The 227,588-nt window shown below is 69.7% G+C and carries 205 protein-coding genes, 1 tRNA gene and 6 pseudogenes (2 of these 212 cut by a window edge); 77 read left to right on the top strand and 135 right to left on the bottom strand.

The genetic code is table 11. The annotated features are described in order from the left end of the window. The 6 genes from LRD69_RS17860 to LRD69_RS17835 all read right to left on the bottom strand — a co-directional run. Positions 1-561: the 5' portion of a DoxX family protein gene (locus LRD69_RS17860; RefSeq protein WP_277327575.1), read on the bottom strand. The gene continues 1,098 nt to the left of window position 1, outside the view; 561 of the gene's 1,659 nt are visible here — the first part of the coding sequence; the start codon lies at positions 559-561; its stop codon lies off the left edge, out of view. A 231-nt stretch (positions 562-792) separates the two neighbouring features. Further along, the gene (gene rlmB / locus LRD69_RS17855; RefSeq protein WP_277327574.1) at positions 793-1,749 is read right to left on the bottom strand and encodes a 23S rRNA (guanosine(2251)-2'-O)-methyltransferase RlmB; all 957 of its coding nucleotides are present in this window, start codon (positions 1,747-1,749) and stop codon (positions 793-795) included. A gap of 81 nt (positions 1,750-1,830) precedes the next feature. Next, positions 1,831-3,234: a cysteine--tRNA ligase gene (gene cysS / locus LRD69_RS17850; RefSeq protein ID WP_277327573.1), complete on the bottom strand. Its 1,404-nt coding sequence runs from the start codon at positions 3,232-3,234 to the stop codon at positions 1,831-1,833. 613 nt (positions 3,235-3,847) lie between these two features. Beyond that, positions 3,848-4,345 (bottom strand): 2-C-methyl-D-erythritol 2,4-cyclodiphosphate synthase, encoded by a 498-nt coding sequence (ispF, locus tag LRD69_RS17845; RefSeq protein WP_277327572.1) that lies wholly within the window; start codon positions 4,343-4,345, stop codon positions 3,848-3,850. Next, positions 4,335-5,081: a 2-C-methyl-D-erythritol 4-phosphate cytidylyltransferase gene (gene ispD / locus LRD69_RS17840; protein WP_277327571.1), complete on the bottom strand. Its 747-nt coding sequence runs from the start codon at positions 5,079-5,081 to the stop codon at positions 4,335-4,337. The genes ispF and ispD overlap by 11 nt, the downstream gene beginning before the upstream one ends. Positions 5,082-5,380: 299 nt before the next feature. Next, positions 5,381-5,863 carry a CarD family transcriptional regulator gene (locus LRD69_RS17835; RefSeq protein WP_006380568.1) on the bottom strand — a complete coding sequence of 161 codons (483 nt, stop codon included), beginning with the start codon at positions 5,861-5,863 and terminating at the stop codon, positions 5,381-5,383. Between the two features lie 634 nt (positions 5,864-6,497). Between LRD69_RS17835 and LRD69_RS17830 the strand changes: the two genes are divergently transcribed. Continuing rightward, positions 6,498-7,178 carry a DUF461 domain-containing protein gene (locus LRD69_RS17830; RefSeq protein WP_277327570.1) on the top strand — a complete coding sequence of 227 codons (681 nt, stop codon included), beginning with the start codon at positions 6,498-6,500 and terminating at the stop codon, positions 7,176-7,178. Between the two features lie 70 nt (positions 7,179-7,248). Here LRD69_RS17830 and LRD69_RS17825 read toward each other — a convergent pair whose 3' ends face one another. Together LRD69_RS17825 and LRD69_RS17820 are read right to left on the bottom strand one after the other, a co-directional pair. After that, the gene (locus LRD69_RS17825; RefSeq protein ID WP_030929487.1) at positions 7,249-7,929 is read right to left on the bottom strand and encodes a response regulator transcription factor; all 681 of its coding nucleotides are present in this window, start codon (positions 7,927-7,929) and stop codon (positions 7,249-7,251) included. Beyond that, the gene (locus LRD69_RS17820; protein ID WP_277327569.1) at positions 7,926-9,200 is read right to left on the bottom strand and encodes an ATP-binding protein; all 1,275 of its coding nucleotides are present in this window, start codon (positions 9,198-9,200) and stop codon (positions 7,926-7,928) included. The genes LRD69_RS17825 and LRD69_RS17820 overlap by 4 nt, the downstream gene beginning before the upstream one ends. A gap of 196 nt (positions 9,201-9,396) precedes the next feature. Here LRD69_RS17820 and phoU point away from each other — a divergent pair, with 196 nt between their 5' ends. Together phoU and LRD69_RS17810 are read left to right on the top strand one after the other, a co-directional pair. Then, complete coding sequence (gene phoU, locus LRD69_RS17815) at positions 9,397-10,074, top strand: phosphate signaling complex protein PhoU (protein WP_277327568.1); 678 nt, start codon at positions 9,397-9,399, stop codon at positions 10,072-10,074. A 203-nt stretch (positions 10,075-10,277) separates the two neighbouring features. Then, positions 10,278-10,418 carry a hypothetical protein gene (locus LRD69_RS17810; protein WP_277327567.1) on the top strand — a complete coding sequence of 47 codons (141 nt, stop codon included), beginning with the start codon at positions 10,278-10,280 and terminating at the stop codon, positions 10,416-10,418. A gap of 116 nt (positions 10,419-10,534) precedes the next feature. On the opposite strand, the gene LRD69_RS17805 is transcribed toward LRD69_RS17810, so the two are convergent. Further along, positions 10,535-11,815 carry an MFS transporter gene (locus LRD69_RS17805; RefSeq protein WP_277327566.1) on the bottom strand — a complete coding sequence of 427 codons (1,281 nt, stop codon included), beginning with the start codon at positions 11,813-11,815 and terminating at the stop codon, positions 10,535-10,537. 196 nt (positions 11,816-12,011) lie between these two features. Here LRD69_RS17805 and LRD69_RS17800 point away from each other — a divergent pair, with 196 nt between their 5' ends. Next, the gene (locus tag LRD69_RS17800) at positions 12,012-12,770 is read left to right on the top strand and encodes a phosphoglyceromutase (protein ID WP_277327565.1); all 759 of its coding nucleotides are present in this window, start codon (positions 12,012-12,014) and stop codon (positions 12,768-12,770) included. A 78-nt stretch (positions 12,771-12,848) separates the two neighbouring features. Here LRD69_RS17800 and LRD69_RS17795 read toward each other — a convergent pair. Continuing rightward, positions 12,849-13,061: pseudogene (locus LRD69_RS17795) on the bottom strand (tyrosine-type recombinase/integrase); the annotation flags it as partial. A gap of 131 nt (positions 13,062-13,192) precedes the next feature. Beyond that, a complete protein-coding gene (locus LRD69_RS17790; RefSeq protein WP_277327564.1) occupies positions 13,193-14,137 on the bottom strand; it encodes a YcxB family protein in 945 nt (314 codons plus the stop codon). 233 nt (positions 14,138-14,370) lie between these two features. Between LRD69_RS17790 and LRD69_RS17785 the strand changes: the two genes are divergently transcribed. Continuing rightward, entirely contained in the window at positions 14,371-14,943 is a 573-nt protein-coding gene (locus tag LRD69_RS17785) for an SMI1/KNR4 family protein (RefSeq protein WP_277327563.1), read from the top strand. A gap of 821 nt (positions 14,944-15,764) precedes the next feature. Here the strand turns inward: LRD69_RS17785 and LRD69_RS17780 are convergent. The 3 genes from LRD69_RS17780 to LRD69_RS17770 all read right to left on the bottom strand — a co-directional run bounded on the left by LRD69_RS17780 (position 15,765) and on the right by LRD69_RS17770 (position 19,868). Beyond that, a complete protein-coding gene (locus LRD69_RS17780) occupies positions 15,765-16,271 on the bottom strand; it encodes a hypothetical protein (RefSeq protein WP_277327562.1) in 507 nt (168 codons plus the stop codon). A 294-nt stretch (positions 16,272-16,565) separates the two neighbouring features. After that, complete coding sequence (locus LRD69_RS17775) at positions 16,566-18,071, bottom strand: sulfatase-like hydrolase/transferase (protein ID WP_277327561.1); 1,506 nt, start codon at positions 18,069-18,071, stop codon at positions 16,566-16,568. A 351-nt stretch (positions 18,072-18,422) separates the two neighbouring features. Continuing rightward, positions 18,423-19,868 (bottom strand): arylsulfatase, encoded by a 1,446-nt coding sequence (locus LRD69_RS17770; RefSeq protein ID WP_277327560.1) that lies wholly within the window; start codon positions 19,866-19,868, stop codon positions 18,423-18,425. A 312-nt stretch (positions 19,869-20,180) separates the two neighbouring features. Between LRD69_RS17770 and LRD69_RS17765 the strand changes: the two genes are divergently transcribed. Both LRD69_RS17765 and LRD69_RS17760 read left to right on the top strand, forming a co-directional pair. Beyond that, positions 20,181-20,429, top strand: coding sequence for a hypothetical protein (locus LRD69_RS17765; protein ID WP_277327559.1), 249 nt, complete (start codon positions 20,181-20,183; stop codon positions 20,427-20,429). Next, a complete protein-coding gene (locus tag LRD69_RS17760) occupies positions 20,426-20,668 on the top strand; it encodes a hypothetical protein (protein ID WP_277327558.1) in 243 nt (80 codons plus the stop codon). Before LRD69_RS17765 ends, LRD69_RS17760 begins: the two co-directional genes overlap by 4 nt. 34 nt (positions 20,669-20,702) lie before the next feature. Here LRD69_RS17760 and LRD69_RS17755 read toward each other — a convergent pair whose 3' ends face one another. Further along, positions 20,703-21,482, bottom strand: a complete 780-nt coding sequence (locus LRD69_RS17755) for a hypothetical protein (RefSeq protein WP_277327557.1) — start codon at positions 21,480-21,482, stop codon at positions 20,703-20,705. A 145-nt stretch (positions 21,483-21,627) separates the two neighbouring features. Here LRD69_RS17755 and LRD69_RS17750 point away from each other — a divergent pair, with 145 nt between their 5' ends. Further along, positions 21,628-22,635 (top strand): aminoglycoside phosphotransferase family protein, encoded by a 1,008-nt coding sequence (locus LRD69_RS17750; RefSeq protein ID WP_277327556.1) that lies wholly within the window; start codon positions 21,628-21,630, stop codon positions 22,633-22,635. Between the two features lie 63 nt (positions 22,636-22,698). Here the strand turns inward: LRD69_RS17750 and LRD69_RS17745 are convergent, their stop codons facing one another. The 3 genes from LRD69_RS17745 to mshA form a co-directional block, all read right to left on the bottom strand. Then, positions 22,699-24,444, bottom strand: coding sequence for a glycosyl hydrolase family 28-related protein (locus LRD69_RS17745; protein WP_277327555.1), 1,746 nt, complete (start codon positions 24,442-24,444; stop codon positions 22,699-22,701). 120 nt (positions 24,445-24,564) lie between these two features. Next, on the bottom strand, positions 24,565-25,080 hold the full coding sequence (locus LRD69_RS17740; RefSeq protein WP_277327554.1) for a YbjN domain-containing protein: 516 nt from the start codon (positions 25,078-25,080) through the stop codon (positions 24,565-24,567). Beyond that, entirely contained in the window at positions 25,073-26,425 is a 1,353-nt protein-coding gene (mshA, locus tag LRD69_RS17735; protein WP_277327553.1) for a D-inositol-3-phosphate glycosyltransferase, read from the bottom strand. Before mshA ends, LRD69_RS17740 begins: the two co-directional genes overlap by 8 nt. Positions 26,426-26,669: 244 nt before the next feature. Between mshA and LRD69_RS17730 the strand changes: the two genes are divergently transcribed. The 3 genes from LRD69_RS17730 to LRD69_RS17720 all read left to right on the top strand — a co-directional run bounded on the left by LRD69_RS17730 (position 26,670) and on the right by LRD69_RS17720 (position 30,514). Next, positions 26,670-27,446: a class I SAM-dependent methyltransferase gene (locus LRD69_RS17730; RefSeq protein ID WP_277327552.1), complete on the top strand. Its 777-nt coding sequence runs from the start codon at positions 26,670-26,672 to the stop codon at positions 27,444-27,446. Between the two features lie 248 nt (positions 27,447-27,694). Then, entirely contained in the window at positions 27,695-28,762 is a 1,068-nt protein-coding gene (locus LRD69_RS17725; protein ID WP_277327551.1) for an NlpC/P60 family protein, read from the top strand. Between the two features lie 432 nt (positions 28,763-29,194). Continuing rightward, positions 29,195-30,514, top strand: coding sequence for a fused response regulator/phosphatase (locus tag LRD69_RS17720; RefSeq protein ID WP_277327550.1), 1,320 nt, complete (start codon positions 29,195-29,197; stop codon positions 30,512-30,514). Here LRD69_RS17720 and LRD69_RS17715 read toward each other — a convergent pair. The 3 genes from LRD69_RS17715 to LRD69_RS17705 form a co-directional block, all read right to left on the bottom strand. Continuing rightward, a complete protein-coding gene (locus tag LRD69_RS17715) occupies positions 30,496-30,834 on the bottom strand; it encodes a DUF2516 family protein (protein ID WP_277327549.1) in 339 nt (112 codons plus the stop codon). The two genes, LRD69_RS17720 and LRD69_RS17715, sit on opposite strands and share 19 nt — an antisense overlap. Positions 30,835-30,947: 113 nt before the next feature. After that, a complete protein-coding gene (locus LRD69_RS17710) occupies positions 30,948-31,574 on the bottom strand; it encodes a hypothetical protein (protein WP_277327548.1) in 627 nt (208 codons plus the stop codon). Between the two features lie 26 nt (positions 31,575-31,600). Next, positions 31,601-32,041, bottom strand: coding sequence for a helix-turn-helix transcriptional regulator (locus LRD69_RS17705; protein WP_277327547.1), 441 nt, complete (start codon positions 32,039-32,041; stop codon positions 31,601-31,603). A 366-nt stretch (positions 32,042-32,407) separates the two neighbouring features. On the opposite strand from LRD69_RS17705, the gene LRD69_RS17700 reads away from it, so the two are divergent. Then, complete coding sequence (locus LRD69_RS17700; RefSeq protein ID WP_277327546.1) at positions 32,408-33,289, top strand: GNAT family N-acetyltransferase; 882 nt, start codon at positions 32,408-32,410, stop codon at positions 33,287-33,289. Between the two features lie 70 nt (positions 33,290-33,359). Here LRD69_RS17700 and LRD69_RS17695 read toward each other — a convergent pair whose 3' ends face one another. Then, positions 33,360-34,367 (bottom strand): NAD(P)/FAD-dependent oxidoreductase, encoded by a 1,008-nt coding sequence (locus LRD69_RS17695; protein WP_277327545.1) that lies wholly within the window; start codon positions 34,365-34,367, stop codon positions 33,360-33,362. A 92-nt stretch (positions 34,368-34,459) separates the two neighbouring features. Here LRD69_RS17695 and LRD69_RS17690 point away from each other — a divergent pair, with 92 nt between their 5' ends. From LRD69_RS17690 to LRD69_RS17675, 4 genes are all read left to right on the top strand, one after another. After that, a complete protein-coding gene (locus LRD69_RS17690; RefSeq protein WP_277327544.1) occupies positions 34,460-35,056 on the top strand; it encodes an XRE family transcriptional regulator in 597 nt (198 codons plus the stop codon). 135 nt (positions 35,057-35,191) lie between these two features. Beyond that, entirely contained in the window at positions 35,192-36,064 is an 873-nt protein-coding gene (locus tag LRD69_RS17685) for a class I SAM-dependent methyltransferase (protein WP_277327543.1), read from the top strand. Positions 36,065-36,441: 377 nt separating this feature from the next. Next, entirely contained in the window at positions 36,442-37,056 is a 615-nt protein-coding gene (locus tag LRD69_RS17680) for a helix-turn-helix domain-containing protein (protein WP_277327542.1), read from the top strand. Further along, positions 37,053-38,309 (top strand): MFS transporter, encoded by a 1,257-nt coding sequence (locus tag LRD69_RS17675; protein ID WP_277327541.1) that lies wholly within the window; start codon positions 37,053-37,055, stop codon positions 38,307-38,309. The genes LRD69_RS17680 and LRD69_RS17675 overlap by 4 nt, the downstream gene beginning before the upstream one ends. A 206-nt stretch (positions 38,310-38,515) precedes the next feature. Here the strand turns inward: LRD69_RS17675 and LRD69_RS17670 are convergent, their stop codons facing one another. Beyond that, the gene (locus LRD69_RS17670; RefSeq protein WP_277327540.1) at positions 38,516-39,460 is read right to left on the bottom strand and encodes a VCBS repeat-containing protein; all 945 of its coding nucleotides are present in this window, start codon (positions 39,458-39,460) and stop codon (positions 38,516-38,518) included. A gap of 345 nt (positions 39,461-39,805) precedes the next feature. Between LRD69_RS17670 and LRD69_RS17665 the strand changes: the two genes are divergently transcribed. The 3 genes from LRD69_RS17665 (at position 39,806) to LRD69_RS17655 (ending at position 41,381) form a co-directional block, all read left to right on the top strand. After that, the gene (locus LRD69_RS17665) at positions 39,806-40,399 is read left to right on the top strand and encodes a DinB family protein (protein ID WP_277327539.1); all 594 of its coding nucleotides are present in this window, start codon (positions 39,806-39,808) and stop codon (positions 40,397-40,399) included. A gap of 269 nt (positions 40,400-40,668) precedes the next feature. Next, the gene (locus LRD69_RS17660; RefSeq protein WP_277327538.1) at positions 40,669-41,085 is read left to right on the top strand and encodes a hypothetical protein; all 417 of its coding nucleotides are present in this window, start codon (positions 40,669-40,671) and stop codon (positions 41,083-41,085) included. Beyond that, the gene (locus LRD69_RS17655) at positions 41,082-41,381 is read left to right on the top strand and encodes a transcriptional regulator (RefSeq protein WP_277327537.1); all 300 of its coding nucleotides are present in this window, start codon (positions 41,082-41,084) and stop codon (positions 41,379-41,381) included. Before LRD69_RS17660 ends, LRD69_RS17655 begins: the two co-directional genes overlap by 4 nt. An 18-nt stretch (positions 41,382-41,399) precedes the next feature. On the opposite strand, the gene LRD69_RS17650 is transcribed toward LRD69_RS17655, so the two are convergent. From LRD69_RS17650 to LRD69_RS17640, 3 genes are all read right to left on the bottom strand, one after another. Continuing rightward, positions 41,400-42,140, bottom strand: a complete 741-nt coding sequence (locus tag LRD69_RS17650) for a class I SAM-dependent methyltransferase (RefSeq protein ID WP_277327536.1) — start codon at positions 42,138-42,140, stop codon at positions 41,400-41,402. Positions 42,141-42,207: 67 nt separating this feature from the next. After that, positions 42,208-43,068, bottom strand: coding sequence for a class I SAM-dependent methyltransferase (locus LRD69_RS17645; RefSeq protein ID WP_277329771.1), 861 nt, complete (start codon positions 43,066-43,068; stop codon positions 42,208-42,210). Positions 43,069-43,231: 163 nt separating this feature from the next. Further along, positions 43,232-44,068 (bottom strand): carbon-nitrogen hydrolase family protein, encoded by an 837-nt coding sequence (locus tag LRD69_RS17640; RefSeq protein WP_277327535.1) that lies wholly within the window; start codon positions 44,066-44,068, stop codon positions 43,232-43,234. Between the two features lie 466 nt (positions 44,069-44,534). Between LRD69_RS17640 and LRD69_RS17635 the strand changes: the two genes are divergently transcribed. After that, positions 44,535-45,341: an SGNH/GDSL hydrolase family protein gene (locus LRD69_RS17635; RefSeq protein WP_277327534.1), complete on the top strand. Its 807-nt coding sequence runs from the start codon at positions 44,535-44,537 to the stop codon at positions 45,339-45,341. Between the two features lie 273 nt (positions 45,342-45,614). Here LRD69_RS17635 and LRD69_RS17630 read toward each other — a convergent pair whose 3' ends face one another. Both LRD69_RS17630 and LRD69_RS17625 read right to left on the bottom strand, forming a co-directional pair. Further along, positions 45,615-45,998, bottom strand: coding sequence for a nuclear transport factor 2 family protein (locus LRD69_RS17630; protein ID WP_277327533.1), 384 nt, complete (start codon positions 45,996-45,998; stop codon positions 45,615-45,617). A gap of 74 nt (positions 45,999-46,072) precedes the next feature. Next, a complete protein-coding gene (locus tag LRD69_RS17625) occupies positions 46,073-46,909 on the bottom strand; it encodes a class I SAM-dependent methyltransferase (protein ID WP_277327532.1) in 837 nt (278 codons plus the stop codon). A gap of 70 nt (positions 46,910-46,979) precedes the next feature. On the opposite strand from LRD69_RS17625, the gene LRD69_RS17620 reads away from it, so the two are divergent. Next, entirely contained in the window at positions 46,980-48,836 is a 1,857-nt protein-coding gene (locus LRD69_RS17620; protein ID WP_277327531.1) for a prolyl oligopeptidase family serine peptidase, read from the top strand. Positions 48,837-49,028: 192 nt separating this feature from the next. Next, positions 49,029-49,865 (top strand): SURF1 family protein, encoded by an 837-nt coding sequence (locus tag LRD69_RS17615; RefSeq protein ID WP_277327530.1) that lies wholly within the window; start codon positions 49,029-49,031, stop codon positions 49,863-49,865. Between the two features lie 244 nt (positions 49,866-50,109). Here LRD69_RS17615 and LRD69_RS17610 read toward each other — a convergent pair whose 3' ends face one another. The 7 genes from LRD69_RS17610 to LRD69_RS17580 all read right to left on the bottom strand — a co-directional run bounded on the left by LRD69_RS17610 (position 50,110) and on the right by LRD69_RS17580 (position 56,642). Then, positions 50,110-51,483 (bottom strand): hypothetical protein, encoded by a 1,374-nt coding sequence (locus tag LRD69_RS17610; RefSeq protein ID WP_277327529.1) that lies wholly within the window; start codon positions 51,481-51,483, stop codon positions 50,110-50,112. Then, entirely contained in the window at positions 51,483-52,055 is a 573-nt protein-coding gene (locus LRD69_RS17605; RefSeq protein ID WP_277329770.1) for a SigE family RNA polymerase sigma factor, read from the bottom strand. Before LRD69_RS17605 ends, LRD69_RS17610 begins: the two co-directional genes overlap by 1 nt. A gap of 359 nt (positions 52,056-52,414) precedes the next feature. Then, positions 52,415-53,479 (bottom strand): aspartate-semialdehyde dehydrogenase, encoded by a 1,065-nt coding sequence (locus LRD69_RS17600; RefSeq protein ID WP_277327528.1) that lies wholly within the window; start codon positions 53,477-53,479, stop codon positions 52,415-52,417. Next, complete coding sequence (locus LRD69_RS17595; protein WP_277327527.1) at positions 53,476-54,747, bottom strand: aspartate kinase; 1,272 nt, start codon at positions 54,745-54,747, stop codon at positions 53,476-53,478. Before LRD69_RS17595 ends, LRD69_RS17600 begins: the two co-directional genes overlap by 4 nt. Positions 54,748-54,872: 125 nt before the next feature. Next, complete coding sequence (locus LRD69_RS17590; RefSeq protein ID WP_277327526.1) at positions 54,873-55,532, bottom strand: DUF5063 domain-containing protein; 660 nt, start codon at positions 55,530-55,532, stop codon at positions 54,873-54,875. 92 nt (positions 55,533-55,624) lie between these two features. Then, the gene (gene recR, locus LRD69_RS17585; protein WP_277327525.1) at positions 55,625-56,224 is read right to left on the bottom strand and encodes a recombination mediator RecR; all 600 of its coding nucleotides are present in this window, start codon (positions 56,222-56,224) and stop codon (positions 55,625-55,627) included. A gap of 82 nt (positions 56,225-56,306) precedes the next feature. Further along, positions 56,307-56,642, bottom strand: a complete 336-nt coding sequence (locus LRD69_RS17580; protein WP_277329769.1) for a YbaB/EbfC family nucleoid-associated protein — start codon at positions 56,640-56,642, stop codon at positions 56,307-56,309. A gap of 356 nt (positions 56,643-56,998) precedes the next feature. Here LRD69_RS17580 and LRD69_RS17575 point away from each other — a divergent pair, with 356 nt between their 5' ends. Then, positions 56,999-57,886: an SLATT domain-containing protein gene (locus tag LRD69_RS17575; protein WP_277327524.1), complete on the top strand. Its 888-nt coding sequence runs from the start codon at positions 56,999-57,001 to the stop codon at positions 57,884-57,886. Positions 57,887-57,961: 75 nt separating this feature from the next. On the opposite strand, the gene LRD69_RS17570 is transcribed toward LRD69_RS17575, so the two are convergent. From LRD69_RS17570 to LRD69_RS17560, 3 genes are all read right to left on the bottom strand, one after another. Beyond that, the gene (locus LRD69_RS17570; protein ID WP_277327523.1) at positions 57,962-58,612 is read right to left on the bottom strand and encodes a hypothetical protein; all 651 of its coding nucleotides are present in this window, start codon (positions 58,610-58,612) and stop codon (positions 57,962-57,964) included. Positions 58,613-58,765: 153 nt separating this feature from the next. After that, positions 58,766-59,497, bottom strand: a complete 732-nt coding sequence (locus LRD69_RS17565) for a GntR family transcriptional regulator (RefSeq protein ID WP_277327522.1) — start codon at positions 59,495-59,497, stop codon at positions 58,766-58,768. Positions 59,498-59,611: 114 nt separating this feature from the next. Continuing rightward, positions 59,612-60,994 (bottom strand): aspartate aminotransferase family protein, encoded by a 1,383-nt coding sequence (locus LRD69_RS17560; RefSeq protein ID WP_277327521.1) that lies wholly within the window; start codon positions 60,992-60,994, stop codon positions 59,612-59,614. Positions 60,995-61,278: 284 nt separating this feature from the next. Here LRD69_RS17560 and LRD69_RS17555 point away from each other — a divergent pair, with 284 nt between their 5' ends. Then, positions 61,279-63,249: a serine/threonine-protein kinase gene (locus LRD69_RS17555; protein WP_277327520.1), complete on the top strand. Its 1,971-nt coding sequence runs from the start codon at positions 61,279-61,281 to the stop codon at positions 63,247-63,249. A gap of 32 nt (positions 63,250-63,281) precedes the next feature. Here LRD69_RS17555 and LRD69_RS17550 read toward each other — a convergent pair whose 3' ends face one another. Further along, positions 63,282-64,757 (bottom strand): PucR family transcriptional regulator, encoded by a 1,476-nt coding sequence (locus LRD69_RS17550; protein WP_277329768.1) that lies wholly within the window; start codon positions 64,755-64,757, stop codon positions 63,282-63,284. A 375-nt stretch (positions 64,758-65,132) separates the two neighbouring features. On the opposite strand from LRD69_RS17550, the gene dnaN reads away from it, so the two are divergent. Beyond that, positions 65,133-66,281, top strand: a complete 1,149-nt coding sequence (dnaN, locus tag LRD69_RS17545) for a DNA polymerase III subunit beta (protein ID WP_277327518.1) — start codon at positions 65,133-65,135, stop codon at positions 66,279-66,281. Positions 66,282-66,363: 82 nt separating this feature from the next. Here the strand turns inward: dnaN and LRD69_RS17540 are convergent, their stop codons facing one another. Next, entirely contained in the window at positions 66,364-67,251 is an 888-nt protein-coding gene (locus LRD69_RS17540) for a glycoside hydrolase family 19 protein (RefSeq protein WP_277327517.1), read from the bottom strand. 407 nt (positions 67,252-67,658) lie between these two features. Here LRD69_RS17540 and LRD69_RS17535 point away from each other — a divergent pair, with 407 nt between their 5' ends. Then, on the top strand, positions 67,659-69,188 hold the full coding sequence (locus LRD69_RS17535; RefSeq protein WP_277327516.1) for a substrate-binding domain-containing protein: 1,530 nt from the start codon (positions 67,659-67,661) through the stop codon (positions 69,186-69,188). Positions 69,189-69,246: 58 nt separating this feature from the next. On the opposite strand, the gene LRD69_RS17530 is transcribed toward LRD69_RS17535, so the two are convergent. Next, the gene (locus LRD69_RS17530; protein ID WP_277327515.1) at positions 69,247-70,530 is read right to left on the bottom strand and encodes an adenylosuccinate synthase; all 1,284 of its coding nucleotides are present in this window, start codon (positions 70,528-70,530) and stop codon (positions 69,247-69,249) included. Between the two features lie 186 nt (positions 70,531-70,716). On the opposite strand from LRD69_RS17530, the gene LRD69_RS17525 reads away from it, so the two are divergent. After that, positions 70,717-71,574 carry a diacylglycerol kinase gene (locus LRD69_RS17525; RefSeq protein WP_277327514.1) on the top strand — a complete coding sequence of 286 codons (858 nt, stop codon included), beginning with the start codon at positions 70,717-70,719 and terminating at the stop codon, positions 71,572-71,574. Between the two features lie 78 nt (positions 71,575-71,652). Then, on the top strand, positions 71,653-71,925 hold the full coding sequence (locus tag LRD69_RS17520; protein ID WP_277327513.1) for a DUF1876 domain-containing protein: 273 nt from the start codon (positions 71,653-71,655) through the stop codon (positions 71,923-71,925). 34 nt (positions 71,926-71,959) lie between these two features. Here the strand turns inward: LRD69_RS17520 and LRD69_RS17515 are convergent, their stop codons facing one another. Further along, positions 71,960-72,502 carry a MarR family transcriptional regulator gene (locus LRD69_RS17515; protein WP_277327512.1) on the bottom strand — a complete coding sequence of 181 codons (543 nt, stop codon included), beginning with the start codon at positions 72,500-72,502 and terminating at the stop codon, positions 71,960-71,962. A 113-nt stretch (positions 72,503-72,615) separates the two neighbouring features. Between LRD69_RS17515 and LRD69_RS17510 the strand changes: the two genes are divergently transcribed. Beyond that, complete coding sequence (locus LRD69_RS17510; protein WP_277327511.1) at positions 72,616-73,536, top strand: ABC transporter ATP-binding protein; 921 nt, start codon at positions 72,616-72,618, stop codon at positions 73,534-73,536. After that, positions 73,533-75,134 (top strand): ABC transporter permease, encoded by a 1,602-nt coding sequence (locus LRD69_RS17505; protein ID WP_277327510.1) that lies wholly within the window; start codon positions 73,533-73,535, stop codon positions 75,132-75,134. Before LRD69_RS17510 ends, LRD69_RS17505 begins: the two co-directional genes overlap by 4 nt. A 247-nt stretch (positions 75,135-75,381) precedes the next feature. On the opposite strand, the gene LRD69_RS17500 is transcribed toward LRD69_RS17505, so the two are convergent. The 8 genes from LRD69_RS17500 to LRD69_RS17465 all read right to left on the bottom strand — a co-directional run bounded on the left by LRD69_RS17500 (position 75,382) and on the right by LRD69_RS17465 (position 83,941). Continuing rightward, positions 75,382-76,608 carry a cytochrome P450 gene (locus LRD69_RS17500; protein WP_277327509.1) on the bottom strand — a complete coding sequence of 409 codons (1,227 nt, stop codon included), beginning with the start codon at positions 76,606-76,608 and terminating at the stop codon, positions 75,382-75,384. 45 nt (positions 76,609-76,653) lie between these two features. Further along, the gene (locus LRD69_RS17495) at positions 76,654-77,316 is read right to left on the bottom strand and encodes a response regulator transcription factor (RefSeq protein WP_277327508.1); all 663 of its coding nucleotides are present in this window, start codon (positions 77,314-77,316) and stop codon (positions 76,654-76,656) included. Continuing rightward, on the bottom strand, positions 77,313-78,620 hold the full coding sequence (locus LRD69_RS17490) for a histidine kinase (protein WP_277327507.1): 1,308 nt from the start codon (positions 78,618-78,620) through the stop codon (positions 77,313-77,315). The genes LRD69_RS17495 and LRD69_RS17490 overlap by 4 nt, the downstream gene beginning before the upstream one ends. 132 nt (positions 78,621-78,752) lie before the next feature. Beyond that, entirely contained in the window at positions 78,753-79,628 is an 876-nt protein-coding gene (locus LRD69_RS17485; protein WP_277327506.1) for an alpha/beta hydrolase, read from the bottom strand. Between the two features lie 124 nt (positions 79,629-79,752). Next, the gene (gene kynU, locus LRD69_RS17480) at positions 79,753-80,952 is read right to left on the bottom strand and encodes a kynureninase (protein WP_277327505.1); all 1,200 of its coding nucleotides are present in this window, start codon (positions 80,950-80,952) and stop codon (positions 79,753-79,755) included. Then, positions 80,945-81,793: a tryptophan 2,3-dioxygenase family protein gene (locus LRD69_RS17475; protein ID WP_277327504.1), complete on the bottom strand. Its 849-nt coding sequence runs from the start codon at positions 81,791-81,793 to the stop codon at positions 80,945-80,947. The genes kynU and LRD69_RS17475 overlap by 8 nt, the downstream gene beginning before the upstream one ends. Positions 81,794-81,952: 159 nt before the next feature. After that, on the bottom strand, positions 81,953-82,366 hold the full coding sequence (locus LRD69_RS17470) for a DUF3151 domain-containing protein (RefSeq protein ID WP_030929332.1): 414 nt from the start codon (positions 82,364-82,366) through the stop codon (positions 81,953-81,955). A 57-nt stretch (positions 82,367-82,423) separates the two neighbouring features. After that, positions 82,424-83,941, bottom strand: coding sequence for an MFS transporter (locus LRD69_RS17465; protein WP_277327503.1), 1,518 nt, complete (start codon positions 83,939-83,941; stop codon positions 82,424-82,426). A gap of 129 nt (positions 83,942-84,070) precedes the next feature. On the opposite strand from LRD69_RS17465, the gene LRD69_RS17460 reads away from it, so the two are divergent. Beyond that, a complete protein-coding gene (locus LRD69_RS17460) occupies positions 84,071-84,685 on the top strand; it encodes a hypothetical protein (protein WP_277327502.1) in 615 nt (204 codons plus the stop codon). Between the two features lie 52 nt (positions 84,686-84,737). Here LRD69_RS17460 and LRD69_RS17455 read toward each other — a convergent pair whose 3' ends face one another. The 11 genes and pseudogenes from LRD69_RS17455 to LRD69_RS17405 all read right to left on the bottom strand — a co-directional run bounded on the left by LRD69_RS17455 (position 84,738) and on the right by LRD69_RS17405 (position 95,541). Beyond that, positions 84,738-85,928 carry a MalY/PatB family protein gene (locus LRD69_RS17455; RefSeq protein ID WP_277327501.1) on the bottom strand — a complete coding sequence of 397 codons (1,191 nt, stop codon included), beginning with the start codon at positions 85,926-85,928 and terminating at the stop codon, positions 84,738-84,740. A gap of 64 nt (positions 85,929-85,992) precedes the next feature. Beyond that, entirely contained in the window at positions 85,993-87,015 is a 1,023-nt protein-coding gene (fbaA, locus tag LRD69_RS17450; RefSeq protein WP_277327500.1) for a class II fructose-bisphosphate aldolase, read from the bottom strand. 224 nt (positions 87,016-87,239) lie between these two features. Further along, positions 87,240-87,779: an orotate phosphoribosyltransferase gene (pyrE, locus tag LRD69_RS17445; protein ID WP_277327499.1), complete on the bottom strand. Its 540-nt coding sequence runs from the start codon at positions 87,777-87,779 to the stop codon at positions 87,240-87,242. Between the two features lie 36 nt (positions 87,780-87,815). Next, complete coding sequence (locus LRD69_RS17440; RefSeq protein WP_277327498.1) at positions 87,816-88,613, bottom strand: aldose 1-epimerase; 798 nt, start codon at positions 88,611-88,613, stop codon at positions 87,816-87,818. Between the two features lie 22 nt (positions 88,614-88,635). Next, positions 88,636-89,502, bottom strand: coding sequence for an SRPBCC domain-containing protein (locus tag LRD69_RS17435; RefSeq protein ID WP_277327497.1), 867 nt, complete (start codon positions 89,500-89,502; stop codon positions 88,636-88,638). A 97-nt stretch (positions 89,503-89,599) separates the two neighbouring features. Continuing rightward, on the bottom strand, positions 89,600-91,213 hold the full coding sequence (locus LRD69_RS17430) for a polyamine aminopropyltransferase (RefSeq protein WP_277327496.1): 1,614 nt from the start codon (positions 91,211-91,213) through the stop codon (positions 89,600-89,602). A 102-nt stretch (positions 91,214-91,315) separates the two neighbouring features. Next, positions 91,316-91,837, bottom strand: coding sequence for a DUF2617 family protein (locus LRD69_RS17425; protein WP_277327495.1), 522 nt, complete (start codon positions 91,835-91,837; stop codon positions 91,316-91,318). A 294-nt stretch (positions 91,838-92,131) separates the two neighbouring features. Beyond that, the gene (locus LRD69_RS17420) at positions 92,132-92,428 is read right to left on the bottom strand and encodes a hypothetical protein (protein WP_277327494.1); all 297 of its coding nucleotides are present in this window, start codon (positions 92,426-92,428) and stop codon (positions 92,132-92,134) included. A gap of 193 nt (positions 92,429-92,621) precedes the next feature. Next, positions 92,622-92,867, bottom strand: a pseudogene (locus LRD69_RS17415) (tyrosine-type recombinase/integrase); the annotation flags it as partial. Positions 92,868-92,965: 98 nt separating this feature from the next. Further along, a complete protein-coding gene (locus LRD69_RS17410; RefSeq protein WP_277327493.1) occupies positions 92,966-93,523 on the bottom strand; it encodes a 2'-5' RNA ligase family protein in 558 nt (185 codons plus the stop codon). A gap of 458 nt (positions 93,524-93,981) precedes the next feature. Further along, complete coding sequence (locus tag LRD69_RS17405; protein WP_277327492.1) at positions 93,982-95,541, bottom strand: VCBS repeat-containing protein; 1,560 nt, start codon at positions 95,539-95,541, stop codon at positions 93,982-93,984. A 425-nt stretch (positions 95,542-95,966) separates the two neighbouring features. On the opposite strand from LRD69_RS17405, the gene LRD69_RS17400 reads away from it, so the two are divergent. Beyond that, positions 95,967-96,826 (top strand): IS5 family transposase gene (locus tag LRD69_RS17400; RefSeq protein WP_277329767.1). Its coding sequence is split into 2 segments (ribosomal slippage): positions 95,967-96,303 and positions 96,303-96,826, totalling 861 coding nucleotides; the frame shifts between segments, so codons are not numbered across the junction. Between the two features lie 811 nt (positions 96,827-97,637). Here LRD69_RS17400 and LRD69_RS17395 read toward each other — a convergent pair. Next, positions 97,638-97,946, bottom strand: coding sequence for a hypothetical protein (locus LRD69_RS17395; protein ID WP_277327491.1), 309 nt, complete (start codon positions 97,944-97,946; stop codon positions 97,638-97,640). A 46-nt stretch (positions 97,947-97,992) separates the two neighbouring features. After that, entirely contained in the window at positions 97,993-98,181 is a 189-nt protein-coding gene (locus tag LRD69_RS17390) for a hypothetical protein (protein ID WP_277327490.1), read from the bottom strand. Positions 98,182-98,427: 246 nt separating this feature from the next. On the opposite strand from LRD69_RS17390, the gene LRD69_RS17385 reads away from it, so the two are divergent. The 6 genes from LRD69_RS17385 (at position 98,428) to LRD69_RS17360 (ending at position 104,793) form a co-directional block, all read left to right on the top strand. Continuing rightward, positions 98,428-98,940, top strand: a complete 513-nt coding sequence (locus tag LRD69_RS17385) for a tyrosine-type recombinase/integrase (protein ID WP_346771937.1) — start codon at positions 98,428-98,430, stop codon at positions 98,938-98,940. 186 nt (positions 98,941-99,126) lie between these two features. Beyond that, positions 99,127-99,735: a hypothetical protein gene (locus tag LRD69_RS17380; protein WP_277327489.1), complete on the top strand. Its 609-nt coding sequence runs from the start codon at positions 99,127-99,129 to the stop codon at positions 99,733-99,735. A 167-nt stretch (positions 99,736-99,902) separates the two neighbouring features. Continuing rightward, positions 99,903-100,190, top strand: coding sequence for a hypothetical protein (locus LRD69_RS17375; protein WP_277327488.1), 288 nt, complete (start codon positions 99,903-99,905; stop codon positions 100,188-100,190). Between the two features lie 221 nt (positions 100,191-100,411). Continuing rightward, positions 100,412-102,664, top strand: a complete 2,253-nt coding sequence (locus LRD69_RS17370; RefSeq protein ID WP_346771912.1) for a tetratricopeptide repeat protein — start codon at positions 100,412-100,414, stop codon at positions 102,662-102,664. A gap of 350 nt (positions 102,665-103,014) precedes the next feature. Next, positions 103,015-103,386, top strand: coding sequence for a VOC family protein (locus LRD69_RS17365; protein WP_277327487.1), 372 nt, complete (start codon positions 103,015-103,017; stop codon positions 103,384-103,386). Positions 103,387-103,605: 219 nt separating this feature from the next. Beyond that, on the top strand, positions 103,606-104,793 hold the full coding sequence (locus LRD69_RS17360; protein WP_277327486.1) for a pyridoxal phosphate-dependent aminotransferase: 1,188 nt from the start codon (positions 103,606-103,608) through the stop codon (positions 104,791-104,793). A 79-nt stretch (positions 104,794-104,872) separates the two neighbouring features. Here LRD69_RS17360 and LRD69_RS17355 read toward each other — a convergent pair whose 3' ends face one another. The 23 genes from LRD69_RS17355 to LRD69_RS17245 form a co-directional block, all read right to left on the bottom strand. Next, entirely contained in the window at positions 104,873-106,279 is a 1,407-nt protein-coding gene (locus tag LRD69_RS17355) for a DHA2 family efflux MFS transporter permease subunit (protein ID WP_277327485.1), read from the bottom strand. Positions 106,280-106,341: 62 nt separating this feature from the next. Then, positions 106,342-107,082, bottom strand: coding sequence for a 3-oxoacyl-ACP reductase FabG (fabG, locus tag LRD69_RS17350; RefSeq protein ID WP_277327484.1), 741 nt, complete (start codon positions 107,080-107,082; stop codon positions 106,342-106,344). Positions 107,083-107,149: 67 nt separating this feature from the next. Further along, positions 107,150-108,187, bottom strand: coding sequence for a beta-ketoacyl synthase N-terminal-like domain-containing protein (locus LRD69_RS17345; RefSeq protein WP_277327483.1), 1,038 nt, complete (start codon positions 108,185-108,187; stop codon positions 107,150-107,152). Continuing rightward, positions 108,184-109,413 (bottom strand): beta-ketoacyl-[acyl-carrier-protein] synthase family protein, encoded by a 1,230-nt coding sequence (locus LRD69_RS17340; RefSeq protein WP_277327482.1) that lies wholly within the window; start codon positions 109,411-109,413, stop codon positions 108,184-108,186. The genes LRD69_RS17345 and LRD69_RS17340 overlap by 4 nt, the downstream gene beginning before the upstream one ends. Further along, a complete protein-coding gene (locus LRD69_RS17335) occupies positions 109,403-109,699 on the bottom strand; it encodes an acyl carrier protein (RefSeq protein WP_277327481.1) in 297 nt (98 codons plus the stop codon). The genes LRD69_RS17340 and LRD69_RS17335 overlap by 11 nt, the downstream gene beginning before the upstream one ends. Positions 109,700-109,730: 31 nt before the next feature. Continuing rightward, entirely contained in the window at positions 109,731-110,567 is an 837-nt protein-coding gene (locus LRD69_RS17330) for an alpha/beta hydrolase (protein ID WP_277327480.1), read from the bottom strand. Positions 110,568-110,597: 30 nt separating this feature from the next. Next, a complete protein-coding gene (locus tag LRD69_RS17325) occupies positions 110,598-112,166 on the bottom strand; it encodes a long-chain-fatty-acid--CoA ligase (RefSeq protein ID WP_277329764.1) in 1,569 nt (522 codons plus the stop codon). Between the two features lie 26 nt (positions 112,167-112,192). Next, the gene (locus LRD69_RS17320; protein WP_277327479.1) at positions 112,193-113,638 is read right to left on the bottom strand and encodes a polyketide synthase; all 1,446 of its coding nucleotides are present in this window, start codon (positions 113,636-113,638) and stop codon (positions 112,193-112,195) included. Between the two features lie 4 nt (positions 113,639-113,642). Continuing rightward, the gene (locus tag LRD69_RS17315) at positions 113,643-120,017 is read right to left on the bottom strand and encodes a type I polyketide synthase (protein ID WP_277327478.1); all 6,375 of its coding nucleotides are present in this window, start codon (positions 120,015-120,017) and stop codon (positions 113,643-113,645) included. Between the two features lie 43 nt (positions 120,018-120,060). Then, positions 120,061-120,471: an acyl carrier protein gene (locus LRD69_RS17310; RefSeq protein ID WP_277327477.1), complete on the bottom strand. Its 411-nt coding sequence runs from the start codon at positions 120,469-120,471 to the stop codon at positions 120,061-120,063. Beyond that, positions 120,468-121,025, bottom strand: a complete 558-nt coding sequence (locus LRD69_RS17305) for an FcoT family thioesterase (protein WP_277327476.1) — start codon at positions 121,023-121,025, stop codon at positions 120,468-120,470. Before LRD69_RS17305 ends, LRD69_RS17310 begins: the two co-directional genes overlap by 4 nt. A gap of 31 nt (positions 121,026-121,056) precedes the next feature. Further along, positions 121,057-122,253, bottom strand: a complete 1,197-nt coding sequence (locus LRD69_RS17300) for a cytochrome P450 (RefSeq protein ID WP_277327475.1) — start codon at positions 122,251-122,253, stop codon at positions 121,057-121,059. 28 nt (positions 122,254-122,281) lie between these two features. After that, the gene (locus LRD69_RS17295) at positions 122,282-123,475 is read right to left on the bottom strand and encodes a cytochrome P450 (protein WP_277327474.1); all 1,194 of its coding nucleotides are present in this window, start codon (positions 123,473-123,475) and stop codon (positions 122,282-122,284) included. A gap of 34 nt (positions 123,476-123,509) precedes the next feature. Beyond that, complete coding sequence (locus LRD69_RS17290) at positions 123,510-124,361, bottom strand: TauD/TfdA family dioxygenase (protein ID WP_277327473.1); 852 nt, start codon at positions 124,359-124,361, stop codon at positions 123,510-123,512. 176 nt (positions 124,362-124,537) lie between these two features. Then, positions 124,538-126,730, bottom strand: a complete 2,193-nt coding sequence (locus LRD69_RS17285) for an FAD/NAD(P)-binding protein (RefSeq protein ID WP_277327472.1) — start codon at positions 126,728-126,730, stop codon at positions 124,538-124,540. Position 126,731: 1 nt separating this feature from the next. Next, on the bottom strand, positions 126,732-127,901 hold the full coding sequence (locus tag LRD69_RS17280) for an aminotransferase class V-fold PLP-dependent enzyme (protein ID WP_277327471.1): 1,170 nt from the start codon (positions 127,899-127,901) through the stop codon (positions 126,732-126,734). Further along, a complete protein-coding gene (gene aepY, locus LRD69_RS17275; RefSeq protein ID WP_277327470.1) occupies positions 127,898-129,025 on the bottom strand; it encodes a phosphonopyruvate decarboxylase in 1,128 nt (375 codons plus the stop codon). Before aepY ends, LRD69_RS17280 begins: the two co-directional genes overlap by 4 nt. Continuing rightward, positions 129,022-130,620 carry an isocitrate lyase/phosphoenolpyruvate mutase family protein gene (locus tag LRD69_RS17270; protein ID WP_277327469.1) on the bottom strand — a complete coding sequence of 533 codons (1,599 nt, stop codon included), beginning with the start codon at positions 130,618-130,620 and terminating at the stop codon, positions 129,022-129,024. Before LRD69_RS17270 ends, aepY begins: the two co-directional genes overlap by 4 nt. Before the next feature lie 64 nt (positions 130,621-130,684). Beyond that, positions 130,685-132,229, bottom strand: coding sequence for an MFS transporter (locus LRD69_RS17265; protein ID WP_277327468.1), 1,545 nt, complete (start codon positions 132,227-132,229; stop codon positions 130,685-130,687). Positions 132,230-132,462: 233 nt separating this feature from the next. Next, entirely contained in the window at positions 132,463-133,203 is a 741-nt protein-coding gene (locus LRD69_RS17260; protein WP_277327467.1) for an SDR family oxidoreductase, read from the bottom strand. Next, positions 133,200-133,763, bottom strand: coding sequence for a hypothetical protein (locus LRD69_RS17255; RefSeq protein ID WP_277327466.1), 564 nt, complete (start codon positions 133,761-133,763; stop codon positions 133,200-133,202). Before LRD69_RS17255 ends, LRD69_RS17260 begins: the two co-directional genes overlap by 4 nt. A 13-nt stretch (positions 133,764-133,776) precedes the next feature. Beyond that, entirely contained in the window at positions 133,777-134,682 is a 906-nt protein-coding gene (locus tag LRD69_RS17250) for a sterol desaturase family protein (protein WP_277327465.1), read from the bottom strand. A 48-nt stretch (positions 134,683-134,730) separates the two neighbouring features. Next, complete coding sequence (locus LRD69_RS17245) at positions 134,731-135,465, bottom strand: lysophospholipid acyltransferase family protein (protein WP_277327464.1); 735 nt, start codon at positions 135,463-135,465, stop codon at positions 134,731-134,733. 527 nt (positions 135,466-135,992) lie between these two features. Between LRD69_RS17245 and LRD69_RS17240 the strand changes: the two genes are divergently transcribed. Beyond that, complete coding sequence (locus LRD69_RS17240; protein ID WP_277327463.1) at positions 135,993-136,811, top strand: AfsR/SARP family transcriptional regulator; 819 nt, start codon at positions 135,993-135,995, stop codon at positions 136,809-136,811. A 34-nt stretch (positions 136,812-136,845) separates the two neighbouring features. Beyond that, positions 136,846-137,784, top strand: a complete 939-nt coding sequence (locus LRD69_RS17235) for a beta-ketoacyl-ACP synthase III (RefSeq protein WP_277327462.1) — start codon at positions 136,846-136,848, stop codon at positions 137,782-137,784. A 222-nt stretch (positions 137,785-138,006) separates the two neighbouring features. Here LRD69_RS17235 and LRD69_RS17230 read toward each other — a convergent pair whose 3' ends face one another. Together LRD69_RS17230 and clpB are read right to left on the bottom strand one after the other, a co-directional pair. Further along, the gene (locus LRD69_RS17230; RefSeq protein ID WP_277327461.1) at positions 138,007-138,567 is read right to left on the bottom strand and encodes a YbjN domain-containing protein; all 561 of its coding nucleotides are present in this window, start codon (positions 138,565-138,567) and stop codon (positions 138,007-138,009) included. 308 nt (positions 138,568-138,875) lie between these two features. Next, a complete protein-coding gene (gene clpB / locus LRD69_RS17225) occupies positions 138,876-141,473 on the bottom strand; it encodes an ATP-dependent chaperone ClpB (protein WP_277327460.1) in 2,598 nt (865 codons plus the stop codon). A gap of 233 nt (positions 141,474-141,706) precedes the next feature. Between clpB and LRD69_RS17220 the strand changes: the two genes are divergently transcribed. Next, positions 141,707-142,129, top strand: a complete 423-nt coding sequence (locus tag LRD69_RS17220) for a TIGR03618 family F420-dependent PPOX class oxidoreductase (protein WP_277327459.1) — start codon at positions 141,707-141,709, stop codon at positions 142,127-142,129. A gap of 92 nt (positions 142,130-142,221) precedes the next feature. Here the strand turns inward: LRD69_RS17220 and LRD69_RS17215 are convergent, their stop codons facing one another. Together LRD69_RS17215 and LRD69_RS17210 are read right to left on the bottom strand one after the other, a co-directional pair. Beyond that, positions 142,222-142,542: a (2Fe-2S)-binding protein gene (locus LRD69_RS17215; RefSeq protein WP_277327458.1), complete on the bottom strand. Its 321-nt coding sequence runs from the start codon at positions 142,540-142,542 to the stop codon at positions 142,222-142,224. Next, a complete protein-coding gene (locus LRD69_RS17210) occupies positions 142,539-142,805 on the bottom strand; it encodes a hypothetical protein (protein WP_277327457.1) in 267 nt (88 codons plus the stop codon). The genes LRD69_RS17215 and LRD69_RS17210 overlap by 4 nt, the downstream gene beginning before the upstream one ends. Before the next feature lie 101 nt (positions 142,806-142,906). Here LRD69_RS17210 and LRD69_RS17205 point away from each other — a divergent pair, with 101 nt between their 5' ends. Together LRD69_RS17205 and LRD69_RS17200 are read left to right on the top strand one after the other, a co-directional pair. Further along, entirely contained in the window at positions 142,907-143,917 is a 1,011-nt protein-coding gene (locus LRD69_RS17205) for a helix-turn-helix transcriptional regulator (protein ID WP_277327456.1), read from the top strand. A 172-nt stretch (positions 143,918-144,089) separates the two neighbouring features. Then, a complete protein-coding gene (locus LRD69_RS17200) occupies positions 144,090-145,100 on the top strand; it encodes a helix-turn-helix transcriptional regulator (protein WP_277327455.1) in 1,011 nt (336 codons plus the stop codon). A 225-nt stretch (positions 145,101-145,325) separates the two neighbouring features. Here LRD69_RS17200 and LRD69_RS17195 read toward each other — a convergent pair whose 3' ends face one another. The 4 genes from LRD69_RS17195 to dnaK all read right to left on the bottom strand — a co-directional run bounded on the left by LRD69_RS17195 (position 145,326) and on the right by dnaK (position 149,552). Beyond that, positions 145,326-145,772, bottom strand: a complete 447-nt coding sequence (locus tag LRD69_RS17195; protein ID WP_277327454.1) for a helix-turn-helix domain-containing protein — start codon at positions 145,770-145,772, stop codon at positions 145,326-145,328. Position 145,773: 1 nt separating this feature from the next. After that, entirely contained in the window at positions 145,774-146,958 is a 1,185-nt protein-coding gene (dnaJ, locus tag LRD69_RS17190) for a molecular chaperone DnaJ (protein WP_277327453.1), read from the bottom strand. 93 nt (positions 146,959-147,051) lie between these two features. Continuing rightward, positions 147,052-147,702 (bottom strand): nucleotide exchange factor GrpE, encoded by a 651-nt coding sequence (gene grpE, locus LRD69_RS17185; RefSeq protein WP_277327452.1) that lies wholly within the window; start codon positions 147,700-147,702, stop codon positions 147,052-147,054. Further along, entirely contained in the window at positions 147,699-149,552 is a 1,854-nt protein-coding gene (gene dnaK, locus LRD69_RS17180) for a molecular chaperone DnaK (protein ID WP_277327451.1), read from the bottom strand. The genes grpE and dnaK overlap by 4 nt, the downstream gene beginning before the upstream one ends. A gap of 319 nt (positions 149,553-149,871) precedes the next feature. On the opposite strand from dnaK, the gene LRD69_RS17175 reads away from it, so the two are divergent. The 3 genes from LRD69_RS17175 to LRD69_RS17165 all read left to right on the top strand — a co-directional run bounded on the left by LRD69_RS17175 (position 149,872) and on the right by LRD69_RS17165 (position 154,049). Next, positions 149,872-150,465, top strand: a complete 594-nt coding sequence (locus tag LRD69_RS17175; RefSeq protein WP_277327450.1) for a sugar transferase — start codon at positions 149,872-149,874, stop codon at positions 150,463-150,465. Between the two features lie 124 nt (positions 150,466-150,589). Then, complete coding sequence (locus LRD69_RS17170; protein ID WP_277327449.1) at positions 150,590-152,857, top strand: (Fe-S)-binding protein; 2,268 nt, start codon at positions 150,590-150,592, stop codon at positions 152,855-152,857. Positions 152,858-153,119: 262 nt separating this feature from the next. Beyond that, positions 153,120-154,049 carry a YIP1 family protein gene (locus tag LRD69_RS17165; protein WP_277327448.1) on the top strand — a complete coding sequence of 310 codons (930 nt, stop codon included), beginning with the start codon at positions 153,120-153,122 and terminating at the stop codon, positions 154,047-154,049. A gap of 69 nt (positions 154,050-154,118) precedes the next feature. Here the strand turns inward: LRD69_RS17165 and LRD69_RS17160 are convergent, their stop codons facing one another. Together LRD69_RS17160 and dcd are read right to left on the bottom strand one after the other, a co-directional pair. Continuing rightward, on the bottom strand, positions 154,119-154,616 hold the full coding sequence (locus LRD69_RS17160; protein WP_277327447.1) for a phosphoribosyltransferase: 498 nt from the start codon (positions 154,614-154,616) through the stop codon (positions 154,119-154,121). Between the two features lie 9 nt (positions 154,617-154,625). Continuing rightward, positions 154,626-155,201, bottom strand: coding sequence for a dCTP deaminase (gene dcd, locus LRD69_RS17155; RefSeq protein ID WP_277327446.1), 576 nt, complete (start codon positions 155,199-155,201; stop codon positions 154,626-154,628). Between the two features lie 479 nt (positions 155,202-155,680). On the opposite strand from dcd, the gene LRD69_RS17150 reads away from it, so the two are divergent. After that, positions 155,681-155,754 (top strand) — tRNA-Gly (locus tag LRD69_RS17150). A 51-nt stretch (positions 155,755-155,805) separates the two neighbouring features. Here the strand turns inward: LRD69_RS17150 and LRD69_RS17145 are convergent. The 5 genes and pseudogenes from LRD69_RS17145 to LRD69_RS17125 all read right to left on the bottom strand — a co-directional run bounded on the left by LRD69_RS17145 (position 155,806) and on the right by LRD69_RS17125 (position 159,122). Beyond that, positions 155,806-156,967 (bottom strand): annotated as a pseudogene (locus LRD69_RS17145) (tyrosine-type recombinase/integrase). Next, positions 156,967-157,179 (bottom strand): excisionase family DNA-binding protein, encoded by a 213-nt coding sequence (locus LRD69_RS17140; protein WP_277327445.1) that lies wholly within the window; start codon positions 157,177-157,179, stop codon positions 156,967-156,969. Before LRD69_RS17140 ends, LRD69_RS17145 begins: the two are co-directional and overlap by 1 nt. Continuing rightward, a complete protein-coding gene (repSA, locus tag LRD69_RS17135) occupies positions 157,176-158,576 on the bottom strand; it encodes a replication initiator protein RepSA (RefSeq protein ID WP_277327444.1) in 1,401 nt (466 codons plus the stop codon). The genes LRD69_RS17140 and repSA overlap by 4 nt, the downstream gene beginning before the upstream one ends. Next, on the bottom strand, positions 158,573-158,767 hold the full coding sequence (locus LRD69_RS17130) for a hypothetical protein (protein ID WP_277327443.1): 195 nt from the start codon (positions 158,765-158,767) through the stop codon (positions 158,573-158,575). The genes repSA and LRD69_RS17130 overlap by 4 nt, the downstream gene beginning before the upstream one ends. 100 nt (positions 158,768-158,867) lie before the next feature. Beyond that, the gene (locus tag LRD69_RS17125) at positions 158,868-159,122 is read right to left on the bottom strand and encodes a diguanylate cyclase (protein WP_277329763.1); all 255 of its coding nucleotides are present in this window, start codon (positions 159,120-159,122) and stop codon (positions 158,868-158,870) included. Positions 159,123-159,286: 164 nt separating this feature from the next. Between LRD69_RS17125 and LRD69_RS17120 the strand changes: the two genes are divergently transcribed. Further along, positions 159,287-159,814 carry an SMI1/KNR4 family protein gene (locus tag LRD69_RS17120; RefSeq protein ID WP_277327442.1) on the top strand — a complete coding sequence of 176 codons (528 nt, stop codon included), beginning with the start codon at positions 159,287-159,289 and terminating at the stop codon, positions 159,812-159,814. 379 nt (positions 159,815-160,193) lie between these two features. On the opposite strand, the gene LRD69_RS17115 is transcribed toward LRD69_RS17120, so the two are convergent. The 7 genes from LRD69_RS17115 to LRD69_RS17085 form a co-directional block, all read right to left on the bottom strand. Further along, positions 160,194-160,499 (bottom strand): SpdD protein, encoded by a 306-nt coding sequence (locus LRD69_RS17115; protein ID WP_277327441.1) that lies wholly within the window; start codon positions 160,497-160,499, stop codon positions 160,194-160,196. 23 nt (positions 160,500-160,522) lie between these two features. Further along, positions 160,523-160,678, bottom strand: coding sequence for a hypothetical protein (locus tag LRD69_RS17110; protein WP_277327440.1), 156 nt, complete (start codon positions 160,676-160,678; stop codon positions 160,523-160,525). Positions 160,679-160,697: 19 nt separating this feature from the next. After that, positions 160,698-160,886 (bottom strand): mobile element transfer protein, encoded by a 189-nt coding sequence (locus tag LRD69_RS17105; protein ID WP_277327439.1) that lies wholly within the window; start codon positions 160,884-160,886, stop codon positions 160,698-160,700. A 14-nt stretch (positions 160,887-160,900) separates the two neighbouring features. Beyond that, a complete protein-coding gene (locus tag LRD69_RS17100; protein WP_277327438.1) occupies positions 160,901-161,581 on the bottom strand; it encodes a DUF2637 domain-containing protein in 681 nt (226 codons plus the stop codon). 36 nt (positions 161,582-161,617) lie between these two features. Then, positions 161,618-162,892 (bottom strand): FtsK/SpoIIIE domain-containing protein, encoded by a 1,275-nt coding sequence (locus LRD69_RS17095; RefSeq protein ID WP_277329762.1) that lies wholly within the window; start codon positions 162,890-162,892, stop codon positions 161,618-161,620. Positions 162,893-162,967: 75 nt separating this feature from the next. Beyond that, positions 162,968-163,300, bottom strand: a complete 333-nt coding sequence (locus LRD69_RS17090) for a hypothetical protein (protein WP_277327437.1) — start codon at positions 163,298-163,300, stop codon at positions 162,968-162,970. Positions 163,301-163,438: 138 nt separating this feature from the next. Next, positions 163,439-164,218, bottom strand: a complete 780-nt coding sequence (locus tag LRD69_RS17085) for a GntR family transcriptional regulator (protein WP_277327436.1) — start codon at positions 164,216-164,218, stop codon at positions 163,439-163,441. 18 nt (positions 164,219-164,236) lie between these two features. On the opposite strand from LRD69_RS17085, the gene LRD69_RS17080 reads away from it, so the two are divergent. Both LRD69_RS17080 and LRD69_RS17075 read left to right on the top strand, forming a co-directional pair. Continuing rightward, the gene (locus LRD69_RS17080) at positions 164,237-164,704 is read left to right on the top strand and encodes an NUDIX domain-containing protein (RefSeq protein ID WP_277327435.1); all 468 of its coding nucleotides are present in this window, start codon (positions 164,237-164,239) and stop codon (positions 164,702-164,704) included. Between the two features lie 23 nt (positions 164,705-164,727). Then, positions 164,728-164,937, top strand: a complete 210-nt coding sequence (locus tag LRD69_RS17075) for an e9imm peptide (protein WP_277327434.1) — start codon at positions 164,728-164,730, stop codon at positions 164,935-164,937. A 901-nt stretch (positions 164,938-165,838) separates the two neighbouring features. On the opposite strand, the gene LRD69_RS17070 is transcribed toward LRD69_RS17075, so the two are convergent. Then, on the bottom strand, positions 165,839-166,258 hold the full coding sequence (locus tag LRD69_RS17070; protein WP_277327433.1) for a hypothetical protein: 420 nt from the start codon (positions 166,256-166,258) through the stop codon (positions 165,839-165,841). A gap of 760 nt (positions 166,259-167,018) precedes the next feature. After that, complete coding sequence (locus LRD69_RS17065; protein ID WP_277327432.1) at positions 167,019-168,002, bottom strand: DUF3710 domain-containing protein; 984 nt, start codon at positions 168,000-168,002, stop codon at positions 167,019-167,021. 370 nt (positions 168,003-168,372) lie between these two features. Here LRD69_RS17065 and LRD69_RS17060 point away from each other — a divergent pair, with 370 nt between their 5' ends. Then, on the top strand, positions 168,373-168,777 hold the full coding sequence (locus tag LRD69_RS17060; protein WP_277327431.1) for a DUF6221 family protein: 405 nt from the start codon (positions 168,373-168,375) through the stop codon (positions 168,775-168,777). 633 nt (positions 168,778-169,410) lie between these two features. On the opposite strand, the gene LRD69_RS17055 is transcribed toward LRD69_RS17060, so the two are convergent. Together LRD69_RS17055 and LRD69_RS17050 are read right to left on the bottom strand one after the other, a co-directional pair. Continuing rightward, positions 169,411-171,588 (bottom strand): MMPL family transporter, encoded by a 2,178-nt coding sequence (locus tag LRD69_RS17055; protein WP_277327430.1) that lies wholly within the window; start codon positions 171,586-171,588, stop codon positions 169,411-169,413. 32 nt (positions 171,589-171,620) lie between these two features. Next, positions 171,621-172,037, bottom strand: coding sequence for a DUF6223 family protein (locus LRD69_RS17050; RefSeq protein WP_277327429.1), 417 nt, complete (start codon positions 172,035-172,037; stop codon positions 171,621-171,623). A gap of 227 nt (positions 172,038-172,264) precedes the next feature. Here LRD69_RS17050 and LRD69_RS17045 point away from each other — a divergent pair, with 227 nt between their 5' ends. Together LRD69_RS17045 and LRD69_RS17040 are read left to right on the top strand one after the other, a co-directional pair. Continuing rightward, entirely contained in the window at positions 172,265-173,392 is a 1,128-nt protein-coding gene (locus tag LRD69_RS17045) for a histidine kinase (protein ID WP_277327428.1), read from the top strand. Beyond that, positions 173,389-174,051, top strand: coding sequence for a response regulator transcription factor (locus LRD69_RS17040; protein WP_277327427.1), 663 nt, complete (start codon positions 173,389-173,391; stop codon positions 174,049-174,051). Before LRD69_RS17045 ends, LRD69_RS17040 begins: the two co-directional genes overlap by 4 nt. A gap of 3 nt (positions 174,052-174,054) precedes the next feature. Here the strand turns inward: LRD69_RS17040 and LRD69_RS17035 are convergent, their stop codons facing one another. The 6 genes and pseudogenes from LRD69_RS17035 to LRD69_RS17010 form a co-directional block, all read right to left on the bottom strand. Beyond that, complete coding sequence (locus LRD69_RS17035; RefSeq protein ID WP_277327426.1) at positions 174,055-174,288, bottom strand: hypothetical protein; 234 nt, start codon at positions 174,286-174,288, stop codon at positions 174,055-174,057. A gap of 214 nt (positions 174,289-174,502) precedes the next feature. After that, positions 174,503-175,075 (bottom strand): annotated as a pseudogene (locus tag LRD69_RS17030) (tyrosine-type recombinase/integrase); the annotation flags it as partial. Positions 175,076-175,455: 380 nt separating this feature from the next. Beyond that, complete coding sequence (locus LRD69_RS17025) at positions 175,456-177,276, bottom strand: VCBS repeat-containing protein (RefSeq protein ID WP_277327425.1); 1,821 nt, start codon at positions 177,274-177,276, stop codon at positions 175,456-175,458. 142 nt (positions 177,277-177,418) lie between these two features. Next, a pseudogene (locus tag LRD69_RS17020) lies at positions 177,419-177,759 on the bottom strand (transposase); the annotation flags it as partial. Positions 177,760-177,877: 118 nt separating this feature from the next. After that, positions 177,878-178,168 (bottom strand): DUF1330 domain-containing protein, encoded by a 291-nt coding sequence (locus LRD69_RS17015; protein WP_277327424.1) that lies wholly within the window; start codon positions 178,166-178,168, stop codon positions 177,878-177,880. 132 nt (positions 178,169-178,300) lie between these two features. Further along, the gene (locus LRD69_RS17010; protein ID WP_277327423.1) at positions 178,301-178,516 is read right to left on the bottom strand and encodes a hypothetical protein; all 216 of its coding nucleotides are present in this window, start codon (positions 178,514-178,516) and stop codon (positions 178,301-178,303) included. 40 nt (positions 178,517-178,556) lie between these two features. On the opposite strand from LRD69_RS17010, the gene LRD69_RS17005 reads away from it, so the two are divergent. Then, a complete protein-coding gene (locus LRD69_RS17005) occupies positions 178,557-178,871 on the top strand; it encodes a YrhB domain-containing protein (RefSeq protein WP_277327422.1) in 315 nt (104 codons plus the stop codon). Between the two features lie 270 nt (positions 178,872-179,141). Here the strand turns inward: LRD69_RS17005 and LRD69_RS17000 are convergent, their stop codons facing one another. From LRD69_RS17000 to LRD69_RS16985, 4 genes and pseudogenes are all read right to left on the bottom strand, one after another. After that, positions 179,142-179,762, bottom strand: a complete 621-nt coding sequence (locus LRD69_RS17000; RefSeq protein ID WP_277327421.1) for a VCBS repeat-containing protein — start codon at positions 179,760-179,762, stop codon at positions 179,142-179,144. A gap of 205 nt (positions 179,763-179,967) precedes the next feature. Beyond that, a complete protein-coding gene (locus LRD69_RS16995) occupies positions 179,968-180,240 on the bottom strand; it encodes a hypothetical protein (protein ID WP_277327420.1) in 273 nt (90 codons plus the stop codon). Between the two features lie 65 nt (positions 180,241-180,305). After that, on the bottom strand, positions 180,306-181,601 hold the full coding sequence (locus LRD69_RS16990; RefSeq protein ID WP_277327419.1) for a vanadium-dependent haloperoxidase: 1,296 nt from the start codon (positions 181,599-181,601) through the stop codon (positions 180,306-180,308). Between the two features lie 935 nt (positions 181,602-182,536). Continuing rightward, positions 182,537-182,716 (bottom strand): annotated as a pseudogene (locus tag LRD69_RS16985) (site-specific integrase); the annotation flags it as partial. A 224-nt stretch (positions 182,717-182,940) separates the two neighbouring features. Between LRD69_RS16985 and LRD69_RS16980 the strand changes: the two are divergent. Beyond that, positions 182,941-184,470: a glycoside hydrolase family 47 protein gene (locus LRD69_RS16980; protein WP_277327418.1), complete on the top strand. Its 1,530-nt coding sequence runs from the start codon at positions 182,941-182,943 to the stop codon at positions 184,468-184,470. Positions 184,471-184,862: 392 nt separating this feature from the next. On the opposite strand, the gene LRD69_RS16975 is transcribed toward LRD69_RS16980, so the two are convergent. Beyond that, a complete protein-coding gene (locus LRD69_RS16975; RefSeq protein ID WP_277327417.1) occupies positions 184,863-185,333 on the bottom strand; it encodes a VOC family protein in 471 nt (156 codons plus the stop codon). A 668-nt stretch (positions 185,334-186,001) separates the two neighbouring features. Here LRD69_RS16975 and LRD69_RS16970 point away from each other — a divergent pair. Continuing rightward, a complete protein-coding gene (locus LRD69_RS16970; RefSeq protein ID WP_277327416.1) occupies positions 186,002-186,217 on the top strand; it encodes a DUF6243 family protein in 216 nt (71 codons plus the stop codon). 236 nt (positions 186,218-186,453) lie between these two features. Here the strand turns inward: LRD69_RS16970 and LRD69_RS16965 are convergent, their stop codons facing one another. Continuing rightward, positions 186,454-186,618, bottom strand: coding sequence for a hypothetical protein (locus LRD69_RS16965; protein WP_277329926.1), 165 nt, complete (start codon positions 186,616-186,618; stop codon positions 186,454-186,456). Positions 186,619-186,786: 168 nt separating this feature from the next. Between LRD69_RS16965 and LRD69_RS16960 the strand changes: the two genes are divergently transcribed. After that, positions 186,787-187,329: a GNAT family N-acetyltransferase gene (locus LRD69_RS16960; RefSeq protein WP_277327415.1), complete on the top strand. Its 543-nt coding sequence runs from the start codon at positions 186,787-186,789 to the stop codon at positions 187,327-187,329. A gap of 211 nt (positions 187,330-187,540) precedes the next feature. Here LRD69_RS16960 and LRD69_RS16955 read toward each other — a convergent pair whose 3' ends face one another. Further along, positions 187,541-188,323, bottom strand: a complete 783-nt coding sequence (locus tag LRD69_RS16955; protein ID WP_277327414.1) for a polysaccharide deacetylase family protein — start codon at positions 188,321-188,323, stop codon at positions 187,541-187,543. Between the two features lie 362 nt (positions 188,324-188,685). Here LRD69_RS16955 and LRD69_RS16950 point away from each other — a divergent pair, with 362 nt between their 5' ends. Further along, the gene (locus LRD69_RS16950; protein ID WP_277327413.1) at positions 188,686-190,296 is read left to right on the top strand and encodes an MFS transporter; all 1,611 of its coding nucleotides are present in this window, start codon (positions 188,686-188,688) and stop codon (positions 190,294-190,296) included. Positions 190,297-190,785: 489 nt separating this feature from the next. Further along, complete coding sequence (locus LRD69_RS16945) at positions 190,786-191,670, top strand: hypothetical protein (protein ID WP_277327412.1); 885 nt, start codon at positions 190,786-190,788, stop codon at positions 191,668-191,670. A gap of 383 nt (positions 191,671-192,053) precedes the next feature. Here the strand turns inward: LRD69_RS16945 and LRD69_RS16940 are convergent, their stop codons facing one another. Then, positions 192,054-193,403: a phosphatase PAP2 family protein gene (locus tag LRD69_RS16940; RefSeq protein WP_277327411.1), complete on the bottom strand. Its 1,350-nt coding sequence runs from the start codon at positions 193,401-193,403 to the stop codon at positions 192,054-192,056. A 450-nt stretch (positions 193,404-193,853) separates the two neighbouring features. Continuing rightward, entirely contained in the window at positions 193,854-194,093 is a 240-nt protein-coding gene (locus LRD69_RS16935) for a hypothetical protein (RefSeq protein WP_277327410.1), read from the bottom strand. Between the two features lie 274 nt (positions 194,094-194,367). Between LRD69_RS16935 and LRD69_RS16930 the strand changes: the two genes are divergently transcribed. Together LRD69_RS16930 and LRD69_RS16925 are read left to right on the top strand one after the other, a co-directional pair. Further along, the gene (locus LRD69_RS16930; RefSeq protein ID WP_277327409.1) at positions 194,368-195,312 is read left to right on the top strand and encodes an RNA polymerase sigma-70 factor; all 945 of its coding nucleotides are present in this window, start codon (positions 194,368-194,370) and stop codon (positions 195,310-195,312) included. A gap of 93 nt (positions 195,313-195,405) precedes the next feature. Continuing rightward, the gene (locus LRD69_RS16925) at positions 195,406-196,602 is read left to right on the top strand and encodes an FAD-dependent oxidoreductase (RefSeq protein WP_277327408.1); all 1,197 of its coding nucleotides are present in this window, start codon (positions 195,406-195,408) and stop codon (positions 196,600-196,602) included. A 226-nt stretch (positions 196,603-196,828) separates the two neighbouring features. Here LRD69_RS16925 and LRD69_RS16920 read toward each other — a convergent pair whose 3' ends face one another. Then, on the bottom strand, positions 196,829-197,065 hold the full coding sequence (locus LRD69_RS16920) for a hypothetical protein (RefSeq protein WP_277327407.1): 237 nt from the start codon (positions 197,063-197,065) through the stop codon (positions 196,829-196,831). A gap of 159 nt (positions 197,066-197,224) precedes the next feature. Between LRD69_RS16920 and LRD69_RS16915 the strand changes: the two genes are divergently transcribed. Beyond that, on the top strand, positions 197,225-197,716 hold the full coding sequence (locus LRD69_RS16915; protein WP_277327406.1) for a DUF2975 domain-containing protein: 492 nt from the start codon (positions 197,225-197,227) through the stop codon (positions 197,714-197,716). Next, positions 197,716-197,937: a helix-turn-helix transcriptional regulator gene (locus tag LRD69_RS16910; RefSeq protein ID WP_277327405.1), complete on the top strand. Its 222-nt coding sequence runs from the start codon at positions 197,716-197,718 to the stop codon at positions 197,935-197,937. The genes LRD69_RS16915 and LRD69_RS16910 overlap by 1 nt, the downstream gene beginning before the upstream one ends. A gap of 195 nt (positions 197,938-198,132) precedes the next feature. On the opposite strand, the gene LRD69_RS16905 is transcribed toward LRD69_RS16910, so the two are convergent. After that, the gene (locus tag LRD69_RS16905) at positions 198,133-201,906 is read right to left on the bottom strand and encodes a S8 family serine peptidase (RefSeq protein WP_277327404.1); all 3,774 of its coding nucleotides are present in this window, start codon (positions 201,904-201,906) and stop codon (positions 198,133-198,135) included. A 665-nt stretch (positions 201,907-202,571) separates the two neighbouring features. On the opposite strand from LRD69_RS16905, the gene LRD69_RS16900 reads away from it, so the two are divergent. Continuing rightward, complete coding sequence (locus LRD69_RS16900; RefSeq protein WP_277327403.1) at positions 202,572-203,540, top strand: winged helix-turn-helix transcriptional regulator; 969 nt, start codon at positions 202,572-202,574, stop codon at positions 203,538-203,540. A 96-nt stretch (positions 203,541-203,636) separates the two neighbouring features. Here LRD69_RS16900 and LRD69_RS16895 read toward each other — a convergent pair whose 3' ends face one another. Further along, positions 203,637-204,254, bottom strand: a complete 618-nt coding sequence (locus tag LRD69_RS16895; protein ID WP_277327402.1) for a TOPRIM nucleotidyl transferase/hydrolase domain-containing protein — start codon at positions 204,252-204,254, stop codon at positions 203,637-203,639. A 466-nt stretch (positions 204,255-204,720) separates the two neighbouring features. On the opposite strand from LRD69_RS16895, the gene LRD69_RS16890 reads away from it, so the two are divergent. Continuing rightward, a complete protein-coding gene (locus LRD69_RS16890) occupies positions 204,721-206,352 on the top strand; it encodes an NAD(P)/FAD-dependent oxidoreductase (protein WP_277327401.1) in 1,632 nt (543 codons plus the stop codon). 241 nt (positions 206,353-206,593) lie between these two features. Here LRD69_RS16890 and LRD69_RS16885 read toward each other — a convergent pair whose 3' ends face one another. Next, complete coding sequence (locus LRD69_RS16885; protein ID WP_277327400.1) at positions 206,594-207,817, bottom strand: FG-GAP-like repeat-containing protein; 1,224 nt, start codon at positions 207,815-207,817, stop codon at positions 206,594-206,596. A gap of 324 nt (positions 207,818-208,141) precedes the next feature. Continuing rightward, positions 208,142-210,445, bottom strand: a complete 2,304-nt coding sequence (locus LRD69_RS16880; protein ID WP_277327399.1) for an esterase-like activity of phytase family protein — start codon at positions 210,443-210,445, stop codon at positions 208,142-208,144. Between the two features lie 581 nt (positions 210,446-211,026). On the opposite strand from LRD69_RS16880, the gene LRD69_RS16875 reads away from it, so the two are divergent. After that, positions 211,027-211,662, top strand: coding sequence for a hypothetical protein (locus tag LRD69_RS16875; protein ID WP_277327398.1), 636 nt, complete (start codon positions 211,027-211,029; stop codon positions 211,660-211,662). A 487-nt stretch (positions 211,663-212,149) separates the two neighbouring features. On the opposite strand, the gene LRD69_RS16870 is transcribed toward LRD69_RS16875, so the two are convergent. Beyond that, positions 212,150-213,226 carry a glycerophosphodiester phosphodiesterase family protein gene (locus LRD69_RS16870; RefSeq protein ID WP_277327397.1) on the bottom strand — a complete coding sequence of 359 codons (1,077 nt, stop codon included), beginning with the start codon at positions 213,224-213,226 and terminating at the stop codon, positions 212,150-212,152. A 350-nt stretch (positions 213,227-213,576) separates the two neighbouring features. Between LRD69_RS16870 and LRD69_RS16865 the strand changes: the two genes are divergently transcribed. The 10 genes from LRD69_RS16865 to LRD69_RS16820 all read left to right on the top strand — a co-directional run bounded on the left by LRD69_RS16865 (position 213,577) and on the right by LRD69_RS16820 (position 224,792). Beyond that, complete coding sequence (locus tag LRD69_RS16865; RefSeq protein WP_277327396.1) at positions 213,577-214,833, top strand: SLC13 family permease; 1,257 nt, start codon at positions 213,577-213,579, stop codon at positions 214,831-214,833. A gap of 5 nt (positions 214,834-214,838) precedes the next feature. Continuing rightward, positions 214,839-215,330, top strand: coding sequence for a universal stress protein (locus LRD69_RS16860; protein WP_277327395.1), 492 nt, complete (start codon positions 214,839-214,841; stop codon positions 215,328-215,330). A gap of 61 nt (positions 215,331-215,391) precedes the next feature. Then, positions 215,392-216,111, top strand: coding sequence for a hypothetical protein (locus LRD69_RS16855; RefSeq protein ID WP_277327394.1), 720 nt, complete (start codon positions 215,392-215,394; stop codon positions 216,109-216,111). A gap of 211 nt (positions 216,112-216,322) precedes the next feature. Then, positions 216,323-218,071, top strand: coding sequence for an NlpC/P60 family protein (locus LRD69_RS16850; RefSeq protein WP_277327393.1), 1,749 nt, complete (start codon positions 216,323-216,325; stop codon positions 218,069-218,071). A gap of 320 nt (positions 218,072-218,391) precedes the next feature. Then, positions 218,392-218,481: a K(+)-transporting ATPase subunit F gene (kdpF, locus tag LRD69_RS16845; RefSeq protein WP_277327392.1), complete on the top strand. Its 90-nt coding sequence runs from the start codon at positions 218,392-218,394 to the stop codon at positions 218,479-218,481. A 10-nt stretch (positions 218,482-218,491) separates the two neighbouring features. Further along, positions 218,492-220,156, top strand: a complete 1,665-nt coding sequence (gene kdpA / locus LRD69_RS16840) for a potassium-transporting ATPase subunit KdpA (protein WP_277327391.1) — start codon at positions 218,492-218,494, stop codon at positions 220,154-220,156. Continuing rightward, on the top strand, positions 220,156-222,288 hold the full coding sequence (gene kdpB / locus LRD69_RS16835; protein WP_277327390.1) for a potassium-transporting ATPase subunit KdpB: 2,133 nt from the start codon (positions 220,156-220,158) through the stop codon (positions 222,286-222,288). The genes kdpA and kdpB overlap by 1 nt, the downstream gene beginning before the upstream one ends. Positions 222,289-222,320: 32 nt before the next feature. Further along, on the top strand, positions 222,321-222,959 hold the full coding sequence (gene kdpC / locus LRD69_RS16830; RefSeq protein ID WP_277327389.1) for a potassium-transporting ATPase subunit KdpC: 639 nt from the start codon (positions 222,321-222,323) through the stop codon (positions 222,957-222,959). Between the two features lie 176 nt (positions 222,960-223,135). Continuing rightward, positions 223,136-224,422: an ammonium transporter gene (locus LRD69_RS16825; protein WP_277327388.1), complete on the top strand. Its 1,287-nt coding sequence runs from the start codon at positions 223,136-223,138 to the stop codon at positions 224,420-224,422. Positions 224,423-224,453: 31 nt separating this feature from the next. Continuing rightward, positions 224,454-224,792 carry a P-II family nitrogen regulator gene (locus LRD69_RS16820; protein WP_277327387.1) on the top strand — a complete coding sequence of 113 codons (339 nt, stop codon included), beginning with the start codon at positions 224,454-224,456 and terminating at the stop codon, positions 224,790-224,792. Positions 224,793-224,878: 86 nt separating this feature from the next. Here LRD69_RS16820 and LRD69_RS16815 read toward each other — a convergent pair whose 3' ends face one another. Then, positions 224,879-226,552: an acyl-CoA dehydrogenase family protein gene (locus LRD69_RS16815; protein ID WP_277327386.1), complete on the bottom strand. Its 1,674-nt coding sequence runs from the start codon at positions 226,550-226,552 to the stop codon at positions 224,879-224,881. 34 nt (positions 226,553-226,586) lie between these two features. Beyond that, on the bottom strand, positions 226,587-227,237 hold the full coding sequence (locus tag LRD69_RS16810; RefSeq protein ID WP_277327385.1) for a TetR/AcrR family transcriptional regulator: 651 nt from the start codon (positions 227,235-227,237) through the stop codon (positions 226,587-226,589). A gap of 190 nt (positions 227,238-227,427) precedes the next feature. On the opposite strand from LRD69_RS16810, the gene LRD69_RS16805 reads away from it, so the two are divergent. Next, positions 227,428-227,588, top strand: the 5' portion of a protein-coding gene (locus LRD69_RS16805; protein ID WP_277327384.1) for an AMP-binding protein. The gene runs 1,381 nt beyond the window's last position; 161 of the gene's 1,542 nt are visible here — the first part of the coding sequence; its start codon is at positions 227,428-227,430; its stop codon lies off the right edge, out of view.

Raw genomic sequence — 227,588 nt, 5'->3', positions numbered from 1 at the left:
GTCGTCCTCGTACGGCTCTTCCTCGTACGGTCCGGTGTCCACGGGGTCGTATGCGCCGACCGCCTGCCGCATGGGCGGCAGCAGCGGTCCGTTGCCGGGGAAGCCGGGCTGGTGCGGTGCCGTGATGACGGGGGTCGGCTGGGTGTCGTCCAGGTGCGGGGCGACCTGCGTGGTGACGCCGCCGCGTCCGTCGTCGAACCCGGAGCCGTACGAGCTGTACGCGTCATACGCGTCATACGCGCCGTACGTGTCGCCCACGCGGCCCGCGGTGGAGTTCCGTACGGCTTGGAGAAGTCCGGTGGCGCCGGGGTCGCCGGGGGCGGACCTGCCGCTCCACACGACGGGTGTGCGCCTGCCGCGCCCGGCGCCGGAGCCGCTCATCGCGGGAATCCTGACCGGCCCCACAGGGGCTGTACCGCGCAGCCGTACCCGCTGGCCGGGCGCGAGCTGCACCCGGAAGCTGGCGTGGCTGACGATGACCTGCGCAGGGTCGCAGTCCACCTTGGTCATGCTCAGGGCGGGCAGTTCGTCGAACCGCGGCGTTCTGGTGTCCACACTCATCTAACCGAGTGATCTGTGTTTAGGACACTGCCTTGACGGGCCTGAAGTGTCCGAGGCCCGTCAACAGGTGGTGACGGGTGTCGCCGCCCCGTCGGCGGACGCCCGACCGGGTGCTTTTCCGGGGGCGAGGAGCCGCGAGATCCCGGCCACCGGCGCACCCGTGCGCCGGTGGCACCCGCACCCCTTCGCTTCCCCTCCGCTCCCGGCCGGTCCGGCGGATGCGACGGTGCGTCAGGCGCGGCGCCGGGCCGTCTCGTACAGCACGATGCCCGCCGCCACACCGGCGTTCAGCGATTCCGCACCACCCGGCATCGGGATCCGCACCAGGTAGTCACAGGTCTCGCCGACCAGCCGGCCCAGACCCTTGCCCTCGCTGCCGATCACGATGACGACGGGGCCGCCCAGGGCCTCGAGGTCCTGCACGGTGTGCTCGCCGTCCGCGGCGAGGCCGACGACCGTGATGCCCGCCTTCTGGTAGCCCTCCAGGGCGCGGGTCAGGTTCGTCACGCGGGAGACCGGCGTACGGGCCGCGGTGCCCGCCGACGACTTCCAGGCTCCGGCGGTCATCCCGGCCGCGCGGCGCTCCGGCACGACCACCCCGTGGCCGCCGAACGCGGAGACGGAGCGGACGATCGCACCCAGGTTGCGCGGGTCGGTGACCCCGTCGAGCGCGACGATCAGCGGGTCCTCGCCGTTGTCGTACGCGGCGGCGGTGAGGTCCTCCGGGTGCGCGTACTCGTACGGCGGGACCTGGAGGACGAGGCCCTGGTGGTTCAGGCCGTTCGTCATCCGGTCGAGCTCGGGGCGCGGCGCCTCCATCAGATTGATGTTGCCGCGCTCGCCGGCCAGCTGGAGCGCGTCGCGGACCCGCTCGTCGTTCTCGATGTACTGCTGCACGTACAGGGTGGTCGCGGGGACGCCGTCGCGCAGCGCCTCGTAGACCGGGTTGCGCCCCACGACCATCTCGGACGTGCCCTTGACGCCGCCGCGCCGGGGCGCGGGGCGGCGGGCCGCGGCCTGCTTGGCCTGGGCGTTCGCGATCCGGTTCTTCTTGTGTCCCTTACGGACGGAGGCGGGCGGCGTCGGTCCCTTGCCTTCGAGACCACGGCGTCGCTGGCCACCGCTGCCGACCTGCGCGCCCTTCTTGTTGGACGTGCGGCGGTTCCTGCGCTGGCTGTTCCCGGCCATGACCTACCTGTTTCCTTGCTTCAGACGTGCGTACGTAATGAAAGTGTGCCGCCCGGATCGCCGGGCGGCACATGGTGAGGACTACTGGCGCGGGCCGAGCGTCCACCGTGGGCCGGTCGGGCTGTCCTCGATGACGAGTCCCGTCTGGTTGAGCTGGTCGCGGATGGCGTCGGCGGCGGGCCAGTCCTTGCGGTCGCGGGCGGACTGGCGCTGGTCCAGGACGAGGCGTACGAGGGTGTCGACGACCCCGTGCAGGTCCTCGCCGCGGTCGCTCTCGCCGCTCCAGTGCGGGTCGAGGGGGTCGAGGCCGAGGACGCCGAGCATGGCCCGGACTTCCGCGAGCCGTGCGACGGCGGCGTCCTTGTCGTCGGCGGCGAGGGCGGAGTTGCCCTGCCGCACGGTGGTGTGGACGATCGCGAGGGCCTGCGGGACGCCCAGGTCGTCGTCCATCGCCTCGGCGAACGCGAGCGGCACCTCGGAGGCGGGCTCGACCTCGCCGCCCGCCTTCTCGATGACGCGCTGGACGAAGCCCTCGATCCGCGCGAACGCGGACTCCGCCTCGCGCAGGGCCTCCTCGCTGTACTCGATCATCGACCGGTAGTGCGGGGTACCGAGGTAGTAGCGCAGCACGATCGGCCGCCAGGTCTTGACCATCTCGCTGACCAGCACGGAGTTGCCGAGTGATTTCGACATCTTCTCGCCGGACATGGTGACCCAGCCGTTGTGCACCCAGTACTTCGCGAACTCGTCGCCGTAGGCCTTGGCCTGGGCGATCTCGTTCTCGTGGTGCGGGAAGATCAGGTCGATGCCGCCGCCGTGGATGTCGAAGGCGGTACCGAGGTACTTGTGCGCCATGGCGGAGCACTCCAGGTGCCAGCCGGGCCGGCCGCGGCCCCAGGGCGTCTCCCAGCTCGGCTCGCCCGGCTTGGTCGCCTTCCACATCGCGAAGTCGCGCTGGTCGCGCTTGCCGGTCTCGCCCTCGCCGGACGGCTGGCGCAGGTCGTCCAGGTCCTGGTTGGACAGCTCGAGGTAGCCGGGGAAGGAGCGCACGTCGAAGTAGACGTTGCCGTCGGCCTCGTAGGCGTGGCCGCGTTCGATGAGGCCGCGCATCATCTCGATCATCTCGGTGATGTGGCCGGTCGCGCGCGGTTCGTAGGTGGGCGGGAGGCAGCCGAGCGCGTCGTAGCCGTCGTTGAACGCGCGCTCGTTCTCGTACCCGATCGACCACCAGGGGCGGCCCTGTTCGGCCGACTTGTTGATGATCTTGTCGTCGATGTCGGTGACGTTCCGGATGAACGTGACGTCGTAACCGCGGTAGGCGAACCAGCGGCGCATGATGTCGAAGTTCAGCCCCGACCGGATGTGCCCGATGTGCGGGGCGGCCTGGACGGTCGCGCCACAGAGGTAGATCGAGACACAGCCCGCTGTGAGCGGTACGAAGTCACGGATCTGCCGGGCGCTGGTGTCGTACAGGCGAATAGTCACCCCTCAAGGGTAGTGGGCCCACACCAGTGCCCCGCGACCCCTTTCGGGATCGTGGCGGACGACTTTGTGCCAGTGCCCCCGAACGGGTCGTCGTTCGTCGTGGGGTGCCGCTGTTCCGGGGCGGGGGGTTCCGTCCTCAATCGCCGGACGGGCTCGGGGTGTCCGACCCGGGTCGGGAGCTTGCCGTTGCCTTGGTTCGGTGGGTGGTGGTCCGGGGCCCCTCCGGGGTGTCTCCTCAAACGACGAACGTTCGGGCTCGTCGTCGGAGGAGCCCGGGTCTGTGTTCGTCGTCCTGCGGGGACCCCCCTGCACGGCCCCGGACCGGGCCGTCGCGCGGCTGCAGCCCGATGACACTCCCGTCCACGACCACCGGGGTGCAGACGCGAGTGATGCGTGGGTGGGGCCGTGCAGGGGAGTCCCCGCAGGGACTGGCGCACCTGCCGGGCTCGTCCGCGTTGCGGGCTTCCGCGCCAGTCCTGAGGAGACGCCCCGGAGGGGCCCCGCCCACCCCACCCCCGGCCGGAGGCGACGGCACCCCCACGGCCCGGGGTGACACAACCAAGCCCGTCCGGCGATTGAGGGCGGAACCCCGCACCCCCGACCCCGGCGCGAGTCAGGTCACCCGGTAGACCAGGGCCGTCGCAACCCCGGCCAGCCCCTCCGCCCGCCCCGTGAATCCCAGCCCGTCCGACGTCGCGGCCGACAGCGAGACCGGCGCGCCGACCGCCGCGGACAGCACCTTCTGCGCCTCGTCGCGCCGCTTGCCGATCTTCGGCCGGACACCGATGACCTGAACGGCGACGTTCCCGATCTCGAACCCTTCGGCCCGTACGATCCGCGCCGCCTCGGTCAGCAGCGTCACGCCCGCGGCGCCGGACCACTCGGGGCGCCCCGTCCCGAAGTGCTGGCCCAGGTCGCCGAGCCCGGCCGCCGAGAAGAGCGCGTTGCAGGCCGCGTGCGCGACGACGTCGGCGTCGGAGTGGCCGGCCAGCCCCGGCCCCTCGCCCTCCCAGAGCAGCCCCGCGCACCACAGCTCGCGGCCCTCCTCGAAGGCGTGGATGTCGGTCCCGATCCCGACCTGCGGAATGACGGGAACGTGCTCAGAAGCCATCGTTCGCCCTCCTGCGTGCGAGAACCGCCTCGGCCAGCACCAGATCCAGCGGCCGGGTCACCTTGAATGCCTCTTCGTGCCCGGGTACGACCACGACGGGCGCCCCGAGCTGTTCGACCATGCCGGCGTCGTCGGTCGCGCCGTCGCCGTCGACGGCGACCGCCGCATGGGCGCGGACCAGCGTGTCCCGGTCGAAGCCCTGCGGTGTCTGTACGGCGCGCAGCCGGGCGCGGACGGGGGTGCCGAGCACCGGCTCGGGCGCTCCGGGCGCGCCGGGCTCGACCTCCTTGACGGTGTCGGCGAGCGGCAGTGCGGGGACGACGGCGGGTGCCCCGTCCCGCACGGCCTCGATCACCGCGTCCACGGTGTCCACGGGCACCAGCGGGCGGGCCGCGTCGTGGACGAGGACGACGGAGATGTCCTCGGGCAGCGCGTCGATGCCGAGCCCGACCGATTCCTGGCGGGTGTCGCCGCCCGGCACGACGACGTAGTCGGTGCGTTCGGGCAGGGCGTGCTCGTCCAGCAGGTGCTTCACCTCGGGCGCGCCGTCCGGCGGTGCGACCACGACCACCAGGGACACGTACCGGGAGGCCGCCATGGCCCGTACCGCGTGGATGAGCATGGGCGTCCCGCTCAGCGCGCGGAGCGCCTTGGGGGCGCCCGGGCCGAGCCGTACGCCGCGGCCGGCGGCGGGAATCACCGCGGCGGTGCGGTACGGACGCGATTGATCAGACATCGGTTGCACTCCGAAGCATCAGCATGTTTGTTTCCACAGCCGACATGGGTATGGCCACAAGCGAGCCGGGCGCGACGCTTGACCTGACCGGGACCCTTTCCGTGACACCCGGTCGGGGTCGGGGAAGTCGCATCGGCCGCTCGGGGTCGGCTCTGCAAGATCGCGAGCAAGATATCGCTACGTGTCGTAGGGATGGTCCGCACCGTATCCGGACATGCCGCAGCGCCCGACGACACACCGTGAAAACGGCTGGTCAGCGGGCACCGCGGCACATTTATTTACGACCGGTGCGATCCGGGTCAGGACGCGAGGACCTCGTCGAGCAGAGCCTCGGCCTTGTCTTCGTTCGTGTTTTCCGCGAGAGCGAGCTCGCTCACCAGGATCTGGCGAGCCTTGGCGAGCATGCGCTTCTCACCTGCGGAGAGACCACGCTCGCGCTCACGACGCCACAGGTCGCGAACCACTTCGGCGACCTTGATGACATCGCCGGAGGCGAGCTTCTCGAGATTTGCCTTGTAGCGCCGGGACCAGTTCGTCGGCTCTTCGGCGTACGGTGCGCGCAGCACCTCGAAGACCCGGTCCAGCCCCTCCTGCCCGACTACGTCGCGCACACCCACGAACTCCGCATTGTCCGCCGGCACACGAACCGTCAAGTCGCCCTGGGCGACCTTGAGCACCAAGTAGGTCTTGTCCACGCCTTTGATCTGGCGAGTTTCGATAGCCTCGATCAGCGCGGCCCCGTGATGGGGATAGACCACGGTGTCGCCAACCTTGAACGTCATGTGACAGGTACCCCTTCCGTGGCTATCCAGAGTAACACGAGAACAGCTTCTCCTGAATGGCGTTTTCGCAGGTCAGGGCATATCTCAGGGCTTGACAACAGCGTCACGAACGTGCTGCGGAAGCCTTCCCGGAGACGGTATTCGCAGGTCGGAGCGGCTGTACGGGCGAGGCGAAACGCCTACGTCACATGCCCTCGAACCCTTCACGAAGTGGCCGAACGTCCCGTTTTGCCGGGTTCCAGATGGTGGACTTTCCGTACTCCGTTCGGAGATCGATCACCCGCACGGACGTAAGTGCCGGTGGCCAATGAAATTGATCAACGCCCGGCCGTTGCGGAGATTATGTGCAAGGAATGCGTCAAGGCCCCAGGAATTGATCAAGCCGGTTATGTGAACAGCATGCGAATCACCGGAGACGGGGGCCTGAGCAGGTACGCGGACCGCGACCCGGGGACCGTCGAGCGGCAGGCCCGCGGATCGGCGGTCCTGATGCCCGGGGGCATCAGGGGCGGGTCGGGTGCGGGGCGGGGACGACGGCTCGGTAACCTAAGGCCGCTGACACACCCTTAGGGCGGCTTTACGCCGCTCGCCCCTCCCGTCCGTGAAGTCGTACGTTCAAGGAGTTGCCGCCGCCGTGAGCCGCAGCCTTCGACGCGGCGCCCTTGCCGCCACTGCCATCGTGATCTCGATCGGTGCGCTTTCCGCGTGTGGTGCCGGCAATGACGCGCAGACGCTCGAGATCAAGCCGGACAACGCTGCCACCACCCTCGGTGACATCAGGATCCAGAACGCGAACGTCATCACCCAGCCGGAGCACAACGCCGAAGGTCCGGCCGTCGTCGCCGCGACGCTGTTCAACAACGGCACCAAGCAACAGACGCTCGACGCGATCACTCTGCCGGGCACCGGCGCGACGGTGCAGCTGCACGCCGCCGGCGGTGCGGGACCGGTCGTCCTCCCGGCCGGCGGCAGGGTCGTCCTCGGCGGCAAGGGCAACGCGTCCGCCGTGATCGAGAACGGCCGCGAGGCGGCGCAGAACGGCAACGTGCAGGCGGTCGTCTTCAAGTTCAGCGAGACCGGCGACGTCCCGCTCGGCGCCTTCGTCGTCCCGGCCACCAGCTTCTTCACGGGCTTCGGCCCGAGCTCGATCCCGGTGGCACCGGCGGCCACGCCGTCCGCGGCCGCGGGCGCGCCGTCGGCCTCCCCCTCCGAGGAGGCGGGCGCCGCGGGCAGCGAGGACACCCCGGGCGACGCGGGCAGCGAGAACACCCCGACCGACGCGGCCTCCGCGTCGGCGGACACGTCGACCGACTGAGCCGGCACATGAAGGAAGGCGCCTCCCGGCCGGGAGGCGCCTTCCTTCATGTCTGCGGGTCCGGGCCGGTTTACGGCTCGAACTTGTATCCCAGGCCACGCACCGTCACCAGGAAGCGCGGCGCCCCCGGGTCCGGCTCGATCTTGGCGCGCAGGCGCTTGACGTGGACGTCGAGGGTCTTGGTGTCGCCCACGTAGTCCGCGCCCCAGACGCGGTCGATCAGCTGCATCCGGGTCAGTACCCGGCCGGCGTTGCGCAGCAGCATCTCCAGCAGGTCGAACTCCTTGAGCGGGAGGTCGACCTTGCCGCCGGAGACCGTGACGACGTGCCGGTCCACGTCCATCCGGACCGGGCCCGCCTCCAGGGCGGCCGGCGTGACCTCCTCCGGTTCGCCGCGGCGGCGCAGCACCGCGCGGATGCGGGCGACGAGCTCCCGCGAGGAGAACGGCTTGGTCACATAGTCGTCGGCTCCTATTTCCAGGCCGACGACCTTGTCGATCTCGCTGTCCTTGGCCGTGACCATGATCACGGGGACGTTGGACCTGTTGCGCAGCTGGCGGCAGACCTCGGTGCCGGGCAGGCCCGGCAGCATCAGGTCGAGGAGGACGAGGTCGGCGCCGTTGCGCTCGAACTCGTCCAACCCGTCCGGACCCGTGGCCGCGATGGCGACCTCGAAGCCTTCTTTGCGGAGCATGTAGGACAGGGCGTCGCTGAAGGATTCCTCATCCTCGACGACAAGCACTCGGGTCACGGAAGGACCTCCGGGGCAGGGAATGGTTCAAGAGTGTCGGGGTCGGCGGCGCCGTAGGTCCCGTCGTCGGCGTTGACGATGAGCGGTCCGCCCGATGAGCGGTCTCGGTCCCGTACGGAACCCGCTTCGGGCAGCCGCAGGGTGAAGGTGGAGCCCTGTCCCTCCGAGCTCCACACGGTGACCTCCCCGCCGTGCGAGGCGGCCACGTGTTTGACGATGGCGAGGCCGAGACCGGTGCCACCGGTGGCACGTGAACGGGCCGGGTCGACGCGGTAGAAGCGTTCGAAGACCCGCTCCCGGTCCTTCTCCGAGATGCCGATGCCCTGGTCGGTCACGGCGATCTCGATCTGGTCCCCGCCCGGTGCGACCAGTCGCCTCGCGGCGATGCCGACGCGGGTGCGGGCGGGGCTGTAGTTGACGGCGTTCTCGACGAGATTGCCGAGTGCCGCGGCGAGCTGGCCGCGGTTGCCCCAGATGTGGAGCTCCGCGGTGCCGCCGGCGGCCATGGTGATCTGTTTGGTGCCGGCCTGCTGGCGGCAGCGGTCGATGGCCTCGGCGACCAGTTCGTCCACCCGTACCGGCTCGGCGTCCTCCAGCGGGTCGTCGTTCTGCACCCGGGAGAGGTCGATCAGCTCCTGTACGAGGTTGGTCAGCCGGGTCGCCTCGATCTGCATCCGGCCCGCGAACCGCTCCACCGCCTCGGGATCGTCGGAGGCGTCCATGACCGCCTCGGAGAGCAGAGAGAGCGCGCCGACAGGGGTCTTGAGCTCATGGCTGACGTTGGCGACGAAGTCGCGCCGCACCGCTTCGATACGGCGGGCCTCGGTGAGGTCCTCGACCAGCAGGAGCACCAGCCTGGAACCCAGCGGGGCGACCCGGGCGGAGACCGCGAGGGCCTCGCCGCGGCCGGTGCCGCGGCGGGGGAGGTCCAGTTCGACCTGTCGTATCTCACCGTCCCTGCGGGTGTCCCTGGCCATGTGCAGCATCGGTTCGACGGCGAGCCGGCCGCCCCTGACCAGTCCGAGCGCATACGCGGCGGAGCTGGCCTTGACCACGCTGTCGCTCTCGTCGAGCACGACCGCGGAGGAGGAGAGCACGGACAGGACCGTGTCGACTCCGGGGGGCAGCGCCCCGTTGCTGTCAGGCCGCAGGGAGGTGCGCGTCGGTTTTTTCAGGTCGCGCTCGCTCCAGCGGAACGCCAGCATGGCGATCACGCCGGTGCACAACCCGGCGATCGCTGCAGCTGCGGCGACCGCCGCGTTCACGTCCATAGCTCAAGGTTAAGCGGGTACGAGGGTGGTCTCCCAGCCATCCGGGTGCGTACTCGAACACTCGTCGCCCAGAGTTCACCGAGGGGCAAGGGTTGGTTCACTTGGTCGGCCGAATCCGGACGCGTACGCCCCGCAGGGTGAGAGCGTGGGGTTCAGGCCTGGCCCCGGCCTTAGTGAGGACTGGAGAGGGACTTCCATGCGCGACGCTTACCACGAGGAACTCGACTCGATCGGCGAGGGCCTCGTCGAAATGGCCCGGCTCGTCGGGTCGGCGATCGGGCGGGCGACGGCGTCCATGCTCGATGCCGATCTCAAGCTCGCCGAGAGCGTGATCGCCGCGGACCAGAAGGTCGACGACCTCCAGCACGACTTGGAGGCGCGGGCGATCGCCCTGCTCGCGCGCCAGCAGCCGGTCGCGACCGACCTGCGGATCGTGGTCACGTCGCTGCGGATGAGCGCCGACCTGGAGCGCGCGGGCGATCTCGCCCAGCACGTCGCCAAGCTGACCCGGCTGCGCTTCCCGGACTCGGCGGTGCCGCACGACCTGCACGCCACCATTCTGGAGATGGGGCAGCTCGCGCAGCGGCTGATGGCCAAGGCGGCCGAGGTGATCATCACGAAGGACGTCGATCTGGCGCTCCAGCTGGAGCAGGACGACGACGAGATGGACCTGCTGCACCGCACGCTGTTCCAGCACCTGATGGACGACCGCTGGAAGCACGGCATCGAGACGGCCGTCGATGTGACGCTGCTCGGCCGCTACTACGAGCGGTTCGCGGACCACGCGGTGTCGGTGGCCAAGAGGGTCGTCTATCTGGTGACGGGCGAGCACGCGGACGAGATCCAGGCCTCGACGTCGGTGGAGGGCGCGTAGCCACCGCGGGACGGCGCATTCTGCGCCGTCTGCGCATGTGCGCCGTCGGTGCGCCGTTCCCGGGACGGCGGAACTGGGCATGCAATGGGATGGGGCGGCAGGCGGTATACGGCATGCCTGGTGGTCCGCGCCCCGGTCGTGCGTCGCTGTCTGTCGTGCGGCCCTGTCGTACGCCTGGACGTATGTCCTAGAGGAGGAACACCATGGCCGACTCCCCCACGACCGAACCCGAGCAGGAGACGCCCGCCGAAGTGGTCCATCTGACGGTGCTCGGCGCCTGTGGCTGCGGCTCCGGCTGCGGGTGCGGGTGCCAGTCCGGTGCCCCGTGCCAGTGCGGCGGCTGATCCGGGCGACCGGACGCGTGAGCGGGAACGGCGCCCGGCGCGGAGGTCTTCCGCGCCGGGCGCCGTTCTGTCCGTACGTACCGAAGAGGTCCGGCCGCGTGGCCCGTCCCGGGTGATCAGGCCGCCTGGTCCGCCGTTTCCCTCCGTGCGCCCGCCGCCGCCACCGGGGCCGCGGCCTTCTCCTCCGTCGGAAGCCCGCGCATGAGCCCCCAGTACCCGAGTGCTGCCACCGTCCCCAGCACCCCGCACATCCCCCACAGCCACTTCGCCCCGTAGTGGTCGATCACCAGACCGGACATCAGCGGAGCAATCAGCGCGGCCGCCGACCACGACATCGTGTACATGCCCTGGTAGCGACCCCGGCCGTGGGCCGGGGAGAGGCGGACGACCAGGTTGCTCTGGACAGGTGCGTTGATGATCTCGCCGATCGTCCAGACGCCGATCGTCAGCGCGTACACGGCGACCGACCCGGCGAACGCGGTCAGTCCGAATCCGTACCCCGCCATCAGCGACGACACGACCAGCAGACTGCGCGGGTCGTGCTGCTGGATGAAGCGGGAGACCGGAATCTGGAGAACCACGATCATCACGCCGTTGACGGCGATCGCGGTGCCGAAGTCGGAGCTGGAGAGCCCGTCCGTACCCATGGCGACCGGCAGTCCCACGTAGCCCTGCTGGAAGATCAGCGCGACCACGAACGACAGCCCGACGACGCTCATGAACCGCCCGTCGCGCAGCACGGTGGAGAGCCGGACAGCGGGCTCGGCCGGCGCCGTTCCCGGGACCATTGCGTGCGCCGTCTGCGGCCGGGACTCCGGAACCTTCAGGAAGACGACGACCGCGCAGAACAGCGTCATCGCCGCCTCGACCATGAACCCGGCGAGATAGCTGTACTCGGCGATGAACCCGGCGCCGGCGGAGGAGACCGCGAAACCCAGGTTGACCGCCCAGTAGTTCAGGGAGAACGCCCGCACCCGGTCCTCGGGGCGGACGATGTCGGCCATCATCGCCTGCACGGCGGGCCGCGACGCGTTGCTGGCCATACCGACGACGAAGGCGACGGCGGCGATCGCGGCCGGATGGACCATGAAGCCCAGCACGGCCACCGACACAGCGGTCGAGGTCTGCGCGATCAGCATCGTGGGCCGACGGCCCAGCCGGTCGGTCATCACCCCCGCGCCGAGCGAGGAGATCACCCCGCCGAGCCCGTGCAGCGCGGCGACCAGGCCGGCGTACGAGGCGGAGTAGCCCCGGTCGAGGGTCAGGTAGAGCGCCATGAACGTGGCGACGAACGCCCCGAGCCTGTTGACCAGGGTGCTGGTCCACAGCCACCAGAACTCTCTGGGGAGACCGGAGACGGTCTCATGTGCGACGCGTCTGAGACCGGCGACAGACATACGGGTTTCCCCCCGGGACATGCGGAACGGATGAGGCCGGTAAGTGGCCCGGCAGCTATCCGAACATTACGGAGGGGTGGCTCGGAACCGCCACTCGATTGACGCCGGGCGTCAATCGTCCGGGCACTTCCCCGCGCGCTGTCCGCCCTGTGACCGGGCGCGCGGCGGCCGCAAGGGTTCGATTACGCTCGGACCCATGGCCGACGCACCGTACAAGCTGATCCTCCTCCGCCACGGCGAGAGCGAATGGAACGCGAAGAATCTGTTCACCGGTTGGGTGGACGTCAACCTCACCGAGAAGGGCGAGAAGGAGGCAGTCCGCGGCGGTGAGCTGCTCAAGGACGCCGGTCTGCTCCCCGACGTTTTGCACACCTCCCTCCAGAAGCGCGCCATCCGCACCGCCCAGCTCGCGCTGGAGGCCGCGGACCGGCACTGGATCCCGGTCCACCGCTCCTGGCGTCTGAACGAGCGCCACTACGGCGCCCTCCAGGGCAAGGACAAGGCACAGACGCTCGCCGAGTTCGGCCAGGAGCAGTTCATGCTCTGGCGCCGCTCGTACGACACCCCGCCGCCGGCCCTCGAGGACGGCAGCGAGTTCTCGCAGAGCGACGACCCGCGCTACGCGACGATCCCGAGCGAGCTGCGCCCGCGCACCGAGTGCCTCAAGGACGTTGTCGAGCGCATGCTGCCGTACTGGTACGACGGCATCGTCCCGGACCTGCTGACCGGCCGCACGGTCCTGGTCGCCGCCCACGGCAACAGCCTGCGCGGCCTGGTCAAGCACCTCGACGGCATCTCCGACGCCGACATCACGGGCCTGAACATCCCGACCGGCATCCCGCTCGTCTACGAACTGGACGCCGACTTCCACCCGTTGAACCCGGGCGGCACGTACCTCGACCCGGACGCGGCGGCGGCCGCCATCGAGGCCGTGAAGAACCAGGGCAAGAAGTAGCTTTTGTGATCATGCCCCTGAGCTGCGCAGACGGCGCGACTCAGGGGCATTTTCACGGTCTGGGCCCTCTTTGGGCCCTCAGGCCCTCGGGTCCTGCGGCCGGAGCGCTCGCCCGAGAGCCTTCCGGGCCCGGTCCCGGCGGCTCGGCATGAGGTGCGCGTACACCTTGAACGTCAGTCCCGGATCGGAGTGCTCGAGGTACTCAGCGAGGGCCTTGATGCTCTCCCCGGCATCCAGTAGGACGGACGCGTAGAAGTGACGCAGGGCGTGCATGCCGTGCTCGCGGGCTGCTTCGTCCTAAGAAGCCGGGAACTGTCCCGGCTCACCGCGCGGTAGAACTCTCCCTACTTCATCAAGCTCTTCGGCACCTGCGGCGACTGCGCCGCAGGTGCCGAAGAGGAGTGAGCCCCGGGCCCGCCCGCTCAGAAGTCGTAGCAGGCGTAGTCGCCGTCGGGGCCCTGGGTGATCCGGTCTGAGCCCCAGCAGTGCAGCATCGGCCCGATGCGGTAGAGGGCGGCGCCGCCGACCAGCAGCACGGCTGCGGCGAGCACGGCAGTCACGATCCGCATCACCTTCATCCGCCGTACGGCCCACCATGCGCCGACGACGGCAGGCACCCCCAGGATCAGGGCGACGGCAGAGACCGGCGCGTTGTTGTGCTGGAGCCCGGGGAAGGCATCTGGGTCCGCGGACTTCTGGACGGCGGCGTAGGCGAAGAAGAACAGGACCAGCCCGAGGAGCAGCAGTCCGACGACGCCCGCTCCGCGCCGGACGGCCCGGCCCCGGCTCGGCGTCCTATCGGCGTCCGGCGCCGCAGCGGCAACCGCGCGTACGAGGTGCCGATCGAGGATCGCCCGCAGCCGCCCCGCATCCTCCGGGTTGCTCAGGCCGCGCTTGGGCAGGAGGACGACGCCGACGGCGGACTTGTCGGCGCTGAGCAGCACGAACAGCTCCGGGGTCTCGACATAGCGCGGGTACAGGTGCCAGTCGAGAGTGGCCGAGCTATGGGCGGTGGTGAGGCGGATCCCGGTCTCGTCGACGACGGCGCGGAAGTCGCCCTGCCGCTCGCTGAGCCGGTGGAGCTGGCGGGCCTGCAACCGCGGCACGGCGGTCATGAAGGCAACGAACGCCAGCGCCAGGTACAGGTGCCACGGTGTGTCACGGTGGCCGTCGCCGAGCGTCGAGAGCAGGACTCCGACGGCCGTGACCACCAGCGTGTAGATCAGCAGCCGACGCCGGAAAAGGCCCGCTCTGGTGCTCTTCGCCCGGGTGCGGATCGCTGCCGCGAGGTCGTCAACGGTGGGCCGGTAGGCCAGCTCCACCGGTCTCTCCGCGACGGCGTCCGTCGCTTCCCGGCCTTCGGCCATGTCCCCTCCCCGGTTCGGTGATCAACCGGAGCGTAGCGCTGGGAGAGACGGAACGTGCTCGGGGTCAGGAGCGGAGGGTTGCGGCTGGTGTCTGGGCCAGGCCGTTTCCCTTCGGATCTTGTCGAGGCACCGGAGGCAGCGCCCTAGAGATTCGTCGCAGGGGGTGGTTCTCGTAAGTTGAACCTCAGATACGACACGTCGCGCGGTGCGGGTGGCGGGATGAAGGGTGGGACATGCGCGGGAGAGACGCGGTGGCGGCACTTGCCGAACTCATGCCGGTGGCCAGCGGGGTGGACGAACGGATCGACTGGAGCGAGGTCGAGGCGATCTGGGGGACCCGGTTCCCCACGGACTACGTCCGGTTCATGGAGGTCTACGGGGCGGGGGCGATCAGCGACACGATCAGCATCGATCTGCCGGCGCCGCATGCCGACGGGTGGCCGTACCAGGATGGCCCAGGCTTGCGGGAGGAGACGGAGAACGCCCGTTACACCTGGGAGATGTGCCGCGACGAGGCCGACTTCGACGTGGACCCCGAGTCCATCGTGGCGTGGGCCACCACGTCGGGGGCGGACATCTACTGCTGGGTGACCACGGACGACGATCCGGATCGATGGCCGGTGCTGATCTGCGGGAGGCACACCAACCCCGAGATGCAGTTGCACCCACTCGGGATGGCCGAGTTCCTTCGCAGGCTCCTGAGCGACAAGGCGTTTCGACAGCAGAAAATCAGCGTGGTCCTGGAGGACGAGGTGACCTTCGTCAACTGGAGGAATCGCTCGTCTTCTCTCGGATCACGTGGCTGACCAGATGAAGATGGCGGCGAGATAGATGGTGGCGGTCCTGTCATAGCGGGTGGCCAGGCCGCGCCATCAAGCCGGCTGCGCTCGGCTCCGCCGGGCGCGCTCCCGGCTCCGCCATGGGCGACGCTCCTGCCTTAGGCCGCCTCGTGCACCCAGGTCAGTTCACTACTAGGCGCTCCTGAGGGCACCGCATCGGGCGGTCAGTCGGCCAGCGATGTCTGGGAGGTGGAAGCAACGGACCCGACGGGACGTCGATGGCCCCGCTACAAGTCAGACGATGACGCAACCGTCGCGTTCTGCCAGTGGTTACCTCATGGGTCAGGGTGGGGATCTGTCGAGGCCGCCCCCGCGCGCGGCTGCTCCTCTTCGCGATGAGGGTCCGGGGCGAGGCCACCGGGCCCTCTCTGGGCCCTCCGAGGGCGACAAGCAACGGCCAACAACGACCAATCATGACAACCAAACCGCAGGTCAGTCGCGGCATACACCCTCCCGACCAGGGCCGGAAGACGGGCCCGCCAGACCCAGGGCAAGAAGTAGCTTGTGTGATCATGCCTCCCACCTGCACGTACGGTGCAGGCGGGAGGCATTTTCACGCTCTGGGCCCTCACTGCGGCAGAGCTTGAGGGCGAACTGCCCGGCCGACGTATTCCCGGCACGATCCCGGCTGCCGGGCATGAGGTGCGCGTACGCCTTCGGACTCAGCCCCGGGCCAAAGTGCCCGAGGCACTCACGGCCGGCCTTGACGATCGCCCCGGCGCCCGGCAGAAGGGACAGCCGGCACTCGTACGTGAATGAGCCGGGCCTGATCGGCGTTGCACCGTCTCCTACAGTCCAACCGTCCGGGCACACACGGCTTGTGCGTCCATGAAAACGGGATCGGGTTCGGCGGGGATGCGGTAGTTGAACTGCCATGTGGTCGAGTTGAGCTGATGGCTCCCCAACAGGAACTCCGGGTGCGAGGGAGCCGGGATGCCGTCGACCGACGGTCCCGAGAAACTGACGGCCCCGGAGACGACCTGCCATCCCGCCGGGCAGGAAAGGTTCAGGGTGTCGAACTCCGTGCCGTCGGGCGTCGGTGGCACATTCTCCTGGCGGTCGACGGTCGTGGTCCTCAGGTCCTGGGCCGTCGTGGGCGGCGAGGTGAGCGTGCCACCCCCGGAAGCATGCCCCGTGTCCACCTGACTGTCCCTCCCGGCGGCGCTGTTGGTGTTCTCGTTGCCGAAGTTGAAGACGTTGCCGTGGCCGGTGTTGACCAGAATGCCGCCCGCGGGTCCCGGGTCATTCCTGAAATCCGCAGAAGCTTGCGCGGCAGTGGCAACGGTCAAAGCCACGGCAGCGGCGAAAGATGCGGTCGCACATACTCGTCGATTCACAGCAACCCTCTCGGTTCTGGCAGGTGGTCGCGACCAGGTTGCCGCAGGGCCGATACGCAAGTGATCAGCAACACGATCCGAGCCCCCTGTATGGCTCAGCCCCGACAGGCCCGTGCAACGCGCTCTTCAGCGCTGCTGGACCGAGGACGACCTGCAGCCGGCGATCCGGCCCGCTTCAGCAGTTCTTCGGCCGGCGGACAGGGATGCCGCCGTCCCGGTTCCGGGAACAGGAGTCGCGGGGGCCGCGCGCGATCACTTCTGACGGACCGACTCCGTCATTTCCAAGCCCGTGACATAGTCCAGCAACCGCGGCTGGTAGCCGGGGTCGTCCGGCCGCTGCCGTGTCATGCCGTCGTGCTCCCAGGTCGCCGCCCTCGCATCGGTACGCCAGGGGCGACGTTCCCAGTAGTAGCCACGGAACGGGTCGCGGGTCTCGTTCTGCCACTCCAGCAGCCGGTCGTGCAGCCGGTCGCGCACCCCGGCGTACTCGGGCACGGCGATGAGGTTCACCATCTCGCCCGGGTCGCCCACCAGGTCGTACAGCTCGTCGTCCGACAGCAGGTTCACCACCAGCTTGTACCGCCCGTCCGTCACACCCCGCATGGGCTGGAAGCCACCGAACCCGTCGTGGTCCACCTCGTACCGGCCGAATTCCACGAAGACCGCGTCGGACACCCGCACCGCCGGATCCGCCAGGGCGGGGGCCAGCGAGCTGCCCTGGAGGAACGCGGGCACGGGCAGACCCAGGTGCTCCAGCACGGTGGGCGCCACGTCGATGTGGGACACCGGATGCACGCCGACCCCGCCCGGCTCGGTCACCCCGGGCAGCCTCACCAGCAGCGGCACCCGCGCGATCTCGTCGTACATCGCGGGTCCCTTGGCCCGCAGCCTGTGCGAGCCGAGCATGTCGCCGTGGTCCGAGGTGTAGATCACCAGCGCGTCAGGAGTCTGCTCGTCGATCGCGTCGAGCACCCGGCCGAGTTGGCCGTCGACGAACTCCTGCGACGCGAAGTAGTGCCGGTCGCGCCGCTCGTACCCGCCGGAGCGGTCCTCCATGAGGCGCGGTCCCGCCCACACCTGCTGATGTGCGGGCTTGCCGACCAGGGTGTCGAGGACGTTGTCGTCATGCGGAAAGACGTAGTCACGGTATTTCGCCGCGTACTCGGGCGGGGTGATGCCCGGGTCGTGCGGCTCGTCGTACGAGACCACCAGCAGGAAGTCCCGGTCGGAGTTCTCCCTGATGAAGTCCAGGGCCCGCTCGGTACAGCGGTGGGCATACGTGAACTGCGACTCCACATCGCGTCCGTCGACCGTCGCCGGGTCACGGGAGGCGACCCGCTCGTCCTCGGTGAGCTCCTCCAGATAGGTGCGCATGTCGTACCAGTGGGCGGGGTCCCAGCCGTCCGGGCAGCGCCCGTTGCCGAAGTAGTCGGTGCCGTCCAGATGCCACTTGCCGATGTACGCGGCCGCCACCCCGGCGTCCCGGAGCCGCTGCCCGAGCGTCGGGACGTCCAGGCCCGGGGCGAGGTTGTTGGACCAGGTGCCGTTCGTGTGCGGCCAGGTCCCCGTGAACAGCGCGGAGCGGGCGGGGGCGCACACCGGCTGGGTGGTGTACGCCCGCTCGAACCGCACTCCGGATGAGGCGAGTTGATCCAGCCTGGGCGTGGCCACGCCGGTGTCCCGATAGCAGCCGAGCATGTCCCACCGGGTCGCGTCGGTCATCAGCAGGACCGTCTGGCGCAAGGCGTGGTCAGTCATTGATGTTCTCCGCTCAGTCCGGTTCGTCCACGGCGAACCGGTCGATCACGATCGTCGATCTTCGCCCCGTTCCGGCCCCGCGCCGGCGAAGCCGCGGAGAGGGCATGGTAGGTCAACTCGAGCCTCCGGCAGGGGATCGGCTACGCGGCCTGCCGATCAGTCTGGTTCCAAAGAGGCAGCCGCGCCCATGGACAAAGACGGCCGAGAAGTGGACCTTCCCTTCCTTACCCCGACCTGCCCTGCCCTGCCGTCATGGTGTGCTTGCGGCGTCCGCCGTGCACACCATGCGCAACCGGTGTTGCCGCTCGCACTGTCGGGCGAGTTCCGGGTAAGGGCAGGCAGCCCCACGGATCACAGACGTGCCCTCAGCGCGGGAAGCACCGGGTCCACCGGGCGCCCCGCCACCAGCTCCCCGGCGCACACGAATCCCTCTGGCCGGTCCGCGAGTTCGGCGACGAGCCGCGTCCGCCACCGGACCAGCCGATCGGTCGCTGCCGGGTCGCCGGACAGGTCGTGCAGCTCCTGGGGGTCGGCGTCGAGATCGAAGAGCTGCTCGGTGCCGGATCCCGACAGCCACACATACTTCTCGTGCCCGTCGGTCAGCCACTGGAGCGACTGGTCCAGGATGACGTGTTCGCCGTGCAGCCACTCCCGCAGCGGCGCATGCCCGCCCCGCGCGGCCGGCAGCGCGCTGCGACCGTCGATGCACTCGGGCGCCTCGAGTCCCGCCGCGTCCAGCAACGTGGGCATCACATCGCGCAACTCGACGACGTCGTCACACACCGCGCCCTGCGGCACACCGGGCCCGGCCAGCAGGAACGGGACACGTGCGGAGCCCTCGTACGGGAAGCCCTTGCGCCACATGCCGTGATCACCGAGCATCTCGCCGTGGTCGGAGACGAACGCCACCACGGTGTCCTCCAGCAGCCGGAACTCGTGCAGGGTCTGCAGAAACCGGTTGATCTGCTGATCGATATGCGCCATATGACCGAAGTACCCGGCGCGGGCCCGGTGTTGGACATCAGGGGTCATCCGCCCCACCGGCGTGTCATGCACCCCGTCCCTGCGCCACGGGTCGTACACATCCGCCCAGTCACCGAGCGGCGGCTTCTCCGGCGGGGCCGCCAGGTACTGCTCGAACGCCCAGGCCGGCGGATCGTACGGGGGGTGCGGGCGGTGGTAGGAGAGGAAGAGGAAGAACGGCACAGTGGGGTCGCGCCGGTAGAGGAAGTCGATGGCGCGCGAGGTCGCCCAGTTGGTGGGGTGGAGCCGCTCGGCCTTGTCCCAGGGGCGGGCCACGTTCGAGTTGCAGTTCAGCCCGTGATCGGCGTAGTCCTCGGCCGCGCTCACCCCGGCCTGCTCGCCCAGCCATGCCAGGTAGTCGTCGTAGCCGCGGGGATCACGGTCACGACGGCGCGAGAAGTGCAGGTAACCGTCGTGCAGTTCGATGCCGTCGAAGCCGAGCCGGGTCCGCTTCGGGTAGACGTGCATCTTGCCCACGCACTTCGTCTGGAACCCGGCATCACGGAGGGACCCGGCGAGCGTGGTCGTGTACGGGGTCCAGTCCACCCCGTCCTCGTAACCCACCCGCCCGTGCCGGGTCTGGGAGAGCCCGGTGTGCAGCGCGGCACGCGCCGGGACGCACGTCGGAGTGGCCGAGTAGGCGCGGCTGAACCGTGTCCCGCGAGCGGCGAGTTCGTCCAGATACGGAGCGCGCACCACGGGGTGCCCCTCGGCGGACAGACAGTCGCCGCGCCACTGGTCGACGCAGATCAGCACAACTCCGGTGCGTGTCATCACGGCCCCTTCCCCGCGGGCATGAAAGGTCGGGAGGGCAGGGCGGACGGCCATGTCCTCTGCGAACGGATCCGGGTTTCAGGCCCATTGGTCTCGCTCCGGGACATGAACTGTCAAGGTTCCTTCGGACAAGTCCACTTGTGGTGCGGCTCAGTCCAAGTCGCCTTCCCCGGCGCGGCCCGGCATGACGGGTACCACCGGGTCCACGACGGTCCGCCTGGTCACCACCGTTGTCCGGGACAGGCCCTAGCCTGACCCACACAGCGCAGCGAGTGAACAGAGCAGGAATGCAAGGAGATCGGGAGAACGGTCATGGGCGAGCCTCTGAAGACCTTCGTCGGCGGCACCGAAGTCGACGTGCCCAACAGCATCCCGGACATCCGCGCCGCACTCCCCGAGGAGAGACGCGCGGAGTTCGAACGCGCCATCAACGAGGCGGGGGTGCATGAGATCCAGGCGGTCATGCGGCACTGGATGCTGGAGGCCGTGCCCGATCCCGAGGCGGAACGGATCCTGGAGCGGCTGGCGCAGGACGAGGCCGAGAGGCGGAACGTCTCTTGAGGTTCCGCATCTCCTACGCTCCGCCCGCCGACGACACCCTGGCCAAGATGCGGGACAGCGAGACGTTCCGGGACGAGATGGCGCGCACCCTCGGGCACGACCCGTACGGGCATGGGTCGTCGGCCGTCAAGAGCGAGCACGACCGGCGCGAGGCGACGGTCCTCGGGGCCATCGTGCTCTATTACGTCTCCGGGTCCGTGCTCACCGTCACCGTCGTGAGGCTCGTCCCGCTGCCCTGAGTCCCGCCGCCGCGCCGCATCACGTCCCGCTGGTTCAGGCGAGCTTCGCGAGCTGCGCGTCGACCACCGCGGTCGGCAGCCCGAAGTCCTTCCCGGTGCCGGACGCCGCAAAGTTGAGCGAGGTGAACGAGGCGACCGTGGCACCCTGGCGAGCGACCACGAGCTTGAGCGGACCCTTCTCACCGTCCTGTTCCAGCACCACGGTCCAGGCCACGGCCTCCTCGCCGCCCGAGACCTGCTCCTCCTTGATCGTGACGATCTTCTGCTTCGCACCAGCCACGGTGAAGTCGAAGCCGCCGGAGCACTGGGTGGCGGCGGTGCGCAGGGCGGCGACCGTGTCCTGGGCGCCCTTGCCGTCGTACGAGGAGAGGGAGGTCATCGTGGTCGTGATGTCGAAGGCCGCCTTGAACGCCTCTTCCGGGTTCGCGTCGTCCTCCTTCTCCTTCCTGGGCTCGCTGACGACCTTGCGCTGGTTGGCCGCCGAGGGCTTGCCGACCTGGGCGCCCATCAGCGCATCGGCGAAGCTGTCGCAGGCCTTGTCGGCCGCCGTGACGTCGGCGGCGGCGACGGTGTCGGCCTTGCCCGCCTTGCTGATCTTGTGGCCCTTGACGTCGCCCTGGACCAGCGCGGCCTTCTCCAACTCGGCGGCGGTCAGTGCCTTGACCGCCGCAGGCTGCGCCGGGGCGCTCTCCTCGGGCTTGGCGCCGTCCGCGCCTCCACCGCCGGAATCCGAGCCTCCGCAGGCGGTGGCGACCAGAGCGAGGGAGGCCGCGCAGGCGGCAAGGGCAGTGCGGCGTATGACGGTGGGTCTCATGGCCCGACCCTATGAGTCTGCTGTGGTTTGACGATCAACCATTTCGGGCACGGGACTTGATCGTGATTGCGTTGTGATCATCCCGTGAAAATGCCTGGTCGGCGCGGAACAGTCCGGCCCGCAATCGATGCAGAGGGACATACGCATGCAGAGCCGAGCAACCGTTTCGACCGTTCTCGACGCCGCCGGCGTCGGGGCGGACGACATCGCCGCGTGCGTGCCGCTCACCGGTGGCACGTACAACGCCGTCACCCGCGTCACGCTCACCGACGGCCGGGACTGGGTGGTGAAGATACCGCCGCCGCCCACCGCCCCGGGCATGCGTTACGAACGCGACCTGCTCGTCAACGAGGTCACCTTCTACTCGGAGGCGGCCGCCCAGAACGTCGCGGTCCCTCACGTGGTGCACAGCGTGCTCGATACCGGCGCGGCGACCGGACCGTATCTGGTCATGTCGACCTGCTCCGGACAGCCCTGGTCCGATGCGGCCGCGACCATGACGGACGGTGAGGAGCGGCGGCTCAGGCATGAGCTGGGGCACCTGGTGGGTCACCTGCACGCCGTCACCCGGCCCGAGGGGTTCGGCTACCCGGCCAAGGCGCTGGGTCCGTTGGCCCCGGCCTGGCGGCAGGCGTTCACCGCGATGACCGACGCCGTGCTCGCCGACGCGGACACCTACCGCGTCCGCCTGACGCGTCCGACGGACCGCATCCGTGCGCTGCTCGCCGCCGCGGCGCCCGTCCTCGACGACGTCACCCGGCCCACCCTCGTCCATTTCGACCTGTGGCAGGGCAATCTGCTCGTCGACGGGGAGCCGGGTGCCCGGACCATCGGCGCGATCGTCGACGGGGAGCGGATGTTCTGGGGCGACCCGGTCGCCGACTTCGTCTCGCTCGCCCTCCTCGGGGACATGGAGAAGGACGAGGAGTTCCTCGCCGGGTACGCGACGGGGTCGGGCGGGGCCGTGGAGTTCGACGCGTCCGTGCGACTGCGGCTCGCGCTCTACCGCTGCTACCTCTACCTGATCATGCTCGTGGAGACCGTGCCCCGCCGCACCCCCGCCGAGCAGCGGGAGTGGATCCGGCGCGAGGTGGAGCCGCAGCTCGAATCGGCCCTGACGGACATCGAGTCGGCGCTGCGGACGCGTGGCTGACACGGCACCGGGCGACGCCGCGCCGGCGCTGCGGACCGGAAGCGGCCGCAGCGCCGGTGCCGGTCAGCGCACCAGCGCGCGCTGCGCGTCGTGCAGGTTCGGCGGCCCCACCGCTTCCGGTGTGCCGTAGGCCTCCAGCCGCGTGTGCAGATCGCCGGAGAAGTCGGGGACGTCGATCTGGTCGAACTCCGTCACCTCGCTGACGCCGACCGTCGCGCTGTACGGGGCGAGGCCGTCGATCCGCATCAGGCCGGCCCGCCCGTTGGTGACCCGGATGTTCCAGTGCGTGAAGCGGGCGCCGAAGAGTGGTCCGGCGCTCGCGTCGCCGCCGTGCCGGCCGTTGTTGTTGACCGTGATGTCGGTCCGGACGTTGGCGAACGGCATCCCGCGGTGCGAGTCGAACGTCCCCATCTCCATCTCGCCGCGCGACCAGACGTTGTAGCTGGACAGCCCCTCGACGTTGATGCCGTGCAGCTGCGTCCCCGCCGGTGCCGGGACGGTGCGCTGAGCGATGGTGAAGTCCTCGATCAGGTTGTCGTGCGAGCCCTCGCGGCAGTAGTACGGGTGGTGCGAGCCGCGGCCCTCGACCCGCGTACGGCGCAGGGTGCAGGCGGAGGCGCCGATCAGTCCGAAGCCGTTGTCGACGTGGCGGACGGTGATGTCGTCCGCCCAGCAGTCGTACGCACACTGGAACGCGACGCCGTTGTACCCCTTGTCGAGCAGGTGCAGCGACTGCGGGGTCTCGACCGCTTCGAGGGTGAGGCCCTCGACGCCCGAGCCGGTCAGCGGGGTCGCGAGGGTGGTCAGGCGCGGGTCCCACTCGGGGCGGACATCCAGCGGCAGCGGGCGCTCCAGGGTGACCTCGTGCCCGTGCACGGCGGTGATGCGGACCGGCCACTCGTGGGGAACGTACGAGGTCAGCTTGGTCTTGTCGTCCCAGTAGTACGCCTCCGGGCCCGGGCCGCCGCCCGCCATGTGCTCCAGGAGGGTGTGGTCGGCGTCGTCGGCGAGGCGGAGCAGGACGAGCCGGCCGCGCTTCAGCTCCTTCGTGGACTCGACGGTGATCGTCCGGTCGCCGCGGCGCGCGGGTGCGACCGTCGTCAGCGTCCGCCACTCGTCGCGCTTGTTGCCGGTCCATCCCTCGAAGGGCCAGGCCTTGGCCTTGATGGCGTCGATGAGTGAGGTCCAACGGTCCTTCGGGCAGAGCCAGATGAGGCCGCCGGCCCAGGACCAGCTGGACTTGTCGCCGCCGTAGCGGCTGCCGTACACGCCGATCAGCTCGGTGAGGTTCTTGGTCGCGTACAGCTTCGTACGTCCGCTGCCCGCACCGCGGACCACCACGTTGCTGTGGCCGATCCGGATGATGTCGTCGATGCGGTACGTGCCTTCGGGGATGAGCACCGTGCCACCGCCACGCTCTCCGGCAGCGGCGATGGCACGGTTGATCGCGGGGGCGGCGTCGGCGGAGCCGTCCGGTTCGGCGCCGTAGTGCAGGACGTTCGCGACGACCTTGTGGTGTCGGGGGAGGTCGGAGCCGCCCCGGTAGCCGGCCCGGCCGATGAACGGGACCTGGGCGTGGGTGAAGGGGGCGGCGGCGAACTCCCGCCAGAGCGGGGACGTGGTGTGCGGCGCACCGCCCGCGGCGCTCGCGGCGTGCGCTGTCCGGGTTCCCGGCGCCGACGCCGCCCGGGCCGTTCCGGCGCCGTACCCGCCCGTGGCCACGGCGGCGGCGACGGCCACCGCGCTGCCGAGCAGACCACGTCTGCTGATGCCGCTGGTGTTGATGCTGGTGTTCCCCGCCGGAGCCATCGAACCGACCGCCTTTCATACATGTGAACGACGTTCATATCTGCGTCGGCGGCGAGCATGCCACGGCGCGGCGGCGCAGCGAAAGAGTCGTGCACTGCCGAATTGACGGGACCGTAAAGGTCAGTTGGCGGGGCGCTGAGTCAGATGCGTGAACGCATCCAGGTTCCGCGTGGATTCGCCGCGCGACACCCGCCACGCGTACTCCTTGCGGATCGCGCTCGCGAAGCCCAGCTCCAGCAGCGTGTTGAACGAGCCGTCGGCCGCTTCGAGGACCGTACCGAGCAGCCGGTCCAGCTCCTCGGGGGTGACGACAGAGAGCGGCAACCGCCCGACCAGATAGATGTCACCGAGCCGGTCGATCGCGTAACTCACGCCGAAGAGCCGGAGGTTGCGCTCCAGCAGCCAGCGGTGGACCGCCGCGTCGTTCTCGTCCGGGTGGCGGATGACGAAGGCGTTGAGGGAGAGCGAGTGCCTGCCGACGAGCAGCGAGCAGGTGGTGGAGAGCTTGCGGGTACCGGGCAGCTTCACCACGTAACTGCCGGGTTCGGGGCTCTCCCATTCCAGCCCGGAGTCCTTCAGCGTCGCCTCGATGACCTGCTCTGCCTGCTTGACCTGCGGCGCATCAACGTCAGCCATGGTGCGAGCGTACGCGACGGCGGTGCTCGTGCATCGCGGCCGTATAGACATCGGCGGTCGCGCACGCGGCGGTGTCCCAGCCGAAGCCCTGCGCATGTGCGGCGGCCGCCGCACCCATCCGGGCGACCAGCTCCGGCGACTCGGCGAACCGGGCCAGCTGCTGCGCGTACGCCTGCGGCTCGTGCCCGGGGACCAGGAAGCCGCTCACCCCGTCCCGTACGGCCACCGGCAGCCCGCCCACGGACGCCGCGACGACCGGGGTGCCGGCCGCCTGCGCCTCGATGGCGACCAGGCCGAACGACTCGCTGTACGAGGGCATGACCAGCACGGACGCCGCCCGGAACCAGTCGGCGAGCCGGTCCTGCCCGACCGGCGGGTGGAACCGTACGACATCCGTGATGCCGAGCCGCGCCGCGAGCTTCTGCAGCCCTTCCGGCTTGGCCAGACCGCTGCCGCTGGGGCCACCGACCACCGGTACGACCATGCGGGACCGCAGTGACGGATCGCGGTCCAGCAGCACGGCCACCGCGCGCAGCAGCACATCGGGGGCCTTCAGCGGCTGAATGCGGCCCGCGAAGAGCGGAATGAGGGCGTCCTGGGGCAGCCCGAGGCGGGCCCGGGCTGCGGCCCGGCCGTCGGCGGGGCAGAAGCGGTCCAGGTTGACCCCGGGGTGGACGACGGCGACCGCCGCCGGATCGGCCTCGTAGAAGCGGACGAGTTCGTCCGCCTCCTCCGCGGTGTTGGCGATCAGCCGGTCGGCGGCGCTGACGATCTGGGTCTCGCCGATGACCCGGGCAGCCGGTTCGGGGGTGTCGCCGTCGGCGAGCGCCGCGTTCTTCACCTTCGCCATGGTGTGCATGGCATGGACGAGGGGAACGCCCCAGCGCTGCGCGGCGAGCCAGCCGACGTGACCGGAGAGCCAGTAGTGGGAGTGGACCAGGTCGTAGTAGCCGGGGCGCTGACCGGCCCATGCCTGCATCACCCCGTGCGTGAAGGCACAGAGCTGGGCGGGCAGATCCTCCTTGGCCAGACCCTCGTACGGCCCCGCGTCGACGTGCCGGACCAGCACGCCGGGCGACAGCTCGACCGCGGGGGGCAGTGCGCCGGTGGTGGCCCGGGTGAAGATCTCCACCTCGATGTTGAGCGCGGCGAGCCGCTTGGCCAGCTCCACGATGTAGACGTTCATACCGCCCGCGTCACCCGTGCCCGGCTGGTGCAGCGGGGAGGTGTGCACGGAGAGCATCGCTATGCGACGGGGCTTGCGGTGACTGCCGGGGAAGGCGGTCGGGAACCTCAGGCGCGGCGCCATACGGTTGCTGCCGAGCCGAGAGACGTACTGGCTCACGTCGTCCGGTCCTCCTCGCTCGGGGCATGACACCGAGGGGGCATGGCGCTCCCTCGAAAGCCTTGAACAGCGGAACGCAGCCTTTTCATTTCCACCCCGCCCGCCACTTTGCCAAATCATTACGCTCGCGCACGGTGCGTCACCACGGCCGCACCCCGCCCAGGTCCGGCAGCGCAGTCCGTCCCCGCGGACCACCCCGGCCCGCGGGACCGCAGGCCGCGCCGGGCTCGTTAGGCTCGCTGTCATGCGCCCCATCGGCACCGCGACCCGCGGGACCACCAACCCGAACCGGCTCCGCCGCATGGACCGCTGGATCGCCGCCACCCACGGCCCGGCCCTGCGCCGCTCCGACGCCCCCGTCGCGGTCGACCTCGGATACGGCGCCGCCCCCTGGACCGCCGTCGAGCTGCTGCAACGCCTGCGCACCGCCGAACCGCGCACCGCGGTCGTCGGCATCGAGATCGACCCGGAACGGGTCGCGGCGGCAAAGCCGTACGAGCGCGAGGGGCTCACCTTCGTACACGGCGGCTTCGAGATCCCGCTGGCCGGCCGCCCCACCCTCATCCGGGCGGCGAACGTGCTGCGCCAGTACGACGAGGCCGAGGTCGCCGCGGTCTGGCAGCGGCTGTGTGCCCGGCTCGCCCCCGACGGACTGCTGGTGGAGGGCACCTGCGACGAGATCGGGCGACGCCATGTGTGGGTGGCGCTCGGCCCGGAGGGTCCGCGCACGGTCACGTTCGCGACCCGCCTCGGCTCCCTGGACCGCCCCTCCGATCTTGCGGAGCGCCTGCCCAAGGCGCTGATCCACCGCAATGTGCCGGGCGAACCGGTCCACGCGTTCCTTCGCGACTTCGACCGGGCGTGGGCGGCGGCGGCCCCGTACGCCTCACTGGGGGCGCGGCAGCGCTGGATCACGGCGGTGCGCGCGCTGTCGGGCGACTGGCCGCTGACGGACGGGGTGCGGCGGTGGCGGCAGGGCGAGGTCACGGTGGCGTGGGCGGCGCTGCGGCCCGAGGCGTAGCCCGGCAGGCGCCGAGCGGTGACCGGCCGGCCTGCCTGCGGGTGCCGGGTGGCGTGTGATCGTCCGGCCGACACGCCCTGAACAGGATGAGGTTCACGCCCGGAACGGTGCGCCCGGGAACACGAGAGCGGCATCGTTCGTCCCAGATGGCGGGGAATGCCTCTGTTGCTTTTCGGGACGGCATGGCACGATCGCGCCGTCGCCAAAAGTTACTGACGGTAAATCAGATTCGCTCGGAGGGGGAGCCCATGAACCGACGTCACTGTGCCGCTGCCGCGATCACTCTGATCTGCGCTCTGGCCGTGCTGACCGCACCGGCCCAGGCCTTCGCCGCACCTGCTCCACCCTCTCCCTCGCCCGGCTCCGCCGCAGCTCCGCAGAAGAAGAGCCTCGAAGAGGTGCGCGAGGAGATCGACGCCCTCTACCGCAAGGCCGGGGCGGCCACCGACGCGTACAACCTCGCCGAGGAACGGGCCCAAAAGCAGTCCAGCGAGATCGTCGGACTGGCGCGGGCGATCGTGGCGGGGCAGGCGAAGATCGCCGACCTCAAGAGCAGGGCGGGCGCCCAGGCACGCGAGCAGTACCGCACCGGCGGGCTGCCGCCGGGCACGCAGCTGATGCTCAGCAACGACCCGCAGCTGTTCCTGGACGGGCTGAACCGGGCCTGGCAGGGCCAGCAGGCCGCCAAGGGGGTCCTCGGTGAAATGACCAGGACCCAGGCGGACTTGGAGATGTACACCAAGGACGCGAGCGCCAACTGGAAGAAGCTCGAGTCCAATCGGCTCAAGCAGGCCAAGGCCAAGAAGCAGATCAACGCGCAGATCGCCGCGGCGAAGAAGCTCGAGTCGAAGCTGGAGAAGGAGGAGCGGGCCCGCCTCCTCGAGCTGGAGCAGGAGGCGGAGTACAAGGCGCAGACCGCCTGGCTCGGCTCCGGCGCCCTCAAGGAGATCAACCGCGCGGCGAGCGCGAGCGGCAAGAAGGCGGTGGCCTTCGCGACGTCGCAGATCGGCAAGCCGTACGTATGGGGAGCCGAGGGCCCGGGATCGTACGACTGCTCGGGCCTGACGTCCCAGGCGTGGGCGGCGGCGGGACGGCCGATCCCGCGCACCTCGCAGGAGCAGTGGCGGCAGTTGCCGCACATCGCCGTCGAGGACATGCGCCCCGGCGACCTGATCATCTATCACGATGACGCCAGCCATGTGGGGATGTACATCGGCGACGGCGCCATCGTGCACGCGCCGCGCCCGGGGCGGAATGTGACGCTCGCGGGAGCGGGTTCGATGGAGATCCTCGGGGTGGTCCGCCCGGACAGGTGAGGGGACGGGTACGGCCCGTCACCTCGAACCGGTCCACGCCCCGGCCACGGCGGTCACGGCAGGTTCGCCCAGCGGGCCCTCCGCAGGTGACCGGGGCCACGCCCGGTCGACCGCCGCGCGTGACCGGGGCCACGTCCCGCCCGTCCGGTCCGCACGCGTGACCGGGACCACGCCGCCGCCCGGTCGCCCCGTGAGCCACGCCACCCGAACCCCCGCCGCCGGGGTGATGTTTGTCATGGCCGTCATCCCGCCCGTGGGCGGTCACATCTCGCCGGATCCGTGGTGGGACGCGGCTTATGGCTCCGCATATGCCGGTGGTCGAATGCCATTCGCCATTCCGTTCGCACGTCAGGTACCGCTATGGTCCCGGTCTGGCGGATCGTCGATCGTCGTTCCGCCGCGCCCTCGGGGGGAGGGAAGGAAACCGAACCGATGCCCGTACCCGTACCGCAGCAGCGCACCGCCCCCGCTGCGGAGGCCACCCGCGTCGCCCACCTCACCCTCCTGGTGATCGAGGACGACCCGGCGGGCACCTTCACCGTCCCCGAACTCCCGGCGGCGGCCGGCACCCGCGTCCGTATCCGTACCGCCCGGAATCTGACCGAGGCGGCACGGCTCCTCACGGACGACGTCGACTGCATCCTGCTCGACCTGGCCCTGCCGCCCGGCAGCGAGACTCGCGCCGCTGAGGGGGCCGAAGGGCCCGCCGAGCTCACCACGCTCACGCACGTCCTGCGCATGGCACCGCGCCACGCCGTCCTCGCACTCACCGCGGAGGACGACGCCGATCTGGCCGCCGAGGCGGTACGCGTCGGCGCCCAGGACTATCTCTTCCGCGGCGAGCTCGACGGACGGCTGCTCACCCGCGCCATCCGCTACGCCGTCGAACGCAAACGCGCCGACGTCGCGCAGCACCAGCTGACCGAGTCGAAGCTGCGTGCCCAGGAGAACGCCCGGCTGGAACGCGGGCTGCTGCCCACGCCGCTGCTCCAGGGCTCGGAGCTGCGGTTCGCCGCGCGCTATCGCCCGGGCCGCAGCCGTGCGCTGCTCGGCGGGGACTTCTACGACACGGTCCGTACGCCCGACGGCACCGTCCACGCGATGATCGGCGACGTCTGCGGCCACGGCCCGGACGAGGCGGCGCTCGGCGTCGAGCTGCGCATAGCGTGGCGGGCGCTGACGCTGGCAGGACTCTGCGGCGACGAACTGCTCTCCACCCTCCAGCAGGTCCTGGAACACGAGCGGGAGAGCGAGGAGATCTTCGCGACGCTCTGCACCGTCGACATCACCCCCGACGGCCGGCGCGCCGGACTCTGCCTGGCAGGCCACCCCGCCCCGCTGATCACCCGGCACGGACGGGCGGCGCAGCTGCTCCCGTACGAGGACGGCGGCCCGGCCCTGGGCCTGCTGCCGCACGCGCGCTGGCCGCGCCGCCAGGTCGAACTGGGCGGCTCGTGGAGCCTGATGATGTACACGGACGGGCTGATCGAGGGCCGCGTCGGACCGACCGGAACCCAGCGGCTCGGCCAGGACGGCATGGTCGCGATGATCAACCGTCAGCTGGCGGAGGGGCTCAGCGGCGAGGCGCTGCTGGAGGCCGCGGTCACCGAGGTGCGCGAGCTGAACGGCGGCGAGCTGACCGACGACGTCGCGGTCCTGCTGCTCGACCGCGACCGGGGCCGGAGCTCATCGCTTCCGCGCCCCCGTCACAGGTCGGCGTCGGCCGTGAGCGCTCAGCGCCCGCCGTTGTAGGGGCCGTACGGCCCGTCGCTGCTGGAACCACCGCGCCGGCCACCGCCGCCGCCCGAGACCGCCTTCAGCGCGGGCCGTACGTCCACCATGAAGACGATCGACGCGACCGCGCCGGCAAGCTGCAGGAACAGCATCGGCACGAAGAGGTTCACCGCAACGGTGATGCCGAGAATGATCAGCCAGAAGGACTTCTTCTGCTTGTCCGCGGCACGGTACGCGTCCTCGCGCGCCGTCGCGGCCAGGAACAGTGCCACCACCGCCAGGACCAGCATGACCAGGTAGAGCAGCCAGATGAGTGTGCTGAACCCCGTGAGCAACATGGTGTGCACCGCCTAACAAGTGGATGAGCGCCTCGCCGCCAAGGTACCGGGACAACGAGCCGGCCACCCCGAAAGGTGCCCGCCCCGCGCCCCGGTACACACAGGCCGCGGCGCTACTTGGCGGTCGGCGGGGTGGTCTTCTTCGCCACGGGCTTGCGCACCGGCGCCTTCTTGGGCGTCGCCGCCGTGGAGCGGGACTCCGTCTTGACCGTGTGCTTCGGCTCGCTCTTCGCGGCCGGCTCGGCCTTGGCGGCGGGCTGCGTCTTCGGCTTGGGCTGGGACTCCCGCCTCGGCTCCACGACGACGGCGATCTCGACGAGCTCGTCGGCGGACTCGCCGCGCCACGTCTTCACGGTCTGCTCGCCGCGCTCGGCGACCTTCTCGTACGTCTCCCGGGCCCGGACCGCGTACTCCGCGGCCACACCCAGGCTCCGCAGCGCCAGGTCCTGGGCGGACTCGCCGAGCTTCTTCAGATCGGTGTCCAGCGAACCGAGCACCTCGGTGACCTTCGCCTGCACGGTGGCCTGCGCCTCCTTGGCGTGCGTGGTCACCTTCTCCTGCACGGCACGCGGGTCGGCGTTGCGCACCGCCTCGAACCGCTCGGGCGCCTCGGCCCGCAGCTGCTCGATCAGCGCCGGGACCTTCCGGGCCTGCTCGACGGCGAGATCGGCCGTACCGGCCGCGAAGTAGAGGGGGGTCGGGTCGGTGAGGGTCTTGCGCAGGTCATCGGTGATGGCCATGACTGTGGTCCTCCCGGATCATCAGCTCAGTTTGAGGGTGGTGAAGGCTTTGAAGCTGTATCGGCATCTGTGCCGTCGGCGCTGAGGCCGGATTCGTCACCGGCGTCCGCCGGGCCGGATTCGAACCCGTTCTCCTTGCGGAAGGAGTCGTAGATCTGCAGCAGCACGTTCTTCTGCCGCTCGTTTATGGACGGATCGGCCAGGATGACCGCCCGGGTCTCCAGCTCTTCCCGCTCCCGCTCGTCCAGAATCCCGGCCCGCACATAGAGGGTCTCCGCGGAGATCCGCAGCGCCTTGGCCACCTGCTGCAGCACCTCGGCGCTCGGCTTGCGCAGCCCGCGTTCGATCTGGCTGAGATACGGGTTGGACACCCCGGCGGCATCGGCGAGCTGCCGCAGCGAGAGCTGCGCATTGCGGCGCTGCTCGCGCAGGTAGTCACCGAGATTGCCGACGTTGAGTGATGCCATGAGTCGATAGTGCGCCATCGGTGCTAACTATTGCAAGCACATGCTTGCAATAGTGTTCTACATCACGGAGTGTGATCGATCGCGACGGTCCGGTTGTGCTCCGTTCCCGGCATCTCTGCGGTCGTCCGCTGGATCTGCCCGGTGGAGTGAACGGGTCCCGCCTGCTCTCCGCGGATCGGATCGCCGCGTTGCCGGAACAGGCCGGACCCGCCCTCATCGCGCGCCTGTTGGAAGAGCCGGCCGAAGGAGCGAAGAGGACGATCGCCACCTTCTCGGCACAGAAGCCCGGACACCGCGGGGAAGCCCTGCGGCCTCGTCCCGGCGGAAGACCACGGGGCACACCCGCAGCATGGAGAATCCTGAAGCATGCGACCGGATCACTGGCACCTCACCGAAGACGTCGACGGCTTTCTCGCCCGAGCCGGAGACTTCCTGCGCTCGCAGCCCGGCCCGCACGTCATGCAGCTGACGTGGGCCGAGAGAGTGCGCACGCGTGGGGCGGACGCGTTCGGCACCACAGCCCCCGTCTTCGGCATGCTGGAGCACGCGGGCGAGGTCCGCGCCACCTTCTACCGCCTCTCGCCCCGCGGCTTCGGCCTCTCTCCACTCACGCCCGAGCAGGCCGACTCCCTCGCCGCCCGCCTGGCCGCCCTCGGGCACTCCCCTCTCTCCGTCAGCGCGGACCACAGCACCGCCACCGCTTTCGCGGAGGCCTGGCAGCGGCACACCGGGGCGACGCCCAAACTCCGCGACACACGGCTCCGTCTGTACCGCCTCGGCACGCTCACCCCACCGGAGCCGCTGCCGGCGGGCCGGGGCCGCGTCCTGGGCGAGCAGGACCTTGAGCAAGTCATGTTCTGGTGCGGCGAGTTCGCCAAGGCCGTCGGGGAAACCGTCTCCATGGACGCCGGCTCCTGGGCAAGCACGCGCTTCGCCGACAAGCGCTACACGCTCTGGGAGACCCCGGACGGCACTCCCGTCTCCGTCGCGGGCATGAACCCGATGATCGGCGGCCAGATCCAGGTGGACATCGTCTACACCCCGGCCCACCTGCGCGGCCACGGCTACGCGGGTGCCGTGACGGCGGAGGTGAGCCGGGCGGCGCTGGCCGCGGGCGCGAGGGACGTCATCCTGTTCGCGGACCTGTCCAACCCCACCAGCAACGCGCTCTACCAGCGCCTCGGCTATCGCACGCTCACCGACTGGGCGGTGTACGACTTCTCGTACGCCGCACCGGAAGCCGGTTGACCCGGGACGACAGCACGGCTCCTCGACGCAACACCCGGGCCGGGAGCGCGCCTGGAGGGGCGCCCGGCACTCACACGTCAGCTCCTTGCCGCGCGGCGGCGAGGGCCGCATCGGTGTCGGCGGTGGCCAGGTCGGCATTGATGTGTGCGCCGGCCAGGGCGCCCGCAGCGGCGGAGGCGCCGACCTGGGCCATCGGGTCGGTGGCGTTGCCGGCCACCCATACGCCCCGGACCTGCGTGGTGCCGGCCGGGCCGGTGGCGAAGTGACGGCCCATGCCGCCCGGCAGGTCCTGCATCGGCAGGTTCAGACCGGCCAGGCCTTCGACGCGGGCCTGCAGGCCGGTCGCCACCGCGAGAACGCGACGGGCCACGATCTGCCCGTCGGTCAGGCGCACGCCCGCGATGTGGCCGTCCCGGGTGGACTCGACCGCTGCCACCGGGGTGTCGACGATGCGGATACCGCGGGCGGCGAAGCGCGCACGGGTCTCCTCGTCCAGACCGGTGCCGCGGGTGAAGTAGACCAGGTCGTCGGTCAACTGCCGGAACAGCAGCGCGTGGTGGACGGAGGCCGGCCCCACGGCCAGGACCCCGATGGGCTCATCGCGCACCTCCCAGCCATGGCAGTACGGGCAGTGCACCACATCGTGCCCCCAGTGCCGAGCCAGTCCGGGAACGCCGGGCAGTACGTCGCGCAGGCCGGTGGCGACCAGCAGCCGGCGCGCCTGCAGGGCGCTGCCGTCGGCCAGCGTGACCGTGAAGCGCGGATCGCCCTCGGCGGAGGGGCCGGCCGGGACAGCGGAGATCACTTCGCCGGCCACCACCCTGCCCCCGTAGCTCCGCACCTCCTCCCGCCCCCGGCGCAGTAGGTCCGTCGGCGCAACGCCCTCCAGGCCGAGCAGGCCGTGCACGCCCTCCGCGGGCGCGTTGCGGGGCGTGCCGCCGTCGACCACGACGACGGAGCGGCGGGAGCGGGAGAGCATCAGCGCGCCGTTCAGGCCCGCGGCTCCTCCGCCGATCACCACGGCGTCGACGGTCTCGTCGGACTCGTCGGCCGTGTACTCAAAAGTCGTCACAGGCATGGCCGTACCTCTCCTTGCGGTGATCGGGCCCGGTCGGGCCCTGGTACGGCGACACTAAGCACCGCTTGCGCATGAGGCATAAGGTTTTGCCTATGACGCAAGACAATGGAGATCTCGACAGCCTGGTACGCAAAAGGGTCCGCGCTCTGCGTGTGGCGCAGGGCTGGTCCCTGGACGAGCTGGCCACCCGCGCCCGGCTCAGCCCCTCCACGCTCAGCCGGATCGAGAACGGTCAGCGCCGCCTCGCTCTGGACCAGCTCGTCACCCTCGCCCGCGCCCTGGACACCACGCTCGACCAACTGGTCGAGACGGCCACGGACGACGTCATCTCCAGCCCGATGATCGACGCCGCCCATCAGCTCATGCGCTGGCCCATCCGGGCGGACCCGGGCATGACCGTCATGCGCCAGCGCATGACGAACCCGCCGCCCGACAACCCCTCACGCATGCGCGCCCACCCGGGCCGCGAATGGCTCGTCGTCCTCTCCGGCACCGCCGTCCTGCTCCTGGGCAACCGGCGCTTCCGCGTGGAAACCAACCAGGCCGCCGAGTTCCCCACGATGCTCCCGCACGCCATCGGCGCCGAAGGCGGGCCCTGCGAAATCCTGGGCATCTTCGACCGCGACGCCCGCCGCGGCCACCAACGCAACGACGACAGCGCCCGGGACGCGAGCGGCCCCCCGCAGTGACCCCAGCCCGACCGTACGGCTCTTCCCTGCCAAGGCGGCCGGCTCCTTGCGCGGACGGCAGGCCGAGCACCCACCCTCTTGCTCTTCCGGAAAGCGACCGGGCCATACGCTCGCGCTCCTCCTAGCGTGGGCGCCATGACCCATACCTCCCCACACGCAGCGCACGACCACGGCGCCCACCCTGTCCACGGACCGGAGCACGACGCCGACGGCCAGGCGGAGATTCTCGACCTGGACGCCGAGGTGCTCGCCGAACACATCGCCTCCATCACCGCATGGCTGCCCGTCAGGGCCGACCCCCGCCACATCGTGGATCTGGGCTGCGGAACCGGGGCCGGCACCCTCGCGCTGCTCAAACGCTTCCCCGGGGCCGAGGTGACCGCCGTCGACACCTCGGCAGGCCACCTGGAGCGCCTGCAGCACAAGGCCGAGGCAGCCGGTCTCGCCGATCGGGTGCGCACCGTCCAGGCCGACCTCGACGGGGCCTGGCCGGAGCTCGGCACGCCCGAGCTGGTGTGGGCATCGGCCTCCCTGCACCACCTGGCCGACCCCGACCGCACCCTGCACCAGGTCCACGACACGCTCGCCCCCGACGGGCTGTTCGCCGTCGTGGAACTGGCAGGCTTCCCGCGCTTCCTGCCCGAGGACGCCCCGGCCGACCGCCCCGGACTCGAAGAGCGCTGCCACGCCGCGCTCGACCGTCACCACGCCGAACACATGCCCCACCGCGGCGCCGACTGGGGACCCAAGCTGACCGCCGCCGGCTTCACCGTCGAGGGCGAACGCCTCATCACCGTCAACCTGGGCCCGCCCCACACCGAGGCCGTCGGCCGCTACGCGCTCAGCAGCCTGACCCGCCTGCGCGGCAGCGTCGCCCGGGCGCTGACGGCCGAAGACCTCACCGCTCTCGACCGGCTGCTCGACACCGGCAGCCCCCACAGCATCCTGCGCCGCGACGACCTGACGGTACGCACCGAGCGCTCGGTGTGGGCCGCACGCCGCACCTGAACACCGCGGCGTCACGCGGCACATGGCCGCCCGGACGGGACCGTCGTCCTCGGGGTTCACCGGCTCGCGTGCGTATCCGCGCGTGACCGACGAGACGGCGGAGCACTCCTCGGCCGGCGGGAACGACCGGGCCGGCACGGTGGTACGGGCCGACGAGACGATGCGGGCATGTGGGCGTTCGGCACCGAGGAGATGAACCGGCGCTCCCACAGCCGGTTCGCCGCCCACCGGCGTCAGCCGGCCGAGGGTCCGGGCCTGGACCGATACCGGGCTCTCCGCGTGCAGTCGTGCACCGCCGACAGCACGCAACGAGGTCCGGGCCCTCGCCGTTCACAACAACTCTTTTGAAACAACTGTTGTAGGTCTACGATCGGCGCATGACCGCTTCGCCCACGGCATCCACCGGGTCCTCGGAACGGGACGTCGAGCTCGGCACCGCCGCCCTGCGCGTGCTCGCTCACCCGTTGCGCCTGAGCATGCTCAACCTGCTGCGAGAGCGCGGTCCGTCCACGGCCACCCGGCTCGCCGACGAACTCGGTATCAACCCCGGCGCCGCCAGCTACCACCTGCGCCGCCTTGCGTCCGGCGGACTCATTCTGGACGAGCCCGACCGCGGCACCGGACGCGAGCGATGGTGGCGGGCCGCCCATCGACAGTCGATCCACGACCCTGCGGCCGCGCCCCCGGAGCAGCGTGAGGCCGGCCGCGCATACACGCACGCAGTGGCCGTCGCCGCTACCGATCGTCTGCGCAGGGCTGCGCAGGAGGTCCCACTGCTCCCCCAGGAATGGCTCGACGTCACCACCTACAGCGACTTCCTCCTCTACCTGACTCCAGGGGACGTGGACCGCATGAGGACCGAGATCTTTGACGTGATCTCCCGTTACCGGCACGAAAAGAGCGAAGCGCCCGAAGGCTCCTCGCCGGTAGCGCTGCACGTACAGGCGTTTCCGGTGCCCGGCACGGTCGAGCTGCGCGCAGCCGACGCATGAGTGCCGCCGGCACAGCCGCGTCCGCGCGGCCCGCTTACCGGGACGCCAACGTCCTGCGCTGGCTCAGCGCCTACACCGCCTCGGTCACCGGCGACATCGTGTATTTTCTCGCCCTGTCCTGGGCGGCCACCCGCGCTGCCGAGCCGTCACAGGTCGGCCTGGTGGTCGCGGCCGGGGCACTCCCCCGTGCGGTGTTCATGCTCGGCGGGGGCGTGGTGGCCGACCGGTTCGGACCACGCCGGATTGCTGTCGCCAGCGACGCGATCCGCTGCGCGGTGATCCTCACCGCCGCCGCGACGCTCGTGTCGGCCCCACCGAACATGTGGCTCCTGATCCCGGTCGCGTTGGTCTTCGGTGTGGTGGACGCGGTGTTCATGCCGGCGGTGGGCGCGCTCCCGCCACGCATCACGGCGCCCGAGCAGCTCGCCCGGGTCCAGGCGATGCGCGGATTGTCGATCCGGCTGAGCAACGCCATAGGCCCCCTCCTGGCGGGAGCCGTACTGGCGGTCGGCGACGTGACCGCTGCGTTCGGGGCCGCAGGTGTTCTCTTCGCCGCCTCACTCGTCATCCTGCTCACGGTGCGGATCGCTTCGCCGGCCGAGGTGTCCCAGCGCACCTCGGCCTGGCGGGAGTTGGGCGACGGCCTGCGATATGTCCGCCACCACCGGATGCTCGCACCGCTGGTCACCGTGATCGGGCTGAGCGAGATGTGCTTCAGCGGTCCGGTCGCCACCGGCCTGGTGCTCTTGGCAGATGAACGCGGCTGGGGTGCCTCGGGCATGGGATGGATCGCGAGCGCATTCAGCGTCGGAGCCGCGGCCGCCGCATTGCTGCTCACCGTGTCGAGCCGGATACCGCACGCCGGAGCGGCGATGTCCCTCGCGCTGCTCGTCACTGCCGCGGGAGCGGTCGCCCTGGGGCACGCTCCGTCGTTGCCCATCGCCGTCGCATTCGGCGCCCTGATAGGTCTGACCAGCGGGATCACCGCAACCGTGACCAGTGCCCTGATCCAGACGGAGGCCGACCCCCGATACCTGGGCCGGGTCACCTCGGTCACGACCCTCTGCACACTGGGCCTCGCGCCCGTGCTCTTTCCGGCCGTCGGCATCACGGTGGCCGTGTGGGGAGCGGCGACGTTCTTCACCGGATGCGGCGCGATCTGCCTGCTCGCGGCAGCGCTCGGGTTCTCCGTCCCGGAGCTGCGGCGGGCCGGACTCCGACCTCCGAAGTCGGCATCGCCGGCCGGACGGTGACCACCCTTCAGGTCTCGCACCGATACCGCTCCAACGGGCGGTGTTGTCCGCCTCTCGGACGGCCCGGCCGCGCACCCGGCGGGCCCAGGCGTCCACCTCCCGTCCGGGCGCACGACGCCTCACGCCCCGAACGAGCCGGGGGCGGACAGGACGGGCCGTCCTCGAACCGGAGGAAGCGGCCCGTCCCGTCCTGTCGAAACGTACTGCTACAGCAGGTTGTAGGCCTGGAACCCGTGGCCGATCTTGACGGGCTTCTGGTACACGGCCTGGGCGTTGCCCGTGCCCGAGTACCGGTACAGGTCACCGTTCGGCTGGCGCGCGATCAGGTCCGTCTTGCCGTCGGAGTCGAGGTCGCCGACCGACAGCAACCGGTCGTACACGTTCCAGCCGCCGCCGATCTTCGTGCGGGACTCGAAGGGGGCCTTGTAGTTGCCCGTGCCCTTGTAGAGCCACAGGACGCCGGACTTGTCCCGGGCAACGATGTCAGCCTTGCCGTCACCGGTCAGATCGCCCTGGCCGGCAAGCTGGGTGTACTGGCCCCAGCCTCCGCCGATACGTATGCGCGAGGTGAGTGTGCCGTCCGGGTAGGCGAGGTACCCCCACAGAACACCGGCCTTGTCGAGGCCTATGAGGTCGGCCTCCTGGGCTCCGCCGAGGTTGCCGGGGGAGAGGAGGGTGGGGTAGATGTTCCAGCCCTTGCCGACCTGCGCGCTGTGGTACCCGAGATCGTCGTCGATCCAGCTGTACTGCAGGGTCCCGTTCTTGTAGGCGAACCAGGTGCCGTCGCTCCACCCGTCCTTGTCGTTGTCGACGTCGAGCACGTCGGCGAAGGCTTCGAAGGTGACCCCCACGTCCTCCTGGGGCTGGAAGCCGCCCTGGCCGTCCGTGAAGTACATGTACAGCTCGTTGGTCTGCTTGCGAACGGCGTTCATGGCGAAGCTGGGTGTTTCCACCGGAGCAGCGGCCGCGCGGGCGCTCATCCTCGGGCTCTGCGCGTCCCGGGCCTGCTGCTCGACCCCGGAACGCGCCTGGCCGGCCCCGGCCGGGCCGTTGGAGGCGAAGGCCGTACCGGCCGTGGCGGCCATCGCGACAGTGACGGCGGTGGCGGCGAGCGCGCCCCGAAGCGCACGCCTACGTCGGGTGATGATCATAGAGATTCCCCCCTACGATTTGCTCAACGGCACTGTGCCGTCGACGATCAAAAGCTTCTCACGGGGGTCTCACAAGACTCATCAGAGTCCATCGTCTCTTCCATCACAATGGCACTCGCGAGACCATGGCACTCGGCGAGCGCACGCCCGTCACCGACGCCGCGGCCACCGGTGAGCACGTGCGGACCGTTCAGCTCAACCGAGACCGGACTCACCCTTTCTCTGCCGATCTCGCCCCGATTCCAGGGGACTTGGGCCGGCACACTGGTCACCTCGGCCGGTTCGGTTCGCCGCCGAAGACGGAAAAGCGCTGGGCAAAGATCGCGCGAGCGGCAGACTGGCCCCATGACCGCATCGGATGCCAAGGCCGACCTCCACTTCTACCTGCAGTCCGCCCGCGATGCCCTCCTGTGGAAGCTCGAAGGACTCCCGGAGTACGACATCCGCCGCCCGCTGACGCCGACCGGAACCAACCTTCTGGGCCTGGTGAAGCACGTGGCGGGCGTGGAACTGGCCTACCTCGGCGACACCTTCGGGCGGCCGTCCGGCGAACCGCTGCCCTGGCTCGACACCGGTGCCGAGCCGAACGCGGACATGTGGGTCACCGCCGACGAGTCACGCGAGTACATCGTGGAGCTCTACCGCCGGGCCTGGGTGTACGCAGACGCAACGATCGACGCGCTGGCACTGGACACGATCGGCAAGGTGCCGTGGTGGCCGAGCGACAAGAACGAAGTGACGTTGCATCATGCCGTGGTGCGGGTGATCGCCGACACGCACCGGCACGCCGGGCACGCCGACATCCTCCGGGAGCTCATGGACGGTGCCGTCGGGATGAACAAGGGGAACGACAGCATGCCGACGGACGACCCGGCGTGGTGGGAGAACCATCGAAGCCGGCTGGAGCGTACGGCGCAGGAAGCCGGCCGCGACGCGTGACTGAGGGCCGGGCCGCGCGGAACGACATCCGGCACCACTGCCGACGGACCGCGGGCGGGGTCACCGGCACCCCCTCGTGTGTGCGTGGTCTGCCACTGCACATGGAATCGCCCAGCACATCTCTCAACTGACCTATCTCCTTGCGGAGTTCAACCTCCCGGGCGGCTTGTTGGCCGAGGTCGTTTCGAGTCCGCCGCAGACGCAACGGACAGTACTTTCCTGAAAGTGAGTAGTTGAAAATCAGGAAAGTACATGCCAGGGTGGCAACCGTGGACGCTGAAGAAGCACGACACGACCTTGAGCAGGCCCGCCAGTCCTACCGGTCGTCCGTCGAACCGCGGCTGCCGGCATGGGCGCCGCCCACCTGCGGCTTCCTCCTGGGCGCCGCCCTGGCGCTGGGCGGATTCAGCCCCTCACCCCACTGGTTGAAGGCACTGACCATCGGTGGGGGCCTCCTCCTCGCTCTGGCCGCCGACCAGATCCTGACCCGCATCCGGGCCCGACAGGGCATCACCGGCCTGCGCGGTCCCGCACGTGAAAAACGCCGCCGCACCGTCAACGCCTGTGCAGCCATCCTGATCTGCGCACTGGCTGTCAGCCCGGACCTGCGGTGGATCTGGAGCGGGCTGGGCCTGGCCGTATTCCTCTGCACCTGGTTCATGCTGCACAAGCAGGTCCGCGCATGACGGCCGAGCTGAACGATGCGTTTCGAACCGTCACCCGCATCCGGATTGCGGCCTTCCTCTCCGGCTGCGACGAGGCGGAATTCCGCGCCGTCCAGGAGTACTGCGCCCTCTCGCCCTCGAACCTCTCCAAGAACGTCTCCGCCTTTGCGGACTTGGGTTACGTCTCAGTGCGCAGAGGGTACGTCGGCAAGACGCCCCGGACATGGCTCGCACTCACCGATGACGGGCGGAGCGCCCTGGTCGGTCACATGGCCGCCCTGCAGGAAATCGCCGACAGTGCGGCCCGACACGCCTGAGCGGCGAGGGCGAAGACCTCAGACGTGGCCGGTCTCCGGACGTCGCGCGAGGAAGACGAACTCCCTGCCCGGCCGGTCGGGCGCGTCACGAACGTCCTCCACCTCGTACCCCTGCGCGACCAGCTCCGCCTCGACCTCCTGTCGCTCGCGAAAACGCAACGTCGAATCCGACGTCAGCACCTGCCCGTCCGCGGCGAACACATAGGTCGTGCGGAATGTCACCAGCGGCCCGGCCACCTCGGTCAACTGGTGCCAGCTCTCGACGGAACCGACACCGGGGATCTCCGTCACGCCGTACGAGCTCTCGCGGTTCCACTCCTCCCAGGCACGCCTGACCGGATCCCGGGTCTCGAACACCAGCCGCCCGCCGGGCCGCAGGGCTTCGTACACACCCCTCAGGGTCTTGCGCCATGCCTGCGGATCGACAATTTGCTGAGCGACGTTCGCGGTCATGGTCGCGAGGTCGACCCGCAGCGGCGGAAGCGCTGTCGCGTCACCGCAGATCCATCGCACCCGGTCGCTGCCCGGTTTGGCCCGGGCCACGTCGATGGACGCCGGGGCGGGGTCGACGCCGACGACTTCGATCCCGCGACCCGCCAGCAGGAGCGCGAACACACCTGTCCCGCAACCGATGTCCAGCACCCGGCGCGCCCCGAACTCCTTCACCATCAGGGCGTAGGCGTCGAGGTCGCTGCGATCGGGGTCGAGCGGGTCGTAGATCGCGGCGAGTCGTGGATGCCCGAAACACTCGTCAGTCATGTGGTCGAACGTATGAGGAGCAGGTCTCCTCCACCACTCGATTTCGCTGCTCGCCCCGGACAGGACTTCAGCGAACCTGCCCGGCCCCTGGAGAAGGCCTGCGCCAGACGAAGACCTCGGTGCTCGGCACGCGTTCGGAGAACCGCTCCGTCGGGGAGGCCTCCCGCAGGAGACCACGCAGGTCCTCCTCGAAGGCGTCACGGCGCGTGCCGAAAAGGTGCGGAGCCGAGAAGGACATCGAGAACACCCACGCGACGACGTCGTCACACGTGCGTTCCAGCGGCTGTCCGCCGGGAACCACCCGGCGCTCAGGACCGGAGAATCCCGCCCGGGCGAGCACCTCCGCCTCGCCGCCGGGTGTCCCGTGCGGAAGCAATCCCCGGCCGGCCCGCCGAACCGGTCCCAGGTAGTGCCTGACCAGCTCCGCCATCGCCTCGTAGGGCACCGCCGGACAGGGAAGGCCGTCGACGGCTCGGGTCTGCGACTTCTCGTCCGAGATGTGCACCAGCGCCCCGCCGGGCCGGAGCATGTCCCGGACGGTTGCCGCCACCAGCTCACGATCCATCCAGTGGAACGACTGGCCGAAGGTCGCGACGGTGAACTCCCCGAGCCCAGCGGTCAGATCCTCGGCCCGGGCCCGAACCCAGTGCGCCTTCCCGGCCACTCCTGCCTCGGCGGCACCGCGGCCGGCCTCCGCGATCATGCCGCTGTCCGGGTCGACGCCGACGATCTCACTGAACAGGTGCGCCAGGCCCAGGGCCAGGGTGCCGGGTCCACAGCCCACATCGATCAGACGGCCCCGGCCGTCGAGCGCCAGAGCCTCGGCGAGCGTGTCCGCGAGTCCGGGTGCATACGGGAGCCGCCCGCGCTCGTAATACGGGGCCGCACCCGAGAACAGTGTGTCGTCCCACTCCCAGCCCGAAGGCATATCCACCCGCCGCCCTTCTCGCGCGGTTTTCTGCCGTCCGCGGTGTCGGCCCCTGGTGCACTGCCCCGCCTTCAGGGGGTCTGCACCGCATCGAAGGCCGTGACGCCCGATTGCGGGTACACAGAGCCGGTGAAGGCCGGCTCCCTGCCGGCTTGCGCGCGAGTCAGCTCAGCCGGTGCAGGGCGCGCGGGTGTGTGCCGGTGTCGATCAGGTCGCGCAGCATGGGTTCACTGTCGCGGGCGGCGATCAGTGTCTGCGGGTCGAGATCGGCGGTGATCAGCTCGCGCCGGTCCGGGCCCGCCTCGGCGTGGACCCGGCCGTCCGGGCCCCAGATGGCGCTGGCCCCGCAGGTGTTCCAGCCCCCGGTGGTGCCGATGTGGTTGGCCAGGACGGCATAGCAGGTGTTGTCCAGGGCCCGCGCCGGGAACCAGGTGCGTGACTCGTGGTAGCCGTTGCCGACGCTGAACAGCGCGCCGACGACGTAGGCGTGGCAGCCGTCCAGCGCGGCCGCCCGGGCGTGTTCGGGGAAGCCGGAGTCGTAGCAGATCCCCAGACCCAGGCGCCAGCCGTCGAGTTCGAGAGTGCACCCGGCCGCGCCTTCGCGGTAGATCTCCCGTTCCGCCTTGAACAGGTTCTGCTTGTCGTAACGGGTGACGAGTTCCCCGCTCGCCCCGACCACCAGCGCCGAGACATACAGATCGCCCCGGTCGTGGAAGGCCGCTCCGACGACGGCGACCGTGCCGGTCTCCCGGCAGGCTTCGGCGACCGGAGCCAGGCGTGGGTCGTCGGGCTGCACGGCGCACCGCTCGGGGTCGGCCCGGATGAGATCGGGCTCGTAACCACTGAGGAACTTCTCCGGGAAGACCACGAGCCGGGCCCCGGCCCGAGCGGACTCCCGGACCATGGCGGCCACGGTGGCCACGTTGGCCTCGATGTCGCCGGCCACCGCCTGGGCCTGGGCGGCGGCGATCCGGATCGGGTGCGAGGGAAGCGGGTACACAAGGCGCCGATCTGCACGTTCTGTCGTGGATCTCCAGGCTACAGCTGGGCGTCCCGGGCGCTCCCGCGAGGTCCTTGGTGATCGGGCGATGTCAGGCCGGGTCGAGTCCGTACAGCAGGCTGGGGACGGGACAGTACGTCGCGAGCGACCGCCCTCCCCTCTCTGATCGTGAACGCCATGACGGGCTGCGGCCGCCTGTGGGCGACGTGTGGGAGCGAGTCGCCCGGCCGGTACCGGCGGAGGCATCGGGCCCCTTGTCGGCGGGGCCACCGCGTTTCTCATTTCCCTTGATTTCAGGGCCAGTTGAAGGTTTATCTACGCGCGGAGCTCTACCTACCGAACGATCATTCGGGCATACCGGACGAGTTCCTGCGCGGCTATTACCGGCCGGTACCCATGGCTGCTAGAAACGTGCTCGCTCACTCAACCCCCCACCCACCCCCCACATTTCGGAGGGCTGACAGCCATGTCAGTACGAAGACTCTGGGCGTCCGCATCCACTCTGGTCCTCGCGGCCGTGGTCGCGCTGGGCATGGCCCAGCCGGCCTCGGCCGCCTCCACGGCCGCCGCCGGCGGGTACGTCGCTCTCGGCGACTCCTACTCGTCCGGCGTCGGTTCCGGAAGCTACCTCTCCGACAGCGGCGACTGTCATCGGAGCACCAAGGCCTACCCGTACCTGTGGGCCGTCCAGAACTCACCGTCCTCCTTCGCCTTCGTCGCCTGTTCGGGTGCCACGACGAGTTCGGTGGCGAGCGGTCAGCTGGGTGCGCTGAGTTCGTCCACCACCCTGGTCAGCGTCACCGCGGGCGGCAATGACGTCGGCTTCGCCGATGTGATGGAGGACTGCGTCCTCTACAGCGAGGCAACCTGCGTGAGCAGCGTGAACGCGGCCGTCTCCCAGATGCAGAACTCGCTGCCTTCCAGGCTCGGTTCGCTCTACGGCTCCATCCGCTCACGCGCCCCGCAGGCGCGTGTGGTGGTGCTCGGATACCCGCGCTTCTACCGGCTGGACGGGAACTGCATCGCCGGGCTCTCCGAGACCGAGCGCTCGGCCATCAACAACGCGTCGAACGTGCTGAACGGCGTCATCTCCCAGCAGGCGGCCGGCGCCGGGTTCACGTTCTCCAGCGTGGTCGACGAGTTCACCGGACACGAGCTGTGCTCCGGTGACGCGTGGCTCAACAGCGTGACCCTCCCCGTCTACGAGTCGTACCACCCCAAGGCCGCAGGGCAGTCGGGCGGCTACCTGCCGGCCTTCCGCTCGGTCGCGTGACCCGCTCGCGCAAGAGGTCGGGCAACTCGCCCGCAGGGCGCGCACAGCGGCACACGCCCCTGTGCGGCGGTACGTGAATGCGGCGGGCCCCGGGAAGTCTCCGGTGGCCCGCCGCGTCTTCGTCACCCCGTCGGTACGCACGGGCATGTCCTGGACGCCATGTGGATCCGCCGCTCCTGCGGCGAGGCCGTGATGAGCACCCTCGCCGCCGTCCGCGCCCCGGCCGGACCGGTCCCGTCCCCGCCAGCCCCTCGGCGACACTCGGCCCCGTGCTCAGTAGCGCTCGACGAGGTGCTCCCGGCCTGCCGGGGGTTCGTACGGCTCCGGCCAGAAGTCCGTGATTTCCACAATCCGGCCCTGTTCGTCGCCGGTGAAGAAGTGGATCGCGTGCATCTCCTCCGGGCCGACGGCGAACAGAGTCCGGACGGCCACCTGCCGGCCGTCCCGGTCGGCCACGATCCGCTCGACACGGACACGCCAGTCCCCCGGATACTCCCGGTTGAACTGGAGGTACCGCTCTCTTCCGCGGATCCGCTCGCGGGTCTGCGGAAGGTCGTACAGCACCTCCTCGGCGAGCGTCGTCGCGAAAGTGGCCCAGTCACGCTCGTCGGCCGCGGTCCAGTACGTCTCCACCGTGGCGCGCAGATCGGCAGTCATGCTCCGAGTGTGAACCCGGCCACTGACAACCGGCCCACGGCAGCCGGAGGGTCGGGGGCCGACCGGCCCACCGGTCAGCCTGTGCGCGGCCTCGACGCCTTGATCGAGTACATCAGCGGGATCCGGGGCCGGTCGGCGGGGAAGCGGTAGAAACCGTCCCCATGCCGCTCCAGCACCGTGAACCGCGCGAAGAGCGAGACGTCGTGCTCGTGCAGGAACTCGATCCGCAGCCCGGCGGCGGCGAGCGCCGACACCACGTCGCCGACCGGGTGCTGCCACTCGACGCTGCGGTTGTGGACGGTCGGCGCGTCGAAGTCCGCGTACGTTCCCGGTGTCTCGTCCACCCATGCGTCACGACTGAAGTAGTCGTGCTCGAGCGCCGAGCCGGTCGAGTCGTCGAGGCAGTCGGTGAGCGGATGGAACTCCGCAAGGTAGAGGAAGCCGCCGGGTGCGACGAGCGAGGCGGCGGTCTCGGCCCAGCGCCGGGTGTCCGGCAGCCAGTTCAGGGCGCCGACTCCCGTGTAGACGATGTCGTACGAGGAATCCGGGACGGCCTCCGGCGCGTCGTACACATCGGCGGCGACGAACGCCGCCCGGTCCGGGGTGAACCCCAGATCGCGGGCCAGGGACCGGGCGGTCTCGACGGCCGGCTCGGAGAAGTCGAGACCGACGACGTGCGCCGCGCCGTGTCGTGCCCAGGAAAGGGTGTCGAGCCCTATGTGGCACTGCAGATGCAGCAGCGACTTTCCTGTGACGTCCCCGACCTCCGCGAGCTCGAAGGGGCGCAGGGCGTCCTTGCCCGCGCGGAAGGAGTCGAGGTCGTAGAAATCGCTCGCCGTGTGGATCGGCACACGCTCGTCCCAGCGCGCGCGGTTCGCCTCGCGCCAGTCGTCAGGGGTCGGGAGGTGCATCCGGGAAGGTTATCCACAGGCTGCGGACGACGCGAGCGAATTGTCGTTCCTCCGGCGCAGAATGGGGGGCATGACTGAGATCACTGGCTCGACGACCGATTCCGTACCGGCACGGACGACCGGCTCCGTGCCGGAGTGGGAGCAGCGCTTTCGGGCGCCCCGGGTGTCGCTGCCCGACTGGGCGGAGGACGCACCGGACCGCGCGCTGTTCGTCTCCAACGCGACGGGGACGTACGAGTTGTATGCGTGGGACCGGGCGACCGGCAAGCAGCGGCAGGTCACGGACCGGCCGAACGGGACGACGGACGGGGTACTGACACCGGACGGCGAGGCGATCTGGTGGTTCAACGACACCGACGGCGACGAGTTCGGGGTGTGGATGCGCCAGCCGTTCCGCGGTGGTGGCAGCGGTGAGGGGGACGGAGGGACGGCGGACGAGCCGGCGGCTCCCGGGCTCGAGGCCTCGTATCCGGCGGGACTCGCGATCGGGCGGGACGGGACGGCGGTGGTCGGCCGGTCGACCGACGAGGACGGGACGACGATCCACGTCGTACGGCCCGGGACCCCGCCCGTCGAGATCTACCGGCACCGCGAGTCCGCGGGCGTCGGGGATCTGTCGTACGACGGGACGCTGATCGCCCTGGAGCACACCGAGCACGGCGACGCGATGCATTCGGCGCTGCGCGTGGTGCGGCCGGACGGGTCGACGGTCGCCGAGCTAGACGACACCAAGGGCGGTACGCAGGAGCTCGGTCTGACGGTGCTGGGCTTCGCACCGGTCGCCGGGGACACGCGGCTGCTGGTCGGGCATCAGCGGCGGGGCCGCTGGGAGCCGATGATCTGGGACCCGGTGGCGGGGACGGAGACGGACCTCGCGATCGATCTGCCCGGCGATGTGGGCGCCGAGTGGTATCCGGACGGCTCCGCGCTGCTGATCGTGCACGGCTTCGAGGCCCGCAGTGACCTGTGGCGGTACGAGCCGGGAACCGACAGCGCCCCGGTCCGGGTGGAGACACCGGCCGGATCGGTGTCGGGCGCCACGGCCCGGCCGGACGGCACGGTGGAGTTTCTGTGGTCGTCGGCCGCCCAGCCGCCGGTCGTGCGGTCCACGACGGGTGCGGTGGTGCTCGATCCGCCGGGTGCGAAGGCTCCGGCGTCCGTGCCGGTGGAGGACGTGTGGGTGGACGGGCCCGGCGGCCGGATCCATGCGCTGGTGCAGCGGCCCGCCGCTGCGGCCGACGGCCCGTTCCCGACCGTGTTCGAGATCCATGGCGGCCCGACCTGGCACGACAGTGATGCGTTCGCGTCCGGGCCGGCCGCCTGGGTGGACCACGGCTATGCGGTCGTCCGCGTCAACTACCGCGGCTCGACGGGTTACGGGCGGGCCTGGACGGACGCGCTCAAGCACCGGGTCGGCCTGATCGAGCTGGAGGACATCGCGGCGGTCCGGGAGTGGGCGGTGAAGTCGGGGCTCGCCGACCCGGAGAAGCTGGTCCTGGCCGGGGGCTCCTGGGGCGGCTATCTGACGCTGCTCGGTCTCGGTACGCAGCCGGACGACTGGGCGCTGGGCCTGGCCGCGGTGCCGGTCGCGGACTACGTCACGGCCTACCACGACGAGATGGAGGCCCTGAAGGCCATGGACCGTACGCTGCTGGGCGGTACGCCGGAGGAGGTGCCGGAGCGGTTCGAGGCCTCGTCGCCTCTGACGTACGTCGACGCCGTGCGGGCGCCGGTCTACATCTCGGCCGGCGTCAACGACCCGCGCTGCCCGATCCGCCAGGTCGAGAACTATGTGGACCGGCTGAAGGACCGGCAGGCCGTCCACGAGGTCTACCGGTACGACGCGGGGCACGGCTCGCTCGTCGTCGAGGAACGGATCAAGCAGGTGCGGCTGGAGCTGGACTTCGCCCGGCGGCACCTCGGGTAGCGGCCGTCCGGCCGCCGGGGCCGGCCCGGTGCCGGGGCCGGCCCCGGCGGCCGGGGCGCGTGGCACCGGGCCGGCCTGCGAAGGCCGGGTACGAGGGCAGGCAGGTCCGGGAAGGCGGCGCCGACCGCCGGGAATCGCGGCTCCGACGGCCCCCGCTCCGGGTTTCCGGAGCGGGGACCGTACCGTGGAGGGGTGTACCGGTTCCTGCTGACCCCGCGATGGTGGGGGATCAACCTCTTCGCCGTACTGGCCATCCCGCTCTGCGTCTTCATGGGCACCTGGCAGCTCGGCCGCTTCGAGGACCGCGTGCAGACGCACGAGCAGGCCGCGAAGCAGCCGAACCCGGGGACGAGGGCGGCAAAGCCCCTCGACGACCTCCTGCCGGTCGACACCGTGACGTCCGGCCGCCCGGCCACCGCGACCGGCCGGTACGCCGACCAGTTCCTGGTGCCCGGCCGGGAATTGGACGACAGGACCGGCTTCTACGTCCTGAACATGCTGCGCACCGACAGCGGCAAGGCCCTGCCGGTGGTACGCGGCTGGCTGCCCGGCAAGGCCGGGCACACCCCGGTGCCCGCCGCGCCGGCCGGCGAGGTCACGGTGACCGGCGACCTCCAGGCGTCCGAGAACACGGGGACGGACGGCGTTGACACGGCGGGCGGCCTCCCCGGCGGTCAGCTCGGCATGATCAGCGCCGCGACGCTGGTCAACCTCGTGCCGTACGACGTGTACGACGCCTGGGTGACGCTCCAGGACACGGGCGCCGGGAGCAGCGGCACCGAGAACGGTGCGCTGCGTCCCGTGCCTGCCGTCGCGCCGCAGGGCAGCGGGCTCGACCTGAAGGCGTTCCAGAACCTGGGCTACACCGGTGAGTGGTTCATCTTCGCCGCGTTCGTGCTCTTCATGTGGGTCCGGCTGGTCCGGCGCGAGGCGGAGGCCGCGCGGGACGTGCGGCTGGGCCTCGTCCCCGAGGCGGACGCGAGCGCGGACGCGGACATGCGGGCCGACGCGAGTACGAGCCCGGCCTGAGCCGCCCCGGCCTGCATACGTGAGGGGGCCCGGCCGTTCGAAGCCGAACGGGCGGGCCCCCTCACGTATGCGCCGTCACTCCAAGGGCTGTCCCGTAATCCCTGGTGGATCAGCGCGCGGCGTCAGATGCGGTGCATCGCAAGGCGGAGGAGCGTCCTCATACGGGGCGTATTCGGGCGTTCCGACAACGCGGCGAGGTGCCGTAGCTGTCGTCGTGCGCCCGCCAGGAATTACGGGACAGCCTTTAGGCCGGCGGTTCGAGCACACCCGTCCTGTAGATCGTGCCCGCGCAGGCGTTGGGGATCGTCGCCTCCGCGACCGGTGCCCCCGGCTCCGGTGTGTGCGTCACGGCGATGCTGCCGTCCTGCGTCCCACCGCCGTCGTCGCTGCCGAGCTGCAGTTGCGTCTGCGTCGTGCCGTCACCGGTGCCGTCGGAGGTACCCGTCGCGCCTTCCGTCGGGCTCGGGGTCGGTGTTCCGCCGGAGGTCGGGCAGGAGTCCTCCGGGACCCAGGCGAACTGCACCTCGTACTCCATCGCCGGCTTCAGCAGTACCGTGCCCGCTTCCTGCGACGGGTCGGGCAGTCCGGCTGCCGCGTCGCCCGCGGTGTGCTGCACCACATCGATCTTGGCCGCGTCGGCCGCGCCCTTCGCCTGGAAGCCCACGATGCCACTGCTGGTCACCGAGCATTCCGTGCCGGAGATGTTGGAGATGCGGAAGCTGCCGTACACCGTGCCGTCGGCCCCAGCCACACCCGTCTGGGCGGAGGCGACGCCCAGCTGTCCCGGGTCACAGACCGGCATGTCGGCCGCAGCGCTGCTGGCGGCACCCGCACCGGTACCCGCCGCGTCACCGTCGCTGGTCCGGTCGCCGGTGTCCGAGGGGCTGCTGGTGCTGTCGGCCTGGCCCCTGCCGCCCGAGCCCCGGCCGTCCGCGGCGTCGCCGCCGGTCATCGCTCCGGCTTCCGAGCCGGTATCGGCGCCGCTGCCGCCCTGCGTCTCCTCACCGTGCCCGGCGATGGCCGGGCTGGCGGTGTTCGAGCCTTCGGAGTTGGCGACATGGACGAACGCGGGGACCGCGGTGCCGAAGAGCAGCGCCGCCGCTGCCATTCCGACGACCGCCTGCCGCTTCCGGGCGCGCCGGGCAGGGACGGCACGCTTCAGGTGGTCGAGGGTGCCGTCCGCGGGCTCGAGGTCCTGGACCGCGCTGCGCAGCATGAGCCGCAGGGCGGCCTCGTCCATGTCCGCACCGAGGTCTCCGGCACGGCCCCCCGCACCGGACCCGGCACCTGCAGGCGCACCCGGGCCGGCACCCGGTCCCGGTCCGGAACTCACACCCGTGCCCGCTCCCGGACCGAAGAGGGCCGTCGGACCGGCGAGCCGGTCCGCCTCGACAGGGTCGTCCCCACCGCTCCCCCGCATCTCCGGCGCGCTCGCCGCGGACACCACGTCCGCGCCCGAGTCGTCGTCCGAGTTCACGTTCGGCGTGTTCTCCGGCCCGTGCTTCACAATTCCGTTTCCAGTCCGGTCGATCTCACGCTCACGCGTGCGTTCGTGCGCGGGTTCCTGCTCGTGCGCGGGTTCCTGCTCGTGCCCAGGCGTCCGTTCGTGCCCACTCATTACTGGGCCTCCATGACGACGCGCAGCGCCGCGATGCCGCGGGAGCCGTACGCCTTGACCGAGCCCAGGGATATGCCCAGCGTCTCGGCCACCTGGGCCTCGGTCATGTCTGCGAAGTACCGCAGCACCAGCACCTCCCGCTGGCGCCGTTGCAGCCCCCGCATCGCTTTGATCAGCGCGTCCCGCTCCAGCTGGTCGTACGCCCCCTCCTCGGCGCTCGCCATGTCGGGCATCGGCTTGGAGAGCAGCTTCAGCCCGAGGATGCGGCGGCGCAGCGCGGAGCGCGACAGGTTGACGACCGTCTGGCGCAGGTACGCGAGTGTCTTCTCCGGCTCCCGTACCCGGTTCCGCGCCGAGTGCACGCGGATGAACGCCTCCTGCACCACGTCCTCACATGACGCGGTGTCGTCCAGCAGCAGCGCCGCCAGGCCGAGCAGCGAACGGTAGTGGGCGCGGTAGGTCTCGGTGAGATGGTCGACTGTGGTCCCGGCTGCCACGCCCTCCTCAGCGCCCTCGCGCTGCGACGGCAGCTGGGCCGTGCGCGCAGCGGGCATGGGCGCGATCACCGGCATACCGCCGGGCGCGCGGGGCCGCCGGAGCGGGCGCACCGAAGCGCCGCGCAACGGGCCCACCACTGTGATGTCGAGAACCTCTGCCACGCCTGTTGGACACCCGTCCCCCCGTCAGGGTTGTACGCGTGCGGCACCGCGTATGACGCTGTGCGATATGCCCTCATACGTGCCTGCTCTTCCACAAATGCCCCATTTTCGCGTCCCACCACGCGAGAAGTGACGGCATAGACGCGCGTTGTCCGACCGCCGGTTCCAACAGGCCGAAAGGTCATCGTCGGACACCGCAACGTCCCAGCTCAAGGGGTTCCGACGAGCAAGTTGCCCACAGGAGTTTCACAGATCGTACAAATCAGGTTCGATCACGCACGGGGAAATTCGGCAGCCACCGATTCGGCGATCTGCGCCACGTTCAGCGCCGCTCCCTTGCGCAGATTGTCGCCGCACAGGAACAGCTCCAAGGCGTGTGTATCGTCCAGCGACCGCCGCACCCGCCCCACCCAGGTCGGGTCGGTGCCCACTACATCGGACGGGGTCGGAAAGTCACCGGAGGCCGGGCTGTCGTACAGGACCACGCCCGGTGCGGTCGCGAGGATCTCGTGCGCCCGGTCGACCTCGACCTCGCTCTCGAAGCGGGCGTGCACGGACAACGAGTGCGTGGCGACGACGGGTACGTACACACAGGTCGCCGTCACCCGCAGACCCGGCAGGCCCAGGATCTTGCGGGACTCCTCGCGGATCGCCAGCTCCTCGGACGACCAGCCGTTCCCGGCCGCCGCGCCGGCCCACGGCACGACATTGAGGGCCACCGGAGCGGCGAAGGGCGAATCCTCGGCATCACCGACGGCCCGGCGGACGTCTCCGGGCTTGGTGCCCAGTTCCGTACCCGCGACCATCGACAGCTGCTCGCGCAGCGCCGCGACCCCGTCGCGGCCGGCCCCGCTCACCGCCTGGTACGAGGAGACGACGAGCTCCCGCAGCCCGAACTCCGCATGCAGCGCACCGACCGCGACGATCAGCGAAGCCGTGGTGCAGCTGGGACTGGCGACCAGGCCCCGCGGCCTCATCCGAACGGCATGCGGGTTGATCTCGGGCACGACCAGCGGTACGTCCGCATCCAGCCGGAACGCCGCCGAGTCGTCGATGACGACCGCGCCCTTGGACGCGGCGATCGGGGCCCAGTACGCGGACACGTCCTCGGGAACCAGGAAGACGGCGACGTCCACACCGTCGAAGACGTCCTCGGTGAGTGCGAGGACTTCGGTCTCCTCACCGCGTACGACCAGCTTGCGGCCGGCCGAACGCGGCGAGGCGACCAGCGACACGTCGCCCCAGACATCCGCGTGCTGCGAAAGGATCTGGAGCATGATGCCGCCGATCGCCCCGGTCGCTCCGACGACCGCGAGCGAAGGGCGGCGGGATGTCATCGGCCAGTGCCCCCGTAGACGACGGCCTCGTCGGAGTCGCTGTCGAGACCGAAGGCGGTGTGCACGGCACGCACGGCCTCGACGACGTCGTCGGCGCGGGTGACCACGGAGATGCGGATCTCGGAGGTCGAGATCAGCTCGATGTTCACCCCGGCGTCGGACAGCGCCTCGAAGAAGCCCGCGGTGACCCCGGGGTTCGTCTTCATACCCGCGCCGACCAGGGAGATCTTCGCGATCTGGTCGTCGTAGCGCAGCGACTCGAAGCCGATCGTGCCGCGGTTGCGCTCCAGGGCGTCGATGGCCTTGCGGCCCTCGGCCTTCGGCAGCGTGAACGAGATGTCGGTCAGGCCGGTCGACGCGGCGGAGACGTTCTGCACCACCATGTCGATGTTGATCTCCGCGTTCGCGATGGTGCGGAAGATCGCGGCGGCCTCGCCCGGCTTGTCGGGCACGCCGACGACCGTGATCTTGGCCTCGGAGACGTCATGGGCGACTCCGGAGATGATCGCGTGCTCCACCTGCTGGTCCCCTTGCGGCTCGTTGCTGACCCAGGTGCCGCGCAGTCCGGAGAAGGACGAGCGGACGTGGATCGGGATGTTGTAGCGGCGTGCGTACTCCACGCACCGGTGCAGCAGCACCTTGGAGCCGGACGCGGCCAGCTCCAGCATGTCCTCGAAGGAGATCCAGTCGATCTTCCGGGCCTTCTTCACGACCCGCGGGTCGGCGGTGAAGACACCGTCCACGTCGGTGTAGATCTCACAGACCTCGGCGTCCAGCGCGGCCGCGAGTGCGACGGCGGTGGTGTCGGACCCGCCGCGGCCGAGGGTGGTGATGTTCTTGCCTTCCTGGCTCACCCCCTGGAACCCGGCGACGATGGCGATGTTGCCCTCGTCGATCGAGGTCCGGATACGGCCCGGCGTGACATCGATGATGCGCGCTTTGTTGTGGACCGAGTCGGTGATGACGCCGGCCTGACTGCCCGTGAACGACTGGGCCTCGTGGCCCAGGTTTTTGATCGCCATCGCCAGCAGGGCCATGGAGATCCGCTCTCCGGCGGTCAGCAGCATGTCGAACTCACGCCCGGCAGGCATCGGCGATACCTGCTCGGCGAGATCGATCAACTCGTCCGTCGTGTCGCCCATCGCTGACACCACGACAACCACCTGGTTGCCGTTCTTCTTGGCATCGACGACTCGCTTGGCGACGCGCTTGATGCCTTCGGCATCGGCTACGGAGGAGCCTCCGTACTTCTGCACGACAAGGCCCACGTGCGCTCCTCGCTCAATCCATTACTGCGGTCGCCTCAGTTTAACGAGCGGTCCGGAAACGCCCCGGCTTTACCACATCGTGAGATGTCCCGCTCACCACGTGATCACATGCAGAAGCGGAGCGCTCACTTCACCGGGCGCAGACCCAGCGGTCCCGCGATCTCCTCCGCCATCACCCGGCCCGCCTCCTCCGCCAGGTCGTCCTCGCCCGTGTCCTGGTCCGTGTCCAGGCCGTCCAGCTCCTGGAGGGGCTGGTTCAGGCGGATGTGGGCGACCAGGGACTGGATCGCGCGCAGGGTCGCGGAGGCGGTGGAGCCCCAGTTGGAGAAGTACGAGAACTGCCACCACCACAGCGCCTCGGTCGTGCGGCCCGCCTCGTAGTGGGCCAGGCCGTGGCGCAGGTCCGTGACCAGGTCGGCCAGGCCGTCGGAGATGCGGCAGGGGACCGGGGCCTTGCGGGGCTCGTACGGGTCGAAGACCTCGGAGTAGATGTCGATCGGCTCCAGCAGCGTCGCGTAACGCTCGCGCAGACCGTCCGCGTCCGGTTCGGCGCCCAGGTCCGGCTCGTAGCGCTCGTCCGGGAGGATGTCCTCGTAGGCGCCGAGCCTGCCGCCCGCCAGCAGCAGCTGGGAGACCTGGAGGAGCAGGATCGGAACGGCCTGCTCCGGCTCGTCGACCTTGGACACCTCGGTCACGGCGACGATGAACGTCTTGATCTGGTCCGCGATCTGGACGGCGAAGTCGTCCGGGTCCTGCGTGACGGAGTTCAGCGTGGCGTCAGACATCGAGGGGACCTCCCGTGGGCACGGTCGCGAACGGTGGGTAGAACATAGCGTCGCCGAACGTAAAGCGGCCGTGAGACGTGGCCTTCGGGGTGCTACACATCGAGCAGCCGCCTCCCCTCGAACGCGCGGCCGAGGGTGACCTCGTCCGCGTACTCCAGGTCGCCGCCGACCGGCAGCCCGCTGGCCAGCCGGGTCACCCGCAGGCCCATCGGCTTGATCATCCGCGCCAGGTACGTCGCGGTGGCCTCGCCCTCCAGGTTGGGGTCGGTGGCCAGGATGAGCTCCGTGACGGAACCGTCGGCGAGCCGCGCCAGCAGCTCACGGATCCGCAGATCGTCCGGGCCGACGCCCTCGATCGGGCTGATCGCCCCGCCGAGCACGTGGTAACGGCCACGGAACTCGCGGGTCCGCTCGATCGCCACGACGTCCTTCGGCTCCTCGACCACGCAGATCACCGTCCGGTCGCGGCGCGCGTCACGGCAGATCCCGCACTGCTCCTCCTGCGCGACATTGCCGCACACCGCGCAGAACCGGACCTTGTCCTTGACCTCCAGGAGGGCATGGGCGAGGCGGCGTACGTCGGTGGGCTCGGCCTGCAGGATGTGGAAGGCGATCCGCTGCGCGCTCTTGGGACCGACGCCGGGCAGCCTGCCCAGTTCGTCGATGAGGTCCTGAACCACGCCTTCGTACAACGGAACGCCTTCCTGGGCTGGGACCCGCGGCTGCTGCTGCCGCCGGGGTCGTGGTACGTACGGTAGTTGGTGCGCCGACGGATCAGAAGGGCAGACCGGGCATGCCGCCCAGCCCCTGGGCCAGCGGGCCCAGCTTCTGCTGCTGAAGCTGCTGCGCGTTCTCGTTCGCCGCCTGGACGGCGGCGACGACGAGATCGGCGAGCGTCTCGGTGTCCTCCGGGTCGACGGCCTTCGGATCGATCACCAGCGCGCGGAGCTCGCCGGAGCCGGTCACGGTGGCCTTCACCAGACCGCCACCCGCCTGCCCCTCGACCTCGGTCCTCGCCAGCTCCTCCTGGGCCTCGGCGAGGTCCTGCTGCATCTTCTGGGCCTGCTGCAGCAGCTGCTGCATATTGGGCTGGCCACCACCGGGAATCACGGTCACTCCTGGCATTTCGACGACAAATGTTTCGGTATGCCGAGCCTACGTGGTCACCGGTCACCTCGCCCCACCCACTGGTGAGCAACCCTTTCGGGTGAGATCCGGTCAACAAGGGCACGAGGCCTATACCTGATCACAGGCCATGCACACCCAGGAATACCGCGATTTCGCCCCCACGCCCCACCATTCGGCGGTAGGAAGGGCATGCGCATCAGTACGCACACGTGCACCGCCCGTCACGCAGGGTGACGAAAGCGCGACGGTCGGCCACGTCGAAATTCCGCCCGCAATCGAACGCCCGCGTCGGAGCACGCGCTGGCGCGTCGATACGCAGAGTGCAGAGGAGTGCCCCGGTGAGTCAGCCGGAGATGCAGCCCGAGGGGGCGCCCCGCAACGAGCCCGGTACGCCAGGTTCGGCCGTTCCGCCGGGCTCGGGCCCGGACTCCGGCCAGGGACCGGGTCCGGGGACCGGCCTGGGGTCGGGCGCGGGGCAGGGGCCGGAGTCCGGCCAGGGACCGGAGTCCGGGTCGGGCCAGGGGCCCGGGCCCGGTGCGCAGGGCCGGGACCTGACCGGCCAGCCGTTCCCGCTCGGCGACTGGGGCGAACCCGCCGAGCGCCTCGACGAGCTCTACCGCTGGGTCGAGGCCGACGCGCTGCGCACCGCCCGCTGGTACCTGGCCGACCGGGTGTGGAAGCGGCGCGGTGCACGGGCGCTGCGGATCGGCACGGCGTTCGGAGTCGTCGCGGGCGCCGCGCTGCCACTGCTCGATCTGACGGAGGCGCTGAACGGTGCGGCCGCCTGGGGCTATCTGTCGCTGCTGCTGGGCGCCGCGTGCATGGCCTGCGATCGGTTCTTCGGCCTGACCTCCGGCTGGATAAGGAACCTCGCCACGGCCCAGGCGGTACAGCGGCGGCTTCAGGTGCTGCAGTTCGACTGGGCGGCGGAGTGCATCCGGGAGGTGCTCGGGCCGACCGAGGGGACGGCGAGCGAGGCGGCGGAGCGGTGCCTGGGGGTGCTGAGGCGGTTCTCGGAGGACATCACGGAGCTGGTGCGGTCCGAGACCGCCGACTGGATGGTGGAGTTCCGGGCGGGGCCGGCGCCGATGGGGATGCAGGCGCTGGTGTCGGGCAGCGGGGCCGGGGGGCGTACGGAGCAGTGGGCGCCCCCGGGGCGGTTCCCGATCCAGTCCATGGCCCGGCCCAACATGCCGCGGCAGCGGCCCCCGGAGCCACCCCGCTGATCACCGACCGGTGATCTTCGACCGGCGATCGGCGGGTTGGGTCGGTGGCTCCGGGGACGGGGGACGGTCGTCGGGTCAGCTGAAGATGATCATTGAGCCCTGGGCGAGGCTGCGGGTCACCGCCGCGTGCAGGCCCAGCCAGACGTGCCGTTCCCGGGCGAACGGACTGTCGTCGTACGGAATCGGGCCCGCCGGCTCCTCCAGGGAGGTCGGTGCGGCGGGCGGGGCCGGGGCGGCCGGCGGGTTCGCCGGGTCGATGCCGATGGAAGGGGCGACGAACTCCAGCTCCCGCAGCAGCCCGTGCGACGAACCCAGCGGGCCGCCGCCCTCCAGCAGCTGATCGTTGGAGAGCGGGGAGGGGAAGTCCACGGGGACGTAGGCCCCCGCGTGGTCGTAGTGCCAGACCAGATGGGACTGCTGCGCCGTCGACTCGAACATCTCCAGCAACTGCTCGTAGTCCCCGCCCAGTTCGTCGACGGGCGAGACGGCGAGGCCGCTCAGCTGGAGCAGATACGCCCGGCGCAGGAAGTGCAGCGCGTCGTAGTCGAAGCCCGCGACCGGGGCCACGTCGCCGGTCAGTCCCGGCATATAGGCGTAGACGGGTACGGCCGGCAGGCCGGCGTCGCTCAGCGCCTTGTCGTAGATGGCTATCTCTTCGGCGAAGGGATTGTCGGGGCTGTGGCACAGCACATCGACGAGGGGGACCAGCCACAGGTCACAGGCCACGAAGTCTCGCTCTCCGACGGGTGCGCAACGGTTCTCGCAAGGGGTCTCACAAGGGTGCGCGCGATGGTCGGGACAGCGTAATGCGATCGGGACGTTGCGCACAGTGGTCCCCCGTGGACGGATCGGGACGCCTCGCCGCCGGTCGGGCGTGTCCTACTGCGCCTTCGGCTTCCCGTCGCGCCCCGGATGCTCCGGATCGCCCGCCGCGAGCCGGTCCGCCCACTTCAGCGCGTGGGAGTTGAAGTCGTCGATCGCCGCGCGCACCGCGTCGTGCTCGCCGAGCGTGATCGCCGCGACCAGGGCCGGGTGGCCGTCCCAGAGGCTGTCCCGCGCCTTCGCGTCCCTGCGCAGATACGGCACGGCGAACACCCAGGACTGGACACGCAGCCGGTGCAGGAAGTCGGTGATGTACGGGTTGCCGACGAGCGCGCCGAGTTCGCGCCAGAAACGCAGGTCGTAACCGATGAGGATGTCGAGGTCGCCGCAGCGCGCCGCCCGCGCGGCCTCATCGGCCCTGCGGCGCACGGCGACCAGCGACTCGCGGTACTTCGCCGCCCGGGCACGCGAGTCGGCGGTTCCGGAGAAGATCCCGCGGATGACTCCGTCCATGACCAGGGTGCGGGCCTCGACCATCGCCCGGTAGTCGTCCACGGTGAACTCGTGCACCCGGAAACCGCGGTGCTGGTCGGATTCCAGCAGGCCCTGCGCGAAGAGGTCGAAGAGCGCCTCCCGGACGGGCGTCGCGGAGACGCCGTACTGCTCGGCGATCTGCTTGACGGTGAACTCCCGCCCCTGCTGGAGACGCCCCGCAAGCACCTCGTCACGCAGCGCGTCCGCGATCTGCTGCCGCAGCGTACTGCGGGTCACAGTTCCGCTCGCGCGCATGGCGCCCCTCCCTTGCCGGCTCCGGTTCACCATAGGCCAGGACCGGTGTGCCCGGTTCCGGGCACGGGGAGGGACGCCGTACGGAATGCGTACGGATCGCGCCGTACAGGCGCGTCAGACGGTGTGCTCGTCCGCCACCGACAGGGCCGCGTCCAGCGCCGCCAGCCCCTCCTTGGCCTCGGCCTCCGTCACGTTGCAGGCCGGGACGGCGTGGGTGCGGTTCATGTTGATGAAGGGCCACAGGCCGTTCTTCTTGCACGCCGCGCCGAAGGCCGCCATCGGCGCGTTGGCCTCGCCCGCCGCGTTGTACGGGACGAGCGGCTCGCGGGTCTCCTTGTTGCGGACCAGGTCCAGCGCCCAGAAGGCGCCGACGCCGCGCACCTCGCCGACCGACGGATGGCGTTCGGCGAGGTCGCGCAGGCCGGGGCCGAGAACGGTCTCGCCGATCCGGGCAGCGTGCTCGACGACCTTCTCGTCCTCCATCACACCGATCGTGGCGACGGCGGCGGCGCAGGCCAGCGGGTGACCGGAGTAGGTGAGTCCGCCCGGGTAGGGGCGGGTCTCGAAGGTGGCGGCGATCTCGGCGGAGATCGCGACGCCGCCGAGCGGTACGTAACCCGAGTTGACGCCCTTGGCGAAGGTCATCAGGTCGGGCGTGACGTCGAAGTGTTCTGCGGCGAACCACTTGCCGGTGCGCCCGAACCCGGCCATCACCTCGTCGAGGACGAAGACGATGCCGTACCGGTCACAGATCTCCCGGACGCCCGCGAGGTAGCCGGGCGGCGGCGTCATGATGCCCGCTGTGCCGGGGATCGTCTCCAGGATGATCGCGGCGATGGTGGCGGGGCCCTCGAAGGCGAGGGTGTCCTCCAGGTGCTGGAGGGCGCGGGCGCACTCCTCGGCCTCGGTCTCGGCGTGGAACGGCGAGCGGTACAGGAACGGGGCCCAGAACCGGACGACACCCGCCGAGCCGTGGTCGGACGGCCAGCGTCGCGGGTCGCCCGTCAGGTTGATGGCCGTCGAGGTGGCGCCGTGGTACGAGCGGTAGGCGGAGAGCACCTTCGTACGGCCGGTGTGCAGCCGGGCCATCCGGACGGCGTTCTCGACGGCTTCGGCGCCGCCGTTGGTGAAGAAGATCTTGTCCAGGTCGCCGGGGGTCCGCTCGGCGATGAGGCGTGCGGCCTCGGAGCGGGCCTCGATCGCGAACGCGGGGGCGAAGGTGGCGAGCCTTCCCGCCTGCTCCTGGATCGCGGCGACGACGGTGGGGTGCTGATAACCGATGTTGGTGAAGACGAGGCCGCTGGTGAAGTCGAGGTAGCGGTTGCCGTCGTAGTCCCAGAAGTACGCCCCCTCGGCGCCGGCGACGGCGAGCGGGTCGATCAGGCCCTGGGCGGACCAGGAGTGGAACACGTGCGCACGGTCGGCGGCCTTCACGGCCGCACCGGCCGCGGAGTCGACCTGCGGAGCGTGGGATCCATGGGAGGCATGAGGGGTCATGCCGCGAGCGTAGGTCGTGCGACGAGCGCCCCGACATGGCCACGTTGTATGGCGTGGGGCGCTTTGGTGGGCAGGGTGTCGGGTCGGCGGCGGGAGCGGCGGGCTTTCCGGAGTGGTGAAGTGCGGGAGCAGGGGTGCGGAGAACGGCTGCCGGGGCGCTGGAGCGGTGGCCGGCCCCGGGGCGGTGGCCGGTCCCGACCGCCGGACCTGCCGCAATGCCCGCCGGGCGCTATTCTCATGCCGCATCGGCGGTGGGTCGCCGGGCGGGGGAAGGACTGCACACCATGGACAAGCTCGGGTCCGGCGATCCGCAGCGCATCGGCGCGTACCGCCTGCTGGGACGGCTGGGCGCGGGCGGCATGGGGCAGGTGTATCTGGCCCGTTCCGACCGGGGCCGTACGGTCGCGATCAAGCTGGTACGCGCGGAGCTCGCCGAACAGCAGGAGTTCCGCGAGCGCTTCCGCCAGGAGGTGCAGGCCGCCCGCCGGGTGGGCTCCGACTGGACGGCCCCCGTGCTCGACGCCGACACCGAGGCAGCCGTGCCGTGGGTCGCGACCGGGTACGTCGCCGGGCCCTCTCTCCAGGCCACCGTCTCCGGGCGTGGGGCCGCCCCGGCGGGACCGGGGGTGTACGGTCCGCTGCCCGGGCGTTCGGTCCACATCCTGGGGGCCGGGCTGGCCCGCGCACTGCAGGGCATCCACTCTGCCGGGCTCATCCACCGCGACCTCAAACCGTCCAACATCCTGCTGACGATCGACGGTCCGCGGGTGATCGACTTCGGTATAGCCCGGGCATTCGACACCGTCACCGACGGGGGTCTCACCCGCACCGGTTCGCTGGTCGGTTCGCCCGGTTTCATGGCGCCGGAGCAGGTGCGGGGCGAGCGGGTGACCGCGGCGTGCGACGTGTTCTGCCTCGGCTCGGTGCTGGCGTACGCGTCGACGGGCCGGCTTCCGTTCAGCGCGGCGGACAACGAGGTCCATGCCGTGCTGTTCCGGATCGCGCAGGAGGACCCGGATCTGACCGGTGTCCCGGCGGATCTGGTCGACCTCGTCCGCGACTGTCTCCTCAAGGACCCTGCGGACCGGCCGACCACGGACGCGATCCTGGAGCGGCTGGTGGAGGGCGAAGCGGCCGAGCCGTGGCTGCCGGGCGCACTGATAGCCCAACTTGGGCGTCACGCAGTGGAGTTGCTGGACTCCGAGGACCCGGAGGAGGAGCGCGAGCGGCCCACGGGACAGAAGGACGCACAGGCCGTGAAGGTGGTGGACGGGGCCGACGGGCCCCAGGACGCGGTGCCGACCGCGGGCGACCCGCAACCGCCCGTGGGCGGGGCCGACGGACCCCGGGACGCGGCGCCGCCCGAGAGCGACCCGCAACCGCCCGTGGACCGGGCTCCCGGCGACGCCCACACGCTCCCCACGATGATCGGCGCCCCGGCCCCCGCTCCGGCTCCGCCCCAGGCCCAGGTCCCCGCTCCGGTTCCGCCCCAGGCCCCGGTTCCCGGGTTCGGGCCGCCGCTGCCCGTCCCCGGGTACGGCTATCCGCAACTGCCCGCCCAGCAACACCCCGGTCAGGGATACGGGCACCCACCGCGCCTCCCCGGTTTCGGGCCCATGCCCCCGTACGGCCCGGTCCCCCCCACCGTCGTCGCTCCCCCGCAGCCCGCGCCTGCGCCGCGGCGCAGTGCGGGTTCCACCGTGGCCCTCGTCGCGATCGCGGTGCTCGTCGCGATCGGTGCGGGCGGCTCGGTGTACGCGCTCATGAGCGACGACGGCACGAAGCACGGTCCGGCCGCCACCGCCTCCCCCTCCGGCCCGTCGGCCTCCCCGTCCCCCGAGGATTCGCCGTCCTCCGCCGGCCCGTCGCCCGGCGACGAGCCGAAGAACGGCGACGGACCGATCCCCGAGGCCTACCTGGGCACCTGGAGCGGCAGCATCGACAACGCCTCCGGCCACTCCACCCGCGAACTCGTCATCCAGCAGGGCGAGGTCGGCCGGACCGTCCTCACCCTCACGGCGAAGGGCCCGATGGACACCGGCGGCACCTACCGCTGCGTCTTCCAGGCGGACCTGACAGCGGAGCCGTCTCCCGACGGGCCGATCAGCATCGGCCCCTCCACCGTGACGCTCGGCGAACCCATGTCGTCCTGCACCCCGGGCAAGGCCACCACCCTGACCCTGCTCCCGGACGGCACACTGCGCCGCGAGATCACGGAGACCGGCGAGCACCTCATGTACACGAAGTCCGGCTGAACCGGCCTGCGCCGCCACGCGCGATCCGGGGCCTACTCATGCTCCGGGCCGGGGCCGGCCTCCAGCGCACGGAAGGCCAGCCACAGGTCGTACCGCGCACTCGGGGTACGCAGCAGTGAGCGCTGGAGCACGGCTTCGAGCCGGGTGAGGCGCTTGCGGGCGCCCGGCACGGAGATGCCCAACGCAGCTGCGGTCGGGCCGAGTTGCGTCTCACACCGCAGCCAGGCGCGCAGGGTGGCCTCGGCCGTGACGCCCGCCGAGGCGAGCGGCTCCAGCTCCTGGGCCGCCCACTCCCGGACGGCGGGACGGCGCAGGATCCCGTCCAGGGAACCGGCCGCCGCCGGGTGCGGGGTGGCCTCAGCGGGCCCCGGGGCACGCCGGTGGGCGGGGGCGGGGGTGGCACGGATGCGCAGGGCCAGGTCGAGCGCGGCCTGGTCGGCGACCCTGCCGAGGTCCAGACCGAGCAGTTCCCCGATCAACCGCAGCCGTGCGGCAAGGGTGTTGCGGTGGATCTTCAGGTGCTGTGTCGCATGCGTCGAGAATGCGAGCCACGAGGCGAGGGTCGCCGCCAGTTCCTGGCTGCCGGGGTCCTGGCTGCGGCGCGGCAGATGGGTGAGCAGCGGTGCCAGCAGGGCGTCGGCCCACCGTGCGCCCGCGGCGCCGACGACCAGGGCCGGTTCCGGTGCGGACCCGAACCGGGCATGCCGGCCGGGCAGTCCACGCGCCACGGCCAGGGCGTGGAACGCCTGCCGGTATCCGGTCGCCGTGTCGCACAGCGGCACGTCCTCGCTCACGCCCACGACGCACTCGGCCACCGCGGCGGCGATGTCCGGGCCGAGCTGCGGTTCGGTGCCGTCCGGGCCGGCGGGCACGACAAGGATCAGATGGCGCGCGTACACGGGGCACCGCACGATCCAGGACCGGCCGCCCGAGACACCCGCGCACACCCGCGCCACCTCGTCCCGCCGGCCGGGCGGGCACTCCACCACGTACACCCGGGCGGGGTCCGGCAGGGTGGGCTTCAGGGCGCCCGCCACCTGGTGGGCGATGGAGAGCTGACCGGTCATCAGCAGATGCAGCACCGCTTCGCGGCCGCGGGACTCCGCGAGGTCGACGCGGCGGCGCTTGCGTTCGACCGTTTCGGCCGCCCAGCACATGGACAGCGGCATCGCCACGTCGGCGAGGAGCGCGGCGAGTCCGTCCGGCAGCGGCCGGCGTGCGACGACGGCGAGGATCGGCGCGGGGGCGTCCGTCGGGCCGTCGAGAGGGAAGAGCAGCGCGGTGTCCGGCCCTTTGTCGAGGGCGAACGAGCGGGCGCCGAGGGCCGTCAGTTCCCGCGCGCCCTCGGCGGCCAGCGCAAGGGCCGCGGCGCACGTGGGGTCCGGGGTGCGGGCGGCGCCGCGCAGGACGGTACCGTCGCCGTCGAGCAGTCCTGCCCAACCGCCGGCCCGTCCCGACACCCACCGCAGCAGCTCCTGCGCCCCGCCGAGGCGCGCCAGGCTGTGCATCCGCAGTACGTCGTCGGCACGTTCTTCCGCTCGCACCGGTCCCCCGCTCCGTGCCCGTCCGTCAACCCGCAGAGAAAGCGGAGTGAAGGGTACCCGGTGTGACTGTGCGGACTGATACCTCTGTGGCGTCCACACGGTGCGGATTGAATCTCCCTGCCGTGCATCCGCCGTCCTAGAGTCCCAGACGTATTCCGGGCGCTTCGGGGGAACACGGCCGCCCGGGACTCGGGGGACGAGGGGGCGGCGGGGAGGCACGGCGGCAGCGGCCCACGGGGGTGGTCGCTGTCGTCGGCCGCACCGTTCGCGGGGCCGGTTGTCAGTGGCGCCGCCTAACGTCGGGTCATCACCAGACCCGACGGAGAAGGGCCACCCGCCATGGAGTTCCGGATCGAGCGCAGCGCACTGACCGATGCCGTGGCCTGGGCGGCGCGGGTGCTGCCCACGCGGTCGCCCGTACCCGTGCTCGGCGGGCTGCGACTGGAGGCGGACAGCGGGCGGTTGCGGATCTCCGGCCTCGACTACGAGGCGTCCGCGTGCATCGAGGTGGAGGCGGAGACCGTACGGGCCGGCACGGCCCTGGTCATGGGGAAGCGTCTGCTCGACGTGTGCAGGGTGCTGCCCGAAGGTGCGGTGGAGTGCACGGTCGAGGGTTCGCGGTTCTCGGTGGCCGCGCGGGACGCCCGGTTCGGGCTGTCGGTCCTGCCGCTCGACGACTATCCGGCACTGCCGCCACTGCCCGAGGTGTGCGGCGCAGTCGACTCGGAGGAGTTCGCCGCGGCCGTCGCCCACGTGACGGTGGCCGCGGGCCGGGACGACACGCTGCCGACCCTCACCGGGATCCGTCTCGGCCTCGACGGCGGCACGATGACGCTCGCCGCCACCGACCGGTACCGCTTCGCCGTGCGCACGCTCGCGTGGAAGCCGGAGACCGCGCACGTCTCGGCCGATGTCGTGGTGTCGGCCCGCCGTCTGTCGGAGATCGCCCGCTCCTTCGGCCGCTCCGGCATGGTCCGCTTCGCGCTGGACGCCGGCTCGGTGGGCTTCGAGCTCGCCGGCATGCGCACCACGGTCCGTCTCCTGGACGGCCGACTCCCGCGCCACGAGAAGCTGTTCACGATGGCGGACCCGATGTCCGCGGTCACGGACCGGGCGCCTCTGGTCGAGGCGGTCAGGCGCGTGGCCGTGGTCGCCGACGGCGACAGCCCGCTCCATCTGACCTTCTCCGGCGGCTCGGTGCTTCTCCAGGCCGGCTACGAGGACGATGTCGCGTCCCAGAGCCTGCCTGCCGTCCTGGAGGGCGCCGATGGCCTCACGGTCGCGTTCAACCCGTCCTACCTGATGGATGCTTTGGCCTCGTTCGACACACCGGCCGTCCGGTTCCGCCTGATGGGCCCCGGGCAGCGCGCGATGATCACCGGCAGGACGGCCGGGGACGACCCGGCGGAGGGGGCGGATCCGGCGGAGGGCGCCGCGGCCCGCCCGACGCACCGCCATCTCCTGATGTCCGTGAAGCCGCTGCTCTGAGGCGGCCGTCCACGGCGCACCCGGCGGGGGAACGCCCCCGCCGGGTGGTTGTCCACACGCTGTGGATCGGTAACCCGGTGACTCAGCAGCTCAGGTTCGAACCGGGCGTGGTGCCGAGGATCTGGACGAAGGCCCGGTACTTGTCGACGCGGCTCTGCACCTGGGCGGGGTTGCCGCCGTTGCACTCCAGGGACCCGTTGATCGAGCGGATGGTCTCGCCGAAGCCGGCGCTGTTGACCATGGCGTTGTGCGCGGTCATGGTGCCCGGACCGCTCTGGGTGTTCCAGTACCAGAGCCCGGTCTTCCAGGCCACGGATGCGTTCTGCTCGACCAGGTAGGGGTTGCCCAGCAGGTCGATGCCGAGCGCGTCGCCCGCGGCCTTGTAGTTGAAGTTCCAGCTGAGCTGGATCGGGCCACGGCCGTAGTACGCGGCCGTGCCGGCCGGACAGCCGTAGGACTGGCTGGTGTCGCAGTAGTGCGGGTAGTTGGCCGTGTTCTGCTCGACGATGTACACCAGGCCGCCCGTCTCATGGCTGACGTTGGCGAGGAACGCCGCCGCCTCCTGGCGCTTGACCGTGTCGCTGCCGGTGTTCGCGAAGCCCGGGTAGGCGCTCAGGGCCGCGGTCAGACCGCTGTACGTGTAGAAGGGGCTCCGGCTCGGGAACATCTGGTTGAACTGCGCCTCGCTGACGACGAAGCCCGACGGCGTACCCGGATCCGTGCCGCCGCCGCTGCCGCAACTTCCCTGGTCCGCCCAGACATCGGCGGTGCCCGGCCGCTCGTTCTGGGTCCACCACTTCGCGGTCCAGTTGTGCCCGTTGTACGAGGCGGCTCCGCCGCCCCAGTAGACGGACGAGGCGTTCCAGGGTGCCGCGCACTCCGCTGCCGAAGCTGTGGAGGCGGGGAGGAAGACGGCCATCGCGACGACCGCGCCCAGCGCGGCCAGCAGGCCCATGACGCGTCTGATCATGTGATCACTCCTTCGGCGCGGCGCACCAGACTCGCCGGTGCGCCGCCATGGGGGGTGAACCTCACTCAAGCGCCGCTGGTATGTACCTGTCAAGGTCTAGACCAACGCAAGAACCCGCCCCCGAGGGGGTGTCCAGGTACGGGCCCGCGGCGCCTCGCACCTCCGCGCGCGGTTTCAACAGGGGGAATTCCGGAGGGAAACCATCCGGATCATGGCTCAACTCTTTTGTTCTTCCCGGGACTTGATTCACGCTCCGTCCAGCATGCGAAACAGGGTCCGGACCGGCCCCGACCCCCTTGCCGGGCGAACAGCGGGCGAACGTCAGCCGACAGGACGTACCGGTCGCCCCCGAATCCCCTCCTGCGTACATACGGTGAACCGAACTGCAGACCGAGGGCGAGGAAGCCGTGGAGTGGTTCAGCGCCGAGAACATCGTGGCCGTGTGCACCGCCGTGCTCGGCGTCCTGGCCTCCATCGGAGTGCTCTGGTACGAGCGCCGCGTACCCCGCCGCAAGCGCATCGGCTACCGGGTCCAGATGGACACCCCGATCGGCAGCGACGTCAGCGAGGGCCGGGCCAATGTCCGGCTCGGGCTCTTCAGCGAGACGCCCGACATGGCCGATGCCACGCTCGTCCTGCTGCGCGTCGAGAACGACGGCTCACAGTCCATCGCCGACAACGACTACACGGGCCGTGAACTGCACGGACTGACCGTGGAGTTCACCGATCGCACCGTACGCGGCATCGCGGTCACCCAGGCACCCGGCGCCGACCATCTGATGGAGCACTTCACCCCGGCGGGCGGGATGCGCCACAGCGGCCGGCTCATCCGGCTGCCGCGCGTCCCCCTCAACCGGGGCGAGCACTTCAAGCTGCTGGTGCTGCTCACCGGCTCGCACGTGGGCAGCCCCATCAGGATCACCGGCGGCATCCGGGACGGCGAGGTGACGCCCAACTCCGCCGCCCGCCCGGACGAGAAGCCCCCGATGTTCGGCCGGGCCGCCCGGCTCATCACCGTGGCACTGACCGTCTGCGTCATCACCCTGGCCTCGATCATCCTGGTCCGCGACGACACCCCGCCCCCGATGGGCTGTGCTCGGGGCACCCTGACGGTGACCGGCTCCACCGCCTTCGAGCCGGTCGTGCGGGAGCTGGCGGAGAAGTACCAGAAGGAGTGCGAGGGCTCCACCGTCACCGTGGACGCGCACGGCAGCAACGCCGGGATACGGGAACTCGCCGACCGGGGCGCCGCGTCCGGCACGTCCGGCTCCCCCGCACTGATCGCCCTCTCCGACGGCCCCAAACCGGACGGCTACCCGCAGCTGCGGGAGAGCCGGGTCGCGGTCTCGCTCTTCCACCTCGTCGTCAACGACCGGGTGCCCGTCAAGAACCTTTCCCTGGCCACCGTCCGGAAGATCTACCGGGGCGACATCCGCAACTGGAAGGCGCTCGGCGGACCCGACCTGCCCGTGCTCCTGGTCAGCCGCGACGCCAACTCCGGCACCCGGGAGGTCTTCCAGCGACGCGTCCTCGGCCACAACGAACCCGCCCAGTCCTCCCGCGACTGCGCCACCAAGGACGACCCCGAGGCCCAGGTCGTGCGCTGCGAACTCGACTCCACCGACCAGGTCCTGGCCACCGTCGGCCGGCTCGACGGCGCGATCGGCTACAGCGAACTGCGCTCCGGAACCGCGCTGAAGGGGGCCCACCAGCTCGCCATCGACTCCACCGTTCCGTCCGTCGACACGATCGGCTCCAGCAGCTACCCGTACCGGGAGATCGAGTACGCCTACACCTACGGCCAGCCGCCCGCCGACTCGCTGGCCTCCAGCTTCCTGGGCTACCTGAGCCGCGGCAACGGCCAGGACGTCATCCGTACGCACGGACATCTGCCGTGCGCGACGCCGAAGGGGCTGCGGATCTGCGGAGAGGAGTGAACGCGCGGAGGGGGCCGGGGCTGATCAGCCGCCCCGGCCCCCTCCGCGTTGTCCCGCCCTACAGGAACGAGTTGATCTCGATGGTCTCGGTGCGGCCGGGGCCGACACCGATCGCGGAGATCGGGGCGCCGGACATCTCCTCCAGCGCCTTCACGTACGCCTGCGCGTTCTTCGGCAGATCACCGAACGTCTTGGCCTTCGTGATGTCCTCGGACCATCCCGGCAGCATCTCGTAGATCGGCTTCGCGTGATGGAAGTCGGTCTGGCTGTACGGGAGTTCCTCGACCCGCTTGCCGTCGATCTCGTACGCGACACACACCGGGATCTGCTCCCAGCCGGTCAGCACGTCCAGCTTGGTGAGGAAGAAGTCGGTGAGACCGTTGACCCGGGTCGCATACCGCGCGATCACCGCGTCGAACCAGCCGCAGCGACGGTCGCGGCCGGTGGTGACACCGCGCTCGCCGCCGATCCGGCGCAGCGCCTCGCCGTCCTCGTCGAGCAGCTCCGTCGGGAACGGGCCGGCGCCGACACGCGTGGTGTACGCCTTGAGGATGCCGATCACCCGGCTGATCTTCGTCGGGCCCACGCCGGCACCGGTGCAGGCGCCGCCCGCGGTCGGGTTCGACGAGGTGACGAAGGGGTACGTGCCGTGGTCGACGTCGAGCAGCGTGCCCTGTCCGCCCTCGAAGAGGACGACCTTGCCCTCGTCGATGGCGTCGTTCAGGATCAGCGTCGTGTCCGCGACGTACGGCTTGATCTGATCGGCGTACTGGAGCATCTCCTCGACGATCTTGCCGGCCTCGATGGCGCGCCGGTTGAAGACCTTGGCGAGAAGCTGGTTCTTCTGCTCCAGGGCCGCTTCGACCTTCTGCTCCAGGATCGACTCGTCGTAGAGGTCCTGGACGCGGATGCCGACCCGGTTGATCTTGTCGGCGTACGTCGGGCCGATACCGCGGCCGGTCGTGCCGATCTTGCGCTTCCCGAGGAACCGCTCCGTCACCTTGTCGATCGTGACGTTGTACGGAGTGATCAAATGGGCATTACCGCTGATCAGCAGCTTGGACGTGTCCACGCCGCGATCGTTCAGCCCACTCAGCTCGGAGAGCAGGACCGCCGGGTCGATGACGACACCGTTACCGATGACCGGGGTACACCCCGGTGAAAGGATTCCGGAGGGGAGGAGATGAAGTGCGTACTTCTGGTCGCCGACGACCACCGTGTGGCCGGCATTGTTGCCGCCCTGGTAACGCACCACATAGTCCACGGATCCACCGAGGAGGTCGGTGGCCTTTCCCTTGCCCTCGTCACCCCACTGAGCACCGAGCAGCACAAGTGCGGGCACAGGCGTACACCCCTTCCGGGCGGGGCATGTCCAAGGTCAGGGGGCGTACGCACGCGTCGTACACGCCGTACGACGATGTACGACGAAGCCTGAACCGTCGAACCGGGTGCCCCGGAATAGACGAAGCCCCTGGCGCAATAGCGCAAGGGGCTCTTGCACCAAGATGCTACCCGAGGAAGGACCGAGGTGTCGGCTGCCCAGCCCCCCGGCAACGGTGCGCACCAACTGCTGGTGGTGATCGACCCGGTCGCCCGCCGGACCGACGGCGAGTCCGTCCGGATCGCGAAGGACGTGCTGAGCGCCGGTTCGCACGCCAAGATCTGCCTCCCGGACGGGCCGGAGGAGTTCGCCCGGGCCTTGTCCCGCCGGGGCAGTCGGCGGCCGGTGGTCATCGGTGACGACCGGGCGCTGCTGCGCGCCGTGGCGCTGCTGCACCGGGAGCGGGAGCTGTCCGGCGTGGCGCTCGCGCTGGTCCCGGTGGGCGCGGCGGCGGCGCTGGAACTCGCGCATTCGCTCGGCGTGCCCATGGGTGCGGTGGCCGCGGCGCGCGCCGCACTGGACGGGGTCGTACGCCGGCTCGATCTGCTGGTCGACGACAGCGACGGCGTCGTCCTGGGTGCCCTGCGCATCCCCGCACTGCCCACGGTGCCGGGTGCCGCGGCCGCGCACACGGGTGTCACGGCGGTCTGGGACACCTGCCGCTCACTGGTCCGCACGCTGGTCCACCCCACGCCGCCCGCCCCGTCCACCGCGCTGCGCGCCCATCGGTTGCGGGTCGAAGCGGACGGCGTGATGCTGAACGACCTGGACAGCCCCGTCGAATCGGTGACGGTGACCTCACAGGAAGGCGACGGCGGCCTCGCGGACGTGGTCGTCCGGACGACGACGGGCGAGCCGGTGAGGGCGGAGGCGAAGGCGGTCACGGTATCCGGCGCGGACTTCCGCTACCGGGCGGACACCGAGGTCGGCGGACCGGTCCGGACGAGGACGTGGACGGTGCGGGCGGGGGCATGGGGGCTGGTCCTGCCGGTGGCCGCCGGGTAGCCGGGACACCGGCCCCGCACACCGAGCGCCGGCGCGGGAACGGGCGCACCCTGGGAGAAGGTCCTGGAGGTGAATCCCATGATGAAGACCGCTGTCGGATGGCACATCGAGCTGGAATTCGAGGAAGACAACCACCGCACCCGCGCCGCCGCCCTCGTACGGCTTCCCGACGGGAACGAGGTCCGTGCGCACGGATACGCCAGCCGTCACCCCTCCGACTCCCAGCAGCCGAGGGTCGGCGAGGAGATCGCAGGAGCCAGAGCGCTCAACGAACTCGCGATGAGCCTGCTGACCAAGGCGCACGACGAGATCGACGACGCGTCGGGCCGGACGTCGCATCCGCTGTCCTGAGTCGGCGCGGGGCGCCGGTCCCGGTGCCCCGGGTCTATCCAGCCGTTCCGTCCGGGAGGTCGAACTTCTTGCGGTAGTCACGCCAGCGCTCCACCATGCCGACCAGTTCCGACTGCAGGAACTCGAAGAACTCCGCGGTCTCCGTCAGCCGCATACCGGCAGGCGTGTCCGGGCCGAGGGTGCGTGCGCCCTCCCTGAGTGTGTGCTCCCAGCGGGTCAGCACGCGGTCGCGGCCGGCGAACGTGGCGTACCAGATCTCGTTGTGCAGGCGGTAGCGGTCGCGGCGCGAGCCGGGGTCGCGCTCGCGCCCGACCATGCTCACCTGCGTGAGGTAGTTGACCGCCCCGGACACCGCGGCCGGGCTGATCTGCAGCTGCTCGCTGAGCTCCGCCGACGTCATGGAGCCGTCGTCGTCCGCGAGCAGCGCAGCGAAGACGCGGGATGCCATCCGCTGCATGCCCGCCTCGGTCATCTCGGCCGCGAAGCGCTCCACGAACCGCGACACGGCCCCCTCGTCACGCCCCTGCTCGCGCCCGGGTCCGTCCTCACGCCCGTCTGCGCCGGCTCCGCTGCTCATCGCCTCATCGTCTCCCCTGATTTGCCGGAGAGTTCTCCGGCATCCGGCCACAGCCCAACTTTATACGTTTCCTTAACTTCACAACTTTGTGAAAATAGCGTACGTTTAAAATCATGACGAAGGCAATCACCGTGGCCGGACTGCACAAGTCGTTCGGGCGGACACACGCACTGGACGGCCTCGACCTCGAGGTCGAGACCGGCGAGGTTCACGGCTTCCTCGGCCCCAACGGCTCCGGGAAGTCGACCACCATCCGGGTCCTGCTGGGCCTGCTGCGGGCGGACTCGGGCGCCGCCCAGCTGCTCGGCCGGGATCCGTGGAAGGACGCGGTCGAGCTGCACCGGCGGGTGGCGTACGTCCCCGGTGACGTCAACCTGTGGCGCAATCTCTCCGGCGGCGAGGTGATCGACCTGTACGGGAGGCTGCGCGGCGGCCTCGACAAGCAGCGGCGCGCCGACCTCCTCGAGCGGTTCGAGCTGGACCCCACCAAGAAAGGGCGGACGTACTCCAAGGGCAACCGCCAGAAGGTCGCCCTGGTCGCCGCACTCGCATCCGACGTCGACCTGCTGATCCTGGACGAGCCGACCTCCGGGCTCGACCCGCTGATGGAGGAGGTCTTCACGGACTATGTGCGGGAGGCCGCTCGCGAACGCGGCCAGACCGTACTGCTCTCCTCGCACATCCTGAGCGAGGTCGAGACACTCTGCGACCGCGTCAGCATCATCCGCAAGGGCGTCACGGTCGAGACCGGGTCCCTCGCGGACCTGCGCCACCTGACCCGTACCAGCGTCATCGCCGAACTGGCCGCCGCGCCGAACGGGCTCGCCCAGTTGCCCGGAGTCCATGACCTCGACGTCCAGGGCAGGCGGGTACGGCTCCACGTGGACACCGACAAGCTCGACGCCGTGCTGCGTTCGCTCACCGCCTCGGGCGTACGGTCGCTGACCAGCACCCCGCCCACCCTGGAGGAGCTGTTCCTCCGGCACTACCAGGACGATGTGGCCACGGCCCCGGAAGAGGCGATGTCGCGATGACCGCGGGACTCGCTGTACGCGGCGCCGCCGCCGGCCAACTCGCGGGAATCAACCCGCTGTTCAGGCTCGCTCTGCGCCGGGACCGCATCATGCTTCCGGTGTGGGTCCTCGTGCTCACCCTCATGGTCGTCAGCGGCGGCTCGTCGATCGAGCAGCTCTACGACACTCCGGCCGCCCGCGCCGAGGTCGCCGTGTCCATGAGCGCGAACAGCTCCTTGCGCTCCATGTACGGACCGGTCTTCGGTGACTCGATCGGAGGTCTGGTGGCCTGGCGGTTCGGCGTCTTCGCCGCCACACTGGCCGCCGTGATGAGCCTGATCATCGTCATCCGGCACACCCGCGAGGAGGAGGAGACGGGCCGTCAGGAACTGCTCTCCTCGGCAGTGGTGGGGCGGCGCGCCCCGCTGACATCGGCGCTGTTCGCCGCCCTGGCCGCCAACGCGCTGGTCACGCTCTTCATCACGGCCGGCCTCGCCGCACAGGGCGGAACAGGAGCGCTGGCCCTAGGGCTCGCCGTCGGTGCGACCGGAATGCTCTTCGCCACCATGGCGGCGATCGTCGCGCAGCTCACCGAGAGCGCGCGGCTCGCCAAGGGGATGACGGGCGGCGTGCTCGGCCTCGCCTTCCTGCTGCGGGCGGCCGGAGACTCCGGTGCGAACGACGGGTCGTCCGTACTGACCTGGCTGTCGCCGATCGGCTGGGCCGAGAACATGCGGCCGTACGCCGGCGAGCGCTGGTGGGTGCTGCTGCTCTTCGTGGCGGCGATCGCGGCTCAGGCCGCGGCCGCGTACACCCTGGCCGGGCGGCGCGACATCGGCATGGGCTTCCTCCCGGCCCGTCCGGGCCCGGCCGAGGGCCGACTCGCCACCGCAGGTGGCCTGGCCTGGCGGCTGCAGCGCGGCACGCTGCTCGGCTGGGCCGTGGGCTTCGCCGTCGCCGGCGTCGTCTTCGGCGGCATGGCCGAGGGTGCGGCCGACCTGGTGGGTGACAACGAGCAGGCCAAGGAGATCTTCGCGCGGATGGGCGGACAGGAGGGCATGACCCGGGCCTTCCTCGCCACGATGGTCGGGATGCTGGGGATGATGGCCGCGTTGTACGTGGTGGCGTCGGTCCTCCGCCTGCACGGCGAGGAAACCTCTCAGCGCGCCGAGCCGCTGCTCGCGAACCGCCTGGGGCGGTTGCGGTGGGCAGCCGGGCACCTGGTGATCGCGTTCGGCGGCGCGGTCGCGATCATGCTGGTCGGCGGGCTCGGTCTGGCCGTCGGATACGGCGACGAGTTCGGCGCGGTACTCGGGGCGGCGCTGGTCCAGGTGCCCGCGATCTGGCTCCTCGGCGGTCTGGCGGTCCTCTTGTACGGAGCGCTTCCCAAAGCCGCTCCGGCGGCATGGGGTGTGGTGGGAGCGTGCCTGCTGATCGGGTGGATCGGCCCGGCGCTCGACCTGCCCCAGTCAGTGATGAACCTGTCGCCCTTCGGCCATCTGCCGAAGCTGCCGGGGACCGAGATGCAGTGGGCTCCGGTGCTGCTGCTCACCGCGATGGCGGTGGCGCTGACGGGCGCGGGACTGGCGGCGCTGCGGCGACGCGACCTCGCGACCTGAGCAACCGTCCGGCCGGTCGGACCGAGTCCGGCTGAATCGCACGCACGGCCGGACCTCCAGGCGGCCCGCCCCGGAAGGACAGAACTCTTCCGGGGCGGGCCGCTGCCTCCTGGACGGCGGTGGGACCGGCCCCCTCCTGTGCTGTGGCCCGGCGTGCGCCCACCGCCTTCGGTGCCGCCTCGACGTCACGCGGAGACCACGCCTCGTGGGCCTCCCGGCGTGCCGAGCAGTGCCCGGCGGCTTCCTGTCACAGCTCCACGCGCAGCTCCTTCAGGCCCCTGATCACGTAACCCGGGTTCCACTCCGGCTCCGCCGCGAGCCGCATCCCGGGCGCCTTTCGCAGCAACTCACCGAAGGATGCCGCCAGTTCGACCCGGGCCAGCGGCGCGCCCAGGCAGAAGTGGATGCCCGCGCCGAACGAGATGTGCGGGTTCTCCCGGCGGGAGAGGTCCAGCGTGTCCGGGTCCGTGAAGCGGGCCGGGTCACGGTTGGCGGAGCCGAAGAGCAGCGCCACCTCCGAGCCTCGCGGAATCACCGTGCCGTCGATCTCGATGTCGTCGAGGACCCAGCGCTCGAACATCTGCAGCGGAGTGTCGTACCGCAGCAGCTCCTCCACCGCCGTGGGCAGCAGCCCGTGGTCGGCCCGGAGGGCTGCCAGCTGCTCGGGGTGGCGCAGCAGTGTCCACCAGCCGTTGACGGTGGTGTTGACCGTCGCCTCGTGGCCCGCGTTCAGCAGCAGCACACAGGTGGAGACCATCTCCTGCTCGCTCAGCCGCTCCCCCTCGTCGTGCGCGGCGATGAGTGCGGAGATCAGATCCGTCCCGGGGGTCTTGCGACGCTCCGCGATCAGCTCCCGCAGATACGCGGAGAAGTCCACACTGGCGCGTACGGCGGCACGCGCGGTCTCCTCGGACGGGTTCAGTTCGAACATGCCGCAGATCGCCGCCGACCACGGCCGCAGCGGACCGCGGTCGGACGCGGGGATGCCGAGCATCTCCGCGATGACGGCGACGGGCAGCGGTTCGGCGACCGCGGTGAGCAGATCGCCGCCGCCCGCGTCGACGAAGCGGTCGACCAGCTCGGCGGCCAGCCTCCGTACGGTCGGGACGAGCTGCTCGACCGTACGCGGGGTGAACGCCTTGGAGACCAGGCGCCGGATCCGGGTGTGGTCGGGGGCCTCCAGGTCGAGGAGCCCCTGTCCGTTGAGCGTGGTGAAGGGTTCGTACGCGGCGGGCGGGGGCGTGCGGCCGAACTCCTCGTGGGTGAAGCGGTGCAGATACGTGCGCCCCAGACGCCGGTCCCGCAGCAGCGCGGACACATCGGCGTGGTGCGGGACGAGCCACTGGCCGGTCGGCTCGAACCGGTGCACGCGGCCGGCGGCCCGCAGCGCGGCGTAGGCGGGGTACGGGTCGGCGACGAACGCCGGCGACCAGGGATCGAACGAAGCGGCGGCGGACTGCGAGGACGGGTGCATGAACCGACGCTAACCGGACCGGCCGGTCCCGGTCACGGCTGCGCCTCAGCCGGGCGTGACCAGCCGCGCCTCGTACGCGAACACCGCCGCCTGGGTGCGGTCCCGCAGCCCCAGCTTCACCAGGATGCGGCTCACATGCGTCTTGATGGTGGATTCGGCCACCACCAGATGCGAGGCGATCTCCGCGTTGGACAGGCCCTGCGCGATGAGCACGAGCACCTCCGTCTCGCGCTCCGTCAGATCGCCGATCCGGGCGAGCGCGGGCGGCCGCGGGGCCCCGGCGAGCCGGGAGAACTCGGTGATCAGCCGCTTGGTGACCGTGGGCGCCAGCAACGCCTCCCCGGACGCCACGACCCGTACCCCGTCGGCGAGCTGGCGGGCCGATGCGTCCTTCAGCAGGAACCCGGACGCCCCGGCGCGCAGCGCCTGGTACACGTACTCGTCGAGGTCGAACGTGGTCAGCACGAGCACCTTGGCGGCCGCGTCGTCGGCGACGATCGCGCGGGTCGCCTCGATGCCGTTGAGCTCCGGCATCCGGATGTCCATCAGCACCACGTCGGGCCGCAGGGCGGCGGCCTGGGCGATGGCCTGTCGGCCGTCGACGGCCTCGCCGACGACCTCGATGCCCGGCATCGCCCCCAGGAGCACCGAGAAACCCTCGCGGACCATCATCTGGTCGTCGACGATCAGGACCCGGATGTCGTTCATGAGGTCTCGCTCTGCGTCGGCGGTACGGGGATGAACGCGGCGATCTCGTACCCGCCGTCCGCGGTCGTCCCGGCGGTCATCTCGCCGTTCAGCATGGCGACCCGCTCCCGCATCCCCGTAATGCCGTGCCCGGCGCCCGGCGAGGGCTTCACCGGTCCGGTCGGCGGCCCGTTGACGACCCGTAGCCCGAGCCCGCCGAGCACATAGCCGACCTCGACCTTGGCGGTGGCACCGGGCGCGTGCCGCAGGGTGTTGCTGAGGGCTTCCTGGATGATCCGGTACGCCGACAGCTCTACGCCCTGCGGCAGTTCGCGCACCGCGCCGGTGACGGTCTTCTCGGCCACCAGGCCCGCGTCCGCCACATTGGTGAGCAGCCTGTCGAGCTCGGCGAGGGTGGGCTGCGGGGCGTCCGGGGCCTCGTAGTCCTCCGCCCGTACGACGCCGAGGACCCGGCGCAGCTCGGTGAGGGCGGCGACGGCGTTCTCCCGGATGGTGACGAAGGCCTGCTCCAGCTCGGGCGGCGGGTTCTCCACCCGGTACGGGGCGGCCTCGGCCTGGATCGCGACGACGGACATGTGGTGGGCGACCACGTCGTGCAGCTCACGGGCGATGGTGGTGCGCTCCTCCAGCAGCGTGCGCCGGTCGCGTTCCACGGCGGTGACGGTGCGCTGCACGGTCACCTCACGCTCGGCCTCCCGGCGGGTCTGCACCACGGTGACCACGAGCAGCGCGAACGCGGAGGTGACGGCCATGGGCCCGGTGGTCGACGAGTAGCGCCAGCCGAAGTTCTCCAGGAAGGTACCGAGCACCACGGTCAGGACCCACATCCAGGCGGCGGTACGCGGCCGGGTCCGGGCCGCGACCACGACGAGCACCACCAGGTGCGAGAAGAACATACCCGGCACCCACGGCCAGCCGCCGCCGGTGATCACGGCTGTCACCGGAGTGAGCGCCATCGACATCCAGAAAGCGCCGACCGGCCGGAACAGCGTCATCGCGACGGTCAGCGCCGGGAGCAGCCCGGCCACGACGATCTCGATCCCGGGCCCGGGCCCCACGCCGTCCGCCGCACCGATGCCTATGAGGGCCGTGATCAGCGCGGCCAGCCCGACCAGTGCGTGCGGCGTCCGGGCGGCCCGCGCGCGCATCCGCTCGGACAGCCGCCGGGTCAGCGCCCCGTCGGTCCGCATGGGCGGCAGCGGACGGTAGTCGAACGCATCATGGAAGAGGTCCTGCCGCAGGCCGCCTATCGCCCCTGCGGCCAGCCGGAACTCGGGGCTTCTGGTCTTGGTGGTCTCGGTCACGCTCCCAAGGTAGGGGGCCCCGCCGACGACGTCGTCAGCAGTGATGCGGATCCTGCGGCATCCGTCGCAGGGACTACCGGAACCGGGACATGCGTGACATATGCGAACGCCGGCCCCTCCCGGAGCCCCCGGTCACCACGCCAACTGGGCAATCTCCTCCGCCACCACCGCACACGCGTCCGCCGCCGGGTCGATCAGCGGAAAGTGCCCGACGTCCTCCAGCAGCGTGAGCCCCACCGTCTCCCCCGCCTTCGCCGCCGCGTCCACGAACGCCTCCGCGACCGCCTGCGGCACGGTGAGATCGGTCCGCCCCTGCACGATCGCGGTGGCGATACCGGTAGGCAGCAGCGCGGCCGGGTCGGCGTACGGACTCCGTGCGTCGAAGTCCTCGTGGGTGCCGAGCAGTTGACCCACCGCGCCGGAGCAGACATCCAGCTCCACCGCCGTGCCGAAGTCGGCGATCGGCGCCAGCGCGACCACCCCGCGCAACGGCGGCGCCGCGGCCAGCCGCCACGGCGACCCTTCCGGCAGTACGTGCCGGGCCGCGGCCCACAGCGCCAGCTGCCCGCCCGCGGAGTGCCCGGTGACGACGATCCGTCGCGCATCGGCCTGCGGGAGCGTGGCGGCCAGCAGCCCGGGCAGCGCGTCCATCGCCGCGGCGACGTCGTCGAACGTCTCCGGCCAGCGGCCCGCGACCGGACCGGAACCCCGCTGCTGCGGGATCTCGCTGCCGCGCCGGTACTCGACGTTGGCGACGGCGAACCCGCGCCGGGCCAGGAAGTCCGCGAACGGCGTCACATGGAGACGGTCGTACGGCGCCCGCCACGCCCCGCCGTGCAGCACGACCACGACGGGCGCTCCGTCCCGCCCGTCCCGCGGGGCGTAGAAGTCGATCACCTGGTCGGGGTGATCGCCGTAGGCGGCGGTGGCGTCGGGGGCGACGGCCGGATGCGAGAACGCCGATTCGGTCTCGACTGCGTCCCGATCACGCGCGGCGGAATCCGACATGCTGCTCCAACCATCCGACTGAGGCACCCAACTGGCCTGACCAGCGGGGACGGTACCAGCCCGGCACGCGCCGTCCCCACGGGGATTCCCGTGGGGACGGAACGGCACCCGGACGGCCGGGTCGCTAGCCGCCCAGCACCTCTCCCAGCACCCGCGCGGCCCGCTCCACATCCGCGAACCCCACGTACAACGGCGTGAACCCGAACCGCAGCACATCCGGCCGCCGCAGGTCCCCGACGACGCCCCGCTCGATGAGCGCACGCATGGCCGGCTCGGCGACCGCCGCGTCCACGCACCGCAGCGACACCTGGCTGCCCCGCTCCGCATGCGCCGACGGCGTGACCGGAACGACCACGCCCTCCGGCACGTACGCCTCCACGCACTCCAGGAAGAAGTCCGTCAGGGCCAGCGACTTGGCCCGTACCGCCTCGACCGACACCCCGTCCCACACGTCCAGCGACGCCTCCAGCGCCAGCATGGACAGGATGTCGGGGGTACCGACCCGGCCCCGTACGGAACCGTCCGCGGGCGCGTACCCGGGGTCCATCGCGAACGGGTCGGCGTGCGACGTCCACCCGGGCAGCGGCGAGTCGAAGGCACCCTGATGCCGCTGGGCGACGTACAGGTACGCGGGCGAACCGGGCCCGCCGTTCAGGTACTTGTACGTGCAGCCGACCGCCAGGTCCACCCCGTGGGCGTCGAGCCCCACGGGCAGCGCGCCCGCGCTGTGGCACAGGTCCCAGACGGCGAGGCCGCCCGCCGCGTGCACGGTGGCGGTGAGGCCGGGCAGATCGTGCAGCCAGCCGGTGCGGAAGTCGACGTGGTTGAGGAGGACCACGGCTGTACGGGGACCGACCGCGTCCCGCACGTCCGCGGGCGCGACGGGGACGAGCCGGTGCCCGGTCATCCGGGCGGCGGACTCGGCGATGTATCCGTCCGTGGGAAACGTCGTCGCGTCGACGAGGATCTCGTCGCGCCCCTCCGGTGCCAGCCGGCTCGCGGCGACGACGGCCTTGAAGACGTTCACGCTGGTGGAGTCGCCGACGACGATCTGCCCGGCGGCGGCCCCGACGAGCGGTGCTATCCGGTCGCCGATCCGCTCGGGCGCGGTCCACCAGCCGCTCTCGTCCCAGGACCGGATCCTGAGCTCGCCCCACTCGCGGGTGAGGACCTCCTGCATCCGGGCGGGTACGTGCCGCGGCAGCGCACCCAGCGAGTTGCCGTCGAGGTACACCCCTTCGTCGAGGGTGAACAGCTTGCGCAGATCGGCGAGCTCGTCTGCGTCGTCGAGTGCCGCGGCCCGCGCGGCGAAGGTGTCAGACATGGCTGCGCGCCGTCCACAGTTCGGGGAACACGTTCTTCGTGGCCCGCTTCTCCAGCCACGCGACCCCGGCAGAGCCGCCGGTGCCGGTCTTCGAGCCCATCGCGCGCCGGGTGGCGACGAGGTGGTCGTTGCGCCAGCGCCACACCAGTTCGCCGACGTCGGTGAGCGCCTCGCCGAGCCGGACGAGGTCGTCGTACCGTTCGGGGTCGGCGTAGATCTCCGCCCAGACGGCCTCGACCTCGGGGGACGGCTCGTACTTCTGCGTCAGGTCCCGGCCGAGCACGGACTGCGGTACGGCGTGGCCGCGGTGCGCGAGCAGGGCGAGCACCTCGTCGTACAGGCTCGGCTCAGCGAGCGCCTTCTCCAGTTCGGCGTACACGCGGGGCGCGCCCCGGTGCGGCACGAGCATCGACGCGGACTTGTCGCCGAGCAGGAACTCCATGCGCCGGTACATCGCCGACTGGAAGCCGGAGCCCTCGCCGAGTGCGCCACGGTAGGAGTTGAACTGGGCGGGGGTGAGCTGGGCGAGCGGCGTCCAGGACGCGTTGAGTGCCTCCAGTTCCCGTACCGACCGCTTCAGCGCATCGCGCGCGACCGTCAGCCGGTCCTGGCGCAGGGCGTGCGCGGCGGTCTCCCACTCATGGACGATGACCGTGAACCACAGCTCCATGACCTGGGTGGTGACCAGGAAGACCATCTCGCCCGGGTCGTCGGAGCGAAGGTGCTGGAGATGGGTCAGGACATCCGCCTGGACATAGTCCTCGTACGGAGTCGTTCCCGCGAAGTCCAGGTGCGGGGTGTCCGCACCGGTGGCTTCGGGGTCGGGGTGGATCGTCGACATTTCTGTCTCCTCGACACGAGCTTCCGGGTAGCGGTCCGCCCCTTCCGTGAGGTGATGGGCTCCGGTCCCCTGCCCGCATCCTAAGCGGACGCCGGGCGAACGCGCAGGCCCCGCGGACGGCGGTACGTCCGCGGGGCCAGGAGCGCGTTCCCGGAGGTCTCAGCCCAGGATCTCGGCGGCGGTCGGCGACGAGTCGCGGAGGAACGTGGAGCAGCGCTCGTACTCCTCCTGCTCGCCGATCGACTGCGCGGCGCGCGCCAGGGCGTGCAGGGCGCGCAGGAAGCCGCGGTTCGGCTCGTGCTCGAACGGTACGGGTCCGTGGCCCTTCCAGCCGGCCCTGCGCAGCGCGTCGAGGCCGCGGTGGTAGCCGGTGCGGGCGTAGGCGTACGACTCGACGACGCGGCCGCCCTCGAACGCCTCGTCGGCGAGCTGCGCCCAGGCCAGCGAAGAGGTCGGGTACTTCGCGGCGACATCGGCGGGGGCCGTGCCGTTCGCGAGGAGCTCGCGCGGCTCGGGGTCGTCGGGCAGGTGGGTCGGGGGAGGTCCCCCGAGCAGGTTCTCGTGGATGGACATGGGTTCAAGTGTGCCTGGCACATGCGCGCCGGGGGTAGCCGGGCGGCCTCGGACCGGTCAGGTCCGGCCGGGTTCCCCGTTCTCGTCCCGGACGGGCTCCAGCGGAGGCGCCGCGACGTTGCAGTGCACGGCGCATTCGGGACGCGCCTTGCCCTTCCCGACCACGGGCGGTGTCCGTACGGTCGCCCAGGCGATCGCCGAGCCCAGCACCATCAGGCCGGCACAGATCGGCATGGCCCGCTTGAAGGCCGCTGCGAACTCACCGGGGTCGCGGTACGCCTCCGGGCCCATCCCGGCCAGCAGCGGCAGCGCGGCGACGGCGATCAGCCCGGCCGCCCGGGCGGCGGCGTTGTTGATCCCGCTGGCCAGCCCGGCCCTGGCGGTGTCGACGGAGGCGAGGACGGTCGCGGTGAGCGGCGCCACCAGGGTGACCAGGCCGAGGCCGAGCACGGCGACGGCGGGCAGCACATGCTGCAGATACCCGGAGACGGAGGCGTCACCGGGCCCGATCCGCAGCATGAGCAGCATCCCGGCGGCGGCGAGCAGCGGTCCGACGGTGAGCGGGATACGGGGTCCGATGCGCTGCGCCAGCTCGCCCGACGAGGCGGAGAACAGCAGCATCAGCACCGTGGTCGGAAGGAGGGCGGTCCCGGCGCCGAGGGCGGAGTACCCGGCCACGACCTGGAGCAGGATGGCGGAGAGGAAGAAATAGCCGCCGAGCGCCGCGTACACACAGAGCGTGACGATATTGACGGTGGTGAACTGCCGGGACTCGAACACCGACGGCGGCAGCATGGGGTGCGCCCGCCGCCGCTCAAGCTGCACGAACGCCACCGCGAGCAGGACCCCGCCCACGGCCGCCCCGATCACCGCGGCGGACGCTCCCCGGCCGGGAGCCTCGATCAGCGCATACGTCACCAGGGCAAGAGCCAGTGCGCCGAGCACGGCCCCCAGAACATCGAAGCGCCCGCGAGCTTGCGGGTCCCGCGACTCGGGTACGTGACGCAGCGCGACCGGCGCGCAGACGGCGGCCACCGGCACATTGATCAGAAACACCCACCGCCACCCGGGGCCGTCGACGAGCCACCCCCCGACGAACGGCCCGACGGCGGCTCCCACCCCGCCGAACCCCGACCACAGCCCGACCGCGCGCGCCCGGTCGTCCGGATGAAAACTTGCCTGGATCAACGCCAGCGACCCGGGGGTCAGGAGTGCCCCACCCACTCCCTGGAGGGCGCGGGCACCGATCAGCACGGCGGCATTCGGCGCAATCCCGCACAGCAACGAGGCACTGGCGAACCAGATCACCCCCACGACGAAGACCCTTCGCCGCCCGTACCGGTCCCCGAGCGCACCTCCGAGAAGGATCAGCCCGGCGAGCGTCAGCATGTAGGCGTTGACGGTCCACTGAAGGGCGGCCAGGTCGGTGCCGAGGTCCTTGCCGATGCGGGGCAGGGCGACGTTGATGACGGTGGAGTCGAGCATGGCCATGCTGGACCCGAGGACGGTGGTCAGGATGACCCAGCGCCCGGGTGCGGAGGCAGCACGGATCTCACCGGCCGGTGTCTCACCCATGCGAGCAGCATCGCCGCTGCGGGGCACTCCGGCCAGTCCAGGTCCGGCCGACCCGCTCGCCGCCCGCCCCGCAGCGCGTGAGCGCTGAGTAATGTGTGCGGAAATGTCCCGGTTCCGGAGATGGATTCCATGGATGACGACGAGACCCGCTCCGCGGACGCGGGCGCAGGCACGGCCTCCGGCCCCCACCGCAGCCGCAGCGCCGCCATCGGCCAGGTGGTACCGAGGACCGCCGTGATCGCCGGCGGCGGAGCGCTGGCCATCTGGGAGCCCGCCTTCACGCTCGGCGCCTACAACGTCGTCTTCTACTACCAACTGCTCACCCTCTGGGCCGTGTCGACCGCCGTGATGCTGACCGCCCTGCTGCTGCGTCAACGCGGGCCGCGGCGCAGCTGGATGTACTGGGCCTGTCTGGCCCTGCCCAGCGTGTGGCTCGTCATCGCCGCCGTCGTGCCCCGCCACAACGGCTGGCCGGACAAGACGCTCTTCCTTGCGGGCGGCATCCTCAGCATCGTCGGCACCCCGCTGCTGGTCTGGGTGCTCCTGCACCTCCTGCTCTTCGGGGAGTCGGAACTCTCCGAACGCGAGCGGAGAACGGTCATCGGCGTCGTCGTGGTCGTCGGCGCGCTCGCCTACGGGCTCGGCCAGTTGAACCACGTCTTTCTCACCTGCGGGGACTTCGACATCAGCGGAAACAGCGTCCCGTCCGGATGCCGGCCGGGACACGCCTCCCCGCTCGGCTGACGCACGGCCCGGCGAACGCGCCGCCCCTCGCCACCGGGCCGGCAGCCGTCCGCTACCTCACGGCCTCCAGCGCCCGCACCAGCGCCTCCACGCCCGCCTCGACCTTGCTCCGCGGGCACCCCACATTCAGCCGCAGGAACCCCTCCGCCCCGTACACCGCACCCGGCATGATGGCGACCTTCTCGCGCTCGATCAGCACCCGCTGCAGCGCCTCGTCGTCCACACCCAGCGGCCGCAGGTCGATCCATGCCAGGTAGCCGGCCTGAGGGGGCTGCCAGGACAGTTCGGGGAAGGCCCCGTTCAGGCGTTCCGCAAGCAGGTTCAGATTCCCGGCCACGTACTCCCGTACCGCGTCCAGCCACGGCGCGCCCTCCCGGTACGCGGCTATGTGGGCCGTCAGCGACAGCACGGCCGGGGAGGCCAGGCCCTCGGCCGTCTCCATGCGGCGCAGGAACTCCGTCCGGTCCGCCGGGTCGCCGATGATGCCGTATGAGCCGGTCAGCGCCGGGAAGTTGAAGGCCTTCGACGCGGACGAGATCACCGCCCAGCGGGTGTCGCCTGCCACCCGCGTCCAGGGCACGTGCCGGTGGCCGTCGTGCACGAAGTCCGCGTGGATCTCGTCGCTGATCACCGCGACCCCGTGGCGCGCGGCCAGAGCGGCCATGCCGGCCAGCTCGGGCTCCGTCCACACCAGGCCCGTCGGGTTGTGCGGCGAGCACAGCACCAGCACCTTCGCGTCGGGGCGGGCCAGTTCCCGTTCCAGCGCCTCGGTGTCCCCCAGCGGCACGCCCCGCAGCTCACGGCCGAGTCCGGTGATCGCCTTGCGGAAGCCGTCGTACACAGGGGTGTGCACGACCACGCCCTCGCCCTCGGCCGTCCACATCTGGAGGAGCTGCGAGAACTGGCTGAGCACGGACGGGCCGTAGACCAGCCGCCCGGTGTCCAGCTCCGTGCCGTAGCGCGTCCTGTACCAGTGCGCGATCGCCGACCGGAAGTCGTCGTGCTGCCAGCTGGTGTAGCCCAGTACGCCGTGGTCGAGGCGGGTCCGCAGGGCGGTCAGGACCTCGGGGGCCGTCTCGAAGTCCATGTCGGAGATGGTGAACGGGAGCAGCCCGTCGACCCCGAACCGGTCGGCGACCCCGTCCCACTGGACACACCAGGTGCCCCTGCGGTCGATGACGGTGTCGAAGTCATAGCGTGCGTTCGCCTGCACAGTCGGCTCCTCGTACTCGTTCACGGACATGCCATGGGCCCGGCACCCCTCGAGGAGTGCCGGGCCCACGTCCGGCTCTGTTGCGTACCTACTGCTACTTCAGCTTCGTGCCGGTGGACCGCAGGTTGGCGCAGGCCTCCGTGACACGCTTGGCCATGCCCGCCTCGGCGGACTTGCCCCAGCTGCGCGGGTCGTAGACCTTCTTGTTGCCGACCTCGCCGTCGACCTTCAGCACGCCGTCGTAGTTGCGGAACATGTGGTCCACGATCGGGCGGGTGAAGGCGTACTGGGTGTCGGTGTCGAGGTTCATCTTCACGACGCCGTTCTCCAGCGCGGTGGCGATCTCCTGCTCGGTGGAGCCGGAGCCGCCGTGGAAGACGAAGTCGAACGGCGACGCCTTGCCGTACTTGGCGGCGACGCCCTCCTGGAGGTCCTTCAGCAGCTCGGGACGGAGCACGACGTTGCCCGGCTTGTAGACGCCGTGCACGTTGCCGAAGGAGGCGGCCAGCAGGTAGCGGCCCTTCTCGCCCAGGCCGAGCGCCTCGGCGGTGCGCAGCGCGTCGTCGACGGTCGTGTACAGCTCGTCGTTGATCTCGTGCGTGACGCCGTCCTCCTCGCCACCGGTCGGAGTGATCTCGACCTCAAGGATGATCTTGGCGGCGGCGGCCTTGGCCAGCAGCTCCTGCCCGATGGCCAGGTTGTCGGCGAGGGTCTCGGCCGAACCGTCCCACATGTGCGACTGGAACAGCGGGTTCAGACCCTTGGCGACGCGCTCGGCGGAGATGTCGAGCAGCGGACGTACGTAACCGTCCAGCTTGTCCTTGGGGCAGTGGTCGGTGTGCAGCGCGACCGTGATGTCGTACTTGGCGGCGACGATGTGCGCGAACTCGGCGAGGGCAACGGCGCCCGTGACCATGTCCTTGTTGTACTGGCCGCCCAGGAACTCCGCCCCACCGGTGGAGATCTGGACGATGCCGTCGCTCTCCGCCTCCGCGAAGCCGCGCAGTGCAGCGTGCAGGGTCTGGGTCGACGTCACATTGATGGCCGGGTAGGCGAACTTGCCTGCCTTCGCCCGGTCGAGCATCTCGGCGTAGACCTCGGGGGTTGCGATGGGCATCTGTCCGCTCCTTGGGATGTGCGGTGTGCGTTGCTGGTTCCCTGACCTGGGGGCGACGTCATCGTCGCCCCCATCTTCCCAGACTCTCGCTCCGGCTCCACCCGGTGTACTCCCCCAATGCGCGGGCCGGTCCGCGCAGGACATACGACAAGGGCGGACTGTTTCACGTGAAACCGTCCGCCCTTGAAGAACAGCGCAGGTCAGACCCGTGACCCGGCCGATGATCAGGCCAGGTCGAGGTCCGCCACCGTGTAGGCGTGGACGTACGGGAGGCCTGCCTCGGCGATGGCCGGAGCGGCGCCCCGCTCCACGATCGTGGCGACGGCGACGACCTCGCCACCGGCCTCGCGGACCGCCTCGACGGCCGTCAGGGGCGAACCACCGGTCGTCGAGGTGTCCTCGACGACCAGGCAGCGGCGGCCCTTCACGTCCGCGCCCTCGATACGGCGCTGCATGCCGTGCGCCTTCTGCGCCTTGCGGACGACGAACGCGTCCAGGGTTCGTCCGCGCGCGGCGGAAGCGTGCAGCATCGACGTGGCCACCGGGTCGGCGCCCAGCGTCAGCCCGCCCACGCAGTCGTAGTCCAGCTCGGCGGTCGCATCGAGCATGACCTGACCGACCAGCGGAGCGGCCGTGCCGTCCAGGGTGATGCGGCGCAGGTCGATGTACCAGTCGGCTTCCAGCCCCGAGGAGAGGGTCACCTTGCCGTGCACCACGGCCTTGTCCTTGATCTGCTGGAGCAGCTCAGCGTGTACGTCAGTCATGGCAACGAGCTTAGGGGGTGTACGCCCCGCCCCTGCTCAGAGCCTGCGCCAGCTCCAGGTCGTCGTGATCTCCAGCGGGTCGATCGGCGTCACGTACCGCGGCGCGGTGTTCAGTCCGTTCGGCGGGCCCGACTGCGGCTCCACGCAGACCGCCTCGGCCTGCTCGTCGTAGACGACGACCCACTCGTCCCGGCTCTTCACCTTCAGCTCCAGCTGCTCCGGCCAGGTGAGCGTCACATCGACCCCGTCCGGCATTCCGAAGCAGTCGTCCCACGGGCCGGGCATAGCCGGGATCCGGCGGCCGGTCGGCAGATGGTTCTCGCCCCGCTCCTCCTGCCAGGCGGCATCGAAGGCGATCTCCACGTCGCCGCCGGTTCCCAGGTTCCGCAGGAACCACGGGTGCCATCCGGCCTGCGCCGGGAACGAGTCCCCGTACGTCTCGATGCCGAACGCGAGCGTCAGCGCACCCTCGGTCAGTTCGAAGGTCTGGGTCACCCGGCCCGGATACGGCCACGGCTCGACGAGGTCGTAGTAGAACGCCGCATCCGTCTCGCCGGCCCTGGCGGTGCGCCATGCCGTATTGCGGCCGGTGCCGTGGATGGCGTGCGGCGGGGAGTCCAGAGGCAGCTGATGCGGCACATCGCCGTTGCGGAACAGGCCGTTCTCGGTCCGTCCGCACCACGGCACCATCGGGAAGCAGCCGTACCGCTCCCCTTGCCGCAGCAGCTCGATGCCATCGATCCGAAGGCTGCTGATCCGGCAGCCGTTGGCGGGGTTCACGGTCAACTCGGCGTCGCCGACGGACAGCCGGACGTTCTTCTCACTACTGCTCACATGACGACACTACTGGCCGCCCCTACCTCCGGCGCCGCAGCGCCCGGCTCACCACCACCGCGGAGGCGAGGGCGAGGGCGGCCGCGGGGGCCACCCAGCGCAGGGTGGCGCCCCTGGTGGTCGAGTCGGGCGACGGCACGGGGGCGTACCGCCCACGCGGCGGCGCGTGGTCGACCTCCTCGGCACTGCGCCCGATCATGGTCCGCCGGGCGTGCGCGGCCTCGGCGGGCGGTCCGCCGGGAACGGTGAACTCCATGTCAGCGACCGGGTCGAGCGACGGCGGGGGGACGGGAGCGTCGAAGACCGAACCGGTGCCGGGGGGTGTGCCGGAGTCGTCGTCACCGGTGGGCTCGGCCACGGGTGCCGCACCCGTCTCGTCCGCCTGTTCCGCGGCTTCCTCGATCGCCTGCTCCACGGCAACCTCGGTGGCCTCGTCCACGGCCGCTTCGTGCGTCGCCAGTGATTCCGTCACCAGTTGCTGCGCAAAGCGGTCCAGCAGCCGGTGGGCCGCCGCCAGCATCGCCTCGGGTTCCAGCTCCACGATGCGGCCCTCGCCGCCCGCCGTTCCGCTGAACCCGATCGTCGTACCCCCGTCCGTCTCCGTCAGGCGGATCGTCAGGGCGAGCTTCGCCGAGCCGCTGCCGCGCGCCTCCACGCCGTCGCCCTCGACGGAGATCCCCGCCCCGTCCGGCAGCGGGGCCGGTGTCAGCGTGCCGCGGTACGTGATGGTGTGGCCGCCGATCCGGACCTTGAGCCGGCCGGACAGGGGCCCCGCGGACGCGTCGGCGTCCCGTTGGAGGCCCGGCACACAGCGCGCTACCCGGGCGGAATCGCCCAGAGTCCGCTGAAGGGACGGGACCGGAACCGGAACGAACACCTCATGCTCCATGGAAACCGAGCCTACTCAGGCCCGGCCGCTCCGTCAGCGCTTCCGCGCCGGGAAGCGGCACGACGTGCATGCCGTGCCCAGGACCTTCCCCGTGCCCTCACGGCTCCTCCCAGTAGCGCGGATGCACCAGCGTGGACGGCGCCTGCCCGGGCAGCCGCCCGCGCTCCGCATCCCGGGCCGCGGCCGCCAGTACCTCTTCCGTGAGGGAGCGCAGCTCCGGTGCCCGTGCGGACAGGCCGAGCGCCGGGGCTCGCGGCCCCGGTCGCGCGAGGACGAAGCCCCAGCCGTCCGGGACCCTCGCGCGGTCGTTCGCCCCGTCCCTCGCGTGGTCCGGTCCCGGCCCGAAACCGGTGGGGCGCCCGCCGACGCAGTACGGGCGGGTGCTCAGGCCCGCCGCCCGCATGGAGGCCTCGACCGTCCAGAACGTACGCGGCCGGGTGCCCGGCGGACCCCCGTGCACCACCAGGCGGCCCCCCGGAGCGAGGGCCTCGGCGATCAGCCCGTAGAACTCCGCGGAGTACAGCTTCGTGCTCGCGGTGCTGCCGGGATCGGGCAGGTCGGAGATCACCACGTCGAAGCCGCCGTGCCCCGACCGCAGCCAGGCGAACGCGTCCGCCGTCACGGCCGTCAGCCGGGGGTCGCGGTAGGCGTGCGCGTTCAGCGCGGAGAGCGCCGGGTCCGTACGGGCCAGTCGGGTGACACCGGGGTCGATCTCGACGACCGTGACGCTCCGTACGTCCGGGTAGCGCAGCACCTCGCGGGCGGCCAGGCCGTCGCCGCCGCCCAGGATCAGCACCCGTGCGTGGCGCCCGTACATCGCGGGGTGCACCAGCGCCTCGTGGTACCGGTACTCGTCATGGGCGCTGACCCGCAGCCGCCCGTCCAGATAGAGGTCGAGCGAGCCACGGCCCGCCCCGGTGAGGACGACCTCCTGCACCTCGGTCCGCAGGGCGACCCGCACGCCGTCCCCGTACACCGCCCGCCGCGCCGCCCGTTCGAAGTCGTCGGCCAGGACCGTGGCGGTGGCCAGCAGGGCGATCACCGACACGTTGACGAGGATCAGCAGCCACCGCGAGCGCGGGGTGAGGTCCCTGCGGAAGACCCACAGGACCAACGCCCCGCCCGCCGCCGCATTGCCCATGCCGGTGAGCAGCGCCCCGGTGAGCTGGCCGAGGAACGGCAGCAGCAGGAACGGGAACGCCAGTCCGCCGACCAGCGCCCCCACGTAGTCGGCGGCGAACAGATCGGCGACCGTCCCGCCCGCGTCCTGCCGGTCGACGCGCTGGATCAGTGTCATCAGCAGCGGGATCTCCGCCCCGATGAGAATGCCTATCGCGAGCGAGAACCCGACCAGCGCGCACCGGGACTCGCCGATCCAGGCGAACGACGCGTACAGCACGAGCGCGGAGGAACCGCCGATCAGCGCGAGCCCTGCCTCGATCAGCCCGAATCCCACCGCGGCACGACGGCGCAGACGCTTCGCGACCAGCGAGCCGATACCCATCGCGAAGACCATCACGGACAGCACGACGGAGGCCTGGGTGACCGAATCACCGATCAAGTAGGAGGCGAGCGCGACCATTTCGAGCTCGTACACGAGGCCACAGGCGGCACAGACGAAAACGGCGGCCAGCACGAGGAACCGACCGGTCCGCGGTCGCACGGGGATCCGCGCCGTGCCCCCTCGCAGCGACACCTGCTGGTCGATCATGGTGCGAACGCTACGTCACGAATACATCGCCGCTTGTCACCCACAAGGGTGTAAGTGCTGCGTACACAAGGGAGTTGGGGTGCGTCAGGGAGTTGGGGCGCGTCAGTGAGCCACTGCCGGCATCCGCACCCCCACCCGGGTACGGGTCACCACCAGCTGTCCCTCCTGCGGGTACGCATGCCAGGTGCGCCACCGCACCTGGTCCTCCGTCCGCTGCGCGAGCATGGCGGTGAACGCGTGCGGGCTGCCGGGGAACGTCCCGGCGAGACCCTGCGGATGGTCGGTCACCAACGCGAGGAGCTCCTGCGCGCGCCCCGCGAAGGAGCCCTCGGAGAGCGTCTCGACGCGTGCCGCGAATGCGTAGTCCCATTCCCCGAGCCGTTTGGCGACTCCGAGCGGCAGCGGAGTGCTGCTGCCGGGCATGCAGGCGACCGTCTCGGAACAGCTGCCGCCGCCCTCTTCAAGAAGTACCTGATGGGAGGCGCCGAGCAGACGCAGTTGCAGGTGGGCATCGCCGAGCCGGAGGTCGAGCACGGCCAGGGCGGGGAGCGGTTCGCGCCCCAGCGCCCAGGCCAGGTCGGCAGCGCGGGTGTCGGAATAGGCCGTCTGGAGGGTCGTGAGCATGGGTCGGCTCCGCAAAACACACATGGACGCATGGACAAGGGACGCCCCGGGCCATACACGTGGGAGGTGGGGGCGCCCGATCAGGTCCAACTGGGGTCCGAGGGCTGAATGTTCTCTCCAACGAGGGAATCACGAAGTGCGCCGGTCCGCCGCGGTTTTACCCAACTTGACGTAGTTTCCATCCCCCCGGGGGCCCTACGGTTCACCTGTTCAACGGCGACGCGCTGCACGGCCCAACAAAAAGGTGCCCGGCGGGAGTTCACCCGCCGGGCACCGCGGACCAGCTGCCCCGTGTCAGCTGCCTCCGCCGCATCCGCCCCCGCCGCCGCACGACGAACCGCCGCCGCAGGAGGAGCCGCCACCGCACGAGTGGCCACCGGAGTGACCGCCGGAGTGACCGCTGCTTCCGCAGAACGAGCCGCTGTCGCCGCCCCCGCCCGCCCACCAGCTGCCGCCGGCGGCCGCACCGCTGCCCGCGCCGCGGCGCCCGGCCCGCCGGGAAGCCGGCCTGCTGCCGTTCGCCGTCCGCACCAGCACGACGACGAAGGCGACCACCATGACCGCGACCACTACCCCGAAGAGAACCCCCACCGACCTCACGTCCTTCCGTCCCCCGAAGCGGACCCCCCGCTCCCTGTTCCTGCCGCCTGCCGCCGATCCCGGCGTAAGTGGGGGATGCCCCGGGGCCCGCGGAGCCAAAGCAGACTTGAGCAACTTCAGAGGGTTCTATCGGGCAAACGGCCCCTGACCTGCACATAAGCGCAGGTCAGGGGCCGCCCGGGGCTCACTGGGCCGTCTGTGGGCCGTGATCTTCCCCGAAGATGCGCTGAAACACCGAGTCGATGGCGCGGCGGGCGCGCTCGCGGCTGTGCATCAGGTGGGAGTACGCCCGCAGCGTCAGTCCCGGATCGGCATGCCGCATGTACTCGCTGACGGCCTTGATGTTCTCGCCCGCGTCCAGCAACGCGGAAGCGTAGAAGTGTCGCAGGGCGTGCATGCCGTGCTCGCGGGCTGACTCGTACTTGCCGTTCTCATCCACCGCTTCGGGGGGCAGCGCGTTTCCGGGTGGCTCGCACAGCGTCACACGGCACCTGCTGACCGCGGCTTCGTGGACCACACAGCGTCGTTCTAACCGGCATCGACACGTGGCGTACGCAGGGCGAAGTCCGCCCGTTCACGCCACACGATGCCGTCGAAGACCAACAACTGGACCGAACTGACGTGCGTCGCGATCGGCAGTCGACTCGACAGGCCGGCCTCAACGGCGTCCAACACACTCGGCTCCTGGCCATGCGCCACCGTCAGATGTGGAATGACCTCGGCAAACTGGCCGCCATACGGCGGCGCCTCCGGCCACCGGTCAGCGACGGCCACGGTGAGCGCCCGGAACTGATCGTCCGCCTCCGGGGCGAGGTAAAGCACCCCGGGGAAGCGACCGCACTCCCGGAAACAAAGATCAAAACCACTGTGGGACCCGAAGAGTTTACCCAGGACACCCAAGACGTGATCACCAACGCGGTCCTGGCTCAGAAACGGATAGAGCACCGACACATGCGCCGGGACCCCGGCCCCCACCGACGCGTCGAACCGCTCACGCCAGCTGCCCACGACCGGTTCGGCCTCGGGCACCTTAACGATCAGTGCTGTCTCACCCGCCCGATACTGGCCCACGCTGTCTGCCGCCATGGCGACATGATGCCAGCCAGTCGACCCCCGCCAGCGAGATCACGACCTCCATGAACTTCTGCGGAGCTGCACTACTGGCTTCGGCCGGTTTCCGGGACGAGGGCCGTGCAGATGATGTAGCCCTTCGGGTCGCGCCAGGGCGTGTGGCTGTCGTGGAACCAGCGTGCGGCTCGGTCTGCGAGTTCCTGGACGAGACTTGCGTGTTCCGCAGCTTCGGGTGCCACGCCGCAGAAGGACAGCAGCGCGCCGGCGAACGCGGCCAAGGGCTCCGGCCGCTCGACGATTGGACCGTTAGAGAGCTTCCAATGGTCGTGGTCAGCCGATGACACCTCCTACCGGGACCTGCTGATCGACTACGCGGGCGGCCCGGGCTGCCCCACAGACTCAGCGACTGTTTCGCACCACGACCGCCCGGCCGCTGCGGACAGGGGCCGGGCGGTCGAGCCGATCAAGACGGGTCAGAGGATGGCGTTGTAGGTGTTCCAGCCGCCGCCGATCCGGGTCCGAGCGGCAAATGGGGCCGCGGCACTGCCCGTCCCCTTGTACAGCCACAGCACACCAGCCGAGTCGCGTGCGACGAAATCAGACTTCCGGTCATAGGTCAGGTCCCCGATGACGGAAATGGTGTTGTAGGTGTTCCAGCCGCCGCCGATCCGGGTCCGAGCGGCAAATGGGGCCGAGGCACTGCCCGTCCCCTTGTACAGCCACAGCACACCAGCCGCATCCCTTGCCAGCAGATCCGGTTTGGCGTCGCCGGTCAGATCAGCGGATCCGGCGAGCCGGTTGTAGGTGTTCCAGCCGGCGCCGATCCGGGTCCGAGCGGCAAATGGGGCCGAGGCACTGCCCGTCCCCTTGTACAGCCACAGCACACCGGCCGCATCCCTTGTCAGGAGGTCGGTGTTCTGGTCGCCGTTGACGTCGCCACCACCGGTGATCATGTTGTAGCCCTGCCAGCCGCCTCCGACCAGCGTGCGCTGTGAGAACGGCCACCCGTCGAACTTGCGGTGGTAGTACCAGAGATGGCCGGTGGTATCACGACCGACGGCATCCCCATGGCCTCGCAGTTCGGCTGCAGAAGGGGTGCTGCCGTTGTAGTAGTAGAGATCTTCGGTGACCGGGGAGAGTTTGGTCACCGCGTTGTAGCTGTTCCAACCACTGCCGGCGGTCCAACGGGTGGTGAAGGGTGCCGCAGCTTTTCCCGTGCCCCGGTAGTCCCAGAGCTTCCCGGCACTATCGCGTGCCAAGAGTCGTTGGTTGAGTCGCGTGGGGGGTCCGCTCATGGTGAAGCCGCTCTGAGCGCTGAATTCATCCCAGTGCCACTCCTTGGTATAGATGTTGTAGCGCGTCTGCGTTTCGAAGCGCCAGGCATCTAGACCGGAAGTTGCCGTCACTGTGTAGTCGATGGTCTGTTCACCAGGGCTCACCTGGCAATCCAGTCCAAGAGCGCCCGTGGCGATGTCGTCGCCGCAGTCCACGCCTGCGCTGGTAGCGAGGTTGCTGATCTTGAGCTTGTCGGTGGGGCCTGGGTTGGGTTGTCCATCGGCCGACGTGATGCCGAACGAGAGTTGGCCTTCATCAACCATCTGGAGGCGCAACCTGTGGTGTACCGAGCCTCCTGAAGCCAGACTGGGAGTTTCAAACTCGACCTTGTTCATCGCTGCGTGCGCGAGCGTTTTGATCGTCACGCTGCCCATACCGGAGGTCCTGCTGGTCAGCTCGCCTGCCGTCTGCGCAGTCTTGATGCCCTCGGCCAGATCACCACCGCTCGGCACGAATGCATACCCGAAGTACGCGGTCGCGTCCGGCGCGTCGGGCGCGACACGGAAACTGACACCGATTGGCAAGAGGGTGAGAGTGACAGGGCAGCGATAGACCGCAGTGAAGCCGGCGAGTTCGACACACTTGTTGCGTTCCCCATCGGGGTAATGGGTGACGCCCTCAGGAAGGCCGGCCCCGTCACCTCCAGAACTGGTCAACGGTTTGGTGGAGAGGGCATAAATGAGGTCGCCCTCGACCACATCGCCTACGCTCCATGCAGTTGCAGCCCAGGACGTACCTGGAGGTATGACATCGTCACCATCGATGTAATGCGGTCCAGCGGCCGCGGCGGGGGGTGCGACGGCAACCAGCCCTCCGGTGAGGGTGATGGCCGCTGCACATATGGACGCCATGCGACTGTGGCGGATGGGCAAAGGGTCTCCAGGAGAAGAGAAGCTGAACGCTCCGGGGGCATGGCCTACCCATTGATCACCCCGGCGCGAGTCTCCCTCGCGTGATCGACGGGCACAAGCCCTTTGAGCTCCGCTGCGGCAACCAGCCGTGGTGCGGATCCCGTCCGGGAAGTGGGGTGCGCTTCCGTGTTGTCCGGCCTGGCGGTTCGCTGTGTTGTCGCAGTGCCCTAGGGAGTGTCTTCAAAGGGTGCTGATGAGGGATCATGTCGGGCATGGTGCGTCGACATGAGCTCTCGGATGCCGAGTGGGAGGTGCTGTCCGGTCTCCTGCCGAAAGCGGTGACGGGACGGCCGCGGCAGGATGACCGGTTGGTACTGAACGGGATCGTCTGGAAGCTCCGGACCGGTTCGGCCTGGCGGGACGTGCCTGAGCGGTATGGGTCCTGGCAGACGCTGTACACACGTTTTCGCAGGTGGGCCCTGGATGGCACCTTCACGCGGATGCTCCGGGCAGTGCAGACACAGAAGGACGCGAGCGGGGACATCGACTGGCTGGTATCGGTCGACTCCACGATTACGCGAGCTCACCAGCACGCCGCCGGCGCCCGCAAAGGGGGGCGGACGGAGAGGACGAATTACATGATCACGCCCTCGGACGATCCCGTGGCGGACTGACCACGAAGGTCCATCTCGCCTGCGACGGCAAAGGCCGGCCCCTCGGATTCGTCGTCACCGGCGGCAATGTCAACGACTGCACCCGCTTCGAGCAGGTCATGGACGCCATCCGCATCCCGCACGCCGGTCCCGGCCGCCCACGCACCCGGCCCGACCACGTGCTCGGCGACAAGGGCTACAGCTCCCGCAAGATCCGCGCCTACCTGCGCAGACGCGGCATACCCCACACCATCCCGGAGCGCTCGGACCAGAAGGCCAACCGCCGCAACCGAGGCCGTCACGGCGGCAGACCACCAGCGTTCAACAAGCAGCTCTACAGACACCGCAACGTCGTCGAGCGATGCTTCAACCGGCTGAAGCAATACCGCGCGATCGCCACCCGCTACGACAAAACCCGTGAATCCTACGAGGCGGCGGTCACCATCGCCTCCCTTCTTCTCTGGATCCGACCCCTTTGAAGACACTCCCTAGCGGCGGGCAGCCTGACATCAGCACCTCACATCAACGGGTACGGACGTCGGCATACACGCACGCACCTGTTTTCGCCTTCGGGCGGGCCTTTTAGCAGGGCGGGCAGTCAGGTCCGACGCGGTGCACCCGCCTACGGATCAGAAGGCCGTAGAGCACCACGCTGACAGCGAACTTGGGCCAGCACCCACAGGACGAGGACTCCTTCACCGCCGCTCGTTGTCCTGTTCCTTGTCCAATTCGCTCACGCCCGCCTTAGTTCGCCGACGTACGCCCGCCCTCTCTGATCTGCCGAATGGCCGTCCATGAAGGCTCACGAACGGCCACTCGCACAGTTGGAAAGCGTGCGCTGCCCGCCCCTGTTGAGGGACGAGACGTAGTTCAGCGTCAAGTGCCCGAAGCTTCGGAGGCGTAGCTGTCTGACATCAGTACCTGACATCAACGTCGGCGCACACAGGCACACGCCGGAGTACAGGTGCTTCATGGTCAACCGGCCGACGCGGCTGTGACAGACCGCATGGTCCGTGTGCGCACCCGCCTACGGATCAGAAGGTCGCAGGTTCAAATCCTGCCGGGTGCACAGAGCTGAGAGGCGCGGACGAGAGTCCGGGCCTCTTGCGTTGTGTCCGGGCGACTTCAGCTGAGGCGCCATGTCAACGGGAGCCGGCGGCGACGTCGGTCCGACTCACACCAGGCGGCCATTGGTCACAGGCCGTTCGAACCAGCGGTAGTAGGGCTGGCGGGCGAGCTTGAGGACCCGGCACGTCATCGTGACGGGAACACCGTCTCCGGCCAGCTCTTTCACGAGCGGGTAGATCCTTTTCCCGGCAGGTTCGTCTGGGACAGGTAGGCCGCGGCCCTGCGCAGGACCTCGTTCTCCTGCCCCAGCAGCTTGATCCGCCGACGTGCTTCCCGTAGTTCCGCGTTGTCCTGGCTGGTCGTTCCGGGTTTCGCCCCGTCGTCGATGTCCGCGCGGCGCATCCGCTTCGACAGCGTCATCACGTGGACACGGAAGTCGGCGGCCACCTGCTCGAGTGTCACGCCCTGGCCGCGGTTCCTCGCGACCCGCACGACATCCTCGCGGAACTCTTCCGGACAAGGCTTGGGCACAGCGACATCCTTCCCACCCGCCCCACAGGGCAAGCCAGTTCAGATGTCACCCGATCGTGCAGCAGACCCCAACGCCGGCGATGGCTTTGGAGTCGTACTGCTGCCCTTCGTGAACGAGTAGGTAGGTAGCTGCCGCACGGTAGCCGTAGGTGTCCCGGAACGCCTCCGACCCGAGGCGATCGTGCTCTGCAATCGCTCGCAGGATGCCCGTGCGCGTGATCTCAGAAGGTGCCATGGACCACACCGTAAATCAGGGCACTGACAACGGACTTGGGGCGGTCCCACAAGGGCGTTGGGTGCGATGCGTGACGGTGGCTGAGTCTCAGTTGCAGTCTCGTTTGTAGCTCGATCCGTAGACGTCCGCGGCGGTACCGTTTCGTCCGCCATGCTCGATGAGCTGTGGAAACAAGAGTTCTGCGAACGACCTTGGACGACCACGGAACAAGATCCGACAACTTGTAATGCGTAGGTTGTATCGGAGCTGGTCTCGCTCGACATCACCGACCTGCAGCGCGCCGAGCACGGCCTCGACACCTCCGTCTACCGGCGGAAGATCAAGGCCCACACCGACAACGCGATCCTGTACGGCACCGATCCGGCGACCTACCCCGTGCGGGCTGTCCTCGGCTACGTGGACGCCCTGGCCGCCGCCGGACGCACCGACGGCCCGCTGTTCGTCCGCATCGACCGGCACGGCCACCTCGCCGCACCGCTCACCCGGCACGGCCGCGTCATCGGCGACCCGGCCGGCCGCATGACCCCCGAAGCCGCTGGGGACGTCGTCGCCCGCCTCGCCGACCGCGCCGGCCTCGACGGCCAGTGGTCCGGACACTCCCTGCGCCGCGGCTTCGCCACCGCCGCCCGCCGCGCCGGACACGACAAGATCCGTACCGCCCGCGTCGGAGGCTGGTCCGACAACTCCACCGCCCTCGACGGCTACATGGAAGACGCCGATCGCATCACCGACTCCCCCCTCATCAACATCGGGCTCTGACCTGACGCCCGACTACGGGGGCCGACCCGACTTCTGCGATCCGGATGCGGAAAGGCAGGGCGTCCAGCAACCCGCCCCACGGCCTCGGCGTTACACCGATGGCCGTGGAGGCGAGCGAGTCGCGCCCCAACAGACTGAGTACGAATACCTATATGAAAGCCCGTCAACGCCGGTCAGGGTTCGGGCATGCGATCTATCTTCCTTCCCAAGCCTCTGCTGGCAGCCGCCCTGGGCGGCCTCGTCCTCCTGACCGCCTTCGGCGCCTCGGCCGCGTCCGCTGCCCCGGCCCCCACGGCCACCGTCACCGCGACGGACTACGACGACGCGGAGATGCAGTTCCTCGACCTGGAGAGCATCCTCTGGCAGGCCTGCGAACCGGACGTCTCCGGCGCCACCGTCGTGGCATCGGCCTCGACCACGGCAACGGAGCCGCCCCTCGACTCGACCCAGCCCGTCGCGGTCGACCCGGTACCGCTGACCGCAGAAGAGCAGTGCGTCGCCCAGAGACATCAGGCACGCATCAGCAAGGCGTTCTCAGGCACCAGCACCACCACCTACGACCAGCTGCTGACGAAGCTGACGAGCCTGCGCTACCCGGCAGCGCGGATCTACCGCATGCCTGACTTCTCCGGCAGGCCTGTGGTGAGGGTCGACCTGCGTCTGGGGTCCGATCACCTGGCTGTGCAGGTCACCGCCCTCTCCCGGGGCGTCATGGTCGAGGCGTTCGGCGCCCCGGAGGGCGTGAACGTGACCGATGTGCATCTGCAGCCGGAACTGGACTTCCCCACGTTCTGACGTCCGCTCGACACCCCCGACGGGGCCGGCCCGCCGGGGACTCCGGCTGGGGCGGCCCCGTCGGGGGCGCGTTCGCGACGCCTCCGCCACGGAGGCGCGGACGATCGTCACCACGACGATGCCTGACCGCGTCGGGGGATACCGACCGGAGCGGGGGCCTGGGGCCGGTGGCCGACGTCGACCGGCACGGCCACCTCGCCGCATCCCTGACCCGGCAGGGCCGCGTCATCGGCAACCCGACCGGCCGCATGACCCCCGAAGCCGCTGGGGACGTCGTCGCCCGCCTCGCCGACCGCGCCGGCCTCACCGGGCAATGGTCCGGGCACTCCCTGCGTCGCAGCTTCGCCACCGCCGCCCGCCGCGCCGGACACAATAAGATCCGCACCGCCCGCGTCGGCTACATGGAAGACGCCGACCGCGTCACCGACTCCCCGCTCATCAACATCGGGCTCTGACATGCCGAGGCCGCGCCTCTCCGCCTCAGCCCATCACCGCCGTACAGTCCCACCACCAGGCGGGAGCAGAGTGCTGGCCAGGGGCTGGCTGTGGACGGTTGAGTGTGTCGGCGGTCCGGTGCGGGTGTACCGGGTCGTTGCCGTAGTCATGGGCTGGACGCTTCTGTGGACGGGTTCTGCGTGTCGTAGTCTCCGGCGCGAGGCGAACGAAGGAGTGACGGGTGCCAGGTGAGTCGTTCGGGGTTGTGCTGCGTGGTATGCGGCAGCAGCGTGGTCTGACGATCGAGGAGCTGGCTGAGGCGTCGGGGGTGAGTGTCCGGGCGATCGGGGACATGGAGCGGGGGCGTAGCCGGGTTCCGCAGCGGCGTACGGTGGCGGCGCTGGCCCAGGGGCTGGGGCTTGCGGACGGGCAGCGGGAGGTTTTGCTGTCGGCTGCGCGGGCGGGGCGGGTGACGCGTGCGCCGGCGGTGGCGGTGGCGGCTGTGCCGCCGAGGTCGGTGGGGGACTTCACGGGGCGTGAGGCTGAGCTGGCGTGGTTGCGGGAGGCGGCACGGCGGGCGGGCAGTGGTGAGAGGGCGGCGGTGGCGGTCGTCTCGGGTCCTCCGGGGTGCGGGAAGACGACGCTGGCCCTGAAGGCGGCGGCGGACCTGGCCGGGGAGTTTCCCGGTGGCTGTTTCGTGGTGGACCTGCACGGGGTGGAAGGCCCCATGGACACGGACGAGGCGCTGCTGAAACTGCTGAAGGCGCTGCGGGTGCCGGACCGCCGGCTGGCGCAGGAGGACGCGGAGGGGCGTACGGGGCTGCTGCGGACGTTGCTGGCCGAACACCGGTGTCTGGTGGTGCTGGACAACGCACGCGACGAGGGACAGGTGCGTGCGCTGCTGCCCGGCGAGGGGCAAAGTCTGGTACTGGTCACCAGCCGGCGCCCGCTGACCGGCCTGGAGTACGTCGAGCGGCTGGCGCTGTCGGAGATGACGCAGAACGAGGCGGTCGAGCTGCTGCGACGGATCCTGGGCGAGCAGCGGGCGGACGCGGAGGCCGAGGCCGTGGGGCAGGTGGCCCGGCTGTGCGGGCGTCTGCCGCTGGCGTTGCGGGTGGCGGGAAACTGGCTGACGGTACGCTCGGGATGGAGTGTGGACCACCTGGTACGGCGCCTGGCCGACGAGGAACGCCGCCTGGGGGCGCTCGCCGCCGGGGACGTACGGGTGGAGGCGGCCTTCGAGCTCTCCTACCGGCAGCTGACCGGCCAGGCCGCCCGCATGCTGCGCCTGCTCAGCCTGGTCCCGGGACCGGACATGACCGCCGCCTACGGCGCCGCCCTGACCGCCACCGCCGTCCTCGACGCCGAAGACGTCATGGAGGAACTCGTCGAGGCAGGACTGCTGCAGGGCACCTCTACCGGCCGCTACCAACTGCACGACCTGCTGCGCTTGTTCGCCCGCACCCGGCTGTCGAGCGAGGAGGAGCCCGCTGAGCAGGAAGCGGCCGAGGAGCGGCTGCGCAGCTGGCTGCTGGACACCGCCATCGCCGCCGGCCGCTGGGTGGGCGGCACGCCACCCTCGTCCTGGCAGGGCCTGGTCCCCCTGGAGAGCGCCGAGCAGGCTCGGGCCTGGCTGGAGAGCGAAGCCGCGGCCTGGCTCGCCGCACTGCGCGGCGCCGCCCGCAAGGGCGAGCACACGCGGGTGGCGGAGACCGCCTATGCCTTGGAATGGTTCGCCGGCCTTAGTGGCGGCTGGGGAGAGCGCTGGCTCGAGGTCTGGCGCCTGGCCAGCGAAGCCGCCGCCGCACTCGACGACCCCCGTCTGCAGGCCCTCCACCTCGGAAACTACTCGGCGGCCCTGTCCGCCTACGGGCGGCGCTACCACGAGGCCCTCGAACGCGCCGACGAGGCGCTGGAATGCGCCCGCCGCGCCCAGGACCTCTCCCTGCAGGCCTGGGCACTCGTGTACGGGGCATTGGCCCACTACTACCTCGGTGAACACCAGCAGGCCCACGACAAGGCTCGCGCCTCCGTCGACCTGTTCGAAGCCGCCGGCAATGACCACGACGGCTGGCTCCAGGGCATGACCACCTACGGGGTCGCCCTGCGCGATCTCGGCCGCGTCCAGGAAGCCCTGGCACTGCGCGAGCGCGTCCTCGCCTTCCTCGACGCGCCCGACTGCCCGGTAGGCCAACACGTGGCCGACATGGACCGTGCCAAGACGATCAGCGGACTCGGCCGCGACTACGCCACCCTGGGACGGTGGCAGGAGGCCGCCGCCCACTTCCGCAGCGGCCTGCTCCAGTTGCGGCGCATCGGCATGCCCGAGGTGGAGGGCAGTGTGCTCCTGGATCTGGGTCAGGCCTTGCTCGAACTGGGAGAAACCGACGAGGCCCGCTCCTGCTTCCGCCAAGTCCTCCTCCTCGGCGACGCGGCCGACAGCAACGATCTGAAGACCGCGCGGAAACTCCTGGACTCGCCCCCCGCCGAGTAAGCGTCGTTGTCATGACCGAGCACGGTAGCGACCGGTGCTGTCGAGGTGGGAAACTGGCGACCAGCGCGAAGAAGTCCTGCAGAGGGTTGCGTATCTGACGGCAACGACGGCGCACGTGCACCCGCGTTCGACAACGTCAGCGATCAACCAGAACGAGTGGAACGTTCCCACCCGGCTGCCTGCCCGATCCTACGGATCACAAGGTTGCAGGTTCGAATCCTGCCGAGTGCACACCAGACCAGAGGCCCCGTGGAGGAATCCACGGGGCCTCTGGCTTCTGCCTTGACGGCAGTGTTTGACGACAACCGCCTCCGGTCTGTCCACGCCCTCGAAGGGGAACGCTGTCCGACATGCCTATCTCGCTGCATCACATCGTCATCGACGCCCACGACCTGCCCGCCCTGGCCCGGTTCTGGGCTGAGGTGCTGCGCTGGCGGATCCTGTCCGAGCGGGAGCGGGAGGTCGTGATCGGGCCGGACGAGACGGCCCCGGTGGGAATCTGCTTCATGCCGGTGACCGACCGCAAGGTCGTCAAGAACCGCCTGCACCTCGATCTGACATCCGCGGCGGAAGACCGGGAGGCCGAGATCGAGCGAATCCTCGCACTCGGCGCTCGCAGAGCGGATGTCGGACAGACCGGCGACGAGTCATGGACCGTGCTGGCCGATCCGGAGGGGAACGAGTTCTGCGTAGTCCGCCCGAAGGAGACCCTCATCGGTTAGTCCTGGGAGTCGACGGCACGCCTGAGAGGCTGCACATCGTCCACGCCATCGGCGGGCCGGGCCGTCTGTGGGCCGTCCGAGGGCGGTCAACGACGACAGACAACGACAGCTACCGACCCCGCTCGCCCTGCTCAGCGACGGTCCTGTGGGTACCGCCGCAGGTGCGAATCCCCGAAGGTAAGTTGAGCAACTCCAGAGCTTCGGCACAGGATGGCGGGCATGACACAGGGACGACCGCTGCTCAACCGCCGCCTCGCCGAGTTCGGCACGACGATCTTCGCGGAGATGTCGGCGCTGGCCGTACGGACCGGCTCCATCAACCTCGGCCAGGGCTTCCCCGACACCGACGGACCGGAGGAGGTCCGGGAGGCCGCGGTCCGCGCGCTGCGCGCCGGGCACGGCAACCAGTACCCGCCCGGCCCGGGCGTACCCGAGCTGCGCACCGCGATCGCCGCGCATCAGCAGCGGCGGTACGCGCTCACGTACGACCCCGACTCCGAGGTTCTCGTCACGGCGGGCGCCACCGAGGCCATCGCCGCCACCCTCCTCGCCCTCGTGGAGCCCGGCGACGAGGTCATCGCCCTGGAGCCGTACTACGACTCGTACGCCGCCTGCATCGCCATGGCGGGCGGTACCCGTGTCCCGGTCACCCTGCGCCCCGACTCGGACAGCGGTACGTACCGGCTCGACCTCGACGAACTGCGCGCCGCCGTCACGCCCCACACCCGGCTGATCCTGCTCAACACCCCGCACAACCCCACCGGCACCGTCCTGACCCGCGAGGAACTGGCGGCGATCGCCGAACTCGCCTGCGAGCGGGATCTGCTCGTCGTCACCGACGAGGTGTACGAACACCTGGTCTTCGAGGGCGACCACCTGCCGATCGCCGGCTTCCCCGGGATGCGCGAGCGGACGGTGACCATCGGCTCGGCGGGCAAGACGTTCTCGTTCACCGGGTGGAAGGTCGGCTGGGTGACGGCGGGCGCCGAACTGGTGACGGCGGTCCGCTCGGCCAAGCAGTTCCTCACGTACGTCTCCGCGGGCCCGTTCCAGTACGCGGTCGCCGAGGCGCTGGCTCTGCCGGACAGCTACTTCGAGGGGCTGCGCGCGGATCTGCGCACCAAGCGGGATCTGCTGAGCGCCGGGCTGGCCGAGGCCGGCTTCGAGGTCTACCGGCCGGCCGGAACGTACTTCGTCACCACCGACATCCGCCCGCTCGGCGGCGAGACCGACGGCTTCGCCTTCTGCCGCGCGCTGCCCGAGCGGTGCGGGGTCGTGGCCATCCCCAATGCGGTCTTCTACGACGACCGGGAGGCCGGCCGCAGCAAGGTCCGGTTCGCCTTCTGCAAACGCGAGAGCGTTCTGCAGGAAGCCGTGTCGCGCCTGAAGGAGCTCAAAGCCCGCTGATGATCACGATGGTCGCGCCGTGCGGGCGCGACCATCGTGCGCACGGCCCGCACCGGCGGGCCGTGCGCACCGCCCGGAGCTACGCGGACGTGACGGGTGCACCCGCCGCCGACGGCTCCTCCGCCTTGATGACGAGGCCGAGTCCGGCCAGTCCGGCCAGCACCGCCGAGACCGAGCAGAAGAAGAGCACCCGGCCGAAGTCGTCCACGGTGGTCCCCCCGGTCAGCATGGTGGACAGCGTCGCGATCCCCAGCGCACCCCCGACCTGGCGTGACGTCTGGCTCAGGCCCGTCGCGGCGGCGAACCGCAGCGGCGAGACCGACAGCGCCGCCGCGGTGGAGGCGCCGGTGGTGATCGCGCCCATTCCCGCGCCCGCCAGAATGCCGCTGGGCAGCCAGTACGCGAAGAAGTTCGGTTCGCTGGGCAGGGTGAACGCCAGGAAGAACCCCGTACCCGCAAGGATCAGCGCACCCGCTGCCACGATCACCCGCGGCCCGTACTTGGCCTGCACCTTGCCGGCGTAGAGGGCGACCACGGCGGCGCTGACGGCTCCCGGGGTCACCGCCAGCCCTGCGCCGAGCTCCGACCACCGCCAGACCGTGGTGATGTACAGGACACCGACCAGCAGCCATGCGAAGAGGCAGGCGCCGAAGAACAGCGCCGTCAGATTGGCCAGCGCGAACGTCCGGTTCCGCCACAGGGAGGTCTCCAGCGCCGGTGCGGGATGCCGTGTCGAGCGCCAGACGGCCCCGTACACGGCGACCACGCCGAGGATCAGGCATCCGGCCGTCGACAGGCTGGACCAGCCCCATGCGCTGCCCTTGGAGATGGCCAGGCTCAGCAGGCCGACACCGGCGCCCAGCAGCACCGTTCCCACGAGGTCGGGAATCCGTCCGCTCCCGCGCTGTTCACGACGCGGCACGATGCGCGCACAGGCCAGCAGGATCAGGCCGAACGGCACGTTGATCAGGAACAACGACCGCCACCCCAGCTCGTCGACCATCACCCCGCCGAGGGCCGGGCCCACCGCGGCGGCGAGTGCGGATGCGGCGCTCCACTGGCCGATGGCCGTGCGGCGGCGCTCCGGCGGGGTGTCCATCAGGACGATCGCCAGCGAGGCGGGGATCATCGCGGCGGCGCCCGTGCCCTGGAGCGCGCGGGCCGCCAGCAGCGCCGGGACACTGGGCGCGACCGAGCAGACCAGGGACATCAGGGTGAACACCCCGATGCCGCCGATGAACAGGGACCGGCGGCCGATCAGGTCGGCCAGACGGCCCGCCGGGGCGAGGAAGGCGGCGAAGACCGTGGCATAGACGGTGATGACCCAGGAAAGGTCGGCCAGCTCCGCGCCCTCGAAGTCGCTGCGCAGGTCCGGGATGGCCAGATTGACGATGGTGACGTCCAGTACGGCCAGGAAGGCGGCGCTGGACGCCAGGAGCAGGAGCGGGACATACCCCTGCTTTGCGCCGGCGGGATGAGCGTTCATCTCAAGGGATCTCCGGATCGGGGGACGGGTGTTCTCGGGAGCGCTCGGCGGCGCGGCCGGGCCTACAGGACCAGTCCGCCGTCGATGCCGAGGACTTGGCCGGTGATGTAGGAGGCGCGCTCCGACAGCAGGAACGCGACGAGCTCGGCCACCTCGTCCGCCGTCCCCATACGCCCCAGGGGAATTCGTGGCTGGGTCTGCTTCCACACCCGGTCCGGCAGCGTCTCGGTCATGTCGGTGGTGATGAACCCGGGCGCGACGGCGTTCACCCGGATCCCGTAGCGCCCGACCTCCCTGGCCGTGGCCAGGGTGAAGCCGGCGATCGCCGCCTTCGCCGCCGAGTAGTTGGTCTGCCCCGGCTGCCCGTACCGGCCGGCGATCGAGGAGAGGGTGACGATGGAGCCGCGGCGGCGCTTCATCATGCCGAAGACCGCCGCCCGGCAGGCGTGGAAGGTGCCGTCGACGTTGGTGCGCTGCACCGCGGACCAGTCGTTGTCGGACATCATGGCCAGCGACCGGTCGCGGGTGATGCCCGCCGAGGTGACCGCCGCGTCGACCGGGCCGAGTTCGTCCTCGATCCGGCGTACGAACGCGCTGACCGCCGCCGCGTCGGCCACGTCGACCCGGGCGGCGAGGACCCTGGCGTCGAACTCCCGGGCCGCCCCTGCGGTCTTCTCCGCCTCGTCCTCGCGGGCGTGGTAGCAGAACGCGATGTCATAGCCGTTCCGGGCGAGCCGCACCACTGCGGCCCGCCCGATGCCACGGGAACCGCCGGTCACGAAGGCGATGGGCCGTTGCGTCATGTCATCCTCTCCAGGAGCGGGGCGAGCCGATGCGCTCGCACGGGGGTTGAGGTGCCGGCGGTCCGGCTCAGCAGATGCGCAGCAGCGCGCATCCGACACGGCCTTCCGCATCGGATGTCGTCACCACACCGACCCGGCCCGGTGCGGCGTCCGCATCCAGCAGCTCGACGGTCTGGAACGCGGCCGAGACCGCTCTGGCGTCCCCGACGGCGTCGGCGGTTGCGGTCAGGAGCGGCACGGAACCGAGTACGTCCTCGACGGCCCGGTGCTCGGCAGCGCCGCGCGCCCCCACGGAGTCCGAGGGAGCGGCCGCGAAGACCTCGTCGGCCGTCACCTCTGCCCGGGCCAGCGCGCGCCGCAGGCACGCGGCGAGCGCGGAGCGGATGCTGTCGGTCTCCGCCCAGACACCGAACTCGACGGCGAGCACCTCGGCCAGCGGCGTTCTCTCCGGCGGCACCTCGCCGGGCGACTCCAGCAGGAACATCACGCAGCCCTCACTCGCCGGCCGCTCCGCCGGACCGTCGAGGCGGGCCTCCTCGACGGCAACGCGCTCCGGCGAGAGCTCCTCCACCGCCCCCCACACCGTTGCCCGTGCGTGGCCGTTGCGCTGCAGCCGGCGGGCGTAGTTGAGGGTGAGCAGCCCGGTGGCGTGGCTGCCGCAGATCGTCGTGTTCGGCCCCTTGATGCCGTGCCGGATGGCGCACTGGCCGGCCGCGAAGTTCATCAGGGTCCGCGGGACATGGGACGGGTCGACGTCGTAGGGCTTGGAGCGGGTCCAGGTGTCCCGCAGGAAGGCACTCACACTGCTGAAGCCGTCGCTCGTGCCCAGCACCAGGGCGACCTCCTCCGGTGCGTAGCTGCCGAAACGCGAGTCGGGCGTGCCGATCTGTTCCAGCAGCCGTGCGGTCGTCGCCACGGCGAGACCCGCGACACGGTCCATCGACCGCGTGCCGGCCCGCCCGAGGATCTCGCGGACCTCGAAGTCCTGCACGGCCGGACTCGTCCCGCCCGTCCGGCCGGCCGAACGCAGCGCTTCCCTATGGGAGTCGGCGCCGTGCCCCAGCGGCGAGTACGTCTGCCATGCGGTGATGACCGGGGCGCTCATGAGGCGGCCTTCCCGTAGTGGCCGAGGATCAGCACGGCGTCGTTGCCCGCGAACGCGAGCGAGTTGTTCTGCACGATGCGCAGGTCGGCCGGCCTGGCCGTGTTCGGCACACAGTCGATGTCGATCTCCGGGTCGGTCTCCACATGGTTGATCGTCGGCGGCATGAACCCCTGTTCCAGGGCGAGTGCGCAGCCGGCGGCGGCCAGCGCGCTGGCCGCTCCCATGGCATGGCCGAGCATGGACTTCAGCGAGCTGACCGGCGGCGGTTCGCCCGCGAAGACCTGCCGGACGGCAGCGGCTTCCGTCACGTCGTTGGCCCGTGTGCCGGTGCCGTGCGCGGAGATGTAGTCCACGGCGGAGGCGTCGATTCCCGCGTTGGCGTGCGCCTGGGTCATGCAGCGCGCGACGCTCTGCTGGTCCGGTGCCACCGGGTGGTGCGCGTCGCAGGCCAGGCCGTACCCGAGGACTTCGGCGTAGACGTGGGCGCCGCGTTCCAGGGCGGAGTCGAGATCCTCCAGCACCAGCACGGCGCCGCCCTCGCCCGTCAGGATCCCCTTGCGGTCCCGGTCGAAGGGCTGGCAGGTCTCCGGCGCGATGGTGCCCAGCCGGTAGAACGTCACGAACGTCATCCGCAGCAGCGCGTCCACGCCACCGCTCAGCGCCACGTCCACCTCGCCCGAGGCGACGGCGTCGAACCCGTAGCCGATGGCGTAGTTCCCCGCCGCGCAGGCCGTGGGGATGGTCACCGCCTCGGCCTCGGTCAGCCCCAGCTCTCTGGCGATGTCGATGGAGAGCCGGCTGGAGGACGACTTCACGGCCGCGTCCCGGTCGACGTCCGGACTGCCGGTGGCCGCCTGGCGCTCGACGATCCGGTCCACCTCGCCGGACTCCCCGTAGGTCGTGCCCACCGCTATCAGGGCGCGCATGTCCCGTAACCGCTCCGCCGGGAGCCCTGCGTCGGCGAGGGCCAGCACCGTGCTGGCGATCGACAGCTGAGTGGCCCGGCCGAGCTCTTCCGGCTTCAGCCGCGAGATCCACTTCTCGGGGGTGAAGCCGACGATCTCGCACGCATGGGTGTGGGCGAACCCGGTGGTGTCGAACGCGCTGATCGGCCGGACCCCGGAGCGCCCCTGCCGCAGCCCTTCGGCGAACTCGGTGACACCGGTCCCGATGCTGCTGACCACGCCGAGACCGGTGACGACGACCCGCCTTCGGTCACGAGGCATCGGGGGCCATGCCCTTCCTGGCCGCCAGCACCACGCCGTACGTGCTCCGGACGTCCTTCATCTCCGCGAGCAGGCGCTGCTCGATCGTGATCCCCAGACGGCGCTCCAGCGTGGAGAGGATCTCGATGCCCTGCAGGGAGTCCGCTCCGAGCTCGTCCCAGAAGTGGGTGGTCCACTCGATCTCGTCGATGTCGACCTCGACGATGTCGGCGATGATCCCGCGGATCCGGTCCCGCAGTTCCACGTCGATGTCCTGCAGCTCCATGTCCATGTTCTGCTCAGCCACGTCTCTCCTGCTTTCTGCTGTCTGTGCGGACCTATGCGCTGATGAATTCGAGCGTCGCGGCGATGACGCCGGGATCTGCGACGATCCGCCGGTGCCCGAGTCCCCGGGTCTCGATGTACCGCGCCTGGCTGTAGGCGGCGGAGAGCCTCCGCCCCTGCTCCACGGGGACTTCCTTGTCGTTCTCGTCGTGGATGACGAGGAGCGGGAAGGTGAGCTCGGCGGCCCGGTGGCCGGCGGAGAACCGTTCCCAGATCTCGGTCTCGGGGTGGAAGAACTCCTCGCTGCGCCGGCGCAGCACGTCCTCGATGCTCGGATCCAGACCGAGCCGGTTGCAGAAGATCTTGGGCAGGTGGCCGAAGTCGCAGACGGACGCGATGGTCACCAGCCGGTCGGTCGGTACACCCCCGCGCACGGCCTGGTAGGCGCACAGTCCGCCGAACGAATGGGCCACGATCGTGTCGAAGGGGCCGTATGCGGCGGCGACGGCCCGGACGGCGGCCTGCACGTCGAGGATCGTCGCCCGGTCGCCCTCGGACTCACCGTGGCCGAAGAAGTCGAAGGCCACGGCGGTCATTCCGAGTTTCTGCAGGCCGGGGACGAACCCGGTCATGTTGGATGCACGGCCCTCGAAGCCGTGCATGAGCAGCACCCGCCGCTCGCCGTCGCCCCAGCGGTAGACGGCCAGCTTCCTGCCCTCGACATCGAGGCTGTCGGCCAGGGCCTGCTCGTGCAGCGGCTGTTCGGCCGGCCGGACCGGCAGCCGGGGGCCGGTGTTCAGCAGCATCGGAAACGCCAGCGCGCCCGCCTTCTCCGGCGACTCGCGGGCGACATGGTTCAGATGCTGCCGGATCTCCTCGAGTGACGTCATGTCGTGCCTTTCCCGTGCGGTGGGGGGTGGTCAGTTGACGTGCCGCGTCTCGCCCTGCCAGAAGGCCTCGCGCAGCTCACGCCGCAGGATCTTCCCGCTGGCGTTTCGCGGTAGTCGGTCGAGGTACGAGTAGCTGGTGGGGATCTTGAAGTCGGCCAGTCGGCCGCGCTGGAACATCATCAGTTCCCGTCCGCTCGCCGTCGCCCCGCTCGCGAGCACGACGAAGGCGTGCACGGCCTCGCCCCAGCGCTGGTCCGGAATGCCGACGACGGCGGCCTCGACCACCGCCTCGTGGCGGGAGAGCACGTTCTCGATCTCCGCCGGGTAGACGTTCTCGCCGGCGACGATGATGGTGTCCTTGATCCGGTCGCAGATGAAGAGGAAGCCCTCCTCGTCGAGATATCCCGCGTCTCCGGTGCGCAGCCATCCGTCGACGAGAGTCTGCTCCGTCGCCTCGGGGAGCCGCCAGTACTCGACCATGTGCGCCGGGGTGCGTATCCAGACCTCGCCGATCTCGCGGGCCGGCAGCGGCTTCCCCCCGTCGTCCCTGATCTCCAGTACGAAGCCCGGGTACGGCCGACCGGCGGCGGAAAGCCGCGGGCCGCCCACGACGTGCTCGGCGGGCGGGAGGCAGACCGAGGTGTTGCCCGACTCGGTGAGGCCGTAGATCTGCGCGAACTCGCAGCCGATCCGCTCCAGGCACTCCTCCAGCAGCGCCTCGCCGATCGGTGATCCGCCGTAGACGACCTTGCGCAGGCCGGCGAAGACCTCCTGGGTGGCGGCCCGCTCGGCCAGCATCAGCCGCAGCATCGCCGGGACCACGCAGGCGACGGTCACCCGGTGGTCGCGGACGTGCGCGAGGGCGTCCGGGCCGGTGAACATCCGCAGACTGACGTTGGTGACACCGGCGTTGAGCCCCTGCAGAGCCCACCAGAGCCCGCCGATGTGGAAGCCCGGCACACCGATGAGGCTGACGTCCGCGTCCCTGAAGTCGATCCAGTCCAGGCCGGCGTCGGCGAGGGCGTTGCGGACCTGGAAGAACGTGCGGTGCGCGAGCACGACGCCCTTGGGCAGGCCCGTCGTACCGCTGGTGTACATCTGGACGAGCGGGGCTTCGGTGTCCGCCGAGGGCACGGGGTCACCGGGCGGCGCCTGCTCCAGCCACGCGGCGAAGGCGGGTCCGCCGCCGGGTGCTCCCGCCGTGACGGGCACCGTCACGGGCGCGTACGCCAGCCCGGCCGCGGCGCGCTCGACCACCGCGGCATGGTCGGGCTCGACGAAGACGTACCGCGCCCCCGAGTCGCTCAGGATGTGCTCCACCTCGGGTGCGACCAGCCGCCAGTTGACCGGTACGAGAACGGCGCCCGCCTGGGCGCAGGCGTACAGCAGGATGTAGAAGTACTCGGATTCCTGCCCGAGGTAGAGCACCCGCGTGCCCTGTCCGGCGCCGCCGGCGGCCAGGGCCCTGGCCGCCTGGGCGCTGCGCCCGAGCAGCTCGGCGTAGGTCACCGTGCGGTCCTCGCAGCGCACCGCGTCACGGTCGGGCCGGTGCCCCGCATGCCGGGCCAGCACGGCGTCTATGGTGACCAGTTCTCTCATGTCCGTCACGGTGAGGGCTCCTGTGTTCATGACCAGTGATGCGTGTCGTGCCAGTGGCTGTCGCCCGCCGCGGCCGCCGCGCGTTCGGGACGCGGTGCGGCCTCCGTAGCGGCCGCCTCCACGACCGCGTGGCCGTACGTCCCGGTGAAGCCGTATGCGCTCACTCCGGCGAGCCGCCGGTTCCCGTCCGGCCAGGGGGTGATCTCACGCGGCACCCGAAGGCCCAGCCGCTGCCACGGGACGTCCGGATCGAGCTGTCCGAGATCCGGCTGCGGCGGGATCTCGCCGTGCTGGACGCTGAGCACGGCCTTCATCAGCCCGGCCATCCCCGAAGTGGTCTCGAGATAGCCCAGGTTGGCCTTGGCCGAGCCGATGACCAGCGGCGGTGCCTCCGCGGCGGTTCGCGCGAACACGTCGCCGAGCACCTCCGCCTCGATGACGCCCGCCAGCCGGACCCCGTTGGCCTGCGCCTCGACGTATCCGACCTCGTCCGGCGCGCACCCGGCGGCCCTCAGCGCCTGCCGGATGACGGCAGCCTGACCCGCGGCCGACACCCGGGAGATGGAGTCGCGGGCTCCGTGCTGGTACACGGCGGTCCCCCTGACCACGGCATAAGGGTTCACCGCGTCGGGCTGCCGGCGGAGCACGACGACACCGCAGCCCTCGCTGCGCGCATAGCCGTCGGCGGCCGCGTCGAAGGGCCGCGAACGCCCGCTCGGCGACAGCAGCCCGGCCCGCTCCTGGACCCCGAACGCCCCGGGCGCCAGCAGCAGGTTGCAGGCCCCCACCAGCGCGACATCGCACTCACCGGACCGAAGGGAGGCACAGGCGAGATGCAGAGCGGTCAGGGCGGAGGAGCAGGCGGTGTCGACCGTCAGCGACGGGCCGCAGAGCCCGAGGCACGTCGCGATCCGGCCGGCCGCCCCGCTGAGTGCGCCTCCGGGGCCCATGTACGCGGACAGCTCGTCCCGCCCCATCTGGTTGCGCAGGGCGGCGTACTGGTACTCCACCGAGCTCAGCGCCGCGAACACCCCGGTGCGCAGCCCGTCCGCCTCGTCGATTCCGGCGTCCGCCAGCGCTTCGGCCGCGCAGGTGACCAGCAACCGCTGCTGCGGGTCCACGAAGCCGGCTTCCTCCTCGGAGAGGCCGAACCGCTTGGCGTCGAACACGTCGATGACATCGACATAGGCGCCACGTCCCAGCAGGTCCGCGTACGGGGCGAGATCAGGGGCGTCGGTGTTCCAGCGCGGCCGGCCCCGGCTGTCCACCGGTATCCGGGGCGGGCCGCCCGTCACGACCCGGGCGCCGCGCAGGGCGGACCACAGGGACCGAGGGCTGTCGACCCCCCCGGGCAGGCGGAGCGCCATGCCGTCCACGGCGATGCCCTGGACGGCTGCCAGGCGCTGCCGGGCGAGCAGCACGACCAGCTGTTTGTGGGACAGCTGCTCGATCGAGTCGATGTAGTCCTTCACCGGGTCACATGCTCCGCAGGGATTCGAGTTCGGCGTCGATGTCCTCGTCGGGCAGCGATGTGACCTCGGCGACGTCGCCCCCGTGCGCCTCCGGCGGCTGCCCGGCTCCGGCCATCTGCTCGTCGACGAACGCGGCGAGCTGCATGACCGTCGGATAGTCGAAGACCAGCGAGGTCGGCAGCGATGCGCGGAACATCACCTCGAGGGCGTTCTTCAGCTCGACGGCGGTCAGCGAGTCCACGCCGAGGTCCATGAAGCGGGCGTGCGGGGAGATGTCGCCGGTGCCGTCGAAGTGCAGCAGCGACGCGATCCGTTCCCGTACCGCCTCGTTGATGGTCTCGCGCCGCTGTGTCCGCGGGAGCGCCGCGAGTTCCCCGAGGTCGATCGTGCGCACGGACACCGCCGCTCCCCGCGCCACCCGCTGGTACAGAGCGTTGCCGCTCAGCCGCTGGGAGACGAACCGGTCCCAGTCGACCTCGCCGGCCGTCAGATGCCCCAGGGGCTGTCCGAGTACCGTCCACAGCGCTCTGGCGCCGGTACGGGGTTTGAGGAACCGGAACCCCTGGCTCTCTATCCCGGTGGCCGACCGGGCGGACAGGTTCGCCGCCATGCCCACCTCGGCCCATGGGCCCCAGCCGATGGCGAGACCCGGTGCACCGGCCGCGGAGCGGCGGGTCATCAGATCGTCGATGAACGCGTTCCCTGCCGCGTAGTTGGCCTGCCCGACCGGGCCGAGCACCGAGGACAGGGACGAGTATCCGACGAAGAAATCCAGGCCGTCCTGGGCCTCGGCGGCCCGGTGCAGCAGCCACGTTCCGTAGACCTTGGACCGGAAGACCGTGTCCAGCTGCTCCCACGACATGGCGGAGACGGGCCCGTCCGCGAGGACGCCCGCGGCGTGGACGATGCCGCCCAGCGGATGCCCGCCGGCGCCGGTCTCGGCCATGATCCGCTCGACGTCCTCCTGGACGGCGATGTCGCCCCGGTGGAAGCGGAGCCGCACCTCCTTGCCGATCCGCTCCTGCAGCGCGGCGGCATCCTCGGCGCTCACCGGCCTGCGGCTCACCATGCTGATGTGGCGGGCGCCTTCGGCCGCCAGCTTCTGCGCGGTCACCGCCCCCAGCGCACCCGTGCCGCCGGTGATCAGATAACTCTTGCCGGGGTCCAGGGCCGGCTCGGGACGCGAGCCGAGCACGGCCGGCTCGCGCATGTCGATGACGAGCTTGCCGGTGTTCCCGCCCCGGCTGAGCACCCCGAAGGCCTCTTCGACCTCGTCGAGGGTGTAGGTGGTCGTCGTGATCGGTGCGAGCGAGCCGTCCGCCAGCAGATCGGCGACCGTCTCCAGGATCCGCTTGTTGATCTGCTGGAGCTCTTCGGCGTCGAACTCGCTGAGATCGAAGTTGTGGTAGGCGACGTCGGGCCGGGCCTCACGCATCCGCTCCGGGGACCAGATGCCGAGCTTGCCGAGCTCCACGAAGCGGCCGCCTTCGGCGAGCACGCTCAGACCTGCGGGTATGTAGTCGCTGTTCAGGCTGTTGAGGACGATGTCCACGCCCGCGCCCCCGGTGGACCGGCGGATCTCGTCGGCGAAGTCCAGCGAGCGCGAGTTCATCACGTGCTCGATGCCCTGGGCGCGCAGGAAGGCGTGCTTGCCGGGGCTCGCCGTGGCGTGGATCTCCGCGCCGGCGAGCCTGGCGAGGGCCACGGCGGCCTGGCCCACCCCACCGGCCGCGGCGTGGATGAGGACCCGGTCGCCGGCCTTCATGCCGGCGAGCTCGTGCAGCGAGTAGTACGCGGTGGTGTACGCCGTGGGCAGGGCCGCCGCTTCGGCGAAACCGAGGGCCGGCGGCTTGCGCACCACCGCCGCGGACGGCACCACGACGCGTTTGCGCAGGCAGCCGAGATGGCTCACCACCACGTCGTCGCCGACCGCGAACGCGGCGTCCGGGCCCGCTGCGGCGACCGTGCCGGCCGCCTCGAATCCGAGGGGCAGCGGGCGGTACTCGACGCCCATGGCGTCGGCGTGCTGCTTCAGCATGCCGAGCGCGTTGAGGACGTCCTTGAAGTTGAGTCCGGCGGCGCGGACGCGCACCTCCACCTCGTCACCCTGCGGCGCCTCGTCCGGCACCGGTATCCGCTTGATGCCGGAGAACTCCCCGGGATTCGGGACGGCGAGCTCGAAGTTCTCGTCCTGGTCATCCGCGTCGCCGGTGGGGAAGATCCGCAGCACATGCCGCTTGCCCCGGCGGAAGGCGATCTGGAACTCCTCGCCCTCGGCCGCCAGGCACTCGTCGAACAGCAGGGAGCAGTCGGTATCTCCCTCGCCCGGCAGGTCGACCATGGTCACCCGGTACGCCGGGTACTCGTTGCCCAGCGACCGGCCGAAGCCCCACAACGTGGCCGCGGCCGATGCCTGCCCCGGCTGCTGCGCGTCGCCCGGCAGCAGCTGTGCCCCTTCGGTCACCAGCCAGAGCCGCTGGCCCTGGCCGAAGCCGCCGGCTGTCAGTGCCTCGATCAGGGCGAGCAGGTCGCGGTAGTTGCGCTCGCATTCGTCGCGCAGCCCCGCGGCGGTGTCCCGGTCGGTTCCGGCGGTCCAGAACCACCACACGTCGGTCGGGCGCTCCTGCGCCAGCAGGGCGCCGGCCGCGCGGGCGTCCGCCGCGTACCGCAGGCGTGCACCGGTGTCCTCCAGCCGGCCGGCCAGTGCGGTGAACTGCCGGGCCGGGCGGTTGACCACGAGGATGTCGCGTTCCTGCTCGGCGGCCCTGCGGACCGTCGACCGCTTGACCCACCGGGTCTCGTGGAACAGCCGCCTGCGGTTCCCGTCGCCCACCGCGACCACCTGGCGAAAGCGCAGTCCCCGCACGACGGCGACCGGCCGGTCGCCGTCGAGCAGCATCATGTCCGCCGTACGCTCCCGGCGCCCGTCGTCCGCGCCGGTGAGCCGCAGCAGGCTGCGCAGTGTCGCGCTCTTCGGCTTCCGCAGGAACTGCACGAGGCCGAAGCCGACGGGCAGATAGGTCTCGCCGTCGTCGAGTACACCCGCGACGGACTGGATCACGTTGTCCAGGACGAACGGCGGGAGGTACTCCGCCAGGGCTGTGTCATGACCCCGCAGGAGGGCCACGGCGACGCCCTCGCCCTCCCTTCGCAGCGAGGTGATGCGCTGGAATTCCGGACCGTAGGCAAGACCCAGGTCCTCGAAATCTCCGTACAGGTCGTCGGCCGGCACCGCCTCCCCGGGCGCCGTGGCGGCGGCCGCCGCCTCGGTCAGGGCGTCCGCGGTGCGCTGCGTGCCGGGCTGCCCGGCGTCCGCGCCGATTCGGGCCGTGGCGTGGAGCCGCTCCCTCGCATCCGCATCGCCGGCGATGCGGCTGGAGACCTCCACGGTGGCGCCGCCGTCGTCCGCGGCGCGCACCCGGGTGAGCAGTTCGACCCCGTGATCGTCGGAGACGATCAGGGGCTCCTGGATGTCGATGTCCGCCAGCGGCCGTCCGGTCTCCCCGAACATCGCGTCCTGCAGCGCCAGCAGCAGGTCGACGTAGCAGGCGGCCGGGACGACGATCTGCCCGAGCACCACGTGGTCGCGCAGGTATCCGGGACAGTCCGGAGAGATCTCGGACATGAAGACCCGGACGCCTTCGCGCTGATCCGGATGGTCGCGGACCTCGGCGCCGAGCAGCGGGTGGGTCGCGCCCGCGCCGCTGCCGGGCGTCAGACCGCGGCGGCGCGGCAGCCAGTGACGGCGGCGGTCGTAGGCGTACGTCGGCAGCGTGAGCCGGCCGGCCTCTCGGCCGAGGTGGTACGCGGCCCACGAGACGTCCAGGCCCGCACGGTAGAGCTCGGCCACCGACCGCTTGAGCGTGTCCGCGGCCGGATCGTCACGGTGTGCGCTCGCCAGCCAGGTGTGCCCGGCCCCGGCCACGCACCGCCGGCCCAGGCCGAGGAGCGTGGCGGACGGCCCCACCTCCAGGAACACGTACTCCCCGTGCTCGGCGATCGTCCGCATACCGGCCGCGAATTCCACCGGCGCGCCGATGTGCCGTACCCAGTACTCCGGCGTCGCGATCTCCTCGAAGACGGCGACCGCGCCGGTGACGTTCGACACCAGGGTGAGGTCCGGCTCGTGGAACTGCACATCCGCGATGGCGGCCGCGAACTCGTCGAAGACCTCGGCCATGAGCGGCGAGTGGAAGGCGTGCGAGACCTTGAGCGCCTGCGTCGCGATGCCGCGTGCGCCCAGCTTGGCGACGATCTCCGCCAGGGAGTCGCTACCGCCGGAGACGACACAGGACTGCGGGGTGTTCACCGCGGCGAACGCCACGTCCGGACAGCCCTGGACGAAAGGCGCCACCGTGTCCATCGCGGCCTGCACGGACACCATGCCGCCCGGCGCGGACACCGACTGCATGAGCCGGGACCGTGCGGCGACCAGGCGCACCGCGTCCTCCAGGGAGAACAGCCCGGCCACCGCGGCGGCGACGACCTCCCCGATGCTGTGCCCGATCAGCATGGCGGGCTCGACACCGAAGCTCATCCACAGCCGCGCCGTCGCGTACTCCACCGCGAACAGTGCGGGCTGGGTGTACTGGGTCTGCCCGAGCTCGTCGGCGGGGTCGTCGCCGAGCATGAGGTCCCGGACCGAACGTCCCAGATGCGGTTCGAAGAGCCGGTCGCACTCATCCATGTGCTCCTGGAAGACCGGGTACCGCTCGTAGAGCGACCGGCCCATGCCCGGGTACTGCGCGCCTTGACCGGTGAAGAGCATGGCCACCCGGGGCTGCTCGCCGACGGCGGTACCGGACTGCTCGCGCAGCAGCGCCGCGAGCTCGTCGCGGCCGCCCACCAGGCCGCCGAGCCGGTGGGCGAAGTGGGCGCGGCCCACGGCAGCGGTGTACGCGATGTCCCCCAGGCCCGCCCCGGGTTCGGCCTCGAGGAAGGACAGGTACTTGTCCGCCTGCCGGCGCAGCGCCCGCTCGCTCCTGGCCGACAGCACGAACACCTCGTTCCCCCCGGCGGCCGGGGCGGCCACCGCCGGTGCCGCCTGCGCGGGGGCCTGTTCGAGCACCGCCGAGGCGATCGTCCCGGCGAAGCCGAAGGAGTTCACCAGCGCCCGGCGCACCGGGGCCTTCCACGGCTGTCCTTCGGTCGGCACGGTCACCGGTGACCTGTCCCAGGGGATGTGCTGGGAGGGCTGCTCCAGGTTCAGATGCGGGTAGATCCACCCGTGGTGCAGCTGCAGCGCGGTCTTGATCACGCCGCCGATGCCGGCGGCGGCCTCCATGTGCCCGACATTCGTCTTGAGCGAGCCGACGACCACCGGCTCGGCGACCGTGTGCGACTCGGCGAAGACGGACGAGACCGACTGCATTTCGATGGGGTCGCCGAGGGAGGTGCCGGTGCCGTGCGCCTCGACGTACTGGATGTCGGAGGGCTCCAGCGAGGCGTTGCGCAGGGCCGCGCGCATGACGCCCTGCTGGCCCGTGCTGTTCGGCACGGTCAGGCCGCCGCTCTCCCCGTCCTGGCGGACGGCCGTGCCGCGGATCAGGGCCAGGATCCGGTCGCCGTCACGCTTGGCGTCGGAGAAGCGCTTGAGCACCACCACGCCGCAGCCCTCACTGCGTGCGTAACCGTCCGCGGTGTCGTCGAATGTCTTGCAGCGGCCGTCCGGGGAGAGCATTCCGGCCTGGGAGAACACGATGTGGTTGAGCGGGTGGTGGATGGCGTTGACCCCGCCACAGAGGGCGATGGAGCAGTCGCGCTTCCTGAGTCCGGTGACGGCCAGGTCCAGCGCCACGATGGACGAGGAGCAGGCGGTGTCGATGGCCATGCTCGGACCGCGCCAGCCCAGCAGATAGGAGAGCCGCCCCGGCACCGCGCTGTGCGCCGTGCCGGTCCCGGTGTACGCGTCGAGGTCCTCCTGGGCGAGCTCGCCGACCTCCAGGAGGTAGTCGAAGCAGGAGATGCCGAAGTACACACCCCCTTCGCTGCCGCGGAGCGTGCCCGGGTCGATTCCGGCGTTCTCCAGCGCGTCCCAGGAGGCCTCCAGCGCCAGCCGGTGCTGGGGGTCGACGTAGGCCGCCTCCTTCGGCGAGATGTTGAAGAAGGCGGCGTCGAACTGGTCGATGCCCTCGAGGAACCCGCCGCCGGCCGCGGAGATCCTGCCCTTCTCGGCCGGCCCCTCCCGGTGCAGGGACTCGACGTCCCAGCGGTCGCCGGGGATCGGTCCGGTCCCCGACCTGCCGGAGCGCAGGAACTCCTCGAACTCCTCCGGCGTCGTGGCTCCTCCGGGGAACCTCAGCCCCACGCCGACGATGGCGATCGGTTCGTACTTCTCCAGCATCAGCTCGCGGAGCAAGGTGTCACGGCTGTCGGACATGCGTGGTCTCCTACGACGGTTCTGGCGCGACGGCGGGTGCGGCTCAGGACTCGTACAGGTCGGCGATCAGGTCGTTGACCTGCCGCTGGACTTCCGGGGACGGGCCCGGCGCGTCCTGCGGCTCGCGTCTGCGGGGGACGGCCGTGCCGGGCAGCACGACCGAGGCGAGGTGGTCGGCCACCTGCCGGACGGTCGAGAGCCCGAAGAGCACCGAGGTGTCCAGTTCGCACCTCAGCTGCTCCTCGATGCGCTGCCTCAGTTCGACGGCCCGCAGGGACGTCAGTCCGAGCTCGAAGTAGTTCTCGTCGAGCGGGAGGTCGTCCTGGTCCGTCATGAGCAGCGCCTGCTTGAGCTCACGGCTCACGAAGACTTCGAGGGCCGCGCGCCGCTGCGCCCGCGGGGTCCGTGTCAGCTGCTCCCATGCGGTTGTCACCGGCTGCTCGTCCGCTGTCATACCGGATCCGTAATGGCGATCCGCGCCTCGCCATGGCTGTCCCCACCGGTCTCGTCCCAGAACCGGCACGTCGTGTACAGCACGATCAGCGGGTTCCAGCGCTCCGACTTCTCCAGCCGGGCCGTGTCGGTGAGGGTCACGCTCCCAAAGAACCGCTTGCCGCGCATCTCGCGCTTGAAACGGCTCCGGAAGCTGGTGATCAGGATGTTCGGCAGCTGCAGCCGCCAGAAGTCCTCGAGGGACCAGTCCTGGAAGACCGGAAGCACGCCTTCGCGGACCGACTTCGCGATCAGGTAGTAGGCCATCTGGTTGTAGCAGATGTTGAACTCGACGGCGTTGAAGTGACCGGTGTCGTCGATGTAGCAGGATTCGCCGATCTCGAACTCACCGGACACGGTGACTTCGTGCGGTCCCGGGCCTGCCGACAGGGATGCCGACTTCATGTACTTGCAGTGCTCCCGGTAGGGGCGGAGCACCAGGGGCAGCAGTTCACCGTCGGTGTCGAAGGTGGTGGTGGTGCCGACCGGGTCGAGGCCGGCTGTCTGAGCGCTCACTTCGGGTGCCTTTGTTCGCCGGTCCTGGACATCACACCGTCACCACGACCTTGCGCGGCGACCGGATGAGGTAGTTCGGCCGCCACTGCACCTCCTCCTCGGTGTCGGCCAGGGCCATGCCGGGGAACCGGTTCAGCAGCCGCTCGACCAGGATCTGCATCTCGATGCGGGCCAGTTCCTTGCCGGGGCAGTGGTGTGCGCCGCGGCCGAACGCCCAGTGCTGCTTGTCCTCGCGGTCGAAGTCCAGGACGTCCGGCTCCGGGAAGTGGCGCGGGTCGCGGTTGGCGGACGAGATGCTGAGAATCACCGTCTCGCCCTTCGCGACGGGCGTCCCGGCGATGGTCATGTCCTCCAGGGCGAACCGGCGGAACGCGTTGTGCGCGGAGCCGTCCCAGCGCAGCAGCTCCTCGACGGCCTCCGGGATCAGGTCCGGCTGCTGCCGCAGCCGCTCGGCCAGGTCGGGGCGGTCCAGCAGTGCCAGCAGGCTGCTGCCTATCGAGCCGACCGTCGTGTCGTAGCCGCCGATGACCAGGAAGAACGCCATGCCGACGATCTCCTGCTCGGACAGGTGACGCCCCTCTTCGTCCACGGAGTGGATCCAGTGCGACATCAGGTCGTCGCCCGGCTCCGTGCGCTTGAGCTCCACGAGCCGGTAGACGAACTCGATCAGCGCCTTGCCGGCCGCCTGGCCGTCGGCGAGGACCCCACCGAGCAGCGCGTCGCTCCAGTCCCGGAACGGCCCGCTCATGTCACTGGGAATACCGAGCAGTTCGACGGTGACGGTGATCGGCAGCGGCGCGGCGATCATCTGCATCAGGTCGCCGCCGCCGTTCTTCTCGACCTCGTCGAGCAGCCGGTCGGTCTCCGCCACGATCCACGGCCGCAGGGCGTCGATGCGCTTGGGGGTGAACGCGAAGTTCATGAACCGGCGCAGCCGGGTGTGGATCTCCCCGTCCTCCATGTGGAGGTTGCCCGCGCGGACGAACTCGGGGAGCACCTCGTTCTTGTAGTCCTTCGCATGCCGGTGGTTGCGCACCAGGCGGCGGTCCTTCAGCAGCTCCGAGACGTCCTCGTAACGGGTGACCAGCCAGGCCTCGTTGCCCTCGGGCATGCAGATCCGGTGGATCGGCGCCTCCTCGCGCAACCGGGTGTAGACCGGGTACGGGTCGGCGTAGAACTCGGCGTCGAACGGGACGTCACGGTCGTGGAAGGGGCACTTCGTCGTCATGTTCCAACCTCGGGGCAGGGCGCCACGGTCACACCGTGACGGGAAGTGAACGCGGGGCTCGGAAGGTGTAGTTCGGACGCCAGGTGATCGACTCGGCCGGTACGGCCAGTGCCAGGTCCGGGAAGCGCTGCAGCAGCTTCGCGATCATCACCTGCAGCTCGATCCGGGCCAGTTCCTTGCCGGGGCAGTGGTGTGTGCCCCGGCCGAAGGTGAGGTGCTGGGCGCTGTCCTCGCGGTCGAACCTCATCTCGTCCGGCGCGGGGAACCGCCGCGGGTCGCGGTTGGCCGATCCGATCGAGAGCATCACGGTGTCGCCCTTGCCGATCCGCGTTCCCGCCAGCTCCAGCTCCTCGACGGCGAACCGGCGGATGGAGTTCTGCGCGGACCCGTCCCAGCGCAGGAACTCCTCGACCGCGGCGGGGATCAGCTCCGGGTGCGCCCGGAGCTGATCGGCCTTCTCCGGCTGGGTGAGCAGGCCGAGCACCGCGGTGCCGAACGAGCCGAAGGTGGTGATGTAGCCACCGAGCAGCAGGAAGAAGGCCATGCCGACGATCTCCTGCTCGGACAGGCCGTTGCCCTCCTCGTCCTTCCCGTGGACCCAGTGCGAGAGCAGATCGTCGCCGGGTTCCTCGCGCTTCCGGGCGATCAGCTGGTACGTGTACTGGATCAGTGCCGCACCGCCCTTCTGGGCGTCCTCGGGCACGCCGCACATGATCTGGTCGCTCCACAGGTGGAAGTCGCCGCCCATGTCGCGCGGGATGCCGAGGATGTCCACGATGATGGCGATGGGCAGCGGCTCCGCGAAGTCGGCCATCAGGTCCCCGCCCCCGGCCGTGGCGAGCTTCTCCAGCAGCGCGTCGGCGACCTCGTCCATGCGCGGCCGCAGCGCGGCGATGCGCTTGGGGGTGAAGGCGAAGTTCATGAACCGGCGCAGCCGGGTGTGGATCTCGCCGTCCTCCATGTGGAGGTTGCCGTCACGCACCGCCTCGGGAAGCAGCTCGCTGCGGTAGTCGCTGTTGGCGTGCTTCCGGCTGCGCACCAGGCGCTTGTCGTTGAGGCAGGCGTGCACGTCCTCGTACCGGGTCACGAGCCATACCGGGACGCCTTCCGGCAGCCAGACGCGCTGGACCGGGGACTCCTCCCGCAGTTCGCTGTACCGGGCGTACGGGTCGTCGAAGTACGCGGCATCGAAGGGCGTGCCGTCGAAGGGACACTTGGCCATGGGTGGTCCTGTCCTGTCGAGGTTGCGGATGGCGTCAGACGGCAGCGTCGAACGGGTACTCGTCGTAGACCGTCACGCGGTACGAGACCGCCGGCTCCGGCGTCGTCGTGTGCAGGGCGCGGTGCACCAGGCTGCGGTTGTCCCAGATCAGCAGGTCGCCGGCGTCGAAGCGCTGCAGATGGATCTGCGGGTGCTCGAAGGTGCGGTCGTGCTGGCCGGTGGCTTCCAGCAGCGACTCGAGCAGGTCGGCGCCGAGCTCCTTGCCCGCTTCGTCGGTGAGCCCGACGGTGAACCCCTCACTGATGTAGAGAATCGATTCTCCGGTGTGGGGGTGGCGGGTCACGGCGTTGTGGACGACGGCCGGCGTCTTGGCCTCGATCTCGGCCATCAGCTCGCCCACCGGACGGTAGACATCCTCCGGGCGGATCTTGAAGAAACGGCGCGGGCTGTGCACCGCCCGAGCCTGTGCGGCGGCGTCCTTCAGCTCCTGCGGCAGGGCCTCGTAGGCCTTCCCCAGATCGATGAAGAAGGTGCCGCGGTCCCCGGTGGGCACCACCTGCGGATGGATCAGGGTGAACCCGAACGGCTTCTCCATGAACTGGTAGTCCGCGTGCCAGAACTTGCCCGTCTTGGGCACGCCGACCTGCTTGCCGTCCTCCGGCACATTGGAGGAGACGAAGACGAGATCGTTCTCCGGGTGGTGGTACATCGGCTCGTAGTAGGGAGCCGGCTCACCGAAGAGCTTGCCCAGCTCCACGAACGCCGCCGTCGAGAGCTCCTGCTTCCTGAGGATGACGATCTTGTCCGTGTAGACGAGTTCCTTGATCTGGGCGACCTCTGCGGCGGTGGCCGAGGACAGGTCGAACCCCTCGATCACAGAGCCCATTTTCGCATCCGCCTGCTTGCTGATGATCACTGTTCTGCCCCCCGGTTGATTGGCTGGCTCTCGTGGTTGCGAACGGTGCGGACGGCCCGTGTCCAGGCCCCTTGCGACACTAACCACGCCCGCTTAAAACCCGGTTATCGATTGCTTACGACGGAGCCGGAGGGCCGCCGGCCGGGTCATCGGGCGGCGTCGGCCGCGCCGGCCGCGCGCCAGAAGCCGTCCAGCCAGACCAGCACGTCACGCATCACGTAGTGGTCGACGTACGGGCGCAGGGCGGACAGCAGAAAGGACCGGGCCCCCTCGGAAGGCACCCCGAGGACGGTGATCCTGGTGTCGGCCGAGCCGTCGGCGCCGAGCGGATGGAAGTCCTCCGTCAGATCGAGGCCGCCCGGCTCGAAGACCTCACCGTCGGCCGACTCGTTGTGCCACAGCCGCACCAGGCCGCGGCCGAGGAGGTTGCGATAGAGCGGCAGCGCGTCGAGCCGGGGATCGAACCCGTGCATCCGCGCCTCCACCAGCACATCGACCTGGCGCCGCAGACCGGTGTGCGGCCCCTCGACGAAGGCCCGGCCGGTCGCCTCGTCCACCCGGACCCTTGCGTCGCGTCCCGCCCCGACCTCCAGCAGCCCGTGCTCGATCAACGCGATGATCTTGGCCATGATCTCGGGCGCGGCGCCGTTGGCCAGCCGGTTGTGGTGGCCCACCCACGTATCCAGAAAACGCCGCTGGGACGCGGGCGTCAGACCTGCGTCGTCCACCGCGCCCGAGATCACCCCGCGCAGGTCGCGCCAGACGCCGTCCGCCGCGGCCTTGTGCGGGTTGCCGACATTGCCCTGCCGGGCCCACAGCTGATCGCGCGCCATGAAGTCCAGCACCGCCCGGCGAACCTCCGCCGGCGACCCGCCGGGGGGCAGCGGAGCGACCGTCCGCTGCCAGTCGAAGCGGTTGCCGTGGAGCGAGGGATCCATCCCCCAGGGAGACTCGAGCCCGTCCGTGACCGTCGACGGGGCCACCGAGCGGTCGGCACAGCGCCGGACCTCGTACGCGGCGGAGGCACCGAAGACCGTCCTGACCCAGTGCAGCAGGACGTCCCGAACCGGCCAGCCGACCGAGCGCTGCGCCGTGAACATCGCCTGTTTCCCGCGCAGTAACCCGTCCAGCACCTCCACGATCTCGTCGATCGCACGCTCCAGGGGCGCGAGCAGGTCGTCGGTGTGCTGCGCGGCGGGCCCGCCGGTCAGGAAGGCGAGCCAGTGCGGCAGTACCCGCTGCGTCAGCAGCAGCGCCGCGCCCGGCCCGAAGAGGGTGACGTAGTGCAGGTGCGCCATCTCCAGCACCGCCAGCGGCAGGACGTCGCGCTCGAAGTCGAGCTGCGCACGGCCGGCCCCGGCCCCGCGCGAGGCCTGCGCGCCCCGGTGCGCGCGGAGCTGTTCCACCGCCCCGGCCGTCAGGAACGTGCCCGGATGGTCGCTGCCGTTCGGCTTGTGGTTGTCGGGGCGCGCGAAGGTGAAGAGACCCGACCTGCTGAACGCCACGATGGCCGCGGGTTCCTCGCCACTGGGCAGATAGACCAGTCCGCCACCGGAGTCCTGGTGGAACGTGCCGCCGCGCCCCTCCGTCAGGTGCAGCACGGTGTCGATCGCGGTCAGGCCCATTCCCGCACAGCCGACCACGTCCGAGGGACCGCACTGCTCCGGCCCCAGGCGCGCCTCCAGCGGATACGGGTGCGGCACATGGCGGGTGCGGCCGCCGGGGGCGCTCGCGGCGCGCTCCGGATCGTGCCAGGAGTGCCCGGTCAGCAGCAGCACCTCGTCCGCCGGGTACCGGTCCCCGTCCGCGGTGACCACCTCGAGCCCGTGCCCGAGCGGGACGAGGTCCACCACTTCCGCGTGGTGCAGGTGCAGTTCGGTGCCGGGATGACGCAGCAGGTCCGCCGCGTAGGTCCGGAACATCTCGCGCAGGGCGAGACCGTGCACATGGCGCTTGGGCCAGTCCTCGGGGCGCAGGTCGAAGTCCGGGTCCCCGGTCTCCTGGAAGGCGCGCCGGCACCATTCGTACAGCGTGGGCCGCTCGGGGCCGGGCCGGAGCGGCCCCGCGCCCACGGTGCTCTCGTCGGCGGCGAAGCTCACCTGGCAGGCGATACGGTTCAGATAACTCGTCCGCGCCTGGGCCGGGCTGTGTGCCTGCCCTGCGCCGAACTCCCCGGTGCGTTCGAAGACCCGGACCTCGAGCCGGGCCTTCGCCCCGAGCCGGCCGATCGTCGCCGAGAGCCGCTCCATGGCGTACGTCGCCCTGGGACCGCCCCCCACCAGAGCCAGGCGATAGGGCTCCGCGGCGCGGTCCGGGGGCTCGATTCGGGCCGTGGTCACCTCACCCCTCACCCTCGTCACCGGTCCGCGTCCGGGCGCGCTCCGGGCGGGCGGTCCCGTCCCGGTCCCGCAGGAGACGGCGGAGCACCGCCAGGAAACGGCCGATGTCCTCCTCGGTCATGCAGCCCATCGTCGAGAGCCGGAAGTAGTCCCGCGCCAGCAGCTCCTGGGCGGCGTAGATCACGAACCGGTGCGCGCGCAGGCCCTCGTGGAGCTCGGCGTAACTCCATCCGGCCGGTATCCGTACCGCCGTCAGCCCCGCGGCCCGCTGCTCCGGAGGGAGCAGGATCTCGAGGCCCAGCTCCTGCAGTCCACTGCGCAGCTGCCGGGCCAGGCCCTGGTACCGGGCGTTGCGGGCCTCCCACCCCTCGGCCAGCGCCAGGGAGAGCGCGGCGTCGAAGGCGTAGAACGCCGGGACGCCCGGGGTGAACGCCGGGGCCTGCGCCTTCTCCTGAGCCTGGTAGTGACGGTGCAGGTCCAGGCAGTAGCTGCGCCGCGGAGCGCCGGCCAGCGCTTCGAACGCCGTCCGGGAGGCGCTGACGAAGCCGAGACCCGGAGCGCCTTCGAGGCACTTGTTGGCCGATCCGGCGAGCCAGTCGATCCCGTCCGCGGCCAGCCCGATGCGTTCGGCGCCGATGCTGCTGACGGCGTCCACGATGACCTCGCACCCATGGCTGTGGGCGACCCTGGTCACCGCCGCCACATCGTTGAGCATGCCGCTGCTGGTCTCGTGGTGGACGAGTCCGACGTGCGTTAGTCCGGTGCGGCCGGCCAGCGCACGATCGACGGCCGCCGGGTCGACCGGGTTGCCCCAGCCCAGTTCCAGCCGGTGGCTGCGGATGCCGTGGGCCTCCGCCATGTGCGCGAACCGTTCACCGTAGTGACCGTTGTCCACGGCCAGCAGACCGCCGTCCTCGGGGACCGCCGAGCTGACGGCCGCCTCGACAGCGGACGTTCCGGAGCCGGTCAGGACCACGGAGGTGTGCCGGTCGTCGCCGCCTGCGACGAGGGTGGTCCTGTGCCGTACCCGGGCCATGAGTTCGGAGAACTCGGGCTCACGGTGGCACAGGTCGGGCCCGGCCAGTGCGGTGCGCACCCGGCTGTCCGTCATGACGGGACCCGGGTTCATCAGGACCAGGGCTTCTGCGTGTTCGTACGTGCCGGCGCTCATCGGGCGACCGCCTCCATGAACCGGGCCGCTGACGCGGGCGGGGGGAAGGCCGGGCGGCCCAGGCCCGGATCGGAGCCGGGGGCGATGCGGACCCGGATCAGATGGGTGCCGCCTGCCTCCTGGGCGTGCCGCACGGCCTCGCGCACGGCGTCCCCGGCCGAGACGTCGTAGGTCCGGCGGTAGCCGCATGCGGCGGCGATCGCGCAGAAGTCGACGCCGGCGGAGACGGTGGGCTGGCTGCCGGTCGACTCGTACGCCTCGTTGTCGAGCAGCACATGGCACAGGTCGGTGTCCCGCTGGTGCCCGATCGTGGTCATCGCCTCGAGGCGCATGAGCGCCGCACCGTCGCCGTCCAGCACCGCGACCCTCCGGCCTTCGGCGTGCATGGCCACGCCGAGGGCCACGCTCGACGCGCAGCCCATCGAGCCGACCACGTAGAGATTCTCCGGACGGTCCCAGTCCCGTTCCAGTTCACGGGCGGTCTTGCCGGTCGTTGCCACCAGCAGGGTCTTCGGGTCCATGGCGCCGACGACATGCGCGATGGCCTCGGCCCGTTTCATCAGGTGGGCGTCCCCGCGCCGGGCGCTCCTCCCGCCCGCGTACGGGGCGATGGCGCCCTTGGGCACGACGAGCGCGAACGGCAGCCCGGTGACGGCCATGTGCTCGACCGCGGTGTCCAGCATGCCGCCGAGGGCCGCCGGATCCGTGGGGAGCAGTTCGTTGCGGATGCCCATGGCAGTCAGAAGCTCAGGCGTGATGCGGCCCATCAGCTCGTGCTGGGGCTCGTCGGGCCGGCCGGGCCGGCCGCGCCAGGTCACCAGCAGCAGGACCGGCAGGCGCAGGGTGTGGCAGAGGGAGGTGAGCGGGTTGACGGAGTTGCCCAGACCCGAATTCTGCAGGATGACCACCGGCTTGCGGCCCGCGAGGCGGGCTCCGGCCGCGAGCGCCACCGCTTCCCCCTCGTTGGCGGCGATCACGTACTGCTGCGGATGTTCGGCCTCCAGGTGGGAGATGACCGGGCCGAGAAACGAGCACGGTACGCCGGTGAACGGGCCGAATCCGCGGTCCTGCAGCAGCGCGACGAGGGCGCGGGCGTCCAGTGCGCTCGTACCGGTGCCGCTCACAGGGCCGTCTCACGGGTTGCCAGCATCTGCGTGGCACGGCGGATGTCGTCCTCGGTACGCAGTTCCAGCCAGCCGGACGCGATCTCGACCGCGTGCGGCTGGTGGCCGTCCGCAAGCAGGTCGTTCAGCAAGTCGGCAAGGCACGCATGCACGGAGTTGGCCTGCCGCTTCTCGGCGGCCCTGCGCAGCACCGCCATTCCGGCCGGGGAGAAGGCCGCGGCCCCCACGAACTCGCCGTCCGGACGGTCACCTGCCCGCCCTATGACCTCCACGCTCTCGCTTGCGCAGATCCGGCGGCCGTCACGGGCCACCGAGGTCAGCCGCAGCCCCAGCGCGTCGGGGCGCTCACCGGTCCCGGCCGTGACATCGACCAGTACGGCGATGTCGGCCTCCACCGCGGCGAGCCGGCGCAGCGGTTCGGCCTCGACGAACGTGTCGGCCGAGACCAGCACCGTGCGGCCCGCGCTGCTGCCCGGCAGCTCCAGCACCGCACCGGCCGCGTCCGTGTGCGTGGCGCCGGGGGTGACATCCTGCGGGCAGTCGGCCGGCGTGGCGCCCGCGGTGGCGAGGACGATCGATTCGATGCCTGCCCGGCGCAGGGCGGACGTCTGCTTCTCCAGCAGCTGGGGACCCGGTCCGGCCGGCGCGCCGCCGGGTACGACCAGGGCCCGTGGCCGGCCCTCGTGTGGGGTGATGAACTGTGCCTCGTGCCGCTTCTGCTGGGGCATGCCCTGGAGGTCGAAGACGGTGGTCAGCGGCGCGATCCGGCCCTCGACGGCGGTGGTCCTGTCCTCACGCAGGATCGAGGCGAAGGTCTCGCTGACGGCGGTGATCCCCGCGCGCAGGCCGTGGTTGGCGTAGATCACCATCTTGGCGCCCGCCTCGGCCAGCTCCGTGGCGGTCACCGTGTGGTACGTGGTGGGGACCACGACCACCGGCGTCCGGAGGCGCCAGCTGCTGAGGAAGCGCAGCACCTCCTCCGGATTGCCGTCCTTGGAGTGGATGAGCACGGCATCCGCGCCGGCCTCCGCGTAGGCCTCCCCGCGACGCAGCGCCTCCGCCAGGCCCCAGCCGGCGATCAGTGCCTCGATGCGGGCGATCACCATGAAGTCATCGGTCCGCTGGGCGGCCTTGGCCGCGGCCAGCTTGCCGCAGAACTCGGGGACGGGAGCCAGTTCCTGACGGCCCGGGATGAAGCTGTTGACCTTGGGGAAGCGCTTGTCCTCGATGGACACGGCGGCGATTCCGGCCGCCTCGTAACGCTGGACCATGTTCATGACATTATGGGCGTTGCCGTATCCGGCATCGCAGTCCGCCACCACCGGAATGGCGACCGCCGAGGCCAGCGACGAGGCCACGCCGAGCAGCTCGCTCATGGTGAGGATGTCGGTGTCGGGCACGCCCTGGGAGGCCGAGACCTCCAGGCCGCTCGACCACACACCGTCGAATCCCGCCCGTTCGGCAAGGCGCGCGCCCAGCGGATTGTGTGCGCCGACGATCCGCACCGCACCGTCGCGTGCGAACAGTTCGCGCAGTTGCCGCGCCCCGGGCACCGCACCGCGCTCCTCGCGCGCCGGTATCACCGCAGAACTCATGCCGATATCTCCTGTTGTCTGCTTCGCTGAATGGGCTGTACGCATCCGCAGGGGCCGAGAGCCGTCACGCTTCCTGCCCCTCCGCGCGCCGGGCGAGGAGTACGGCAAAGGCGCCGAGAGCCGCCACCGCGGCGGTCACCAGCAGGGCGTACTGCATCCCCTCCAGGAAGACCGGCTGGATCACGCGGATCGCAGAAGCGCCGGCAGGTCCGCTTCCGGCGGGGGCAAGACCCACCGCGGCGGTCCGGCCGGCCTCCCCGGCAAGGCCCGGCGCCAGAGAGATGCCTTCCGCCGCCAGCCGGCCCGGCAGTGCCGATGCGGTGTACGTCGCGACCACCACACTGACCGCGGCGATGCCGAGGCTGCCCCCCACCTGCATGGCCGTCTGCTGCATGCCGCCCGCCACACCGGACAGTTCCGCCGGGGCGCCGCTGAGTACGAGCTTGGTGGCTCCGACCATGACCGGGCTGAAGCCGAGTCCCAGAAGGAAGAAACAGGCGGTCGTCTCCAGCGCACCGGACCGGGCGTCGAGCTGCGACAGGGCGCACATCGCCGCGGCGGTGACGGCGAGACCCGTGGCCACCGGCAGCCACGGGCCCGACCTGCCGATCCAGACCGCCGCCGGCGGAGCGCCCACGATCATGAGACCGGTCAGCGCCAGCACACGGACACCCGACTCGGTCGGAGACAGCCCCAGGACGTTCTGCAGGTAGAAGACGAGGACGAACGGCGCCCCGAACATCACGAACGACATGGCGGTCATGGACAGCACTCCGGCCCTGAACCGGGCCGACCGGAAGATGCGCGGCGGCACCAGCGGGTCGTCCGCCACCCGCTGCCGCCGTACGAAGGCGACGGCGAGCAGCGCCGCCGCCGCCAGCAGGCCGACCGTCCGGACATCGGGCCGGCCGTGGTCGGCCGCCATGCCGAGACCGCTGATGAACACGCACAACGTGCCGGCCAGCAGCACCATGCCGGAGAGGTCCAGTCGTACCGCCTCGCGCTGCCCGCCGGTCTCCCTCAGCACCACGGCGCCCAGGACGATGACCGCCATGCCGAGGGGCACATTGAGGAAGAAGACCCAGCGCCAGTCGGCATGGTCGACCAGCACCCCGCCCACGACGGGGCCGGCCGCGGTGGCCGCCGCGATCACCGCACTGCGCACGGCGATCGGACCGTTGAGCCGGTCCGCAGGGAAGGCGTGGCGCAACAGCCCGAGGGTGGCCGGCTGCATCAGAGCGCCGAACACCCCCTGCAGCACCCGCAGGCCGATGACCCAGCCGATCTGCCCGCAGAGTCCGATGGCCACGGATGCGGCCGTGAATCCCGCGGCGCCGATCAGGAAGACCTTGCGGTGCCCGTACCGGTCGCCCAGCTTCCCCGCAGTGATCAACAGGGCGGACACGGCCAGCAGATAACCGTTGACCACCCACTGGATACCCGTCAGTGACGTCTGCAGGTCCGTCTGCATGGCCGGCTGGGCGACCGTGACGATCGTCGCGTCGAGGGAGACCATCATCGCGCCGAGGGACAGGGTCAGGAGGGTGAGCCAGGCGCGGCCGATGTGCGCGTGTGGACCGCTTCGCCGGTCCAGTACCTCTTCGATCATGGCTCCCTCGTCCCCATGGCCTGCCGCTCGTCCGCCGGCCGCTCTCGCGCCAGGCCTCTCTTCCGGATCCAGTGCCGTGTCAGCCAAGGTTCGCCCCGTCGCGACGCCCGGCACGCACTGTCGCCGCACCGGCCGAAAGCCCGAGTACGTCCAGTACGAGGACTTCCGGCCGTCACGCCGACAGCACGCACCGGACGCCGCTCCTTGGCGGGCAAACCTTGGCTGACGCGGCACTAGCTGGCGATTCCGCCGTCCATGCGGATGACCTCCGCATTGATGAAATCCGCGGCAGGACTGGCAAGGAATGCCACCGTCTCGGCCACTCCCTCACCGCCGCCCAGGCCGAGCAGCGCCCTCTCGGCCTTCGCCGTGCGGATGGCGTCCGGCAACGCGGCGCCCAGACCGGTGTCGAGCAGGCCGGGCGCGAGAACCACACTGCGGATGCCGTAGCCGGCGTATTCCTGGGCGACCGTCAGGGCGAGCCCGTGCAGGCCCGCCTTGCTGGCCGCATAGTTGGCCTGGCCCGCGTTGCCGAGCACTGCGGCGACCGAGGAGATGTAGACGATGCGGCCGTAGCGCTGGCGCATCATCACCCGCACGGCCTGCTTGGTGGTGAGGAACGCGCTGCGCAGGTTCACGCGCAGTACCTCGTCCCAGTCGTCCGGGCTCATCAGGACCAGGGGTTTGTCGCGGGAGATACCCGCGTTGTGCACCAGCACATCCAGCCGGCCGCACTGGCGTGCCGTCGCTGTCAGCCGCTCGGCGGTGTCCTCCTCGCCGACATCTCCCTGGCACAGCCGGAGGCTGTCGCCGAACTTCTCGGCGAGCTCCAGCAGCGCCGGGGACTCCGAGCGGTAATTGGCCACCACGGTGGCCCCACTGTCCAGCAGGGCCCGGGTGATCTGCAGCCCGAGGCCTCTGCCGGCCCCGGTCAGCGCGATGACCCGGCCGTCCAGCCGTGAGTCGGTGTTCACAGTGCCCTTTCGCGAAGTCCGGTCTGCTGCGGGCGCGTTGCCGGCTGCCCGTCCGGAAAGATGTACGCCACGATCCGCTCGAGGTCCCGCTCCTCCAGTGCCACGGCCCGGGTCAGGAACGCGAACCGCACCTGCGGGTGTGCGCTGTCGCCCTCGTCCATCAGCACCGGCGGAAGCAGCGCCTTGGGCGTCCGCCCGATCGTGCTCCGGGCTCCGGCGAGGAACCGTTCGCCGCGTGCACACAGGGCCGCGGGAAGCCAGTCGAGGGCCTCCACACGAAGGTCGGTCAGACCGTCCGGTCCCTGCTCGGCGCGGACCCGGGGCGGGATGCCGTCCAACTCCTCGGCGAAGAAGGGCAGCTGACCCGCACCGTGCCCGAGGACGACGAGCAGCGGATCTCCGGCGCCGATGCGGTCGGCCACCTCGACGGCCTCGGCCGCAGGCGGCCAGACGCCGTCGACGGTCCAGCTGGCCGGTCCGGTCCGGCGGGTCAGCAGCCGGCCGGGGCCCTCGACCACCACCAGGGCGCGTCCGCAGCGGACTGCGGGGTAGCTCGTCATCCGGATGCTCCTCTCAGTTCGTCTGCGGCACGGCGGTCGTCGATCCGGTCGGCGTGGGCCGGTCCGCCTCCGGGTGCCAGCCGGGCGGGCCGAAGACGTACCCCAGACGGTCGCGCCATCCACGGGCACCACGGATGTCGCGGAACATCGCCGCGAACTCGTGCAGCTGGATGGTCTTCATGCTGAAGCTGTCGATCTGCTTCGTGAGGCCGTACGTCGGGCGCTTGGTCTCCGGCTGGAAGGTGCGAAGGAGGCGGTCCCAGATGATCAGGATGCTGCCGTAGTTCTTGTCCAGGTACTCCGGGTCACTTCCGTGGTGCACGCGGTGGTGCGACGGCGTCACCAGGACGAACTCGATGGCCCGCGGCAGCTTCCCGATCTTCTCCGTGTGCACCCACAGGCCGTAGATGAGGTGCAGGGACTGCATCGTGAAGATCATGACCGGCGGAATGCCCAGGAACACCATGGGGATCCAGATGAGCTTCTCGAACCACTGCGCCCACTTGCGCCGCAGGGCGGTGGACACATTGAGGTACTCACTGGAGTGGTGCACCTGGTGGCCGGCCCACATGACACGCACCCGGTGCGCCATCCGGTGGTATCCGTAGATGGTCAGGTCGACGCCGACGAAGACGAGGAGCCAGGTGAACCAGGTGTTCGCCGGCAGGTGCCACGGCGACAGGTACGCGTGGATGTATGCGTACAGGGCGAGCGATCCGGCCTTGAGCAGCGTGGTGACGACGAGGGCGCCCAGGCCGGTGAGGATGCTCGCGCGGTGGTCGCGCGGATCGTAGCGCTTCACCTCGTCGCCGTCCGTACCGAAGCGCAGCGCCAGCAGTTCGACCGCTATGAGCAGGGCGATGGCAGGAAGCGCGAAAACTACCGGATCATGCAGCCGTTCCTGGATCTGGTGGAACATACGTCTCCCTTGGCAACGGGGTCGGGCAACCGTCGGAACAGAGATCAGTCACGCCTTGACGCTGGTGGCATAGCGGGGCACGTACGCGAGGCCGGAGAGCCGCTGGACCTCACGCATGACCGCGTCGGTGACCTCTCGGCGCGCCTTGGCGCTGCCATGCAGGCCCGCATGCTCCGGAAAGTGCATGGGGGCACCGAAGTGCATCCGGAACCTGCGCGGACGCAGCATCAGCTTGCCTGCGGGCTGCACCCGTTCCGTGCCGGCCAGACCGCACGGAATGACCGGCGCGGCCGTCGCCATCGCCAGCCAGCCCACGCCGGTACGCCCCTTGTAGACCTGCCCGTCGGGAGAGCGCGTCCCCTCCGGGTGGATACCGAAGCCGTCCCCCCGCTCCAGCACGCCATGCGCCGTGTCGAGTGCCGCGACGCCGCCCGGCCCTCCGTCGCGAACGACCGGGATGATGCCGATCGCAGTGAAGAACGTGCGGTTCACGAAGCCGCGGAACCCTTTTCCGGTCAACCGTTCGGCTTTTCCGATAAAATAAATCGGGCGCCGGGTCGCCAGCTGGATGAATATGTGGTCGCAGAACGAGAGATGGTTTGCCGCAATAATGAACGGCCCATCACCCGGAATATGACCCCGACCGGAAACCTTGGGCCGGAAAACCACCCACATCAACACGGAGCAGATGGCCCGCAAAGCCCTGCGAACAATCACGAGCCCCACACCCCCACCGAGAACAACAGCGGACAGAATACGAATTCCGCTCCCGCCGATAATCATTCGGCGCGCGATTGGGAGGACGCTACAGGAACGGGCTAAAATCCGGCTTAAGTCTGGTTAATCAAACCGCAGAACGCACGAAAAGCCGTATTACGGTCGGTATGACACAGCCGTGGACGGCCACCGGGCAGGGAAGCCGGCCACCACGTGCGGGCCGGAGCGGCCGCACTCCCCCGCATACGGGTTCCGGCCAGCTGCCCAGGAGCACGGACGGCCCCGTCCTGCACCGAACCGCACCCACTCGGGTCGACTCGGGCCGAATACGGCCTGTTTCCGTCGTTCAACACACACCCGCAGCAGTGGGAGAAAGTGGATACTCGCCAGCATTTCTCATGTCCTGAACGCTGCTTGACACGGATCGTGATCTACTCGATCCTTTCCGAGAGGGCAACTCCGGGGGGAGTTGCCCGCCACAGGCAGCAGCAAATGTACCGGGAGTGCTGAGCAACCGATTTGCGGGATGTCGGCCCTCCTGTTCGCTGTCCAATTGACAGGGGGAGTCAATGGATTTCCGAGTACTGGGCCCTGTGGCCATTGGAACCGCATCAGACAATCAAGCCACTCCGAAGGCGAAGAAGCTCCGGGCGGTCCTCGGCTATCTGTGCGTCAGCAAAGGGCAGACCGTTCACGCCGGCCGACTCATCGAGGCCCTGTGGCCGGGCGAGCCGCCTCGGACGGCCTCCACCGCACTGCATGTCTACGTCTCCAAGCTGCGCAAGCACCTGGCGAGTATCGGCCTCGACGGCACATCGCTCATCGTGACCCAGCCTCCCGGGTACCGCCTGAATCTCTGCGGCTACTCACTGGATCTCGCGGAGTTCGAGGGCATGGTGACGAAGTCCCGGGAAGCGCACGCTCTCGGAGACGCTGTCGAGGCGGCGGAACACCTGGCCGACGCGATTTCGCTGTGGCGGGGCCGCGCGCTCGATGATCTGCGAGAACTCCCCATTTTTGAAACGCTGGGCCGGCGGCTGGACGAACGGCGCGCCCACGCCTGCGAACAGCGCATTGAATTAGAACTGGAAATCGGTAATCACAAGACCATCATCGAGGAGATACACTCCCTCATCGATGAATACTCTACGCGAGAGAGCCTTTACGGGTACCTGATGGTGGCGCTCTACCGAAGCGGTCGCGCCGCGGATGCCCTGGCGGCGTACGACCATATTCGGTCCCTTCTGATGGACGATCTCGGGGTCGAACCGACGCCCCAGTTGAGAAGCCTGCAGCACGCGGTCCTCGCCCACGCACCCTCTCTGGAAAGAGCAGCCCCCTGCATAATAATGAGGGGCGGAGGGATCACGCCGATGCGGGAGTACCCCGCAGGCGCCTCCGCCCGTTTCTGAAACCCTTGCATCCTCACGTCCAGGAGATTTCCCGTTGATTGGGTCCCGCGTACTTTCCTTCGGTCATCACCAGCCTTTAAAGGTACTGACGAACGCCGATCTGGCACACATGGTCGATACCAGCGATGAGTGGATCCAGAGCCGGGTGGGCATCAGGACCAGGCATCTCGCCACGGACAGTGAATCGGTGCAGGACATGGCCGCGAAGGCGGCGGAGAATGCGCTGGACCGGGCCGGGCTCACCGGCGCGGATATCGATCAGGTCGTGGTGGCCACCTGCACCGCGGTCGACCGCTCACCGAACATGGCGGCCCGCGTCGCAGCGGCGGTGGGCGCCGGCTCGCCCGCCGCCATCGACGTCAACACGGCGTGCTCGGGGTTCCCCCATGCCCTGGCCCTGGCGGACCAGTGCATCAGGGGAGGGTCCGCCACCAAGGCGCTGGTCATCGGTGTGGAGAAGCTGAGCGACTTCACCGACTGGAACGACCGCAGCACATGCGTGCTGATCGGCGACGGCGCAGGTGCGGCCGTGCTCACGGCGTCCGACGAGCCGGAGGTCAGCCCGGTCGTCTGGGGTTCGGTCCCCACCATGGGACACACCGTGCGCATCGAGGCTCCGACGCACACCTTCGCCCAGGAAGGCCAGGCGGTCTATCGCTGGGCGACGACGGCGCTGCCCAAGCTGGCGGTGCAGGCATGCAACAGGGCCGGGATCACACCGGAGGACCTGGGTGCCGTGGTGCTGCACCAGGCCAACCTCCGGATCATCGAGCCCCTCGCGCGCAAGATCGGCGCCGTGAACGCCGTCGTGGCCCGCGATGTGGTGGAGTCGGGCAACACGTCCGCCGCAAGCATCCCGCTCGCGCTGTCCAAGCTGATCGAGCGGGGCGAGGTCAAGAGCGGCTCACCCGTCCTGCTCTTCGGTTTCGGCGGCGGCCTGTCCTACGCCGGACTGGTCATCCGCTGCCCGTAGCCGGCGTCGCGTCACTCCCAGGTCCTGCGACCTCGAACGTTTGTGACGGCTCGCCGGTTCGTCCCGGCGGGCCGTCCCCGTGTCCCGGAAGGCCGACCGCAACGGCAGAAGCCCGGGCGGGACGTCGGTCGTGATGACCACCGTCCCGCCCGGGCCGTCGCTCGCCCGATCGGCGCATCCGCGGCCACTCTCGCCGCAGTCGCGCCGGTCAGACGCCCTGCATCAGGCGCTCGGCGCCGCGTCGCCCTCGCCGTCCGACTTCCGCTCGGCCGGCTCGAGGCCCAGACGCTCCAGCAGCCACCTGTCGAACTCGATCGAGGCCCGCACCCAGCTGACCGTCGACGAGACGAAGTGCTCCAGGCTGACGCCCGTACCGATGAGCATCTGCGCCTCACCGATCAGACGGACCGAGGCCTCGGTCTCCCCGCTGCCCTCCTCGGCCTCATGGGTGTGCGTGTAGACCTTGGGCCACAGAGTGCGGCGGTTCCAGTCGTCGATCGCGTCGAGGAGGACCGGGCGCTGGTCCATGGCGTGGGGGCGGTCGTAGAACGTACGGACCGAGAAGACCTGCTGCTCGTCCTCGCCACGGAACATGAAGTACGTGCGGAACTCTTCCCACGGCGCCGCGAGGTCGCCCTCGTCGTCGACGACGTACTTCAGCTCCATCTGCTCGAGGAGCTGCTTGACGAGGTCCTGGTCAGGGACGACGGGGCCCTCCGGTCCTGCCGCCTGCGGTTCGGGCTGGCCCCCGAAATTCGGAATCGAGGACGGGTCGATGCTCACCGTGAATTTCCCTTCGTACGGTTGCCGCCATCCTCTCCCATGGCGGGCAGGGGATGGCAACCCCCAACCGGGCAGATCAGCTACCGGCTGACACGATTCGGCCGTCGGGGAGGGTTCCGGGGAGCCGGCCGGAAGCGCGTGCCGGGGACGGAACACCCGACCGGGGCAGAATCCGTCTGCTGTCGGGCGTCCCGGCGCCGCCCGCGCTCGTCGTCACCCGGCCCTCCGCCCTGGTGCCCTTCGGCCCCGTACGGGGCCGAGCCGGCGGCCGAGGCCGAGGCCCACCCGGGCCCCGGCCGCCCGGCCCGTCACCTGACAGCCCCCACGATCAGACCAGCCTCCTCGCCGTCCCCGAACGTGTCCACCCGCACGGTGTCCCCGTCGGTGACCTCGCCCGCGAGGATCTCCTTCGCGAGCCGGTCGCCGATCGCCGTCTGGATCAGGCGGCGCAGCGGCCGCGCCCCGTACGCCGGGTCGTTGCCCTCCTTCGCCAGCCAGGCCAGCGCGGCCGGGGTGACGTCGAGGGTGAGCCGCCGGTCGGCCAGCCGCTTGGCGAGCCGGTCGATCTGGAGCGCCGCGATGTGCGCGAGCTCGTCGCCGGAGAGTGCCGAGAACACCACCAGGTCGTCGAGCCGGTTGAGGAACTCCGGCTTGAAGGAGGCGCGTACGACCTCCAGCACCTGCTGCTTCTTCTCCTCCGGCTTGGTCAGCGGGTCCATCAGGAACTGGCTGCCGAGGTTCGACGTCAGGATCAGGATGGTGTTGCGGAAGTCCACCGTCCGGCCCTGGCCGTCGGTGAGCCGCCCGTCGTCGAGCACCTGGAGCAGGATGTCGAAGACCTCCGGATGGGCCTTCTCCACCTCGTCGAGCAGGACGACGCTGTACGGGCGGCGGCGGATCGCCTCCGTGAGCTGGCCACCCTCCTCGTACCCCACATAGCCGGGGGGCGCGCCGACCAGCCGGGCGACGCTGTGCTTCTCGCTGTACTCGCTCATGTCGATGCGGACCATGGCCCGTTCGTCGTCGAACAGGAAGTCGGCGAGTGCCTTCGCCAGCTCCGTCTTGCCGACACCGGTCGGACCGAGGAAGAGGAACGATCCGGTGGGCCGGTCCGGGTCGGCGATACCGGCCCTGGTGCGGCGGACCGCGTCCGACACCGCACGGACGGCCTCGGTCTGGCCGATCAGCCGCCGGCCCAGCTCCTCCTCCATGCGCAGCAGCTTCTGGGTCTCGCCCTCCAGCAGCCGTCCGGCCGGGATGCCGGTCCAGGCACCGACGACGTCGGCGATGTCGTCCGGGCCGACCTCGTCCTTGACCATGGTGTCCTTGGCGGCCTCCTGCTCGGCCTCGTCCGCCTCCGCCAGCTCCCGCTCCAGGCCCGGAATCTCTCCGTACAGCAGCTTGGAGGCGGTGTCGAAGTCGCCGTCGCGCTGGGCACGTTCGGCCTGCCCGCGCAGGTCGTCGAGGCGTTCCTTCAGCTCACCAACGCGGTTGAGGCCCTGCTTCTCCTTCTCCCAGCGGGCGGTGAGACCGCGCAGCTCCTCCTCCTTGTCGGCGAGGTCGCGGCGGAGCTTCTCCAGACGCTGGACGGAACCCGCGTCGGTCTCGTTCTTCAGCGCCAGCTCCTCCATGTGGAGGCGGTCGACGGCGCGCTGCAGTTCGTCGATCTCGACGGGCGAGGAGTCGATCTCCATGCGCAGCCGGGACGCCGCCTCGTCGACCAGGTCGATCGCCTTGTCGGGGAGGAAGCGGGAGGTGATGTAGCGGTCGGACAGGGTCGCGGCGGCAACCAGCGCGGAGTCCGCGATCTGCACCTTGTGGTGCGCCTCGTACCGTCCCTTGAGCCCGCGGAGGATCGCGATGGTGTCCTCGACGGACGGTTCGGCGACCAGGACCTGCTGGAAGCGGCGCTCCAGGGCGGGGTCCTTCTCGATCCTCTCGCGGTACTCGTCGAGCGTGGTCGCGCCGACCATCCGCAGCTCTCCACGGGCCAGCATGGGCTTGAGCATGTTGCCGGCGTCCATGGCGGAGTCGCCGCCGGCGCCGGCGCCCACGACGGTGTGCAGCTCGTCGATGAACGTGACGATCTGCCCGTCGCTCTCCTTGATCTCGGAGAGGACGCTCTTCAGCCGTTCCTCGAACTCGCCGCGGTACTTGGCCCCGGCGACCATCGCCCCGAGGTCCAGCGAGACCAGCCGCTTGTTGCGCAGGCTCTCCGGCACATCGCCCTTGACGATGCGCTGGGCGAGACCTTCGACGACGGCCGTCTTGCCGACGCCGGGCTCACCGATGAGCACGGGGTTGTTCTTCGTCCGCCGCGACAGGACCTGCACGACGCGCCGGATCTCCTGGTCACGTCCGATGACGGGGTCGAGCTTGCCCTCCCTGGCGGCGGCCGTGAAGTCGGTGCCGAACTTCTCCAGGGCCTTGTACTGACCCTCCGGGTCGGGTGTGGTCACCCGGCGCCCTCCCCTGCTCTTCTCGAATGCGTCCAGCAGCTTCTTGGCGCCGGCCCCCTGCCGGGTCAGGATCTCACCGGCGCGGCCGCCCACGGCGGCGATGGCGATCAGCAGGTGCTCGGTGGAGAGGTAGTCGTCGCCGAGCTCCTTCGCGCGCTGCGCGGCGTCGGAGATGACCGCGAGCAGCTCACGGTTGGGCTGCGGCGGGGCGACGGTCGCGCCGGTGACGCTGGGCAGCGACGCGAGCAGCCGGTCGGTCTCGGCCCGTACGGCGACCTGGTCGGCGTCGACGGCGGCCAGCAGGTCGGTGATGTTCTCGTTGTCCTCGCCCTCCAGGAGAGCGAGGAGAAGATGCCCCGGGGTCAGATCGGCGTGCCCGTCCTTCACGGCCCTGTTGGTGGCCGCGTTGATGGCGTCCCGGCTCTTGTTGGTCAGCTCGGCGTCCACGTCTGCTCTCTCCTCCTTGCGGTGGCTGGTCCGTCCATGGTCTTCACGACAATGACTCAGTCAACGTCCACAAAGTTGAGTCTATTCCACTCAAGTCGAGACTCCCACGGAATTCTCCGGCAGAAACCGCTGCCGGACGGCAGCCGGTGCGCAATCCCGCCCATGCTCCGAGTGAACCGGCCGGAGAACCCCTCCGCCACCGCAGACCGGGCGGGGCTGCCTACCCTTTGCCCATGGCCGTAGACGTACGCAACCCCAGCCCCGAGTACCTCGCCTTCTGGCGCGAGTACCACGTGTGCACCCTGACCACCCTGCGCCCCGACGGCACCCCGCACGTGGTGCCGGTCGGCGTGACGTACGACCCCGAGGCGGGGCTCGCGCGCATCATCACCAACAAGAGCAGCAGAAAGGTCGCCCACGTCCTGGCCGCCGGCCCGGGCGGGGCACGGGTGGCGGTCTGCCAGGTGGACCGGGGCCGCTGGGCGACGCTGGAGGGCCTCGCGACGGTCCGTACGGAGCAGGACGTGGTCGCCGACGCGGTACGCCGCTACGCGGAGCGCTACGAACGCACCCCGGCGCCCAATCCGGACCGGGTCGTCATCGAGATCGCCCTCGACCGGGCACTGGGCCGGGGCGCACCGGTCCGCACGGCCTGACCCGAGCAGCACAGCGGCGCCACCGCGTTCAGGTCACGGTGGCGCCGCTGTGTGGGGGAGTGTCTGAGCGACATGGAACGACGGGGGATCGCTCAGGCACTGCGGGGGGTGGCGGTGATGGTTTCGGGTTCGATCAGCTGGTGGTCCCGCTGATCGAGATTGACGAAGATCATTCCGTACCGGATGGCACAACGGACGGGGCGCGGCGCCCCCCGGGGACGACGGAGACACCGGTAGGCGCGAACCTCGTCGTCGTCCTCCAGGACGACGACGATGGGCTCTCCAAGCAGGGTGACCATCAACGAATCGCCATGGCGGGGGAGGGCCGTGAGCAGATCGATGAAGTGCCACCCTGAGCGGTAGGCCGAAGCCATTTCGCGTCGGAACACCCGGTCGTCCGGCGGGATGGTCATGCGCCGGCGTCGGCCGGCGTGGACCAGCTGATCTCACCGGGAGTGCCGGCCGGCGCGGACCAGCTGATCTCACCAGGAGTGCCGGCCGGCGCGGACCAGCTGATCTCACCGGGTGCGCCATCGGCCTCAACGCTCCAGCTGATCTCGCCGGGCGGGCCTGCCGCCTCCGCGCTCCAACTGATCTCATCGCTGGCCAGCGCGCCATAGCCCAGGGCCACGACGAATGTGGCGGCAAGCGCCGAGCGAAGCATTCGCTTGTACATAGTCGGCTTCGTCCTCACTTGTGGATTCCTCTCCCCCGCACCAAAGACGATGTCTCACCTGGGCACACAAACACCACCGGGTAGATGCATCATGTTCCTGCATGTTCAGGAACCTGGGGGGTGGAGATATGGCGACAATCGATACAAAACAGACACATCCTCACGGGATCACCGAACTATGCGAAGTGGGAAGGCACCTCTACGCCAGTGCGCTGCGCTCCGGGCGGATATTGCGTTCCGAGGTGGCGCCGGCGCCCTGCCTGATGGACTTCGCCCTTCTCCATCCCGACCCCGACGACCCCGCGTGGCTCCGCCCGGTTCCCCCGTCCGCCGCGCTGGCACAACGCCTGCATCCCCTGGAACGCGAAATCCAGGAACGCAGACGGCGCTCCGTCGAACTGACCGATTCGTTCGAGCCGTTCATGGACATCAGCGCCCAGGATTCGCCCATCACCCATGCCATCACGGTGCTCGAGGGAAGCAATCGGATCAACGCGGCGCTCGATCTCGCCACCGCGGAGTGCCGCGTCGAGGTCCTCACCGTCCAGCCGGGGGGCGACCGGGGCGAGGACCGCCTCAGAGAAGGGCTGGAACGAGGCCTGTCGGTGGTCGACCGCGGCGTCGGCATGCGCACCCTCTACCAGCACACCGTCCGGCACAGCCAGGGCACACTCGCCTACGCGGAGCGCATGGCCGAGGGCAAGGTGGAGATCCGCACACTCGAGGAACTCATCGAGCGCCTGATCGTGTTCGACCGGACCGTCGCCTTCATTCCGGCCCAGAACGACGACCAGATCGCGCTGGAGCTTCGCCACCCCGGGCTGGTCGACTACCTGGTCAAGGTCTTCGAGCAGCTCTGGAACCGCGCCTCCCCGCTCCTCGAGGAGCTTCACTACGACCCGGCTCCCAAAGGCATCAGTGGTGTTCAGCGCTCCATCGCCCAACTCCTCGTCGAGGGCCATGTCGACGAGGCGATCGCCCGTCGCCTCGGCATGAACGTCCGTACGTGCCGTGCGCACGTGGCCAAACTGTCCGCCATCCTCGGCAGCAACAGCCGCGCCCAGCTCGGCTACTTGATAGCCCGGTCAGGACTCCTGGAACAGGACCGCTGACGCACTCTCCGCCCTCCTCCCAGGCCGGTGCGTGGTGGCGGCGACAAGGGGACAGCAGCCACGCCCCCTTGCACGGGGGGAGTTCACCACCCAGCGGGGACAACACTCTCCCTGTGGCTAGGCTTCCCACCACCGTCATCTTGCTGCAGTGCACAAAAGTAGGGGATCCCGAATGGGTAGAGACGAGGAGCAACCCGGGCATTCGCACGGCGCACTTGAGCTGTGCGAATCCGGGATCCGGCTCTACACCGAGGCGCTCCGCAAGGGCCGGATCGCCCGCGCCGACCTCGCACCCGCCCCGTGCCTCATCGACATGGCGCTGGTCCACCCCGACCCCCGGGACGGCGCGTGGATGCGCCCCGTGCCCCCGTCCGCGGCCCTCGCGCATCTGCTGCAGCCCGTCACACGCGAGATCCACGAACGGATACGGCTCACCGCGGCCCTTGCGGACTCACTGGCCCCCCTGACGTCGGTCGCCAGCGAGGACCCCAACCTCGCCATCACCGTCATCGAGGGAAAGCCGCTCATCAACACGGCCGTCATGGATGCCACCCACCTGGCGAGGGACGAGATCCTGACGGCACAGCCAGGCGGCACCCGGCCCCTCAGAACGATGCAGCAGGCCCTGCGCACCGTGCAGCCGGCCATCAGCAGCGGGGCTCGGCTGCGCCATCTCTACCAGCACCCTGCCCGCTACAGCCCCCACCTCAAGCACTACCTGGCCCAGGTCCCCGCGGACCGCCTCCAGGTCCGCACCATCGAGCAGACCATCGAGCGGCTGCTCATCTTCGACCGAGCGGTCGCCTTCATCCCCGCCACCCCCGAGCGCGACGTCGCCCTGGAGATCCGCCACCCGGCCCTGGTCCGCTATCTGGTCCAGGTGTACGAGGCGCTGTGGGCCCAGGCCATCCCCATCGAGGAGAACCTGCACCAGGCCTCCCCCGGCGCCCCCGCCACCGCCGTGCAGCTCAGCATCGCGCGGCTCCTCGTCGAGGGGCACGTCGACGACACCGTCGCCCGCAAGCTCGGGATCAGCATCCGCACCTGCCGGTCCCACATCGCCAAGCTCATGCAGACGCTCCACGCGTCCAGCCGGACCCACCTCGGCGCGCTCATCATCCAGTCGGGCCTCGTCGACCAGGACGACCCGGCTCCGCGCGGGCAGACACCCGTCGGCTCCTGAACCGGCCCGGGGGCGAGGGAGGAGATCCCGCCGGTCACGTCGGCCGGACCGGATCTCGCGACTCCGGAAGGCCGTCGGCGGAGTATCGCCGCGGTCATCTCGTGCGCGCCGGCACTCTCGTTCCCGCAGTCGCGAGCGAAGGAACCGCCCGCACGACGGAGGCCCGCCACCCGTTTCCTTCCGGGTGACGGGCCTCGACCGTTCATCCATACGCCGCGAACGCGCCTATTCCTTGGGCTTCTTCGGCCGCCAGACCACCAACGCGCTGGTCTGCTGCACATCCTGATACGGCACCAGATCGCGCCGGTACGACGCATGCACCTGCGCCTCGCGCTGCTGCATCGCCACCGCGGCGCCGTCCAGCGCCGAGGAGAGCTCGGCGACGCGCTGCTGGAGCGCGGCCACCTGGTTCTCCAGTTCGATGATGCGCTTGATGCCCGCCAGGTTGATGCCCTCGTCCTGCGACAGCTGCTGCACGGTGCGCAGCAGCTCGATGTCGCGGGCAGAGTAGCGGCGGCCGCGGCCGGCCGTGCGGTCCGGGGAGACCAGGCCGAGGCGGTCGTACTGGCGCAGCGTCTGCGGATGCAGGCCCGAGAGCTGGGCCGCGATCGAGATCACGTACACCGGTGAGTCATCGGTCAGTTCGTACGGATTGCGTCGACGGCCGTCCACCTCAAGCTCCCTTCGCAGCCTGGAACAGCTCCGCCCGCGGGTCCTCCCCCGCGGTCGCCTTCCGGTAGGCCTCCAGCGCGTCCTGCGCCTCGGGTCCCAGGTCCTTCGGCACGGCCACCTCGACGGTGACCAGCAGGTCGCCCCGGGTGCCGTCCTTGCGCACCGCGCCCTTGCCCCGGGCGCGCATCGTGCGCCCGTTCGGCGTGCCGGCCGGCAGCTTCAGGGTGACCGGGGGGCCACCGAGCGTGGGGACCTTCACCTCGCCGCCGAGTGCCGCCTCCACGAAGGTGACGGGCACGGTGACCGTGAGGTTGTCGTCCCTGCGTCCGAAGACCGGGTGGGCGTCGACGTGGACGACGACGTACAGATCGCCGGCCGGACCGCCTCGCTCGCCCGGGGCGCCCTTGCCGCGCAGCCGGATCCGCTGGCCGTTGGAGACGCCCGCCGGAATCCTGACCTGCATGGTGCGCGAGGAACGCGCCCGCCCGCTGCCCTTGCAGACATCGCACGGGTCCTGGGCGATGAGGCCCCGGCCCTTGCAGTCCACGCAGGGATCGGTGAGCGAGAATCCGCCGCCGCTGCCGCGCGACACCTGTCCGGTGCCGACGCAGGTCGGGCAGACCCTCGGGGTGCCGTTCTTGTCGCCGGTGCCCGAACACGCCTTGCAGGGCGCCTGGCTGGACATCCGCAGCGGGACCGTGGCCCCGTCGACCGCCTCGGTGAAACTGAGCGTCACCTCGGACTCGATGTCCTGGCCGCGGCGCGGCTGCACGCGGGTGCCCGCGCCGCCGCCCCGGTTGAACAGGCCGCCGAAGACGTCGCCGAGACCGCCGCCGCCGAACCCACCGGGACCGCCGGCGCCGCCGCCCTGGGCGCCACCGAAGAGGTCGCCCAGGTCGAAGTTGAAGTTGCCTCCCGCGCCACCGGGACCGGCCCTGAAGCCGCCGTTGCCGAAGAGGGCGCGCGCCTCGTCGTACTCCTTGCGCTTCTTGGAGTCGCCGAGGATGTCATTGGCCTCGGAGATCTCCTTGAAGCGCTCCTCCGCCTTGTCGTCGCCCTTGTTGGCGTCCGGGTGGAACTCCCGGGCGAGCTTGCGGTACGCCTTCTTGATCTCGGCGTCGGTGGCGTCCTTGGGGACGCCGAGGACCTTGTAGTAGTCCTTCTCGACGAAGTCCTTCGTGCTCATCGACGTCCCTCCTTCCGGACGATCTGCCGGGCGACCGGCCCGAGGGCCGGTCGCCGGGGCAGGCGGTGGGCCCCGCGGTGGTCGGACGAAATGTCAGACCTCCTCGGTGCCACCGCTCTCCTCGTCGTCGGTCTTCTCTTCCTTCGCCGCCGCGGGGGCCGCGCCCGGCTGGGGCTCGGCCACCGCCACCCGCGCGGGGCGGATGGTGCGGTCGCCGATCCGATACCCCGGCTGGAGGATCGCCACGCAGGTCGTCTCGGTGACGTCCGGCGCGTACGAGTGCATCAGGGCCTCGTGGACCGTCGGGTCGAAGGGCTCGCCCTCCTTGCCGAACTGCTGCAGGCCCAGCTTGGCGACGATCGTCTCGAGCGACTCGGCCACCGACTTGAACCCGCCCACGAGCTCGCCGTGCTCCCTGGCGCGACCGACGTCGTCGAGCACGGGCAGGAGCTCGGACAGGATTCCCGCGACAGCGATCTCCTTGACCGTGACCCGGTCCCGCTCGACGCGGCGGCGGTAGTTCTGGTACTCGGCCTGCAGCCGCTGGAGGTCGCCGGTGCGCTCGGCGAGCGCGGTGCGGACCTGGTCCAGCTGGGCGGTGAGACCGACTGTCTGTGCTGCGTCCCCGGCCGGGGACGCCCCCTCCTCCGAAGAGGGGGCGGCGTCCTTCGGCTCAGCTCCGTCAGGGGTGGCGCCGGAGGGGACGTCAGGCTTCTCCTCGAAGCCCGGAGTCTCCTCGGTCACATCGCACCGCCCTTGGCGTCCCGCTCGTCGTCCACGATCTCGGCGTCGACGACGTCGTCGGCGGCGTCGGCGTGCGCCTGACCGGGCTGCGGGTCACCCTGCGGGCCACCCTCGGCCTGCGCGTTGGCGTACATCGCCTGGCCCAGCTTCTGGGAGACGGCCGCGACCTTCTCGGTGGCGGTACGGATCTCGGCGGTGTCCTCGCCCTTGAGCTTCTCCTTCAGCTCGGTGAGCGCGGCCTCCACCTCCGTCTTCACGTCGCCGGGGACCTTGTCCTCGTTGTCCTTGAGGAACTTCTCCGTCTGGTAGACGAGCTGCTCGCCCTGGTTGCGCGACTCGGCGGCCTCGCGGCGGCGGTGGTCCTCCTCCGCGTACTGCTCGGCCTCCTCACGCATCCGGTTGACCTCGTCCTTCGGCAGCGAGGAGCCGCCGGTGACGGTCATCTTCTGCTCCTTGCCGGTGCCGAGGTCCTTGGCGGCGACGTGCATGATGCCGTTGGCGTCGATGTCGAACGCGACCTCGATCTGCGGGACACCGCGCGGGGCCGGCGGCAGACCGGTCAGCTCGAACATGCCGAGCTTCTTGTTGTACGCCGCGATCTCGCGCTCGCCCTGGTAGACCTGGATCTGCACCGACGGCTGGTTGTCCTCGGCCGTCGTGAAGATCTCGGACCGCTTGGTCGGGATCGTCGTGTTGCGCTCGATGAGCTTCGTCATGATGCCGCCCTTGGTCTCGATACCGAGGGACAGCGGGGTGACGTCGAGGAGCAGAACGTCCTTGACCTCGCCCTTGAGGACACCGGCCTGGAGCGAGGCGCCGATGGCGACGACCTCGTCCGGGTTCACACCCTTGTTGGCCTCCTGGCCACCGGTCAGCTCCTTGACGAGCTCGGCGACAGCCGGCATACGGGTCGAGCCACCGACGAGAACGACGTGGTCGATCTCGGAGAGCTGGATGCCCGCGTCCTTGATGACGTTGTGGAACGGGTTCTTGCAGCGGTCCAGAAGGTCCGCGGTGAGCTGCTGGAACTGGGCGCGCGTGAGCTTCTCGTCCAGGTGCAGCGGGCCCTCGGCGGACGCCGTGATGTACGGCAGGTTGATCGTGGTCTCCGTCGAGGAGGACAGCTCGATCTTCGCCTTCTCCGCGGCCTCGCGCAGACGCTGAAGAGCCATCTTGTCCTTGGACAGGTCCACACCGTGACCGTTGGCGAACTGCTTCACCAGGTAGTCGACGACGCGCTGGTCCCAGTCGTCACCACCGAGGTGGTTGTCACCGTTGGTGGCCTTCACCTCGACGACACCGTCGCCGATCTCCAGGAGCGACACGTCGAAGGTGCCGCCACCGAGGTCGAAGACGAGAATCGTCTGGTCGTCCTTGTCGAGCCCGTACGCCAGCGCGGCGGCCGTCGGCTCGTTGACGATACGCAGGACGTTCAGGCCCGCGATCTCGCCGGCCTCCTTCGTCGCCTGACGCTCGGAGTCGTTGAAGTACGCCGGGACGGTGATCACCGCGTCGGTGACCTTCTCGCCCAGGTACGCCTCGGCGTCGCGCTTCAGCTTCTGCAGGATGAAGGCGCTCATCTGCTGCGGGTTGAAGCTCTTGCCGTCGAGGTCGATCTTCCAGTCGGTGCCCATGTGGCGCTTGACCGACCGGATGGTCCTGTCGACGTTGGTCACAGCCTGGCGCTTGGCGACCTCGCCGACCAGCACCTCGCCGTTCTTCGCGAAGGCGACGACGGACGGCGTGGTCCTGGCGCCTTCGGCGTTGGTGATGACGGTGGGCTCGCCGCCTTCCAGAACGCTGACGACGGAGTTAGTCGTGCCCAGGTCGATGCCGACCGCACGTGCCATTTCAATTCCTCCAACATGACTACTTGAGTGGATCTGGCTCAAGGATGCATGACGGCAGCCTCGGAGTCAACAGACCTGAGTGGCATCGACTCAACTATCGTGCACACACTTGGCGCCACCTGCGGTTTTGTCCGAGTTGAGTGGGGTACATATGCGACAAACAGAGATGACACCTGTTGACGATCACGGGTGACACCCATCGACCCGACCGGCCCAACACGCCCCGCTTCATCATCTCCGCATGGGATCGTTCTGTCACAAAATGCCGCGAGATGCACAAAACCGGCACTCGATTCGTCCAACCCGGCAGGTGTGAACGATGCAGACGAAGATGACGGCCAAGCGGGCGCTGGATCTGGTCCTCGGCTCGGTCCTGCTCGCCCTGGCCGCCCCCCTGCTCGCCGCAGGGGCCGTCGCACTCACCCTGCAGCAGCCCCCCGGCGGCGCACTGACCCGCTCCGTGCGGATCGGCCTGGGCGGCCGGCCCTTCGTGATGCGCACCCTGCGCACCCGCCGGCTCCGGCTGGACCTGCTCTCCCGGCTGCCCCATGTCGTACGCGGAGAACTCTCCCTGGTGGGACCGGAACCGCTCACCCCGCAGGACGACGACGAGCGGACCGGCGCGGCGGACCGCGCCCGGGCCGGGATCACCGCGCCACACTGGCGGCAGGAACTGAGACCCGGCCTGACCGGCCTGGCCCAGGTCCGCTCCCGCTCCGGAATGCCGTGGGACGAACCGGCCCTGCTCGACCAGCACTACGCCGAGCACCACTGGCTGGGACTCGACCTGGCCATCCTGACGGAAGCCGTACGCCTGCCCCTGCGTGCCGCGTTCCGCGGGGTCACCCGCCGCAGCAAGGCACACCTGAGCGACACAGATCACCGGCTGCGCGGCTACAGCGCGGCGGAATAAGTGGATAGTGTCAGCACAGACTGATTAAGTTACTGCTTAGTAATCGCTTGTAGTCCGGCACGCACCGTCCGTACCGGATCCCATAAGTGCTGGATCCCACCTCGCAGGCCCGAGGAGCCCCCAAATGCAACTCGCCGCGATCATCGTGTCGCTGGTGCTGACTGTGGTCGGCGTTGCGCTCATCGCCCGAGCCGTCGCGCAGATCTACCGGTTCGTCACACTCGGACAGCCGGTCCCGGCAGGCAGCCGCACCGACAATCCGAAGCAGCGCACGATCACCCTGGTCAAGGAGTTCCTCGGCCACACCCGGATGAACCGGTGGGGGATCGTCGGCTTCGCGCACTGGTTCGTCGCCATCGGCTTCCTGACGCTGCCGCCGACGCTGCTCCAGGCGTACGGACAGCTCTTCAAGGCCGACTGGGTGCTGCCGATCATCGGAGAATGGCTGCCGTTCGAGCTCTACATCGAGTTCATCGGCCTGATGACGACGGTCGGCATCCTCGTGCTGATCGCCATCCGGCTGCTGAACCTGCCCTCGCGCGCCGGCCGCAAGTCCCGTTTCGCGGGCTCCAAGGCCTGGCAGGCGTACTTCGTCGAGTACGTCATCCTCGTCATCGGCCTCGCGATCCTGACCCTGCGCGGTCTCGAGGGCGCGATCCACCACGTAGAGGGCTACGAGGCCGCGTACTTCGTCTCGTACCCCCTGGTCCTCGCCTTCAAGGGGCTCGGCCTCGGCGCACTCCAGAACCTCATCTACTTCACCGCGATGATCAAGATCGGCACCTCGCTGATCTGGATGATCACGGTCTCGCTCAACACCAACATGGGTGTCGCCTGGCACCGCTTCCTCGGCTTCCCGAACATCTGGTTCAAGCGGAACGCGGACGGCGCGGTCGCGCTCGGCGCGCTGCAGCCGATGACGTCCGGCGGCAAGGAGATCGACTTCGAGGACCCGGGCGAGGACGACGTCTTCGGCGTCTCCCAGGTCGAGCAGTTCTCCTGGAAGGGCATCCTCGACTTCTCCACGTGCACCGAGTGCGGTCGCTGCCAGTCGCAGTGCCCCGCCTGGAACACCGGCAAGCCGCTCTCCCCGAAGCTCCTGATCATGTCGCTGCGCGACCACGCGCACGCCAAGGCCCCCTACCTGCTCGCCGGCGGCGGCAAGGACATGGAGGGCAACGAGAAGGCGACCGAGGAGCAGCTGAAGGACGTCCCCGCCGCCGCGCTCGCCGAGGCCGAGCGCCCGCTGATCGGCACGGTCGAGGAGAACGGCGTCATCGACCCGGACGTGCTCTGGTCCTGCACCACCTGTGGTGCGTGCGTGGAGCAGTGCCCGGTCGACATCGAGCACATCGACCACATCGTCGACATGCGCCGCTACCAGGTGATGATCGAGTCCGCGTTCCCGTCCGAGGCGGGCACGATGCTCAAGAACCTGGAGAAGAAGGGCAACCCCTGGGGGCTCGCCAAGAAGCAGCGCGTCGAGTGGACCAAGGAGGTCGACTTCGAGGTCCCGATCGTCGGCAAGGACGTCGAGGACCTCTCGGAGATCGACTACCTGTACTGGGTCGGCTGCGCGGGTGCCCTGGAGGACCGGGCGAAGAAGACCACGAAGGCCTTCGCGGAGCTCCTCCACATCGCGGGCGTCAAGTTCGCGATCATGGGCGGCGACGAGAAGTGCACGGGTGACTCCGCCCGCCGCCTGGGCAACGAGCCGCTGTTCCAGCAGCTCGGCCAGGAGAACGTCGCGATGCTGAACATGGCGTTCGGCGAGGACGACGAGGACGAGACGACGAAGAAGCCGAAGTCGTCGAAGAAGATCGTCGCGACCTGCCCGCACTGCTTCAACACCATCGCGAACGAGTACCCGCAGCTCGGCGGCGAGTACGAGGTCATCCACCACACGCAGCTGCTCCAGCACCTGGTGGACGAGGGCAAGCTGATCCCGGTGACCCCGGTCGAGGGCCTGATCACGTACCACGACCCGTGCTACCTGGGCCGGCACAACAAGATCTACACGCCGCCGCGCGAGATCATCGCGAAGGTGCCGGGGCTGCGGAACGAGGAGATGCACCGCCACAAGGAGCGCGGCTTCTGCTGCGGCGCCGGTGGTGCCCGGATGTGGATGGAGGAGCGGATCGGCAAGCGCATCAACAACGAGCGCGTCGACGAGGCCCTCTCCCTCAACCCGGACATCGTCTCCACCGCCTGCCCGTTCTGCCTCGTCATGCTGACCGACTCGGTCAACGGCAAGAAGAACGACGGCAAGGCGAAAGAGTCGGTCCAGGTGGTCGACGTATCGCAGCTGCTGCTCGACTCGGTGAAGACCCCGGCGGACCCGGCGGGCGAACCTGAGCCGGCGGACGCACCGGAGCCCGAGCCGGTGAAGTAACCCGGGCCATCGTGCGACGGAAGCGGCCGGACCTGCCTCGGGGGCAGGACCGGCCGCTTCCGCCGTACGGGACGCCGTATCCGGGACGGCCCCGGAGCCCGCACCGTTCGGCATCGTTCCAAGACCACCCCGTGCCCCCTGAGGGCTCCCCTGGGGGCGCGCCCCCAACTCCCCCTAAGGGATGTCACAGCTCGGCCGCAAAGGCGCCCCGGTTCCCCCGGCTCTCCCACCGCACACGCTCGGAGCAGGTACGTTCGATTACGTGGCTGGATTCAGGATCGGACGCGGCCGGGACAACCGCACCCCGCAGCAAGGACAACAGCAAGCGCGGCAGCAGCCGTACGGCACACAGGCACCACCGCCGCCGTACGGTCAGCAGCCATGGCCGCCGACGGGAGGCAACGGCGCCCCGTACGCAGCGGGCCGGCCCGGCACGCATCAGGGCAACAGCGGCTACGGCGGCGCACACGGCGAGCCCGAATACTTCGGCGACCCGCACCCGTACCACCAGCCGCAGCACCCCCAGTACCCCCACCAGGGCGACCCGTACGCCAACAACCCGGGTCACACCCAGGCGTTCAGCATCGACGAGGACCCGTACGGCGACGGCAACACTTACCGCGCCGGCCAGGTGCCCGCCCAGCCCGCAGGCCCCCGCCTGCACTGGAAGCAACTGCTGAGCGGCATAGTGCTGCGCCCCGGTCCGACGTTCTGGCAGATGCGCGACCACCCCGTCTGGGGTCCGGCGCTCATCATCACGTTCCTCTACGGACTGCTGGCGCTCTTCGGCTTCGACCAGGCCCGCGACGACGCGATCCACGCGACGATCTCCACCGCCGTCCCGTACGTCGTCTTCACGGGCATCGGCTTCGTCATCGGCGGCCTGGTCCTCGGCGCGGTCACCCACACTCTCGCCCGCCAGCTCGGCGGCGACGGCGCCTGGCAGCCGACCGTAGGCCTTTCCATGCTGATCATGTCGATCACGGACGCCCCCCGGCTGGTCTTCGCGCTGTTCCTCGGCGGCGAGAACACTCTGGTCCAGCTCCTCGGCTGGGCGACCTGGCTGGCCTCGGCCGCGCTCTTCACCTCCATGGTGAGCAAGTCGCACGACCTGCCGTGGCCAAAGGCGCTGGGCGCGTCCGCGATCCAGCTGATCGCACTGCTGTCGATCATCAAGCTCGGCACGATCTGACACCCGCACGCACCAGAGAACCCCCGGCGCCACGGCACCGGGGGTTCTGCACATCCACGCGCTCGGCCCTCAGGCGTCGAGAACCTGCCCACTGCGCCGCACCACGGGCTTCTCCACACTCCACGGGAAGTTGATCCAGCGATCGGTCTTCTTCCACACGTACTCGCACTTCACGAGCGAGTGCGACTTCTCGTAGATGACCGCGCTGCGCACCTCGGCGACGTGATCGATGCAGAAATCGCGGACCAGCTTCAGCGTCTTCCCGGTGTCGGCGACGTCGTCGGCGATCAGAACCTTCTTGTCCGAGAAATCGATCGCATTCGGAACGGGTGCCAGCATGACCGGCATCTCCAGCGTCGTCCCCACCCCGGTATAGAACTCCACGTTCACGAGGTGGATGTTCTTGCAGTCCAGCGCGTACGCCAGCCCGCCCGCGACAAAAACGCCACCGCGCGCGATGCTCAGCACCACATCCGGCTCGTACCCGTCGTCGGCCACGGCCTGCGCGAGTTCGCGCACCGCATGGCCGAACCCCTCGTACGTCAGGTTCTCCCGTACGTCATTCATGGTCCCGCATCACACCTGAGTCCGGTGGAAGTTCATGAAGGAGCGCGAGGCCGTCGGCCCGCGCTGCCCCTGGTAGCGCGACCCGTACCGCTCGGAGCCGTACGGGAACTCCGACGGCGAACTCAGCCGGAACATGCACAGCTGGCCGATCTTCATCCCCGGCCACAGCTTGATCGGCAGCGTCGCGAGATTCGACAGCTCGAGGGTCACATGCCCGGAGAACCCGGGATCGATGAACCCGGCCGTCGAATGCGTCACCAGCCCGAGCCGGCCGAGCGAACTCTTGCCCTCCAGCCGCGACGCAAGATCGTCGGGCAGCGAGATGACCTCGTACGTCGAGGCGAGAACGAATTCACCGGGGTGCAGGATGAACGCCTCGTCCCCGTCCGGCTCGACCATGCGGGTCAGGTCCGCCTGCTCGACGGCTGGGTCGATGTGTGGATAGCGGTGGTTCTCGAACACCCGGAAGTAGCGGTCGAGCCGCACGTCGATGCTCGAGGGCTGCACCATCGACGGTTCGAACGGATCAATGCGGACCCGCCCGGCGTCGATCTCGGCCCGGATGTCCTTGTCTGAGAGAAGCACGCCCCGAGGATACGCAGAACGCGCGGGCCCGCCCCAACCGGACCGCACCCGCGCGCCTGCCACGACCGTCTGCCGCCGCCTCTACCGCTGCTCGAACACCACGGGAACGGCATGCCGCAACCGGGCGCAGCGCGGACAGCGGATAAGCCGCCCCGGACCGATCCGATCGGTCCCGAGCTGCTGCATCGGGAACGAAGCGGTAGCGAAAACGTGCCCTTCGGCACAGCGGACGACGGTGCGCTGCATGGAGTCCATCAAGTCCCTTCCCCAACAAACCGTGGACGAGAAAGCCACATTAGGGGATGAACAGGACGCCGCTCCAGGCGGCACTCCGACTGCGTACGCTACGCCCCCAACTACCGCCCGCGGCACCCGTGTCCACCCTCCGGGCACAACGACCAGGCCCCCGGCTCGTACGCCGGGGGCCTGCGATGAGGTAGAGTGTGCGACGGTGAGCCGCTGATCAACCAGCGCTCCGTGCGGGTGTAGTTTAATGGTAGAACATGAGCTTCCCAAGCTCAGAGCGCGAGTTCGATTCTCGTCACCCGCTCCATGAAAAAGCCCCAGGCCAACGGCCGGGGGCTTCTTTGTTGTCTGGACCACTTCAGGGGTCCCGCACCAGATCCGCACCAGAAGGCCCCTGATCTGCCTTCTTACGGGCGGACCGCACGAGGTCGTCCAGACCGTTCGCGACCTCCTGCTGTCGCTCAAGATCCGAGTGCTGATAGATCAGCGCGGCCTTCTCCGACGACTGGCCGGCCCGAACCATCGTGTCCTTGAGCGTGGCCCCGGACCTGGTCGCCAGGGTGTGTCCGGTGTGACGAAGGTCGTAGAAGCGAAAGCCGTCCGGCATACCGACGAGCACGCGAGCACTGCGCCACTTCCGCCCGAAGGTGGAACGTCGGAACGGCTTCCCCTTCTCCCCCACGAACAGAAGTCCGTCCGGCTCCTTTTCCGCGTACCAGTCGAGATGCCGACGAAGGTCGGTCCGCAGAAAGGCCGGCAGAACCACGACCCTCTTGCCCGCTTCCGACTTGGTGTCGCCAGGAGCACGGCGACCGGTGGTCAGCTCGGGCGCGGCCATGCGCACGCGGATGGTCATCTCGTCCAGGTCGACGTCCTTGCGCCGCAGCTCCGCTTGTTCCTCAGGCCGCATCGGACCGTACGCGCCGAGGTAGACCATCAGCCGCCAGCGAGGACCAAGAGCGTCGGCGAGCGCGTCGACCTGGTCGACGGTGGCGATCTGGCGTTCGGCGGACGACTCCTTCCCAGCGCCCCTGATGCGACAGGGATTGCGGCGGATCAGCTCGTCATCGACCGCGGTTTCCATGATCGCCTTGAGTAGTCGGTACGACTTGGCCACGGTCGTGGCGGCCCCGGTGGACGAGAGCCGCTCGGTCCGCCAGGTACGGACACGGGGCGCGGTGATCTCGTCGAGGTCCAGGCCCTCGAAGGTGGGCAACAGATGGAGCCGCAAGAGTCGCCGGTACAACTCGTCAGTGGTGGCTGAGAGACCACGTTCGTCCACCCACTGGAGTACGTACTCCTTGAAGTTCACCGCCCCGGCGTCCGGGTCCTGCCAGTTCCCGCGCGTGAGATCGGCCTCGATCTGCGAAAGACCAGACTTCGGCGTCCCTCTTGGTCTCGAAGGTCTCGGGTGCGCGGAACTCTTGCCCGTCCGGGCCCAAGTAGCTCGCGGTCCAGCGACCGGACCGGTACTGACGCACAGCGCCGAAGCGCCGGCGGCTTCCCTTCGCATTGCCCATCAGGCGGCGCTTCCATAGCGGGACCGGCGACGGCGTATGGGCTGGACGGTGTTGCCCGCGATGTACTCAGACAGCGCGCTCTCCGCGATCCGCACATAGCGGCCGACCTTCACGAAGGCGATCCGCCGTTCGGCGATGAGCCGTCGAGGGAAACGCACGGTGGTACCGAGGCGTTCGGCAGCTTGCTCCACGGTCAGCAGCGGGTCACTCATGACCGGACTCCTTCCAAGACAAGTTGGTCGTGCAGGGCTTCGCGAGCGGTTTCGCGGTTGAGCTGGAGGTCCCTGGCGATCGAGGCGGCGAGAATCGACTCCCCTGGCGAGTGGCCCTGCCCGGCGTACTGCCAGTCGGTGAGGACGAGGACGGTCGGGTCCTGGTCCTGGTCCGGGTCGGGTAGGCCGAGCTCTTCGCGCTGCTGGGCGGCGCGATAGTCGGCGCGGATCTGGCGGAGTGCGCCGAGGGTGGTCGAGTAGCAGCGGGACTTGCTGGAGAAGTGGCCGCGGAAGCCGAGCATGTGGGCCCAGGCCCTCAGCCGTCGGTCCGGGTACAGCGCGTCGAGGTCGAAGCAGGCTTCGATGAGGCGGCGCGGATGATCGGGTACGTCGAGGAGGACCAGGACCTCGCGGTTGCCGACGCGGCGGTCGACGGTGCCGGTCGTCTCGGCTGCCTTGGTCGCGTACTTGGCGACGTAGGAGGCGACGGCCTGTTCGGTGATGTCGGTGCCGGCGTCGAAGGCGCGGATGGGCCGTATGTCGAGCTGAGTGCCCCAGCGGAGTTCGCGGGCGGGTTGGTCGGCGGCGGCAGGGACGGTGATGGTCGTGTACGAGTGCGCGACGGCCGCCCGGATGGAGTCGCTGAGCAGCTGCACGGAGGCCCAGGAGGGCGGCGGGCTGTCGGCCCCGTCCGGGCCGTCGAGGCGTACGACGGCATGGAAGTGGACTGCCCCACGCTTCTGGAACTCGGCGACCTTGCCGTACGAGACCCGTGCCGTTTCTTTGAGCTCGCGTTGGGTGAGTCCGGCGCGGGCGGCGATCTCGCGGCGGAGGCGGTTGGTGAAGCGCTGCCACAGGTTCCCGGCGTGGTTGTTGAAGAGCACGGCAGCGGCGTAGTCGTACGTCGTCGGGTCGAGCGGTGTGCCGAGGGCGTCGTCCTCGGGTGGGTGCTGGACACCGCAGCGGCAGCGGCCGGAGTCGGGGCGGTTGTGGACCGGGCCGAAGGACGGGGCGGTGAGCGTGGCGAAGACGCGCGGGTAATCGCGGACCGTGACCGGGACGTCCTTGTCCTGATCGCCCGCGAGCCCGGCACGGATCAAGTGGTAGGTGTCGGCGGAGTACGTCCAGGCGCAGGCCGGGCAGCGGGAGGCGCGGCGGTTGCCGCATGCGACGCGGAGTCGTCCGTCGGGTTCGGTGTCTGTGGAGTAGCGGTGCAGGGTCTCGCCGGTGGTCTTGTCCTTGGTGAGGGTCCAGCCGGACAGGTGGATGGGGTTGGCGCAGCCACCGGTGCGGCGGACCTGGTCGCGCCAGCGGTCGAAGCCGGTGGACCCGGTCACCCGGAGCAAATCGCCGAGGATGGCCGGGTCCAGACCCGCGAGGGTCGCGGTGTCCGTCACGCGTGCTCCCGCAGGGTGACCGGGGCCGGGGTGGTGGTGCTGGTGGTGCCGGTGCCGTGGCAGCGACGACAGGTGATCAGGAGGGTGGCGCGGGTGCCGTCGTCGAGGAGCATCCCGGTGTCGATGGCGACAGCGGGGAAGCCGTCGCAGTCCGGGCAGATGCGCGTCCGGGCAGGGGTGTGCTGGGCCATGATGGTGGTCCTTTCGATTGCGGTTGGAAGGGGCCGGACCGTCCGGGCGGCGGCGATGCTTGGCGGCTTGTGCGCCGCCCGGAGGCCGGTCAGAGCTGAGTCAGCGGGAGAGGGCGCAGGTACCGCGTCGGCCGGCGCATTCCTTGGCCGCGTACATCGCGGAGTCGGCGGCGAGAGCGTCGGAGAGGTTGCGGACCGGCAGCTCGGCCACGCGACAGGAGCCGACCGATACGGAGAGCGGGAGCCGGTGCCCGGCGTGAGTGACGGGCTGACGCAGAGCCCGGTGGAGCGGTGTCAGGACCGGAGTACGGCGGGCGATGGCGACGAACTCGTCTCCGCCGAGGCGTCCGGCGATGCCGTGACGGCCGCACCAGCTACCGAGGCGTTGGCGGTGGCGGTCAGGGCGATGTCCCCGGTGGCGTGGCTGTGAGTGTCGTTGAGGTTCTTGAAGTCGTTTCTCCGGACTAAGAAATGATCTTGCAGCTGAGCCCAGTGCGACTGCGCCGTAGGCTGCGTGCCATGGCGCGATTCGATGAAGTCAGGGCGACGTTCTGGGATGACGGTGATTACGGTGTCCAGCAGCCTCTGACGGACGAGATGGTGGGAGAGGCCGAGCGTGTGCTTGGTGTGACGCTGCCTTCGGCCCTGCTCGACCTTCTGCGGGTTCAGAACGGCGGCATCGTGGCTGCCGATCACGATGCGTTCCCCACCAGTCAGCCGACCTCGTGGAGCGAAGACCACGTTCCCTTCGACCACCTGATGGGCATCGGGCGACGCGACGGGATGACCTCGTTGCTCGACACTCCGTACTTGGTCGAGGAGTGGGGCATGCCAGCACCACTTGTGCTGATTTCCGGCGATGGGCACTGCTGGATCGGGCTCGACTACCGCACTTGCGGGCAGGACGGCGAGCCCTCGGTCACATGGTTCGAGAATGACCTCAACTCGGAGCTCGTCCTGGCAAGTGACTTCCGCTCGTTCGTCGAGGGCCTCACTGCAGGCAGCTCGTATGGTGACGGCTCTGTTGGCGATCCCGTATCGGCTTGATGATCGCGGCGTCGTCCGAGCCAAGGAAGTGATCACGAGCTTGCCGGCCTGAGCACAAGGCGGTTGCGCGTCCTTGGTCCGGTCAACATGGTCCAGGTCGAGCAGGAGGACGACGGCGTCGCGGTGGCGGCGGATGACGCGCTCGGCGAGAGCGGTCCATCCGGCGCGGCGCGGGTACGAAGGCCGGTGAGCGGGTCCCGGCGGGCGGTCGCGAGCCGGTGGGTGAGCAGGGCGGTGTGCGAGGCCCAGCCGATGAGCGGTAAGGCGAGGGCGAGCACTTGGGTGTCCACGGTTCTCCTTCGTTGCGGCTGGAAAGGGTTGCGTGGGCCGTCCGGGCGGTGGCGATGCTTGGCGGCTTGTGGCACCACCCGGAGGCCGGTCAGCGGTGGAATTCCTGGCGAAGCATGCGCACGAGGATCAGGAGGACGACGCCGCTGATGGACAGCGCGAGTCCCGTGATGGCGATGGCAAGGAGCATAGAGGTCAGAACCGCGCCGACCACGACGACGCCGGTGACGATGGCGACAGGATTGGTGCGGGCCTTCTCGACGAGGCCGGGCCGGGAGGTCGCAAGCGAGGAAGCCGGCGGATTGGCGCGGTCGGTGGGGACCTGGAGCGCCGTCGGGGTGTGGCCGGAGCTGGCGTAGGTGTGGGTGTCGGAATGCGGGTACTTGGGCTGGAACACGGTTGTTCTCCTTTCAGGGACGGTCACTTGGCGACGCTGTCGATGGCCGGGGCGAGGAAGCTGTCCGCCAGGAGGTAACCGCCGAGGAGCAGGACGGCGACCAGCCACATGGGCGGCCGGGCGAGCTTGATGCCGAGTGCGCCGACGATGATCAGAGCGAGCCAGAGCGGGACGTTCATGACGTGATCTCCTCTGCGATCAGCGGGCGTTGCAGCGGTGGGTCCGGGCGGCGAGCTCGGCCGATGCGCGGTTGAGGTAGTCGGCGGACCAGTCGCATCCGGGGGCGGTGCAGACGGCGGCGTGGGCGTCGCGGCCGCGGCGGTCGCGGTGGGTGCCGATCTGGACGGGGCCGATGCGGTCGACGTCCCAGAAGCGGTTGCAGGCCATGGTGTTCACCTCCTTCAGGTGAGCTGGGCGGCGATGGCGTCGGCCATCGGGGCAGGGACGCCGAGGCGGGCGCGCAGGGTGTCGGTATCGAGGGCCCGGCCGGTCGCGGCGCGATGGGTGTCGGCCAGCTTGCGGGCGTGAGCGATCAGAGCGGGCGGTACGTGTGGAGCCGCAGGCAGAGCAGGAGCAGATGCTCCGGTCACGTCTGTGCGTACGGGCTCTGCGGCGGGGAGCTCTTCACGTACCGGGTCCGCATCAACGGTCTGTCCGGCCTCTTCTGCCGTTGGCTCGTCGACGACCACGGCGGGTCGGTCCTGCACCGGCGCCGGGGAGTGAGCGAGGAGCGTTCCGCCGAGGAAGGCGAGTGCCGGCCATCCGGCGACGAGGATGCGCAGCCAGTCCGGGACGTCGGCGAGGTCCAGCATTCCGGCGGTGGCGATGTTCGCCCCGAGGGAGGCGGCGAGTGCGACCGCGAACCAGATCCATGCAGCCCCGCGGGACGAGCCGGTGTTCCGCAGGATGCGGAGCCGGTGCCACGCGGCGACGAGCAGCAGGTCGACGGAGATCGGGTAGGCCCATGCCTTCCAGCCGTTCTGTCCGGCGGCCTGGGCCAGGTCGTGAAGGTGGGACAAGGACAGCGCTCCGGCGATCACGGCTTGTACGAGTACGGCGTCCAGGCGGAGTGACGAGCGCATAGGAGTCCTCCTTTCTTGGAGACGAGCGGCCGGTGGTCAGTCCTTGTCGGCAGCCAGGGCGAAGGGTGCCGGTGCCGTCAGAGGCCGGAAGGCGGCCAGGCCGGGAAGTTCCGGGGTGAGCTGGGAGTGCTCGGTGCAGACCGCCACGGCCTGATCGAGGGAGACGAGCGGACTGCGAACCACCGACCAGCCACCGGAGGAGTCCCCGGCGATCGCGGTACCGCGCTGGTCGGGTCCGATTGCGGTTGCCGCCATCACGGCGAGCGGGCTGATGTCCCCGAGCGCCATCTTGGCCGTGGTCTCGTCATTCACGCGGTGCGAGATGCGGCCCGTGAGCTGGGCTCGGAGTGCGGTTGCGCCCTTGCCGAGTTCGGCGCCGAAGCGCTGGCCGCAGATTTCGAGATAGATGCCGGCGGCCCGGCCGAGCTGGGCGATGCGGACGAGCTGGGTGACCATGCGGTCCCGCCGCTTTTCGTCCGAGGCGGTGGTAGCCAGGAAGAGTTCGGCCACCTCGTCGACGAACACGACGATGGGCACCGGGCGCAGATCGTCAGCCAACCCCCAGATGTCGGAACTGATTGCCTCGGGTCCGGCGGCGGGGGCGAATTGCTGAATGGTCCGAATCAGCTCGTACCGTTCGGTCATCTCGGTCACCAAGGCGTCGAGCAGCTCTGCGGCCTCTTCGGGTGTGCAGGCCAGAGCGGACAACCGTCGGGAGAAGGGGGCGAGTTCCACGCCCCACTTGCAGTCGATGCCTACGAGGGCGACCGGCTGAGAGGCAAGCCCGGATATCAGCCCACGCAGGTACACGGACTTACCCGACTCCGTTGCGCCCATGACGAGTTCGTGAGCGATGGCCCGAAAGTCCCGCAGGTGCGGAAGCCCGTCTGCTCGCAACGCGACGGGGACTTGCAGCAGCTGCCGTGATGCGGTTCGAGGCATCACAACCCGACGCAGCACGTCGTAACCGATGATCCGAAGCTGTAGCGTCCCCGGCCTGAGAGGGGACACGTGCACCGCGTAGGCCCGCCAGGCGTGGCGTAGCCGCTCGCCCGCTGTCGCGAAGTCCCTCACTTCCTGGCCCGGTCGCATCCGCACCCGGAGTACCAGCCCATTCGCGTTGATCCGGACGCGCGTTACGCGGGGCAGCATGCGGGACGGCGTGCGCCGCGTTGCCGCAGCTATCGCGCGCCGCAGGCGGGTGGGGGGTTCGTCCAGCCCGCAGGCTTCCATCACGGACCGGTAGGTGATCGCGATACGGACCAGCTTGGCCGGTGCGGCGAAGACGACCCAGTACCAGGCAGGCCGCATGCGACGCAGGACCAGCAGCCCTACAGCGACAAGCGCCAGGCCGACTAACGCGGTGATCTGTCCGCCGGTCAACGCTCAGCCCGCCAGCGAGGTGACCGCGGCAGCGCGGAAGGTGATCCCGTGCTTCTTCTGACCGTTGAACTCGTTCTCCCACGGCCGTGCGATCAGGCCGGTCACCGCGACCGGGGTACCGGTGGCCAGGTCGCCCGAGATGTCGTCCTCGATCACCACTACCGTGACGACCTCGGCGTTTCCGTTCCCGACGAACAGCACATCGACGCTCATCAGCGACTTGCCTGTCTCGGCGTCGACAGCGATCAGGCCGTTCTTCCTGTCCTTCATCTTCGGCTGAGGCGGCTGGGCCACCATCACGGTCAGACCGGACAGGTCAACAGGGATCATGCGCACAGAGATCACTCCTCTAGAAGTGTTCGACTCCGTCACTCATGTACATGAGTGACATGAAGAAGAGTGCAGGACTCCTATACATGAGTCAACCCGCCGCGAGAAAGAAATCGCAACGGGTTGAAGGGAGTTGAGTGCGCGTCAGTCGACGGCAGGGATGCGGTAGCTGAAAACGAACTGGTCAGCAGCCATGAGGGTGTCGCACACCTCGACCACGCGACCCTCCTCCGTGACGGCATCACGTACGAGATGAATGACCGGTGCGCCAGGGCTCAGCGCCAGTTCCGAGGACTCCGCCTTGGAGGCCGGCCGCGCCTGAAGGGTCTCGACGAACTCCGCGAAGACATGGCCGTCGTCTTCGAGCCGTGCGTAGATCCCACCGGGACCGGGGTTCTCGGAGAACAGCTCCGGGATGTCCTTCACCACGTCCCACGGGAGGTAGGACGTAGCGGTCTCCACCGGAGTGCCGTTGCGGAAGTAGAGGCGCCGGCGGGCCAGCACTTTGGCTCCGGGCTCGACGCCGAGCCGTTCGGCGATCTCCTCGGGCGCATCGGCGGGACCGATGAACAGCACACTGACCTTGGCGGTGGCCCCGGCCTGCTCGGACTCAGCGAGGTACGCGGCCTTGCCGCCCTGGCGATGCGAGCGCCGGAACCGGTCCGAAGACCGATGACGCACCGGGGGCCGGGCCTTCACCAACGAGCCCTTGCCGTGCCGGGTCTCCACCAGGCCGCTCGCGCGAACCTCCACCATGGCCTTGCGGATCGTGCCGCCCGACACCCCGTAGCGGTCGACCAGCTCCGACTCGCTCGGCACCATGTCGCCAGGCTTGAGGACGCCCGCCCGGATCTGCTGAACGATCTCGTCGGCGATCTGAACGTACCGAGGTACGGCCCTGCCACCTCCTACCGCTGTTCCCATAGACCTACCCACTCTCCTATGCTCCTGTACATGAGTAACAGCGCCCAGGAAGCCCCGTCAACGCCGAAGCACAGTGTGTCCGTGGCGGGGGCAGTGGTGCGCGAGGACGGCCGACTCCTGGCGATCCGCCGCGCGGACAACGGGACATGGGAGCTGCCGGGCGGAGTACTGGAGTTGGAAGAGTCGCCGGAGCAGGGCGTCAGCCGCGAAGTCTGGGAAGAGACCGGCATCCACGTCGAGGTCGACCAACTCACGGGCGTCTACAAGAACACGGCCAGGGGCATCGTCGCCATGGTCTTCCGGTGCAAGCCCTCCGGAGGGACCGAGCGAACCTCCGCCGAATCGACGGCAGTTGACTGGCTCACGCCTGAAGAGATCACCGAGCGGATGTCCGAGGTCTACGCGATCCGACTGCTGGACGCTCTCGACGGGGCCGGCCCCCATGTCCGGAGTCATGATGGCTACCAGCTGAACAAGACGCCGTGACGACGCCAGACCCTCACCAGAGGATGAGCCGTGCCGAAGCTCTGCCTCTCGTCCAGCGCCTCCTGGACTGCGATATTGCCAACGAAGCTGAAGGCGACGAGATCCTGGACGCCTTGCACCGCGGACTCGCATGCCCCCACGTCAGCGACTACATCTACTGGGACTTTGACCCCGAGTTGAGCGCCGAGAAGATCGTCGATCGAGCATTGGCATACAGGCCGATCGCCCTCTGACCCGCAGCGCGGTAAGAGTTTCTCTACTTCATCAAGGCACCCGGCTGCGCTCCGCTCCGCCGGGCGCGCTTTCCGGCTCCGCTCCGCGCAACGCTCCTGCCTTCGGCCCGCTCTGCGCGCGCTGCGCCGACGCGCGCCCACAGTGGATAGGCCCGGGGGCATAAGACGAGAACCAAGCCCGCGGCTCAAGGACATGCCTCCGGCGGGGGCGCTCAGACTCCGGGATGGACGGGGCGCCGTTCGCGAGTGCCGGCCGGTTCGTGGCGAGCGTTGTGGGCTCCCATCTCGACCACCTTCGACCCAGGCAGAGCCGAGCAGTCGCGGCCCAGGGCGTCAAGGTCGTTCGTACAGTGGCGCGCTCCACCTTGACGCCCTGAACCACGCCCGCTCCACGGTGTGTGGGTCGAAGGCGGACGGGATGGGAGCTGGGGTGAGTGGTGGGTTGAGGGAATTCCGACAGGGCCGCTCAACGAATATCTATGATCCTGGTCACTTCCGAAATGTTCCATACCCGACATAACGGCAGGAGACATTCTCGCCATCCTGCAGTCCGCACCCGAACACGCCTGGCGACCCGACGAGATCGCGCCCGCACTCGGCATTACCAACGTGCACAGCCTCAACGTGCAGATGGCCGCCTGGGCCCGAAAGGGACTGATCGACAGGCCCCGCAAAGGCGCCTACAGACATCGCACCAATCCGGGACCACCGAACGCATCGGCGCACTTGACCAGCACTGATAACGCCTAACTTCGCGGCATTGGCCGCCCACGCAAAACGCTCGACTGGGAAACCCCAGCCGAGCGCCTGTCTAAACTACTCGCGGCCTGACCAACCAGCCACGTGTCGCAACGACCCCTCGAATTCGCCCAAACCGGCGGGCCGTCATGAATGATCGAGACTAGTGGTCGTTCAGGTAGGAGTGTACGACCTTGCTTGTGTCAGTCTGGTAATTGTACGGCTGAAGGTACATCGTGATCTTGACGGTGTAGCCCTCAGGGATGTTGTGCACGCCCCCCTGCGAAGCAGCGGAAACGTCGCACGAACTGTACCCGCCCGTGGCCACGAGAAAGATGTCGCTGTCATAGTAGCCGGAGGGGCTGAAGATCTGGATTTCGGCCACGGGGCTCTTCCCGTCGGCGTCCGTGTCGCAGAGGTTGAGAATGTCGCCGTACTCCTCAACGTTGATCGTGCCGCCATGGCCGGCGTCCGCGGTGGTCCACGTGTGGTCCCAGCTGCCCCCGGGCGGGTCGAGAGTCGCTGACGCCGACGTCGCGGTAGCCAGCATCCCGCCGGCAGCGATAACGGTGGTTGCGGCCAAGGTTGCGATCCTGTAACGCATACCTTTCCCCCTCTTCACGCTCGCGCGGCCAGCCCGGCGAGCGAAGGTGACCATACGGCATCCGAGTAGGCGGTAGAAGTTCTCCGCTCAGGTTTTCGGTATGTTTTGGCGAGGCCGTCTCATTTCCCCCGTTGTGACGCTTTGCGGAGCCAAAACAGACATCGTCCGGACAGACGGGGGGTGGCAACGCGCCCCCGGAAAACGCGGCAATTCCCCCGACAATCCCAAACGGTCCGCCGGGTGACTTGAGTTCTAGTGGTCGTTGCAACACCCCAGCTCAAGGGGTGCGATGGACTTCGAGATCCGTGACCGTTCGGTGAACCAGGGGGCGCGTGCACTCACCGAGGAACGGCGGGCCTACCTTCAGCTCGTGCAACAGGGCAGTGCGGGAGGACGACGGTAAGCGGACGTGCCGTGCGCTGTGGAAGTGCAACAGCCGCCATGTGTGGTGGAAATGGGCCGACCGACCGGATGAACCGTTGGAGGTCTGCCCAATGCCGGAGCTGTTCCGCTGACATCCAGCGTTGACATCAACGACTACGGACAGCAGCAGCGTTCAGCAATCGCGAACGGCCCGAGTATGCACGGGTGGAGCCCGACAGGCAGCGGGTGGATCGAACTCCTAAAGCGGGTGTCGGCCCCCACGGGGCACCAGTCAGAAGGCCCCGGTCCGATCATGGTCCGAGGCTTTTGACGGCGCCACCTGACGGCAGTCGGGTCTCAGCACCGGCAGGCTGAGTCATCGCGTGGGTTTCATGACGTTCCCGAGCGGGTGTGTGCCAATAACTACCGTTCCTGCGAAGGTGTCGTAAGCCCATGCATCTGCACTTTCAGGGTCTGCCCCAATACCACTGACGATTCCCCTGAGCATCCAGCCTGGACCGTCGCACCCAAGAACTCTCACATTCTTGACAGTCGATTGACCAGATTCCATAACCACCGGGACAGATGCTCTAATTTCCAGGCCTGCCCTGCCAGCCCATTCTTTTACCGTACCCCCCTGGGCGCGCATCCTGTTCATCATCTCTACCCGAGCGACATTCCAAAACACGTCTGAGGCTGCAAGAAAAGCTTGCAGCTGTAGGGCCGTCCCGTCTTTCACCAGCGTGACGGCCACCGTGCCGCCTCCAGCTCCTACTGGCCGCACCTCCACACCAGGCGACGTCGGCACTCCAATGCCTCCCATATCGATCAAACTAAGGTTTGAAACGTCGACTTCACTAATGTCCCACGGTCCGGATTCAATCCCTCGGCGCAAAACATCGCGGTGCAAGGATTCGCGGCAAAGTTCCTCCGCCGCACAAAGCAGGTATTTCACGCCTTCAATAGAAGTGGATTCCTCCTTAAGTAGAGCGGCCAAGAATCCTACCAAATTGAGCAACGAAAGCAGCTCTTCCGACTGCGCTTCACTTACCGCTGAAACATCCCCCAGAAACGCTTCGGTCATCGTCAGTGAATCTTGCCGGGAGAGAATCGGAACGGATCGCGGCGATACCTGTTCGATTGATGAAAGTCCGCCCTCGCGGCGAGACCGGAGAACAATCTGGATTGCCGCCAAGATGATCCGTGTCGGCACTAAACCGTCCCAGCCCTCGCTTTCAGCTTCAGCCACAAGATCCGGGGTCACACTTCCATCTTCAGTGAATTTCTTAAGTATTTCACCCGCTCGAGCCTTAGCGCCGCCACCATCTTTTGACACGTTGCCGCCCTCTCGCTCCGTCACGACTGCCAGCACTCCGTAACTGCCTACGCTCACCCTTCTATCCCCCGTATCGGGCTGCCCCAGGGCCAGCAGTACAGCAGAGAAGTACAGCAACCACACCGACCACCAACAACCTTGGCTGATCCGCACAGCCCATGCGGCCAGGCCGACAGACGTCAGCAATCTCCGCGGCCGTAGTTCGCATCGCGAGGGGGCGGGCCGTGCCACAACCGCGCCAGATCAGGCGGGGAGCCACGGGGTACTACGGGTGCCCACAGCGCACACAGCCTGGATCCGTCGAAGTCCGCATGCCGCAGGTCAGACCCCAACTCACCTCACCTCGCCCCTAAAGCGGGTGTCGAGCGTCGGATTAATGACCGATGATGCGCTCATGAGCGACCACTTGACGGAGTTCCTGCGGAGACGATTCGACGAGGACGCCGAGCTGGCCGCCCGATGCGACGGTGACGGCTGCGGACAGCGGCCGGCCCACGGTCGTACCGTGGACTTCTGCCAGGTGGACCGCTCCGGTTTCCATCCGACGATCGCAGAGCACGTGGCGTTGCACGATCCTGCCCGCGTCCTCCGAGAGGTCGCAGCCAAGCGCCGCGTCCTGGGTCGGCATGTGCTCAGCCCTGCTGTCGGCGATCCCGAGCTCCCCTGGGACAACAGGGACGACTGCCAATGGGACGGTGAGATCTGGCCCTGCCCCGACCTCCTCGACCTGGCGGCGCCCTACTCAGACCACCCGGAATTCCGCGAGCAGTGGCTGCCGCACCAGATCCGCACCAGATAGGACGGAGGTCACCGGTCAACCACGGTCACAAGCACAGCCCCACAGCGTGCCTGCGTCTCCTGTCTCCGCAGGTCAGCAGTTGGCTCAGCGAGAAGTGGCCGGTGATTCCCAAGCTCAGAGCGCGAGTTCGATTCTCGTCACCCGCTCTTTGAAGAAGGCCCAGGTCAACGACCGGGGCCTTTCTCGTTGTCTGGACCTCTCACGACCTTCCGTGCCCTCCACGTGCCCCAACTCGCCGGAACGCCCTGGTGACAGGGTTCCTCCTGCACCACCTAGGTGGTGCAGGAGGAACCCTGTCTCAACGTGCGAGCGCGACGCCTTGTGACTCGCGCCACTTCCAAACCCGTCCGGCGCGTGCCCCAGCCGTGCCCTTCAGGACGGACAACAGCGGTCGACAGGGGTGTCCACGAGCCTGCGGAATGAGCGCCACCTGGGCATGTTCCCGCAGGTCAGAGGCGAGATAGCATGACTGGGCGCCGACGATTCCCAAGCTTATAGCGCGGGTTCGATTCCCGTAGTCCGCTCTTGTGCGAAGCCCCAGGTCAGCGACCTGAGGCTTCGTCGTTGTCCGCTCTCCGGGGCCTCGCCCGGGAAGCCCTCCGGGAGCTCCCCGCACCGCGACTTGAGGAGGGGTCAGACTTTGGCCTTTTCCCTGGCCCCGGCCGGTGCGGTCGAGGTCGCCTTCGGGGCCCGGCGTCCGGGCATCCACCAGTTGGCCTTGCCGCACAGCTCCATCACCGCGGGGACGAAGACCATCCGGACGATGGTGGCGTCGATGAGCACGGCGACGGCCATGCCCAGGCCTCCCTGCTTGACGGCGACATCGGGGCCGAGCAGCGAGGTGGTGAAGACGGCGATCATGATGGCGGCCGCGGCCGTGATCACCTTGGCGGTCCGCGCCAGCCCTGTCGCGACGGCCGCGCGGGTGTCGCCGGTCCGCTCGTATTCCTCACGGACCCGCGAGATCAGGAAGACCTGGTAGTCCATCGACAGGCCGAACAGGATCGGGAACATCATCATCGGTGTCCACGTCGTGACCGGCATGGCGGCGGGGAACCCGAGGGCCGTGCCGAGCCAACCCCACTGCACGACCGCCACGAGCACACCGTAGGAGGCGCCGATGGACAGCAGGTTCATCACGGCTGCCTGCAGGGCGATAGTGACCGACCGGACCAGCGCGATCAGCAGCACCATGCCCATCGCGACGACGACCACGATCATCAGGGGCAGGCGCGAGCCGACCTCGTCGGCGGTGTCGATCGTGCTGGCGTTCGGGCCGCCGACGAGGACCTGTTCGCCGCCGGGTGTCCTGGGCAGCACGTCGTCGCGGAGCTTGTGCACCAGGTCCGTGGTCGCCTCGTCCTGGTACCCGGTCGTGGGGAAGGCGAGGAAGGTGACAGCCTTCCCGTCCTCGCTGACCCGGGGCGGCGTGGCATGGGCGATGCCCTCGGTCCTGCCGACGGCTTCGACGACGGGAGCGAGATCGGCGTCCTCAGAGTCGATCTCGGCGGCGAAGACCAGGGGTGCGCCATATCCCGGGCCGAAGCCCTCGGAGAGGATCTCGTACGAGATGTAGCTGCTCCGGTCGCGGGGCTGGACGCTGGCGTCGGGCTGGCTCAGCCGCATCGACAGCACGGGGGCGGCCAGCATCAGCAGGATCCCGCCGGCGGCGAGAGCGGCGACGAGCGGCCTGCGCTGCACCACGCCGGCCCAACGCTCGGCGAGGGTACGGCGCTTCCGGGACACTGCACCAGCCGGCTGGTTCCGGTGGGACGCGCGGCGAGGCAGCCGCAGCGAGTTGATCTTGTGTCCGGTGAAGCCCAGGAACGCGGGCAGCAGCGTCAGGGCGGCGATCATCGTGACCAGCACCGTGAGCGACGTGGCGACGGCCAGCCCGGTCATCAGCCGCTGCCCCATGACGAGCAGGCCCATCAGCGCGATCACCACGGTCGTGCCGGCGAAGAGCACCGCGTGACCCGCGGTGGCGATGGCCTTGACCGTGGCGCTCTCGGGGTCGTCACCGTCCCCGAGGCCGTCCTTGTAGCGGGTCACGATGAACAGCGCGTAGTCGATGCCGACGCCGAGCCCGATCATCGCGCCGAAGGTCAGAGCGAAGTTCGGCGCGGGGACCAGGTGCCCCACCAGCTTCATCAGGGCGAGACCGCCCACGATGGCCAGGAGGGCGGTCGCGATCGGCAGGCCCATCGCCACCAGTGATCCGAACGCGATGAACAGGATCACGGCTGCTGCCAGAAGGCCCACGCTCTCGGCCGGGCCCTGCGGGGGCGTCTCGGCCTTTTCCGCCATGTACCCGCCCAGCGCGAGCGTGACGCTGTCGCCGGAGGCGCCCTTGACCATGTCCACCAACGGCTTCACCTCGCTCTTCTCCACCACCTTGTCGCTCAGCGGGATGGTCGTACGGGCGACGCGTCGGTCCTTCGTCACCAGGCTCTTGTCCTGATACGGCGAAGTCACCGGTCCTGTCACGGGCGAGTCGGCGAGATCGGCGATGGCCTTCTCGATCTTCTGCTTGGCGGCGGAATCGTCGATCCCCTTTTCGGCCTTGATCGCGAGAGTCAGCCTGTCCCCTTGCTCCTTGGGGAAGTGCTTCTCCATCAGCTGCTGCGCCTTGGCCGACTGCGAGTCTCCTCCGGAGAAGTCGTTGTCGGGAGCGGCGCCGTAGCCGAAGCCGGCGAACGCCACGGCGATCACACCGATGATCCAGATCAGGAGGACCAGGCGGCGGCGCCGGAAACAGAAGCGGCCCAGTCCCGCCAGAGTCCCGCCCGTGGGGGTGGTTCCGGTTGCCATCATCGTCTCCTCGAGTCCCTGCCCTGTGCCTCTCACGCGGACGCGCGCAGGTGGACGGAGCGGTCAGCCGGTCGGCCGGTGCGGACCAGGGACAGCCGGCCAAGGACCGTGGCGATCAGCCCCAGCACCAGGGCCAGGGCGCCACCGAGCACTCCGTTGCCGGTGCCGGGACCGCCGTCGGCAACGGCCAGATTCACCGCACCGACGGCCATGCCGATCGGCCCCGCCACCAGGGCCGCGAGGGGCCCCCTCTTCCCGTGGCCGTTGCCATTGCCGATTCGGCCGGCACGGGCCAGGGCCAGCCCGCCGATGACCACACCGGCCAGCGCCACCAGTGCGGCCGCGGTACCCACGAGCCGCCCTGTGGTCAGGTCATAGGCGTCGGCGGCGAGCGGCTGGACAAAAGCGTGCGCGGCCGCAGGTGCGGCAAGCACGTGACGGACGGACATGAGGTGCTCCTTCTCCTCGTACGGCTCCTGCTCCTGGATGTCCCCCGATCCTGTCCGCCGGACCTGCCGCCGGTCGTCCCGCGTGCGGACGCACTTTGTGTTGCCGCCGGTGGCGTACGCGGCTACCGCGGACGGGGCAGGAGCCGCGCGGGTACCGCGGACGCGGTAGGCGATCGGTCATCCACGAGCCGGACTCGCCCGTGGCGACATCTGGCTAGGGTGCGCACATGAGCAAACGACGGTTCGGTCTACCGGCCGCTGTCGCGGACTGGGCGATCGCTGTAGGCGTGGCGGCGCTGATGCTGGGCGACGGGTGGTCCGGGGAGCCCCCTGGCACGGGGCCCCACCTGCTCGGCTACGCGCTGCTGGCGGTCGGCGGCCTGACGCTGGCCGCGCGCCACAGGGCTCCGGTTGTCGTCCTGGCCGTCACCGGACTGTGCGCGGTGGGCTACCAGGCGGCCGGGTTCGACGTGCTCACCGTCGCGTACCTGGTCGCGGTGTACGCCGCGGTGCGGGCCGGGCACCGCGTCCTGGCGGTGACGGCGTCCGCGACCCTGCTGCTGTCTCTGCAGCTCACTGCCCTGCTCTTCCGCGACGGGCCTATGAGCGAGGTGTCGGTGCAGGCCCGCGGCACCCTGGAGATCGCCTGGCTCGTCGCCGCCTTTGCCGCAGGGGAGGCGTTGCGGCAGGCGGAGCAGCGGGCGGAGGAGGCCGAGCGCACCCGCGCGGAGACCGCGCGGCGCCGTGCCGACGAGGAACGGCTGCACATCGCCCGGGAACTGCACGACTCGCTCACCCACCAGATCTCCGTCATCAAGGTGCAGTCCGAAGTCGCCGTCCACGTGGCCCGCAGACGCGGCGAGAAGGTGCCCGAGGCGCTGTTGGCGATCCAGGAGGCCGGACGTGAGGCGAGCCGGGAGCTGCGCGCGACCCTGGAGGCACTGCGCGACGACGACACGGCCCCGCCACGCGGGCTCGCCGACGTACCGGAACTTGTGGAGCGGGCCGGCAGGACCGGCCTGGAGGCGACGCTGACGATTGAGGGGCAGCGGCACGACGTGCCGGCCGCGGTGGGCCGGACCGCCTACCGGATCGTTCAGGAGTCGTTGACCAACGTCGTCCGGCACGCCGCCGCCACTACGGCATCGGTCCGGATCGACTACCGGCCCGACACCCTCGCGCTCCGCATCGACGACGACGGCAAGGCCACACCAGGCACCGCCCCCGTGCCTGGCGTCGGGCTGATCGGCATGCGCGAACGCGTCACCGCCCTCGGCGGCCTCCTGCGCACCGAACCGCGCGGCGAAGGTGGCTTCACCGTCTGGGCCGAACTCCCCGTGGAGCGAACGTCGTGATCCGAGTCCTGCTGGTCGACGACCAGTCGCTCATCCGCAGCGGATTCCGCGCCCTCCTCGACCTCGAGGACGACATCGAGGTGGTGGCGGAGGCCGCCGACGGCGAGGAGGGCCTGGAGCTCGCCAGGGAACACCTGCCCGACATCGCGCTCATCGACATCCAGATGCCAGTCGTCGACGGCATCGAGGCGACCCGGCGCATCGCCGCGGACCCGGCCCTGGCCGGGGTACATGTCGTCATCCTGACCAACTACGGCATGGACGAGTACGTCTTCGACGCGCTGCGCGCCGGCGCCGCGGGATTCCTCGTCAAGGACATCGTCCCGGACGACTTCCTGCACGCCATCCACGTGGCCGCACGCGGCGACGCCCTGCTCGCACCCTCGATCACCCGCAAGCTGATCGACAGGTACGTGTCCCAGCCGCTCGACACCGGTGCCGAGGCGGGACTCGAAGAGCTGACCGGCCGCGAACGCGAGGCCGTCGCCCTCGTCGCGCGGGGCCTGTCCAACGACGAGATCGCCGACCACATGGTGATCAGCCCGATGACCGTGAAGACCCACGTCAACCGGGCGATGACCAAGCTCCACGCCCGCGACCGAGCCCAACTCGTGGTTCTCGCCTACGAATCCGGCCTGGTCACCCCACGCACATCCTGACACTCACGGGCCGCCCGCTCCGCTGCAGATGTGACAGACATGATCAGCCTCCGGTGCCGTCATCCTCGTCGAGGCTGGGGGCGCGTCCGGGTCGCGCAGCAGTCGCAGGCCGCCATCGGCCTGGGTGGAGGCAGCGAAGCCGTAGCGGCCGAGTACGTTGAGGTTGCGGTGCTTGAGTGGGGAGAGCCGGGTGATGTCCTCGGCCGGGTTCAGTGCGGCCCCCTCTCCGTGCCACAACGTGCCAGTAGGCGCGGTAAACAGCGGTCAGCAAGGGGGCGGGCGAAGAACTCGCGAGAAGGCCCTCAGCGCACGTTCTTGCAGGTCAGGCGCTACGCACAAGGTCAAGTACCGGGTGATTCCCAAGCTCAGAGCGCGAGTTCGATTCTCGTCACCCGCTCCATGCAAAAGCCCCAGGCCATCGGCCCGGGGCTTCTTTGTTGTCTGGACCAGTTCAGGCGTCCCGTGCCATATCCGTGCCAGATGCCTGGTCATCCACTGCTTCGCGCCGAGCCCGTACGAGCTGGTCGAGGCCGGCCGCCACCTCGCGCTGCCGCTCCAGGTCCGAGTGCTGATAGATCAGCGCGGCGCGTTCGGTCGACTGCCCAGCGCGCACCATCGTGTCCTTCAGCGTCGCCCCGGAACGGGTCGTGAGCGTGTGTCCGGTGTGACGAAGGTCGTAGAAGCGAAAGCCGTCAGGAAGACCAGCCTTCGTACGCGCAGCACGCCACTTCCGCCCGAAGGTGGACCGGCGGAACGGCTTGCCCTTCTCCCCCACGAACAGCAGGCCGTTCGGACCTTTCTCGGCGTACCAGTCGAGATGCCGATGGAGGTCGGCCCGCAGAAAGGCCGGCAGAACCACGAGCCGCTTGCCCGCCTCCGACTTGGTCGGCCCCTCTGCCCGCTTGCCCGTGGTCAGCTCCGGGGCAGCCTGCCGGACCCGGACGGTCAGGTTGTCGAGGTCGACGTCCTTCCGACGCAGCTCGGCTTGTTCCTCCGGCCGGAGCGGACCGTAGGCACCGAGGAAGGACCAGCATGCCGATGATCACGAAGCCTGCCCCGCCAGCTTTCGGATCATCATTGGTCTGGGTGGCGGCAGCGAGACTCGACGGCATGGCGGCCAAGTAGATCACGCAGGTGATCGTGCCCCATCCGTGCCCGGTCGCGCGGGGAACCACGGCGAACCACGGCAGCAAGTGGGCAGCGCTCAGAGCAGCGGTCCCCAACCGATCTACCTGGTACCCCGGCCGGGTCGGCGCCCGCGCAGCGGTCACCGCGCAGGGGGGCGTCACTGCCGACCCCGCCGAACAGTGCTGAGGACAGCCTGGGAACGCCGAAGGGGCGGCACGCGAGTACCGCCCCTCCCTCCCGATAGAGGTCACCTGACACGGGTTGCCCAGCCCGTGCTCAGCTCAACGCGTTGTACGTGTTCCAGCCGGCACCGACCTTGGTCCGCGCAGCGTAAGGAGCAGAGGCACTGCCCGTCCCCTTGTACAACCACAAGACGCCCGAACCGTCCCGGGCCACCAGATCCGCCTTGCCATCACCAGTCAGATCCCCCGTCGACGTCAAGGAGTTGTACATGTTCCACCCGGCACCGACCTTGGTCCGCGCAGCGTAAGGAGCGGAAGCACTGCCCGTCCCCTTGTACAACCACAACACACCCGAACCATCCCGGGCCACCAGATCCGCCTTGCCATCACCAGTCAGATCCCCCGTCGACGTCAAGGAGTTGTACATGTTCCACCCGGCACCGACCTTGGTCCGCGCAGCGTAAGGAGCGGAGCCACTGCCCGTCCCCTTGTACAACCACAACACACCCGAACCATCCCGGGCCACCAGATCCGCCTTGCCATCACCAGTCAGATCCCCCGTCGACGTCAAGGAGTTGTACATGTTCCACCCGGCACCGACCTTGGTCCGCGCAGCGTAAGGAGCGGAGCCACTGCCCGTCCCCTTGTACAACCACAACACACCCGAACCATCCCGGGCCACCAGATCCGCCTTGCCATCACCAGTCAGATCCCCCGTCGACGTCAAGGAGTTGTACATGTTCCACCCGGCACCGACCTTGGTCCGCGCAGCGTAAGGAGCGGAGCCACTGCCCGTCCCCTTGTACAACCACAACACACCCGAACCGTCCCGGGCCACCAGATCCGCCTTGCCATCACCAGTCAGGTCTGCGCCGGGACTGGAGTAGAGGCGGTGGAGGTCGGCCTGCGCGCTACCCTGCTGGAGGTAGCCGAAGCCCCCGACGCTGGCCGTCCAGTTGGTGTCGCCAGTGACCTTGGCGAGGGTCTCGCTGAACCTGCCGCCGGCGCCGAGCTCGTAGGCGTGGACGCCGTTGGGGCCATCCAGGAGGACTTCGGTGTCCGGGTTGCCGGCGGGGAGCGGCGTCCAGGCGCCCGTCGTGCTGCTCAGGTACTGGGCGGTTCCGCCAACCGTGTAAGAACTGCCGTACACGGCGGTGGCCTTGGGCTTGTCGAAGACGATCCTGGTCGGGTTGGGCGCCTTGGTGACGGTCACCGGGACCGTGTTGACGGTCTGCGCGTCCTGCTGAACCGCGTACACGTACACCCCGCTGTAGACGGGACCGGTGGCCGTGAAGCTGCCGTCGGCCTGGACGTCGGCCGCGACCTCGTACGGGCCCGATCCGCGCGTTCCCACGAGGTAGACCTTGCTCTCGGTCCAGCCGGGGGTGGTGAGGCCGGTGGCCGGGTCGAACGTGAAGACCGTCCCGGTGGCTGTGACCTTCTGGTGGTCGAAGTCCACGGTGGTGCGGTCCAGCGAGGTGCCGGCGAAGACCGGCAGGTCCTCGTAGCGGAGCTGGCCCTGGCCGAGGTAGGCCGGGTGGTCGCCCTCGGTGTCGGCGAGGTCGACGGTCGCGTCGTAGACGCCGTGAGCTCCGAGCTGCAGGCGTTCGGAGCTGCGCCAGGTACCGTCCTGCGCCGAACCGGAGACGAGGCTGAAGCCGGTGACGGTGGTCGTCGGCCAGTCGCCGGAGACGCGCAGGGTGAGCTGTGCGGCGATGGAGGCGGGGTCGATCGCGGAGTCGGAGACGGCGTGGAACTCAAGGTAGCCGGCATCGTCCGGGTCGCCGCCGAGTGCGGATATGACGGGCCGTACGGGGTCGGCGGCGCCGGATGTGTCGGCCAGCGCCGGGCTCGCGGCGGCGAGGCTCGCCAGGCTGGCGATGAGAGCGAGTGGTGCGATGAGAGATCGACGCACGATGACTCCGGGGGTGGGCGGATAGCCGGACAGGTGGAGGGATGCAGGTGGCGCGGGTGTCGACACGCGGGCCTCGGGTGCGGGGCTGATACCAAGCTGCAATCGTCGTGCCGTGCAGGTTATGGCCTGCGTGTGGTTGTGATCAACCAGTTGCCTGCAGGAGGTTGTTGATCCAGATCATCGAGGCGCGGAGGGGAGGCCAGTGAGGTAGCTCTCGGGCGTCGTGTCATATCGAGTCGCGATGCCCCGCCAGGCCTTCAGCTTGTTGATCAGGCGCTCGACGGTGTAACGCACCTTGTAAAGATCGGCGTCGTGGCTTGCGGGCCGACCGCCTCGGCTGCTCTTCTTCTTCCGGTTGGCGGCCTGGTCCTTCTTCTCGGGGATGACTGCCTTGATGTTGCGTTTCAGCAGGTGGGAGTGGTTACCGCGGGACGAGTAAGCCCTGTCTGCAGCGACCGCGTCGGGCCGGGTGCGGGGCCGACCCGTTCGTGCGCCAGGACGGGACCTTCTCCACCGAGGGTGCCGCCATGGTTCTTTCCACCGTGGCTCTGGGGCTCGTCGTGCTTGGTGCGGTGCTTCAGGTCCCTGGGCGGAGCGTTGGCTAAACGCCTTCGATGATGCGGAAGTCGCGCTCGACGCCGTCGGACAGGGCGAGCAGCGCCTGCTGGTAGGCCTCACTCGCGTGAGCTGCGACGGCCTGTTCGAAGCTGTCGAACTCGATCACGACGACGCGCTCGGCGACGCCGTCGTCGTGGGCGACGACCCGCCCGCCGCGGGCGAGCAGCCGTCCGCCTCCGGCCTCGACGGCCGGACCGGCCAGCTTGTTGTAGGCAGCCAGCTTCTCGGGGTCGGAAATGGTGCGGTAGGCGCTGACCCAGTAGCCCTTGGCCACGAGAACCTCCAGTGTTCGGAAAGTGCGCGTCCGAGAATGCACGTCGGAAAGTGCACGTCTGACGCCGGATTCACTGCTGCGAGCGAGCGTACCCGGCGGAAGATCACCGGGGTGGTTCAGGGAACGTACTGGTCAGCGACGCGCCGGAGCCTCGCCGTCGAGCAGGGGTTGCAGGAGTGGGATGTACAGATCGGCGACTTCTTCGGGGGCCAGGCTCGTCAGCTGGTCGGCCTGGACGGTCGCGTACAGGGCCCCGAGGCCGAGCAGCACGCCGATGGCCAGTTCGATTTGAACGCGGAGTCCTGGTCGAGGGCACCGATACTCTGGCTGCCTGAGGAGTCCGGTCATCAAGACTCCACCGACCTCAGATGCTTCGTAGACTCGCGCAGTGATCACATCCGAGCGGGCCCGAGAGATCGTTAACGCTCATCTCGCACAGATGCAGCCGTACCCTCCGGAGGAGGGCGTGACCGCTGTAGTCATCCGTGTGAAGGAGCACCGCTTCGGGTGGGAGTTCCGGTATCAAAGCTCCAGATACGTGCAAACGGGGAGTTCACGAGACATGTGGATCGGGACCGGGCCCATCGTTGTTGACAGACGCGACGGCCGCTTGGAGGAACTTGGCGGCAGGCAGTTCGGCGACACGGTCGCTGAGTACCAGCACGTTTACGATCAAGAGACGTCTACCGGCGGAAAGTCCTGACCGTGCCCGCTACGTGCCCGACGGAGCAGGAGCGAAGGGGAACCACGGGGAGCAGGGGTAACAATGCGATTCCCCGCAGGTCAACATCCCCGCAGCTCAGCCCGCATCCGCGTACGGCGTCTTCCGAACTGGGCCCGCACAACACCGAAACAGGTAAGGAGCCGGCCCGATTGGCGGACCAGCGTAAGGGGCCGTGATTTCTCGCCCCATGGCAGCTCCAGCCCGAAGCCTCTTCACCAACCTGACCGCTCTGAGCTTCCGCTGTCGAAGTCAGACGATGGTGTTGTAGTGCTCCGCGAAGAAGAGATTGCCCATTTCGCGCGCTGCAAAGGGGGCCTTCGCATTACCGGTGCCGCGGTAACGCCAAGGGTCGCCGACCCGGTCGATGGCGAAAAGGTCCGGCTTGCCATCGACATTGCTGTCGCCCATGCCGATCAGCTGGGTGTAGGTGTTCCAGCCGGCGCCGATCCGAGTACGGGCGGCGAAGGTGCCCTTGCCGGTGCCCTGGTAGAGCCACAGCACACCCGCGCTGTCACGGGCCACCACGTCACCCGCGGAGCCACCGGCGATATTGCCGACCGCGGTGATCTGGTTGTAGACGTTCCATCCGCCACCGACCTTGGTGCGGGCGGCGTACGGCGCCTTCCAGTTCCCGGTGCCCTTGTAGAGCCACAGGAAGCCGTCGCCGTCGCGTGCTACGAGGTCGGCCCTGCCGTCGCCGGAGAAGTCTCCCGTCCCGGTCAGCTGGGTGTAGGCGTTCCAGCCGCCACCGATCCGGGTACGGGTGGCGAAGGTACCCTTGCCGGTGCCCAGGTAGAGCCACAGCACACCCGCGCTGTCACGGGCCACCACGTCACCCGCGGAGCCACCGGCAACATTGAGTGCACCCATGTGGCCACTGCCTTCCCTGCTGGATCAGTCCTACTTGGGCAGGAACAAGCCCTCAATCGAACTTACAAAGCAGATGTCGGCGGTTCGAAACCGTCCGTGCCCACCGGCAGTAAGCACGACAAAGGCCCAGGTCGCCGGCAGTAGGCCGGAAGCTTGGGCCTTGATCGTTCCTCCACCGTTCCGGCGGGGGCCGACGCCGTGCCACTTACATGCCAAATGCGTAGTGCTCCAGGCGCTCAGCCACGTTGGCAAGGATCTCGTCCGGGAAGGCCACGGGACGGACACCAACCGCCGACTTCGGAGCCTTGTCGAAGAGCTTGGCGCCCTGCCTCTCCGCTTGCGCCCGCTGGGCCACGATCACGCGCCCGGTCACATCGATGTCCCTGCGGCGAAGGGATGCCAGCTCACCGAACCACAGGGTGGTGAAGGCAGCCAGCAGTACGAGCAGGCGGTACCGAGGGGCGATGGCATCAGCCACGGCGTACACCTCGCCCCCCCTGGTCGGGCCCGAGCGCGCGCCCGACCAGGGGTTTACGAGGCGTTTCAGGCGCCGCCGCGCGGACACTTCGGCTGAGGGGGCTGAGCGGTTTGCGATGCTTGCGCGTTCCCCGTGCGCAGCGGCTGGAAGTAGTGGGCGAGCGCCCAGATGCCGATGCGGTTGCCGGCCTGGCATCCGGTGACGTCCGAGGTGCGGAAGTGGATTCCGCCGTACACACGGGCGTTGATCATGTCCTCGTTGAGCTGGTCGGCGTACTCGTAGTGCCGTGTGGTGTGGGTGACGTCGGAGGTCACGTCTAGGTCGACCCGCGAGGTGCCGAGGACCCCGGTCACGACCCGCATCACGGCACCCGTGAGCGCCGTGTGGCCACTGACGTACTCGGGGTGCGGGGGCGTGAGGAGCAGCGGTTCCCACAGCGGGTCCGCTTCGGTCGCGGGGTTGCCGTCCGTGTCGGCCAGCTGGATTGCCGTGATCGGCCGCCAGAGGCCGTACCGGAGCTTGGAGTCCCACGCGGTGATGACGGCATCGGTCGCCGCTGTGTTCGCCGCGGCGAACAGCCGCGCTGTCTCGGCGATGCCGAGATGATGCCGGGCGGCATGGTCGCGGAGGGCCCTCTGGATCTGCGCCATCAGATTGCCCCCGTAGAAGAGGGCAGTCTCGGTCTGGTCCGCGGTTCTGCCTGAGCCGGTGCTCGCGCCCATGGTCTTCACTTCGTTCGCGTCCTCGGCGTAGCGGGCTGAGGACAGGGCGGGCGGCTCGCCGGGCCGGAACTGGGCAGGGGAGGTGAGCAGGAGCGGCCGGAGTCTGCCGAGCCAGGTGTCGATGAAGGGCAGCCGGGCGGGCGGGGTGGGGCGCCAGACGCCGGGCGCGGGTGGCTTGGTGAAGGGCACGTCCACGAACCGGCCGTCGCCCTCGCGGAGGTCGATGATGTGGGCGGCAGCACGTGCCCCGAAGGCCACGCCCTGGTCCCTTGCCGGGCCGCTGTCGATCTTGGCGAGGGAGGCGGCGTACGCGGTGTCGAGCTGGGCATGTGAGGCAGGGAAATAGGCGAGCAGGACGTGGTGTGCCGCAGTTACGGCCGACGCCTCGGGAGACGCCGTGGCGGGGCCGCTCTCCCGCCACTTGTACGGGGCGTAGTTGCCCTGAATACCGACCACGGCGTTGTAGACAGCGGCGGAGACGAACCCGTGCCAGATGGCCACCTGCCCGGAGGGGCGGGTCGGGCCGAGGTTGGCGCTGATCGTCTCGGTGGCGATGGTGTTCCAGTTGCGGATCGCCGCGGGGTTCGCTGAGGGCGGCTGGCGGTGGTCGGCGGCGGCTGTGGGGCCGGCCGGGGCCACGAGGGCAACGAGCGCGAGTAGCGCGACGGCGCCGATGGCGGCCCGTAGGCCTGAACGAGAAGGACGGGAGGAACAGGAATGACGGAATGAGAAGGGGTAATGCTGGCGCACGGCGCTCTCCCTTGATTCGACGGGACCGAATTTGCACCGAATGGAGAGTTGGATCAAGCTCAACCGCCGTGTCCCGGGCCTCGTAAGCCGAACGACGCTTGCGGTCGCTGCCGTTCGGGTTCGCAGTCACGAAGCACTTCCGCAACAGCAGCGTCCGGCTCTGCGGCACCGAACAGGGACTGACGTGCGGCGTTGAGGATGAAAAACACACGCTTCCGCAGGCCACTACTCGCCGATGCGTACCACCGTGAGGTGATGTTGTCGGGGCCGCCCGCCTCCATAGCGGCTTGCCGTGCCACTTTCCGACAGGCCGCTACGAATGGGCCACGACCTCGCCGGCCATGACCCGAGGAGGGCTGGGGAGCAGGGGGACGAGGCGGTCCCGGACGAAATCCGCCGCCCTGTCTGTCAACTCCTCGGCGCCGGCCGGGTCCTGGAAGACAGCCGCTCTGATTGCCGACCACTACCGACACGCCGGTGGCCGGAGAACTGATGACATGGCGCTGCTGGCCATCACCCATGTACCCAACAACCCATGACCGATGAGCGGCCGCTAGACGAAGAGTGGCTGTGCCAGATCCGTGCCAGAACGGTTGGCCATCTGCGGTCTATCTCGGTCACTCCAGGGCAGCCTTGGACCGACCGAGAGGGCGTTTCCGCAGCTCAAGTGCCCTGTCCGGGCCTCTACGGCCGGTGATTCCCAAGCTCAGAGCGCGAGTTCGATTCTCGTCACCCGCTCCATACAAAAGCCCCAGGCCATCGGCCGGGGGCTTTCTTGTTGTCCAGACCGGTCCAAGCGTCGTGCACCACCTCCGCACCACCTTTTTCTCGGACGACTGTCCTGCTCGAACCATCGTGTCCTTGAGCGTCGCCCCCGAGCGCGTGGCGAGCGTGTGCCCGGTGTGACGAAGGTCGTAGAAGCGAAAGCTGTCGGGCATGCCCACCGTCCGTCGCGCCTTGCGCCACTTCCGCCCAAAGGATGAGCGGCGGAACGGCGCTCCTTGCCAGGCCACACCTACAGGCGGCGCCCGAGAAACCCGGCACCTGCCGCATACGCCGGGCGGTCACGGGTCTCTCCCGCGCGCCTGACGCGGTGGCCTCGCTGTGGCTGCTTGTTTGGGTCGTTCCGCGAATCCGGAGCAGAGGCCCCTCGAGGCGCCTGCGACGCAGTGTAGCTAATCTATTACATAATGCGACATTCTCGTCTGTGCTGGTCAGGAGTACCCGCATGACACACACCGGTCCGCGCGTGGTGAACCGTCTGCCCCGTCGCAGTGTGCTGCGCATTCCGGCTGCGGTCGGCGGGCTCACCGCCGGCGGTCTCCTCGGCGCTCCTGCGTGCGGGGTGGTCCCTCTGGGTGGGGACACCGATTCGCGCCTGCCGAAGCCGTTCGTATCGAGGACCGGTCCGCCGGAACCGGCGAAGCCGTTCGTATCGAGGGTCGGTCCGCCGGATCCGGGGAAGGCGAGGGAAATTCGGGCTGAGTTCCTCCACGCCTGGAAGGGCTACCAGCGGCACGCGTGGGGACACGACGAGCTGCTGCCGGTCTCGGGAGGATTCCGGGAGTTCTTCTCCGACCGATACTCGGTGGGCCTGTCCATCATCGAGGCGCTGGACACCCACTACGTCATGGAGCTGGACGACGAGATCGCGCGGTGCCTGGAGTGGATCACGGCCCGCCTGGACTTCGATCTCGACGCCGAGTTCCCGGTCTTCGAGGCGATCATCCGGCTGGTGGGCGGCCTGCTGGCCGGCTACCTCGCTACCGGCGAGCAGGACCTGCTCACCATGTGCGTCGATCTGGCGGACCGGCTACTCCCGGCCTTCACCCGCTCCCCCACCGGCATGCCCTACCGGCACGTCAATCTGCGTACCGGCGCTGTCACTGGCAGCACCGTTCCGCTGGCGGAGATCGGCACCAACATCCTCGAGTTCGGCGTGCTGTCCCAACTCTCGGGCGATTCACGGTACTTCCAGGCATCCAAGCGGGCCCTTGAAGCGGTGGTGACACGCCGTTCCTCGCTCGACCTGCTTGGTACGACCCTGAACGTGGAAACCGGAGCATGGGCCGATCGTGTGGATATCGCCCTCAACCCACCAGCGGATTCCTTCTATGAGTACCTGTGGGGCGGCTGGGCGATGTTCGGCGACTGGGACTGCCTGCGCTGGTTCCAGATGTTCGATGCTTCGTTGAAGAAGCACCTGGCCGAGCGCGTGGGCGGTCTGCTGTGGTTCAAGCAGGCCGCCTTCCGTACTGGCGCCCTCATGGGCCGGCGCCAGTACTCGCTCGCGGTCAACGTCCTGGCCGTCGGCGGGGACAACCCCCTGGCGGAGGAGTACTACCGTTCCTGGACCGCTGTGCAGGAGAAGTACACCGTGATTCCGGAGGAGATCGACTACATCCACCTCACCGTCCTCACGCCTGACAATATGCTGCGCCCCGAGTACGCCAACTGTGCCTTCGATCTGTACTGGCAGACCGGCGACCCGTTCTACCGGGCCACAGCATGGAGCTACTTCCAGAACCTGAAGAAACACCACCGGGTGCCCGGCGGCTACACCGTCATCACCGACATGACCAAGCGCCCCATGGTTAAAGGTGACTACTGCCCGGCTTACGTCTTCGCCGAGAACTTCAAATGGCTCTATCTGACCTTCGCCGACGCCCCGCGGTTCGACTACACGAGCGGTTACCTCAGCACCGAAGCGAAGATCCTCCGCGGTCTCCAACCCCCCCTGCCCCCAAGAGGAAAGTAGTTCTCCGGAGCGGGGGCGAGCAGCCTCCTCCCGGCATAGGGGCCGCGCCGCGAGGGGGACCGTACCGCTGCCCTTCCTCGCCCCGCCGCGCGGGTCACCCGGTCCGCACGTACACGTCGCCGCGAACGGCCGCCGAGGCGGGCGTCGTTCAGTTCGGGAACTGACCTATATGGCTTCCAACGTGTCTACGGTCGTGTAAGTGGCGACTGGCCAGAGCTGCGAAGCCGCAGGTCACCCGAGCGATCGCCCCACCACGCTCCTAAAGCGGGTGCCGCAGGTTCGAATCCTGCCGGGCATCAGGGGGAAGGCCCCGGACCGATCATGGTCCGAGGCCTTCAGGCGGTGGGGCTGCCGTTGACGACCGCTTTGCCACGTGCCTTACGCGTGGTGGGTCAGGCCGGGGTGTCGGTGTCCTGCGCGGAGGCCGCGAACGCCTCGGGGCCCTGCTCCGCCGCTGCCGGGTCCATCCACATGACTTGCCAGCCGTGGCCGTCGAGGTCGTAGAAGCTGCGTGAGTACATGAAGCCATAGTCCTCGGCGCCATCCGCCTCGGAGCCGCCCGCCGCGAGTGCAGCGGCGCTGACCGTGTCGACCTCATCGCGGGACGACACGCTGAAGCAGTACAACGCCAGCGTGTGCGTGGTGGGATCGGCCATCGGCAGTTTCGCGAACTCCGCGAACTTCTCGCGGCTGAGCAGCATGACGAACGCGTGCTCGCCGACCAGCATGCAGGCGGCGGACTCGTCGGTGAACATCGGGTTGAAGCCGAACCCGAGCTTGGCGAAGAACGCCTTGCTGCGCTCGAGGTCCGCCACAGGGATGTTCACGAACAGCGTGCGGCCCGGGTGTGAGGGATTCGTCATGGTGGGTCTCCAGTCGGTGACTCGATGGCGTACGTACTGGTAGACCGGCCCGGCCGGCGGAACTCATCGCTGTATCTTCGCCGGCTACCCGGACAACGGACGCCGTCGCATGGATTCGCCCACCGCGTCGGGTTGCCTCCGAGGCAAGGCGATCAGTCACTGGCGCGGACGAGTGTCCAACCGCATGACAACGCCGACGAGCACTTTCGTGGGACCGTCGGGTTCTCCGGCGGTCCGTTTCGTTTCTCGGATCGGTGATGGGCAGGCCGATGACCCGGCTGTCGCGTCAATGTGCGCCGGGTTCCACGGACCCGGTGCTCATGCCGTCAGCGTGCTCGCGACCACTGACCACGCCCGTGGCGGCCCAGTAGCGTCCATCCGGACCCGCGCCGGGCGCGCGGCGACCACCGGCGGGTGCTGGGCGGTGCTGAGGTTCCCGGAAGGAAACGGCTGGCCCCGGGCGCCCGCCGAAAGCCCGGCCGACGCCGGGGCGGCGAAAGGGTTGGTGTGCGGTGCCGACGGAACCGGGTAACGTCTTTGTCATGTTCTTCCAGACGCCGGTTTACGAGTGAGAGCGTGACGGGCCCCTGCTGACGTCCTTCGACGTCGCGGCGCCCGTCCCCCACCGATGAATCCGTAGATCACTTCACATCATTCCGGGAGAACCCATGACCGTCAGCAAGAACATCAACAACCCCGTGGGCATGGGCGGCGGCCAGCGCAAGAGGCTGTCCCGCGCCGAACGGCAGAATAATGGTCCGCACCGCAACCTCGACCGCAAGGGTGCCGCCGACCGGAGGGCGGAGCTGGTGCGCAAGATGCGCGAGAAGGCAGGCGCAGCCGAGGGCGCCGGGCAGACGGGCGACGACACCGCACAGAGCTGACGCACCGCCGCCGCAGGGCGGCACCGCACGGCAGGGCCCGGACCGCAACGCACGGTCCGGGCCCTGCTGCCGTACCGGGTGCGGCCGGTCCCGCTCAGCTCTCGGCCGACGACCCGCGTCTCAGCCGACACCCGGGGGCGGGCGTGCCACTACGCGCCAGTCAGGACGGTGAACAGCGGTCAGCAGAGGCCGCCGGCGGACAGTGCCGATCGACCTGTACACGCCGAATCGATCATCTAGGGCGCTCCTCGCCAGATCGTCAGGTCGCCCTGGAGGAAGCCGAGATCCGGCATCGCGGTCGACTTCGTCGTGATCACGAACAGCGCGATGTCCCCCGAGGGGCCCTTGATGCAGATTTCGCTCCCGTTCGGCACACCGGCAAGCGACTGGGGCGTCCGCATGAAGGAGCAGGGTGGGCCCCCAAGCCGGGTCCTATGGGCGAGCTGCTGATGAAGAGCCGAGCGCACCACTGCGGCCGAGGTATGAGAGTCCCGGAAAATACTGGTCAGCCGTTGCCCGCCCCCGGTTATCCTTCCTCGTCCTGAACAGGCCAGGGAGGTCCCCCCACCATGAGCAGCACCACGTCGTCCTTTCCCGAGCGGATCGAGCTCTCGGGGGAGGGACTCGTCCTCCGCGACTGGACGGAGGCGGACCTGGCGGCGATGCCGGCGCTGTTTGACCACCCCGATATCGCGTACTGGACACCGATCGTCTCCCCCTTCGACGAAGCGGCCGCCCGCGCACGGCTGGACCGAGACCGGCAGCTGCGGGCGGAGGGCACGACCATCCTGCTCGCCGTCACCGTCGACGGCGGCGCACCGCTCGGCGAGGTGATGCTGCGGCGTGCCCCCGAGGGCACGGAAATCGGCTACGCGATCGGCCCGGCTCACCGCGGCCGGGGGCTGGCGGCGCGGGCGGTGCGGGTGATGGCCTCGTACGCCTTCGAGGAGCTGGGCGCGGGGCAGGTGATCCTGGAGCTGGAGGCCGAGAACGCCGCCAGCGTGGCCGTGGCCACCAAGGCGGGCTTCCGACTGCTCGACGTGCCGCTGATCACGGGTGAGGAGAAGGGGCGACCCTACGCCTTGCAGACGTGGGGTCTGAACCGCCCCTGACCCTCTGCCTCCTCCAGGCTGTCACGGGGACAACGGCGGCTGACGTCAATGGTGACACCAACAGGAACGAAGATCGCTACGCCCAGAGGCCGGAACGTGGCCGCCCAGCCGTTCCTGATCACCTGAAACTGGTCGGGAGTTGCGATGACCACCTTGTTCACGCCACCCCGCCGGCGGGCCGGGTCTTGTTGTCAGTGCGGGCGAGCCTCACTCACCGCACGGGGAAGCCGAAGGAGTACCCCTGCTGCTTCAGCCAGGGCAGGATCTCGCGCAGAGCGGCCAAGGTCTGAGAGCGATCCCCTCCCGCGTCGTGGAAGAGGACGGTCGGCCCGTTGGAGATCTCGCGCTTGACGGTGGCGACCATGGTGTCCACACCGGGACGCTCGAAGTCTTTGGTGTCGACGTTCCAGCCCAACGGTCGCATCCCCCGGGACGCGGCGAGCTGTCGGCTGTACGGAGTGAAAGCACCGCCCGGGGCGCGGTAATACTGCGGCCGGACACCCCCGGACGCCTTGATGATCATGCGTTCGGCATCCAGGATCTGCTGGGACTGGTAGGCCTCGGACCGGGTGTCCATCGTGGTGTCGTGCGAGACAGTGTGGTCGCACAGTCGATGCCCGTCTGCCACGACCGCCTTGACCAGGTCAGGGTGTGCCTGGGCCTGCGTGCCCACCATGCAGAACGTGGCCTTCACACCGCTGTCCTTCAGCAGTTGCAGCACCTGCGGCGTCCAGACCGGGTCCGGTCCGTCGTCGATGGTGATGTTGACGCCCCGGGCGCCGCGATCCGAGGCGTGGGCGATGTCCGCCGCCACCTTGGCCACGGTCCGTTCTTGGGGTCGGGCGTCCGGCACTGAGACACGCGCTTGCGGCTGCCGCCCTCCGGCGGTGTCGGCCTGCGCGGTCCACACCGAGGTGGCAGCGGCCACCACTGTCACCCCGAGCGCCGCCGCGAGAAGTCGGCCGTTCCATCCCCTTCCCTTGTGCCTTGCCATGTCCGCCCGCCCCTTTGTTGTCTCCGCCGATGCCGTGCGCCCATGAAGACACATGAACGCCCTTACGAGATCCCTCGGTTACCGATCACGGACAAATCTGCAGGGGGCTGGCGACAAACGCAGGGGTTTCACGACAGGTGCGGCGGCGCAACGACCTCGACAAGGTGCCGACGAGGGCGGCGGACGCGGATCCGTACGGATTCCGGCGGAGGCACACACGCTCCGTCGAATGGCCCGGCGCGCCGGAATCACAGTCCTGCACCCTCATCGAAACCGAAGCGTCGGCGGTTCGTGCCCGCCAAGCGACTGACCTCCGTGGCGGGTCGAGGATCCACCTTCCGGGCAGCTGAAATGCTTCGACCATGACTCCCAGGTCAGGCACTGGCGAAAGTCCCGCAACGGCGCGGCTCGTCCTGTGGACCCTTGCGGCCGGCCAGTTCCTGATGGCGCTCGACAGCTCCGTCATGAACGTCTCGATCGCCACGGTGGCCGAGGACGTGGGCACGACCGTGACCGGAGTCCAGGGCGCGATCACGGCCTACACGCTCGTGATGGCGATGTTCATGATTCCCGGCGGCAAGGTCGGGGCGCTGATCGGCCGCAGGCGCGCGTTCATGATCGGCTGCTGCATCTACGGCTGCGGCTCCCTCACCACGGCGCTCGCCCCGAGCATGCCCGTGCTGCTGATCGGCTGGTCATTCCTGGAGGGCGTCGGGGCGGCGCTCATCCTGCCCGCGATCGTGGCCCTCGTGGCCGGCAACTTCGCCGCTGAACGACGTCCCGCCGCCTACGGACTCGTCGCGGCCGCGGGTGCCGTCGCGATCGCACTCGGGCCGCTCATCGGGGGCCTCGCTACGACGTACTTCTCCTGGCGATGGGTGTTCGCCGGTGAGGTCCTGGTGGTGCTCGGCATCCTGGTCCTCGCCCGCCGCATCGCCGACGTGACAAGCGACGAACGGCCGCACATCGATCTCACGGGCACCGTGCTGTCCGCCCTCGGGCTCGGGATCTTCGTCTACGGCGTGCTCCGCTCGGGCGAATGGGGCTGGTTCCGGCCGAAGCCCGACGCGCCTTCGTGGCTCGGAGTCTCGCTGGTCCTGTGGCTGATGCTGGCGGGCCTGCTTCTGATCTGGATCTTCCTCCGCTGGGAAGCCCGCCTCGTGAAACACCGCGGGGAGCCGCTCGTCGACCCGGCTCTGCTGCGGAACAGGCAGCTCACCGGCGGCCTCACCATGTTCTTCTTCCAATACCTCGTCCAGATGGGCGTGTTCTTCGTCGTACCGCTCTATCTGTCGGTCGCTCTGGGCCTGTCGGCGCTCGCGACCGGCGCACGACTCCTGCCGCTCTCTCTGACACTGCTGGCGGCCGCGACCCTGATCCCACGCTTCTTCCCGGACGTCTCACCGAGGCGGGTGGTGCGGCTCGGGGTCCTCGCGTTGCTCGCCGGCGCGGTGGTCCTGATGGCCGCACTCGACGCGGGCGCCGGGGCGGAAGTGGTCACCGTCCCCCTCCTGCTGATCGGGGCCGGCATGGGCGCGCTGGCGTCCCAGCTCGGTTCTGTCACCGTCTCCGCAGTGCCGGACGAGCAGAGCGCGGAGGTCGGCGGCATCCAGAACGCCGTCACCAACCTCGGCTCCTCGATCGGTACGGCACTCGCCGGATCGATCCTGATCGCCGCGCTCACGACCTCGTTCCTGACCAGCATCGAGCAGAATCCGGCGATCCCGGCCGAGGTCAAGAGCCAGGCGGCCGTCGAACTCGGGAGCGGTGTGACCTTCCTGTCGGACGCCCAGCTCAAGACCGCTCTCGACAAAGCGGGCATGAGCGAGGATGTGGCCCGGGCCGCGATGGAGGCGAACGCCGCGGCCAGGCTGGACGGCCTGCGCGCCGCGGTCGCCATCCTTGCGCTCGCCGCCGTTCTGGCGCTGTTCTTCACCTCACGCATCCCGACGACCCAGCCCCGCTCGACGTAGGCGGGACGGCATGGGTGTCGGCGCCTGGTGCGCTGGGCAGCCCGATACGACCATCGCTGACCGATCCGGCCGAAGCTGCGGATCACAAGTGCCCGTGCCACAACCGCGCCACGTCGAGCAGGGACTCACGGGGAATCCCGGCCGGCGGGGCTCCGACCACCGGACGCCGAAGCCGTCATCCCGCAGGACAGACCCCAACTCGCCCTGCCTCGGCCCTCAGGCAGCTGTCGGTCGTTCTGCGAGGCAGGCGAAGCAACCGGACAGGCAGCGCCCACCTTGTGACCAACAGGACTTCTGAGGCTCCTGTGACGATCACTGAAGCTCCAGCGCTTAGCTAGTGAGGCTCGACGGCCTCACCAAGCACCACATTTCATCCGATTCAACCCTCGGCAGCACACATGTCGCGTGTTTGATCGACCAAGATCGAAATACTCCCTTGGGGGAACCTTGACGAGAAGTGCCATGCCGAAACGCATACTGGCCCGGGCCGTGGGCGTTGTCGCGGCAATGACTGTTGCGCTCACGGCTGCACCGCTGGTGGGCACTGCGCAGGCCTACGGTGCGGCGTCGGGATCGCTGAGCTTCAGCGGCGAACCGGGCGAGCCCATTTCAGGCGGTCAGTCCTATGGGTACACGGCTGGAGCGGTCCAGCTGTTCGATGTCCAGGGCAGCAGGGACGAGAACAGCCTCACCGTCGCGGTCGATGCGGACCAGGGCACGCTCTGGCGTCTCATCGTCGCCGCCCCCGATGGCCAGAAGCTGACTGAAGGAACCACGTACACCGGGGCGAAGCAATGGCCCTACGCCCAACCCGCGGATCCGGAACTGGTGTTCAGCGGGATCGACAACGGGACCGAGAAAGGGTGCAACACCAACTCCGGCTCCTTCACCATCGAGCACATCGCCTTCGGCCCTTACGGCTACGTTCACGAACTCGACGCCACCTTCGAGCAGTACTGCAACGGATCGACGGTGCCTCTGCGCGGTGAGGTCCATGCGGTCATGCCCGAACCTCCGGTTGTGCTCACCATGGGGATGAACACCGACCCGAGTGGCACGGTGGACGTCCGGGATCACCAGATCACCGTCGGTGGCACCGTGACGTGCAACAAGCCTGCGAGTGTCTCGCTCACTGGGCAGGTCTTCCAGATCCAGAAGAAGGCGACGCCGGGCGCGACCTATGGAACAACTGTGGCCTGCACCCCGGGTGCGCCCGTCCCATGGTCCGTCAGCCTCACCAGCCAGGAACCTGGCACCTCGTTCCAGCCCGGCACCGCAACGATGCGCAGCAAGGCCCGAGCGGATGACCGGGACTACGGGGTGACTGTCGACAGCGGACAGCAGGAGTCAGAGGTCACTCTTTCCAAGGCCTGACCCCGGACCTCGGCCGCAAGATCGGCTGACGTCACTGGTCGACAGCAACGGGCGTCGGCAACAGCCCCGTCGGATCGCGTATCCGGGCGGACCGGTGGGCCGGCACGAGCCGGCTCGATCGCGGGTGGCGAACGAGCCCCAGCGATCTGACGGAGATGAGGCCCCACTGCTGAGCCGCCAGACGGGCGGTGCGCAGGGCGCTGCGCACCGCCCCGTCCCAGCCCGTCCCGGCCGACGGCGACGTGGCCTCCGGCTTCTCATCATCCGCTCCATGACGAAACCCCGGGCCCGCTGCCGGGGGCTTTGTCGTTGCCTCGACCCGTTCAGGCGCCGCGCGCCACCTTCGGGGGCAGTGCTCAGCACACCGCCCGGTGCAACACGATTCAAACCGGTTCGGGTTGCGATTCCGGTCGCCGCGTTGGTGCGGTCCTCGGTTCCCACGGTGCGACGGTCCTTACGTAGCCGTAGATCACTGAGGTCATCACCAGCATGAGCAGCGGCCCGAACACCCATGGATGCTTCGCCATCTCCAACGGCAGATAGCGATAGGACACCAGGAGCGCAGCGAAGACGGTTGCGCCGTAAGCGACCAGCTGGATCCCTGATCGATCCCAGCCGCGGTCGTAGGAGCGCAGGGCTGCCTCGATCGTGAGCGTGAACACCACGCCGGCGATGAGATCCGCGCCGTAGTGGTAGCCGAATCCCAGCGTTGCGCTGAGCGTGGCAATCAGCCAGAACGTGCCTGCGAATCGCAGAACCCGTGGGCCCTTCCGGGAATGGATGAAGATCGCGGTGGCCCACGCCGTGTGCAGGCTGGGCATGCAGTTCCGTGGGGTGATCCCGTCGAATGGCATGTGATGCGGGGTATGGATCGGCGGCGGTGTCTCCGGCCACAGGTCGGCCACCGCCCATTGCCCGCTGGGCGGCGTCTGCGACCACAGGCTGACCGCCGCCCAGTGCTCGGCGCCGGTGCCGTAGGCGAAGATCGGTCCGACCACCGGGAAGATCATGTAGATGGCCGGCCCGAGGAGGCCGATCACCAGAAAGGTGCGCACCAGATGATGGCCGGGGAAGCGGCGCTCGACCGCCACGTTGCGCAGTTGATACAGCGCGACGATGACCGCGGCCACCGCGAGCTGACCGTAGACGATGTCGAGAAAATTGAAGCCGATCGCGCCGGTGGCCGTGACAATCCGGCCCACCAGCCACGACGGGTTGCCCAGCGCGTGATCGGCGGTGGCCACGTACTGGTCGAGCACCGTTGGGCGCGCCTTGGAGGTGATGAGCAGCCAGGTGTCGCCGGTCTTGCGGCCGGCCACCAGCAACAGGCCCAGCCCGACGCCCTTCAGCAGCAGGACACGCTCCTGGCCCGTACGGCGAGTGACTGCGATGACCGCACAGCCCAGAATCACCCACAACGCGCCATTGCCGAAGGGGTGGCCGTCGGTCACCTTGGCGTCGACCGCCCATCGGACCACGAAGAAGGCGATGTCGATGCCGATCGCGGCACCAGCCGCGATGAACCGTTGCCGCCAGGTGAGCACCACCATCATCAACGCCATACCGGCGTACAGCAGGAAGCCCGATTTGGGAGCGAATATCAACTCGCGCACCTGGTTGGCGATCGGCCCCGGCAGGCCGTAGCCACGTGCGGCGAACTCCAGCGCGATGAGGAATCCGAGGGCCGCGACACCCGCCAGGGCCCAGAGTCTTGCCCGCGGTTGACGCCACACGGAGAACGCGATTCTGTAGTTTACTCGCGAAAACGCCTGCGATGATATCTTTTTCAATTTTCGGCCGATTTTCTATATTTGGTCACATGTAAAGATTGATTTCGCGCACCACCCCCGGTCGGGCTGCTTTCTGCCTTACGGAGTGCAGTCCGCCCGACGGCGGAAGACGGAGGATCACGGTCCGGGTTCGGTCGACCCTGCTCATGCAGCAGGCGGCGATGCGATCCCGCGCCCTGCCGATGCCGCAGGTCAGCGCGGCTTTCATCACTCCACGGTCAGTGATGCCCCGGCCCGGAGCGTGCGTTCGGTCCTCGTCATCCGCTCCACGAGAAAGCTCCGGGCCGAGCGCCTGGGGCTTTCGTCATCCGGGGTTATCGATATGCGCTAAATACGATCGCGAATCCCCGGGCAGTCCTGGCCGACTGGAATACCGACGCGGAAGGAGCTCCGCTACGGGTTGAAGTCCCCCGGATTGATCACCGCGGCGCCGGTGCGTCGAAGGTGCTTCGTATGGCGGCCGGCCACGGTCCAGCCGTCGGCCGGTACGGTGGCGGCGACAAGGGCGTCCGGCGCGTCGACGCTCGTTCCGGTGGCCTTGGGTGCTTGGTGAACGGCAAGGGACGCTGCCGCCTTTCGCTCCCTGATCAGCGCGCGGCGGTCCCGGTGTTTCCGGGAAGGAGTCCCGGACATCACGGATGGCCCGCAGCGGGTGCGCCGTCGCCGCAGGCCCGGACGGGCGCGGTATGTCTCCAGGTGCAGTGGTCATGTTCATCCCCCTTCGCCACACGTAGGCTGCCATTTCCTGCAGATTAAAGGCACCCGTCACCTCCATGAACATGGGCACCGCCGGGGCCGCCTCGGGCGGAGAGCCCCACCACTGCCGTCCCTTGTCGTGGCTTCCGTGGTGCGGCCGATCTCAGCCGGGCGCCCACCACCACGACACGGCCCGCCTAGGATCGGGACCATGGCCCTGACGAAGAGCGACGTGGAGCGGTTCGAGGCCTTCAGGCCCCGTCTGGAGGCCATCGCCTACCGCCTCCTCGGTTCCGCGAGCGAGGCGGAGGACGCCGTGCAGGAGACGTTCCTGCGCTGGCAGGCCACCGACGTCGAGCGCGTCGAGGTCCCCGAGGCCTGGCTGACGAAGGTCCTCACCAACCTGTGCCTCAACCAGCTCGGTTCGGCCCGCGCGCGGCGCGAGACCTATGTGGGCCAGTGGCTTCCCGAGCCGCTGCTCGCCGGGGATCCGATGCTCGGCCCCGCCGACACCGCCGAGCAGCGCGAGTCGGTCTCGTACGCGGTCCTCACGCTCATGGAGCGTCTCTCGCCCAATGAGCGGGCGGTGTACGTGCTGCGGGAGGCCTTCGACTACCCGCACCGGGAGATCGCCGCGGTCCTCGACATCACCCAGGCGGCCAGCCAGCAGATCTTCCACCGCGCCAAGAAGCGCGTCGCGGACGGCAAGGCCCGCACCGAGATCGACGAGGCCGCCGCCCGGCGGATCGTCGAGGAGTTCCTCGTGGCCGCCACAAGCGGCCGGACCGAGCCGCTCGTACGGCTGCTCACCGAGGACGCCATCGCGATCGGCGACGGCGGCGGCAAGGTCCCGGCCCGCGCCAAGGCGTTCGAGGGTGCCGTCGCGGTCGCGACGTTCATGCGGGGCCTGTTCAAGCCCAGCAAGGCCAAGCGCGCCATCGCGGGCGGCTCACCCGAGGTCTACATCACGACCGCCAACGGCGACCCCGCCGTCGTGGCGGTCGTCGACGGCCGAGTCGTCGGCGTCATGTGCCTGGAGGTCACCGCGGAGGGCATCGCCGCGTTCCGCAACCAGGTCAACCCCGACAAGCTGGAACGCGTGACCGAGCAGTGGGCAGCCGCCGACCACGGGGAACCCCTGCTCAACGCCTTCTGATATCGACGTGAGGCGCGTCACATCCCACTCCTGTCAGGAAACGGCGGGCCGCCCGGTTCAAGTGGCGAACCCGCGCGAGACAGGAGATAGGAAATGCAGCACCGCATCGTCGTCCTCGGAGCCGGATACGCCGGAGCCATCGCCGCCGGGCGCCTCGCCAGGCGGCTGCACCGCGAGGATGTCACCATCACCCTCGTCAACGCCGAGCCCGACTTCGTCGAGCGCGTCCGGATGCACCAGCTGGCGGTCGGCCAGGACCTCAAGTCCCGGCCCTTCAGCGAGATGTTCGCGGATACCGGAGTCGAACTGAAGCTCGCGAAGGTCACCGGCGTCGAGGTCGACCGCAAGACCGTCGCCGTCATGGACGCCAAGGGCACCGAGGAGCTGGAGTACGACACTCTCGTGTACGCCCTCGGCAGCGGCTGGAACAACCAGGGCGTCCCCGGCACCACCGAACACGCCCACCAGATCGCCGGCCGCCCCGGAGCGCTCCGGCTGCGTGAGCGCCTGGCGGGCCTGGAGACCGGACAGCCCGTGGTCGTCGTCGGCGGCGGCCTCACCGGTGTGGAGGCCGCGACCGAGATCGCCGAAGCCCGCCCCGACCTCGACGTCGCTCTCGCCGCACGCGGCGGCCTCGGCGACTGGCTCGCGCCCAAGGGCAGCCGTCATCTGCGGAAGGTCTTCGACAAGCTCGGCATCACCGTGCACGAGCACGCCGCCGTCACCGGCGTCGAGGCCGACCGCGTCACCACCGCCGACGGCAAGGCCATCCCGGCCGAGGTCACCGTGTGGGCCACCGGCTTCGCGGTCCACACGATCGCGGAGGCCACCGCCCTGGAGGTCACCGACACAGGCCAGATCGTGGTCGACGGGACCATGCGCTCGGTCTCGCACCCGGACGTGTACGCCATCGGCGACGCGGCCATGGTGACAGGACCGGGCGACAAGCCGCTGCGGATGTCGTGCGCTTCGGGCACCCCCACCGCGTGGCAGGCCGCGGACGCCATCGCGGCGCGCCTGACCGGCGGGAAGCTCCCGAACGTGCCGCTCCGCTACTTCAACCAGTGCATCTCGCTGGGCCGCAGGGAAGGCCTGATCCAGTACGTCACCGCCGACGACCGCGCCGTCCGGGCGGCCCTGACCGGGCGCATCGCCGCCCGGTACAAGGAGCTGGTCTGCAAGGGCGCGGCCTGGGGCGTGGCCAACCCGACGCTCGGGATGCCGATCCGGCGCCGCCGCGTCGTGCGCGAGCAGGCCCAGGGTGGCCCGGCCGTCAAGGCGCCGGCCTGATCCGCAGAGCAATGTGGGCACCCATGCCGCTGTGCGGATTCCCGAGCTCGGAGCCTGCGCATCGCAGAGCTGATGGAGCGACAGCATGCCGAGGGGGTGCGGTGTCCGAGGGCCGAGAGCGTCCGTCCTCTCGCGGACACCGCACGCGCAGGAATCGGGGGCACGGCGTCCGTGCCGGTCCGGGCCCCTTGGGCGCGGACCGGCACACACGGGCCGGTCGGTCCCGTCAGTGGCTGTGGCCGCCGCCGTGGTCATCGGCCCGGACGATCGTCCACGGGCGCATCAGGTCGTCGTCTTCGTGCTCGAGGAGGTGGCAGTGGTGGATGTACTTCGCCGGGAGCGTGGCGCCGCTGTGCGGAATCGACGCGATCTCATCCGTCGGCGGGACGAATTCCTGAATGATGTCCCGTAGCGAAATACCGGCAGAGCCGGCACCTCGGCCGTACGAGCCCGCTTCCGGCATCAGCGACTGACATCAATGGATGAGGCCGGCGCCGGCCGGGCCGAACCTCGGCCCGGCGGACGGCGCGGAGCGCACCGTCCACCGGCGCTCCATCCCAGCCCTTGCCTCACCTATCGAGATTCGATAGATTCCCATCGTAAGTCGATGGAAGGATGGGCCGTGGGAAAGCTGACAGTGCGTGCGCTGCGCGCCGTACTCGTGGTGGTGCTGACCGGCACCGTGTTCGTACAGGCAGGGATGGTGTGGGTCCTGATCAGCGGGAACGACCCGGAGGACGGGTCGCTCCCGCTGACCTCGTTCCGCGTGATCACGATCCTGGGCATGGTGTCGGCCCAGGTCGCCGGGGTCTGCGTATGGCGGCTGGTGACGATGGTGCGACGCGGAACCGTGTTCTCCCACGCCGCCTTCCGGTACGTGGACGCCGTGATCGGCGCGATCGTGGCGGTTGCCCTCCTGTGGTTCGCGGTCACGGGCATCAATGCGCCGGGCCAGCGGGAGGACCCGGGCGTCACCGTCATCATGGGCGGGATCGGCCTGGCCATCCTGGGGGTCGCACTCATCGTGCTCGTGCTGCGGATGCTGCTCGCACAGGCCGTCGCGCGCGACGTCGAAGCGACGCAGATGCAGGCCGAGCTGGACGACGTGATCTGATGCCGATCTCCGTCGACATCGACGTGATGCTGGCCCGGCGGAAGATGTCCGTGGGCGAGCTCGCGGACCGCGTAGGGATCACGCCCGCCAACCTGGCGGTACTCAAGAACGGCCGTGCCAAGGCGGTGCGCTTCGCGACGCTCGCCGCGCTCTGCGAGGTGCTCAAGTGCCAGCCGGGCGACCTGCTGCGCTGGGAGGCCGAGGACGCCGCGGACGAATGATGCGGCCCAGGGCGGGCGTGAAAACGCCCGGCACCACCGGCCCGTGGCACGGCACGTGGACCGCATCGACGTGGATCGCCGAGACGTCGTCGACGGCCCCGGAACGCGGCCCGGTCCACACGGGCGTGGAACCAGGCCCGTCACCCGGGCGGGGCCGCGATGAGCGGCGCCGCCCGGGTACCGGGGCCGAGGGGGTTACTTCAGCCCGAAAGCGCGGGTGATGCTCTGCGTCACGCTGTTGCCCTGCTTGTCGTGCGCGGAGACGCGCAGGGTGGCGTACGCGGTGTGGGCAGGGGCGTGGAGCGTGGTCTCCCAGCCGTCACCGCGGTGGGTGAGGGTTGCCTTCTGCCAGGTGGTGCCGTCGTCGTAGGAGACGTCGAGGGTGAGGTTGTTGATCGTCTTGGAGCTCGGTCCCCCGGGGATGTGGGAGGGAGTGACCACGAGTCCGGCGTTCCGGCGCGCCTTGCCGGCGGTGTCGGTGTCGACCGTGTAGTCGAGCTGGATCAGCGGCAGGACCGCGGCCACGCCGGGTTTGCCGGCCGCGGAGGTGAATCCCCACTCGGTCCGGGTGCTGGTGGAGTACGGGTTGGTCCAGAAGCCCCGGGAATTCTCCGAGACGAGCCGGTAGGGAAGACGCTCGGGACTGAGTCCGGCGAACCGTACCCAGTCGGAGTAGAACTGGGTCAGGAGCGTGTCTCCCTGGTACAGCGTCACCGTGTTGCTGACTTGGAAGTTGTCCAAGGTGTAGCCCACGTGGTCGCCACCGGAGTCGCCCCAGCCCGGGATCTCGGCGAGGATCTCGTCGCCGGTCCTCTCCTGCGTCCCTGTCTGGTTGTCGAAGCGGGGACGCTGGATCGGACCGAACCAGTGAAGGTCACTGGTGGTGCCGGCCTTGTAGCGCACCACCGAGGACGACTGCTGGATTTCACCGGGGATCTCGGCCCGGTCCCTCCACTGGATGTCCGTGTCGGCGGAGACCCAGTCGGTGCGCTCGCCCTGGGCCGGAGTCTCATGAAGGTAGGGGGAGCCCACCGTGAATCCCTGCCAGATGTCCGAGCGGTATTCGGCCGCCCTGTCCGGCCGGTAGTTGCGGAAGGAGACGTCGACGCGGGCCAGGTCGTTCTTCTCCGGCCGGTAGGTCGGGTCGGCGGGTACCGCGCCGTCGTAGTGACGGACGAGGTCGTAGAGGTAGTCGGTGACGCGACTGGAGACCAGGCTCAGCGGGGTCCTGGCATGTTGGATCCGGGTGATCAGCTCCTCGCCCTCGTCCCGGGTGAGGGTCGCCACCGAGACAGGCGGAGCGGGCCAGAAGGCCTGAGGACTGCGGTACCAGGGATCCAGCCTGCCCACCCCGTCGTTGACGACCAGCAGCAGCCGTGCACCGGCCTGTACGGCCGCGTCCGTCTGCTGCTCCAACGGGACCGCATCGTTGCGGCGCACCACGGCGATCTTGCCCTGGGCCCGCAGCCCGGCATAGTCGGCCGGGGCGCCCTGCCCGGCGAAGACCGTGTCGAGGGTCATCCGACCCTCGGGAAGCGGTGTCGAGCCCCGCTGCACCCTCAGGTCGTCGAAGCTCCGTTCGCCGGAGGCCACCGTCAGTGCGGGCTCCTCCTTGCGCCAGCGCGCGCTGAAGAAGAAGTCACCCTTGGTGACCTTCTTGCCGGTGGGCAGCGCCCACATGCTGTCGTACTCGAGCGCGGAGGAGCCCAGGCTGCTCAGCGCGTAGTGGTCGGAATCGAAGGTCCGGTAGATGTCCATGTGAGCCAGGGAGTCGGTGGTCTCCTTGGGAACGGCGGCCTTGACCTGCCGGGCGGCCGAGGCGTCCAGGACGACCGCACGATCCCGGTCCAGGACGACCTCGGGAGCGCTCAGAATGGCTTTGCCCAGGGAGTGCGGGCCGTGCGTGCCCTGCACATCGGCGCTGAGCCACACGGAGTACGTGCCGACCGGCATCCGCAAGGCGGTCGTGCCCGATTCATCGAGCATGTACTCCTGGGAGAGGTTCTCTCCCAGCACCGTGATCTGCCCGGAGAGCGGCTTGCCGCCGCGGTCCTTGGCGGTGACCGAGAGGGCGTAGCGCTCGGCCTCCTTGCCGACCCCGACGAGGGTGCGGGCGAGGACCTTTCCGTCGGAGCCGGAGGCGTTGATCACGCCGCTGAAGTGGCTGTCCAGGGGGGCTTTGTCCAGGTCGGCCGTGAGCGTGACCTTGCCGGTGCCGTGCGCGGGCACGGTGACTCGCGTGGCGGACAGGGTGAACAGTCCCTCAGGCGCGTCCTGCACGTTCAACGCCAGGCTGAGCGTGACCGGGGCGTCGGCGGTGTTGGTGTAGGTCACCTCCTTGTCGTTCTTCTCACCGGACCGGTGTGGCCACAGGTCGTAGCCGGAGTAGGCGCTGCCCGTCGCGAACACCGTGTCCCGCACAGCGGCCGCGACGTCCAGGCGGCCGGCCCCGGCCTCATAGGGGGTGTACTGCGGGGTGGCCTTGGTGGAGCTGATCAGGGCGTCCTTGAGCTGCTGTCCGGTCCAGTCCGGATGCCGTGCGGCCAGCAGCGCGGCGGCCCCCGCGACGTGCGGGGTGGCCATCGAGGTGCCGCTCATCGTCCGGTAGCTGCCCTCGCCCTCGGAGAGGTGCGAACGTGCCGCAAGCACGTCGACTCCCGGTGCGGTGAGCTCCGGCTTGAGCCCGTAGTCGCCCGAGCGCGGGCCCTGGCTGGAGAAGGTGGCGAGCTGGTCGGAGGTGTCCACGGCGCCGACGGTGAGCGCGGCGTCCGCGGCGCCCGGCGAGCCGACGGTGGACGGGGCGCCGCTGTTGCCCGCCGCGATGACGAAGAGCGCACCGGTCTCCGCGCTGAGCCTGTTGACGGCCTGGCTCATCGGGTCGTCGCCGCTGGTCGGGGCACCTCCGAGACTCATGTTGACGATCTTGGCGTGCTGGTCGCGGGCGGCCCACTCCATGCCCGCCAGGATCCATGACTCCTTGCCCTGGCCGGCGCAACCCAAGACGTCGCACACCGTGCCGAGCACCTTGCCGATGTGCAGCGCGGCGCCGGGGGCGACGCCCTTCTCCTTTCCGCCCGAGGCGGCGCCGGTGCCGGCGATGGTGGAGGCGACGTGCGTGCCATGGCCTATGTAGTCGTCGAAGACGCCCTCGTCGGGCACGAAGCTGGCGGAACCGGCGATGCGGTCCGCCAGGTCCGGGTGGCCGGCGTCCACGCCGGTATCCAGCACGGCGACGTCGACGCCCTTACCGGTGTCGCCTGCCGCCCATACCTCCGGGGCGCCGATCTGCGCGGTGGTGTCGGCCAGAGCGGCCTTGACCTTCCCGTCCAGCCAGACCTTGGCGATGCCGTGGGTGAAGGAGGGCTGGGCCCCGCCGGCGGCGCGTGCGGCACTTCGCGCGCCGGCCCCTCCGGTGAGCCCGGACCAGAAGTCGGCCGCATGGTCGCGGCTCTCGGTCAGCGCGGCGCCCTGGATGCTGCTGAGAGTGCGGGTCTTCGTGGCCCCGGCGGGAAGCGCTTGGGTGCGGGCACGGGCGGCACTGTCGGTATAGCTGACGAGCAGAGGGAGATGGTCGGTGTGCGCGTCGTCGTAGCCGTCGGCGAGGAGCTGCGTGACATTGAACAGATTCTTGTCGAGGAGCCCGGCGGAGACGTACGGCAGGACGGAGCCGGGGTAGACGTAGATGTCCTTTCCGGCCCTGTTGACTTCGAAGTCGATGGCTTCACCGTGCGGCCCCTTGACCTCCCTGGTCTCGGTGCCGTCGGCGGCGGTCGTGGTGGTGACGGTGTCCCCGGTGACCAGGGTGACGGTGCGCAGCGAGCCGGGTCGGGCGCCGGCGGCATCCGATACGTTCGTCGCTCCGGGCGCGGGGGCCGACGCGGTGGCGAGTGACGGCGGGACGACCGTCAGCATCGCCAGGGCAGACCCGAGAGCTATCAGCTTCGATCTGCGGCGAAATGGGGTGGGCAAAGGAAACTCCTGTGAAAAAGGGGGAATGAAACGCCAAAGAACATCAAGAGGCGTTCGAAAGGGCGAGGTTGTAGGTTTTCGGCCCGAACGGGCCGATCAACTGCCCTGATGGGCACCGTGTCGTAGGCGGTGCTGCCGGTGGCGCCGATATGCAGCCACGGGCCGTGCGAAGCCCTGCAGCCTGCCGAGACGGTCACCGACTCGGTGACGTTGTCGGTGCGCGGGAAGCCGGGCCCGTCCGCTCACGCGAAGTGCGCATGCGGAAGGGGCGATCTCAGCCCTGCCGTTGGCGGGGACGGTCCCGGAGGTCGTCGTCTCCGGTGTCGTTCCGCTCTCGAACCCACTGTTGCTCACCACAGATGCGACCAACGGCGGCGGGGACCATCGTTTTGAGCAGGTGACGTTCACCTCCTTGTATTGCGGGCGCGGCACGGTGTTCGTGGCAGACATGTCGGGTGAAGGGACGGATCGGCGGGGGATCTGACGGCCGGCGCTGTGGACCGGTCGTGGGGGCTCCGGGCTCGCGCGGCGGGTTGATGTGGACGATCAGAGTTAAGGCTTGTGGCCGGGAGATGTACAGATAAGACTCGTGTCCGATATCGCCAGTTGGCGGATCGCGCCATCGGTGGCCGACGCCCGCCGGCGGAGACGACGGAGGAAGTCCGGTGCTCGGTGCCCTGGGGATCAGCGAGTTCGACGAGCGGGTCTACCACGCCTATCTGGCCGAGCCGGACCGGACTGCGCGGGAGATCGCCGAACACCTGGGCACCACGCCCAGCCGGATACAGCACGCGGTGGCGCGGCTGGTGGAACTGGGCGTGCTGCGAAGAGAACGGCACGGCCAGTACCGGCCGGTCAGCCCACGGACCGCGTTGAGCGCACTGCTCGCCGGCCGCCGGGCCGATACCGAGGCGGCGTTCACCGCGGTGTGGGACACGATCGATGACCTGGCGAGCGAGTACCGCGTCAAGCGGCTGCAGGAGGATCCGACCGGGCTGGTTGAGGTGATCACCGGTGAGGAGGCGGTCACCCTACGGGTGGCCGAGCTGACCCAATCGATTCGCACCCACTTCTGGGTGCTGGACCGGCCCCCGTACCTGGGCCCGTACAGCAACGAGTTGGAGGAGGCCTTCACGATGGACCTGCTGGGCCGCGGCGCCGACATACGGTCCGTCTACACCCCGGAGGCGCTGGAGCAGCCCGGCCGATTCGAGCTGATCACCCGCCTCGCCCGGCGCGGCGAACAGGCCCGGCTCCTGCCGGCCCTGCCGTTCAGACTGCGGATCATGGACCGTCGTGTCGCACTGGTCGCCCTGGTCGGCGGACGGTACGACAGAATCGCCGTCGTCCATCAATCGGGTCTGCTCGACGCACTCCTCGAGTTGTTCGACGTCTACTGGCAGCGAGCACAACCCCTCGTCTCGTCGCCCCCGGAGACCCCCGACCAGCCGAGCACGGAAGATCTCCTGCTCCTGAGAATGTTGCAAGCCGGCTACAAGGACCAGGCCATCGCCCGGCAACTGGGAACGAGCGCGCGCACCGTGACCCGCCGGATAGCCGCGATCGCGTCCAGGCTCGGCCTCGAGACCCGCTTCCAGCTGGGCACGGAGGCCGCCAAGCGAGGCTGGATCTGAAGGTCGGGGACCGGCGCGGCGGCGGTCGCTTCGAACCGGGCACGCAGTTCTCCCGCACCCGGCCTCCGGCCTCGTTCACCGCTGGGCATGGTCCGATCAGAGGCTGGCGAGCAGCCTGTCGAGCGGGGCGGGTACGCGGTCGGGATCCAGGGCCTCGACGAGGACGCGGCCGTAGCGGATCTTGCGTCCTTTCTTCGTGCCGAGGAAGCGCCGCACCTGCTGCTGTGAGGTGCGGCCCTGCTGTGCGGGCTGGCGGAGGAAGGTCTGCAGAGCGCGCAGGTCTCCCTCCGCCCGGACGAGTTCCTCCACTCGTGCCACGCCCAGCGCGCGGATGAGCTCGTCCTCCAGGTCCGCCGCGCAGACGAAGAACTCCTGCTGTGCTGCGCCGGCCCGCTCCAAGCCGCGGGCGTAGTACGGACGTTCCGCCTCGTCGCACAGTCCCGTGAGGCGAAGGCCCAGGCCGGGTGGCCCGAGGAGGTGGGCGAAGCGCCCGACGCTCATCGCACCGCCCATCGGCAGGACGCAGACCCCTTCGGCCGCCAGGTCCCGGCCGCGGCTCGCGGCCAGCGCGCCGACCGCTGCGGCGTCGCTCGGCCCTTCGAGCAGGACGACCGTCCGGACGGGCAGCCGCACGGCCAGCTCGCGCGCGGGGTCGCCGGGGCCACCGGCCGCCCACGCGGTGACCACGTCCCGGAATGACCCCATGTCAGCCATGGGACGAGTCTCCGCTCTTTCCGTCCACCACGGTAGGGAATTTCCGCAGCGCGTCGATCGGCGGCGAGCAGTCGGAGTCATCCGTTGCCGGGCCTCGGATGTTGCGTTCCGTCGAGACGGGAGGAGCATGGGAGATGGGATATTCCGGAGTCGGGTGACGAAGCGACCGATCGGGAGAGATTCCTATGAGCACCAGGGGAGAGGCAGAAATCCCGGTCGCCGGAGCGTCCGCAGGGATGCGCTGGACCGAGGCGCAGATCCCGGCTGCTCTCGGCCACCGGGCCGCCTTCGGCATCGGTACCGAGATGCCTCATCCCTGCCGGGAACGGGCGGCGATTTCGCGTCACCGCGTCTCAGCCACGGCCGGCGGTGTTCGTGTCGCGGATCCGGGCACGGGCCGGTTCGGTGCCCCCCTCAGCACAGGGCCGAGCGGCAGGGGACCCAGGAGCGGCAGGGGACCCAGGAGATGACCACGGCAGGCTCCTACGACGCGGTCGTGATCGGCGGCGGTCACAACGGGCTCGTGGCGGCCCTGTACCTGGCTCGGGCCGGGTGGTCGGTGGCGGTGCTGGAGCGAAACGCCACGGTGGGTGGTGCCATCGCGAGCGGTGAGGCCACATTGCCGGGATTCGTGCACGACCTGTACTCCACCAACCAGAACCTCTTCCTCGGATCCCGGACGTACGCCGATTTCGGTTCCGACCTGTCACGTCATGGACTGAGGTTCCGCACCACCGACCACCCCTATGCCAACGTCTTCCCGGACGGGCTGAGCATGCGTGTCCACTCCGACTACGAGCGCACCCTCGGGCAGTTGGCGCAGCACGACTCCGGGGATGCCGAGGGCTTCGCAGGCCTCTATCAGCAGTACAGGCAATTCGCGCCGTACCTGTTCGGGCTCTACGGAAGCGCCGTGCCGTCGAGCGCGGCAGTCCGGCAGGTCCTGGACCTCCTGCGCCACCATGGCCTGCGTGGCGCGAGGGAACTCACCCACACGCTGCTGATGAGTACCAGGGAGCTGGGCACGACCTGGTTCGCCACCCGGGAGGCGCAAGCCATGGCGGCCTGCTGGGGCATGCACCTGGACTTCGGCCCGGACGTGGCCGGCGGCGCGATGTTCCCGCTCCTGGAAATGTTCGCCGACATGGAGAACGGCATGTCCGTTGTGGAAGGGGGCGCGCAGCGCCTGCCTCAGGCGCTCGCCGCGGTACTGGCGGAGCTCGGCGGCGAGGTCCGTACCGGTGCCGAGGTGGACCGTGTCCTGTGCTCGAACGGCCGGGCCGTCGGTGTGCGTTGCGTCGACGGCAGCACGCTGACGGCGCGTCGCGCCGTGATCGCGAACGTCGGGCCGCCTGCCCTGTATCAGCGACTGCTGGAATGCGAACAGGTGCCTGCACAGGTACGCCGCGCATCGCGCGGTTACCTGTACGGCCCCGGCACCATGATGCTGCACCTTGCACTTGAAGGACCATTGCCCTGGGCGGCGGGAAGCGGGCTTGCCGACTTCGGGTACGTGCACGTGGCGCCGTACGTCGATGACCTGGCACGTACCTATACCGAGTCCCAGGCCGGGCTCCTGCCCACGGAGCCGCTGCTCATCGTGGGTCAGACGTCCGCGGTGGACCCGACTCGGGCCCCGGCAGGCCACCACGTCGTGTGGATCCAGATCCGTACGATGCCCTCGGTCATCCGCGGAGACGCGGCGGGGGCGATCCCGCACACCGGATGGCCCGAAGCGGTCGAGCCGATGACCGACCGGGTGCTGGCCAAGTTGGAGCAGTACGCGCCGGGTAGCGGGTCACGGATTGTCCGCGCCACCGCCTACACCCCTCAGGACCTTGAATCGGCCGATCCGAACCTTGTCGGCGGTGACAGTGTCGCCGGCAGCCACCACCTCTCCCAGAACTTCTTCTTCCGGCCGATGTCCGGACACAGCGGCTACCGCACGGCGGTCCCCGGCCTGTACCTGACCGGTGCGGCGACATGGCCCGGTGCGGGCAACAACGCCACGTCGGGTCGGCTCACCGCCCGCCAGGTCCTCAAAGACGTCCGTCTGCGCGGTGGATCGTGGGCAGCACGGAAGCGGCGGCATCCGTAGCAGCAGCCGCACCGGGCCGCACGCGTCCGCCCGCGATTCGGTTCGGGCCACGAAGTCCGCGTCGGGGAGCGGACATGGGATCGGCCCCCGACCGAGTCGCCTGGTCGGGGGCCGGTTCCAGCGGTACGGCCTGCGCGGTGGGTGTGGGATCCGAACCCACGGTCACGTCGCCGCCACGACGGTTTCCCAGTTCGCCGGCACCCGTCTCGCGCCGACCGGCTCGGCGGAAGCCGGCCGGTGGCTAGCAGAAGCCGTTGAGGCCCCACCACTCGCCGTCGGTCCGTTCACCACCCGCCAGGAGACCGTTGCTCAGCCCCCGGTAGGTGATCAACCAGCCGAGGTTGCCCGGGTAGCCGTCGATCGCGTACCTGTCGTTCGTCACGCCCGCGAGGTCGGGACGCCCGTCGCCGGAGAAGTCGCCGACCGCGATCAGGTTCGCCATGGTGTTCCACCCGCCCTTGCCGACCAGGACGCGCCCGCCCAGGGCAGAGGCCCGGCCCGGGTAGAGCCACAGCTTGCCGGTGGACGCCTCCCGCGCGTAGAGGTCGGGGCGACCGTCGCCGTCCATGTCGCCGACGCCGACAAGCGCGTTCATGCCGTTCCAGCCGCCCGAACCGATCAGCTTGCGTGAGCCGAGCGTGCCGGTGGAGGTGCCCGGATACAGGTACAGCTTGCCCGTGGACGCCTCGCGGGCGATCAGGTCGGAGCGGCTGTCACCGGTCAGGTCACCGAAGGCGGTGATGTTGCTCATGCCGTTCCAGCCGCCCGCACCGATCAGCTTGCGCGTGCCGAGGGAGCCGGTACCGGTGCCCGGGTAGAGCCACAGCTTGCCGGTGGACGCCTCGCGCGCGATGAGGTCCTCGCGGCCGTCACGGCTGAAGTCACCGTGCCGGGTGAGGGCGTTCATGCCGTTCCAGCCACCCGCACCGATGAGCCGGCCGGTCGCGTCGCCCGGCGTGAACCAGAGCCGTCCGACCTTGTCGCGGACGATCACGTCGGCCTTGCGGTCGCCGTTCATGTCACCGAAGCCCAAGGACTTGGGAGAGGTCTCGGAGAACCAGCGCGGATAGGCGGGCTGGCTGCACTCGCGCTCGGTGCGGACGAACTTGATCGAGCTGATCGTCGCGGTCGGCTCACCGCTGTAGCCGGTGGACGGGCCGGCGGGATCCTCCGGGAAGTAAGTGCCCCACGGCACGTAGTTCTTGTCGTTGTAAAGGCAGGCGATCGACTGTGTACGGTTGACGTGCGAGCGGAGCTTGTTGTCCCAGCTGCCGAGGTCCGCGACGCTCTTGTTCGTCTTGTACATCGAACCGTTGGCGCTCTCGCCCGTCCAGCCGCACCAGTAACCGGTCGGGCAGCCGTACTCGTCCGCGGCCGCTGGAGCGGCGTTCACGGCGTTCAGGCCGGTACCGGCGAGCACGAGGCCGGCGAGCGTCGCCACCCCCCGCATGAAACGGTTCCGCATGTGCTGTGTTCCCCTCCCCTTGATGTGCGTCGGCGCCTTGTCCCGTCAGCACGTCGGGGGTCCCGGCCGTTGCTGCGGGTCTGCGGCTGCCGGCCGACGCAAGCCAGGCGATCGTAAGACACCGTCGAGCTCGCCCGCATCGCAGTTCCCGCAGACCTGCCGCACCAGAGGGGCACCAGCGAGACCGGTGAACCACGGTCGACAGCGACTCGTTCCCGGGCGAGGCGCAGCCCGCCATGAGTGTGTACGGCCGCCGACGAGCCGCCGGCGGCCGTACACGGGGTTCTGTTGTTCCGAGGCGGCGCCCATGAGCGCTGCGGTGGATCAGTCGCGCCCGAAGATCCTCTTGCTGGAGCCGAGGCGCAGGAAGACCGTCTCGCCGGTGGCGTCGGCCAGGCCGTCGTTGTCGGTCACGGCGTAGACCTGGCCGTCGCCGCCCACGGTCAGCCCCTCGAGCTTCTCCTGGGTCCAGCCGTTCGTCGCCCGCAGGTCGGGCAGCACGTCGTGGGCGAGCTTCTTGGGCAGGACCTGCAGCGGGCCCGCCGGCGCGGCGGACTTCGGCAGGTCGACCGTGTACACCCGCTTGACCGTGGCGGACGGGCCGTTGAGCTTGTCCCGCTCGATCAGGGCGAGCTTGTCGCCGACCACGGTGATCTCGGAGAGGCCGATCCAGTCGCCCGGAGTGCCGGTGGTGCCGATCCGGTAGCCGTACCAACTCCAGGTGCCCGCCTGGACGTCGTACCGGCCGAGCCGGACGAGCCCGGCCGGGTCGCCCTTGACCTCACGCTGCAGCGTGGCCCAGACCACCTCGCGGCCGTTGCGGTCGGTGGTCGCGGTGACCCCTTCGAAGCCCTGCTTCGCCAGGCCCGCGGCGACGTCCGCCGGGAGCGTGACGACCTGCCGGGTCACCCCGTCGCGGTCGAGCCGGACGAGCTTGTTGCCGTCGCCCGTAGCGCCTTCCACGGCGAGCCAGAACCCGCCCTGGGGCCGGGCGGCGATGCCCTCGGCGTCGTAGCCGACCGGCCGGCCCTCGGCGTCCTTGACGGGGAGCGCCCGGGTGATGACCGCCGGCCGACGCGAGGTGTCGATGGTCATGATCCTGGTGGCGGAGTACGCCGCGTCGGTAACGGTGTACAGCTCGTGCGGCCTGCCGGGGACGGCGGACAGCGCGCCGAGCGCGCCCCAGCCGATCGGCGCGCCGGCGGAGTCCGCGGCCGACACGATGCTCGGGAACGCGGGGGTGCCCTTGCCCAGCTGGAACAGGCTCACCGAGGCGCGCACGTTCACCGAGGCGTCGTCCTCCTCGCTGGAGACCGCGAGCAGGTCGCGCGACGGGATCGGCAGGAGCCCCTCGGGGCCGTTGGTGGTGGGCAGCACCTGGCGGAAGACCGGGGCGGTCGGCCGGCTCAGGTCGTAGACGGCGACGAAGTTGCTGCGCTCCGAGCCGACGAAGGCGTAGCGCACACCGCGGAACGTGGCGACCACCACGCCCTCCGGCTCGGTTCCCTTCTTCCCCGCGCGGTCCTCGTTGTGGAGGCCGTGACGGACGGCGATCCGCTCGAAGCTGTTGCCCGCGTCCCAGGCGACCTTGCCGGTCCGGCTGTCGACGACGGACCAGCCGCGGGTTCCGCCCTTCCAGTCGCCCTCGTTGGCCGTCGCCAGGTAGCGGTCGTCGACCCAGCTGACGGCGTCGGGTTCGCGCCGCACATCGGTGATCGAACCGGTCTGGTCGATCACGCCGTCCTTGACCGTGTCGATGCCATGCACCGTGTCCGTACCGGCGCTGAAGGCCTTGGTGATCCGTCCCGTCGGCAGGTCCATCAGGACGATGCCGTTGTTCTCCTGCAGGGTGACGGCGAGTTGGTTGCGGCTGTTGACGGAGACGTACTCCGGCTCCGGGTCGGTGGGCTCCACGATCCCGGCGTCGGCCAGCACGGGGAGCGCCGTGCCGTCGGCCCGGGTCAGGGGTACGGCCCGGGTGCGCCAGTGCAGCGGCGAGCCGCCCTCGAGGTCGACGATCTGCACGAAGCCGGCCGGAGCCTGGGGGAGGTCGCCCTCCTCGCCTCCGGGCGGGGTCGCCTCCTCGTCGCGCTCGTTCTCGATCGCGACGGCGGCGTACCGCTTGTCCTTGGTGATGGTGATGGAGTCCGGCTGGCCGCCCAGATCGAAGCTGGTGACCCGCTTGCGGTCGCGCAGCGATATGACGTCGAGGCGTCCGGACGGGTTGGAGTGGCCGGCGCTGGTGTTCACCACGACCAGGACGTACTGGCCGACCACGGCCACGGAGGTCGGCTCGTCCTCGGCGTCGCCGAGCTCGGCCAGCGCCAGCGTGCCGAGCCCGCGCGGCTTGCCGGGCTTGCTGATGTCGAGGAAGCCGATCCGACGCGCCAACGCGTCGGTGTAGACCAGGGTCCGGCCGTCCTCGCTCGCCGCCGAGATCTCGGCGACGGTCGGGGAGGCCGGGTCCTCGCCCGCCGGCCGGTTCTGGAAGACCGGATAGGTGGCGGTGCGGTCGAAGGCGACCGGCCACCGCGGCTCCTGGTGTGCGCTCGCCGCGCCCGCGCCGGCCAGCATGCCGACGGCGACAGCTACGGTTGCGAGCGCGGCGTAGGTTCTCTTCGGGGGCATCATTTCTCCGTTGCACGACAGTGACGGAGCGCGATCGTCGCACCTGCGGGCGAGCACGAAGCAGCGTCCGAATGAACAGCCGACGCAGATCATCAATGCCTCCCGGTCCCTGCGCGACGGGACGGACAGGTATCTGGAGTTCCTCCGGCGAGATCAGCTCGCTCGCCCACCACAACACTCAACTCGCCGACTGACTGGTGTCGCACCGCCGGTGAGTCTGCACGGAGGCATCACGAGATCTACGCGTCGCATGCGTCCCGTGCCGTTAGCGTTGCTGGCCGCTCGACCCCGCGTGCGAACCCGAACGGGTCGCCGGCGTCCCTGGTGGCGCAGTCAGCACAGAAGGATCGCAGATGGACTACTGCTCGTCGTGCCGCCGAGTCCTCAACGGGGCACTGGTGTGCCCCGGGTGCGGCGATTACGCTCCGGACATAGCTCCGCCCGCGCGCTACAGCGCGGTGCCCACCACCGCGTCGGCTCGGGGTGAACGGCACGCGGAGCAAGCCCCCGCTTTCAGGCCCCCGCACGGCACTCCTCACCGCGGTGCCGCGCCGTTCGGCGGCAACGACGTGTCCGAGGACGTGACAGCGCATCGGCCGGACTCCGGTTCGTCCGGCGGCTCTGCCGTCGCGGCCTCCACCGGGCAAGGCCGCGCGGCGCGGCGCCGGCAGCGGGAACGGTGGAAGAAGAACCGGCGTCGAGCTGCGGCGGCAACGGCCTTCGCCCTGGTCAGCGGCGGCCTGACCGCCACCCTTCTGCAGAGCAGGGCCTCCACCGGCCACACACACGCGGCCGCGGCGCCGCAGCTGGAGGCCCTGGCCACGCCCCGGACGCTGATCTCCGCCGCGTCATCGGAGGAGCCGGACACCGAGGCTTCACGCAAGCCCCGCACCCACCGGCCTGCGACAGCCGACCGACGGCAGAAGACCAGTCCTGCCACTCCTCCCGCTGCCACGACGATCCGGCAGCCGAAAACCGCCGCCGCCGCGGCGCACCCCCTCGCCACCTCGAGCGCGACACCGGACACCGCGCCCACACAGGCGAACCAGGCACCGGCCGACCACGCCGACGTCGCAGCACCGGTGGCGACCGCCCCTGCTTCCACCGCAGGCTCCGACGCAAGCACGACACCGGTGCCCGCGGCGCCGGCAACGCCGACGGCCGAGCCGACATCACCGGCACATCTGTGCCTGCTGGGAATTGTGTGCGTCGGATGACGGCTCCGCTGCCGTCCTCGACCGACGTGTCCACTGTGCGCTCCGGAGGGCAGTGGACAAAGGCCGTTGGCGCGGTGGTCGTGCAACACGGCACCGTCCTGGCGGACTTCCGGGAGTCCGTCGCAACGGTCCGCCCGGAAACCGTGGCGGTGTCACCTGGGACGGGGCAGGGCGTGGTCCCGGGAGCCGGATGGACATGGCGCGGAGCCGTGTCCGGCAACCTGTGACCGGCCTGCGGGACGCAGAGCCGGGCAAGGACCGGCCGGTCAGGACTCGCAGGTGATCAACACGTGCTCGAAGTCTGCGTCTGCGGCATCTCCGGCGCCGGTCTCACCCGGTCGAGTGCGCGAAGCCGGGAAGCGTCCCGGACCGCCGGTATCGACCGGAAACGGATCGCCGCAACAAGCAACTGGGCACGCGTTGCGGCGATCCCTGGAATCCGCCACTGCTCTGTGGAGGCGTACGCGACGACGGGGCGTACCGGTCGTCAGTGTCGCGGCGCGGAGTAGGCCTTGGGCAGGCGCATGCCGCGCTCGGACATGATGTCCCGCACCCGGTTGGGGTAGTCGGTGATGATGCCGTCGATACCCATGTCCATCAGCGCCTCGATGGTGGCGGGGTCGTCGCAGGTCCACGGAATGACCTTCAGACCGCGCCGGTGGGCCTCGGAGATCATCTTCGCGTCGGGGTAGAAGCGGAAGTTCGGGTCCGCGATCGTGCCGTTCTGCGGGAAGCCGTAGTTCGGGGACAGTGCAGTGACGCCGGGGACGGCGGAGGCCGCCTTGACGAAGTCGCCGTCGTAGTCGTCGGCGTCGATGCCGCCGAGCCACGGGGAGGCGCCGGGCTTGCCGACCTGAAGGAAGTCGTAGTTGGTCAGCGCAACCAGCGGGTACTTCGGCGCGAGCCTGTGCATCTCCTTGAGTGAGCCCCAGTCGAAGGACTGGATGGTGACCTGCTTCTCGATACCCGAGCGGTGGATCTCCTCGTAGACGCGGCGCACGAACAGCTCGCGCGGCGCGGTCTGCTCGGGCGCGCCGGCCTCCACCTTGGTCTCGATGTTGAGCTTGACCTGCTTGGCCTTGTAGCTCTTGACCAGGTTGAGGACGTCCTTGAGCTCCACCATGCGGAAGCCCTTGATCTGTTCCTGCTCGGGGAAGCCGGGCAGCTGCTGGTAGCCGCAGTCCATGGTCTTGATCTGGGCCAGCGTCAGGTCCTTGATGTACTTGCCGACGTACGGGTACATCGGGTCGCCCGGCGTCACCGGGCCGGTGTCCTTGCACTTCTGGGCACTGATCTGCCGGTCGTGGTTGACGACGACCTTCTGGTCCTTGGTGACGTGGGCATCCAGCTCCAGGGTGCTCACTCCAAGGCGCAGGGCCTTGCCGAAGCCCTCCAGGGACTCCTCGGTGGTCAGACCCAGGCCACCGCGGTGGGCCTGCAGGTCGAAGTGGGTCTTCTGGGGGTGGACCTTGGGCTGGGAATCGGCCGTGGCCGCCTGGGCGGTCACCGGGAGGGCCAGCGCGGGCACGACGGCCAGAGCCGCGAGTGCATGGCGGAAAGACACTTAAACCTCGTATACATCGGACGAACGGGACGTCACGACGCTAAGTCGCAGGTCCAGCCCGTACGAAGCCCTCGTGTGAGGGCATGGTGAACGCCCGGGGAACGATGGTTGCCGGGCGCCGGCGGAGGACCGGTTGCCGGCCTGCCCGGCGGTGGCGCGGGTGCGGGTGCGGGCCGCCGCCGAGGCGGCCGCGTGCAGCAGCGCCCCGGCCGACCGGCTGGAGGAAGCAGGCCAGGACACGCATGTCAGCATCGGGGTCCAGCCCGGCGGGCAGGCGAAGCTGAGGGTGGAGAAACTCGGCGCGCTCGGACCGCTCGCCGGATCGCACGACCGGGAAATGGGTCTGATCGGTGAACACCCCGCTGGCGGAGGCACTCTCCGTCGTTCTGCTCCTGGCCGTGCTGGCATGCGCGGTCATCCGCCCGTGGGGCTGGCCGGAGGCGGTCGTCGCCGTCCCCGCCGCCGGGGTGGTCATCGCCACCGGGGCGATCTCGCTGGAGCACGCCCGCGCCGAGGCCGAGCGGCTGGGGCCGGTGATCGGTTTTCTGGCGGCCGTACTGGTCCTTGCTCAACTCTGCGACGACGAGGGCCTGTTCGACGCGTGCGGGGCCTGGATGGCCCGCACCGCGGGGGGACGGCCGCGCCGGCTGCTGGTGCAGGTGTTCGCGGTCGCCTCACTGATCACCGCGGCGCTCAGCCTGGACGCCACGGTCGTACTGCTCACCCCCGTGGTGTTCGCCACCGCCGCCCGGCTCGGAGCCCGGCCCAAGCCGCATGTCTACGCCTGCACCCATCTGTCGAACACCGCCTCGCTGCTGCTGCCGGTCTCCAACCTCACCAACCTGCTGGCGTTCGCTTCCAGCGGCCTGAGCTTCACCCGCTTCGCCGCCCTGATGGCGCTGCCCTGGCTGGTGGCGATCGGCGCCGAATACGTGGTCTTCCGGAGGTTCTTCGCCACCGACCTGGACGCCGGAGCCCAGGTACCGCACACCACCGAGCCACCCGGTGTCCCGATGTTCGCGCTGGTCACGGTGGTGTGCACACTGGCGGGCTTCGTCCTCACCTCAGCACTCGGGATCAACCCCGCATGGGCGGCCCTCGCCGGCGCCGTGGTGCTCGCCGTCAGGGCCCTGGCCCGGCGCCGCACCACCCCCACCGCCATCGTGCGCGCCACGGCGGTGCCGTTCCTCGCCTTCGTCCTGGCCCTGGGCATCGTGGTCCGCGCGGTCGTCGACAACGGACTCGCCACGGCTCTGGGCCGTCTGATCCCGGACGGCACCGGCCTGTGGGCCCTGCTCGCGGTCGCGGCACTGGCCGCGGTGCTGGCGAACGTCATCAACAACCTGCCCGCCGTGCTGGTGCTGCTGCCGCTGACCGCCCCGGCCGGGCCCGGCGCGGTGCTCGCCGTCCTGCTCGGGGTCAACATCGGCCCGAACCTCACCTACGCCGGCTCCCTGGCCACCCTGCTGTGGCGGCGCATCGTGCACGAACACGACACCGACGTCGAGCTGGGCGAGTTCACCCAGCTCGGCCTTGCCACCGTGCCTGCTGCCCTGGTACTCGCGGTGGTGGCACTGTGGACCTCGCTCACCCTCATCGGAGGCTGACCACCATGACCGTCATCGCCTGGATCGTCGAAGGCACCTGGCCCGCCTGCATCGACGCCGCCCGCACCCACGCGCCGGAGGGCGCCGACATCGTGCTGCTGCACGTCACCGGCTCCGAGGTCCCCGGCGCCGCCCATGGCGCCTACGCCGGGCTGCTCGGCCGCGCCCGCCCCGAACGCGACCCCGGCACGGCGCTGGAACACCTGGCCGCCGCCTCCGCCGACCAGCTGCTCACCGATGCGGCCGAGCGTCTGGGACGCCCGTGCACCCGCAGCGAGCGCACCGGCCGCGTCGAGCGTGAAGTCGTGGCCGCTGCCGAAGGCGCAGACCTGCTGATCCTCGCCCGCGACGGGGACCACACCCACCTCGGGCCCCGCAGCCTCGGCCCCGCCAGCCGCTTCATCGTCGACCACGCCCCCTGCCCCGTCCTGCTCGTCTGGCCCGATACCGCCCCCGGCATCGCCACCATGCCGCCCCCGCCGCCGCACCACCGGTAGCAGCGGCGGACTCCGGAAAAACGGCGTGCGATCGGGCTTCAGGAGTGCCAACGTGTCCCGGGTGACTTCGACCGAGACGACCTCCCTCCGTGCCGCCGCAGCGCGGAACAACGCCGACTGGTGTGCTTCGGTGTCCCGGTCCCACGGCATTCGGGGGACCTTCGGCAAGACGGCCTGGTGGAGTTCCCGCCGCACGCCGCCGTACTACCCCGACGCCTTCACTCTGCACCACGACACGGTGCCGGCCGACTTCCTTGCCGAGATCGACACCACGTCACCCGGGTGCTCGGTCAAGGACAGTTTCGCCACGCTCGACCTCACCTCCAGTGGCTTCGTCGAGCTCTTCGATGCCCAATGGATCCACCGCCCGGCGGGACTCCCCGCACCGACGACGTCGGCTCTGCGCACCGAACGGGTCTCCACGGCCGACCGACTCCGCGACTGGCAGGACGCCTGGCACGGCGGCGACGCAGCCCCGGACGTCTTCCGGCCGGCGCTGCTGGACGACCCGTCCGTACGGGTGCTCGCCGTTCACGACGGCAAGGAGCTCTCCGGCGGTGCCGTCCTGAACCGCAGCACCGGGCTGGTCGGCCTCTCCAACCTCTTCGCCGTCAGCAGCAACGACGCGGCTGCCATCTGGTCATCGGCGATCGCCGCAGCCACCCGCCATTTCCCCGGCCTTCCCCTCGTCGGTTACGAACACGGGGACGACCTCGCGCACGCACAGGCGGGCGGATTCACCGCCCTCGGCACACTCCGCGTCTGGCTGCACGACTCCTGACCGTCAGCACTGGGGGTCGCGCAAGCCGCTCTCCTCGCCATCGCCATGGCCGGCTCCGGGGGCGGGAAGGTCCGAGGCAGGCAGACTCCCGCCTCAGCGACGCGCTCGGTCCCGTCTTCTGTCACCTGATCAAATGATGGAAACCGGGCAGAAAGGGACGGCTGGCACGGCTGATGGCCTCGAGGGAGGACCCGGGCCGGATCATGGGCGCATGCTGAACACCTCCCGACGGAATCTGCTCGCTGTCTTCGCGACATCCGCCGCCTCCGCCTCGCTCGGCGGTTTCGCCGCCGCTCCCGCCCGCGCCGCCACGACGGCCGCCACCGTCACGGCCACGAAGTCGCTGCTGATCGCGCCCCGGTCCTCCGTCACCCTGTCCGCGCTCGACGCCTCGTACTTCATACCGGTCGCCCTGGGGCCGCTGACCGCGAGCGTGCTGTCCGGCACCCCCGAACGCACCGAGGTCACCTCCGAGGGGAAGCGCGTGGCCGTCCTGACCAAGGGTGCGCGCACCGTCGTCCTGCCGGGGCCGGAGCGGACGTTCACGGAGAACAAGAAGCCGTTCGCGGACGACTTCGGGCGCACCCTGCCGGACACGTCCCTGCCGGTTGCGGACCAGGTGCACTGGGGCACCTCGCCGGGCGGCGGCAGCTGGTCGACGCTCGGCCCCGACGCCGGCGACTACTCCGTGACGCCGGGCAGCGGCATCCTCACGCTCACTACGGACTTTGCAAGCCGCCATGCGACCTTGCGGGACGACGAGGTCACGGACGTCGACGTACGCGCGGTGGCGCAGTTCGACAAGGTGCCGACCGGGCAGGCCTGTTCGTACGCGCTGTCCTTCGGCTACCAGGACACCCACAACAACTACCGGGCCCGGCTGTCCTTCCTGACCTCCGGCGCGGTCGAACTGCGCGTCGAGAAGGAGGTCGCCGACGTGGTCACCCAGCTCGGCGCCGCCGTCACGCTCGCCACGTCCGTGCCCGCGGGCACGGACTGGACGATCCGGGTGCGCCGGGAAGGGGCCCGGATCCAGGCCAAGGCGTGGCGCACCGACGCGGCCGAGCCGGCCGGCTGGGCCTTCGACGTCGAGGACACGACCTTCGCCAAGGGCCGGGTGGGACTGCGGGCCCTGGCCAACGACGGCTGCACCAACCTGCCGGTCAAGCTGGTCGTGAGCCGCTTCCAGGTGGACGCCGCCACCTGGCAGACACCGCCGTCGGTCACGCACGGCGACTGGGTACGGGTGCTGCCCGAGCCCTTCGACGGCGCCTGGACCCCGCAGCTCGAGCAGACCATCCGCGCCATGGCCGGTTCGACCGCCCCCGATGTGCTCGCCCACGCCGCAATGTTCCTGGCGGGTGCCCCGGCGGTGACCGCGGGCGCGGGCCCGGCGGAGGGCAGGCAGGTCCTCGGGGAGGCCGGTTACGGCTACCTGGACCCGCAGGGCTTCCGCTACGAGGGCGCCGACTTCCACGAGTACATGAACGTGGGCTGGACCTTCCCCGGGGGCGATTACACGGGACCGTCGGCCAAGCAGGCCGGAAACCTCGACTGCTCGGGCTATACGCGCATGGTGTACGGCTACCACATGGGCGTACCGATGGCCGCGGGCGAGGACACCTCCGCCACGCGTCTGCCCCGCAAGTCCCGGCACATGGTCGACTACGCGCCGGGGGTACGCGTCGACCGGACCGCGGACGGCACGACCCCGCCGGCGGCCGCGCAGCTGCAACCCGGCGACCTGGTGCTGTTCAACGCCGACTCGGGCGACGACAACCCGACGGTCACGGTCGATCACGTGGGCATCTACCTGGGCAAGGACGCGGACGGCAAGCGCCGCTTCCTGTCCAGCCGCAAGACCGGCAACGGCCCCACCATGGCGGACCTGGGCGGCGCATCGCTCCTGGACGGTACCGGCACGTACGCCACGCACCTGCACACCGTGCACCGCATCTGACCCGTAGGCACATGTCACATCTCGACCGGGCGCCCAGAGCACGGAACGACTGGGCGCCCAGGGGACTTCGGGCAGTCACGCTTCCGGCAGTCATGGCTTCGACGGCCCGTCACCTCATCGGCCCGCACTGCGGCAGAATAATCCAGACATCCGCTGATATAGCATCAGAAATACGCGTGATCCCACACGCGGGCGGGACGAGCAGCCCCGCCTCTGATGACTCTGCGGGGTGCCCTGCGCATGTCGGACGTCGCGTACATCTGCCTCACGGTCGTGGTGTTCGCCCTCGTCGGCCTGGCCGCCAGAGGGGCTGAACGGCTGTGAGCGTGGACAACACCGTGGGGCTGATCGTTGCCGCCCTTCTGGTGATCTACCTGGTCGTCTGCCTGATCTTTCCTGAGAAGTTCTAGGCGGTCCCGGATGAACGACACGCTCGCCGGCTGGCTCCAGGTGATCGCCCTGGTGATGGCGCTGGCACTGTCGTATCGCCCGTTGGGCGGCTACATGGCCCGCATCCTGACCACCGATCACCACGGGAAAGCGGAACGCCTCGTCTACCGGGCGGGTGGGGTGCACGGCGACGCCGACCAGAGCTGGCCGGTCTATCTGCGCAGTGTTCTGGCCTTCTCGGCCGTGTCGGTGCTCTTCCTGTACGCGTTCCTGCGGCTGCAGAACCACCTCCTGCTCTCCCTGGGCATGAAGCCGGTCGCTGCGGACCTGTCGTTCAACACCGCCGCGTCGTTCGTCACCAACACCAACTGGCAGGCGTACGCGGGCGAGTCGACGATGGGGCATCTGGTCCAGATGGCCGGCCTCGCGGTGCAGAACTTCACCTCCGCGGCCATCGGTATCGCTGTCGTGGCCGCACTCATCCGTGGTTTCACCCGGAAGAAGACCGATCGCGTGGGCAATTTCTGGGTGGACCTGACCCGGATCGTCCTGCGCCTCCTGCTGCCCCTCGCATGCGTCTTCGCGATCGTTCTGGTGGCCGCCGGCGTCATCCAGAACTTCCACGGCGCCCACGGCATCACCACCATCGCGGGCGGGCACCAGAGTCTGACGGGCGGTCCCGTCGCCTCCCAGGAGACCATCAAGCTGCTGGGCACCAATGGCGGCGGCTTCTACAACGCGAACTCCGCGCACCCCTTCGAGAGCCCCAGCGCCCTCACCAACCTGATCGAGATCTACTTGATGCTGGTGATCTCGTTCTCGCTGCCGCGGACCTTCGGCGCCATGGTCGGCGACCACCGGCAGGGTTACGCGATCCTCGCCGTGATGGCGGTGATCTGGGCCGCCTCGGTCGCCGTCGTGACCGCCAACGAGCTGCACAGCGTGAGCAGTACGGCCGGCCACGCGGCCGGCGCGATGATGGAGGGCAAGGAGACACGGTTCGGGATCTGGGCCTCGGCCCTGTTCGCGGTGGCCACCACCCTCACGTCGTGCGGGGCGGTCAATTCCGCCCACGACTCGTACACGCCGGGCGGCGGCGGAATGACGATCTTCGACATGATGCTCGGCGAGATCGCACCGGGCGGCACCGGCTCGGGCCTCTACGGGATCCTGATCCTGGCGGTCGTCGCAGTCTTCGTCGCCGGGCTGATGGTCGGCCGCACGCCGGAGTACCTGGGCAAGAAGCTCCGCGGCCGGGAGATGAAGTTCGCCTCGCTCTACATCCTGACCACACCCGTCCTCGTGCTCGCCGGCGCGGGCCTGGCCATGGCGTGGCCCGGCGAGCGGGCGGCCATGCTCAACACCGGCGCGCACGGCTTCTCCGAGGTCCTGTACGCCTTCACGTCCGCGGCGAACAACAACGGTTCGGCGTTCGCCGGCCTGAGCGCGAACACCGTCTGGTACAACACCGTGCTCGGCGTGGTCATGCTCTTCGGCAGGTTCCTGCCGATGGTGTTCGTGCTCGCGCTCGCGGGATCGCTCGCCGGCCAGCAACCCGTACCGGTCACCGCGGGCACCCTGCCCACCCACCGTCCGCAGTTCGTCGGGCTGCTCACCGGCGTGGTCCTCATCGTCGTGGGACTGACCTACTTCCCGGCCCTCGCACTGGGCCCCATGGCAGAGGGGCTGCGCTGATGTCCACGACCGTCGCCCCCGGCCCCACCCCACCCGGTGCCGGGCCCCGACAGGACCGGATCTCGGGCGGACTGCTCGATCCGAAACAGTTGTTGCGGTCCTTCCCCGACGCGTTGCGCAAACTGGATCCGCGCTCGATGTTCCGCAACCCGGTCATGTTCGTGGTGGGAGTCGGGGCACTTCTGACCACGCTGTCGGCAATCGAATCCCCCAGTGTCTTCGCGTGGGTAATCACCGCATGGCTCTGGCTGACGGCTGTGTTCGCCAACCTGGCGGAGGCCGTGGCCGAAGGGCGGGGCAAGGCCCAGGCGGAGACGTTGCGCCGTGCCAGGACGACCGTGACGGCCCGGCGGCTCACCGGCTGGCGGCCCGGAGCGACCGACGCCGCGGAGGAGGAAGTGCCGGGCGTCGACCTGCGGCTGGGCGACCTCGTGGTCGTCGAAGCCGGGCAGATGATCCCGGGCGACGGCGATGTGGTGGAAGGTGTCGCGAGCGTCGACGAATCGGCCGTCACAGGCGAGTCGGCACCGGTGATCCGCGAGTCGGGCGGTGACCGGTCCGCGGTCACGGGCGGCACGAAGGTGCTCTCGGACCGGATCGTCGTGAAGATCACCTCGAAGCCCGGAGAGACCTTCATCGACCGGATGATCGCCCTCGTCGAGGGAGCCGCCCGCCAGAAGACGCCGAACGAGATCGCGCTCAACATTCTTCTGGCGTCCCTCACGATCGTCTTCCTGGTCGCCGTGGTGACCCTGCAGCCGTTCGCCGTCTTCGCGGGGGCCGAGCAGACCATCGTCATCCTCGTCGCTCTCGTCGTGGCCCTCATCCCGACGACCATCGGCGCGCTGCTCTCGGCGATCGGCATCGCCGGCATGGACCGGCTCGTCCAGCGCAATGTGCTCGCGTTGTCCGGGCGCGCGGTGGAGGCGGCCGGCGACGTCAACACCCTCCTCCTCGACAAGACCGGCACCATCACCCTCGGCAACCGCCAGGCCGCCGAATTCCTGCCGGCGCACGGAGTGGGCGTCGAGGAACTCGCGGACGCCGCCCAGCTGTCCTCCCTCGCCGACGAGACACCCGAGGGCCGCTCGGTCGTCGTCCTCGCCAAGCAGCAGTACGCACTGCGCGGACGTGAGGAAGGCGAACTGGACCGTGCCGAGTTCATCCCCTTCACCGCGCAGAGCCGCATGAGCGGAGTCGACCTCAACGATCCGCAGGTGAACCGGTCACTGCGCAAGGGCGCGGCGACCGCGGTGATGCGCTGGGTGCGCGACAACGGCGGCCACCCCACCGCCGACGTCGGTCAGATCGTCGACGGCATCTCCGCAAGCGGTGGGACACCGCTGGTCGTCGGTGTTGTCTCCCGCGAGGGCGACGGTACGCAGACCGCTCGTGTGCTGGGTGTCATCCACCTCAAGGACGTGGTCAAGGTGGGCATGCGTGAACGCTTCGACGAACTGCGGCGCATGGGCATCAGGACCGTCATGATCACCGGGGACAACCCGCTCACCGCACGCGCGATCGCACAGGAAGCCGGTGTGGACGACTTCCTCGCGGAGGCCACACCCGAGGACAAGATGGCTCTGATCCGGCGCGAACAGGAAGGCGGCAAGCTCGTCGCCATGACCGGCGACGGCACGAACGACGCCCCGGCCCTCGCCCAGGCCGACGTCGGCGTGGCGATGAACACCGGCACCTCGGCAGCCAAGGAGGCCGGGAACATGGTCGACCTCGACTCCAACCCGACCAAGCTCATCGAGATCGTCGAGATCGGCAAACAACTCCTCATCACCAGAGGTGCGCTGACGACCTTCTCGATCGCCAACGACGTCGCGAAGTACTTCGCGATCATCCCGGCGATGTTCGCGACCGTCTACCCCGGCCTCGACCGGCTCAACATCATGCGCCTGCACAGCCCCACGTCGGCGATCACCTCGGCGATCGTGTTCAACGCGCTGATCATCGTCGCGTTGATCCCGCTGGCGTTGCGCGGCGTGCGCTACCGGCCGTCCTCCGCCTCCCGGCTGCTCAACCGCAACATCTGGGTGTACGGGCTCGGCGGCCTGGTCCTGCCGTTCGCCGGCATCAAGCTGCTCGACCTCGTCATCCAGTTCATCCCCGGGCTTCACTGACGAAAGGCCCGACGAGAGGACAAGTCGATCCCATGGCACCCGGCGCCGTTCCCTCAGCACTCCGCCGCCACCTTGCGGCCCTGCGGATGCTGCTCGTGTTCACCGTCATCACCGGCCTCGCGTATCCCCTGCTCATCACCGGCATCGCTGAGGCCGCCTTCCCTCACCGGGCCAACGGCTCGCTGCTCACCACGGACGGCAGAACCGTGGCCTCCGGCCTGATCGGTCAGAACTTCGCCCTGCCGAAGAAGAACCCGCGCGACCCGGACGAGGCACTGCGCCCGGACCCCGCGTGGTTCCAGCCCCGCCCGTCCGCAGGCGGCTACGACCCCTTGAACTCCGGAGCCTCCAACCTCGGCCCGAACAGCGCCGAGTTGATCAGGACCATTCGGGACCGGCGCGCCGCCGTCGCCGCCTTCGACGGTGTCCCGCCGGCGTCCGTCCCCCCGGACGCCGTCACCGCCAGTGGCTCCGGTCTCGACCCGGCGATCTCCCCGGCATACGCCTACGAGCAGGTCGACCGCGTCGCGAGGGCACGCCACCTCGCCCCCGCCCGGGTCACGAGCCTGGTCACCCGGCACGTCCAGGACCGTGTGCTGGGCTTTCTGGGGCAGCGGCGTGTCAACGTCGTCGAACTCAATCACGCACTTGCCGGACTGGGGCCGCGCTGAGCGCCTTGCGGCGGATCCCGGGCCGGACGGTACGGCGGCACCGCGGCCGCGGTGAGAATTCGGTCACCTCCACGCAATGAAATGCACTGGAAACACACGGGTGTTCATTACGAAACGCGCGCCGGTCACCCTCGCTGTCGCCCGACCCGCACGCCGCTCCGAGGAGGGACTCCCTCTTGACCCCCGTGACCCTGGCCGCGGCCGGCCTCGACACAGGCGACACCGCCTGGCTGCTCGCCGCCACCGCGCTCGTCCTGCTGATGACCCCCGGGCTGGCTCTGTTCTACGGCGGCATGGTCCGCACGAAGAGCGTCCTCAACATGCTGATGATGAACTTCGTGTCCATCGCGCTGGTCACCGTCGTGTGGCTGGTCGCGGGCTATTCGCTGGCCTTCGGCGACGACGTGTTCGCCGGACTCGTCGGCAGCCCCGACCACCTGGGCCTGGCGGGCATAGGTCCGGGCACCCTCACCGGCAGCGTCCCCACCCTGCTCTTCACCACGTTCCAGCTCACCTTCGCGATCATCACGGCGGCGCTGATCAGCGGCGCGATCGCGGACCGCATGAAGTTCGCGGCCTGGCTGGTGTTCGTGCCGGTATGGACCCTGCTCGTATACGTCCCCGTCGCGCACTGGGTGTGGGGCCCGGGCGGGTGGATAGCGCACTCCCTCGGCGCCCTGGACTTCGCCGGGGGCCTCGTCGTGGAGATCGCGTGCGGAGCGTCGGGCCTGGCGCTCGCCCTGGTGGTGGGCCCGCGCCTCGGCTTCAAGAAGGACGCGATGCGCCCGCACAATCTGCCGATGGTGGTGCTCGGCGCCGGTCTGCTCTGGTTCGGCTGGCTCGGCTTCAACGGAGGCTCGGCCCTCGGCGCCAACGGGCTGGCAGCCGCCTCGATCCTCAACACCCTCGTCGCCGGATGCACCGGCCTGCTCGGCTGGCTCTTCGTCGAGCAGAAGCGCGACGGCCACCCGACCACCTTCGGCGCGGCGTCGGGCGCGGTCGCCGGCCTGGTCGCGATCACGCCCGCGTGCGGCACGGTCGACATCCTGGGCGGCGCCGTGATCGGCCTCACGGCGGGTGTCGTCTGCTCGTACGCGGTCGGGTGGAAGTTCCGGTTCGACTACGACGACGCCCTGGACGTGGTCGGCGTGCACTTCGTCGGAGGCGTCGTCGGCACCCTGCTCATCGGCCTGTTCGCGACGGCCACGATGACCGGAGGCAAGGAGGGACTCCTCCACGGGGGCGGGCCGGGGCAGCTCGGCCGGCAGGCCGTCGCCGTGGTGGCCGTGGCGGCGTACACGTTCGCCATGACCTACGGGATCGGCAAGGCCATCGACAAGCTGATGGGAATGCGGGCCTCCGCGGATGAGGAACTCACGGGCCTGGACCAGACGGTGCACGCGGAGAGCGCCTACGATCACGGCGTCCTGGGTCTTGCCGCGCCGCAGACCCCGGCCCGCTAGACACCTCTTCCACGGACAGGAGCGCTGCCTCATGAAGCTCATCACCGCGATCGTCAAGCCGTACCGCCTCGACGAGGTGAAGACCGCGCTGCAGGAGCTCGGCGTGCACGGACTGACCGTCACGGAGGCCAGCGGATACGGGCGTCAGCGCGGCCACACCGAGGTGTACCGGGGCGCCGAGTACCGGGTCGACCTGGTGCCCAAGGTCCGTATAGAGGTGGTCGTCGACGACGCCGACGCGGAGCCGGTCATCGACGCGGTGGTCCGCGCCGCCCGGACAGGCAAGATCGGCGACGGCAAGGTGTGGGCGGTGCCCGTGGACACGGTGGTACGGGTCCGGACGGGCGAGCGCGGGCCCGACGCCCTGTAGCGCGCGCCTTGCGGAGCCACCGGCGCCGGCCGGCCGCGTCCGCGGGGAGCCCGGTGAGATCCGTGCTCCCCGCGGTTGCCGCACGCTCAGCCGGCGGCGCCGGGTACGCGGTCGATGATCGCCGCGAGGTCGGTCGCGGGCGCCAGCGTGCCGAAGGCCAGGCCCTGGTCGCTGGCCAGCCGTGAGGCGCAGAACGCATCCGCGACGGCGGCCGGGGCGTGCCGGACGAGCAGGGAACCCTGCAGCACCAGCGCCATGCGCTCGACCAGCCTGCGGGCGCGGACGGCCGCGTCCTCGGTGAGCACCAGCTCACCGCGCAGCTGCCGCCAGGCCGCGTCGAGCCGGGCGTCGGCACCCGCGGCGGCCTCGATCTCGGCGCCGAAGGCTTCCATGGACTCGGGTTCACGGCTCAGGGCGCGCAGCACATCGAGCGCGTTGACGTTGCCCGAGCCCTCCCACAGGCCGTTGAGCGGGGCCTCCCGGTACAGCCGCGGCATTCCCGACGCCTCGTCATACCCGTTGCCGCCGAGGCACTCCAGGGCTTCGGCGACCGCCGCCGGCTGCCGCTTGCACACCCAGTACTTGCCGACCGCCGTGGCCAGTCGCAGGAACGCCCGCTCCCCCGCGTCGCCGCGCTGCGCCCGGTCGGTCGCTCCCGCGATCCGCAGCGCCAGGGTGGTCGCCGCCTCCGACTCGAGACCCAGATCGGCGATCACGTTGCGCATCAGCGGCTGGTCGATCAGCCTGGCGCCGAACACGGAGCGGTGGCGGACGTGGTGGGCGGCCTGCGCGAGCGCGGCACGGATCCCGGAGGCCGAGCCCAGGATGCAGTCCAGCCGGGTCATCGTGACCATGTCGATGATGGTCCGCACCCCGTGCCCCTGCGGGCCCACCGGCCAGGCGACGGTGTCGTCGAACTCCGGCTCGCTGCTGGCGTTGCTGCGGTTGCCGAGCTTGTCCTTCAGCCGCTGGATACGGAACGTGTTGCGGCTGCCGTCCGGAAGCACCCGCGGAACCAGGAAGCAGGACAGTCCTCCCGGAGCCTGCGCCAGCACCAGGAACAGATCGTTCATCGGGGCACTGGTGAACCACTTGTGGCCGCGCAGCCGCCAGGTGCCGTCCGGCTGCTCGGTGGCGACGGTGGTGTTGGCCCGCACATCCGTGCCGCCCTGCTTCTCCGTCATGCCCATGCCCGCAAGCAGACCACGCTTGCTCGCGGGGGCGCGCAGGCCGGAGTCGTACGTCCGGCTCGTCAGCAGCGGCTCGTACAGCGCGGCCAGCTCCGGCGCCGAGCGCAGCGCGGGAACGACCGCGTAGGTCATCGAGACGGGGCAGCCGTGCCCCTGCTCGGCCGAACTCCACACCATGAAGCCCGCCGCGCGCGCCACATGGGCGCCGGGCCGGGGGTCGGCCCACGGTGCGCCGCCGAGGCCCTCGCTGATCGCCACGTCCATCAGCGCGTGGTACGAGGGGTGGAAGTCCACCTCGTCGATCCGGTTGCCGTACCGATCGTGGGTGCGCAGCACCGGCTCGTAGCGGTTGGCCTCATCGGCCCAGCGCTGGACCTGCTCCGAACCGGCCAGCCGGCCGAGGCGGTGCAGGTCCTCCACGTACCACTCGGCGCCCTCGCGCCGCACTCCCTCCAGCAGCACGGCGTCGTCGGCGACATCGTGACCGACGAGCGGCGGCGGCTGGTTGGTCACCTCGTGGGTGCGTGCGGCGGGGTTGCTGCGCAGTGCGGCGTCTGCTGTCGTGGTCATCACAGTCCTCGGGAGTCGTCGTGCGCGGGCGTGGTCACGGTCGGTCGGTGTCGGCGGCGGCTTCGGATGCGGCCGGTGCGGCGGCGCCCGCACAGCGCAGGGACATCGCCACCAGTTCGGTGACCAGGTGGTCGGCGTCGGCGCCCTCGGCCGGAGCGGACAGCGGGTCGACCAGCACCTCGCCGATCGCACCGGTCAGCGCGGCGGCGGTGACGTCCGGGTCCTGGTCGGGCAACAGGCCCGCGCCGATGCCCTCGCGGATCACCTCGGCGAAGACCTCGCGGTAGCGGCGCCGGTACCCCAGCCGCTCCCGGCCGACCGTCGGTTCGGCCGGAGCGGCGAGCAGGGCGTGGGCCAGACCGCGGGATTCCATGGCCCGGCGGGCGAAGACGCCGACGCCCAGCGCGAGCCGCTCGACCGGGTCCCGGCCGCCCTCCGTGAGCACCTTGCCGAGCACCTCGACCTCCCGCCCCGACGCGCGGCGGAAGACCTCGACGGCCAGCGCCCCCTTGGAAGGGAAGTGCTGGTAGACCGAGCCGACGGACATCCCGGCCGCGGCGGCGACCGCCGTGACGGAGGCATTCGCCCAGCCCACATCGGCGACGACGGCGGTGGCCCGCTCCACCAGGTGCTCCCTGGCGGCGGCCAGGCGGTCCTGCACAGCGGGCGTCTTGCGGTAGGCCATGAAACAAGTGAACCACTGTTCAGAGCTTCACACCAGCGTCCGTCCGCACCGGACCCGTGGCGCCCGCGACGACGCGGCCCACAGCATCCCTGGACGTGCGGCGGCCGGTGAGGCATGCTCCGAACCACCGTTCAAACCTTCGACGCACCTGAACCACCATCGTCACCTCCGCACTGATCAGGAGATCGAGATGCATCTCAGTGCCATGCTGGACAGCGCGGTCCGCAAGGCCGGCGACAAGGAAGCCCTCGTCCACGGCGAGCAGCGCTGGAGCTACCGGGAGCTCGACGCGACCGTCCGCCGCGCCGCGGCCGTGCTGCGCGACGCGGGCCTGCGCCCGGGCGACCGGCT

Origin of the sequence: Streptomyces sp. JH14 (genome assembly GCF_029428675.1) — a bacterium.
In the GTDB taxonomy this organism is placed as follows: Bacteria; Actinomycetota; Actinomycetes; order Streptomycetales; family Streptomycetaceae; genus Streptomyces.
The sequence above is the reverse complement of the archived record's forward strand: the minus strand, read 5'-3'. Positions and strand labels throughout refer to the sequence as shown.

What these genes read in the sequence shown, in the direction of transcription:
- rlmB (WP_277327574.1), bottom strand. Translation starts at nt 1,749, where the DNA reads ATGGCCGGGAACAGCCAGCGCAGGAACCGCCGCACGTCCAACAAGAAG.
- ispF (WP_277327572.1), bottom strand. Translation starts at nt 4,345, where the DNA reads ATGGCTTCTGAGCACGTTCCCGTCATTCCGCAGGTCGGGATCGGGACC.
- ispD (WP_277327571.1), bottom strand. Translation starts at nt 5,081, where the DNA reads ATGTCTGATCAATCGCGTCCGTACCGCACCGCCGCGGTGATTCCCGCC.
- LRD69_RS17835 (WP_006380568.1), bottom strand. Translation starts at nt 5,863, where the DNA reads ATGACGTTCAAGGTTGGCGACACCGTGGTCTATCCCCATCACGGGGCC.
- LRD69_RS17820 (WP_277327569.1), bottom strand. Translation starts at nt 9,200, where the DNA reads ATGGACGTGAACGCGGCGGTCGCCGCAGCTGCAGCGATCGCCGGGTTG.
- phoU (WP_277327568.1), top strand. Translation starts at nt 9,397, where the DNA reads ATGCGCGACGCTTACCACGAGGAACTCGACTCGATCGGCGAGGGCCTC.
- LRD69_RS17810 (WP_277327567.1), top strand. Translation starts at nt 10,278, where the DNA reads ATGGCCGACTCCCCCACGACCGAACCCGAGCAGGAGACGCCCGCCGAA.
- LRD69_RS17805 (WP_277327566.1), bottom strand. Translation starts at nt 11,815, where the DNA reads ATGTCTGTCGCCGGTCTCAGACGCGTCGCACATGAGACCGTCTCCGGT.
- LRD69_RS17800 (WP_277327565.1), top strand. Translation starts at nt 12,012, where the DNA reads ATGGCCGACGCACCGTACAAGCTGATCCTCCTCCGCCACGGCGAGAGC.
- LRD69_RS17790 (WP_277327564.1), bottom strand. Translation starts at nt 14,137, where the DNA reads ATGGCCGAAGGCCGGGAAGCGACGGACGCCGTCGCGGAGAGACCGGTG.
- LRD69_RS17785 (WP_277327563.1), top strand. Translation starts at nt 14,371, where the DNA reads ATGCGCGGGAGAGACGCGGTGGCGGCACTTGCCGAACTCATGCCGGTG.
- LRD69_RS17775 (WP_277327561.1), bottom strand. Translation starts at nt 18,071, where the DNA reads ATGACTGACCACGCCTTGCGCCAGACGGTCCTGCTGATGACCGACGCG.
- LRD69_RS17770 (WP_277327560.1), bottom strand. Translation starts at nt 19,868, where the DNA reads ATGACACGCACCGGAGTTGTGCTGATCTGCGTCGACCAGTGGCGCGGC.
- LRD69_RS17765 (WP_277327559.1), top strand. Translation starts at nt 20,181, where the DNA reads ATGGGCGAGCCTCTGAAGACCTTCGTCGGCGGCACCGAAGTCGACGTG.
- LRD69_RS17755 (WP_277327557.1), bottom strand. Translation starts at nt 21,482, where the DNA reads ATGAGACCCACCGTCATACGCCGCACTGCCCTTGCCGCCTGCGCGGCC.
- LRD69_RS17750 (WP_277327556.1), top strand. Translation starts at nt 21,628, where the DNA reads ATGCAGAGCCGAGCAACCGTTTCGACCGTTCTCGACGCCGCCGGCGTC.
- LRD69_RS17745 (WP_277327555.1), bottom strand. Translation starts at nt 24,444, where the DNA reads ATGGCTCCGGCGGGGAACACCAGCATCAACACCAGCGGCATCAGCAGA.
- LRD69_RS17740 (WP_277327554.1), bottom strand. Translation starts at nt 25,080, where the DNA reads ATGGCTGACGTTGATGCGCCGCAGGTCAAGCAGGCAGAGCAGGTCATC.
- LRD69_RS17730 (WP_277327552.1), top strand. Translation starts at nt 26,670, where the DNA reads ATGCGCCCCATCGGCACCGCGACCCGCGGGACCACCAACCCGAACCGG.
- LRD69_RS17725 (WP_277327551.1), top strand. Translation starts at nt 27,695, where the DNA reads ATGAACCGACGTCACTGTGCCGCTGCCGCGATCACTCTGATCTGCGCT.
- LRD69_RS17720 (WP_277327550.1), top strand. Translation starts at nt 29,195, where the DNA reads ATGCCCGTACCCGTACCGCAGCAGCGCACCGCCCCCGCTGCGGAGGCC.
- LRD69_RS17715 (WP_277327549.1), bottom strand. Translation starts at nt 30,834, where the DNA reads ATGTTGCTCACGGGGTTCAGCACACTCATCTGGCTGCTCTACCTGGTC.
- LRD69_RS17710 (WP_277327548.1), bottom strand. Translation starts at nt 31,574, where the DNA reads ATGGCCATCACCGATGACCTGCGCAAGACCCTCACCGACCCGACCCCC.
- LRD69_RS17705 (WP_277327547.1), bottom strand. Translation starts at nt 32,041, where the DNA reads ATGGCATCACTCAACGTCGGCAATCTCGGTGACTACCTGCGCGAGCAG.
- LRD69_RS17700 (WP_277327546.1), top strand. Translation starts at nt 32,408, where the DNA reads ATGCGACCGGATCACTGGCACCTCACCGAAGACGTCGACGGCTTTCTC.
- LRD69_RS17695 (WP_277327545.1), bottom strand. Translation starts at nt 34,367, where the DNA reads ATGCCTGTGACGACTTTTGAGTACACGGCCGACGAGTCCGACGAGACC.
- LRD69_RS17690 (WP_277327544.1), top strand. Translation starts at nt 34,460, where the DNA reads ATGACGCAAGACAATGGAGATCTCGACAGCCTGGTACGCAAAAGGGTC.
- LRD69_RS17685 (WP_277327543.1), top strand. Translation starts at nt 35,192, where the DNA reads ATGACCCATACCTCCCCACACGCAGCGCACGACCACGGCGCCCACCCT.
- LRD69_RS17680 (WP_277327542.1), top strand. Translation starts at nt 36,442, where the DNA reads ATGACCGCTTCGCCCACGGCATCCACCGGGTCCTCGGAACGGGACGTC.
- LRD69_RS17675 (WP_277327541.1), top strand. Translation starts at nt 37,053, where the DNA reads ATGAGTGCCGCCGGCACAGCCGCGTCCGCGCGGCCCGCTTACCGGGAC.
- LRD69_RS17670 (WP_277327540.1), bottom strand. Translation starts at nt 39,460, where the DNA reads ATGATCATCACCCGACGTAGGCGTGCGCTTCGGGGCGCGCTCGCCGCC.
- LRD69_RS17665 (WP_277327539.1), top strand. Translation starts at nt 39,806, where the DNA reads ATGACCGCATCGGATGCCAAGGCCGACCTCCACTTCTACCTGCAGTCC.
- LRD69_RS17655 (WP_277327537.1), top strand. Translation starts at nt 41,082, where the DNA reads ATGACGGCCGAGCTGAACGATGCGTTTCGAACCGTCACCCGCATCCGG.
- LRD69_RS17650 (WP_277327536.1), bottom strand. Translation starts at nt 42,140, where the DNA reads ATGACTGACGAGTGTTTCGGGCATCCACGACTCGCCGCGATCTACGAC.
- LRD69_RS17645 (WP_277329771.1), bottom strand. Translation starts at nt 43,068, where the DNA reads ATGCCTTCGGGCTGGGAGTGGGACGACACACTGTTCTCGGGTGCGGCC.
- LRD69_RS17635 (WP_277327534.1), top strand. Translation starts at nt 44,535, where the DNA reads ATGTCAGTACGAAGACTCTGGGCGTCCGCATCCACTCTGGTCCTCGCG.
- LRD69_RS17630 (WP_277327533.1), bottom strand. Translation starts at nt 45,998, where the DNA reads ATGACTGCCGATCTGCGCGCCACGGTGGAGACGTACTGGACCGCGGCC.
- LRD69_RS17625 (WP_277327532.1), bottom strand. Translation starts at nt 46,909, where the DNA reads ATGCACCTCCCGACCCCTGACGACTGGCGCGAGGCGAACCGCGCGCGC.
- LRD69_RS17620 (WP_277327531.1), top strand. Translation starts at nt 46,980, where the DNA reads ATGACTGAGATCACTGGCTCGACGACCGATTCCGTACCGGCACGGACG.
- LRD69_RS17610 (WP_277327529.1), bottom strand. Translation starts at nt 51,483, where the DNA reads ATGAGTGGGCACGAACGGACGCCTGGGCACGAGCAGGAACCCGCGCAC.
- LRD69_RS17605 (WP_277329770.1), bottom strand. Translation starts at nt 52,055, where the DNA reads ATGCCGGTGATCGCGCCCATGCCCGCTGCGCGCACGGCCCAGCTGCCG.
- LRD69_RS17600 (WP_277327528.1), bottom strand. Translation starts at nt 53,479, where the DNA reads ATGACATCCCGCCGCCCTTCGCTCGCGGTCGTCGGAGCGACCGGGGCG.
- LRD69_RS17590 (WP_277327526.1), bottom strand. Translation starts at nt 55,532, where the DNA reads ATGTCTGACGCCACGCTGAACTCCGTCACGCAGGACCCGGACGACTTC.
- LRD69_RS17565 (WP_277327522.1), bottom strand. Translation starts at nt 59,497, where the DNA reads ATGCGCGCGAGCGGAACTGTGACCCGCAGTACGCTGCGGCAGCAGATC.
- LRD69_RS17560 (WP_277327521.1), bottom strand. Translation starts at nt 60,994, where the DNA reads ATGACCCCTCATGCCTCCCATGGATCCCACGCTCCGCAGGTCGACTCC.
- LRD69_RS17555 (WP_277327520.1), top strand. Translation starts at nt 61,279, where the DNA reads ATGGACAAGCTCGGGTCCGGCGATCCGCAGCGCATCGGCGCGTACCGC.
- LRD69_RS17550 (WP_277329768.1), bottom strand. Translation starts at nt 64,757, where the DNA reads ATGCACAGCCTGGCGCGCCTCGGCGGGGCGCAGGAGCTGCTGCGGTGG.
- dnaN (WP_277327518.1), top strand. Translation starts at nt 65,133, where the DNA reads ATGGAGTTCCGGATCGAGCGCAGCGCACTGACCGATGCCGTGGCCTGG.
- LRD69_RS17540 (WP_277327517.1), bottom strand. Translation starts at nt 67,251, where the DNA reads ATGATCAGACGCGTCATGGGCCTGCTGGCCGCGCTGGGCGCGGTCGTC.
- LRD69_RS17520 (WP_277327513.1), top strand. Translation starts at nt 71,653, where the DNA reads ATGATGAAGACCGCTGTCGGATGGCACATCGAGCTGGAATTCGAGGAA.
- LRD69_RS17515 (WP_277327512.1), bottom strand. Translation starts at nt 72,502, where the DNA reads ATGAGCAGCGGAGCCGGCGCAGACGGGCGTGAGGACGGACCCGGGCGC.
- LRD69_RS17510 (WP_277327511.1), top strand. Translation starts at nt 72,616, where the DNA reads ATGACGAAGGCAATCACCGTGGCCGGACTGCACAAGTCGTTCGGGCGG.
- LRD69_RS17505 (WP_277327510.1), top strand. Translation starts at nt 73,533, where the DNA reads ATGACCGCGGGACTCGCTGTACGCGGCGCCGCCGCCGGCCAACTCGCG.
- LRD69_RS17500 (WP_277327509.1), bottom strand. Translation starts at nt 76,608, where the DNA reads ATGCACCCGTCCTCGCAGTCCGCCGCCGCTTCGTTCGATCCCTGGTCG.
- LRD69_RS17495 (WP_277327508.1), bottom strand. Translation starts at nt 77,316, where the DNA reads ATGAACGACATCCGGGTCCTGATCGTCGACGACCAGATGATGGTCCGC.
- LRD69_RS17485 (WP_277327506.1), bottom strand. Translation starts at nt 79,628, where the DNA reads ATGTCGGATTCCGCCGCGCGTGATCGGGACGCAGTCGAGACCGAATCG.
- kynU (WP_277327505.1), bottom strand. Translation starts at nt 80,952, where the DNA reads ATGTCTGACACCTTCGCCGCGCGGGCCGCGGCACTCGACGACGCAGAC.
- LRD69_RS17475 (WP_277327504.1), bottom strand. Translation starts at nt 81,793, where the DNA reads ATGTCGACGATCCACCCCGACCCCGAAGCCACCGGTGCGGACACCCCG.
- LRD69_RS17470 (WP_030929332.1), bottom strand. Translation starts at nt 82,366, where the DNA reads ATGTCCATCCACGAGAACCTGCTCGGGGGACCTCCCCCGACCCACCTG.
- LRD69_RS17465 (WP_277327503.1), bottom strand. Translation starts at nt 83,941, where the DNA reads ATGGGTGAGACACCGGCCGGTGAGATCCGTGCTGCCTCCGCACCCGGG.
- LRD69_RS17460 (WP_277327502.1), top strand. Translation starts at nt 84,071, where the DNA reads ATGGATGACGACGAGACCCGCTCCGCGGACGCGGGCGCAGGCACGGCC.
- LRD69_RS17455 (WP_277327501.1), bottom strand. Translation starts at nt 85,928, where the DNA reads ATGTCCGTGAACGAGTACGAGGAGCCGACTGTGCAGGCGAACGCACGC.
- fbaA (WP_277327500.1), bottom strand. Translation starts at nt 87,015, where the DNA reads ATGCCCATCGCAACCCCCGAGGTCTACGCCGAGATGCTCGACCGGGCG.
- pyrE (WP_277327499.1), bottom strand. Translation starts at nt 87,779, where the DNA reads ATGACTGACGTACACGCTGAGCTGCTCCAGCAGATCAAGGACAAGGCC.
- LRD69_RS17435 (WP_277327497.1), bottom strand. Translation starts at nt 89,502, where the DNA reads ATGGAGCATGAGGTGTTCGTTCCGGTTCCGGTCCCGTCCCTTCAGCGG.
- LRD69_RS17430 (WP_277327496.1), bottom strand. Translation starts at nt 91,213, where the DNA reads ATGATCGACCAGCAGGTGTCGCTGCGAGGGGGCACGGCGCGGATCCCC.
- LRD69_RS17425 (WP_277327495.1), bottom strand. Translation starts at nt 91,837, where the DNA reads ATGCTCACGACCCTCCAGACGGCCTATTCCGACACCCGCGCTGCCGAC.
- LRD69_RS17410 (WP_277327493.1), bottom strand. Translation starts at nt 93,523, where the DNA reads ATGGCGGCAGACAGCGTGGGCCAGTATCGGGCGGGTGAGACAGCACTG.
- LRD69_RS17390 (WP_277327490.1), bottom strand. Translation starts at nt 98,181, where the DNA reads ATGGCACCTTCTGAGATCACGCGCACGGGCATCCTGCGAGCGATTGCA.
- LRD69_RS17380 (WP_277327489.1), top strand. Translation starts at nt 99,127, where the DNA reads ATGCGATCTATCTTCCTTCCCAAGCCTCTGCTGGCAGCCGCCCTGGGC.
- LRD69_RS17365 (WP_277327487.1), top strand. Translation starts at nt 103,015, where the DNA reads ATGCCTATCTCGCTGCATCACATCGTCATCGACGCCCACGACCTGCCC.
- LRD69_RS17360 (WP_277327486.1), top strand. Translation starts at nt 103,606, where the DNA reads ATGACACAGGGACGACCGCTGCTCAACCGCCGCCTCGCCGAGTTCGGC.
- LRD69_RS17355 (WP_277327485.1), bottom strand. Translation starts at nt 106,279, where the DNA reads ATGAACGCTCATCCCGCCGGCGCAAAGCAGGGGTATGTCCCGCTCCTG.
- fabG (WP_277327484.1), bottom strand. Translation starts at nt 107,082, where the DNA reads ATGACGCAACGGCCCATCGCCTTCGTGACCGGCGGTTCCCGTGGCATC.
- LRD69_RS17345 (WP_277327483.1), bottom strand. Translation starts at nt 108,187, where the DNA reads ATGAGCGCCCCGGTCATCACCGCATGGCAGACGTACTCGCCGCTGGGG.
- LRD69_RS17340 (WP_277327482.1), bottom strand. Translation starts at nt 109,413, where the DNA reads ATGCCTCGTGACCGAAGGCGGGTCGTCGTCACCGGTCTCGGCGTGGTC.
- LRD69_RS17330 (WP_277327480.1), bottom strand. Translation starts at nt 110,567, where the DNA reads ATGACGTCACTCGAGGAGATCCGGCAGCATCTGAACCATGTCGCCCGC.
- LRD69_RS17325 (WP_277329764.1), bottom strand. Translation starts at nt 112,166, where the DNA reads ATGAGAGAACTGGTCACCATAGACGCCGTGCTGGCCCGGCATGCGGGG.
- LRD69_RS17315 (WP_277327478.1), bottom strand. Translation starts at nt 120,017, where the DNA reads ATGTCCGACAGCCGTGACACCTTGCTCCGCGAGCTGATGCTGGAGAAG.
- LRD69_RS17310 (WP_277327477.1), bottom strand. Translation starts at nt 120,471, where the DNA reads ATGACAGCGGACGAGCAGCCGGTGACAACCGCATGGGAGCAGCTGACA.
- LRD69_RS17300 (WP_277327475.1), bottom strand. Translation starts at nt 122,253, where the DNA reads ATGACGACGAAGTGCCCCTTCCACGACCGTGACGTCCCGTTCGACGCC.
- LRD69_RS17295 (WP_277327474.1), bottom strand. Translation starts at nt 123,475, where the DNA reads ATGGCCAAGTGTCCCTTCGACGGCACGCCCTTCGATGCCGCGTACTTC.
- LRD69_RS17290 (WP_277327473.1), bottom strand. Translation starts at nt 124,361, where the DNA reads ATGGGCTCTGTGATCGAGGGGTTCGACCTGTCCTCGGCCACCGCCGCA.
- LRD69_RS17280 (WP_277327471.1), bottom strand. Translation starts at nt 127,901, where the DNA reads ATGAGCGCCGGCACGTACGAACACGCAGAAGCCCTGGTCCTGATGAAC.
- LRD69_RS17270 (WP_277327469.1), bottom strand. Translation starts at nt 130,620, where the DNA reads ATGAGTTCTGCGGTGATACCGGCGCGCGAGGAGCGCGGTGCGGTGCCC.
- LRD69_RS17265 (WP_277327468.1), bottom strand. Translation starts at nt 132,229, where the DNA reads ATGATCGAAGAGGTACTGGACCGGCGAAGCGGTCCACACGCGCACATC.
- LRD69_RS17255 (WP_277327466.1), bottom strand. Translation starts at nt 133,763, where the DNA reads ATGACGAGCTACCCCGCAGTCCGCTGCGGACGCGCCCTGGTGGTGGTC.
- LRD69_RS17250 (WP_277327465.1), bottom strand. Translation starts at nt 134,682, where the DNA reads ATGTTCCACCAGATCCAGGAACGGCTGCATGATCCGGTAGTTTTCGCG.
- LRD69_RS17245 (WP_277327464.1), bottom strand. Translation starts at nt 135,465, where the DNA reads ATGATTATCGGCGGGAGCGGAATTCGTATTCTGTCCGCTGTTGTTCTC.
- LRD69_RS17220 (WP_277327459.1), top strand. Translation starts at nt 141,707, where the DNA reads ATGGCCGTAGACGTACGCAACCCCAGCCCCGAGTACCTCGCCTTCTGG.
- LRD69_RS17215 (WP_277327458.1), bottom strand. Translation starts at nt 142,542, where the DNA reads ATGACCATCCCGCCGGACGACCGGGTGTTCCGACGCGAAATGGCTTCG.
- LRD69_RS17210 (WP_277327457.1), bottom strand. Translation starts at nt 142,805, where the DNA reads ATGTACAAGCGAATGCTTCGCTCGGCGCTTGCCGCCACATTCGTCGTG.
- LRD69_RS17205 (WP_277327456.1), top strand. Translation starts at nt 142,907, where the DNA reads ATGTTCAGGAACCTGGGGGGTGGAGATATGGCGACAATCGATACAAAA.
- LRD69_RS17200 (WP_277327455.1), top strand. Translation starts at nt 144,090, where the DNA reads ATGGGTAGAGACGAGGAGCAACCCGGGCATTCGCACGGCGCACTTGAG.
- dnaJ (WP_277327453.1), bottom strand. Translation starts at nt 146,958, where the DNA reads ATGAGCACGAAGGACTTCGTCGAGAAGGACTACTACAAGGTCCTCGGC.
- dnaK (WP_277327451.1), bottom strand. Translation starts at nt 149,552, where the DNA reads ATGGCACGTGCGGTCGGCATCGACCTGGGCACGACTAACTCCGTCGTC.
- LRD69_RS17175 (WP_277327450.1), top strand. Translation starts at nt 149,872, where the DNA reads ATGCAGACGAAGATGACGGCCAAGCGGGCGCTGGATCTGGTCCTCGGC.
- LRD69_RS17170 (WP_277327449.1), top strand. Translation starts at nt 150,590, where the DNA reads ATGCAACTCGCCGCGATCATCGTGTCGCTGGTGCTGACTGTGGTCGGC.
- LRD69_RS17160 (WP_277327447.1), bottom strand. Translation starts at nt 154,616, where the DNA reads ATGAATGACGTACGGGAGAACCTGACGTACGAGGGGTTCGGCCATGCG.
- LRD69_RS17140 (WP_277327445.1), bottom strand. Translation starts at nt 157,179, where the DNA reads ATGAGTGACCCGCTGCTGACCGTGGAGCAAGCTGCCGAACGCCTCGGT.
- LRD69_RS17130 (WP_277327443.1), bottom strand. Translation starts at nt 158,767, where the DNA reads ATGGCCCAGCACACCCCTGCCCGGACGCGCATCTGCCCGGACTGCGAC.
- LRD69_RS17120 (WP_277327442.1), top strand. Translation starts at nt 159,287, where the DNA reads ATGGCGCGATTCGATGAAGTCAGGGCGACGTTCTGGGATGACGGTGAT.
- LRD69_RS17110 (WP_277327440.1), bottom strand. Translation starts at nt 160,678, where the DNA reads ATGAACGTCCCGCTCTGGCTCGCTCTGATCATCGTCGGCGCACTCGGC.
- LRD69_RS17105 (WP_277327439.1), bottom strand. Translation starts at nt 160,886, where the DNA reads ATGGCCTGCAACCGCTTCTGGGACGTCGACCGCATCGGCCCCGTCCAG.
- LRD69_RS17100 (WP_277327438.1), bottom strand. Translation starts at nt 161,581, where the DNA reads ATGCGCTCGTCACTCCGCCTGGACGCCGTACTCGTACAAGCCGTGATC.
- LRD69_RS17095 (WP_277329762.1), bottom strand. Translation starts at nt 162,892, where the DNA reads ATGCGGCCTGCCTGGTACTGGGTCGTCTTCGCCGCACCGGCCAAGCTG.
- LRD69_RS17085 (WP_277327436.1), bottom strand. Translation starts at nt 164,218, where the DNA reads ATGGGAACAGCGGTAGGAGGTGGCAGGGCCGTACCTCGGTACGTTCAG.
- LRD69_RS17080 (WP_277327435.1), top strand. Translation starts at nt 164,237, where the DNA reads ATGCTCCTGTACATGAGTAACAGCGCCCAGGAAGCCCCGTCAACGCCG.
- LRD69_RS17075 (WP_277327434.1), top strand. Translation starts at nt 164,728, where the DNA reads ATGAGCCGTGCCGAAGCTCTGCCTCTCGTCCAGCGCCTCCTGGACTGC.
- LRD69_RS17060 (WP_277327431.1), top strand. Translation starts at nt 168,373, where the DNA reads ATGAGCGACCACTTGACGGAGTTCCTGCGGAGACGATTCGACGAGGAC.
- LRD69_RS17055 (WP_277327430.1), bottom strand. Translation starts at nt 171,588, where the DNA reads ATGGCAACCGGAACCACCCCCACGGGCGGGACTCTGGCGGGACTGGGC.
- LRD69_RS17050 (WP_277327429.1), bottom strand. Translation starts at nt 172,037, where the DNA reads ATGTCCGTCCGTCACGTGCTTGCCGCACCTGCGGCCGCGCACGCTTTT.
- LRD69_RS17045 (WP_277327428.1), top strand. Translation starts at nt 172,265, where the DNA reads ATGAGCAAACGACGGTTCGGTCTACCGGCCGCTGTCGCGGACTGGGCG.
- LRD69_RS17010 (WP_277327423.1), bottom strand. Translation starts at nt 178,516, where the DNA reads ATGACCGGACTCCTCAGGCAGCCAGAGTATCGGTGCCCTCGACCAGGA.
- LRD69_RS17000 (WP_277327421.1), bottom strand. Translation starts at nt 179,762, where the DNA reads ATGGGTGCACTCAATGTTGCCGGTGGCTCCGCGGGTGACGTGGTGGCC.
- LRD69_RS16980 (WP_277327418.1), top strand. Translation starts at nt 182,941, where the DNA reads ATGACACACACCGGTCCGCGCGTGGTGAACCGTCTGCCCCGTCGCAGT.
- LRD69_RS16975 (WP_277327417.1), bottom strand. Translation starts at nt 185,333, where the DNA reads ATGACGAATCCCTCACACCCGGGCCGCACGCTGTTCGTGAACATCCCT.
- LRD69_RS16970 (WP_277327416.1), top strand. Translation starts at nt 186,002, where the DNA reads ATGACCGTCAGCAAGAACATCAACAACCCCGTGGGCATGGGCGGCGGC.
- LRD69_RS16965 (WP_277329926.1), bottom strand. Translation starts at nt 186,618, where the DNA reads ATGCGGACGCCCCAGTCGCTTGCCGGTGTGCCGAACGGGAGCGAAATC.
- LRD69_RS16960 (WP_277327415.1), top strand. Translation starts at nt 186,787, where the DNA reads ATGAGCAGCACCACGTCGTCCTTTCCCGAGCGGATCGAGCTCTCGGGG.
- LRD69_RS16955 (WP_277327414.1), bottom strand. Translation starts at nt 188,323, where the DNA reads ATGGCAAGGCACAAGGGAAGGGGATGGAACGGCCGACTTCTCGCGGCG.
- LRD69_RS16950 (WP_277327413.1), top strand. Translation starts at nt 188,686, where the DNA reads ATGACTCCCAGGTCAGGCACTGGCGAAAGTCCCGCAACGGCGCGGCTC.
- LRD69_RS16935 (WP_277327410.1), bottom strand. Translation starts at nt 194,093, where the DNA reads ATGTCCGGGACTCCTTCCCGGAAACACCGGGACCGCCGCGCGCTGATC.
- LRD69_RS16930 (WP_277327409.1), top strand. Translation starts at nt 194,368, where the DNA reads ATGGCCCTGACGAAGAGCGACGTGGAGCGGTTCGAGGCCTTCAGGCCC.
- LRD69_RS16925 (WP_277327408.1), top strand. Translation starts at nt 195,406, where the DNA reads ATGCAGCACCGCATCGTCGTCCTCGGAGCCGGATACGCCGGAGCCATC.
- LRD69_RS16920 (WP_277327407.1), bottom strand. Translation starts at nt 197,065, where the DNA reads ATGCCGGAAGCGGGCTCGTACGGCCGAGGTGCCGGCTCTGCCGGTATT.
- LRD69_RS16910 (WP_277327405.1), top strand. Translation starts at nt 197,716, where the DNA reads ATGCCGATCTCCGTCGACATCGACGTGATGCTGGCCCGGCGGAAGATG.
- LRD69_RS16895 (WP_277327402.1), bottom strand. Translation starts at nt 204,254, where the DNA reads ATGGCTGACATGGGGTCATTCCGGGACGTGGTCACCGCGTGGGCGGCC.
- LRD69_RS16890 (WP_277327401.1), top strand. Translation starts at nt 204,721, where the DNA reads ATGACCACGGCAGGCTCCTACGACGCGGTCGTGATCGGCGGCGGTCAC.
- LRD69_RS16885 (WP_277327400.1), bottom strand. Translation starts at nt 207,817, where the DNA reads ATGCGGAACCGTTTCATGCGGGGGGTGGCGACGCTCGCCGGCCTCGTG.
- LRD69_RS16880 (WP_277327399.1), bottom strand. Translation starts at nt 210,445, where the DNA reads ATGCCCCCGAAGAGAACCTACGCCGCGCTCGCAACCGTAGCTGTCGCC.
- LRD69_RS16860 (WP_277327395.1), top strand. Translation starts at nt 214,839, where the DNA reads ATGACCGTCATCGCCTGGATCGTCGAAGGCACCTGGCCCGCCTGCATC.
- LRD69_RS16850 (WP_277327393.1), top strand. Translation starts at nt 216,323, where the DNA reads ATGCTGAACACCTCCCGACGGAATCTGCTCGCTGTCTTCGCGACATCC.
- kdpA (WP_277327391.1), top strand. Translation starts at nt 218,492, where the DNA reads ATGAACGACACGCTCGCCGGCTGGCTCCAGGTGATCGCCCTGGTGATG.
- kdpB (WP_277327390.1), top strand. Translation starts at nt 220,156, where the DNA reads ATGTCCACGACCGTCGCCCCCGGCCCCACCCCACCCGGTGCCGGGCCC.
- kdpC (WP_277327389.1), top strand. Translation starts at nt 222,321, where the DNA reads ATGGCACCCGGCGCCGTTCCCTCAGCACTCCGCCGCCACCTTGCGGCC.
- LRD69_RS16820 (WP_277327387.1), top strand. Translation starts at nt 224,454, where the DNA reads ATGAAGCTCATCACCGCGATCGTCAAGCCGTACCGCCTCGACGAGGTG.
- LRD69_RS16815 (WP_277327386.1), bottom strand. Translation starts at nt 226,552, where the DNA reads ATGACCACGACAGCAGACGCCGCACTGCGCAGCAACCCCGCCGCACGC.
- LRD69_RS16810 (WP_277327385.1), bottom strand. Translation starts at nt 227,237, where the DNA reads ATGGCCTACCGCAAGACGCCCGCTGTGCAGGACCGCCTGGCCGCCGCC.